183 protein-coding genes and 5 pseudogenes (2 of these 188 only partly in view) are annotated in these 230,686 nt (G+C 69.6%); 105 read left to right on the top strand and 83 right to left on the bottom strand.

Going from position 1 to position 230,686, the window contains the following annotated elements:
- From ACFYP5_RS11205 to ACFYP5_RS11140, 14 genes are all read left to right on the top strand, one after another.
- Positions 1-561, top strand: the 3' portion of a protein-coding gene (locus ACFYP5_RS11205) for a carbohydrate ABC transporter permease (protein ID WP_030924270.1). The gene continues 336 nt to the left of window position 1, outside the view; only the last 561 of its 897 coding nucleotides appear in the window; its start codon lies off the left edge, out of view; the stop codon is at positions 559-561.
- Positions 561-1,472, top strand: a complete 912-nt coding sequence (locus ACFYP5_RS11200) for a carbohydrate ABC transporter permease (RefSeq protein ID WP_389033557.1) — start codon at positions 561-563, stop codon at positions 1,470-1,472. The genes ACFYP5_RS11205 and ACFYP5_RS11200 overlap by 1 nt, the downstream gene beginning before the upstream one ends.
- Positions 1,469-3,580 (top strand): alpha-galactosidase, encoded by a 2,112-nt coding sequence (locus ACFYP5_RS11195; RefSeq protein WP_389033554.1) that lies wholly within the window; start codon positions 1,469-1,471, stop codon positions 3,578-3,580. The genes ACFYP5_RS11200 and ACFYP5_RS11195 overlap by 4 nt, the downstream gene beginning before the upstream one ends.
- A gap of 56 nt (positions 3,581-3,636) precedes the next feature.
- Positions 3,637-4,395: an SDR family NAD(P)-dependent oxidoreductase gene (locus ACFYP5_RS11190; RefSeq protein ID WP_389033551.1), complete on the top strand. Its 759-nt coding sequence runs from the start codon at positions 3,637-3,639 to the stop codon at positions 4,393-4,395.
- A gap of 57 nt (positions 4,396-4,452) precedes the next feature.
- The gene (locus ACFYP5_RS11185; protein WP_389033548.1) at positions 4,453-5,214 is read left to right on the top strand and encodes a FadR/GntR family transcriptional regulator; all 762 of its coding nucleotides are present in this window, start codon (positions 4,453-4,455) and stop codon (positions 5,212-5,214) included.
- Complete coding sequence (dgoD, locus tag ACFYP5_RS11180; protein WP_389033546.1) at positions 5,211-6,356, top strand: galactonate dehydratase; 1,146 nt, start codon at positions 5,211-5,213, stop codon at positions 6,354-6,356. The genes ACFYP5_RS11185 and dgoD overlap by 4 nt, the downstream gene beginning before the upstream one ends.
- Positions 6,350-7,147: a hypothetical protein gene (locus ACFYP5_RS11175; protein WP_389033543.1), complete on the top strand. Its 798-nt coding sequence runs from the start codon at positions 6,350-6,352 to the stop codon at positions 7,145-7,147. The genes dgoD and ACFYP5_RS11175 overlap by 7 nt, the downstream gene beginning before the upstream one ends.
- Positions 7,148-7,172: 25 nt before the next feature.
- Positions 7,173-7,808: a bifunctional 4-hydroxy-2-oxoglutarate aldolase/2-dehydro-3-deoxy-phosphogluconate aldolase gene (locus tag ACFYP5_RS11170; protein ID WP_389033541.1), complete on the top strand. Its 636-nt coding sequence runs from the start codon at positions 7,173-7,175 to the stop codon at positions 7,806-7,808.
- Positions 7,805-8,704, top strand: a complete 900-nt coding sequence (locus ACFYP5_RS11165) for an SMP-30/gluconolactonase/LRE family protein (RefSeq protein WP_389033538.1) — start codon at positions 7,805-7,807, stop codon at positions 8,702-8,704. The genes ACFYP5_RS11170 and ACFYP5_RS11165 overlap by 4 nt, the downstream gene beginning before the upstream one ends.
- Before the next feature lie 10 nt (positions 8,705-8,714).
- Positions 8,715-9,704, top strand: a complete 990-nt coding sequence (locus tag ACFYP5_RS11160) for a sugar kinase (protein ID WP_389033535.1) — start codon at positions 8,715-8,717, stop codon at positions 9,702-9,704.
- A 292-nt stretch (positions 9,705-9,996) separates the two neighbouring features.
- On the top strand, positions 9,997-10,566 hold the full coding sequence (locus ACFYP5_RS11155; RefSeq protein ID WP_389033532.1) for a 2Fe-2S iron-sulfur cluster-binding protein: 570 nt from the start codon (positions 9,997-9,999) through the stop codon (positions 10,564-10,566).
- Positions 10,563-11,546, top strand: a complete 984-nt coding sequence (locus ACFYP5_RS11150; RefSeq protein WP_389033530.1) for an FAD binding domain-containing protein — start codon at positions 10,563-10,565, stop codon at positions 11,544-11,546. The genes ACFYP5_RS11155 and ACFYP5_RS11150 overlap by 4 nt, the downstream gene beginning before the upstream one ends.
- A 9-nt stretch (positions 11,547-11,555) precedes the next feature.
- On the top strand, positions 11,556-13,784 hold the full coding sequence (locus tag ACFYP5_RS11145) for a molybdopterin cofactor-binding domain-containing protein (RefSeq protein ID WP_389033528.1): 2,229 nt from the start codon (positions 11,556-11,558) through the stop codon (positions 13,782-13,784).
- A gap of 179 nt (positions 13,785-13,963) precedes the next feature.
- The gene (locus ACFYP5_RS11140; protein ID WP_389033525.1) at positions 13,964-14,188 is read left to right on the top strand and encodes a DUF6480 family protein; all 225 of its coding nucleotides are present in this window, start codon (positions 13,964-13,966) and stop codon (positions 14,186-14,188) included.
- Positions 14,189-14,306: 118 nt separating this feature from the next.
- Here the strand turns inward: ACFYP5_RS11140 and ACFYP5_RS11135 are convergent, their stop codons facing one another.
- Positions 14,307-15,284, bottom strand: coding sequence for an aldo/keto reductase (locus ACFYP5_RS11135; protein WP_389033523.1), 978 nt, complete (start codon positions 15,282-15,284; stop codon positions 14,307-14,309).
- Positions 15,285-15,519: 235 nt separating this feature from the next.
- Here ACFYP5_RS11135 and ACFYP5_RS11130 point away from each other — a divergent pair, with 235 nt between their 5' ends.
- Positions 15,520-15,936 carry a MerR family transcriptional regulator gene (locus ACFYP5_RS11130; RefSeq protein ID WP_389033520.1) on the top strand — a complete coding sequence of 139 codons (417 nt, stop codon included), beginning with the start codon at positions 15,520-15,522 and terminating at the stop codon, positions 15,934-15,936.
- A 73-nt stretch (positions 15,937-16,009) separates the two neighbouring features.
- Here ACFYP5_RS11130 and ACFYP5_RS11125 read toward each other — a convergent pair whose 3' ends face one another.
- Positions 16,010-18,391: a phosphoketolase gene (locus ACFYP5_RS11125; protein ID WP_389033517.1), complete on the bottom strand. Its 2,382-nt coding sequence runs from the start codon at positions 18,389-18,391 to the stop codon at positions 16,010-16,012.
- Positions 18,388-19,053: an amidohydrolase family protein gene (locus ACFYP5_RS11120; RefSeq protein ID WP_389033514.1), complete on the bottom strand. Its 666-nt coding sequence runs from the start codon at positions 19,051-19,053 to the stop codon at positions 18,388-18,390. The genes ACFYP5_RS11125 and ACFYP5_RS11120 overlap by 4 nt, the downstream gene beginning before the upstream one ends.
- A 731-nt stretch (positions 19,054-19,784) precedes the next feature.
- Between ACFYP5_RS11120 and ACFYP5_RS11115 the strand changes: the two genes are divergently transcribed.
- The gene (locus ACFYP5_RS11115; RefSeq protein WP_389033512.1) at positions 19,785-20,363 is read left to right on the top strand and encodes a carboxymuconolactone decarboxylase family protein; all 579 of its coding nucleotides are present in this window, start codon (positions 19,785-19,787) and stop codon (positions 20,361-20,363) included.
- Positions 20,360-21,211: an RNA polymerase sigma-70 factor gene (locus ACFYP5_RS11110; RefSeq protein WP_389033510.1), complete on the top strand. Its 852-nt coding sequence runs from the start codon at positions 20,360-20,362 to the stop codon at positions 21,209-21,211. Before ACFYP5_RS11115 ends, ACFYP5_RS11110 begins: the two co-directional genes overlap by 4 nt.
- A gap of 273 nt (positions 21,212-21,484) precedes the next feature.
- On the opposite strand, the gene ACFYP5_RS11105 is transcribed toward ACFYP5_RS11110, so the two are convergent.
- Entirely contained in the window at positions 21,485-21,925 is a 441-nt protein-coding gene (locus ACFYP5_RS11105) for a helix-turn-helix domain-containing protein (protein WP_389033507.1), read from the bottom strand.
- A gap of 350 nt (positions 21,926-22,275) precedes the next feature.
- Between ACFYP5_RS11105 and ACFYP5_RS11100 the strand changes: the two genes are divergently transcribed.
- The 4 genes from ACFYP5_RS11100 (at position 22,276) to ACFYP5_RS11085 (ending at position 27,205) form a co-directional block, all read left to right on the top strand.
- On the top strand, positions 22,276-23,265 hold the full coding sequence (locus ACFYP5_RS11100) for a D-cysteine desulfhydrase family protein (RefSeq protein ID WP_389033504.1): 990 nt from the start codon (positions 22,276-22,278) through the stop codon (positions 23,263-23,265).
- Positions 23,266-23,506: 241 nt separating this feature from the next.
- Positions 23,507-24,130 carry an RNA polymerase sigma factor gene (locus ACFYP5_RS11095; protein ID WP_389033502.1) on the top strand — a complete coding sequence of 208 codons (624 nt, stop codon included), beginning with the start codon at positions 23,507-23,509 and terminating at the stop codon, positions 24,128-24,130.
- Positions 24,131-24,132: 2 nt separating this feature from the next.
- Positions 24,133-25,224, top strand: coding sequence for a CU044_5270 family protein (locus ACFYP5_RS11090; protein ID WP_389033499.1), 1,092 nt, complete (start codon positions 24,133-24,135; stop codon positions 25,222-25,224).
- A gap of 199 nt (positions 25,225-25,423) precedes the next feature.
- Positions 25,424-27,205, top strand: coding sequence for an FUSC family protein (locus ACFYP5_RS11085; protein WP_389033497.1), 1,782 nt, complete (start codon positions 25,424-25,426; stop codon positions 27,203-27,205).
- A 35-nt stretch (positions 27,206-27,240) separates the two neighbouring features.
- Here ACFYP5_RS11085 and ACFYP5_RS11080 read toward each other — a convergent pair whose 3' ends face one another.
- On the bottom strand, positions 27,241-29,574 hold the full coding sequence (locus tag ACFYP5_RS11080; protein ID WP_389034445.1) for an FdhF/YdeP family oxidoreductase: 2,334 nt from the start codon (positions 29,572-29,574) through the stop codon (positions 27,241-27,243).
- Between the two features lie 504 nt (positions 29,575-30,078).
- Between ACFYP5_RS11080 and ACFYP5_RS11075 the strand changes: the two genes are divergently transcribed.
- Positions 30,079-30,714, top strand: coding sequence for a DUF1345 domain-containing protein (locus ACFYP5_RS11075; RefSeq protein ID WP_389033494.1), 636 nt, complete (start codon positions 30,079-30,081; stop codon positions 30,712-30,714).
- A gap of 106 nt (positions 30,715-30,820) precedes the next feature.
- Here ACFYP5_RS11075 and ACFYP5_RS11070 read toward each other — a convergent pair whose 3' ends face one another.
- From ACFYP5_RS11070 to ACFYP5_RS11055, 4 genes are all read right to left on the bottom strand, one after another.
- On the bottom strand, positions 30,821-31,297 hold the full coding sequence (locus ACFYP5_RS11070; protein ID WP_389033491.1) for a GreA/GreB family elongation factor: 477 nt from the start codon (positions 31,295-31,297) through the stop codon (positions 30,821-30,823).
- 271 nt (positions 31,298-31,568) lie between these two features.
- The gene (locus tag ACFYP5_RS11065; protein WP_389033489.1) at positions 31,569-32,240 is read right to left on the bottom strand and encodes an enoyl-CoA hydratase-related protein; all 672 of its coding nucleotides are present in this window, start codon (positions 32,238-32,240) and stop codon (positions 31,569-31,571) included.
- Positions 32,241-32,281: 41 nt separating this feature from the next.
- Positions 32,282-32,893: a TetR/AcrR family transcriptional regulator gene (locus tag ACFYP5_RS11060; protein ID WP_389033486.1), complete on the bottom strand. Its 612-nt coding sequence runs from the start codon at positions 32,891-32,893 to the stop codon at positions 32,282-32,284.
- 464 nt (positions 32,894-33,357) lie between these two features.
- The gene (locus ACFYP5_RS11055; protein WP_389033483.1) at positions 33,358-33,768 is read right to left on the bottom strand and encodes an ester cyclase; all 411 of its coding nucleotides are present in this window, start codon (positions 33,766-33,768) and stop codon (positions 33,358-33,360) included.
- A 480-nt stretch (positions 33,769-34,248) separates the two neighbouring features.
- Between ACFYP5_RS11055 and ACFYP5_RS11050 the strand changes: the two genes are divergently transcribed.
- From ACFYP5_RS11050 to ACFYP5_RS11030, 5 genes are all read left to right on the top strand, one after another.
- Positions 34,249-36,324 carry a SpoIIE family protein phosphatase gene (locus ACFYP5_RS11050; protein WP_389033480.1) on the top strand — a complete coding sequence of 692 codons (2,076 nt, stop codon included), beginning with the start codon at positions 34,249-34,251 and terminating at the stop codon, positions 36,322-36,324.
- A 437-nt stretch (positions 36,325-36,761) separates the two neighbouring features.
- Positions 36,762-37,427 (top strand): nitrile hydratase subunit beta, encoded by a 666-nt coding sequence (nthB, locus tag ACFYP5_RS11045; RefSeq protein WP_389033478.1) that lies wholly within the window; start codon positions 36,762-36,764, stop codon positions 37,425-37,427.
- Positions 37,424-38,020 (top strand): nitrile hydratase subunit alpha, encoded by a 597-nt coding sequence (gene nthA / locus ACFYP5_RS11040; RefSeq protein WP_389033475.1) that lies wholly within the window; start codon positions 37,424-37,426, stop codon positions 38,018-38,020. Before nthB ends, nthA begins: the two co-directional genes overlap by 4 nt.
- A complete protein-coding gene (locus ACFYP5_RS11035; RefSeq protein ID WP_389033473.1) occupies positions 38,017-38,361 on the top strand; it encodes a nitrile hydratase accessory protein in 345 nt (114 codons plus the stop codon). The genes nthA and ACFYP5_RS11035 overlap by 4 nt, the downstream gene beginning before the upstream one ends.
- A gap of 290 nt (positions 38,362-38,651) precedes the next feature.
- A complete protein-coding gene (locus ACFYP5_RS11030; protein ID WP_389033471.1) occupies positions 38,652-40,301 on the top strand; it encodes a thiamine pyrophosphate-binding protein in 1,650 nt (549 codons plus the stop codon).
- 113 nt (positions 40,302-40,414) lie between these two features.
- On the opposite strand, the gene ACFYP5_RS11025 is transcribed toward ACFYP5_RS11030, so the two are convergent.
- The 3 genes and pseudogenes from ACFYP5_RS11025 to ACFYP5_RS11015 all read right to left on the bottom strand — a co-directional run.
- Positions 40,415-41,017, bottom strand: a complete 603-nt coding sequence (locus ACFYP5_RS11025) for a hypothetical protein (RefSeq protein WP_389033468.1) — start codon at positions 41,015-41,017, stop codon at positions 40,415-40,417.
- 301 nt (positions 41,018-41,318) lie between these two features.
- Positions 41,319-41,408: pseudogene (locus ACFYP5_RS11020) on the bottom strand (short-chain dehydrogenase); the annotation flags it as partial.
- Between the two features lie 319 nt (positions 41,409-41,727).
- A pseudogene (locus ACFYP5_RS11015) lies at positions 41,728-42,183 on the bottom strand (potassium-transporting ATPase subunit B); the annotation flags it as partial.
- A 353-nt stretch (positions 42,184-42,536) separates the two neighbouring features.
- On the opposite strand from ACFYP5_RS11015, the gene kdpF reads away from it, so the two are divergent.
- From kdpF to ACFYP5_RS11000, 3 genes and pseudogenes are all read left to right on the top strand, one after another.
- Entirely contained in the window at positions 42,537-42,626 is a 90-nt protein-coding gene (kdpF, locus tag ACFYP5_RS11010; RefSeq protein ID WP_037823947.1) for a K(+)-transporting ATPase subunit F, read from the top strand.
- A 98-nt stretch (positions 42,627-42,724) separates the two neighbouring features.
- A pseudogene (locus ACFYP5_RS11005) lies at positions 42,725-42,901 on the top strand (response regulator); the annotation flags it as partial.
- Between the two features lie 12 nt (positions 42,902-42,913).
- Positions 42,914-44,040 (top strand): annotated as a pseudogene (locus tag ACFYP5_RS11000) (sensor histidine kinase); the annotation flags it as partial.
- Between the two features lie 229 nt (positions 44,041-44,269).
- Here ACFYP5_RS11000 and ACFYP5_RS10995 read toward each other — a convergent pair.
- Positions 44,270-46,219 carry an amino acid transporter gene (locus ACFYP5_RS10995; protein WP_389033465.1) on the bottom strand — a complete coding sequence of 650 codons (1,950 nt, stop codon included), beginning with the start codon at positions 46,217-46,219 and terminating at the stop codon, positions 44,270-44,272.
- 389 nt (positions 46,220-46,608) lie between these two features.
- Here ACFYP5_RS10995 and ACFYP5_RS10990 point away from each other — a divergent pair, with 389 nt between their 5' ends.
- From ACFYP5_RS10990 to ACFYP5_RS10980, 3 genes are all read left to right on the top strand, one after another.
- The gene (locus ACFYP5_RS10990; protein WP_389034443.1) at positions 46,609-49,443 is read left to right on the top strand and encodes a potassium-transporting ATPase subunit C; all 2,835 of its coding nucleotides are present in this window, start codon (positions 46,609-46,611) and stop codon (positions 49,441-49,443) included.
- Between the two features lie 64 nt (positions 49,444-49,507).
- Entirely contained in the window at positions 49,508-49,933 is a 426-nt protein-coding gene (locus ACFYP5_RS10985) for a DUF3592 domain-containing protein (RefSeq protein WP_389033462.1), read from the top strand.
- A gap of 290 nt (positions 49,934-50,223) precedes the next feature.
- On the top strand, positions 50,224-51,669 hold the full coding sequence (locus ACFYP5_RS10980) for a glyceraldehyde-3-phosphate dehydrogenase (RefSeq protein WP_389033459.1): 1,446 nt from the start codon (positions 50,224-50,226) through the stop codon (positions 51,667-51,669).
- Positions 51,670-51,887: 218 nt separating this feature from the next.
- Here the strand turns inward: ACFYP5_RS10980 and ACFYP5_RS10975 are convergent, their stop codons facing one another.
- On the bottom strand, positions 51,888-52,742 hold the full coding sequence (locus tag ACFYP5_RS10975) for an alpha/beta fold hydrolase (RefSeq protein ID WP_389033456.1): 855 nt from the start codon (positions 52,740-52,742) through the stop codon (positions 51,888-51,890).
- Positions 52,743-52,818: 76 nt separating this feature from the next.
- On the opposite strand from ACFYP5_RS10975, the gene ACFYP5_RS10970 reads away from it, so the two are divergent.
- Entirely contained in the window at positions 52,819-53,421 is a 603-nt protein-coding gene (locus ACFYP5_RS10970) for a sigma-70 family RNA polymerase sigma factor (RefSeq protein WP_389033454.1), read from the top strand.
- Between the two features lie 71 nt (positions 53,422-53,492).
- Positions 53,493-54,560: a M20 family metallopeptidase gene (locus ACFYP5_RS10965; protein ID WP_389034440.1), complete on the top strand. Its 1,068-nt coding sequence runs from the start codon at positions 53,493-53,495 to the stop codon at positions 54,558-54,560.
- Here the strand turns inward: ACFYP5_RS10965 and ACFYP5_RS10960 are convergent.
- Together ACFYP5_RS10960 and ACFYP5_RS10955 are read right to left on the bottom strand one after the other, a co-directional pair.
- On the bottom strand, positions 54,547-55,578 hold the full coding sequence (locus ACFYP5_RS10960; protein ID WP_389033452.1) for a zinc-binding alcohol dehydrogenase family protein: 1,032 nt from the start codon (positions 55,576-55,578) through the stop codon (positions 54,547-54,549). The genes ACFYP5_RS10965 and ACFYP5_RS10960 overlap by 14 nt on opposite strands.
- 204 nt (positions 55,579-55,782) lie before the next feature.
- Positions 55,783-56,448: a nitroreductase gene (locus tag ACFYP5_RS10955; RefSeq protein WP_389033450.1), complete on the bottom strand. Its 666-nt coding sequence runs from the start codon at positions 56,446-56,448 to the stop codon at positions 55,783-55,785.
- 719 nt (positions 56,449-57,167) lie between these two features.
- On the opposite strand from ACFYP5_RS10955, the gene ACFYP5_RS10950 reads away from it, so the two are divergent.
- The gene (locus tag ACFYP5_RS10950; RefSeq protein ID WP_389034437.1) at positions 57,168-57,932 is read left to right on the top strand and encodes an HAD family hydrolase; all 765 of its coding nucleotides are present in this window, start codon (positions 57,168-57,170) and stop codon (positions 57,930-57,932) included.
- Positions 57,929-60,394 carry a glycoside hydrolase family 65 protein gene (locus ACFYP5_RS10945; RefSeq protein WP_389033448.1) on the top strand — a complete coding sequence of 822 codons (2,466 nt, stop codon included), beginning with the start codon at positions 57,929-57,931 and terminating at the stop codon, positions 60,392-60,394. Before ACFYP5_RS10950 ends, ACFYP5_RS10945 begins: the two co-directional genes overlap by 4 nt.
- A gap of 205 nt (positions 60,395-60,599) precedes the next feature.
- Here the strand turns inward: ACFYP5_RS10945 and ACFYP5_RS10940 are convergent, their stop codons facing one another.
- Positions 60,600-61,682 carry an aldo/keto reductase gene (locus tag ACFYP5_RS10940; protein ID WP_389033446.1) on the bottom strand — a complete coding sequence of 361 codons (1,083 nt, stop codon included), beginning with the start codon at positions 61,680-61,682 and terminating at the stop codon, positions 60,600-60,602.
- A 257-nt stretch (positions 61,683-61,939) separates the two neighbouring features.
- Between ACFYP5_RS10940 and ACFYP5_RS10935 the strand changes: the two genes are divergently transcribed.
- The gene (locus tag ACFYP5_RS10935; protein WP_389034435.1) at positions 61,940-62,752 is read left to right on the top strand and encodes an AraC family transcriptional regulator N-terminal domain-containing protein; all 813 of its coding nucleotides are present in this window, start codon (positions 61,940-61,942) and stop codon (positions 62,750-62,752) included.
- A gap of 317 nt (positions 62,753-63,069) precedes the next feature.
- Here ACFYP5_RS10935 and ACFYP5_RS10930 read toward each other — a convergent pair whose 3' ends face one another.
- The 6 genes from ACFYP5_RS10930 to ACFYP5_RS10905 form a co-directional block, all read right to left on the bottom strand.
- Entirely contained in the window at positions 63,070-63,246 is a 177-nt protein-coding gene (locus ACFYP5_RS10930; RefSeq protein ID WP_389033444.1) for a hypothetical protein, read from the bottom strand.
- Between the two features lie 428 nt (positions 63,247-63,674).
- Positions 63,675-64,709: an alpha/beta fold hydrolase gene (locus ACFYP5_RS10925; protein ID WP_389034432.1), complete on the bottom strand. Its 1,035-nt coding sequence runs from the start codon at positions 64,707-64,709 to the stop codon at positions 63,675-63,677.
- Between the two features lie 211 nt (positions 64,710-64,920).
- On the bottom strand, positions 64,921-65,526 hold the full coding sequence (locus tag ACFYP5_RS10920) for a GPP34 family phosphoprotein (protein WP_389033442.1): 606 nt from the start codon (positions 65,524-65,526) through the stop codon (positions 64,921-64,923).
- Positions 65,527-65,897: 371 nt separating this feature from the next.
- Positions 65,898-66,695 (bottom strand): polysaccharide deacetylase family protein, encoded by a 798-nt coding sequence (locus ACFYP5_RS10915; RefSeq protein WP_389033440.1) that lies wholly within the window; start codon positions 66,693-66,695, stop codon positions 65,898-65,900.
- The gene (locus tag ACFYP5_RS10910; RefSeq protein ID WP_389033438.1) at positions 66,689-67,555 is read right to left on the bottom strand and encodes a DMT family transporter; all 867 of its coding nucleotides are present in this window, start codon (positions 67,553-67,555) and stop codon (positions 66,689-66,691) included. Before ACFYP5_RS10910 ends, ACFYP5_RS10915 begins: the two co-directional genes overlap by 7 nt.
- A 42-nt stretch (positions 67,556-67,597) precedes the next feature.
- A complete protein-coding gene (locus ACFYP5_RS10905) occupies positions 67,598-68,434 on the bottom strand; it encodes an SDR family NAD(P)-dependent oxidoreductase (RefSeq protein WP_389033437.1) in 837 nt (278 codons plus the stop codon).
- Between the two features lie 195 nt (positions 68,435-68,629).
- Between ACFYP5_RS10905 and ACFYP5_RS10900 the strand changes: the two genes are divergently transcribed.
- Positions 68,630-69,742 carry a galactosyldiacylglycerol synthase gene (locus tag ACFYP5_RS10900; RefSeq protein WP_389033434.1) on the top strand — a complete coding sequence of 371 codons (1,113 nt, stop codon included), beginning with the start codon at positions 68,630-68,632 and terminating at the stop codon, positions 69,740-69,742.
- A 159-nt stretch (positions 69,743-69,901) separates the two neighbouring features.
- Here the strand turns inward: ACFYP5_RS10900 and ACFYP5_RS10895 are convergent, their stop codons facing one another.
- A complete protein-coding gene (locus ACFYP5_RS10895; protein ID WP_389033432.1) occupies positions 69,902-70,684 on the bottom strand; it encodes a TetR/AcrR family transcriptional regulator in 783 nt (260 codons plus the stop codon).
- Between the two features lie 93 nt (positions 70,685-70,777).
- Between ACFYP5_RS10895 and ACFYP5_RS10890 the strand changes: the two genes are divergently transcribed.
- The gene (locus ACFYP5_RS10890; RefSeq protein WP_389033429.1) at positions 70,778-71,773 is read left to right on the top strand and encodes an aldo/keto reductase; all 996 of its coding nucleotides are present in this window, start codon (positions 70,778-70,780) and stop codon (positions 71,771-71,773) included.
- Positions 71,774-72,030: 257 nt separating this feature from the next.
- Here the strand turns inward: ACFYP5_RS10890 and ACFYP5_RS10885 are convergent.
- Positions 72,031-72,361, bottom strand: a pseudogene (locus ACFYP5_RS10885) (GNAT family N-acetyltransferase); the annotation flags it as partial.
- A 485-nt stretch (positions 72,362-72,846) separates the two neighbouring features.
- Here ACFYP5_RS10885 and ACFYP5_RS10880 point away from each other — a divergent pair.
- Entirely contained in the window at positions 72,847-73,647 is an 801-nt protein-coding gene (locus ACFYP5_RS10880) for a peptidoglycan recognition protein (protein WP_389033426.1), read from the top strand.
- A gap of 54 nt (positions 73,648-73,701) precedes the next feature.
- Here the strand turns inward: ACFYP5_RS10880 and ACFYP5_RS10875 are convergent, their stop codons facing one another.
- Positions 73,702-74,673 (bottom strand): M56 family metallopeptidase, encoded by a 972-nt coding sequence (locus ACFYP5_RS10875; protein WP_389033423.1) that lies wholly within the window; start codon positions 74,671-74,673, stop codon positions 73,702-73,704.
- Positions 74,674-74,689: 16 nt separating this feature from the next.
- Positions 74,690-75,091: a BlaI/MecI/CopY family transcriptional regulator gene (locus tag ACFYP5_RS10870; protein WP_389033420.1), complete on the bottom strand. Its 402-nt coding sequence runs from the start codon at positions 75,089-75,091 to the stop codon at positions 74,690-74,692.
- Between the two features lie 308 nt (positions 75,092-75,399).
- Here ACFYP5_RS10870 and ACFYP5_RS10865 point away from each other — a divergent pair, with 308 nt between their 5' ends.
- Positions 75,400-76,236 (top strand): undecaprenyl-diphosphate phosphatase, encoded by an 837-nt coding sequence (locus ACFYP5_RS10865; protein ID WP_389033417.1) that lies wholly within the window; start codon positions 75,400-75,402, stop codon positions 76,234-76,236.
- A gap of 113 nt (positions 76,237-76,349) precedes the next feature.
- On the opposite strand, the gene ACFYP5_RS10860 is transcribed toward ACFYP5_RS10865, so the two are convergent.
- Positions 76,350-77,732, bottom strand: coding sequence for a nucleobase:cation symporter-2 family protein (locus tag ACFYP5_RS10860; protein ID WP_389033414.1), 1,383 nt, complete (start codon positions 77,730-77,732; stop codon positions 76,350-76,352).
- A 346-nt stretch (positions 77,733-78,078) separates the two neighbouring features.
- On the opposite strand from ACFYP5_RS10860, the gene ACFYP5_RS10855 reads away from it, so the two are divergent.
- From ACFYP5_RS10855 to ACFYP5_RS10825, 7 genes are all read left to right on the top strand, one after another.
- Positions 78,079-79,281 carry an aromatic acid exporter family protein gene (locus ACFYP5_RS10855; protein WP_389033412.1) on the top strand — a complete coding sequence of 401 codons (1,203 nt, stop codon included), beginning with the start codon at positions 78,079-78,081 and terminating at the stop codon, positions 79,279-79,281.
- Between the two features lie 134 nt (positions 79,282-79,415).
- Positions 79,416-79,775 (top strand): UBP-type zinc finger domain-containing protein, encoded by a 360-nt coding sequence (locus ACFYP5_RS10850; protein WP_389033409.1) that lies wholly within the window; start codon positions 79,416-79,418, stop codon positions 79,773-79,775.
- A gap of 277 nt (positions 79,776-80,052) precedes the next feature.
- A complete protein-coding gene (locus tag ACFYP5_RS10845) occupies positions 80,053-80,499 on the top strand; it encodes a nitroreductase family deazaflavin-dependent oxidoreductase (protein ID WP_389033406.1) in 447 nt (148 codons plus the stop codon).
- A gap of 160 nt (positions 80,500-80,659) precedes the next feature.
- The gene (locus ACFYP5_RS10840; RefSeq protein ID WP_389034429.1) at positions 80,660-81,667 is read left to right on the top strand and encodes a PHP domain-containing protein; all 1,008 of its coding nucleotides are present in this window, start codon (positions 80,660-80,662) and stop codon (positions 81,665-81,667) included.
- A gap of 289 nt (positions 81,668-81,956) precedes the next feature.
- Positions 81,957-83,846: a Na+/H+ antiporter NhaA gene (gene nhaA / locus ACFYP5_RS10835; RefSeq protein WP_389033403.1), complete on the top strand. Its 1,890-nt coding sequence runs from the start codon at positions 81,957-81,959 to the stop codon at positions 83,844-83,846.
- Between the two features lie 202 nt (positions 83,847-84,048).
- The gene (locus ACFYP5_RS10830; RefSeq protein WP_389033400.1) at positions 84,049-85,107 is read left to right on the top strand and encodes an NAD(+)/NADH kinase; all 1,059 of its coding nucleotides are present in this window, start codon (positions 84,049-84,051) and stop codon (positions 85,105-85,107) included.
- A gap of 162 nt (positions 85,108-85,269) precedes the next feature.
- A complete protein-coding gene (locus tag ACFYP5_RS10825) occupies positions 85,270-87,105 on the top strand; it encodes a glycoside hydrolase family 15 protein (protein WP_389033398.1) in 1,836 nt (611 codons plus the stop codon).
- Positions 87,106-87,136: 31 nt separating this feature from the next.
- Here the strand turns inward: ACFYP5_RS10825 and ACFYP5_RS10820 are convergent, their stop codons facing one another.
- Both ACFYP5_RS10820 and ACFYP5_RS10815 read right to left on the bottom strand, forming a co-directional pair.
- Complete coding sequence (locus ACFYP5_RS10820) at positions 87,137-90,013, bottom strand: SpoIIE family protein phosphatase (protein ID WP_389033395.1); 2,877 nt, start codon at positions 90,011-90,013, stop codon at positions 87,137-87,139.
- Positions 90,014-90,235: 222 nt separating this feature from the next.
- On the bottom strand, positions 90,236-90,391 hold the full coding sequence (locus tag ACFYP5_RS10815; protein WP_389033393.1) for a hypothetical protein: 156 nt from the start codon (positions 90,389-90,391) through the stop codon (positions 90,236-90,238).
- 176 nt (positions 90,392-90,567) lie between these two features.
- Between ACFYP5_RS10815 and ACFYP5_RS10810 the strand changes: the two genes are divergently transcribed.
- On the top strand, positions 90,568-91,377 hold the full coding sequence (locus ACFYP5_RS10810) for a hypothetical protein (protein ID WP_389033390.1): 810 nt from the start codon (positions 90,568-90,570) through the stop codon (positions 91,375-91,377).
- On the opposite strand, the gene ACFYP5_RS10805 is transcribed toward ACFYP5_RS10810, so the two are convergent.
- Complete coding sequence (locus ACFYP5_RS10805; protein ID WP_389033387.1) at positions 91,358-92,728, bottom strand: sensor histidine kinase; 1,371 nt, start codon at positions 92,726-92,728, stop codon at positions 91,358-91,360. The two genes, ACFYP5_RS10810 and ACFYP5_RS10805, sit on opposite strands and share 20 nt — an antisense overlap.
- Positions 92,725-93,387: a response regulator transcription factor gene (locus ACFYP5_RS10800; RefSeq protein ID WP_389034426.1), complete on the bottom strand. Its 663-nt coding sequence runs from the start codon at positions 93,385-93,387 to the stop codon at positions 92,725-92,727. The genes ACFYP5_RS10805 and ACFYP5_RS10800 overlap by 4 nt, the downstream gene beginning before the upstream one ends.
- A gap of 235 nt (positions 93,388-93,622) precedes the next feature.
- Here ACFYP5_RS10800 and ACFYP5_RS10795 point away from each other — a divergent pair, with 235 nt between their 5' ends.
- The 3 genes from ACFYP5_RS10795 (at position 93,623) to ACFYP5_RS10785 (ending at position 98,602) form a co-directional block, all read left to right on the top strand.
- A complete protein-coding gene (locus ACFYP5_RS10795; RefSeq protein WP_389033384.1) occupies positions 93,623-94,864 on the top strand; it encodes a PP2C family protein-serine/threonine phosphatase in 1,242 nt (413 codons plus the stop codon).
- A 395-nt stretch (positions 94,865-95,259) separates the two neighbouring features.
- Positions 95,260-97,089 carry a glycoside hydrolase family 15 protein gene (locus ACFYP5_RS10790; RefSeq protein ID WP_389033381.1) on the top strand — a complete coding sequence of 610 codons (1,830 nt, stop codon included), beginning with the start codon at positions 95,260-95,262 and terminating at the stop codon, positions 97,087-97,089.
- A 406-nt stretch (positions 97,090-97,495) separates the two neighbouring features.
- Positions 97,496-98,602, top strand: a complete 1,107-nt coding sequence (locus ACFYP5_RS10785; protein ID WP_389033378.1) for an AI-2E family transporter — start codon at positions 97,496-97,498, stop codon at positions 98,600-98,602.
- A 68-nt stretch (positions 98,603-98,670) separates the two neighbouring features.
- Here ACFYP5_RS10785 and ACFYP5_RS10780 read toward each other — a convergent pair whose 3' ends face one another.
- On the bottom strand, positions 98,671-99,399 hold the full coding sequence (locus ACFYP5_RS10780; protein WP_389033375.1) for a two-component system response regulator: 729 nt from the start codon (positions 99,397-99,399) through the stop codon (positions 98,671-98,673).
- Positions 99,396-103,679 (bottom strand): HAMP domain-containing protein, encoded by a 4,284-nt coding sequence (locus ACFYP5_RS10775; RefSeq protein WP_389033373.1) that lies wholly within the window; start codon positions 103,677-103,679, stop codon positions 99,396-99,398. The genes ACFYP5_RS10780 and ACFYP5_RS10775 overlap by 4 nt, the downstream gene beginning before the upstream one ends.
- 154 nt (positions 103,680-103,833) lie before the next feature.
- On the opposite strand from ACFYP5_RS10775, the gene ACFYP5_RS10770 reads away from it, so the two are divergent.
- On the top strand, positions 103,834-105,690 hold the full coding sequence (locus ACFYP5_RS10770) for a SpoIIE family protein phosphatase (protein WP_389034423.1): 1,857 nt from the start codon (positions 103,834-103,836) through the stop codon (positions 105,688-105,690).
- Between the two features lie 262 nt (positions 105,691-105,952).
- Here the strand turns inward: ACFYP5_RS10770 and ACFYP5_RS10765 are convergent, their stop codons facing one another.
- The 4 genes from ACFYP5_RS10765 to ACFYP5_RS10750 form a co-directional block, all read right to left on the bottom strand.
- Positions 105,953-106,225, bottom strand: a complete 273-nt coding sequence (locus ACFYP5_RS10765) for a DUF6225 family protein (protein WP_389033370.1) — start codon at positions 106,223-106,225, stop codon at positions 105,953-105,955.
- A 354-nt stretch (positions 106,226-106,579) separates the two neighbouring features.
- Positions 106,580-109,237, bottom strand: coding sequence for a SpoIIE family protein phosphatase (locus ACFYP5_RS10760; protein WP_389033367.1), 2,658 nt, complete (start codon positions 109,235-109,237; stop codon positions 106,580-106,582).
- A 205-nt stretch (positions 109,238-109,442) separates the two neighbouring features.
- Entirely contained in the window at positions 109,443-110,681 is a 1,239-nt protein-coding gene (locus tag ACFYP5_RS10755) for an amidohydrolase (RefSeq protein WP_389033364.1), read from the bottom strand.
- Positions 110,678-111,382: an MFS transporter gene (locus ACFYP5_RS10750; RefSeq protein ID WP_389033362.1), complete on the bottom strand. Its 705-nt coding sequence runs from the start codon at positions 111,380-111,382 to the stop codon at positions 110,678-110,680. Before ACFYP5_RS10750 ends, ACFYP5_RS10755 begins: the two co-directional genes overlap by 4 nt.
- A 500-nt stretch (positions 111,383-111,882) precedes the next feature.
- Here ACFYP5_RS10750 and ACFYP5_RS10745 point away from each other — a divergent pair, with 500 nt between their 5' ends.
- On the top strand, positions 111,883-112,335 hold the full coding sequence (locus ACFYP5_RS10745; RefSeq protein WP_389033359.1) for an FxLYD domain-containing protein: 453 nt from the start codon (positions 111,883-111,885) through the stop codon (positions 112,333-112,335).
- 103 nt (positions 112,336-112,438) lie between these two features.
- On the opposite strand, the gene ACFYP5_RS10740 is transcribed toward ACFYP5_RS10745, so the two are convergent.
- The 4 genes from ACFYP5_RS10740 to ACFYP5_RS10725 form a co-directional block, all read right to left on the bottom strand.
- A complete protein-coding gene (locus ACFYP5_RS10740) occupies positions 112,439-113,248 on the bottom strand; it encodes an inositol monophosphatase family protein (protein ID WP_389034420.1) in 810 nt (269 codons plus the stop codon).
- A 172-nt stretch (positions 113,249-113,420) separates the two neighbouring features.
- Positions 113,421-117,257 (bottom strand): S8 family serine peptidase, encoded by a 3,837-nt coding sequence (locus ACFYP5_RS10735; RefSeq protein WP_389033356.1) that lies wholly within the window; start codon positions 117,255-117,257, stop codon positions 113,421-113,423.
- Between the two features lie 402 nt (positions 117,258-117,659).
- Positions 117,660-118,391, bottom strand: a complete 732-nt coding sequence (locus ACFYP5_RS10730) for a flavodoxin family protein (RefSeq protein WP_389033353.1) — start codon at positions 118,389-118,391, stop codon at positions 117,660-117,662.
- A gap of 469 nt (positions 118,392-118,860) precedes the next feature.
- Complete coding sequence (locus ACFYP5_RS10725; RefSeq protein WP_389033351.1) at positions 118,861-119,316, bottom strand: SRPBCC family protein; 456 nt, start codon at positions 119,314-119,316, stop codon at positions 118,861-118,863.
- 342 nt (positions 119,317-119,658) lie between these two features.
- Here ACFYP5_RS10725 and ACFYP5_RS10720 point away from each other — a divergent pair, with 342 nt between their 5' ends.
- The 3 genes from ACFYP5_RS10720 to ACFYP5_RS10710 are packed head-to-tail and all read left to right on the top strand — an operon-like array spanning position 119,659 to position 121,960.
- On the top strand, positions 119,659-120,336 hold the full coding sequence (locus ACFYP5_RS10720) for an ABC transporter permease (RefSeq protein ID WP_389033348.1): 678 nt from the start codon (positions 119,659-119,661) through the stop codon (positions 120,334-120,336).
- Positions 120,333-121,010: an ABC transporter permease gene (locus ACFYP5_RS10715; protein WP_389033345.1), complete on the top strand. Its 678-nt coding sequence runs from the start codon at positions 120,333-120,335 to the stop codon at positions 121,008-121,010. The genes ACFYP5_RS10720 and ACFYP5_RS10715 overlap by 4 nt, the downstream gene beginning before the upstream one ends.
- Positions 121,007-121,960, top strand: coding sequence for an ABC transporter substrate-binding protein (locus tag ACFYP5_RS10710; protein ID WP_389033342.1), 954 nt, complete (start codon positions 121,007-121,009; stop codon positions 121,958-121,960). The genes ACFYP5_RS10715 and ACFYP5_RS10710 overlap by 4 nt, the downstream gene beginning before the upstream one ends.
- Before the next feature lie 77 nt (positions 121,961-122,037).
- Here ACFYP5_RS10710 and ACFYP5_RS10705 read toward each other — a convergent pair whose 3' ends face one another.
- On the bottom strand, positions 122,038-123,201 hold the full coding sequence (locus ACFYP5_RS10705; protein WP_389033339.1) for a betaine/proline/choline family ABC transporter ATP-binding protein: 1,164 nt from the start codon (positions 123,199-123,201) through the stop codon (positions 122,038-122,040).
- A 106-nt stretch (positions 123,202-123,307) separates the two neighbouring features.
- Between ACFYP5_RS10705 and ACFYP5_RS10700 the strand changes: the two genes are divergently transcribed.
- Positions 123,308-124,603 (top strand): alpha/beta fold hydrolase, encoded by a 1,296-nt coding sequence (locus ACFYP5_RS10700; RefSeq protein WP_389033336.1) that lies wholly within the window; start codon positions 123,308-123,310, stop codon positions 124,601-124,603.
- A 76-nt stretch (positions 124,604-124,679) separates the two neighbouring features.
- Here the strand turns inward: ACFYP5_RS10700 and ACFYP5_RS10695 are convergent, their stop codons facing one another.
- Positions 124,680-125,252, bottom strand: coding sequence for a rhodanese-like domain-containing protein (locus ACFYP5_RS10695; protein WP_389033333.1), 573 nt, complete (start codon positions 125,250-125,252; stop codon positions 124,680-124,682).
- Positions 125,253-125,329: 77 nt separating this feature from the next.
- On the opposite strand from ACFYP5_RS10695, the gene ACFYP5_RS10690 reads away from it, so the two are divergent.
- Positions 125,330-125,608 (top strand): metal-sensitive transcriptional regulator, encoded by a 279-nt coding sequence (locus ACFYP5_RS10690; protein WP_355761728.1) that lies wholly within the window; start codon positions 125,330-125,332, stop codon positions 125,606-125,608.
- 38 nt (positions 125,609-125,646) lie between these two features.
- Here ACFYP5_RS10690 and ACFYP5_RS10685 read toward each other — a convergent pair whose 3' ends face one another.
- The 3 genes from ACFYP5_RS10685 to ACFYP5_RS10675 are packed head-to-tail and all read right to left on the bottom strand — an operon-like array spanning position 125,647 to position 128,251.
- Positions 125,647-126,429, bottom strand: a complete 783-nt coding sequence (locus tag ACFYP5_RS10685) for a sulfite exporter TauE/SafE family protein (RefSeq protein ID WP_389033330.1) — start codon at positions 126,427-126,429, stop codon at positions 125,647-125,649.
- Complete coding sequence (locus tag ACFYP5_RS10680) at positions 126,426-126,785, bottom strand: rhodanese-like domain-containing protein (protein ID WP_389034418.1); 360 nt, start codon at positions 126,783-126,785, stop codon at positions 126,426-126,428. The genes ACFYP5_RS10685 and ACFYP5_RS10680 overlap by 4 nt, the downstream gene beginning before the upstream one ends.
- A 53-nt stretch (positions 126,786-126,838) precedes the next feature.
- Positions 126,839-128,251 (bottom strand): rhodanese-like domain-containing protein, encoded by a 1,413-nt coding sequence (locus tag ACFYP5_RS10675; RefSeq protein WP_389033328.1) that lies wholly within the window; start codon positions 128,249-128,251, stop codon positions 126,839-126,841.
- A gap of 449 nt (positions 128,252-128,700) precedes the next feature.
- Here ACFYP5_RS10675 and ACFYP5_RS10670 point away from each other — a divergent pair, with 449 nt between their 5' ends.
- From ACFYP5_RS10670 to ACFYP5_RS10635, 8 genes are all read left to right on the top strand, one after another.
- Positions 128,701-129,525, top strand: a complete 825-nt coding sequence (locus ACFYP5_RS10670) for an LLM class F420-dependent oxidoreductase (protein ID WP_389033325.1) — start codon at positions 128,701-128,703, stop codon at positions 129,523-129,525.
- Positions 129,526-129,618: 93 nt separating this feature from the next.
- Positions 129,619-130,047, top strand: coding sequence for a TIGR03668 family PPOX class F420-dependent oxidoreductase (locus ACFYP5_RS10665; RefSeq protein ID WP_389033322.1), 429 nt, complete (start codon positions 129,619-129,621; stop codon positions 130,045-130,047).
- 402 nt (positions 130,048-130,449) lie between these two features.
- Positions 130,450-133,125: a beta-N-acetylglucosaminidase domain-containing protein gene (locus ACFYP5_RS10660; protein WP_389033319.1), complete on the top strand. Its 2,676-nt coding sequence runs from the start codon at positions 130,450-130,452 to the stop codon at positions 133,123-133,125.
- A 215-nt stretch (positions 133,126-133,340) separates the two neighbouring features.
- The gene (locus ACFYP5_RS10655) at positions 133,341-134,309 is read left to right on the top strand and encodes an NADPH:quinone oxidoreductase family protein (RefSeq protein WP_389033316.1); all 969 of its coding nucleotides are present in this window, start codon (positions 133,341-133,343) and stop codon (positions 134,307-134,309) included.
- Positions 134,306-135,499, top strand: a complete 1,194-nt coding sequence (locus ACFYP5_RS10650; protein WP_389033313.1) for an acyl-CoA dehydrogenase family protein — start codon at positions 134,306-134,308, stop codon at positions 135,497-135,499. Before ACFYP5_RS10655 ends, ACFYP5_RS10650 begins: the two co-directional genes overlap by 4 nt.
- Positions 135,496-136,623 carry an acyl-CoA dehydrogenase family protein gene (locus ACFYP5_RS10645; RefSeq protein WP_389033312.1) on the top strand — a complete coding sequence of 376 codons (1,128 nt, stop codon included), beginning with the start codon at positions 135,496-135,498 and terminating at the stop codon, positions 136,621-136,623. Before ACFYP5_RS10650 ends, ACFYP5_RS10645 begins: the two co-directional genes overlap by 4 nt.
- A gap of 292 nt (positions 136,624-136,915) precedes the next feature.
- Entirely contained in the window at positions 136,916-137,812 is an 897-nt protein-coding gene (locus ACFYP5_RS10640; protein WP_389033309.1) for a phosphatidylinositol-specific phospholipase C/glycerophosphodiester phosphodiesterase family protein, read from the top strand.
- Between the two features lie 134 nt (positions 137,813-137,946).
- The gene (locus tag ACFYP5_RS10635) at positions 137,947-138,141 is read left to right on the top strand and encodes a hypothetical protein (protein WP_030924608.1); all 195 of its coding nucleotides are present in this window, start codon (positions 137,947-137,949) and stop codon (positions 138,139-138,141) included.
- Positions 138,142-138,468: 327 nt separating this feature from the next.
- Here ACFYP5_RS10635 and ACFYP5_RS10630 read toward each other — a convergent pair whose 3' ends face one another.
- Positions 138,469-138,831 carry a DUF779 domain-containing protein gene (locus ACFYP5_RS10630; protein ID WP_389033306.1) on the bottom strand — a complete coding sequence of 121 codons (363 nt, stop codon included), beginning with the start codon at positions 138,829-138,831 and terminating at the stop codon, positions 138,469-138,471.
- A 275-nt stretch (positions 138,832-139,106) separates the two neighbouring features.
- Between ACFYP5_RS10630 and ACFYP5_RS10625 the strand changes: the two genes are divergently transcribed.
- Genes ACFYP5_RS10625 through rbsD form a run of 5 tightly spaced genes read left to right on the top strand, consistent with a single transcriptional unit; the run spans position 139,107 to position 144,937 of the window.
- Positions 139,107-140,123 (top strand): LacI family DNA-binding transcriptional regulator, encoded by a 1,017-nt coding sequence (locus tag ACFYP5_RS10625; protein WP_389033304.1) that lies wholly within the window; start codon positions 139,107-139,109, stop codon positions 140,121-140,123.
- Complete coding sequence (locus tag ACFYP5_RS10620) at positions 140,120-141,664, top strand: sugar ABC transporter ATP-binding protein (RefSeq protein ID WP_389033301.1); 1,545 nt, start codon at positions 140,120-140,122, stop codon at positions 141,662-141,664. The genes ACFYP5_RS10625 and ACFYP5_RS10620 overlap by 4 nt, the downstream gene beginning before the upstream one ends.
- A complete protein-coding gene (locus tag ACFYP5_RS10615; protein WP_389033298.1) occupies positions 141,654-143,606 on the top strand; it encodes a substrate-binding domain-containing protein in 1,953 nt (650 codons plus the stop codon). Before ACFYP5_RS10620 ends, ACFYP5_RS10615 begins: the two co-directional genes overlap by 11 nt.
- Before the next feature lie 39 nt (positions 143,607-143,645).
- Entirely contained in the window at positions 143,646-144,551 is a 906-nt protein-coding gene (locus ACFYP5_RS10610; protein WP_389033295.1) for a ribokinase, read from the top strand.
- Positions 144,548-144,937: a D-ribose pyranase gene (gene rbsD / locus ACFYP5_RS10605; RefSeq protein WP_389033292.1), complete on the top strand. Its 390-nt coding sequence runs from the start codon at positions 144,548-144,550 to the stop codon at positions 144,935-144,937. Before ACFYP5_RS10610 ends, rbsD begins: the two co-directional genes overlap by 4 nt.
- Before the next feature lie 48 nt (positions 144,938-144,985).
- On the opposite strand, the gene ACFYP5_RS10600 is transcribed toward rbsD, so the two are convergent.
- Positions 144,986-145,261 carry a hypothetical protein gene (locus ACFYP5_RS10600; RefSeq protein WP_389033290.1) on the bottom strand — a complete coding sequence of 92 codons (276 nt, stop codon included), beginning with the start codon at positions 145,259-145,261 and terminating at the stop codon, positions 144,986-144,988.
- Positions 145,262-145,745: 484 nt separating this feature from the next.
- On the opposite strand from ACFYP5_RS10600, the gene ACFYP5_RS10595 reads away from it, so the two are divergent.
- Positions 145,746-146,330, top strand: a complete 585-nt coding sequence (locus tag ACFYP5_RS10595) for a helix-turn-helix domain-containing protein (protein WP_389033288.1) — start codon at positions 145,746-145,748, stop codon at positions 146,328-146,330.
- Between the two features lie 77 nt (positions 146,331-146,407).
- Here the strand turns inward: ACFYP5_RS10595 and ACFYP5_RS10590 are convergent, their stop codons facing one another.
- Complete coding sequence (locus ACFYP5_RS10590) at positions 146,408-147,499, bottom strand: NAD(P)/FAD-dependent oxidoreductase (protein WP_389033285.1); 1,092 nt, start codon at positions 147,497-147,499, stop codon at positions 146,408-146,410.
- Positions 147,500-147,626: 127 nt separating this feature from the next.
- Between ACFYP5_RS10590 and ACFYP5_RS10585 the strand changes: the two genes are divergently transcribed.
- Both ACFYP5_RS10585 and ACFYP5_RS10580 read left to right on the top strand, forming a co-directional pair.
- Entirely contained in the window at positions 147,627-147,869 is a 243-nt protein-coding gene (locus ACFYP5_RS10585; protein ID WP_389033282.1) for a hypothetical protein, read from the top strand.
- Between the two features lie 86 nt (positions 147,870-147,955).
- Positions 147,956-148,606: a hypothetical protein gene (locus ACFYP5_RS10580; RefSeq protein WP_389033280.1), complete on the top strand. Its 651-nt coding sequence runs from the start codon at positions 147,956-147,958 to the stop codon at positions 148,604-148,606.
- 197 nt (positions 148,607-148,803) lie between these two features.
- Here the strand turns inward: ACFYP5_RS10580 and ACFYP5_RS10575 are convergent, their stop codons facing one another.
- Complete coding sequence (locus tag ACFYP5_RS10575; RefSeq protein ID WP_389033278.1) at positions 148,804-150,291, bottom strand: PLP-dependent aminotransferase family protein; 1,488 nt, start codon at positions 150,289-150,291, stop codon at positions 148,804-148,806.
- 98 nt (positions 150,292-150,389) lie between these two features.
- Between ACFYP5_RS10575 and ACFYP5_RS10570 the strand changes: the two genes are divergently transcribed.
- From ACFYP5_RS10570 to ACFYP5_RS10550, 5 genes are all read left to right on the top strand, one after another.
- Entirely contained in the window at positions 150,390-151,163 is a 774-nt protein-coding gene (locus ACFYP5_RS10570) for a YitT family protein (RefSeq protein ID WP_389033275.1), read from the top strand.
- 146 nt (positions 151,164-151,309) lie between these two features.
- The gene (locus ACFYP5_RS10565) at positions 151,310-151,657 is read left to right on the top strand and encodes a VOC family protein (protein WP_389033272.1); all 348 of its coding nucleotides are present in this window, start codon (positions 151,310-151,312) and stop codon (positions 151,655-151,657) included.
- Between the two features lie 365 nt (positions 151,658-152,022).
- Entirely contained in the window at positions 152,023-152,232 is a 210-nt protein-coding gene (locus ACFYP5_RS10560; RefSeq protein WP_389033269.1) for a ferredoxin, read from the top strand.
- The gene (locus tag ACFYP5_RS10555) at positions 152,229-153,611 is read left to right on the top strand and encodes an NAD(P)/FAD-dependent oxidoreductase (protein ID WP_389033266.1); all 1,383 of its coding nucleotides are present in this window, start codon (positions 152,229-152,231) and stop codon (positions 153,609-153,611) included. The genes ACFYP5_RS10560 and ACFYP5_RS10555 overlap by 4 nt, the downstream gene beginning before the upstream one ends.
- A gap of 12 nt (positions 153,612-153,623) precedes the next feature.
- A complete protein-coding gene (locus tag ACFYP5_RS10550; RefSeq protein WP_389033264.1) occupies positions 153,624-154,844 on the top strand; it encodes a cytochrome P450 in 1,221 nt (406 codons plus the stop codon).
- A 66-nt stretch (positions 154,845-154,910) separates the two neighbouring features.
- Here ACFYP5_RS10550 and ACFYP5_RS10545 read toward each other — a convergent pair whose 3' ends face one another.
- Together ACFYP5_RS10545 and ACFYP5_RS10540 are read right to left on the bottom strand one after the other, a co-directional pair.
- Positions 154,911-156,428 (bottom strand): glutamate synthase subunit beta, encoded by a 1,518-nt coding sequence (locus ACFYP5_RS10545; RefSeq protein WP_389033261.1) that lies wholly within the window; start codon positions 156,426-156,428, stop codon positions 154,911-154,913.
- Between the two features lie 88 nt (positions 156,429-156,516).
- Entirely contained in the window at positions 156,517-157,137 is a 621-nt protein-coding gene (locus tag ACFYP5_RS10540) for an L-threonylcarbamoyladenylate synthase (protein ID WP_030976111.1), read from the bottom strand.
- Positions 157,138-157,357: 220 nt separating this feature from the next.
- Between ACFYP5_RS10540 and ACFYP5_RS10535 the strand changes: the two genes are divergently transcribed.
- Positions 157,358-158,776 carry a DEAD/DEAH box helicase gene (locus ACFYP5_RS10535; RefSeq protein WP_389033258.1) on the top strand — a complete coding sequence of 473 codons (1,419 nt, stop codon included), beginning with the start codon at positions 157,358-157,360 and terminating at the stop codon, positions 158,774-158,776.
- Positions 158,777-158,899: 123 nt separating this feature from the next.
- Here ACFYP5_RS10535 and ACFYP5_RS10530 read toward each other — a convergent pair whose 3' ends face one another.
- Positions 158,900-159,337, bottom strand: a complete 438-nt coding sequence (locus ACFYP5_RS10530) for a hypothetical protein (RefSeq protein WP_389033255.1) — start codon at positions 159,335-159,337, stop codon at positions 158,900-158,902.
- Positions 159,338-159,726: 389 nt separating this feature from the next.
- Between ACFYP5_RS10530 and ACFYP5_RS10525 the strand changes: the two genes are divergently transcribed.
- Both ACFYP5_RS10525 and ACFYP5_RS10520 read left to right on the top strand, forming a co-directional pair.
- A complete protein-coding gene (locus tag ACFYP5_RS10525) occupies positions 159,727-160,500 on the top strand; it encodes a MerR family transcriptional regulator (protein WP_389033252.1) in 774 nt (257 codons plus the stop codon).
- 242 nt (positions 160,501-160,742) lie between these two features.
- Entirely contained in the window at positions 160,743-161,675 is a 933-nt protein-coding gene (locus tag ACFYP5_RS10520) for an NADP-dependent oxidoreductase (RefSeq protein ID WP_389034415.1), read from the top strand.
- A gap of 52 nt (positions 161,676-161,727) precedes the next feature.
- Here the strand turns inward: ACFYP5_RS10520 and ACFYP5_RS10515 are convergent, their stop codons facing one another.
- From ACFYP5_RS10515 to ACFYP5_RS10505, 3 genes are all read right to left on the bottom strand, one after another.
- A complete protein-coding gene (locus tag ACFYP5_RS10515) occupies positions 161,728-162,675 on the bottom strand; it encodes a TauD/TfdA family dioxygenase (RefSeq protein ID WP_389033249.1) in 948 nt (315 codons plus the stop codon).
- 213 nt (positions 162,676-162,888) lie between these two features.
- Entirely contained in the window at positions 162,889-165,612 is a 2,724-nt protein-coding gene (locus ACFYP5_RS10510) for a M4 family metallopeptidase (protein WP_389033246.1), read from the bottom strand.
- A 151-nt stretch (positions 165,613-165,763) separates the two neighbouring features.
- A complete protein-coding gene (locus ACFYP5_RS10505) occupies positions 165,764-166,945 on the bottom strand; it encodes a hypothetical protein (RefSeq protein WP_389033244.1) in 1,182 nt (393 codons plus the stop codon).
- A 711-nt stretch (positions 166,946-167,656) separates the two neighbouring features.
- On the opposite strand from ACFYP5_RS10505, the gene lpdA reads away from it, so the two are divergent.
- Positions 167,657-169,069: a dihydrolipoyl dehydrogenase gene (lpdA, locus tag ACFYP5_RS10500; protein WP_389033241.1), complete on the top strand. Its 1,413-nt coding sequence runs from the start codon at positions 167,657-167,659 to the stop codon at positions 169,067-169,069.
- Positions 169,070-169,471: 402 nt separating this feature from the next.
- Here the strand turns inward: lpdA and ACFYP5_RS10495 are convergent, their stop codons facing one another.
- Together ACFYP5_RS10495 and tnpA are read right to left on the bottom strand one after the other, a co-directional pair.
- On the bottom strand, positions 169,472-169,939 hold the full coding sequence (locus ACFYP5_RS10495; RefSeq protein WP_389033238.1) for a DUF1348 family protein: 468 nt from the start codon (positions 169,937-169,939) through the stop codon (positions 169,472-169,474).
- A 474-nt stretch (positions 169,940-170,413) separates the two neighbouring features.
- Positions 170,414-170,842 (bottom strand): IS200/IS605 family transposase, encoded by a 429-nt coding sequence (gene tnpA / locus ACFYP5_RS10490; protein WP_389033236.1) that lies wholly within the window; start codon positions 170,840-170,842, stop codon positions 170,414-170,416.
- Between the two features lie 48 nt (positions 170,843-170,890).
- On the opposite strand from tnpA, the gene ACFYP5_RS10485 reads away from it, so the two are divergent.
- On the top strand, positions 170,891-172,108 hold the full coding sequence (locus tag ACFYP5_RS10485; protein ID WP_389033233.1) for an RNA-guided endonuclease InsQ/TnpB family protein: 1,218 nt from the start codon (positions 170,891-170,893) through the stop codon (positions 172,106-172,108).
- A gap of 16 nt (positions 172,109-172,124) precedes the next feature.
- Here ACFYP5_RS10485 and ACFYP5_RS10480 read toward each other — a convergent pair whose 3' ends face one another.
- Positions 172,125-172,721 carry an AAA family ATPase gene (locus ACFYP5_RS10480; protein ID WP_389033230.1) on the bottom strand — a complete coding sequence of 199 codons (597 nt, stop codon included), beginning with the start codon at positions 172,719-172,721 and terminating at the stop codon, positions 172,125-172,127.
- 191 nt (positions 172,722-172,912) lie between these two features.
- Here ACFYP5_RS10480 and ACFYP5_RS10475 point away from each other — a divergent pair, with 191 nt between their 5' ends.
- On the top strand, positions 172,913-173,848 hold the full coding sequence (locus ACFYP5_RS10475) for an aminoglycoside phosphotransferase family protein (RefSeq protein ID WP_389033227.1): 936 nt from the start codon (positions 172,913-172,915) through the stop codon (positions 173,846-173,848).
- A gap of 201 nt (positions 173,849-174,049) precedes the next feature.
- On the opposite strand, the gene ACFYP5_RS10470 is transcribed toward ACFYP5_RS10475, so the two are convergent.
- Positions 174,050-174,844 (bottom strand): SDR family NAD(P)-dependent oxidoreductase, encoded by a 795-nt coding sequence (locus ACFYP5_RS10470; RefSeq protein ID WP_389033225.1) that lies wholly within the window; start codon positions 174,842-174,844, stop codon positions 174,050-174,052.
- Between the two features lie 535 nt (positions 174,845-175,379).
- On the opposite strand from ACFYP5_RS10470, the gene ACFYP5_RS10465 reads away from it, so the two are divergent.
- Positions 175,380-176,459, top strand: coding sequence for an NAD(+)/NADH kinase (locus tag ACFYP5_RS10465; protein WP_389033222.1), 1,080 nt, complete (start codon positions 175,380-175,382; stop codon positions 176,457-176,459).
- Positions 176,460-176,892: 433 nt separating this feature from the next.
- Here ACFYP5_RS10465 and ACFYP5_RS10460 read toward each other — a convergent pair whose 3' ends face one another.
- The 7 genes from ACFYP5_RS10460 to ACFYP5_RS10430 form a co-directional block, all read right to left on the bottom strand.
- Positions 176,893-178,155 carry an SGNH/GDSL hydrolase family protein gene (locus ACFYP5_RS10460; RefSeq protein WP_389033219.1) on the bottom strand — a complete coding sequence of 421 codons (1,263 nt, stop codon included), beginning with the start codon at positions 178,153-178,155 and terminating at the stop codon, positions 176,893-176,895.
- Positions 178,152-180,578, bottom strand: coding sequence for a glycoside hydrolase N-terminal domain-containing protein (locus ACFYP5_RS10455; protein WP_389033217.1), 2,427 nt, complete (start codon positions 180,576-180,578; stop codon positions 178,152-178,154). The genes ACFYP5_RS10460 and ACFYP5_RS10455 overlap by 4 nt, the downstream gene beginning before the upstream one ends.
- 137 nt (positions 180,579-180,715) lie before the next feature.
- Complete coding sequence (locus ACFYP5_RS10450; protein WP_389033214.1) at positions 180,716-182,563, bottom strand: alpha-galactosidase D; 1,848 nt, start codon at positions 182,561-182,563, stop codon at positions 180,716-180,718.
- 100 nt (positions 182,564-182,663) lie between these two features.
- Positions 182,664-183,587 carry a carbohydrate ABC transporter permease gene (locus ACFYP5_RS10445; RefSeq protein ID WP_389033212.1) on the bottom strand — a complete coding sequence of 308 codons (924 nt, stop codon included), beginning with the start codon at positions 183,585-183,587 and terminating at the stop codon, positions 182,664-182,666.
- A complete protein-coding gene (locus tag ACFYP5_RS10440; RefSeq protein ID WP_389033210.1) occupies positions 183,584-184,564 on the bottom strand; it encodes a carbohydrate ABC transporter permease in 981 nt (326 codons plus the stop codon). Before ACFYP5_RS10440 ends, ACFYP5_RS10445 begins: the two co-directional genes overlap by 4 nt.
- A gap of 21 nt (positions 184,565-184,585) precedes the next feature.
- A complete protein-coding gene (locus ACFYP5_RS10435; protein WP_389033208.1) occupies positions 184,586-185,899 on the bottom strand; it encodes an ABC transporter substrate-binding protein in 1,314 nt (437 codons plus the stop codon).
- A gap of 9 nt (positions 185,900-185,908) precedes the next feature.
- Positions 185,909-187,084: an ROK family protein gene (locus ACFYP5_RS10430; protein WP_389033205.1), complete on the bottom strand. Its 1,176-nt coding sequence runs from the start codon at positions 187,082-187,084 to the stop codon at positions 185,909-185,911.
- Between the two features lie 178 nt (positions 187,085-187,262).
- Between ACFYP5_RS10430 and ACFYP5_RS10425 the strand changes: the two genes are divergently transcribed.
- Positions 187,263-189,386 carry an alpha-galactosidase gene (locus ACFYP5_RS10425; RefSeq protein WP_389033203.1) on the top strand — a complete coding sequence of 708 codons (2,124 nt, stop codon included), beginning with the start codon at positions 187,263-187,265 and terminating at the stop codon, positions 189,384-189,386.
- Between the two features lie 106 nt (positions 189,387-189,492).
- On the opposite strand, the gene ACFYP5_RS10420 is transcribed toward ACFYP5_RS10425, so the two are convergent.
- Both ACFYP5_RS10420 and ACFYP5_RS10415 read right to left on the bottom strand, forming a co-directional pair.
- Complete coding sequence (locus ACFYP5_RS10420; RefSeq protein WP_389033201.1) at positions 189,493-190,284, bottom strand: cache domain-containing protein; 792 nt, start codon at positions 190,282-190,284, stop codon at positions 189,493-189,495.
- The gene (locus tag ACFYP5_RS10415; protein WP_389033198.1) at positions 190,238-191,056 is read right to left on the bottom strand and encodes a FadR/GntR family transcriptional regulator; all 819 of its coding nucleotides are present in this window, start codon (positions 191,054-191,056) and stop codon (positions 190,238-190,240) included. The genes ACFYP5_RS10420 and ACFYP5_RS10415 overlap by 47 nt, the downstream gene beginning before the upstream one ends.
- A gap of 112 nt (positions 191,057-191,168) precedes the next feature.
- Here ACFYP5_RS10415 and ACFYP5_RS10410 point away from each other — a divergent pair, with 112 nt between their 5' ends.
- From ACFYP5_RS10410 to ACFYP5_RS10390, 5 genes are all read left to right on the top strand, one after another.
- On the top strand, positions 191,169-192,206 hold the full coding sequence (locus ACFYP5_RS10410) for an ABC transporter ATP-binding protein (RefSeq protein ID WP_389033196.1): 1,038 nt from the start codon (positions 191,169-191,171) through the stop codon (positions 192,204-192,206).
- Between the two features lie 52 nt (positions 192,207-192,258).
- Positions 192,259-193,461: an ABC transporter substrate-binding protein gene (locus tag ACFYP5_RS10405; RefSeq protein WP_389033193.1), complete on the top strand. Its 1,203-nt coding sequence runs from the start codon at positions 192,259-192,261 to the stop codon at positions 193,459-193,461.
- 13 nt (positions 193,462-193,474) lie between these two features.
- Positions 193,475-194,359: an ABC transporter permease gene (locus tag ACFYP5_RS10400; RefSeq protein WP_389033190.1), complete on the top strand. Its 885-nt coding sequence runs from the start codon at positions 193,475-193,477 to the stop codon at positions 194,357-194,359.
- A 43-nt stretch (positions 194,360-194,402) separates the two neighbouring features.
- Complete coding sequence (locus ACFYP5_RS10395; RefSeq protein ID WP_389033187.1) at positions 194,403-195,218, top strand: ABC transporter permease; 816 nt, start codon at positions 194,403-194,405, stop codon at positions 195,216-195,218.
- 67 nt (positions 195,219-195,285) lie between these two features.
- Positions 195,286-196,080, top strand: a complete 795-nt coding sequence (locus ACFYP5_RS10390) for a helix-turn-helix transcriptional regulator (RefSeq protein WP_389033184.1) — start codon at positions 195,286-195,288, stop codon at positions 196,078-196,080.
- Between the two features lie 2 nt (positions 196,081-196,082).
- Here the strand turns inward: ACFYP5_RS10390 and ACFYP5_RS10385 are convergent, their stop codons facing one another.
- The 3 genes from ACFYP5_RS10385 to ACFYP5_RS10375 form a co-directional block, all read right to left on the bottom strand.
- Complete coding sequence (locus tag ACFYP5_RS10385; protein WP_389033182.1) at positions 196,083-197,354, bottom strand: alpha-L-fucosidase; 1,272 nt, start codon at positions 197,352-197,354, stop codon at positions 196,083-196,085.
- 253 nt (positions 197,355-197,607) lie between these two features.
- Positions 197,608-198,933, bottom strand: a complete 1,326-nt coding sequence (locus ACFYP5_RS10380) for a geranylgeranyl reductase family protein (RefSeq protein WP_389033179.1) — start codon at positions 198,931-198,933, stop codon at positions 197,608-197,610.
- Between the two features lie 553 nt (positions 198,934-199,486).
- Positions 199,487-202,033, bottom strand: a complete 2,547-nt coding sequence (locus ACFYP5_RS10375) for an ATP-dependent Clp protease ATP-binding subunit (protein WP_389033177.1) — start codon at positions 202,031-202,033, stop codon at positions 199,487-199,489.
- Positions 202,034-202,375: 342 nt separating this feature from the next.
- Here ACFYP5_RS10375 and ACFYP5_RS10370 point away from each other — a divergent pair, with 342 nt between their 5' ends.
- On the top strand, positions 202,376-203,005 hold the full coding sequence (locus ACFYP5_RS10370; protein WP_389033175.1) for an alpha-ketoglutarate-dependent dioxygenase AlkB: 630 nt from the start codon (positions 202,376-202,378) through the stop codon (positions 203,003-203,005).
- Between the two features lie 379 nt (positions 203,006-203,384).
- On the opposite strand, the gene ACFYP5_RS10365 is transcribed toward ACFYP5_RS10370, so the two are convergent.
- Positions 203,385-203,723: a MerR family transcriptional regulator gene (locus ACFYP5_RS10365; RefSeq protein ID WP_389033172.1), complete on the bottom strand. Its 339-nt coding sequence runs from the start codon at positions 203,721-203,723 to the stop codon at positions 203,385-203,387.
- Between the two features lie 712 nt (positions 203,724-204,435).
- Here ACFYP5_RS10365 and ACFYP5_RS10360 point away from each other — a divergent pair.
- Complete coding sequence (locus ACFYP5_RS10360; RefSeq protein WP_389033169.1) at positions 204,436-205,575, top strand: PP2C family protein-serine/threonine phosphatase; 1,140 nt, start codon at positions 204,436-204,438, stop codon at positions 205,573-205,575.
- Between the two features lie 133 nt (positions 205,576-205,708).
- On the opposite strand, the gene ACFYP5_RS10355 is transcribed toward ACFYP5_RS10360, so the two are convergent.
- The 3 genes from ACFYP5_RS10355 to ACFYP5_RS10345 form a co-directional block, all read right to left on the bottom strand.
- Positions 205,709-206,395, bottom strand: a complete 687-nt coding sequence (locus ACFYP5_RS10355; RefSeq protein ID WP_389033167.1) for an SDR family oxidoreductase — start codon at positions 206,393-206,395, stop codon at positions 205,709-205,711.
- Between the two features lie 144 nt (positions 206,396-206,539).
- Complete coding sequence (locus tag ACFYP5_RS10350; protein WP_389033165.1) at positions 206,540-207,586, bottom strand: cytochrome D1 domain-containing protein; 1,047 nt, start codon at positions 207,584-207,586, stop codon at positions 206,540-206,542.
- Between the two features lie 85 nt (positions 207,587-207,671).
- Positions 207,672-208,973: a Dyp-type peroxidase gene (locus ACFYP5_RS10345; protein ID WP_389033162.1), complete on the bottom strand. Its 1,302-nt coding sequence runs from the start codon at positions 208,971-208,973 to the stop codon at positions 207,672-207,674.
- Positions 208,974-209,695: 722 nt separating this feature from the next.
- Here ACFYP5_RS10345 and ACFYP5_RS10340 point away from each other — a divergent pair.
- Together ACFYP5_RS10340 and ACFYP5_RS10335 are read left to right on the top strand one after the other, a co-directional pair.
- The gene (locus ACFYP5_RS10340) at positions 209,696-210,463 is read left to right on the top strand and encodes an SDR family NAD(P)-dependent oxidoreductase (RefSeq protein ID WP_389033159.1); all 768 of its coding nucleotides are present in this window, start codon (positions 209,696-209,698) and stop codon (positions 210,461-210,463) included.
- Positions 210,464-210,604: 141 nt separating this feature from the next.
- The gene (locus tag ACFYP5_RS10335; RefSeq protein ID WP_389033156.1) at positions 210,605-210,943 is read left to right on the top strand and encodes an NAD-binding protein; all 339 of its coding nucleotides are present in this window, start codon (positions 210,605-210,607) and stop codon (positions 210,941-210,943) included.
- A 272-nt stretch (positions 210,944-211,215) separates the two neighbouring features.
- On the opposite strand, the gene ACFYP5_RS10330 is transcribed toward ACFYP5_RS10335, so the two are convergent.
- Both ACFYP5_RS10330 and ACFYP5_RS10325 read right to left on the bottom strand, forming a co-directional pair.
- A complete protein-coding gene (locus tag ACFYP5_RS10330) occupies positions 211,216-213,522 on the bottom strand; it encodes an MFS transporter (RefSeq protein WP_389033154.1) in 2,307 nt (768 codons plus the stop codon).
- Positions 213,523-213,887: 365 nt separating this feature from the next.
- Complete coding sequence (locus ACFYP5_RS10325) at positions 213,888-214,448, bottom strand: isochorismatase family protein (protein ID WP_389033152.1); 561 nt, start codon at positions 214,446-214,448, stop codon at positions 213,888-213,890.
- Positions 214,449-215,121: 673 nt separating this feature from the next.
- Between ACFYP5_RS10325 and ACFYP5_RS10320 the strand changes: the two genes are divergently transcribed.
- The 3 genes from ACFYP5_RS10320 (at position 215,122) to ACFYP5_RS10310 (ending at position 217,609) form a co-directional block, all read left to right on the top strand.
- Positions 215,122-215,520 (top strand): hypothetical protein, encoded by a 399-nt coding sequence (locus tag ACFYP5_RS10320; RefSeq protein WP_389033149.1) that lies wholly within the window; start codon positions 215,122-215,124, stop codon positions 215,518-215,520.
- A 136-nt stretch (positions 215,521-215,656) separates the two neighbouring features.
- Positions 215,657-216,895, top strand: coding sequence for a DUF4032 domain-containing protein (locus ACFYP5_RS10315; protein ID WP_389033147.1), 1,239 nt, complete (start codon positions 215,657-215,659; stop codon positions 216,893-216,895).
- Positions 216,896-216,991: 96 nt separating this feature from the next.
- Positions 216,992-217,609 (top strand): hypothetical protein, encoded by a 618-nt coding sequence (locus ACFYP5_RS10310; protein WP_389033144.1) that lies wholly within the window; start codon positions 216,992-216,994, stop codon positions 217,607-217,609.
- A 242-nt stretch (positions 217,610-217,851) separates the two neighbouring features.
- On the opposite strand, the gene ACFYP5_RS10305 is transcribed toward ACFYP5_RS10310, so the two are convergent.
- Complete coding sequence (locus ACFYP5_RS10305) at positions 217,852-218,238, bottom strand: SSI family serine proteinase inhibitor (RefSeq protein ID WP_389033141.1); 387 nt, start codon at positions 218,236-218,238, stop codon at positions 217,852-217,854.
- A 650-nt stretch (positions 218,239-218,888) separates the two neighbouring features.
- Here ACFYP5_RS10305 and ACFYP5_RS10300 point away from each other — a divergent pair.
- Positions 218,889-219,185, top strand: coding sequence for a hypothetical protein (locus ACFYP5_RS10300; protein WP_389033139.1), 297 nt, complete (start codon positions 218,889-218,891; stop codon positions 219,183-219,185).
- 200 nt (positions 219,186-219,385) lie between these two features.
- Here the strand turns inward: ACFYP5_RS10300 and ACFYP5_RS10295 are convergent, their stop codons facing one another.
- Positions 219,386-220,831, bottom strand: a complete 1,446-nt coding sequence (locus ACFYP5_RS10295; RefSeq protein WP_389033136.1) for a SulP family inorganic anion transporter — start codon at positions 220,829-220,831, stop codon at positions 219,386-219,388.
- A gap of 1,401 nt (positions 220,832-222,232) precedes the next feature.
- Entirely contained in the window at positions 222,233-222,580 is a 348-nt protein-coding gene (locus ACFYP5_RS10290; RefSeq protein ID WP_389033134.1) for a hypothetical protein, read from the bottom strand.
- A 472-nt stretch (positions 222,581-223,052) separates the two neighbouring features.
- Between ACFYP5_RS10290 and ACFYP5_RS10285 the strand changes: the two genes are divergently transcribed.
- From ACFYP5_RS10285 to ACFYP5_RS10275, 3 genes are all read left to right on the top strand, one after another.
- On the top strand, positions 223,053-223,643 hold the full coding sequence (locus ACFYP5_RS10285; protein ID WP_389033132.1) for a hypothetical protein: 591 nt from the start codon (positions 223,053-223,055) through the stop codon (positions 223,641-223,643).
- Between the two features lie 95 nt (positions 223,644-223,738).
- Complete coding sequence (locus ACFYP5_RS10280) at positions 223,739-228,331, top strand: HAD-IC family P-type ATPase (protein ID WP_389033129.1); 4,593 nt, start codon at positions 223,739-223,741, stop codon at positions 228,329-228,331.
- A 138-nt stretch (positions 228,332-228,469) separates the two neighbouring features.
- Positions 228,470-228,982 carry a DinB family protein gene (locus tag ACFYP5_RS10275; RefSeq protein ID WP_389033126.1) on the top strand — a complete coding sequence of 171 codons (513 nt, stop codon included), beginning with the start codon at positions 228,470-228,472 and terminating at the stop codon, positions 228,980-228,982.
- Positions 228,983-229,116: 134 nt separating this feature from the next.
- On the opposite strand, the gene ACFYP5_RS10270 is transcribed toward ACFYP5_RS10275, so the two are convergent.
- Positions 229,117-230,686, bottom strand: partial view of a GH92 family glycosyl hydrolase gene (locus ACFYP5_RS10270; protein ID WP_389034412.1) — the 3' end only. 1,712 nt of this gene lie beyond the right edge of the window; the window shows 1,570 of its 3,282 coding nt (coding positions 1,713-3,282); the start codon falls outside the window, past its right edge — the gene reads right to left on this strand; it ends in the stop codon at positions 229,117-229,119.

Below are 230,686 nucleotides of genomic sequence, written 5' to 3'. Positions count from 1 at the left end.
GCGGCGTTGTTCCTGCCGGTGGTCTTCTCACTGGTCGCCACCGCGTTGGTGTGGCAGGCCATGTACCAGCCCGACGGCCTGATCAACAATGTGCTGTCGGCCGTCGGCCTCGGGAACTGGCGGCACGCCTGGCTCGCCGACCAGGACACCGCCTTCTACGCGGTGATCGTGCCCGCGCTGTGGCGTCAGGTCGGTTACGTCATGGTGCTCTACCTCGCCGGTCTCAAGGGCATCGATCCCGCGCTGTACGAGGCGGCCAAGGTCGACGGCGCGAACCGCCTCCAGCAGTTCCGGCACATCACGCTGCCGCAGCTCAAGAGCGTCAACGCGGTCGTCCTGTCGGTCATCGTCATCGACTCGCTGCGCTCGTTCGACGTCGTGTGGGCGCTCACCCGTGGCGGCCCGTACCACTCCTCCGAACTGCTGAGCACCTACATGTACTCCACCGCGTTCCAGTCCCTGCGGCTGGGCTACGGCTCCGCGCTCGCCGTCGTCATCTTCCTGCTGGCCTTCGGTGTCATCGCCAGCTACCTCGTGCGCGCCTTCCGGGAGGCCGACTGATGACCGCGACCCACGTCTCCGAACCCGTCAAGGACCGATCGGAGCCGTCCCCCGTGCCGACGCCGGCAGCCCGCCGGCCCGTCGCCCACGGCCGCGCCTGGCGCACCACCGGTTTCCACCTCTCCGCAGGCCTGCTGTCGGCTCTGTGGCTGCTGCCGATCGTCCTCGTCCTGGTCACCAGCACCCGCACGTTCGACGACATCGCCGCGCACGGGGTTGGCAGTTGGCCGCACTCGTTCACCTTCGACGGTTTCCGTCAGGCGTGGGTGGACGGAGGCCAGCAGCAGGCCCTCATCAACAGCATGCTGGTCTCCATCCCCACCGTGCTGCTCTCGCTGGGCCTCGCCTCCATGGCGGCGTTCGCACTCAGCCGATATGAACTGCCGCTGCGTCGCGTCCTGCTGCTCCTGATGCTCGGCGGCAACCTGCTGCCCCCGCAGATCCTGCTGATCCCCGTCTCCAAACTCAGCGAGATGCTCGGCATCTACGACCAGCTGTACGCGCTGATCGGGGTGCAGGTCGGCTTCGGCGTGGGCTTCTACGTCTTCGTCCTGCACGGCTTCATGCGGTCGATCCCGGGGGAGATCCAGCAGGCCGCGGTCATCGACGGCGCGAGCCCCTGGCAGATCTACTGGCGGATCATCCTGCCGCTGGCCCGCCCGGCACTCGCCGCGCTGAGCGCCCTGTCGTTCACCTGGATCTTCAACGACCTGCTGTGGGCCATCACCGTGCTCCGTACGGACACCCAGATGCCCATCACCGCGTCCCTCATCGGGCTGCAGGGGCAGTACGTGTCCATGTGGAACGTCATCGCCGCCGGATCGGTGATCGCCGCCGCCCCGACCGTGGCCGTATTCCTCCGCTTCCAGCGCCACTTCGTGGCCGGACTGAACCTTGGGGCCGTCAAGTGACCGGGCACGAGCAGTGGCTGCTGCGCACCGACTCGACCACCTATGCCGTCACTCTCGGCGGGGACGGCCGCTGGGCCGAACTCGCCGCGTGGGGGCCGCACGGTGCGGAACAGGGTCCGTCGCCGATGGACCGGTCGCAGCGGACCCACTTCATCACGCCCGCCGACGCGGCGCCCGCCGAGTACATCCCTTACGGGCTGCGGCCGTTCACCGGCGCAGACCTGATCGTCCGGCAATCGGACGGCGACCGCGGCAGCTGGTGGCGGTTCACGGGCGCCACCGCGGACGGCGACCGCGCGTTGCGCCTGGACTTCACCGACGAGGTCCTCGGTCTGCGCACGACGCTGTGCTATGAGACGGTCCCCGGCACCGACGTCATCCTGCGCTGGACGGAGCTGACCTGCACCGGCGACCGGGAGCTTCGGCTTGAGCGCATCGACTCCGCCGCCGTCAACGTACCCGCCCAGGGTGGCGCCCGGCTGACCTACCTGGCGGGCCAGTGGTCGCAGGAGTTCCAGCTGAAGCAGCTGGAACTGGAGCGCGGCCGCTTCGAGATGGAGAGCACCCAGGGCTCCGCCGGTCACGCGTACGCCCCCTGGCTCGCGGTCCAGGACGCGGCCGCCCCGGCCGAGGGCGCCACCCCCACCTACGGCATCGCCCTGGAGTGGTCCGGGAACTGGCGGATCAGCGCCGACGCCGAACCCGGCGGTTCGGTACGGGTCCGCGCCGGCCGGGTGCCGCACGAGGGCGCCCTCCGCCTCGCTCCTGGCGCCACCCTCACCACGCCCCGGCTGGCCTGCGCGTTCAGCCCGGACGGGCTCGACGGACTGGCCCGTGTCTGGCACCGCTACGAGCGGCACCTGACCGGCGAGCGCATGGACCGGCCCCGCAAGGTGCTCTACAACTCCTGGGAGGCGACCGGTTTCGACGTCGACGCCGCAGCGCAGCTCCAACTCGCCAAGGCCGCCGCGGACCTCGGCGCCGAGCTGTTCGTCGTCGACGACGGCTGGTTCACCGGGCGCCACGACGACACCGGCGGCCTCGGTGACTGGGAGCCGGATCCGGCCGGGTTCCCCGGCGGTTTCGACCGGTTCGTCGACGAGGTCCGCGCGCTCGGTATGGACTTCGGCCTGTGGGTCGAACCCGAGGGCGTCAGCCCCCGATCCAAGCTGTACGCCGAGCACCCTGAGTGGGTCTACCGTCTCGACGGCCGCCCGGCCACGCTCGTACGCAATCAACTCCTGCTCGACCTCGGCCGCACGGACGTGCAGGACTTCGTCATCGCCACCCTCGACCGGCTCCTCGGCGACCACGCCGTCAGCTACCTGAAGTGGGACATGAACCGGCCGCCCACCGAGCGTGGCCGTCCCGACAGCACCTCGGGCGACGATCCGGAACACCTGGATCTGGACGCCGCCCACGTGGCCGGCTACCTGCGGGTCCTGGACCACCTGCGTACCGCCCATCCCCACGTCACGGTGGAGGGCTGCGCCGGCGGCGGCGCCCGTGTCGAGCACGCGACCCTCGCGCGCACCGACGTCGTGTGGCCCAGCGACAACACCGCGCCGCTGGACCGGCTGCGTATCCAGTACGGCTACCTCCATGCCCACGCCCCGCACACCATGAGCTCCTGGGTCACCGACGCCGGCGGTGTCTTCGACCCCCGGCCCCGCTCGCTCGCCTTTCGGTTCGTCAACTCCATCGCCGGCGTGCTGGGCATCGGCGCCGACATCCGTGAGTGGACCCCGGAGCAATGTGCCGAGGCGACCGAGTGGATCGACCGCTACAAGGACGTCCGCGACGTCGTCCACCACGGCGAGGTCCACCTGCTGGGCAGTCCCGCCGACCCCACCTGCGGCATCCAGTACGAGGAACCCGGCGGCGGACGCCTGGTGGTGACGGTCTGGAGCACCGGGACCCTGGACGGCGCGCCCCTGGTGCCCGGCACGGCCGCCCGGCTGCGGCTGCGCGGCCTGTCGTCCGACGCGGTCTACACGGACCAGAACTCCGGCACCCGCTACAGCGGCGCCCATCTGCTCCACTCGGGGCTGCCGTTCGCCTGGAGCGCCGGGCACGACGCAGAACTGGTCGTCCTGGCCCGGCAGTGACGACAGCGACAGAATCTGCACTCACCACCACTCTCGGACAGGAGACGAACCGCCCCATGAACCCAGCGGCCCGCTTCACCAACCGTGTTGCCGTAGTCACCGGCGCCGCTTCGGGCATCGGGGCGGCCACCGCGGCGCGCCTCGCCGCCGAGGGCGCGGCCGTCGTCCTCGCCGACATCGACGCCGAACGCGGCGAGGACACGACGGCGCGGCTCCGCAAGGACGGCGCGAAGGCCGTTTTCGTCGCCGCCGATGTCGCGAAGGAGGAGGACTGGCAACGGGTGATGGACGCCGCGCACACCTTCGGGCCCGTCAACGTCCTGGTCAGCAACGCCTTTACGGTGCAGGTGCTGCCCGCCCACGAGATGACGCTCGCCTCCTGGGAACGGCAGCTGTCCGTCAACCTCACCGGGGCATTCCTCGGCTTCAAGGCGGCGCTGCCCGATCTGCGCGACCACCGGGGGGCCGTGGTCCTCACCTCGTCCGTGCACGCCCACCGCGGCATCCCCGGCCACCCGGCGTACGCGGCGAGCAAAGGCGCACTGCTCTCGCTGTGCGGACAGCTCGCGGTCGAGTACGGCCCCCAGGTACGGGTCAATGCCGTTCTGCCGGGTCCCGTCCTCACCGCCGCATGGGACAGGGTGCCGCAGCGCGAGCGCGAGCTGAGCGTCGAGGAGACCGCGGCCCGCCGCTTCGGCACCCCCGAGGAGGTCGCGGCAGCCGTGGCTTTCCTCGCCGCCGACGAGGCCTCGTACATCACCGGATCGAGCCTGCTCGTGGACGGCGGCTGGAGCGTCGTCAAAGCGTCCGCCTGACGGGCCCCGCCGGCCCGCCACCCCAGCCCCCGACCGACCAGCAAGAAAGGCAAACACATGACGCCATACGCGCGCCGCGGAGTGCACGGCCAGACCGTGGAGACCCTCGCCCGCCGGGTGCTCAGCGGCGAGATCCCCGAGGGAGCGACGCTCGACATGGCGGCCCTGCAGAGCGAACTGGACGTCAGCCTGACGGCCCTGCGCGAATCGCTGAAGGTCCTCGCGGCCAAGGGCATGGTCGACGCCCGCCAGAAGCGCGGCACCTTCGTGCGGCCGCGCGCCAACTGGAACCTGCTCGACGCCGATGTCCTGCGGTGGCAGTTCTCCGAGAGCAACGGCACCGGCGCCGATCTCGCGCTGCTGCGCAACCTCGGAGAGGTTCGCGGCATCATCGAACCGGCCGCCGTCCGGCTGGCCGCGACCCGCCGTACCGACGCCGACCTCGAAGCGCTGGAGGCGGCGCTGGCCGCCATGGCCGAGGAGGGCAGCGCGAGTCACGCCGTCGAGTCCGACCTCGCCTTCCACCGGGCGCTGCTGGCGTCCACCCACAACGAACTGCTGGAACGCATGGAGATGGTCATCGAGTCGGGCCTGGCCCAGCGCGACCAGATCGTGCACAGCGCACCGCACAGCGAGGACCCCGTGCCCAGCCACCGGGCCGTCCTCGACGCCGTACGGGACCGGGATCCGGACGCTGCCGAGCACGCCATGCGCGCCCTGCTCGACCAGGCGATGCGGGACCTGGACAAGGTCAGCGGCCCGCAAGGGGCCGAGAGCGCGGACGGCTCCGCCGAAGCGAAGGGCGGCCAGACAAAGTGAAGATCGCGCGTGTCGAGACCTTCCTCATCCCGCCCCGCTGGCTGTTCTGCCGGATCGAGACCGACGAGGGTGTGGTCGGCTGGGGCGAACCGGTGGTCGAGGGCCGGGCCGAGGTGGTGCGAGCCGCCGTGGAGGTCCTGGCCGAACACCTCGTAGGCCAGGATCCGCTGCGCATCCAGGACCACTGGCAGGTGCTGAGCAAGGGCGGTTTCTACCGGGGCGGGCCCGTGCTCTCCAGCGCCGTGGCCGGCCTCGACCAGGCCCTGTGGGACATCGCCGGCCGCACGCTCGGCGTGCCGGTGCACACCCTGCTCGGCGGGCCGGTCCGTGACACGGTCCGGGTGTACGCCTGGGTGGGCGGCGACGAACCCGCTCGGCTCAGGGACGAGATAACGGCACAGGTCGAGGCAGGCTTCACCGCCGTCAAGATGAACGCCGCCGGGCGTACCCCGCCACTCACCAGCCCAGCCGAGACGGCCGCCGTCGTCGAGCGGGTGGCGGCGGCCCGCGACGCACTCGGCCCGCACCGGGACGTCGCTGTCGACTTCCACGGCCGGTTCAGCGCCGCCAACGCACGCCGTGTCCTGCACGAGATCGAGCCGCTGCACCCGCTGTTCGTCGAGGAACCCGTGCTGCCCGACCAGGCACACCTGCTCCCGGGCCTGGTCGCCGCGTCGTCCGTCCCGCTCGCCACCGGTGAGAGGCTTTACGGACGCGCCGAATTCCTCCCGGCACTGACCGCGGGCATCGCCGTGGCCCAGCCGGACCTGTCGCACGCCGGCGGGATATCCGAGGTCACCCGGATCGCCTCGCTCGCCGAGACCTTCGGGGCCCACCTGGCACCGCACTGCCCGCTCGGGCCCATCGCGCTGGCCGCCAGCCTTCAGGTCGCCTTCGCCACGCCCAACTTCCTGATCCAGGAACAGAGCCGCGGCATCCACTACAACAAGGACGCGGACCTGCTGTCGTACGTGGTCGACACCGAGCCCTTCCGCTTCGTCGACGGTCAGGCGCACCGCACCGAACTGCCCGGCCTCGGCATCACCGTCGACGAGGACGCCGTCCGCGCGGCCGACCGCACGGGCCACACCTGGCGCAACCCCGTGTGGCGGCACGCCGACGGCTCCTTCGCCGAATGGTGAGCGGCACCCGGCTCCCGGTGTCCGTCGCCACCGACCCCGGGCACGGCGGACGCTGGACCTCGCTGACAGCCGGCGGTCGCGAATGGCTCTGGCACCGCGAAGAGCCGCGCCGCTCACGGGTCGTGCCCGGTGATGCGTTCGCCGACGCCGGAGGACTGGAGGAGTGCGTGCCCACGGTACGCGGGCTCCCCGACCACGGGGACGCCTGGTCGCGGCCGTGGCGGCGGGACGGGCACCACGGCGTCGTCGAGTGCCCCGAGTTCCGACTGACCCGCCGCATCGGTACGGACGCGGGGGCGGTCGTCGCCGACTACACGCTCACCGCCGAACCGGGCTACCGCTTCGTCTGGGCCGCGCACGCCCTGCTGGACCTGTCCCAGGCCGCCCGCATCGGCTTCGAGGGCCCCGCCGCGACCCGGCTGTACCCCGACGAGGGCGCGCGCTGGGTCACCGGCACCTGGCCGCGCGTCGACGGGATCCCGCTGGACCGGCTCGGGCCGGACGACGGCACCGCCGTCGGCGCGGTCGTCCTCGCCCCGCACGTATCCGTGCACGACGGCCGGGACACCCTCCACCTGTCCGTCGAGGCCCCCGGCCAGCCGGTCTCCATCGCCCTGTGGCGCAACCTCGGTGGCTTCCCCCAGGGCGCGCCGTACCGCTCGGTCGGCGTCGAGCCCCTGCTCGGCCGCGTCTTCGACCGCACGGCGGCGCACGACGGCGACACGGCCGTCGTGCTCGCGTCCGGCGAGGTCACCTGGCGGCTCACGATCACCGTGAACCGCCGCTCCTGAACCCCAGCACAGAAAGGGATGTCCGATGGACCTGCTCACCGCGCTGCGCGCGCACCGGCTGCTCGCCATCGTCCGCGGCAGCGACCCGGACGCCGCACTCAAGACCGTCCTCACTCTCGTGGAGGAGGGCGTCACGCTCGTCGAGGTGTCCCTCAGCGGGCGCGACGCCCTCGACGTCATCGCCCGGGCCCGCGCCGAGCTCGGCCCGGACGCCACCCTCGGCGCGGGCACCGTCCTCACCGCCGACGACGCGCGGGCCGCCCACCGGGCCGGAGCCGCGTTCCTCGTCACCCCTGCCGTCAGCGACGGCATCGCCTCCGGCAGGGAGCTCGGACTCCCCGTGCTCGCGGGTGTGATGACACCGACCGACATCCTCCAGGCGCTGCGCCTCGGCGCCGACGCCCTCAAGCTCTTCCCCGCCGGAAGCGCCGGAGGCCCCGGATATCTGCGGGACCTGCGTGGCCCCTTCCCCGACCTGCCCTTCGTGCCCGTCGGAGGAGTGGACGCGCCGGCCGCCGCCGACTATCTGCGGAGCGGGGCCACGGCCGTCGGTGTCGGCTCGCCCCTGATTGCGGACGCGGCCGACGGAGGAAGCCTCGCCGGCCTCCGCGAGCGCGCACGGGAGTTCCTGGACGTCGTCCGCCCGGAGCCCCGCCCGTGACCACGCCCGCGGTCCACGGGACCGACCGCCTCGAACTCGGCGAGGGCATCCGGTGGACGGACGGCCGCGCGGTCCTGACCGACATCCTCTCCGGACGGTTGCTGTCCGCCCCCGACGACCCTGCCGCAGCGCTCGGACTGATCGCCCGACTGCCCTTTGCGCTGGGCGCGGTGGCCCCGGTCGAGGGACGCCCCGGCCAGTGGATCGCGGCGGCGGGCACCGGCATCTGCCGTATCGACGAGGCCGGACGCGCCCACTGGATCGCACGTCCCGAGGACGACGCCCCGGTACCGATGCGGATGAACGATGGCGTAGCCGACCCGTACGGCCGCTTCTGGGCCGGCAGCATGGCCTACGAGGCGACCGAGGACGCGGGCTCGCTCTACCGCGTGGACCGCGACGGCCGCGTCACCCGCGTGCTGCGGGACATCACGGTGCCGAACGGCCCGGCGTTCACCGCCGACGGCGCCGTCATGTATCTCGCCGACAGCGCCCGCGGCATCATCAGGCGTTACCCCGTCGACCCCGACACCGGCGACCTGGGCGAGCCCGGCCTCTTCGTCACTCTCGGTTCAGGCAGCCCCGACGGCATGACGGCCGACGCCGAGGGCGGACTGTGGACCGCCGTCTGGGGCACCGGGCAGGTCCACCGCTACCACCCCGACGGCACCCTCGACCGGATCGTGGAACTGGCCGCCGTCCAGCCCGCCGGACTCTGCCTCGGCGGCCCCGACGGCCGCACCCTCCTCGTCACCAGCGCCCGCATCGGTCTGCCCGATCCGGGACCGCTCGACGGCGCCGTCTTCGCTTCGCGCGTCGACATACCCGGGGCGCCCGCCGCGCCGTACCGCCCGGTGGGCACCGCGGACGCCACGATCTTCGCCGACACACGCTAGGAGACCCACCATGAGCACCCCCCGGCCGCTGCGTCCCGGCCCCGTGGTCTGTGTCGGCGAGACCATGGCCGCCCTCGCCCCCGACCCCCTCGGCCCGCTCGATGCCGCGGACCGTCTCCGGGTCGACATCGCGGGCGCCGAGTCGAACGTCGCTCTGTACCTCGCCGATCACGGCATCCCCGTCCGATGGGTGTCCGCGCTCGGCGACGACCCCTTCGGCAGGCGCGTCCGCGAGCGGGTCGCCGCGGGCGGTGTCGACATCAGCGGCGTCCGCACCGACCCGGACCGGCCCACCGGACTGCTCGTGAAGGACCCCGGCAGCAACGGCACGCGCGTCCACTACCACCGCCGCGGATCCGCCGCTTCGGCCCTCACCCCGGAACTCCTCGACGACCCCACCGTGGCGGACGCCGCGCTCCTCCACCTCAGCGGAATCACCCCTGCCCTGTCCGCCGGCTGCCACGCCCTCGTCGAGCGTGCACTGCGCCCCGACCGCTCCCACAGCGTCAGCTTCGACGTCAACCACCGCCCCGCCCTCTGGACCGGCCGGTCCGCCGCCGACGTCCTGCGGACCCTCGCGGACCGGGCCGACATCGTGCTCGTCGGCCTCGACGAGGCCCAGGACCTGTGGGGAGACACGCTCACCGACCCCCGCGCGGTCCGTGACCTCCTTCCTGGCCCCGGCATCCTCGTCGTCAAGGACGGCGCCCGCGCGGCCACGGCCTTCGTCGGCCCGGACGCCCACAGCGTGTCCGCCCTGACCGTCCGCGTGGTGGAGCCGGTCGGCGCCGGCGACGCCTTCGCCGCCGGATTCCTCAGCGGCCTGCTGCGACAACTGCCCGTGGAGCGCTCGCTGCGCCTGGGCCATCTGACCGCCGCCTCCGCCCTCCGGGTCACCGCCGATCACGGCCCCCTGCCGGACCCCACCGTCATCGCCACGCTGCTCGACGCCGACGAGGCGACGTGGCGCGCCGCCACCATCGACTCCCCGCTCCGCTGAGAAGCACATCCCGGAGCCGGAGGCCCAGCTCATCCGTGGCCGGTCTTCACGGCACGTCGCCACCCGGCTGATTCGAGAGCATCTTCGCCACCCGGCGCCGGTCCGCCGCGTTGGTGCGCCGGATGCGCGCCGGGCTGCCGCGCAGAAGCACCCGACCGAGCGAGGCGGGCGCGGCCGGCCGTGTCCCGACGAGCGATGCGACGGTTTTTGCGAGACCTTGTTGAGGAGCGCGCCCTACAGTGGCGACGCATATCCAGGGTGACACCCGCACCAGCGAGGAAGGCGGGCTGTGGTGAGCGATTCGGATACGGGCGCCGCGGGGCGGAGCCAGGGCGAGGCGGCCCGACTCTCGGCGATCGAGTTGAACGTCAACGATCAGGTGCGACGGCTTGAGGTGGATCCGCGGACCTCGCTGCTCGACGCGCTGCGCGAGCATCTGCGCCTGAGCGGGACCAAGAAGGGGTGTGATCACGGGCAGTGCGGCGCCTGCACGGTGCTGATCAACGGCCGACGCGTCAACTCCTGTCTGACGCTCGCCGTGATGCATGAGGACGACGAGATCGTGACGATCGAAGGCCTGGGCGTTCCCGATGGCCTGCACCCCATGCAACGCGCCTTCATCGAGCGTGACGGCTTCCAATGCGGCTACTGCACTCCCGGCCAGATCTGTTCGGCCGTCGGCATGCTCGCCGAGGTGGAGGCGGGCTGGCCGAGCCACGCCACCGCCGACGTGGCCTCGCCGCGGATCGCGTTGACCGATGAGGAGATCCGCGAGCGGATGAGCGGCAACATCTGCCGGTGCGCCGCCTATCCGAACATCGTCGCGGCCATCCGTGGCCTCGCGGACGGAGGCCCGGAATGAGGTCCTTCACCTACGAGCGAGCGACGGACGCACAGGCCGCCGTCGCTGCGGTGTCCAGAACCGGCGCGAAGTTCATCAGCGGCGGCACCAATCTGCTCGACCTGATGAAGCTCGACATCGAGAAGCCCAGCCATCTGGTCGACATCAGCCGGCTTCCGTTGCGGGACATCGAGGAGCTCCCGGACGGCGGACTGCGCATCGGGGCGCAGGCGGCGAATTCCGATGTGGCCGCCGATGCCCGAGTGCGTACCCGCTACCCGGTGCTGTCGGAGGCGCTGGTGGCCGGCGCCTCGGGCCAGCTGCGCAACAAGGCGTCCACCGGGGGAAATCTGTTGCAGCGCACTCGCTGCCCCTACTTCTACGACACGGCTGCGGGCTGCAACAAGCGGGATCCCGGCTCCGGATGCTCGGCGATCGGCGGGTTCAACCGGATTCACGCCCTCCTCGGCGTCAGCGACTCCTGCATCGCCACCCACCCCTCGGACATGGCCGTCGCGATGACCGCGCTGGAGGCGGAGATCGAGCTGCTCGACGCCGACGGGTCGGTACGCCGCGTCGCCATCGCAGACTTCTACCGGCTGCCGGGCGACACGCCGCACATCGAGACGGTGCTGCGTCCTCGCGAGATGATCACGAGCGTGCTCCTGCCCCCGCCCCCGACCGGCCGGCAGATCTACCGCAAGGTGCGGGACCGGGCGTCGTACGAGTTCGCGCTGGTCTCCGTGGCGGCCGTCGTCTCGACCGATCAGGGAGCGATCAGTGAGGTGCGGGTGGCTTTCGGCGGTGTGGCGCACAAGCCCTGGCGGTCCGTCGAGGCCGAGGCCGCGCTGACCGGCCGTCCCGCCACGATGGCCACCTATCGCGCCGCCGCCGAGGCCGCGATGCGAGACGCCGTGGGGCAGGGGCACAACGACTTCAAGATCGAGCTGGCCAAGCGCACGCTGTGCCGCACGCTGGCGCAAGCAGCTCAGGCGAGCTGAGGAGACGAGATGATCGGGCAAGCTCTGAACCGTGTCGACGGCCCGTTGAAGGTCGCCGGCCAGGCCACCTACGCCTACGAGCAGTGGGAGGCCGGCCAACCTCTTTACGGGTTCATCGTCGGCGCGACGATCGGCAAAGGTCGCATCACCCGGATCGACACCGAGGACGCCGAACGCGCACCCGGCGTAAAGATGGTGATGACCCATCACAATGCCCCCACGCAGGGTGCCCGTGACGAGTCCATTCCGTTCGAATACTGGCGTGCCCAGCCGGTGCTGACCGGCCCCGACATCCACTATTTCGGCGAACCGGTGGCACTCGTCGTCGCCACGGCCTTCGAGCAGGCCCGCGCGGCGGCCGATCTCGTCGAAGTCGAATACACCGGCGGTCGGGGACGTTTCAACTTTGCCGAGCAGGACGACGAGGTGTACATCCCGAAGGTGGTCAACGCCGGTCTCCCCACCGACACGGCGGTCGGTGATTTCGATGCCGGGTTCGACAGCGCGGCGGTCAAGGTCGACCAGCAGTACACGACACCGTACGAGTTCTCGATGCCGATGGAACCGCACGCGTGTCTCGTGGAACCGCGCGACGAGGACCTGTTCGTCTACGTCAGTTGTCAGATCGTCGATGCTGCGCGGTCCTCGGTCGCCGGCACGCTGCGGATCGACCCGGAGCGGGTACACATCGTCACCCCCTTCGTCGGCGGGGGATTCGGCTCCAAGCTGGGCATCCATTCCGAGACGATCCTGGCCGCGCTCGCCGCTCGCGAGTTGCGCCAACCGGTCAAGGTCGCGATGACCAGGCAGCAGATCTTCCAGCTCGTCGGAAACCGCCCCACATCCAGCCAGCGGGTTCGACTGGGCGCGGAGCAGGACGGTCAGCTGACCGCGATCGCCCATGACGTCACCATGCACACCAACCCCGACGTGGAGTTCGCCGAACAGACCGCCGCCACGACCCGCAGCCTCTACGCCGCGCCCCACCGGTTGACCAGCCACCGGCTGGCGCCGCTCGATCTGCCGCCCGGGACGGACGTACGCGCACCGGGCGAAGCGCCGGGCATGCTGGCGGTCGAGTCGGCGATGGACGAGCTGGCCCATGCGCTCGGGATGGACCCCGTCGAGCTGCGGATCCTCAACGAGCCCACCGTCGACCCCGAGCGAGACGTGCCGTACAGCGACCGGCACCTGGTCGACTGCCTGCGCGAAGGCGCGCGCCGGTTCGGCTGGGAGCACCGCCCCGCCACCCCGGCGAGCGTGCGCGACGGCCGGTGGTTGGTCGGCTACGGCATGTCGGCCGCCATCCGCGGGCACTTCCAAGGGCCCACAGCGGTGCGGGTGCGGTTGGAGACCGACGGCACCGCGGTCGTCCAGACGGACATGACCGACCTCGGCACCGGCACGTACACCGTTCTGACCCAGGTCGCGGCCGACGGGCTCGGACTGCCGCCCGATCGGGTGCGGATCGAGCTCGGGCGTTCCGATTTCCCCACCAGTTGGGGGTCCGGCGGCTCGTGGGGCGCCGCCAGCTCGAGCAATGCGGTGCATGGTGCGTGCATGGCCCTGCGCGAGCAGCTCCTGACCACGGCGCGCGGCGACACCCGCTCTCCGCTGCACGGTCTGGACCCGGCAGACGCCGTGTTCTCCGATGGCAACGTGGGCATCGGCGGCGCGTCCGAGGCGCTGAGCGAGATCGTCGCACGCAACCATCCGGAAGGCGTCGAGGCGGAGGGCGGTACCCGCTTCATGGGCGATGATCCGAACTACACGGACTACTCGATCAACACCTACGGGGCCCATTTCGCTGAAGTGGGGGTCGACGCGGACACCGCCGAGATCCGGCTGCGGCGGATGCTCGGCGTGTTCTCGGTGGGACGCGCGCTCAACGCGAAGACGGCTCGTTCGCAGCTGATCGGCGGCATGATCTGGGGAGTCGGCGCGGCCCTCGAAGAAGAGGCCGTGGTCGACCTGCGAACCGGCGCTTTCGTCAACCGGGACTTCGCGCAATACCTGGTGCCGGTCCACGCCGACATCCCCGACGTCGACGCGGTCATCCTTGACGGGTTCGACGACAAGGCCAACGTCCTGGGCGCGAAGGGCGTCGGCGAGCTGGGCATCTGCGGGGCCGGTGCGTCGATCGCGAACGCGGTGTTCAACGCCACCGGCGTGCGCGTGCGCAACTTCCCCATCACCATCGAGAAGGTGCTGCCCGGTCTGCCACTGCTGGATGCCTGAATCCGTGACGACGGTGCCGGTTCGCCGGCCGGTGGGCGCAGACCCCGGCGGGACCGGCACCGTGGTCGTGAGCCGGCGGGACCGGGACCGGGACCGTCGCCGGCCCGACCGGATCAAGGACCGTCCACGATTGGGTGTCCCGGCGCGCCGGCCTGTCCGGCAGGGGGCACTCTGAACGAATGAGTGACGCGAATCCTGATCCGCAGAACGGCCCCCGCGCTCAGCACGAGCGGAAGGTTCCGCCGGGGGAGACCCCACCTGCCGAGAGCAGCACAGGGCCGGAGACCGGACCACGCGGTGACGTGACCCGGGGCTGGACCAAGGGGCCCCTGATCGCCATCGGGATCGTCGTCGTGCTGTGCGCCGCGTTCTTCCTGGTGTACGCCATCATCGTGGCGCGGTGACCGCACCGCACGAGCGGATACCGGCGGAATGCCAGGACGGAACTCCGGTGCTCGATGCCCGGTGCGGTCGTGTGGTCGATCCGGCCGTACATGCCTGGCCGCCCACCGGGCGCTCCGTTCAGTGGTTCGTGAGAGCGAGCCCCTCGACAGTGTCCCGCGCGCCGGTGACGGCCTCGGTCGGCACAGCGCCGTCCAGGGCGCTCAGCTCCGCTGTGGTCAGGGTGATGTCGGCCGCTCCGACGTTCTCCTCCAGATAGGCCCGCCGCTTGGTCCCGGGGATGGAGACGGCGCCCTGCGCCGCAACCCAGGCCAGGGCGATCTGTCCCGGAGTCGACCCCTGCGCCTCGGCAATCGCAGCGACCCGGTCCACGAGTGCGAGATTGGCGGCGATGCTCTCGGGTGAGAAGCGGGGCAGGCCCCGGCGCGCGTCGTCGGGATCGAGGTCGTCGATGCTGCGGATGGCTCCGGACAGGAAGCCGCGGCCGAGGGGAGAGAAGGCGACCAGGCCGATTCCCAGCTCGTCCAGCACCGTCTTGATCCCGTTTTCCAGGAGATCCCGGCTGAAGAGGGACAGCTCCGACTGCACGGCGGTGATCGGGTGGACGGCGTGCGCGCGGCGGATCGTCGCGGCGGCGGCCTCGGAGAGCCCGAGGTGACGCACCTTGCCCGCCGTGACCAGCTCGGCCATGGCGCCGACGGTTTCCTCGATCGGGACGGCAGGATCGACACGGTGGAGGTAGTAGAGGTCGATGGTGTCCGTCTCCAGATGACGAAGCGACCGTTCCACCGCTCGGCGGACGTGCTCGGCCCGCCCGTCCAGCGGTGTGCCGTCGGCGTCGAAGTCCATGGCGAACTTCGTCGCGATGGTGACCTCTGATCGGCGGTGGCCCAGAGCCCGGGCGATGAGCTTCTCGTTCTCGAACGGCCCGTACGCCTCGGCCGTGTCGATGTGCGTCACTCCCAGATCCACCGCCCGGTTGAGAGTGGCCACCGCCTCGGTCTCGTCCCGTGCCCCGTAGAACGCGCTCATGCCCATGGCGCCGAAGCCCTGCATCGGTACCCGCAGGCCATTACTGCCCAGATCAATCGTCTTCACGGTTCGTCTCACTCCTCGTGCGTGCAGCGGTTTCCGGTGGCACGCACCCGTACATGACCTGGGACCCCGGTTCTCGCCCGGAGCAGTTGGTGCGGCGCGGCCACGTGCCAACCGTGCCTCCTGGAGCGCGCTCCAGGTCAAACGGAAGCCGTGCCGGCCGTGATGCTGCGCGGCCGGCGCCACCGGTTACGACGTCACTTGACCTGGAGCGCACTCCAGGTTGCATAGTGGTGGGGTGAACGAGGTGATATTGCCCGACATATCCGCCAAGGTGCCGTCCGAGGGGCTGCCCATCGGGGAGGCGGCAGCTCTCTGTGGTCTGAGTATCGACACCTTGCGCTACTACGAACGCGAAGGCCTGACGCTCCAGCCCGCGCCGCGCTCGGCGTCCGGGCGCCGCCGTTACGGAGCCGACGACCTGGCGTGGCTATCCGGGCTCGTCATGCTGCGGGAGACGGGCATGCCGATCGCGGACATCCGGCGGTACGCGGCGCTGGTCCGCCGGCAGGGAACCGACGCCGAACGGCTGCAGATTCTCGAACAGCACCGCCGCGAGGTGATCGCGCGCATGGAACAGACGCGGAAACACCTGGCCGCGATCGACCGGAAGATCGCGGCGTACCGCAACGTCGTCGGAACACACGAACCGTGACACCCGGACGCGTACCTTGCCGCCGACGCGGCTCGCCGCTCTCATGCCGACGGCGCGAGTCAGGTGAGACGTGTCACGACGACCAGGTCCATTGGGCGATTTCGGGCAGGTCTTCGCCGTGTTCGCGGATCCAGTCGTGGTGGCGACTGCGGGCGTCCGCCATGGCCTCCCGGGTGGCGGCGGCCCGGGCACCGAGGTGGGGAACCCGGTCGATGACGTCCATGACCAGCCGGTAGCGGTCCAGGTCGTTGCGCACCACCATGTCGAACGGCGTCGTGGTGGTGCCGGACTCCTTGTAGCCCCGCACATGCAGGTGCGGGTGGACGGCCCGCCGGTAGGCGAGCCGGTGGATCAGCCACGGGTAGCCGTGATACGCGAAGATCACCGGCCGGGACGTGGTGAAGACCGCGTCGAACTCGACGTCGGGCATACCGTGCGGGTGTTCCGTCGCGGGCATCAGCCGGGTCAGATCCACGACGTTGACCACCCGGAACATCAGGTCCGGCAGGTGACGCCGGAGCAGGTCGGCCGCGGCCAGCACTTCCTGGGTGGGGACATCACCGGCACAGGCCAGGACGACGTCCGGTTCACGCTCGCCGTTCTCGGTTCCGGCCCACTCCCAGATGCCGACGCCACGTGCACAGTGGGCACGCGCCTGATCCATGCTGAGCCAGTCGAAACAGGGTTGTTTGCCGGCGACCACGACATTGACATAGTCCCGGCTGTGCAGCACGTGGTCGGCGATGGACAGCAGGGTGTTCGCGTCCGGGGGCAGATAGACGCGCACCACTTCGGGGCTCTTGTTGAGGATGTGGTCGACGAAGCCGGGGTCCTGGTGTGAGAAGCCGTTGTGGTCCTGGCGCCACACGTGTGAGGTGAGCAGGTAGTTCAACGAGGCGATCGGCGCGCGCCAGGAAAGCTGACGAGAGGTGTGCAGCCACTTGGCGTGCTGGTTGACCATGGAGTCGACGATATGGACGAACGCCTCGTAGCACGAGAAGAGACCGTGACGGCCGGTGAGGAGGTAGCCCTCCAGCCAGCCCTGGCAGGTGTGTTCGGAGAGGATTTCCATCACCCGGCCGTCCCGGGCGAGGTGTTCGTCGGTGGGCAGCATCTGCTCCTGCCAGGCATTGCCGCTGGCTCCGTAGACCGCCTGGAGTCGGTTGGACGCGGTCTCGTCGGGGCCGAACAGACGGAAGTCCCTGCGCTGGGCGGTATCCGCCATGATGCGCTCCAGCATCCCGCCCAGGACGCGGGTCGGCTCGTGCTGGGTCGTCCCCGGCTTGTCGACGGGCACCGCGTAGTGCTCAAGCGGCGGCACGGGAAGGGTACGCAGGATCCGGCCACCGTTCGCGTACGGGGTGGCTCCGAGGCGGCGTTCGCCCTCCGGCACGCACGCCAACACCTGCTCGGTGGGACGCCCGGTGGGGTCGAAGAGGTCCTCGGGACCGTAGGAACGCAGCCATTCCTCCAGCTGAGCAAGGTGAGCGGGGTTCTCGCGGACGGCGGGAAGCGGGACCTGATGGGCGCGCCACGTGCCCTCCACCGGCAGGCCGTCGACCTCGACGGGGCCGGTCCAGCCCTTCGGCGTGCGCAGCACGATCACCGGCCAGCGTGCCCGACGGCGCTCTCCACCGTGGCGGGCGGCGTGCTGGATGGCGCGGATCCTGTCCACGGCGGTGTCCATCGCGGCGGCCATGGCACGGTGCACGGCCGCGGGGTCGTCACCGCTGACGTGGAGCGGTTCGTACCCCAGCCCGTGCATCAGCTGATCGAGTTCGTCCTCGGGGATACGGGCCAGCACGGTGGGGTTGGCGATCTTGTAACCGTTCAGATGCAGGATGGGCAGCACCGCGCCGTCGTGGACGGGGTCGAGGAACTTGTTGCCGTGCCAGGAGGCCGCCAGCGGGCCGGTCTCAGCCTCGCCGTCGCCGATCACACAGGCGACCAGCAGGGCCGGGTTGTCCAGCGCGGCTCCGTAAGCATGGGCGAGCGAGTAGCCCAGTTCGCCGCCCTCGTGGATGGAGCCGGGGGTCTCCGGTGCGACATGGCTGGGCACGCCCCCGGGGAAGGAGAACTGCCGGAACAGCCGCTCCATCCCCTCCGTGTCCCGGGTGACGTCCGGGTACGTCTCCGTGTAGGTGCCCTCCAGCCAGGAGTTGGCCAGCACCGCGGGGCCGCCGTGCCCGGGGCCCCAGATGCACAGCACGTCCTGGGCGCGGTTCTTGATGATCCGGTTGAGGTGCGTGTAGACGAGGTTGAGCCCGGGAGAGGTGCCCCAGTGGCCGAGCAGCCGTGGCTTGATCTGCTCGGTGCGCAGTGGCTCGGCCAGCAACGGATTCGCCATGAGGTAGATCTGCCCGGCGGAAAGGTAGTTGGCGGCGCGCCAATGGGCGTCGAGAGCGGCTGCCTCCTGGTCGGTGATCGTGCCGACCGAGTCCGGAGCGGTGGTCATTCGTGCCTCCGTCTGCGCGGTGAAGGGGGTGTTCCCGCCGGTACCCGATGCAGCGGGTCACAGGCGTGAGCCTGCGGGCTGTTAACGCCGAGCTGCCGCCCGGCGCCCGGAGCAGCAGGAGCCCGATGGCGGGGAGGAGCGCCCAGGCGTCGTCGGGCAGCTCCCTCCCGCACGATACGAGCGCCGACACCCCGGGACCCCGCGGACCTGCGGCCGTCGGAGGCGAAGGCCGCCCGCGCGCGTCCGATCGAACGTTCCGAAGGGGCGGAAACATCAGCGCCGGTACCTGCCGAGTGGCCCGGTGCGGGCGGCGCTGCCCGGTTCACCTCCGGTGTCATGTGTGCCGACGAAGCGTCCGGGACGTGTCCAGCGTGCGCATTTCCCGGCCCGGCGGCACCCCTGGCGGGACCGAATGGGCGACGACGTCCGTCGCGGCGGGAAGGTCCGATCGGCGGCCGCCCGACGGGACGGGTCAGGTGCTCGGGTCGCGGTGGGTGGGGTGCCCCGTCGAGGACCGTGAGCAGCACGGGCAGCTCGGGCAGGTCGGTGGCGGCAGTGGTGAGCGGGTCGTCGGCGAGGACCGTGAGGTCGGCACGGTGGCCGACGGCGATCCGGCCGGCCTCGTGCTCCTCGCCTGCCGTGAGGGCTGCGTTCACGGTCATGCCCTGGAGGGCTTCCAGGGCGGTGAGCGCCTGTTCGGGGCCGTGGACGGCACTCGAGGTCGCGAGGGAGCGGCCGGGGGAAGTACGGCCACCACCCGGGACGCCTGAGCCGGGACGGGATGGAGGAGGGGCCGGTAGCCCTGTGCTCAGAGACCGCCGGACAGGGGCGATGGTCCGGTCAGGGTCGGCGCAGGGTTGACCCGGCGATCACCACACCCGACCGCGATCCGCTGCCCGCCCGGCACGCGGCCCGCACCGGAGACCTCTCAGAGCAGGTCGATCTGCGAGACAGTTCTGACAGACTGCAGAGGTGGATCCGACGCCCGGTCAAGCCGCAGTCGCGGTCGCACGACACGGCTGTCCGAAGGGTGATCGAGGACATCGTGTCGACGGGCCCCTGGGCGATGCGGGGCCCGGGGATCCGCGGCACTGCCGTGGCGCTCTCCGACATCGCGTCCGGTCTCGTTCATGAGCCATGAGGTCATCCGGATTGCGTCGACGTGGATCTGTGCCGGGGCGGCCCACCCCGACGTGCCACGCCGACAGTCCGTTCGAAGGCGGCGCAGACGATGGGGGACCGTCCGTCGTGCCTCCGCTCGGTGGGGCGGGCTGGGTGAGGAGCTCAAGGTGCCGAGCTCTCGAACGACTCCTCAGCCCAGTTGTCACATGTGCGGGTCCGGCGGTGTCTTCATGCCGAACCTCGACACAGGCAGACCTACAACGAGTACACCATGACGCCACGGGTCCCGAAGGCTGAGCTCCCCGCCGAACTCCGCGAAAACATGATCAAGCAGCTCGGTGCCGTGCCCGAGCCCGTCGAGGTGCTGTGGAACAACCCCGAGGTCGCCGAGGCCAACCAGGAGTTCTCGGCCAAGGTAGGTGCATGGGACGCAGCCGACGCGAGTCTCAAGACGTTCGCGCACATGGCCGTCGCCGCACAGGTCGGCTGCAGTTGGTGCCTCGACATCAACTACTTCCACGCGCTGAACCAGAAGCTGGACCTGGCCAAGGCGAGCCAGGTACCGCGCTGGCGGCAGTCGGAAGTCTTCACGCCGCTGGAGCGGGACGTACTCGAGTACGCCGAGGCCATGACGAACACGCCGCAGACCGTCACCGACGAGCTGTCGAAGCGTGTGCTCGACCGGCTCGGCCCGGCGGCGCTGGTCGAACTCACCGTGTTCATCGGCTTCGCCAACTTGGCGACCAGGTGCAATACGGCGCACGGGATCACGTCCCAGGGGTACTCCGATGGCTGCGAGATTCCGCTGGCCGGTCGTCCTGAGCGTTCCGGCGTGGCGTCGCCGGCATGACCGAGGACCCGTACGTCGCCCATCGCAGCCTGCTGTTCACGGTCGCCTACGAGATGCTCGGGTCGGCGGCCGATGCGGAGGACGTGCTGCAGGAGTCCTGGCTGCGGTGGGCCGACGTCGACCGTTCGCAGGTGCGGGACCCGCGGGCCTACCTCGTCCGAACCGTCACACGGCAGGCGCTCAACCGTCTGCGGGCGATGTCGCGCCGCCGTGAGGACTACGTCGGCGAGTGGCTGCCGGAACCGCTACTGACCAGCCCTGACGTCGCCGAGGACATCGAGCTCGCGGAGAACGTCTCGATCGCGATGCTGACCGTGCTGGAAACGCTCGGGCCGACGGAGCGGGCGGTGTTCGTGCTGCGCGAGGTCTTCGACATGCCGTACGGCGAGATCGCCCAAGCCGTCGGGAAGTCCGCGGCCGCGGTGCGGCAGATCGCGCGCAGGGCACGGGAGCACGTGGCGGCCCGGCGGCCGCGGGTGCAGGTGAGCCGGTCGGAGCAGCAGGCCGTGGTGGAACGGTTCCTGGCCGCGCTGCGCACCGGTCAGTTGCAGGAACTGCTGGACGTCATGGCACCGGACGTGGTCCTGATCGCCGACGGCGGCGGGATTGCGGCCGCCGCTCCGGCTCCGGTCCACGGGGCCGAACTCGTGGCGAAGATGCTCGCTCGCCCGGACCGGGTGGTGTCGGCCGTGTGGCTCAACGGCGCGCCTGCGGGTCGGATCGAGATCGACGGCCGACTGGCCGCGGTGAGCCTCGTGGTGGAGAACGGGAAAGTCACCCGGATCCACGCGATCGCAAACCCGCGGAAACTGACCCGGCTCGATGAACCGGCCGAACTCGCCAGGTAGGCCCGTTGCTGTCTGGCGTCGTGTGTGTTCCGGACGGTCGAAACGCCCGGAACACACACGACCGCACAGTGGCCGGACATCGAATCACGCTGCGGGCCGACGCGGCCGGTACGGTGACCCGGCCCGCGACAGGCTCACTCGCCGCGGCGCCGGGCGGAGCACAGTATGTTGACCGCGGATCGCGAATTCCGGGCGCTTCCCGATGGAAGACGAGCGCCTTGTCGTGGTCGTCGACGGCGACGAAGCACTGCCGAAGCCTGATGTCCACGCAGCTCAGGACGGGCGGGCAGCGTGCTTCGTTTCTCCGTTCATGATCGGTTCCGCGTTCCTGATCGGTCGCGTGAAGATCTTGGCGATGCATGCCGGGACGGCCGCGTCCTGCTCGTGCGGGCGCGCCCGGTACGCGCTCGGGCTCTCGCCCACCAGCTCGGTGAACCGCGAGCTGAACGACCCCAGCGACGTGCACCCGACCGCGAAGCAGACCTCCGTCACCGACAGGTCGCCGCGCCGCAGCAGGGCCTTGGCCCGCTCGATCCTGCGGGTCATCAGGTAGCTGTACGGCGTCTCCCCGAACGCGGCGCGGAAGCTGCGGGAGAAGTGGCCGGGCGACATGTGGGCCGCGCGTGCCAGCGCAGGGACATCGAGCGGCTCCGCGTAGTCGCGGTCCATCATGTCGCGGGTCCGGCGGAGCCGAACCAGGTCCGGTAGCGTCACCGGACCAGCATCGCACGGCCGTCCTGCGATGCGGCACCGTCGCGGTGGGACAGGGCGTACGCCACCCGGCGCGGGGCACCGCCCATCCCCTCACGCCGCCGCACCGGACGCCGCGGGCCGGTCTTCGAAGATCCGCCGCATCGTCGGCTCCCTCACTTCGGCGACTCGGCGACTCGGCGCACGAGCGCGGTGACCTCTTGTGGCCCGGTGGCTGCGCTGCCATGACCACTGTGTGCGTGGGCTCCAGCCACGATCCGCGATGTCGAACACCGCCGACGTCGGGGCGGTTGCCACCGTGGGAGCATGATCCGCAGACACACGCACGGCGGCGCAGACGGAAAGCGGTGGCGATGACCTCGGACAGCCCTACCTCGCAGCGAGCAGTGTTCGGGACCTGGCCGACCCCGCTCGAGCCCATGCCACGCCTCGCCCGGGCAGTCGGCCTCGGCGCGGGCGACCTGTGGGTCAAGCGTGACGACCTCACCGGCCTGGGTGGCGGCGGGAACAAGGTACGCAAACTCGAGTGGACCTGCGGCGCAGCGCTCGCCGACGGCGCCACGACTCTTGTGACCACCGGTGCGCCGCAGAGCAACCACGCGCGTCTGACCGCCGCGGCCGGCGCCCGGCTGGGGCTCGACGTCGTCCTCGTGCTCGCCGGCGCACCGGGATCGTCGACGTCCGGCAACCTCGCACTCGACGCTCTCTTCGGCGCCACGGTCGTGTGGGCCGGTGATGTCGACGACGAGGCGCTCGACTCCGCTGCCGAGCAGGTGGCGGAGGAGCTGCGGAGGAGGGGAGCCGTCCCGGCGCTGATCCCCTTCGGTGGTTCCAGCGTGCTGGGCGCTCGCGGTTACGCCGAGTGCGGGCGTGAGCTCCTCGTCCAGGCTCCCGACCTCGCGACCGTCGTCGTCGCGGTCGGCTCCGGTGGCACCATGGCCGGACTCCTCGATCCGCTCGGGTCCGCGCGCGTGCTCGGCGTCCATTGCGGTGCCGTGACCGATCCTGCCCGGACCGTGTCCGAACTGGCCTCCGGCCTGTCCGGCACACACTGCGCGCCGGACACGTTGCGCCTGCGGTCGGATCAGGTCGGCGACAGCTACGGCACATTGACCGAAGCGGCCATGGCCGCACTGACCCTGACCGCCCGCACCGAAGGCATCGTGCTCGACCCGATCTACACGGGACGCGCGATGGCCGGCCTGATCGCCGCGATCGAGGAAGGAGACGTGGCGCCCGGCCGACGCACGATCTTCCTGCACTCGGGCGGTATGCCCGGGCTCTTCGGTCACGCCGCGACGCTGGCGGAACTGGAGCAGGCACTGACCCTCTCGAATCCATAGCCGCCAGGTCACTGCTCGCCGTCCGAGGTGCACCGGCGACGGCAGCTTCGAGCCGGCTCATCTGCCGGGACCAGCGCCGGCCCGCAGTCCTCGCCCATCGCACTCACCCCCGCCAGTTCGCCAGCGCAGGAACGGTCGTAGTCGTCAGCGACGCCCATCGGCCTGCCGGTCCGTGCGACTGTGACGCACGTCTCGGGAACCCCGTACTCGGAACCGACAGCTGACTGATGTGACGACAACTATGCGAGCGCGTATTCGCGCAGGGGATCCGCAGGCCTTCGCGGAGCTCTTCGACGAGTACGCGCGAATCCTCTACAACCACGCCTTTCGGCTGACCGCGGACTGGGCGGCGGCCGAGGACGTGGTGTCCGCGACGTTCATGGAGGCGTGGCGGGGCCATCAGCGGGTCGACGCCGACGGCGGCAGCCTGCGCCCCTGGCTCCTGGGCATCGCCACCAACCTGGTCCGCGCCCAGTCGCGCAGCAACCGCCGCTTCAAGGCGGCGGCTCTCGCCGCCGCCCGAGCGGAGACCGAGGTGGCCGATCACGCCGACGAGGTCGCCGGCCGGATCGATGACCGCCGGCGCCTGGCCGCCACCGCCACCGCTCTGGCCGGGCTGCGGCGCGCCGAGCGCGAAGTGCTCAGCCTGTGCCTGTGGCAGGGCCTGGACTACGCCACCACCGCCCAGCTCCTCGGCGTTCCGGTGGGAACGGTCCGCTCCCGTCTCTCCCGGGCCCGGACCAAGCTGCGCAAACTCGCGGATACGGAAATGCAGGCAGATTTCCGGGAACCCCGGCCTGCGGATCGACAGGTAAGAGGAGACCGCAACATAGCGGCCCGGCCCGTCCAGGAAGGAACCCGGTGAACATGAGCCAGTCCCGTCTTACGCCTGATGAATGGCAGGAGACAGCACGTCTGGTCTCCCTCGACGAAGCCGACTTCCCCGCGGGCCGCCACGCCTTCCACAGGGAAGAACTGATGAACTTCATCGAGCAGGACACGCAGTCGGCCGCTCGGGCCACCGCACCCACTCCCGCGGCGCCCGCGCGTCGACGCCGGTTCATCCGGCCCTTGATCGTCATCCCGGCCGCCGCCTGCTCGCTGGCGGTGATCGCTGCCGGTGTCCTCGTCTTCACCGGCTCCGGCGGCAGCGATGGATCCCCCCTCGCCGGGCCGGCGCTCACCACACAGGTCGGTGTGGGTACCGCCCAGGGTTTGCCGCAGCTGCTCAACCAGATCTCACTCACCGCGGCGAAGAGCCCGGCGGCCACCGTGCGCGCGGGGCAGTACGTCTACATCGAGAGCCAGGTCGGCACCACCTACGAGAAGACGGTCGGCGACAAGACCACCGTGGTCGGAGATCGCATCCACCGCCGACAGACCTGGCGCTCGACCGACGGCGCGAAGGGCTGGCTCATCGACCCGGCCGTCTCCCCGCCCGGCGGCGAGACCATCGACCCCGTCAACGAGAAAGGCGAGATCGAACCCGCACGGCTGGGCAGCCCGTCGTACGACTATCTCGCCACCCTGACCACCGACCCCGACGCACTTCTGGCGAAGATCTACAAGGAGACCGAGGGACAGGGCAACAGCCCCGACCAGCAGGCATTCACCACCATCGGGGACCTCCTCAGCGAATCCATGCCTCCTGCAGACCTCAGCGTCGCCCTGTTCAAGACCGCGGCCAAGATCCCCGGCGTGGTCCTGGTCAAGGATGCCGTGGACGCGGCCGGCCGCCACGGTGTGGCCGTCGCGCGGCTCGACGAAACCTCCGGCGCCCGCACAGAATGGATCTTCGACGCCAAGACCTACACCTACCTGGGCGAGCGCACCATCCAGGTTCGCCCCCACGGCGGCGACTCCGGGAAGATCGAGCCCGGCACCATTCTCTTCACCTCGGCCATCACCGTGCGACAGGCTGTCGACGAGATGAAGCAGCTTCCGTCCTCCGCCGCGTAGCACCGCGCTTGAACACGGGGGGTGTGCTTGCCTCAGAGTGCGAGGCAAGCACACCTCCTGGGCTGACCGGCCGCGGGTCTCGGACGGTGACGGGGAGTGGGTCGGCGCGAGTTGAGCACCGACGTACCGCAGACCCCCCGGCGCACCAGTGGATTCAGTGATCGATGACCCCCTCGAAGTTTGGTGATATATAGCGCATATGCCCCGTTTCCGTCCTCCGTTCCCTGCCGTGATGGGGAGCGGTCGGCGGCCTTCGGCGTCCCGTGTGGGGCGCGCTCTCTCCCCGCGTGGCGCACTCGCTCTGCAGAGCGTGGACGGTGCACTGTCCTTCGCTCTGCGCGCCGCGCTGGCCATGGCGTTGCCGGCGCTCCCGATGGCACTCGCCGGGCGGCCCGATCAGGCTGTCTACGCCATGCTGGGCTCCTTCACCACCACGTTCGGCCGCAACCTGCCTTACGCGCGTCGTGCCCGTGTCCTCGCGCTGGTCGCGGCGGCCATGACAGCGTGTGTGGGCTGCGGTTCTGCTCTCGCCGCGTGGGCCCAGCCCCGGGAGGGGGGAGCAGGCGCAGCAGTGGTGGTCGCGGCCATGGCAGTGGTGGCCGGTGCGGCGAAGCTCGCCTGTGACGCGGCACGTCTCAGCGGGCTCGGTGCGGTGTTGCTGCTCTTCTCCTTCGCCGTATCGGCCAACGGTTCGCCGGCCCCCGCCGACATCCTTCCCCAGACCGCCCTGGCCGCATCCGGGGCGGCCGTGGCCTGGGCACTGGCTGTGGCGGGGTGGTTCGTTCACCCGGATCGTCCGCAGCGTCTCGCCGTGGCTACGGCGTTGCGCGAGCTCGCGGAGCTGTTGGAGGCAACCGGCGCAGGGGACGGAAGCGGGCTCGCCCGGCACCGGGCGACAGCTGCTGTTCTGCAGGCGTACCGGACTCTGGGCCTCATGCCTCCGACGGCCACCGAGCGGGGCGGCCGGGGCGGAACGTGCGTGAGTCTGACCGACCTCTCCTGGTCGCTGCTGATCGGTTCCGCCCGTCGGCCACCCGATGACCCGACGGGTCTGGCGCAGCACCTGCGCGTCCAGGTCCGTCTGCTCGTCAGCCGTCGCCGCCGGATTCCGCAATTGCTTCCGGAGCTCTCACGCCTGTCCGTGGTCGCCCAGGCCGGCGTGGGCTCCGTGACGGGCCCCGAGCCGGTTCCGGCCGATCCCGCCACCCGGCGCGCCGCCGAACTGCGCGCCGCGGAACTGGTGTCGGGACAGCGCCACGGCGGCCCCGGTCACGCGTCGGTCCTGCTCGTTCCCGCCCTGCGGATGGTCCTCGGCACCGGACTGGCGGGAGGCATGGCCCTTCTCCTGGGCCTCGGTCACGGCTACTGGGCGGCGATCTCCGCGGCCGCGGTGCTGCACTCGATCAACGTCCGTACCGCGGCGCAGCGAGCCGTCCAGCGCACCTTGGGCACAGTTGCCGGACTGATGCTCGCTCTCGGCGTGCTGGCGGCGCGCCCCGATCCCGTGCTGTTCGTCCTCGTGATCGTTGTCCTGGAGTTCATGCTGGAGTACGTCGTGGCCCGCAACTACGGTCTCGGCGTCGTCTTCCTCACGCCGCTGGCGCTACTGCTGAGCGACCTGGCCTCGCCCTCACCTGTCGGAGCCCTTGTCCAGGACCGGGCGCTGAGCAGCATCCTCGGGATCGTCAGCGGTCTGGGCTGTGCGCTCCTGGTGGTCCATGACCGTGCCGCGGTCCGAGCAGAGCGCGCGTTGGCCGCGTGCAGGGAGGCGTCCGAGCGTGCGGAGCATACGTTGGACGACCGCTTGGAGCCGTCGTTCCCGATCGTCCAGAAGCACCTCGCTGCAGCCGTGGTGGAGTTGCGTGAGGCCGATGACGCCGCGGCGGGCGAGCTCTGGCCGGCGGAGATCGATCCCACCGAATTCGCCGCCGCGGAGCAACGTGCCTACCTTCTCCTGGAGCGGCTCGTCCGGTGGCGGTGACGCTACGTGGAGCTCCGCCGTGCGTGCTCCCGCGCTCAGGCGGCGGGGCCGATGGTGACCTTGACGTGTTTCATGATCGGCTGGTCGCTCTGGGTGCTGTAGTCGCTGAGCGCGCAGAGCACGTTCATCTCGGGCATGTAGCCGGCCGCGCAGCCTCGGGGGATGTTGTAGGGGATGGCGAGGTATCCGCTGAGGGATCGCTGACTGCCGTCCTTCGCGGTGCTCGTGATGTCGACCGGGCCGAGGTCGGCGATACCGCGCTCGCGCATGTCGCCGCGGTTCATGAAGACGAGCGTGCGCAGGTTCTTGACGCCCCGGTAGCGGTCGTTGTCGGAGTAGATGGTGGTGTTCCACTGGTCGTGGGACCGCATGGTGCCCAGCGCCAGGGTGCCAGGGGTGGGGACTACGTCGGGCAGGGCGGCGGTGGAGAACTCGGCGCGTCCGGACGGGGTGAGGAACACGAGCTCACGGGCGGGCTGCTTGATGCGGAAGCCGAGGGGCAGGCGCACGCGGCGGTTGAAGTCCTCGAAACCGTCGAGGACCTGGGCCATGGTGTCCCGGATGCGGTCGTAGTCCTCGATGTACCAGTCCCAGGGCGTGGCACTGTCGGGCAAGGCCGCCCGGGCCATGCCGGCGATGATGGCCGGCTCGGACAGCAGGTGCGAGGAGGCGGGGCGCTTCATCCCGATCGAGAGGTGGACCATGCTCATCGAGTCCTCGACGGACGTGCTCTGGATGCCCTTGCGCTGGTGGTCCTTCTCGGTGCGGCCGAGGCACGGCAGGATGAGGGCCCGGCGGCCGTGGACGATGTGGCTGCGGTTCAGCTTGGTGCTCACCTGGACGGTGAGGTCGCAGTTGCGCAGCGCCGCGTAGGTGTACGGGGTGTCGGGCGCCGCGAGGGCGAAGTTGCCGCCCATGCCGACGAACACCTTCACATCGCCGCTGTGCATGGCCTTGACCGTGTGGACGGTGTCCAGGCCGTGCTCGCGGGGCGGCTCGATGTCGCAGACCTCGGCGAGGCGGTCCAGGAACGCGTCCTCGGGGCGGTGGTCGATGCCGCAGGTGCGGTTGCCCTGGACGTTGCTGTGCCCTCGGACGGGGGAGGGGCCCGCTCCTTCCCGGCCCAGATTGCCGCGGAGCAGAAGCAGATTGACGATCTCCCGGACGGTGTCGACGCCGTGCTCGTGCTGGCTGATGCCCAGGCACCAGCTGACGATGCTGCGGTCGGCCTCCTCGTACACGCGCGCCGCTTTGAGGACGTCGGCGCGGCTCAGCCCGGACTGGTGCTCGATCTCCTCCCACGGGGTGGCCTCGCACAGCGCGCGGTATTCCTCGAAGCCGGCGGTGTGGCGGTCGATGAACTCCCGGTCCAGAGCCTTGGGGTCGGATTCCGACTGCTCCAGGATCGCCTTGGCCATGCCGCGCAGCAGGGCCATGTCGCCGCCGATACGCGGCTGCAGGTTCAGCGTGCTGGTACGGGTCGTCTTGAAGAGGGCCATGTCCGTGAAGTCGTGCGGGACGATGGTGCGTGTGGCCGCCGCCTCGACCAGCGGATTGATGTGCACGATCTGGGCGCCGCGGTGGTAGGCCTCGGCAAGGGCCGTGAGCATCCGGGGCGCGTTGGACGCGGCGTTGACCCCCAGGATGAACAGGGCGTCGGCGGTCTCCCAGTCCTGGAGGTCGACGGTCCCCTTACCGGTGCCCAGGGACGCATAGAGCGCGCGACCGCTGGCCTCGTGACACATGTTGGAGCAGTCCGGCAGGTTGTTCGTGCCCAGTTCACGGGCCATCAACTGGTAGAGGAAGGTGGCCTCGTTGCCGAGCCGGCCGGAGGTGTAGAACGATGCCTGATTCGGGTTGTCCAGCTCGCGCAGAGCACGGCCGACCACCTCGAACGCGTCCTTCCAGCTGATCGGGACGTAGTGGTCCGAATCGGGGTCGTAGACCATCGGTTCGGTCAACCGGCCCTGGTTCTCGAGGTCGTAGTCGCTCCACCCGGACAGCTCGGTCACCGAGTGGGCGGCGAAGAACTCGCGTCCGACCCGCTTGCGGGTCATCTCCCAGGTGACGTGCTTGATTCCGTTCTCGCAGATGTCCAGGTGCAGCCCCTTGGTGTCGTCCGGCCACGCGCACCCGGGGCAGTCGAACCCGGTGTTCTCGTGATTCATCCGCATGATCGCCCGCGGACCGTCCACCAGCGCGCCCTCGCGTACCAGGAAACGGCTCACGCTCTTGGCCGCGCCCCAGCCCGCAGCGGGGTGGTGGTAGGGGCGAAACTCCGGATTCCCCTCGGGGGCGGGACCCACTTGGGGCTCCAGGCGTTCCTGCTCATCACTGTCGGCGCTCAAGTCTCTCGGCCCTTCCACCATGTGGGCGTGGGGTGACAAAACGATACTTTCGGGCAGGCTATGTCCGTCCACCAATGGACGCCACTCGGCTTTCGCGGCGGCTTCCACGTCTGTGGCTGAGCCGTTCCGTGCGCCGCGGGACCGGTCGGGTGAGGCGTGGTGCGACCCCGGGGAGTTCTTCCGAGGGGACACGGCGTCGTGCTGCAGGGCTGCCGTCCGGTTCGCACACGGATACCCTGACGCCGTCCTCTCTGTCGCTGTGCGTCTCATTGTTCGATGGGAGCCACATGGGCGTAGCTCAGCCCGTCGACACCCCGCCGCCGACCAGGGCCGCTGTCCACCTGGTGGCCACTCCGGAGGTCCAGGATCGGGCAGGTCCGACCTGATCGGTCGCCTTCCGTGGGGCACGACGTGAGAGCGTCGAGTCGTACTTCCACGGGACGCTGACGTATGCGACGAGGCCGTGGTGGTACTCGAAGCCTGAGACACTTCACCGAACTGCCGAGGTAGTCATTGTTGAGGTCCATGAACCGCTGGTTGGCGCTTTCCGCCGTTCCCCGACTCGCCGGTGCGACGGTGGTCGGAGCGGTGATCGGCTCGGTCGTCGGTGTACTGACCAACACACCGCTGGGAATTCTCGCCGGTATCGCCACGGCTGAGACAAGCTTCGTCGTCGCAGGCTGGATCGTCCTGTGGCCCATGGACGCCGCCACCACCCGCCGCCACGTCCGGAGCGAGGAGTTCCGGCCCGTCATCGAGGAGCTCGTCGTCGTCGCGTCCGCCCTGTGCGGACTGGTCGGCATCGTGATGCTGCTCCTGGTCGGCGACTCGGAACTGAGCCACGCCGCGGCCGCGACGGCACTCTGCGGCGTGTTCCTGGCCTGGGCGGCACTCCACCTGATGTACGCCACCCGCTACGCGTACCTCTACTACCTCAGTCCCGAGGGTGGGATCGACTTCAATTCCGACGACCCGCCGCAGTACAGCGACTTCCTCTACTTCAGTTACAACCTCGGAATGACCTATCAGGTCTCCGACACCGACGTCTCAAGTTCCACGATCCGCGCGGTCGCCCTCCGGCACTGCCTGCTGTCCTATGTCTTCGGCGCCAGCATCCTGGCCACCACCATCAATCTCGTCGCCGGAATCGTCACGGGCTGATGGGAGGGCGCTCCAGTACAGGGCGACTTCGCGATCGGGTCGGCGAGGGCCCGCGCCATGAGGGCGGGGTGCCCGGTGCCGAGGCGCGGTCGGCGCTGCGCTTCACCTACGGCCTGTCGTCCTCGTCACCCAAGGACAACACGACCGCGGTCGACCGCCCCTCGGGCGTCTCGTAGCCGATGGTGTCGCCGGCGCGACAGCCGAGCAGCGCGCGGCCGAGCGGGCTGTCGGCGGTGACCAAGGTCCGGTCCAGAACCTCGGCGACTTCGCCGATCTGGACGGTTGCCTCCGTGGCGTCCGCGAACCGTACCTTCACGGTGCTGCCCACGCCGACCTTGTCGGTCCGGGGAGGCCCCGCAACGGCCGCCTCGCGAAGCCGCCCGTCGACCTCGGCGATTCGGGTGTCCAGGCGGTCGAGTTCCGTGCCGCGTTGCAACTCGTCGGCCTCGTCGGCCCTGTCGCCCACCCGCTCACCGCCTCGCAAGGTGGCGGCGACACTTTCGCGTTCGGCACGTAGATCGGCGAGCTCTCGCTCCAGCGCCTCGCGGGCGACATCGCTGATGGGTTCGGGTCCACCGGTCATTCCTGTTCCCGTCGCGCAGGCGGCACCGTCGAGTGTCGCAGAATCAACTCCGACATTTTTACGCTACCAGGCAAATCACCACACCGTGGTGGCGTTCCGGGGCCATTGGGCCGGCGTTTCCAGGAGGCTTCTGACCGGATTCTCCTGGGCGAGGGAGCGGCAGCGGCTGCCGAGGCGCGCGATATCCGGCGCGCCCGGCTTCGACAGTTCGGTACTTCGGGCCGGACACCCTTGCCCGAGTGTCCGGCACTCCTGGCCGCCTGTTGCGGAGTCAGTCGAGAGGGTTGCCCTTCTCGCGCAGGGCGGCGAGGGCGGGGGCGTACATACGGGACTTGATGGTGCCGAGGGTGTCGCCGGCCTTGCTCACCTGCGCCTGGGCGATCTCGATGGCGGCGGAACGGACGGCATCCTCGTCCACCGCGCGGTCGACGATCCCTGCGGCGGCGGCCTCGGCCCCGCCGAAGCGACGGGCGGTCACCATGGCCTCATGAGCGGTCTGCGGGGCCAGTCGGGCCTGGATCAGCGCGGACATACCCGGGGTGAAGGGAATGTTGATATCGGCCTCGGGCAGGCACCAGAAGCCGCGATCGGCGCGCATCACACGGAAGTCGTGAGCCAGGGAGAACATCGCACCGGCCGCGAAGGTGTGCCCCTGGAGCGCGGCCACGCTGATCGCCGGCAGGGAAAGCACACGCGCGAAGAGCCCTTGGACCGAGGCGACGTAGTCCTGGTGCTGATCGGCGTGGGCGGACAACCAGTCCAGGTCCAGGCCGTTGGAGTAGAACTTGCCCGTCGCGGCGGTCACCAAGGCGTGCGGCCCCTGCGCCTTCTCCACCTCGTCCAGGGCGGCATCGGCGGAGGCGATCCAGTCGGGGTGGAAACGGTTCTCACCGTCCCCGAGGTCGAGGACGAAGACGTTGTCCTGGCGGTCGAGAGTGGGCATGGTCGCTCCTTCGAGCTGGATGGGGTCGGGGTGGAAGCAGGTCATGGCCGTGGTGCCTGACCTTGATCGGGGCGGTCGCGCAACGCGTGAACCAGCAAGTCATGGATTTCGAGGGCGGTCGCCTCCAACGGGGCGGTGCTCCGCTCGACCCGGCACATGATCACCGCGCCTTCGAGTGCCGCGATGATGAAGGCGGCCAGCCTCCTGCACCGCTCCTCCGGCAGGCCGTGCCGGAGAAACAATGCGGCAAGCCCCTGTTGCCAGCGGGCGAAGACCGCGGCCGCGGAGCGGGCCAGTCGGGGAGCGTCGTCGTTGGTCTCGACCGCGACCGCCACGACGGGGCAGCCGGCCCGGAAGTCGCTGTCGACGAGTCGGTCGCGCCACAGTGCGAAGAACGCGTCGATCGCCTCCACGGCGTCATCGGCCCGCGTCGCGGTCTCGATCAGTCCGGCGACGAAGTCGCCGGCGAGTGCCACCGCCTCGTCGATCAACTGCGCCCGCCCGCCGGGAAAGTGGTGGTATACGGAGCCGCGTGGAGCGCCGCTGTGAGCGAGCACGCGATCGATGCTGGTGGCGCTCGCGCCGTACTCACGCAGCAGCGCGGCGGCACTGACGACCATCCGATCACGGCTGTCACTCGTGCGCGGGCTCACGCGCCCACCACCTCAGCGGCTGCGAGGCGGCCGGCCGTGTCTGCGGCGGATGAGCGATCGATCATGCCGTGCGCCTTCCTGTCAGCGACGAGTACTGGCCCGAACTGGTCTACCTGTCGGTAACTTATGTTGCATGACATAGAACATGCAAGGGTTCGCGGGCAGCTCCGAGAAGGAAGATTGCTCCTGAGTGGGCCGTCATCAAGGAGGACCCCCGAAGAAGGGCATCGACGCGCGTCCCAGCGAGGCAGGAGGGTTCGACCGACGGCGGCTCGCTGCATCCTGCGGCGGCTCTGGCCCACAGACTGCGGAAGGGGGGCACGCGGTAGGCGGCGGACGGCCCGGACCGGCCGATGCGTCACCGGTCGGGGAGACCGTCGGCACCTGCCGGTACGACCCGGCCCGCCAGAGGTCGGACGGTGAGGCGGTGCAGCATCACTGTGGCGCAAGGGTGCAGCGTCCACTCACGGGATGAGATCGAGCTGACGCAGCATGCCGAGTTCGTCGCTGCTGCCCCACCGCTCCACGAGCTTTCCGTCGGCGAACCTGCTCATCTGCATGCCCCGGTAGGACACCTTCTTCCCGGTCGGGCTGTGTCCCATCAGTTCACCGAGGTGTGTCCCGCTGATGGTGTAGGCGAATGCCAACTCGTCGTCCGTGGCCACGAGATGCTCGACATCGACGTGCAGGTCGGGGAAGGCCGCCCTGATCTCGGCGAACATGGCCTGATATCCGGCCGGGCCCGGAACCTGGCCGGGAGCCGGATCGTGGTCGACCGAGTCGGTTGCGACGAAGTTGACCAAAGCCTCCAGACTGCCGCTGTTCACGGCCTCGGCGATAGCGTTCTGGGCAGCGAGGTTTTCGTCCCGGGACATGGCTCTCCTTCGACGCTGTACGGGAGGTGCGGGCGCCGTTCATGCCTGGGTCGGCGGCGAATGCGTCCGCCCCCTTTCAACGTAATGAGTCCCCGGTCCTTACGCCTGTTCAGTGGGGGGCACCTCAATTCCGGGACAGCCCTCAGGAAGACATCGCGATGTCGCGTGTGAGCTCCGCCGCGTAGGATGGGCTCCAGGCGGAGTTATGTACAGCCCACCTGCTCGGACGGGGATCGCAGTACCCCAGGAACCGGCGTCGCTCGTGCTACCCGGCCGGTGACGAAGCCGCCTTCATCATCGGTGCCGTCCTGGCCATGGGCCGAGGCTGGAAAGCCCGCTGAGCGGTCGCATCGTCCCCGACAGTGAAGAGGCCATGGAAGGTCAGGGGCCATGACGCGCCCAGCCGACGTCGCACCCGGTGCCGAGCAGAGGCCGAATGCCCCCTCGCCACGTTCTCGCGCTCTGCCGGCTCCTGCGGTAGTGGTGATCGACGGCGACGGTACGGTCCTGGCGTGGGCCGACGGGGCGCGACAGCTTCTGGGCCACCGAGCCGAGGACGTCGTCGGGCGGCCCGCGGCGCGCCTTCTGGCAAGCCGGCAGGAAGGCACGGATGCCGGATCCTGTCTGCTGCCTCCGGCGCACGACCTGACGTGGACGGAGCAGACGGGCGAACACGAGCCCCGGCCCCGTGCTGTGGTGGACGTCCGTCACCGCGATGGCCGCATCCTGCGGCTGCAGCTGGAGGTCAGTGCACTGACCGGCGCCGACGGTGAGAGATACCGGCTCCTGGCGGCGACGGACATGCCGGACAGCGATGCGCGGCAGACGGCGGGCGAGCCCGCCGTACGGGCGCTGCTCGACCGCTCGCCGTTCTCGGTTGCCGTCTGGGATACCCGGCTGCGTTGCGTCTGGCTGAACCAGGCGTCCAAACGGACTGTGGGCCTGCCCCCGGGCGGCCGTCCGGGACTCCTGATGCGGGAGGCGCTGCGGGGTTTCGACCTCGCAGCGGTCGAGCCGGTGATGCGGGGGGTCCTGGCGTCCGGTGAGCCGGTCACCGGCCACGAGGCGCGCTGGGTCTCCCCGGGCGGCGGCCTGAGAAGCGGCCGGGAAGTCGTCTTCTCGTCCACCCTCATCCGTCTCGCGCGCGCGGACGGTACGCCCCTCGGACTGTGCACGATCTCGACGGACATCACCCAGAGGTGGACGCGCGAGCGCATGGCACTGATGAGCAGGGCGGCCAGGCGCGTCGGTACCACACTGGATGTGATGACGACCGCCCAGGAACTCACGGACCTGGCCGTCCCGGCGCTCGCCGACTACGCCACGGTCGACCTGGCCGAGTCGGTGCCCCTCGGCGGCGAGCCGCTGGAGCGGATGCAGCCCGGGGACTCCGGCATCCCGGTGTTCCGCCGCGCGGGACTCGCCTCCATCCACAAAGGCGCGCCGGAATCCGCCTTCGCCCGGGGCGAGCCGGTGTTCGTGCCTCCGGAATCCCCCTTCCTGCACGTGCTTCACCACCGCGAGTCGCACATGGAGCCCGTGATGGACACCGGGTGCGGCAGCTGGCTCGCCGGGGATCCCAGGCGTGCCCGGATCATCCGCGAGACCGGCATGCACTCGGTCATGATGGTCCCCCTCATGGCGCGTGGCACCATCCTCGGTATCGCAGTCTTCGTCCGTACCGAGAACGTCGCTCCGTATTCGCGGGACGACCTGATCCTGGCCGAGGAACTCGCCGTCCACGCGGCACTGAGTCTGGACAACGCACGCCGGTACACCCGCGAGCGGGCCGCCGCTCTCGCGCTCCAGCGGACCCTGTTGCCCGGCGCGCTGTCCGGCGGCAACACCGTGGAACTGGGTTGGCGGTACCTGCCGTCGGACCGCCACGAGGGCGTCGGAGGGGACTGGCTCGACGCCATCCACCTGCCGGGCGGGCGGATCGCCCTGGTCGTCGGAGACGTCATCGGGCACGGCATCAATGCGGCCGCCACCATGGGCCGTCTGCGTACGGCGGTGCTTACGCTGGCCGCCTTGGGCCTGCCGCCGGCCGAGCTGCTCGTCCACCTCGACGAGGTGGCCACCCAGCTGACGGGGGAGGCCTCACGATCCGGCGACCCCGCCCTGCCGATCGTTGGGGCCACCTGCATCTACGCCGTGTACGACCCGGCCACCCGGGTGTGCACCTTCGCGCGTGCCGGACACCCGCCACCGCTGCTGGTCTCCCCGGACGGCCAGGTCACCACGCCTGACACCCCGGCAGGCACGCTGATCGGCGTCGGCCTCGGCTCGTTCGAGTCGATGGACGTGGAGCTGCCGGAGGGCAGCCTGATCGTCCTGTTCACGGACGGGCTCATCGAGACGCGGAACACCGACATCGACGCCGGACTCGACCGGCTTGTCACCGCGTTGCGCCGGGCACCGTCGGAGCTGGACGACCTCTGCTCCCAGGTGATCAGGGAGATGGCGACGACATCGAAGCCGGAGGACGACATCGCGCTACTGGTCGCCCGCACTCGCGTCGCCGGCCCTTCTCCGCACGCCGATCGACCGGAATGACGCCGCTGGCAGTGAGCTTGCCGGCGCGGAAGTTGTCGCCTCGGAGGTCCATTCGGTGGCCTGTGGAGCAAGGGTGCAGGAGTGCTGCGGTGCGACACGGATCGTGTCCACAGCTCCGGTCCGGGATACAGGCCGAGGATCAGCAAATGCCTTAGAGTGGTGGCATATCGGATGATATGCAGTTGCATCGCCCGACCGATTAGGGTCGGCAGCGGCTCCGCACCATGAACGCCGGCCGGCGGACGCGCTCCAACGGCTGCACGGCGAACCGCGGAGCCCCGTTCCGGCCCGGACGGCTGGCCCCGGTGGTCCGCCGCAGTCGGCGCCCCACCGCTGCACGACGGCGCAGCGCGGTGACCGCGAGCTCTTCTGAGCCGGACGCGTACTGATCGTGCCGAGTGTGTCCCTGTCGCTGCAGATCCACGAGAGGTGGTGCCATGGAAGGGATCGCCGATATGGGGGGAACCGAGGGATGGGGTCCCACTCATCCGCCGCGCGCCGACGAGCCGGTCTTCCCGGAACCTTGGCAGGGCCGGGCGTTCGCGCTGACGCTGCTCTCCGTCCAGCTGGCCGGAGTGAACGTGGACGCGTTCCGGCATGCGATCGAGCGCTTGGACCGAACTGCCTATCTGGCCGACGGCTACTTCGGACGCTGGCTCAACTCCGCCGAGCTGATACTCACCGAGAGCGCCATCCTGACGCCGGCGGCGATCCAGGCCCGCGCCCGCAACCTGCGCGGCGAGCAGGTCGAGGAACCGCCGATCCCCGAACCCATCAAGCCCCGTCACACCCCGAGCGCCAAGGGCTCGCTGCGCACCGTGGACGCGGAGCCGGCGTTCGCGGAGGGCGAGCGGGTGCGTGCCAGGAACATGTCGCCGACCGGACACACCAGGCTGCCGGGCTACGTGCGCGGACACACCGGAGTCGTCGCGCTCATCCAGCCGGCCTCTGTCCTACCCGACACGAACGCGCACTTCCGGGGCGAGAACCCGCAGTACGTGTACTCGGTGCGATTCGACTCGCACGAGCTGTGGGGTGCCGACTCCGAACCGTTCACACTCACCATCGAGATGTTCGAGAGCTATCTGGAGAGGACCGCATGACCGCCGGCGAATCCGCTGAACGCATTCCCGCACCACTGCGTGCCGAGGCACTTGAGCAGCTGCTGACCGAGCGGGGCCTGGTCGACCCGAACACGCTGGACGCGGTGATCACCCATTACGAGATCGACGTGGGCCCCCTCAACGGAGCCAAGGTGGTCGCCAAGGCATGGACCGACCCCGAGTACCGGCGCCGGCTGCTCGACGACGGCACCGCCGCGGTAAGGGAGTTGGGCTTCATCGGGGTGCAGACCGAGCACGTCGTTGTCGTCGAGAACACCGCGACCAGCCACAACGTGGTGGTGTGCACGCTGTGCTCGTGTTACCCGTGGCAGCTGCTCGGCCTGCCGCCGAGCTGGTACAAGGACCCGGCCTACCGGGCACGGGTGGTCAAGGAGCCGCGCAAAGTGCTTTCCGAGATGGGACTCGAACTCGCCGACGACGTGCAGATCACCGTCCACGACTCCAGCAGCGAGGTGCGCTGGCTGGTACTGCCCGAGCGCCCGGCCGGCACCGAGGGCCTGTCCGAGGAACAACTCGTGCCGCTGATCAGCCGCGACGCGATGGTCGGCGTCGCCAGGATCGAGGCGCCGTGACCGCGCCGCTGGACGACGAGGGACCGGCCGCGCCGCCGCGTTCCAACGGCGAGCTCGTGTTCGCCGAGCCGTGGGAGAGCCGTGCCTTCGGCATGGCCGTCACCCTGTACGACGCAGGCGTGTTCACCTGGTCGCAGTTCCAGGCGGCCCTGATCGCCCGGATCGCGCGCTGGGAAGCGGCACCCACCGAGGACGCGCACTGGAACTACTACCACCACTGGCTGGGCGCACTGGAAGACGTGCTCGCCGGAGGCGGCGCCGTGTCGGCCGACGAGGTCACGATCCGCGCCCGGACACTGGCCCAGCGCCCCACCGGCTACGACCACGACCACCGGCACTGACCGTCAATCACCACGAACCGGGTCCGTGGTCGGTCGCCGGCATTCGTGTGCCGTAAGAGGTCGTCACCTGAGTTACGCCGAATCGGTACCGGCGTCGCAATCGCGGGGCTCACCCCGCCCTGTCGACGAGATCCACGGCGTGGCGGGCATTACGCTCTGGGTCTCCTGCGATGGCCAGGGAACCCATTCGGCCGCACCATGAAGCGCCTGCGGAGAACGGCGACGCCGCATCCCGCCGAAAGCATCGGCGCCTGTTGGTTCAAGACCAGCGAACCCGAAGGAATACTCCGATGAAGGCATTCCAAGCCGTCACCGACGCGATCGCCGCCGAAGGGCTCGACCACTTGTTCGCCGTGATGGGGGATGCGAACCAGGACCTGATCGTGGACCTGGGCGAACGGCACGGAGTGACATTCGTCCACGCCCACCATGAATCCAGCGCTGTCGGTATGGCCGACGGCTACGCCCGGTTCAGTGGCAAGCCCGGCCTCGCTTCGGTCACGCAAGGCCCGGGCTACACCAATGCCACGACCTCGCTGGTGGCCGCACGGCTCCACCGCACACCCCTGATGCTGATCGCCGGACACGCCTCCCTCCGTGACCCGTACAACCCGCAGGGAATGGTGGACCAACAGGCACTCGCCAGACTCACCACCGAGGCCACCGTCCGACTGGAATCGGTGCACAACGTGGACTACTGCCTAGGGGAGGCATTCCGTCAGATCAAGGTGCGGAAAGGGCCCTTCATTCTGAACCTTCCCCAAGACGTCCAGCAGACGGAGATTCCGGATCCCGGCTGGACGTACCGCCCCATGTACGCGCCCAACACCCTTCAGCCGCCGCGTACGCAGGATCTCGACGAAGCGGTCAGACTGCTCGCGTCAGCCCGACGGCCGACGATCCTCTGCGGACTCGGGGCGCGAAACTCCGGAGCGGAGTCCGAGGTGCGCAGACTGGCCGAGCGTCTTGGCGCACCGGTCGGAGTATCGATTCTCGCCGCCGGATTCTGCGCGGATTATCCGCTGTATCTGGGGGTCAGCGGCGGACTGGGTTCCCATCTGACGGTGGAGACACTCGCCGAGAGTGATGTGATGGTGGTTGTCGGCGCCAGCCTGAACGAGTGGACGACCGACTTCGGAAAGATCCTGACGAATGGGAAGAAGATCATCCAGATCGACGACCGGCCGGACGCATTCGGCTGGTTCGCCCCTGTGACCGTCGGTATGACGGCCGACGCCGGAACGGCCGTGGCGGCTCTCGCGGACCGGCTCGCCGAGACGGCGGACGCACGCCGGCCCGACCCCGGGCTCGTACAGAAGGTTCAGGACGACCGCAGGCCGACGACTCTTCAGTACGAAGACGGAGACGCGACGGATCCACGCAGGGCGGTACGGCACCTCGAGGACGCACTGCCGAAGGACGACCGCATCCTGGTGCTCGACGGCGGTCACGCGGCCATGGTCTGTGTGAAGACCCTCACCGTGCCGCGCGCGGAGAACTGGGCGGTCGGCTGGGACTTCGGTGCCATCGGCCAGGGCCTGTCCCTCGCCATCGGTGCCTGCTTCGCACGCCCCGGACAGCGCGTCACGCACACGACCGGGGACGCCTCGTTCATGATGAACATCGCCGATTTCCATACGGCCGTCCGCCACGAACTGCCGCTCACGGTGATCATCTTCAACGACAACGCGGTGGGCCAGGAGAAACACGATCTGGTCCACAAGAATCTTGATGCGTCCTACGCCGACATGCCGGAGCCCGACTTCGCGAAACTCGCGGCAGGCTTCGGTGCCAAGGGCTTCACCGTACGCAAGCCCGACGACCTCGGCGAGATCGACAGGGCACTGGCCGTCGAGAACGGCCCGGTCCTGGTCGACGTACGGATCAACGGCGAAGTGGAACTGGCGGCAAGCTGGGAGATCGCCCAGCACCTCGGTTGAGACACGATGAAGCAAGCCATGGTGAAGCCGGACAGCGATGTACCGGGGAGCAGTGCGTTGCCCCATCCTGTCCGCGATCTCCGGACGAAGCCTGGGCCGGCTGTTCGGCTGCGTCAGGCGAGGTAGGCCGAGATCGCCAGCGTCTCGGAGAGGACTCGCCACAGTGCCCAGGCACCCGCACGACTTGCCACATTGCACAGCGTCTTCCGGGTGCAGGTGGTCGGTTTGTTCTGCCAGGCAGTCACGATCAGGTGGTGGAAGCCGAGACTACGGGTGAAGGCGAAGCGGATGTGCAGGCCGTCACCCAGAACGTGGCCGGGCAGGGTCGCGATCTGAAGGTAGTCGTACTCGACGGCTTCCACCCGGACCGGGTTTCCACCCAGCAATTCGCACTCGTCCTTCGGGCGGATCCGGGTGGGACATGCGCCGCGCACCGGGAACAGCCAGAAGTCTTCGGCGAGCTGCTTGCGCACGTCGTGAGCGCTGGTGAAGGGGTGGATCCCGAGGGAGTACGTGTACTGGTACAGCCAGTTCGAGTCGTGGCACGAGGCAGGATCCGCGTTGCACTCCTCGGACGAACGCCCGGGGTCGCCCGCGCGCGCGTCACTCCGCTGAACAGCGGGAGCGGCCGGGTGTGCTCCGGCGTGCGTGGCCGGCGGCAGGCCCGTGAGCATCAGTACCGTACCGAGCAGGGTGACCAAGGCGGCGCGACCCACTGTCCGAGTGGATGCCCGCACCACTCGGGAGGACACCCTGTCGGCCCGGCCGGCCCGTGAGGCGGACGCGGTGGGCGCGCGGTGCTGACTGCGACCCGGCTTCCGCCAGTGGGACGGCACAGGCATCAGTAGGGACGGAGCGCGATCAGGACGAGGCTCACGCGGCTGACGGGCGCGTGAGGCCTGCCGTCGCCTCCGGCGCCGTCGTAACCGGTCACGACGAGAGCGGACATCAGCACCTCCTATGGCGCACTACGAGCCACATGGACGGTATGCCCTCGCCGGACATCCGGCATCTCGGCTCGGCGAGCAGCCGTGCCGTCTCGTAGCCGATGCCGGAGGTGGCCCCGGTGACGAGGACGGTGCGGGAGGAAAGTTTCGAGTCGGACATGGTCCATCCATCGCTCTGGGCACGCTTTGCCGCCCGCCGCGCTTGCGGAGGGGTCGGGCGTGCACGGATACGGAGAAGGGGCGCCGGATTAGGTCACGGCGCCCCGAGGGCTACGGACTACGCGTCAGGGGTCTCCCCGGCGCCCCGAAGGCGTGGGGGAGAAACGGGCGTGTCCGGGCAGCGGGGCACACGACGAGGCGACGCCTGATGAGGCGGCCGGTCGAGAAGGAGCCACTCGCTGTTCACGCTCTTCATCCAAATGGCTCGCGGACAACGGCTCAAGACCTCCCGGCTGTTCCTGACACCCCTCTGATGCGGGTCAGCCGAGCCCGGGGATCGTGGAGATGAGCAGGTCGATCAGCTTGTTGCCGCTGAACGGGAGCACCAGTCCGCCAAGGCCGTACTCCGCGAGGTTGCGGCGTAGGAGATCGTGCGCCGACGCGGGGGTGTAGCGCCCCCCGCGCAGGGCGAGCGGGATCAGCGCCACGATGATCAGAGCGTTGAAGATGATCGCCGAGGTGATCGCGGAGGTAGGGCTGTGCAGGCACATGAAGTTGAGGGCTTCGGGTCCGGGATAGGCGCCGGTGAACATGGCCGGGATGATCGCGAAGTACTTCGCGACGTCGTCGGTGATCGAAAAGGTCGTCAACGCGCCCCGGGTTATAAGGAGTTGCTTGCCGATTTCGACGATCTCGATGAGCTTGGTCGGGTTGGAGTCCAGGTCCACCATGTTGCCGGCCTCCTTGGCGGCCGACGTGCCGGTGTTCCTGGCGACCACGGGCCCGAGGCTGGACCTCCTCACGACGGGCGCAGCGGCATCGGACAGTTCCGCCCAGCCGGTGACCGGAAACCGACGGGCCGGCGGCCCGTAGATCGCCGTCCGAAGTACTCAGGACCTGCGTGTTCCGGGTCCGGGGACGACTGCGTAAGAGGCCCGTCAAGAGAGCACCCACGGCCGTAAGGGACCCGTCAACGAAGTGCGTGGCTGCTCAGAGCGGGGGTTACCTCTAACCGTCCGTTCGATCCGAACCTCATCCAGGAGCACACGGTGGCCGACCTGGCCTTCGTCGTCACCATGATCGCGGTCTTCGCGCTGGTGGCTCTCGTCGCCAAGGGGGTGGCGAAGCTGTGACTGCCGAGAACGTTGTCGGTCTGATCGTGGCCGTCGCCCTGCTGGGATATCTCGTCCTCGCCCTTCTGTACCCGGAGAGGTTCTGAGCCCGATATGAGCCCCGTCCTCGCTGGTGTGCTCCAGCTGCTCGCGCTCGTGGTGGCGCTGTGACGCTCCTCGTGCGCAACAGAAAGGCGGCGCAGCTATGACTCGGGTGCTGGTGGTGGAGGACGAACTGCAGCTCGTACGTGCTCTCGAGATCAATCTCAAGGCACGCAAGTACGAGGTGCACGCAGCCTCCGACGGAGAGACGGCGCTCCGGCTGGCCGCCGTGTGCCCTCCGGACGTCGTACTGCTGGATCTCGGCCTGCCCGACATGGACGGTATCGACGTCTCCGTCGTGGACCTGGCCGCCCGCCGTACCCATCAGGCCGCCCGGCTGCGCGCCGAGTCCGAGATCCTCTCCTTCCTCGCGGGCAACGTGCTGCGTGGCGAGACGAGCCTGGAATCTCTCCTGGAACAGGTGCGCAAGATCTTCAATATGGAGTCCGTGGCGCTGCTGGAACGCGAAAGCGACGTCGACCCCTGGACCTGCACCGGCAGCGCAGGGGCGGCCCGTCCGCTCGAACGCCCCGAGGACGCGGATGTGGACATGCCGGTCGGCGATCACATGGCGCTCGCGCTCTCCGGCCGTGTCCTGCCCGCAGAGGATCGCCGGGTGCTGGCCGCCTTCGCCGCCCAGGCCGCCGTGGTACTCGACCGGCAGCGCCTGGTCGGGGAGGCGGAGCACGCACGTGAGCTGGCCGAGGGCAACCGCATCCGCACCGCCCTGCTCGCCGCCGTCAGTCATGACCTGCGTACGCCACTGGCCGCCATCAAGGCCGCCGTCACCTCCCTCAGGTCCGACGACGTGGAGTGGTCCGAGGCGGACCAGGCCGAGCTCCTCGAAGGCATCGAGGCGGGCGCGGACCGGCTCGACCACCTTGTCGGCAACCTCCTCGACATGTCCCGGCTCCAGACCGGAACCGTCACCCCGCTCATCCGGGAGATCTATGTCGACGAGGTCGTCCCGATGGCGCTCGGCGGCGTGCCGGAGGACAGCGTCGTTCTCGACATCCCTGAAAACCTTCCGATGGTCGCGGTCGACCCGGGCCTGCTGGAGCGCACCGTCGCCAACATCGTCGAGAACGCGGTCAAGTACGCCCCGGAGATGAGCCCGTGGTGGTATCGGCCAGCGCGATCGCCGATCGTGTGGAAGTCCGGGTGACGGACCGCGGTCCAGGTGTCCCGGACGAGGCGAAGGGCCGGATCTTCGCACCGTTCCAGCGCTACGGAGACGCCCCGCGCGGGGCGGGCGTCGGTCTCGGTCTCGCGGTCGCCCGCGGGTTCGCAGAGGCGATCGGCGGCACGCTGACCGCCGAGGACACCCCCGGCGGCGGCATGACCATGGTCCTCACGCTGCCTGCCGCGGTCGGTCATCCCTCGGCCCGACCGGACCTCCCGGCTGCGGCCACATCCTGAAGGGGGCGCTGCGGGACGCCGTTCATGGTGCTCACCGCGCCCCTGGCGACGTGCGCAGTGGCTCGCCGAGAACCTCGGCCGGCGCGACCATGTCTTCGAGCGGAGCACTGCCTGTGCGATCGGTCAACGCCACCGCACCGTCAGCGCGAGGGGTGTCCTCGCCGCCGCGCTCCTGTCCGCTGACGTCGGCCGAAGGCGCGGTCGACTGCGCCGTTCCTGCTCGTCCGGTTCAGCCGACGTGGACACGGGGGCGCCGGGCCCGGTCGGGTTCGGCCTCGCGGAGGACCTCGCGGGTGACGGGGGCGACCTCACCCTGGCCGAAGAGGAAGAAGCGGAGGAAGTTGGTGAAGGGGTTGCCCTCTGTCCACTCGAAGTAGATGTGCGGGGTGCAGCCCGTGGTGTCGCGGACGTGCAGGAGCAGGGCGGCGAGGGCGTTGGGGATGGAGGAGCTCTCCAGGGTCAGGACGCGGTAGCGGCCGTGCAGAACTTCGCCACGTACGTTCAGGCGCGCCTCGAACTCCGAGGGGTCGAGGACGGTGACCTCGACGAAGACGAAGTCCTCCGAGGCCGGGACGTCGTTGTCGTGACGGATCTGCTCGATCTTGTTGCGGTACTCGGCTCTGTCGCGGTTGTCGGGTTCATTGGCGATGAACCGGATTCTGCGGCTGGCGACGTCCCGCACGAAACGTTCCGCCACGTTGTCCATGGTCACGCTGGTGACCCGCAGTTCGAAAGCGCGGGCGAGTCGTGAGAGCAGTGAGATGAGGATGATTCCGGCGATGAAGCAGGCACCGATCTTCACGCCGTCGGGGCGTTCGATGACGTTGACCACGGTGGTGTAGAGGAAGATCGCCGAGATGACGGCGAAGGCGATGGTCCAGTTGCGCTGGCCGGCCTTGCGCGCGGCGATGGTGACGGCGATGGCGGCGGAGCTGATCAGCACGAGGACGCCGGTGGCGTAGGCACCACCCTGGGCGTCGACGTCGGCGTCGAAGATCCATGTGACCAGAAAAGCCACCAGGGTGAAGACGATCACCATCGGGCGTACGGCGCGCGCCCAGTGCGGAGCCATGCCGTACCGGGGCAGATAGCGGGGCATGAGGTTGAGCAGGCCGGCCATGGCGGAGGCGCCGGCGAACCACAGGATGGCGATGGTGGAGACGTCGTAGACAGTGCCGAAGAAGTTCCCGATGTACTCGTGCGCCAGGTACGCAAGCGCACGTCCGTTGGCCTGGCCGCCCGACTCGAACTCCTTCTCCGGGATCAGCACCGTGGTGATGAAGCTGGTGGCGATCAGGAACACGCTCATGATCACTGCGGCGGTGGTCAGTAGCTTCTTCGTGTCCCGGATACGGCCGGTGGGCTTCTCCTCGGTGTCGTCGGGGTCACCCTCGACATGAGGCATGACCGCGACGCCGGTCTCGAAGCCGGAGAGGCCAAGGGCCAACTTCGGGAAGACCAGCAGCGCGACGCCCACCATGGCGATGACGCTGCCGTGCTGGGTGGTCAGGGCGCCGGTCCAGTCGGTGACCACGTGCGCGGCGGTGGCGACGTGCCACAGGCCCACCACCACGACGACGACGTTCAGGGTCAGGTAGATCCCGACCAGGACGACGGCGACGCCGATGGCCTCCAGGAAGCCCTTGAGGAACACCGCCCCGAGCAGCGCGACCAGCAGCAGTGTGATCAGCATCTGCTTGTCGTGCAGTGCGTCGTTCAGGTGCGGGTTCTCCACCAGGTGGGTGGAGGCGTCCGCCGCCGACAGCGTGATGGTGATCAGGAAGTCGGTGGCGGCGAAACCGAGCAGAGTCAGGACGAACAGCTTGCCCTTCCAGAACGACAGCAGCCGTTCCAGCATCGCGATCGATCCCTCGCCCCGCGGGCTCTCCTCGGCCACCCGCCGGTAGACCGGCAGCGCGCCTGCCAGAGTGACGATCACGAGCACGATGGTGGCCACCGGGGACAGGAGCCCGGCCGCAAGGGCGGCGATGCCCGGCTGATAGCCCAGAGTGGAGAAGTAGTCGACGCCGGTCAGGCACATCACCCGCCACCACCGCTGCCCCTTGTGTGCGGGCTCAGGCTCGGCATGCGGTCCCTGCTGGTGCCTGGCCATGTCGGACAGACCCTCCAGCATCCACGCCCGCAATCGACTCGTTCGAGCGTGTTCGGTGGTGGCCATCTGCGTGCTCTCCTGACGTGCTGCGCGGCGGGCGGATCCGGCCATCACGCGGACGGCTGGGCCAGCGTATGCAAACAGTGATCGACAGTCTCAGGGGGGCGCGCACGCTGCCAGGAACATCCGTTTTCGTCCCGGCTGCTCACGGTCGCCGGTGGGGGAGGGCGACATCGGGGGAAGCCACCGCGCCGGCCGCCGCCGCCGAGGCCGGCTGGGTTCGGGCTTGTCAAAGGGGTGTCAACGTCCACGTGAGCGGCGCCAAGGTTGCATCAAGGGGCCCGCCGGGCGCCTCGCAGAAGCGCTTCGGTAGGAGGAAGGAACCCTTCCCCCCGGGGGAGGCGAACGCCAGTGAGCGGAGCGCGTCGGCTGCGATGAGTGACGTACGGGCCAACATGAGTGGCGCATGGACCGGCGGGGCTGAGGTACGGACCGGTGGCGATGATGTACGTCCCGGACGTCTGAAGGTCTACCTCGGGGCCGCCCCAGGGGTGGGCAAGACCTACCGCATGCTCGATGAGGCGCGACGCAGGGCGGCACGCGGCGCCGATGTGGTCGTGGGGTTCGTCGAGTGCCACGGGCGTCCCGGCACGGAAGCGATGCTCGACGGCCTGGAGGTCGTCGAGCGAGCCCCGTGCTCCTACCGCGGCGCCGAGTTCACGGAGATGGATCTCGTCGCGGTCCTCGCACGCCGCCCGCAGGTCGCCATCGTCGACGAGTTCGCCCACAGCAACGTCCCTGGTGGCGGCCGCAACCCCAAGCGCCGGCAGGACGTCGAGGAGCTGCTCGCGGCAGGGATCGATGTCATCAGCGCGCTCAACATCCAGCATCTCGAATCCCTCAACGACGTCGTTGAGAAGATCACCAGGGTGCCGCAGCACGAGACGGTGCCCGATGAGGTCGTCCGCAAAGCCCATCAGATCGAGCTGGTGGACATGCCGCCCGAAGGACTGCGCCGCCGGATGGCGCACGGCAACATCTATGCCCCCGCGAAGGTCGACGCGGCTCTCGCCAATTACTTCCGGCCCGGCAATCTGACGGCGCTGCGTCAGCTTGCTCTGCTGTGGGTGGCCGACCGCGTCGACGAGGCGCTTCAGTCGTACCGCATCGAGCACGGCATCGGTGGGGTTTGGGAGACTCGCGAGCGGGTCGTGGTCGCGCTGACCGGCGGCCCCGAGGGCGACACCCTCATACGGCGGGCTGCCCGTATCGCCGACCGGTCGGCCGGCGGTGACCTGCTCGCCGTGCACGTCACGCGCAGCGACGGGCTCGCCGCGGGTTCCTCGCACGCTTCCCTGGTCCGGCAGCGGCGGCTGATCGAGGACCTCGGCGGCAGCTACCACTCCGTGGTCGGCGATGACGTCGCCACCGCCCTGGTGGAGTTCGCCCGCGCCGAGAACGCCACCCAGCTCGTGCTCGGCACCAGCCGCCGGGGCCGCCTCGAACGCTTCGTCACCGGACGCGGTACAGGTGAGACGGTTGTCGCGCTCTCCGGCGACATAGACGTCCACACGGTCAGGCACGAACGCGCCGGGCGCGGCACGCTGCTGCCCTCGCGCAGACGCACTCTGTCGAACGCACGCCGGATCGCGGGTCCGGTCGCCGGCCTGCTGCTGCCGGTGGCGCTCACCCTCCTGCTGGATCTCGGCGCAGCCCGGGACAGACTCAACCTCACCAGCGAGGCCCTGCTCTTCCTGCTCGCCGTGGTGGGGGTGGCCTGCATAGGTGGGGTCGCGTCGGCGGTGATCGCGTCGGTGACGGCGTCCCTGCTGCTCAACTACTGGTTCATCCCGCCCGTCGGGCGATTCACGCTGAACGATCCGAATGCTTTGCTGGCGCTGGCGGTCTTCGCGGTGGTGGCCGCCATAGTGGCTGCTGTCGTCGACCGTTCCCTGCGTCTGTCGCGGCGCTCGGCGCGGGCCACCGCCGAGGCGGAGACCATGTCGTCCCTCGCGGGCACCATCGTGCGCGGCGGCGCGACGATCCCGGCGTTGGTGGAACGCACCCGCGAGACCTTCGGCATGGACTCGGCCGAGCTGGTGGACGAGCCGCCCGGTGGGGACGACGTGACGGCTGTACCCGCGGGACCCGGCGCCTTCCTGGTTTTGCGCGGCCGCCCCCTCCCGTCCTCCGAACGGCGCGTCCTGGCCGCCTTCGCGGCGCACGTGGGCGCCGCCGTCGAACGTGCCCGGCTCGCCGAGGCCGCTGCCGAGGTCGAACCGGTCAAGGCCGCCGACCGGATGCGTACGGCGTTGCTGCGGGCGGTCGGCCACGACCTGCGCACCCCGCTCGCCGCCGGCTGGGCAGCCGTCTCCTCGCTGCGCAGCCGTGACGTGGAGTTCTCCGACGAGGACCGGGGCGAACTCCTCGCCACTGCCGACGAGTCGATGGCCAAGCTGAACCGGCTGGTGGAGAACCTGCTCGACCTCAGCCGACTGCAGGCAGGGGCGCTCGCACTGAACCGGCGCGCCACCACGTTCGAGGAGATCCTGCCGGTGGCGCTGGCGGACACCCCTGAGGTCGAGGTGGGGGACCTGGAGGAGGTTCCGGCCGTGCTGGCCGACCCGCCCCTGCTCGAGCGGGTGGTCGCCAACCTCGTGAGCAACGCCGCCCGTCACAGTCCGGCCGGGCACAAGGTGCTGCTGACCGCCAGCACTCACGCAGGCCGCGTGGAACTGCGCGTCGTCGACCGTGGACCCGGCCTTCCGCCCACCGACCGCGACCGGCTCTTCGAACCCTTCCAGCGCCTCGGCGACACCGACAACACCACCGGACTCGGCCTGGGCCTGGCCCTCTCCCGGGGCCTGACCGAGGCGATGGACGGCGGCACCCTCACCCCGGAGGACACTCCCGGCGGGGGCCTGACCATGGTGCTGTCCCTGCCCTTCGCCGAGCGGGCGGAACACCGCGGTGGTGCGCAGAGCGTAGGAGGGCGGAGGCTGGTCAGGGCCGTCAGGATCCGCCGCGCCGCCGTGGCGGCCTTCGACGGGGTCCCGCCCGCATCCGTTCCCGCAGACGCCGTCACCGCCAGCGGTTCCGGGCTCGACCCGGCGATCTCCCCGGCCTACGCCTACGAACAGGTCGACCGCGTCGCGAAGGCCCGCCACCTCGCCCCGGCGAAGCTCAGGACGCTGGTCGCGCACCACGTCCAGGGACGTGTTCTCGGGTTTCTGGGTCAGAGAAGCGTCAACGTCGTCGAACTCAACCACGCTCTGGCCGACCTGATGTGACCAAAATGTGGGGGTGCCTGTGCGATGGCGCCAAGGTGAGGACAGACATCGGGGTGGGCGTGACATGGACGTGGGTGCCGTGGCCGTGCCGGCAGGGATCGCTGTGTTCGGCGGCTTGTTCGCGGTCCTGGTGGGGGCTTATGGCCTGCGCAAGTCACGCCGAGTGAGCGAGACGGGCGTGCGTGTCCAGGCACTCGTCAAGCGGCGCCGGGGGGAGGTCCGGGAGGAGTCCGCCCTGCTGCGCCCGCTGCTCCAGTTCGTGACGGAGGACGACAGGGTGATGGAAGTCGTCTGTCCCGTTCCCTCCACCCGGCGACAGCCGTTCTGGGACGGTGACGGCGTACAGGTCTCCTACGATCCGGCCGACCCGCGGAACGTCGTGGTCCACGGGCGGGAGCGCCTGGGCCCCGAACGCGTGTTCATCGCCGGGGGTGCCCTCGTCGTGCTGCTCTCGGTGACGCTGCTCGTTGTCGTGCTCGCGGGCGGATGACAGATCCGGGGCGCTGCTCGTCGTGCCGCTCGGACGGCGTCCAAGGCGAGGTCCGCCGAGCCGGTCGATGCGGACCACGTCGGCACCGAGGCCGACGACGATCGCACAGGGGCGGGCGAACTGGTCCGGATCCCTGCACAAAACAACGTCCTGCCCCGTGCGGCGACCCATTCCCTGTCGCGGAGCGGCCATGGTGTCCGATCGCGGGATGCGCTCAAGTGACACCGTTTGAATGATCAAAAGTGCGGGGGGTTAGCATATGAGCACCGCCTAGCTCGAAAGATAAACCTGTGACTGTCAATGAGGACTCGTTCACCAGCTGGAAGAACCGCGAGAGGATCGCGGAGTCGATGATCCCGATCATCGGGAAGCTGCACCGGGAGCGGGACGTCACGATCCTGCTTCACAGCCGCTCCTTGGTGAACAAGTCAGTGGTCAGCATCCTCAAGACCCACCGATTCGCCCGGCAGATCGCCGGTGAGGAACTCTCGGTCACCGAGACGATGCCGTTCCTGCAGGCTCTCGCCACGCTCGATCTCGGCCCCTCCCAGATCGACATCGGCATGCTCGCCGCAACGTACAAGACCGACGACCGCGGTCTCTCGGTGGAGGAGTTCACCGCCGGAGCCGTCGTCGGCGCCACGGGTGTCAACAAGATGGAGCGCAGCGAGCCGCGCGACGTCGTCCTCTACGGCTTCGGCCGCATCGGTCGCCTCGTCGCCCGCCTGCTCATCGAGAAGGCCGGCTCCGGCAACGGCCTGCGGCTGCGCGCCATCGTCGTCCGTCAGGGTGGCGACCAGGACATCGTCAAGCGGGCCTCCCTGCTGCGCCGCGACTCCATCCACGGCCAGTTCCAGGGCACGATCACCGTCGACGAGGCGAACAGCACGATCGTCGCCAACGGCAACGAGATCAAGGTGATCTACGCCAACGACCCGTCGGAGGTCGACTACACGGCGTACGGCATCAAGGACGCCATCCTCATCGACAACACCGGCAAGTGGCGCGACCGCGAGGGTCTGTCGAAGCACCTGCGCCCCGGTATCGACAAGGTCGTCCTGACCGCGCCCGGCAAGGGTGACGTCCCCAACATCGTGCACGGCGTCAACCACGACATGATCAAGCCGGACGAGCAGATCCTGTCCTGCGCGTCCTGCACCACCAACGCGATCGTGCCGCCTCTGAAGGCGATGGCGGACGAGTACGGCGTCCTGCGCGGCCACGTGGAGACCGTCCACTCGTTCACCAACGACCAGAACCTGCTGGACAACTACCACAGCGCCGACCGCCGCGGGCGCTCGGCGCCCCTCAACATGGTCATCACCGAGACCGGTGCCGCCTCCGCCGTCGCCAAGGCTCTGCCCGACCTCAAGGCGCCGATCACCGGCAGCTCGATCCGAGTCCCGGTGCCGGACGTCTCGATCGCGATCCTCAGCCTGCGGCTCGGGCGTGAGACCACCCGCGAGGAGGTTCTCGACTACCTCCGTAACGTCTCGCTGACCTCGCCGCTCAAGCGCCAGATCGACTTCACCACCGCCCCCGACGCGGTCTCGAGCGACTTCATCGGCTCGCGCCACGCCTCGATCGTCGACGCCGGCGCCACCAAGGTCGACGGCGACAACGCGATCCTCTACCTCTGGTACGACAACGAGTTCGGCTACTCCTGCCAGGTCATCCGCGTCGTCCAGCACGTCTCCGGGGTGGAGTACCCGACCTACCCGGTTCCGGCGGTCTGATCCCGGCAGGTGGGGCGGCAACCGGTCCCGATGGGTATTCGGTGCTCTCCCACCGCCGGCCGAGCCGGTGTCGGCCTCGCACCGGCCGTCGTCGACTTCCGGGGCTACGGCTTCGAGTTCCGTTCCAGTGGGCGCAGGCCAGATCCTGCGCCCACTGCGGGACCCGGGCGCCGCCGGAGACGTGGTTGACGAAGGGGATGGCCTCGGCCTGGGGCGTCTCAGACTCCAGGTGAGTGAGCAGGTCCTCGCCCCAGGAATGCCGCAGTGGTCGTCACGAACCTGTCGGCGTCGTCGAGCCAGGGGTAGTGACCCGCCCCCGGCTGCACCACGAGTGTGGCGACGGGGAACAGTCCCGCGAACTCGGCCGCCGACTGAGGGGGGCTGTTCAAGTCGCACTCTCCGGCGAGCAGCAGGACGGGGGCCTCGAAGGCGGCGAGCGCCGAACGAGTGGGCTCCGGGCTGAAGGCACCCTCGGCCGCGAAGAGAGCGACAGCTTCCTCGTTCGTCGGCCGGCCGGCTGCATGGTGCTTCTGCGCCACGGCGTCCCAACGGCCGTAGAAGAAGGGGGTGACAGCCTCCGAGTCGCCGCCCGCGCCTGTGGTGATCGACTCCAAGGCGGCGAACGCCGCCGGGAACCACGGCTCGTTCCTACGAAGCTGTGCGAGCTCGCGTCGCGTCTCCCCGGTGATCGCTATGCCGACAGCTCTCGTGCTGGGACCGATCAAGGCGAGCTTGCTGACGTTCTTCGGGTAACGAGCCGCGTATTGCGTCGCAATGTTCGTGCCGGCGGAGTGGCCGAGCAGATCCATCCGGGGAAGCCCGAGGTGTTGGCGCAGCGCCTCGACGTCGTCGACCAGGCGATCGCAGCGGTAGGACGAGGTGTCCGCGGGAAGCGCGGACCGGCCGGTGCCGCGCAGGTCCAGGACGATCAGCCGACGGTGTGTGGACAGGCCGCCGAGGTCGCCGAGGTAGCGGGAGTCCGTGGGACCCCCCGGGAGGCAGACGACCGGGTCGCCGTCTCCGGTCATGCGGTAGGCGAGCCGGGTTCCGTCAGGTGCGGAGAAGGTAGGCATGACGGAACCCTGTCAGTCATAACCAAGTTATACAACCCGGTTATGGCGTTGAAACGCTCGGGTGTATAACCGAGCCATGGCAGGCGAAGAGGATGCGCATCAGAACCCCGGGATGCTGACCGAGGAGCAGGCCGAGCGGATGCTCGCCGGCATGAACGAGGTCATCCGTGCGGGCGAGGAGATGCGGAAGCTGCGTACCGAAATGATCAAGCTGTTCGCCGGCTTCGGCTGGACTCAGGACAGAATTGCCCAGCTCACCGACATGAGTCAGCCCGCCGTGTCCAAGCAGGTGGCGAAGTGCAAGGCGGGCGACCCGCTGCCCGCGACGAGCCTTGCCCTCGACCAGGTCGACGAGCCCTGGCTCGAAGGGCGCCTGTGGGGCCTCGCCGAGGAAATCTCCGAGACCTTGTACGAGACCGCCCGCTGTACGCGCTACGTCAACGCCATCGCCCGGGGGAAGAAGCGCTTCACGCCCCAGAACGTCGACGAGTTGCGCCGCCTCGTCGAAGCGGACCTGATGTTTCATCAGGCGGAGATGCCAGGCAGCTACCGGGACGCCTACGACCGGATCAGCCGTGGTCTCGACATCCCCTCCAAGGCCACTACCACCGCTTCGGCCTCTGTCCGTCGCGCCCTCGCTCACCAGATCCAGCGCGACCGCCTCAGGGGCGACGCCTGAGGCGGTCGCGGGGAACCGCGTAGCCTTGCGACGTGACGATACACAGGACCGTCGATGTGACGGTTGACGCGATGATCGACGACCTAAGGAAACTCGTCGAAACCGAGTCCCCCTCGCGTGACCGCGACGCCCTGGCGACATCGGCCGAGGCCGTCGCCGCCGTCATCGAGAGCCGCCTCGGTGGGCAGGCCGTCCTCGTCGAGAGCGAAGCCGGGCCGCACGTCCACTGGTCGGCCGGTGACGATCCCGAAGTGCTGATCCTCGGTCACCATGACACCGTGTTTCCGCTCGGCACCCTTGAACGCCGCCCGTTCAAGATCGAAGCCGGGCAGGCAACCGGCCCCGGGGTTTTCGACATGCTCGGCGGTTTGGTCCAGGCCGTTCACGGCCTGGCGACGCTCGATGACCTGTCGGGCGTCGAGATCCTGGTGACGGCCGACGAAGAGGTCGGCTCCCGCTCCTCTCGAGCTCTCATCGAAGAGCGGGCCCTTGCCTGCGGCGCCGTACTCGTGCTCGAGGGGGCCGCTGACGGCGGAGCCCTGAAGACCGCCCGTAAAGGCTGTGGCACGTTCCAGGTCTCCATCGCGGGCCGGGCGTCGCACGCGGGTCTTGAACCCGCGGCCGGGGTCAACGCCCTGATCGAAGCGGCGCACCAGGTGCTGGACATCGCGGCGCTCGGTCGACCCGATATCGGCACGACGGTCACCCCGACCGTCGCGTCCGCAGGAACCCTGGACAACGTCGTTCCGGCGGAGGCGACCGTCATCGTCGACGTCCGGGTCGAGTCGGCCGGCGAGAAGGACAGAATCGAATCTGCGTTCGCGGCACTGGCTCCGCATCTCGATGACGCGGAGATCGCGGTTCAGGGAGCTGTCGGCCGACCCCCGATGCCCGAGTCGGCGTCGGCCGAGCTCTTCACGATGGCCAAGCAACTGCTTCCCGACCTCGAAGGCAAGGCAGTCGGCGGCGGAAGCGACGGCAACTTCACGGCCGCACTGGGCGTGCCGACGCTCGACGGCCTCGGAGCGGTCGGGGGCGGTGCCCACGCCGACCACGAGTACCTGGTGATCGAAGCCATGGCCGAGCGGGCGAACCTCGTTGCCGGACTGGTGAACGCGATCCGGGTCAGTCGGAGGTGAGCACCGCGGCTCCGTTCACCCGGTCCTCGGCCAGGTCGGTCAGTGCTTGATCAGCCCGGTCCAGGGGATACCGGCTCACGGTGACCTGGATGCCGATGCGCTCGGCGAGCTCGAGGAACTCACGTCCGTCCTGGCGGGTGTTGGAGGTGACGCTGCGCAGATTCCGTTCCTGGAAGAGATGCCGCTGGTAGTTGAGCACGGGAATGTCCGAGAGATGGATTCCGGCGATCGCGAGGGTGCCGGACCGGTCCAGCGCCTCCAGAGCCACCGGGACCAGCTCACCCACCGGAGCGAACAGGATCGCCGAGTCCAGCGGCTCGGGTGGGGTGTCGTAGGCACCGCTGACCGATGAGGCGCCCAGGGACATGGCGAGTTCACGCGCCTGCGCGGAACGCGTCATCACATGGACGGTTGCGCCTTCGGACAGAGCTACCTGGGCGGCCAGATGGGCCGACGCGCCGAAGCCGTAGATTCCGAGCCGGCCGCCCGTCGGCAGCGCGCTCCGCCGCAAGGACCGGTAGCCGATGATTCCGGCGCACAGGAGAGGAGCGAGCAAGGCCGCGTCCTGCGTTTCCGGGAGACGATAGGCGAAGGCCTCGGGAACGAGTACCAGGTCGGCGAATCCGCCGTCCGCGTCCCACCCCGTGTACGTGGAGCCGGGGCAGAGATTCTCCTGTCCCGCTCTGCAGTATCGGCAGGACCCGCACGTACCGCGCAACCAGGCGCCGCCGGCGCGGTCGCCCACGCGAAACGTGCTGACAGCTTCGCCTACGGATGCCACACGGCCGACGATCTCGTGGCCGGGAATGGTGGACGGACGGTGAGGGGTGAGATCACCCTCGGCGAGGTGAAGGTCCGTGCGGCAGACACCGCACGCTTCCACCTCCAGCAGAAGTTCGTCCGGGCCGGGCGCGGCCACCGGGCGATGTATCGGGACGAGGGGGCCGGTACGCATGGGCCCCGGTGTCCCGACGGCCCAGCCGCTGAGCATCTGTGTGGCATGGTCGGATCGCCCCATGGTCCCAGCCTGCGGCTGCCGGGCGGGTCCGGCAAACCGGCCGTCGTCCCGCTCGAGCGACGCAGCCCCGTGCGCCGTCGGCGCGGAGGGATCCGAGTGCGGCCTGCGGGCACCGGGCCGGTCGGCGGCGAGAGCGGCGCGGATGCGAGCACCGCCCTCCTTGTCGTTCTCATCTCGCCTCGTGAGGCTCGGTCGGGGATGGTCCTACGGTTCGATCGTCAGCACCTGTTTCCAGGGGCGGCGTGGTGTGCGGGGCCCTGCCGGGCCGTATCCCATGCGAATGATCATCTGTGTGTGTCCCGTGCCGAAGACGGGGTCACGCAGGATCCACCGCAGGTCCGGCCACTCGAGGGGCCGCGTCGCGAACGAGGTGGATACGTCGTGGAGTGTGGCGGTGAGCAGGACCCGTTCCAGGGCCTGGCCGGCGCGGAGCCAGTCCACGGGGCGGTCGCCGGCGGTGCTCAGAAGGGCCAGCTGCGGCCGGTTCTCGAACGGGACGCGTGCACGGCCCACCAGGACGGCGATGCCCGCGAAGTCGCGGGTCGTCGCCCGTCCGGATGCGTCGCAGGGTCCGAAGGCGTAGTCCGGCACCCCGTCGACGGGAGCCTCCGCCTTCGTGTCCCGGGTCCAGTGGTGCTGCTCCGCTTCCCGCGCCGGGTCCCCCCGGTTGTATCCCTCCGCGTCCCGGATCAATTCCAGCACGGTCTCCAGATGTGTCGGGGTCAGGAACGAGAAGTCCGCTCCTTCGGCGCGGGCCGCGTCGGTCGACGAGGAGCCGGCGGACGTCCTCGGGTACCGCCCGGGCGTCGAACGGGTACCGGCTGGTGTGCCGGTCCCGGATCGCGGGGTGGAGCCCGACGAGTGCGGCATGCCGGGGCTTTCGGGGGGGAGTCGCTTAGCTGGTTGCTCGCCAGGAGCGCCTGGTCCGAAGGGACGGGCAGCAATGTGGTCTCCACGGAGAGGCCGTGGTGTGCTGCGCTGCGGAGACCCGTAGATTCAGGAGGGCCGCGCCGCATCCCACGTGCAGTGCGCGGGTGGAGGGGTCGGCCTCCGGCATGGCACGGTCGAAATCCGCCCGAAGAGCGAGAGTACGGCTGGAACGTTTGTAGTCGAAGTGCCAAGGCTGGGCGTTGTGCATCGACGGTGCTGCGACGGCATCGGCGACGAGGTCGGCCAACGTCGTGTCGTCGAGCGTCTGCGCGAGCATCGGGGGCCTCCCGGAGAGCGGTAGCGGTCGACGCACCTTCAGGATGAGTGGGCGTCCTCCCCGGGAGGGCCGGGCCGGACAGGCCCCTTCGGAAGGGCCGTTCCGGTTGGGCCGGCCGGCACGAAGGTCCTGCGACGTGGACGTGTTTCGCACCGCAGGATTGGTGCGTACGCGCCTGGGCACATACCCGGTGAGCGCCTGGAGGTGGTGGCAGTGAGCCGCATCAGAATCGTCCGCCGTCCACCGCCGGTCTCGGGGCCGCCGCCCCTCGACCTGCGTACCCCCTCCGGGCGGCCTCTGCCCTACTGAGAACCACGACGCGCCCGCGTCCTGGAACCGTGATGCCATGAATGAAGACCCTGACGAAGGGACAGCCCCGTTCATGGCAGCCGTACCGTTTTCGGCACCGTGCCTGCGCTCTGTGCGGGCCGTGGTCTTCGACACCGACGGAGTGATCACCGACTCTGCCCGGAGTCACGCGGCGGCCTGGAAGCAAGCGTTCGACGCCTGTCTGTCGGAGCGGGAGGGGCAACTGCCCTTCGATCCGGTCGCCGACTATCTCCGCCATGTCGACGGCCGTTCGCGACGCGACGGTGCGGCGGCCTTCCTCACGTCGAGAGGGCTGGAGCTTCCCGAAGGGAGCCCGGACGACCCGCCGGGCACCGCGACGGTTTGGGCGGTCGCCGCATGCAAGGACGAACTGTTCACGGAAAGGCTGCGTACGCACCAGGTCGATGTGTGGCCCGGCACGGTTCGTCTCCTTCAGGCGCTGCGAAGCGAAGGGGTGCCCTGCGCCGCCGTGTCCGCCTCCCGCCATGCGACGGAATTGCTGTCGCGGGCCGGACTCATCGGGCAGTTCGGGGCAGTGGTCGACGGGAACGAGGCACGGCGGCTGGGTCTCACGGGAAAACCGGATCCCGCACTCTTCGTGGAGGCGGCGCGGCGGCTCCACGTCCCGGTTCCGGAATCCGCGGTGGTGGAGGACTCCCTCGCCGGTGTCGAGGCCGGCCGGCGCGGCGGATTCGGGCTCGTGGTCGGCGTGGACCGGTCGGACAGCTCCGGCGGCGCCGCGGACCTGCGACGCCGTGGGGCCGACATCGTGGTGTCCGATCCCGGTGAACTGCTGAGCGGCGTGGACGACCGATGACGGGGGCCTGGGAGTGGTCGTACGAGGGGTACGAGCCGGACGAGGAGCGGCTGCGCGAGGCGCTGTGCACACTCGGCAACGGATACTTCGCCACCCGTGGAGCCGCATCCGAGTCGTCCATGAGCGGGTCTCGCTACCCGGGCACGTACATGGCGGGCTGCTACGACCGGCTGATCTCATCGGTCCAGGGCCGTGAGGTGGAGAACGCCGACCTGGTGAACCTGCCGAACTGGCTGCCGCTGCGCTACCGGATCCGCCCCGTCGGCGCAGACCCCGGACCGTGGCTCTCACCGGACCACGAACATCTCGAGGAACACCGGCAGACTCTCGATCTGCGCCGCGGCACGCTGAACCGCCGGTCCGTCTACGTGGACGAGGCAGGCCGTCGTCTGGATGTCGAGCAGTGCCGTCTGGTGCATATGGGCACCCCGCATCTCGCCGCTCTGCACACGGTTTTCACCGCGGACGGCTGGACCGGCTCGATCGAGGTGGAGGCGGCGATCGACGGCGACATCCGGAACACCGGTGTCGCCCGGTACGGGGACCTGTCCGACCGCCATCTGACCGGCTGGTCGACCGGAACGGAACAGGACGACGTGGTGTGGTTGAGCTGCCGCACCGTGGAGTCGGACATCGGCTTCGCGCTGGCCTCCCGCACCGTCGCGATGTCCGGCGGTCCGGACGGGCGCACAGCTGAGTCCGGTCGGCATTCCCGTCCCCGGCAGACGCCACGGCAGATCTTCCAGACGATGGTGCTGCCGCTGGACGCGGAACGCGACGCCGTCGTGGACAAGACGGTCGCGCTGTACACATCGCGTGACCAGGCGATCGGCAGCCCCCTGCGGGCTGCCGTGGCCGGTGTCCGGACGGCCCCGGGCTACGCGGGGCTGCTGGCCTCGCACCGTCGGGCGTGGGCCGGCCTGTGGGGGCGGGCCCGTATCGAGGTTCCGGGCGAGGCGGGCAGGATCCTGCGACTGCACCTCTTTCATGTGCTGCAGACGCTGTCTCCGCACACCGCCGAACTCGACGTCGGTGTACCGGCGAGAGGACTGCACGGTGAGGCGTACCGGGGCCACGTCTTCTGGGACGAGCTGTTCGTCCTGAGGTTTCTGAGTCTGCATTTCCCGGAGGTGTCCCGGGGACTTCTGGACTACCGCTACCGGAGGCTGTCCGCAGCCCGCCGGGCGGCGCAACAGGCGGGGCGGGAGGGGGCCATGTTCCCCTGGCAGAGTGCCGACGACGGCCGGGAGGAGACTCAGGAACTCCATCTCAACCCGCGTTCGGGGCGCTGGCTGCCCGACCGTTCACGACTGCAGCACCACGTGGGTTCGGCCGTTGCCTACAACGTGTGGCAGTACTGTCAGGCCACCGCGGACACCGAGTACCTGCACTCCAGGGGTGCGGAGATGCTGCTGGAGATAGCCCGGTTCTGGGCTTCCGGCGCCGAATGGGACGCGTCGCTGGAGCGGTACCGCATCCGGGGTGTGGTCGGCCCCGACGAGTACCACGACGCCTATCCGGGAGCCGGGAGCGCCGGCATCGATGACAACGCCTACACGAATGTGACGGCGGCCTGGGTGCTGGCACGAGCCACGGAACTCTACCGCGACCTGCCCGAGCCACGGCGCAGGAGCCTGCTGGAGCGCTCGGGGCTCGACCCCGCTGAGCTGGAACGGTGGGACGACATTTCCCGGCGGCTGTATGTGCCGTATCACCGTGGTGTCATCAGTCAGTTCGCCGGTTACGGAGAACTCGACGAACTCGACTGGGCCGCTTACCGGAAGCGCTATGGCGACATCCGGCGGCTCGACCGCATCCTTGAGGCGGAGGGCGACACGGTCGACCGCTACCAGGCTTCCAAGCAGGCCGATGTGCTGATGCTCGGCTACCTCTTCTCACCCGGAGAGCTGGGCGGCCTGTTCCGGCGCCTCGGACATGTGCTGGACGACGAAACCTGGCGCGCCACCGTCGACCACTACCTCGCGCGTACCAGCCACGGCTCCACCCTCAGTTCTCTGGTTCACGCCTGGGTGCTGGCACGGGTGCATCGTGAGGAGGCGTGGACCTACTGCGAAGAGGCGCTGACCGGTGATGTGGTCGACATCCAGGGCGGCACCACCGCCGAAGGCATCCACCTGGGGGCGATGGCCGGCACCCTCGATTTCGTGCAGTGCGGGATGACCGGGCTGGAGACCCGTGACGACGCACTGTGGCTGTCCCCGGCCCCGCTTCCGCAGCTTTCGAAATTCGGGGTACGCATCCGATTCCGCGGACACGGGGACGTGGACCTGGGTGTACGAGCGCAGCGGCTCCGGATCGCGGTACCGCGCTCGCACCAGCCGGCCCTGCGGCTGGTCCTGGGCGGCCACACCCACCTGATCGCCCCCGGCACCGTGCGATGGATCGATCTGCCGGCCGGCCGACGTCCCGACCGCCGTCACAGGAAGGGCCGTAAGGGCTGAGCCCGCCGTCGTGGGCTTGCTCTCCGCCGCCCCCGCACCGCTCCCGCCTCCGGCCGCTGGGATCGGCTTGCTCGACGCGACCACCCACCACCGCCAGGCCGGCGTCCACTACGTGGCCGACGGTGTTCGGCGGCCATCACGACCGGTCGCGGACTCGGGCGGGCCTTGCCGAGGGCCGGTTCGTTGCTGTGTCCCGGAAGGGTGGTCAGTAGCGGGCGTTGTTGGCCTGCAGGAGCGGCGACACCGCCGAGGCGCGCCCGTCCACGGTGGCCCCGCCGAACTGGATCATCGGCGCCAACGTCCTGTTGTTGTCGGCGGGGAAGTTCAGCGTGGGAGCGGACACGTCGTCCAGCACACCGCGCTGGGCCTCGGTGAGGGTCACGTCCAGGGCATGCAGGTTGGCCTCGAACTGATCGATGCGGCGCGCACCGACCAGAGTGGAGGTGATCCCGGGACGACCCTGCACCCAGGCCAGGGCCACTGCGGCGGGACTGGCGCCGACTTCGGCGGCGACGGCGTGGAGCGCGTCGATCACGACGTAGTCGGCCTCGCTCGGGGCACCGACCAGCTGCGTGCGCGTGGTGTCGACCGGGCCGGTGGTGGCGCTGGAGTACTTGCCGGACAGGAACCCGCTCTTCAGCGGGCTCCATGGCATCACACCCATGCCCAGGGCCTGAGCCATGGGGATCAACTCCCCCTCCGAGGTGCGTTCGAGCAGGGAGTACTCCAACTGGAGCGCGATGATCGGAGCCCACCCGCGGAAGCGCGCGATGGTGGCCGCCTCGGCAGCCGCCCACGCCGGCACGTCGGAGAATCCGACGTAGCGGACCTTGCCGTCGCGGATCAGGTCATCCAGTGCGCGCAGGGTCTCCTCGACCGGCGTGGTCGGGTCGAAATTGTGCAGCCAGTAGATGTCGACGTAGTCGGTCTGCAGACGCCGCAGCGAGTTCTCCAGCTGTTGCACGATCGCCTTCCGGCCGGGTCCGCCGCCGTTGGGGTCGTTCTCGTACAGGTTGCCGAAGAACTTCGTCCCGACCACGACCCGATCACGCAGCCCCGACCGGCTCGCGAAGTAGTCGCCGATGATCTTCTCGGAGTGGCCGTTGGTGTAGATGTTCGCGGTGTCGATCGAGTTGCCGCCCCGGTCCAGATAGGCGGCCAGGATGTTCGCGGACTCCTGTGGGCTGCTGCCCCACCCGTGATCCTCACCGAAGGTCATCGTGCCCAGCGTGAAGGGGCTGACGCGCAGACCGGAGCGGCCGAGCGTGACGTAGGAATCGAGTGACATGGTGGAACTCCTCGGCGGAACGATGTTCGGGGACGCCGTGGAGGCCATCCCGGTGCCCCTCCATTCGACCTCGCCGCCTGGCGATCTCCTAGATCGATGCGCGCGGATCGTTGCACAATTCGCTCAACCTTGCCCGGATCATGTTGGCCTCGCGCACAATTCCATGGTCCACTGGTGTGGTGCATCACCTGGACGAAATCCGAAACCGGATCGCGCGGCTCGCCGCAGGCAGCCCACGCCCGGTGCGGGTCGAGGGAATGACCGTGTTCTCGACCGAGCACGTGACCGAGCCGCTGGGCACCGTCACCGAACCCGTGATCGCTCTGGTGGCCCAGGGAGCGAAGCGCTCGGTCCTCAATGACCGCGTATTCGACTACCACTCGGGCCAGTACCTCGTCGCGACTGTCGACCTTCCCCTGACCTCACAGATCACGGACGCCACGCCCGCCGAGCCGTTCCTCGCGTTCGGACTTCCGTTGCAACCCGCGATCATCGCCCAGCTGCTGGTGGAAGCGAGCCCCACCGACGTCCCCTCCGATGATGGGCCGGGCATCGCTACCAGCGACGCCGACGACAAGCTGCTCGACGCCGTCGTCCGGCTGCTGCGTCTGCTGGACGAGCCGCGTGACATCCCGGTACTGGCGCCCGGTGTGCGACGCGAGATTCATTGGCGACTGCTGAACGGGCCCCAGGCGGCCCTGGTCAGGCAGATCGGCCTGGCCGACAGTCGCATGACCCTCGTCGCCCGCGCGACCGAGTGGATCAGGAAGCATTATGACCAGGTGATTCGCATCGAGGACCTCGCCCGCGAAGTCGGTATGAGCGTCTCCTCGCTCAACCGGCACTTCCGCGCGGTGACCGCCATGAGTCCGCTGCAGTACCAAAAGCAGCTCCGGCTCCAGAAGGCCCGCATTCAACTCATCGCGGCGTCGCACGACGTGGCCGCGATCGGGCACGCGGTCGGCTACGACAGCCCGTCGCAGTTCAGCCGCGAGTACCGGCGCATGTTCGGAGCCCCGCCCGGTCAGGACGCGGCGCGCCTCCAAACCGCAGTGATCGTCCAGGAGTAGACGCTCGGTCACACCGCCTCCCGCCGTCGGACCGAGCCTGTCCGAGGCACGGACCAGCAGGGCCGCGCCCGGAGACGTAACAGGGTCCTACCGGTTGTCCGCGAAGTCCTCGGCCGGCGGCCGGGGCGGGTCGGCGGGGTGTGGACCGCGGCCCACAACCACCAGGTCATATCTCCCGGGATCAGGGGGTGTTTCAGAAGAGTTGGGTGAAGCAGCCGAACGCGATGGTCACCACACCCACGGCTACCGACACCCTCTTCAGCGCCGTTGACATCTTCATGGGAATCCCTTGCTGGATGGTCGGAGCGTCCGGCACGTCACAGACACATGCGGACGAGCCACTCGTCGTAGTTGTACGCGTTCCTCGCCGGATCCAGGACCGTGGCTGCGTGCCCTTCGGTCGTGTCCTCCAGGCGGATGCGCTCCGGCAGTTTGCCGAACCGGGCGTGACGGGCCACTTCGGCGTCGCTCGGAACCTGCTCTGTTCGCGACATGGGTCGCCTCCTGCGCTTGTCGTGCTGAAGCGTGGATCGTTGCCGGTTGCCGGAGGTGCGGCACCGGCGGGGGCGATGGCCCGTGTGATCACGTGTACGGCGCCGAAGTCGAACTGCCGGAGAGTTCGCGTCGGACGCCGAAGCTGTCACGCACTCACAGCTGCATCACTGGTCAGGCTGGTGACGATGTTTGCATGCGAGTTCGTCACCTGTCAAGGTGGTGACATGGAACACGTCTCTCCCGGTTGCACCGTGGCGCCCGCCAGGGATCACGGGACAGGCCTTGGGCCGACAGCGGAGAGGTGTTCCCATCACGTTGGAGGTCGGCGCTGGAGGCCGGTGCTGGGGGTGGGTGACGCCGAGTTGCGCTGACGGACATCCACCGGGACATCCGCTGGACGACCGTAAGCAGACAGCGGGTTGCCGGATCAAAAGCCGTCGACCTCGACGACGGCTTCGGTGAAGGCTTCAGGGGCCTCCTGCGGCAGGTTGTGGCCGACGCCCTTCAGGGTCCGGTGGGCGTACGGGCCCGTGAAGCGGCCGCGATAACTGGCGCCGTCACCGGGCGGAGTGAACGGATCCAGCTCACCGTCGAGCGTGATCGTCGGGAGCGAGATGACGGGGCTCTGGGCAAGTTGCTTCTCGAGGTGATCGAATTGTGGGTCGCCCTGGGCCAGGCCAAGTCGCCAGCGGTAGTTGTGAATCACGATGGGAACCCAGTCCGGGTTGTCGAAGGCGGCCGCAGTGCGCTCGAATGTTGCGTCATCGAAATGCCACGTCGGGGAGACGTTCTTCCAGATGAGCTTCGCGAAAGCGTGCTTGTACCGCTCCAGGCCGAGCCTGCCCCGTTCCGTGGCGAAGTAGTACTGATACCACCACGCCCACTCGGCCTCCGGCGGTAGCGGCGCCTTGTTGCGCTCACGGTTGGTGATCAGATAGCCGGTCACCGACACCAGCGCCTTGCAGCGTGCCGGCCAGAGCGCCGCGATGATATCGGCCGTCCGTGCACCCCAGTCGAAGCCGGCGAGGACCGCCTTCTCGATCTTCAGCGCATCCATCAGCCCGATGATGTCGAGAGCGATCACCGACTGCTGAGCATTCCGGAACGTCTTGCTCGAAAGGAAGCGCGTCGTGCCATGACCGCGCAGATACGGGACGACCACCCGGTAGCCCTTGGCAGCCAGCATGGGTGTCACGTCGACATAGCTGTGAATGTCGTAGGGCCAGCCGTGCAGAAGGACGACCACGGGGCCGTCGGCGGGGCCGGCCTCGGCGTATCCGATGTTCAGGACCCCGGCATCGACCTGCTTCAGTGGGCCGAAGGACGTGTTACCCGGCCTTCCTGTCGGGGGCACCGTGTGCTTTTCCCGGTCGGGCGCCGAGGCAGATGTCACCGGAAGTGCCGGTATCGAGGTTCCGACAGCCCCTGCGGTGAGAATTCTGGAAAACGTCCGCCTGTCCATCGGGCGCACCTCTCTGCGAAGTCTCCACGCGCTCATGCATGCCGGGCGAGCGGCCACATCGGACGTGGCGGATGAATCATTCGGGACCTGACGTCATGAGCCGGCGACTCGAGGTCGCCATCCGGTTCCATCACGGCATCATCTGCGGTTCATCGCCGGTGGCTGAAGCTCCCGGCTCGTGGACGCGGTTCAGGGTCCACCCGCGCCCCCGTCACTGGCCGCGCCAGATGTTGTCGAAGGCGGCGTCTTCGATGGCTCGCCGTTGCCGTACGGCCTCCAGTTCCATCACTGCGTCGTTGACGGCGGCGAGCACCGTCTCGACCGCGTCGCCGGCCACGCTCGGGGAGGCCTCGGCAGGCATTTCGCGGATTCCGACGGCAGCACCGAGGACCGCGAGGACGGGCTCGTCCGACGTCCAGCGCTCCGCCGCGTGGCGGCGAGCGGGTGAGTCGGCCAGCGCCGTCCGGGCGCTCCGCGCGGGACTCCAGCGGCCGTGCTGCCGGGTGACCTGTCCTTCCGCCTCCAGGGCGGCCAGATAGGCCGAGGACAGTCCGCGGCCCCGGCGCCACAACCAGTCCTCGACCGACTCGTAGGGCGTTTGCCGAACAAGCGACGACGCGGCCTCGTCCAACAGACGATCCGCCAGTGTCCACCGGGCACCCGGCACGATGCGGTCGTCATCCAGCGTCAGGGCCTGGGCATCGATGAGATCGATCACCTCGGCTCCCGCGAGCGCCAGCGACAGATCGCCCTGCTCCACGGGACGGCTGGGCTCCACGTCCAAGGCGACGATCAACAGATCTTGCGGTGTGGTCATGAAGGCTCCACGTCAGAAGCATCGGCAGCGATACGTCGCTGAGCAGCTGGCCCGGCACCGGGCGCGAGGCCGATACGTGGCGGCGGGCCCGAGGCCCGGCCGGACACCGGGGACGGTGCCCGGGGATGTCCGGGGACAGGCGCTTCTCGTACTTGGCCGACTGTAGCCCGGTCGTGCCGGCGGCGGTCGGTCGAAACCAGGGCGATTACTCCGATGCGGGCCATCCGAGGAGCGTGCGCCGCACGAGGGGCCATGCGGTACGGGAACCGAACCGCGGGACAGCGAGCGCAACGCGGCGGCGAGGATCACGAGAGCGGCCGGGGTCAGGGACTGGATACCGGACCGGACGTCCACCGGCGAGGCCGTCGCTCTCACCGGCGGCGCCGTGCCCGGTCAGGAGGTGTGCCGGTGTGGACGCGGCCGATGCCGTGCTCGGCGAGCGGGCCGGCGGTCAGACCGAGGCGGCGGCACTCGGCGAGCAGGCCGGGCAGCGCACCCAGCGCCGCTCGCCAGGCGCCCGGCGCACTCCACCCGTCCGCGTCGTGCAGCAGCACCGTGCCACCGCCGGTCAGATCTGCGAGGACCGATGCCCGCACGGAGCGAGCATCGGCGTACGCGGTCCAGTCCCGGCCCCAGGCCGACCACAGCACCGGTCGCAGCCCGGCGCGGCGGGCAGCCGCCAGGCGGCCCCCGGTGAGGATGCCGTAAGGCGGCCGGTACCACTGCGGAACGGTCCCGCAGATCTGCCGTACCGCGCCGACGGTGCGCGTCACCTCCCGTACGTCGCGCAGCGGTGTGGGGAACCAGGGGCGCTCGTGCTGCCAGCCGTGCACCGCGACCTCGTGACCACCCGCCACAAGCGCCCGGCCGAGGGCCGGATGCCGTTCCAGCGAGCTGCCGACGACGAAGAAGGTGGCCCGCACCCGGTACTCGTCCAGGACGCGCAGGAAGTGTGGGGTACTGGCCGGGTCAGGCCCGTCGTCGAAGGTCAGCGCCACGTGGGCGGGATGGCCCCGGCCGTCCAGCGCCGGGCTGAAAATCCTCCGTACGGGCGGCAGCCAGGTGGCGGCGGGCCCGATGTGCCACGCACCGGCCACGGCCGCACTCACCGCACCGGCCACCGCGCCGGACGACACCGCGGTCCGCCCTGCGCCGGAGCGTCCTACCATCGCTGTTCTTCCTTTCCGGAGACCACCGGTGAACTGCTCAGCTGCACGCTGGCGAGCGCGATGAGCCCCAGCGCCGCAGCCTCCGGCAGCACCCGCCAGCCAAGGTCGATCTGCTCCTCGAAGAGCGCTACGCCCAGAATGACGCTCAGGAACGAGTCGCCGAGCGTGAGCGCGGGCTGCGACGCCGCCAGCGAGCCGGCCCGCAACGTGGCCTGCAGCAGCAGGAAGGAGCCCAGGCCCACGGCCGCGGCCGTGTAGATCTGCCACGTCGCGAACAGCTCCTCGACCCCGCCGGACACCAGGCCGAGAGTGTCCTTGATCAGCGCCGCGGTGAAGGAGAAGCCGATGGCGGTCGCCGACCCCAGTACCGCCGCACGCGCGGAGCCCAGCAGCCGCATGCCCACCACGATCAGCACGGTCGACACGGCGGCGGCGGGCACGGCGCCGAGCAGCCACCTCCTCGGCGGCACGGTCTCCAGGCCGCCGGTCGGACTGGCCAGCAGGAGGAAGACCACCAGACCCAGCGCCATCCCGAGGAACGCACCCCAGGTACGAACCCCGGGCGGCCTCCGGAAGACGATCGCAGCCAGCACCAGTGTGAACAGCAGCTCCGTCGTCATCACCGGCTGCACCACAGCCAGTGGCCCGGTCGCCAGGGCGAGGGCCTGTGCCAGCCCGGAGACGACCAGCAGCCCCGCACCCCAGCGCCAGGCCGGCCGGCGGATGAATCCCAGCCTTCCGAACAGATGGCTGCCAGGGAGGCCGGGCAGGTCGACCGTCGCGGCGCGGCGCTGCAGCACGGAGGCTCCCGCGTTCCCCAGTGCGGCGAGCAGCGCCAGTACGACGGAGAGGATGATCACGTGTCACCAACCCTGCGCGCGAGTCCGTTGCGGTGGCCCCGCTCAGCCAAAGCGCGTGGCCAGCTTGCGGAAGAGCCGCGGGGCCACACCTTGCACCCGGCCCGGCACGCCCAGCCAGCGCGGCACGGCGATCTCGTCCCGCCCACCGGCCAGCGCCTCCTCGACCGCTGCCGCGACCCGCCCGGCGGATACCGGCCGTGGCCAGGACCGCGTGTACGGCGTGCCACGGCGGGTGAAGAACGGAGTGTCGACGGGCCCCGGCAGCACCAGGCAGAGCTGGACGCCGGTGCCCTGGAGTTCGTAGCGCAGGCTGTCCGCGAACGCGATCAGCGAGCCCTTCGTGGCCGCGTAAGCCGCCTCACCCCGCACGCCGAACCGGCCGGCGACAGAGCCGATGAGCACCAGCCGGCCCGATCCGCGGGACACCATCTGCGGCAGGACCAGGCGAACGAGATGGAGAACGGCGCAGACGTTGACGTTCACCAGGCGGTCCAAGGTGGCGGGCGGCATGTCGGTGTAGGCGCCGGCCCAGCCGAGCCCCGCCGCGGCGACGAGCGCGTCGACCCTGCCGCTGTGCGCCAATGCGGCCTCGGCCAGCCTGCGGCAGCCCTCCTCGGAGGCCAGGTCCATCGGCAGCGCGACACCGGAAGTGCGTGCGGCGACGCTGCCTAGCCGGCCTTCGTCCCGCCCGTTCAGCAACAGCTCCCAACGGCCGCCGACCGCGAGCCGTGAGGCGACTTCGGCACCGATACCGGAGGAGGCCCCGGTGATCAACGCGACCGGACGCGGGCCGCGGGCAGACGGGCCGGCGGCCGCAGCCGACAGCGCCACTTCGGCTTCGGCTGCGGGCATACCGCGGGGTAGGGGGCTCTTGCGCATGGGCCTTCCGTCCTCCGGGGCCGCCGACATCCTGGTGCTCTCGAAGCACCGCCTGTACCGACCCGTACTGAGTAATCCTTCATGCAACCGACGCAACGGCAAACGCGCACGACCGCACTGGGCTAACGGCCCGCCCGTCCGGGTGTGCGCACCGGCCGCCATGCGCGGAGGATCCATGCGGAGGAATATCCAAGAATGGGACGTCGGATTCTGATCGTCAGCGCGAGCATGGGCGCCGGACACGATGCCGTCGCCGCCGAACTGGCCGAGCGTCTGCGGTCCGGCGGCCACCTGACAGCATGCGTGGACCTCCTCGACCTGCTGCCCCCCGGCGCCGGGCGCGGGCTGCGCGCCGTCTACCGCACGACGCTGCGCCGCTGCCCATGGGCCTACGGAGCGGTCTACTCGGCATTCTTCCGCGACCACGGGAACCCGGGCGACCGGAACAACTGGGCGCCGGGCACCGGGCCGCTGGCCGCAGTCCTGGAGCCGCGCCTGCGCAACGTCGTGGAACGCTGGCGACCGGACGCGCTCGTGTCCACCTTCCACCAGGCTGCTCAGGTCACGGGGCGGCTGCGGTCCCGGGACGGCGTCTGCCCTCCCAGCACGGTCGTGGTCACCGACTTCGCCGTGCACCGGCAGTGGCTGCATCCCGGCAACGACCTGCACCTGTGCCTGACCGAGGCCGCCGCGGCACGCGTCCGCGCCACGACCGGACGCCCGGCAGAGGTGTGCGGCCCGATCGTGCCCCCGGTCTTCGCCTCGGCCGGCCAGGAGAACCCGGGCGGGCGGCCGTCCCGCTGGGCGCGGGAGTTCGCCCGGCGCGGCCCCGACCGCGCAGCCGTGCTGATTTCGGCCGGGGCCTGGGGCGTGGGCCACGGGCTGACCGACACGGCGCTGCTGCTCGCCGGCGCAGGCCACATACCGGTGCTGCTGTGCGGCAGGGACGAACAGCTGCGGGAGCGTGCCGCGCTGCTCCCCGGCGTTCTGGCACTGGGCTGGGTCGAGGACCTGCCCGAGCTCATGACGGCGTCGAGCGCCCTGGTGGACAACGCCGCGGGGCAGACGGCCCAGCAGGCCCTTGCCGCCGGCGTACCGGTCGTCGGATACCGGCCGATCGCCGGCCACGGCGCCGAGGGTGTCAACGAGATGGCTGCCGCAGGCCTCACCGAGCATGCTGCCGACGAGATCGCGCTGCTCCGCTCGCTGGACCGGCTGGTCCGCCCCGGCCCCGACCGGGACCGACAGGTCGCCGCAGGGCGGGCTGTCTTCACGGTGGACGCGGCCGGACTGGTCGCCTGCTCCTGACCACCACCGACGACCGGTTGCTGCTCGGGGTGCAGGAGGGCGCCACCCGCCAGGGCAGGCCGCACGGGCCGGCCGGTCGCCACATCGCGTGAGCCGCACATCGGCTGCTCCGACCGACCGCGACCGCCGACGACAGCGACCGTGGCCCCTGCGGCAGGCTCAGGTCGGGGTGTCGCCGGTCGTGGGCCCGGTCGGGGACGCGTCCGGCGTCGGGGTGCCGTTCGTGGTCGCGAGGCGCTGGAGCCACTCGCGGAGCAGTACGGCCTCGCCGGGCGAGAGCGCATCGGAGAGGTCCGGCAGGACGGCGGCCAGGGCGATCGCCCTGGCGGCGGGCGTGTCCAGGTCGTCCGCGGGCCGGGGATCCGTGGTGAGGGAAGCGAGCACTGTGTCGCGCGTACGGGCGGACAGTTCGCTGTCCCGTGCGCCTGCCGGATCGGCGATCAGCGTCAGGGCGACACCGACGCTCGTGGCCTGCACCATCTGCGCGGCGGCGGCGACCGGAACGCGCAGGCGACCCGCCCGGGCGACCCGCTCCAGCATGCCGACGAGAGCCGCATGGGCCTCCTCCGCGGCGGCGGGGCGCTCGCCCGGCCGCACGGCGCCGTACATCAGTGCGTAGAACGACGGGTGGGTCAGACCGAAGTCGATGTGCAGGTCCCAGCCGCGTCGCAGGTCCTCGACCGGATCGCCGGTGGCCCGGAGCGACTGCTTGTCCGACAGGTAGCGCTCGAAGCCGTACGCCGTGACGGCTTCGAGGAGGCCCTTCTTGTCGCCGAAGAGCCGGTAGAGCGTGGGCGCCTGGACACCGGCGGCCTGAGCCACGGCGCGGGTGGAGACGGCGTCGCCGCCGCCCTCGGCCAGCAGTTCCGCGGCGGCGGCGAGGATCCGGTCGCGGGTGTCGGTGCTTCTCTCGGATCTCTCGGAGATTTTCTCGGCGGTCATGGAATCAACGCTACCTGAGTCCTGTTAGCATCGGTGACATCGCTGATAACGACTTCTCGTTATCGACGCTAACGTACGATTGGATCGCTCTCTGTGAACACCCGCATTCTCGGCACCGACGGCCCCGCGGTCTCCTACCTCGGCCTGGGACTCATGGGCATGTCTGACCTGTACGGACCGGCCGACGACGCCGAGTCCGTCGCCACCGTCCACGCCGCACTCGACGCCGGCGTCACGCTCCTCGACACGGGCGACTTCTACGGCATGGGCCACAACGAGCTGCTTCTCCGTGACGCCCTGCGCGGTCGCAACCGCGACAACGCCGTGATCAGCGTGAAGTTCGGGGCGCTGCGCGACGCCCTCGGTGGCTGGAGCGGCTACGACGGCCGTCCCGCGGCCGTGAAGAACTTCCTCGCCTACTCCCTGCGTCGCCTCGGCACCGACCACATCGACATCTACCGCCCCGCCCGGCTCGACCCGAGCGTGCCGGTCGAGGAGACCGTCGGCGCCATCGCCGAGATGGTCCAGGCCGGTCTGGTCCGCCACATCGGCCTGTCCGAGGTCGGCGCGGAAACGCTGCGCCGCGCCCAGGCCGTGCACCCCATCGCCGACCTTCAGATCGAGTACTCGCTGATCTCCCGCGGTATCGAGGACGAGATCCTGCCCACCGCCCGTGAGCTGGGCATCGGCGTCACCGCCTACGGTGTGCTGTCCCGCGGCCTGATCAGCGGCCACTTCACCAGTGACCGGAAGCTCGCCGCCGACGACTTCCGCGGCATCAGCCCGCGCTTCCAGGGCGACAACCTCGACCGCAACCTCGCCCTGGTCGAGGCGCTGCGCAAGATCGCCGAGGCCAAGGGCGCCACCGTCGCCCAGATCGCCATCGCCTGGGTCGCCGCCCAGGGCCAGGACATCGTGCCGCTGGTCGGCGCCCGCCGCCGTGAGCGGCTGTCCGAGGCGCTCGGCGCCGAAACCGTGACCCTCACGGAGGCGGATCTCGCCGTCATCGAGCAGGCCGTTCCGGCCGGCTCCGCGGCGGGCGCGCGCTACGCCGCGCCACTGATGAACCACCTCGACAGCGAGCGCTGACCCCCGGCGCCCGTGCGGCGGCACCGACATCCCCCGGTCCGGCGCCGCCCGGGCCGGGCGGCGCCCCTCACGGGTGCCGCCCGGCGACCACCCACCCGGGACTCGGCCCATGCCCTCCGCGCCCGTCGCCACCCGCTTTCGTCGTTCTCGGCGATGCGACTGTCGGTGCACCATGGCGTCGCCGATCCTCCGACCGGCGAACGCCTGCAGGGGCCTGGGTGCGGAAGTGGATGTGACCGGCGCGGTCGCAGCAGACTTCAGACGTCGATGTCGCCCTGGACGAGGGCGTGCAGGTGCTGGTCGTGCCAGCCGTCCGAGTGCAGCAGCGCGCTGCGCATGGTGCCTTGGAGGGAGTATCCGGCCTTGGCCGCCACCCGGCAGGACGCCGGGTTGGCCACCGAGTGGCACAGTCGGAGACGGTGGAGGCCGAGGTCGTCCAGGGCCCACCGGCTGACGCTTCGTGGCCTCGACCGCCACACCGCCGCCGCGTGCTGCGGGCAGGAGCCAGTACACGATCTCGGCACTGCCGCCCTTGAGGTCGATGCCACTCCACCCGATCAGACCCGTGGCTTCGCCACCCGGCTGAGCTGAGCCCGCACCGGTCGCCGTCACGGGAACTGTCCTGCGACGGCGGCCCCGAGGTCCTTTCCATCGCCCCCGCAGCCTGCCGCACGGGTCGGCCGAGCTGTCGTCGGGCTTACACCGAGGTCGGCCCGTCGTACTCGCCTGCATGCAGTAGTCCGGCGCGCGCGGCGAACCTCCTGCCGCAAGGCTGATGGCTGTCCCGCAATCCCTGGCGGGCGCGCGACGACCGCTACGGCGCCTCGCCGCGTTGTCGGAACGCCCGAATACATTCGCCATGCGGACGCACCTCCGCATGGCGATGCACCGCATCTCACGCCGTGCGCTGATCCATCAGGGATTACGGGACAGCCCTTCGCGGGCTCACGTGCTCCCGCCGCCCGCTCGGCGAAAAGGAAAGAAGGCCCCCTGTGCGTATGTGGCGGATAGTTCTGCCCCTCACAGCTTCCATTGCGGCTGTACCACTCGTGGCGGCACCGGCAAGGGTGACGATGGCCGGGGTCGTCGGCGGGACGATGCCGGGCAGCCCCGCTTCGGTGCTTCCGGCCGGTACGGGGCCGGCGCCGACCGTCGATTCCACGCCGTCGCTCGTTGCGCTGAGTGCGATGGCGTTCCCCCATGCGGCACTTCGCCCCGCCATCGTGTCGCGTGCGCAGTGGCGGGCCGACGAGACCAAGCGCGATCCCCGGGCCCACTACGCGAACGGGGTGACGGCGATCTTCATTCACCACACGGACACGACCAATGCCTACGACTGCGCCGACGTGCCACATATCCTGCGCAACCTGTACACGGGCCAGACCCGTGACCGGGACTGGGGGGACATCGGCTACAACTTCCTCGTCGACCGGTGCGGCAACATCTACGAAGGCCGCGCCGGAGGTGTCGACCGCCCCGTCGTCGGCTCCCACACACTCGGGTTCAACCAGGGCACCGCGGGGATCGCGGCGATCGGCACCTTCGAGCGAGGGGCAAAGGTGCCGGCGCCCATGGAACATGCCATCGCAGCCATCGCCGCATGGAAACTCGGCCTGCGCGATGTCGACCCCCGCAGCAAGGTTCGACTAACGTCCACCAACGACAAGAGCCGCTACCTCAAAGGAACTTCCGCCACTTTCAATGCCATCTCCGCCCATCGCGACGGCTTTGCCACCGACTGCCCGGGGGAGGCGCTGCTCGCTCGCCTCCCCGCGATCCGGGACCTGGCGGCCCGCCTCCAGCACAGAGGTCTGCGCGAACCCGTTCGTGTCCAGCTTTCCCAGGCCTTGCCGAGCCTCGACGGCAGTAGCTGACCGCCCACCCGTACGCGGTGCGTCTCCGGGGTTCTCGGCCCGGGGAACTGCCGGTCAGCTGCCCCTGGCCCGCTCCAGCACCTCGTGCAGATCCCGGGCGGCTTCGAACGTGCACAGGACGGCAGCCGTCAGGTAGGCCGCGGTGACCGCCGCTCGCCACTTCCCGCCCGTCGGTGCGGGGGACAGGAGCGCAGCCACCCGCCGCGGCACAGGGCCCGCCTTGTCCAGCCCGTTCCGCTCCCCCTCCGTCCGGCGCCCCGCACCCCGGCGGCCGAGAAGTCCCAGGGCCGCGGCGGGCAGCCGTCGCAGACCACCGGAGCGCTTTGTCGCCAGCGCCGCCTTTCCCACGGTGACAGCCACCCGCCGCCGGTCGCCGGTGGTGCCTGCCGCGGCCTCGTCCGCCCACCGCTCCACCGTGTAGGAGACCTGAGCCGCCAGAGGGCGCACCAACGGGTTGGCGGTTGCCGCCAGTTGGGCCGCTGCGGCGAAGAGATAGTGGTGCGCGCGCAGATGGGCCCGCTCGTGCGCGAACAGGATTGCCCGCTCGGTTTCGTCGAGCGTGGCCAGCATGCCCGTCGAGACCACGATGCGGCCGGGCAGTCCGGGCATCGCGAAGGCGTCGGCGGCCGACTCCTCCATCACCACGAGCGGATCCTGACCCGGGAAGCATGCGGACTCCAGAACAGCCGCGCACACCGCCCGCACCCTGCGGAGCACGAAGCGGGAGGCGACCACGGTCACGGCGAGCAGCAGCACCGCGGCCGGCACGGCCACCGGCACCCACGCCGGATCGTCGCGTCCCAGCACCGCCGGTGACAGATCGGCGAGTCGGGCGATCCTCGGGATACGCACCAGGCCGGCGAGGGCGAGCAGGCCGAGTACCGTCGTACTGCCCGCGGCCAGCACCACGGACGCCGTGGTCAGCACCCAGGTGGCCAGCCGCGGTTCCAGCCGGTCGGCAAGCGGCCGGGCGGCGGGTCCCGCGAGCAGCGGGAAGAGCAGCGGCAGGTAGATGGCGAGATGCATGGCAGCCTTCGTGTCCCTACCGGCCGGAGTCCAGGTCGCCGCCGAGCAGGCGGCGCAGAAGCGCCTCGTCACCGCTCGACAGGTCGTCGACGAAACGCGTGAGAACCGTCTCGCGATCCGGAACCTCCTCCATGGCCTGGCGCATCCGCCGGGCGGCGAAACCCGGTTCGTCGGTCGCGGGCGCGTAGGCGAAGGCCCGGCCTCGTGGGACCCGGGTGAGCACGTCCTTCTCGTACAGCCGGGTCAGGATGGTCACGACGGTGCTGTACGACAAGTCGTCGTCCATGGCTTCACGTACGGCTCTCGGGGTGAGCGGCTCCTGCGCCGACCGGAGCACGGCGAGCACCTCGGCCTCCCGCTTCCCGTTGGCCAGGCGGCTGTCCGTCTCGTGTGTCCCGGCACGCTCGACCGCATCCACCGTTGGCTGCCTCCTGGCTCATCCTCTACAGTCACACCCATCTTCTACGCGCGCGTAGAAGACAATGGCCTTCCCCGAGTGTGCCACGCATGCTCTTGAACCGTGACGCCCGCCGCCAGGACAGGAATCCCATGCCCCGTGACACGCCCGAGCCCAGGGCACTGCCCGGCCCGGGACCGGTTCACCCGCCGACCGGCTGCCGCAGGCTGCGCTGGCCTCGCTTCCCGGGGCTGCGGCCCTGAGCCGAGAGTGCCATCGCACCGCACCACCACCGTCATCCCATCGAATGCTTCGCAAGGACGGAACACTTGAGCGCCATCACCATCGGACAGGCCGTCGTTCTCGGCATCGTGGAGGGGGTGACCGAGTTCCTGCCGATCTCCTCCACCGGGCACCTGAAGATCACCGAGGGGCTGATGGACATCCCGGTGGACGACAAGGGCGTCGTTGCCTTCACCGCCGTCATCCAGGTGGGTGCGATTGCCGCCGTCCTCGTCTACTTCTTCAAGGACATCGTCCGATTCGTCACCGCGTGGACACGGGGCCTGGCCCATCGCGACCAACGGGACAGCCACGACTACAAGTTCACCTGGTGGGTCATCTACGCCACGATCCCGATCGTGATCGTCGGACTCGCCGCGAAGCGGCTCATCGAAGGCCCGCTCGCCTCGCTGTGGGTGGTGGCCGGATCGCTGATCGTCGGCAGCGGCGTGATGTGGGCGGCCGACCAGATGGGCCGGCACAGGCGAGGCGAGGAGGACACCACGTTCAAGGACGCGATGCTGGTCGGCTGCTCCCAGATCCTGGCGCTCCTCTTCCCCGGCTTCTCCCGCTCCGGCGCCACCATGTCCACCGGCCTCATCCTGGACCTCAACCGGGTCGCCGCGACCCGCCTCTCGTTCTTCCTCGGTATCCCGTCACTGACCGGCGCCGGACTGTACGAGCTGAAGGACGCGGTCGGCGGCGGGGTGGGCGCGGTCCCGCTCGCCGTGGGCACGGTGGTCTCCTTCGTCGTCGCGTACGCCTCGATCGCCTGGCTGCTGAAGTTCGTCGCCAAGCACTCGTTCAACGCGTTCGTCATCTACCGCATCATCGTGGGCGTGCTGCTCTTCGCTCTGCTGGGCGCGGGTGTCCTCAACGCCTGACGGACAGACCCCGCAGGAGGGACGGCGAGGCCGACGGGCCTCGCCGTCCCCGCGTCGGAGGACCGTCGAGTCCCGTCCCTCAGGGGGCGGCGGGACTCGGGCCTCGGGGTTCGTCAGGTCGGGCCGGAAGTGGCCGCCCCCGTGGTGGTCACCGGCTCGGCCGTCGTGGATCTGCCGCGGCCGCCTGTGTGGTTGAAGAGCAGGTTCAGGAGGAACGCGGCGAGGGTGGCGCTGGTGATGGCGCTGCCCCCGATGATCTGGACCCAGGTCGGGAAGGCGTGATAGATCGACGGCGCGACGACGGGGAGCATGCCGATCCCGATGGAGACAGCGACGACCATCAGGTTGTCGGTGCCCTCGAACTCCACCGTGCGCAGGGTCCTGATGCCCACGGCGGTCACGGTGGCGAACATGACCAGACCGGCCGCACCGATCACCGGTTCGGGGAGCGAGGCGACGATCTCGCCGAACTTGGGGACCAGGCCCAGCAGGACCAGGATGCCTCCGGCGACGGCGGCGACGTAGCGGCTGCGGACCTTGGTCATGCCGACCAGCCCGACGTTCTGGGCGAACACGGTGTCCAGGAAGCCGTTCATGATGCCGCCGAGGATGCCGGAGAGACCGTCGGCGGCGAGCCCCCGGGCCAAGTCATGCTTGGAGAGCGGGCGGCCGGTCATCTCACCGACGGCGAGCATGTCGGCGGTGGACTCGGTGAACGTCACCAGCATCACGACGCACATCGAGATGACGGCGGCGATCGGGAACTGCGGGGTGCCGAAATGGAACGGCGAGGAGACGCCCAGCCAGCCGGCCTGCCCGACCGAGGAGAAATCGGTCAGGCCCATCGGAACGGCGACCAGGGTGCCACCGACCAGGCCCAGGAGCACGCTGACCTGCGCGAGGAAGCCGCGGGTGAAACGGCTGAGGACGATGATGAGCAGGATGATGCCGCCCGCCAGCGCGAGGTGGCTGGGGGCGGCGTAATCCTTGGCCGTGGGGTCGAGACCGGCGATCAGGCCGGCGGCGACTCCGATGAGCGAGAGCCCGATGACGGTGATCACCGAACCGCTGACCAGCGGCGGGAAGAACCGTACGGCGCGGGCGAAGGGCACGGCGACGAGCAGGCCGAAGACGCCTGCCGCGATCATGGACCCGTACACGGCCCGCATGCCGTACTCGCCCGCGATGAGGATCATCGGAGTCACCGCCGTGAAGGTGGCTCCGGCGACGACCGGCAGCCGCACGCCGAGGAGTTTGCCGATGCCGAGCGCCTGGACCAGCGTGATCAGGCCTGCCACCAACAGGTCGGCGTTGATCAACAGCCCGACGGTGGACGTGTCCAGCTTGGCGGCGGAGCCGAAGACAAGGGGGACGGTGACGCAGCCTGTGTACATGACCAGCACGTGCTGCACACCGAGAATCCCGAGCCGGCCGGGCGGCAGCACCTGGTCGACGGGGTGGCGGGCGAGGGCGGGCGAGGACGGTGCCTGTGACACGGATGCCTCCGTAGAGGGGCGGGGGACGGGCGGGTGCGCGTAAGGACGGGTGGGTGGGCGTGAGTGCGGACGGACGATGTGTTCGAGCGTGGGGCGCGGTGACGCGGAGCGGGTCAACTTTCTGTTGAGGGTGTTTCCTGTACGTTGCCGCATTCATGAGGTGCGGTTGCGCGTCCCGGGCCACCGGCCGGTTCCACCGCCGGTACTCCACAAGGCCCGCGAGCCCTGGATCGGCCGGGCCGGACCGGGTCTCCGGTGTCGGTTGCGCCGGTCGATCTCGGCGCATCGGCACCCGTCCGGTCCATTCGTGGGGCTGCAAGCGGTCGCGCGAGGGAAGGGGAGTGAGATGCCAGAACTCTCCGCACCTGTGGTCAAGCTCGTACGGCGAACCACCGAACCTGTCGCGGCGCAGACCCTGCGTTCGACGGCGGCGGCAGTCATCGCCTACGTCGTCGCGGTGTGGACCCTTCCTCAGCCCGCTCCGCTGACGGCTCCGCTCACCGCGCTCCTGGTCGTGCAGGTCACCCTGTACGCGACACTCACCACGGGCATCCGGCGGGTCAACTCCGTCGTCGTCGGGGTGCTCATCGCCATCGGATTCAGTGCTCTGGTGGGCCTGACCTGGTGGAGCCTGGGGCTGACGATCTTCAGCTCGCTGATCATCGGACGCATGGTGCGGGTCGACGAGTTCGTGCCCGAGGTGGCCATCAGCGCGATGCTCGTCCTCGGCGTGTCCCAGATCGCCTACACCGCGTGGGACCGCGTACTCGAGACCCTGATCGGTGCGGGCGTCGGCCTGTTGTTCAACCTGCTGTTCGCACCGCCCGTGTGGGTGCAGACCGCCGGGACATCCATCGACACACTGGCACGGGAGATGGGACGGATGTTCCGTGCCATGGGCGAGGAGGCCGGCGGACACATCTCCGTCCCCCAGGCGGCGGCCAGACTGCACGACGCCCGCCGGCTGGACCACGACATCGTGGCCGTCGACGCCTCGCTGCGGCAGGCCGAGGAGAGCCTCATGCTCAACCCTCGCGTCCGGCAGGGACTCCTCTACCGGATCGTCCTGCGTACCGGACTCGACACGCTGGAGATCTGCGCAGTCGTGCTGCGCGTGCTGGCACGCACCCTGACGGATCTGGCCAAGGCCCGCACCGAGGAAGCGCTGCTCCCCGAGGACGTGGCGCTGTCCCTCCGAGAACTCTTCGCCCAGATGGCCGAGGCCATCGAAAGCTTCTCCACGCTGATCACCACCCCGGTGTCCGCCAATGCCGAGGACGCCGAGTCGCGGCTGGCCGCCGCACTGGTGTCCAGCCGCGCCGCCCGGGACGTGGTGGCCGACCTCCTGCTGGAGGATGTCCAGGAACACCCCAGGGAGTGGCAACTCCATGGTGCCCTGCTCGCCGAGGTCGATCGCATTCTGGATGAGCTGGACATCGACAAGCGCGCCGAACGGCTCGGTCATGAACTCGACCGCCACTCGGCTGAGATGCATGAACGGCATCCCCGACTCGCCGCACTCCGGCGGCGGCTGGTCGGCAGCCGGTGAGGTGAGGGACGACCGACACAGGCGCGCCGCCCCACCCGGCCTTACGATGCGGAAGGGGAAACGGAAGGCCTCAGCGCGTCGAGCCAAGACCTTTGAGGTCCGTGTGCTCACGCTTGATCACGGAGGCACGTCCCATGGCACCTGACCGGATTCCAGGCATCGATCCCACCGCGGCTCCCAGTGGCACAGGGTGTGCGGACTGTACGGCGGGCGACGGACCGGGGTGGTGGTTCCACCTGCGTCGCTGCGCTGCCTGCGGACACATCGGGTGCTGCGATTCCTCACCCGGGCAGCACGGAACGAAGCATGCCCGCGACGCGGGCCATCCGTTCCTGGCCAGCTTCGAGCCGGGGGAGAGCTGGATGTGGAACGTCGAGACCGAGGAGTACTACGACGGGCCGGAGCTGCTCGCACCGACCTGTCACCCGGTGACTCAGCCGACCCCGGGTCCGCAGGGCATGGTTCCGGCGGACTGGGAGGCGCGGCTGCGCTGAGCGTCACTCGTGCTCTTCGTCCGCGAGCAGCGAGACCTGCTGAGGTGGGCGTAGAAGTGGGTCCGTCATCCCGCCCCGTACAGCGGGGGCATCGCGCCCGCCAACGCGATGACGGCACCGCCGTTCCGCCCGCGCCCCGACTCGCGCGGGACCGAACTGCCGCTGTGACACGCGTACTCGCCCGGATCCCGGGACGGCGCCATGATGAAAGACTTCTCGGTGCAGCGGGACACATCGATGTACGCGCTGCCCGAATGCCGACGATGGGACAGATGCCATGCCTCTCAAGGGTGAGTACGAGCCGAGCCCCGAGCAGTGGGTCCGCGATCAGGTCGAACTGTTCGAAAGTTCGGGAGGGACGGACGGAACCACGATGCGGGGCATGCCGGTCATCATCCTGACCACGCGCGGAGCCAAGAGCGGCAAGATCCGCAAGACACCGCTGATGCGGGTCGAGCACGACGGTGCCTACGCCGTGGTCGCCTCGCTGGGCGGAGCGCCCCGGCATCCCGTCTGGTATCACAACATCACCGCGGACCCCCGGGTGGAGCTGCAGGACGGTCCGCTCCGCCAGGACATGAACGCCCGTGAGGTCACCGGCGACGAGAAGCGCGTGTGGTGGGAGCGTGCGGTCGAGGCCTTTCCCGACTACGCCGACTACCAGGAGAAGACGGACCGGCAGATTCCCGTTCTCGTCCTGGAACCGGCAGCAGAGAGCCACTGACCACGGCCCGGAGGAGGTGTCGGCCCGGTGCCCGCCGCGTCTCCTCCGGCGCGCCGCCCGGCGGTGTACGGCAGCGGCTGAGCGGGAGCGTACGGGGCGCCGACGTGGGAGGAGCCCAATTGCGCAGCCCCGTGGTGTCGTGGCGGGACGGGAGGTGCTGATGGATCCGGTCGACGCCCTGCGCCGGATCGCCTTCCTGCTGGAACGCGACCGGGCAGCCACCTATCGCGCACAGGCGTTTCGTACAGCGGCTGGTGCGATCGGAGCGATGACCGGCCACGAGATCGCGGAGCGTGTGACGACGGGGACGCTGGAGTCGGTCAGAGGCATCGGGCCGAAGACGGCACAGGTCGTACGGGAAGCGCTGGCCGGGGAAGTCCCGGGCTACCTCCGGCGACTGGAGGAGGACACCGCCGGTCCGCTCACCGAAGGCGGCAGCACGCTGCGTGCCGTGCTGCGGGGGGACTGTCATCTGCATTCCGACTGGTCGGACGGCGGAAGCCCGATCGAGGAGATGGGCCGTACGGCCGCGGAGCTGGGACACGAGTGGGCGGCCCTCACCGACCACTCTCCCCGGCTGACCGTGGCACACGGCCTGTCGCCGGAACGGCTCCGCCGCCAGCTGGCGGTCGTGGCCGAACTCAACGAGCGCTGGGCGCCGTTCCGGCTGCTCACCGGCATCGAGTGCGACATCCTCCCGGACGGCTCCCTCGACCAGGAGGAGCAACTGCTCGAGCGGCTCGACGTGGTGGTCGTGTCCGTGCACTCCAAACTGCGGATGGACGCGCGGACCATGACCCGCCGGCTGGTCGCCGCCGTCCGTCATCCGCAGGCGAACGTTCTGGGGCACTGCACAGGCCGTCTGATCACCGGCCGGGGGCGCCCGGAGTCGCGGTTCGACGCGGACGAAGTGTTCGCCGCGTGTGCCGAGTCCGGCACCGCCCTGGAGATCAACAGCCGGCCCGAACGGCTCGATCCGCCCCGGCGTCTGCTGCGTCGCGCCGTCGATGCCGGAGTGCTGTTCGCCATTGACACGGACGCCCACGCACCGGGTCAGCTCGACTGGCAGATCTTCGGATGTGCCCGTGCCGAGGAGTGCGGTGTGCCGGCGGAACGGGTCATCACCTCATGGCCGGCGGACAAACTGCTGACCTGGTCAGGACGGTGAGCCCGGCCCCTCCGGGGCGACCTCGCCGTTCGGGGCCGGACGAGCCAACCCCGGACGGCCACTCAGTTTTGCCGCCACCCACCGGCCTTGAAACGGCCGCCGTCCGTGGCACGCGTCGGCTGCGAGGGGAACATGCCCGGCATCGGCGGACCGGTCGGTCTGAGGAGAGAGCCTGATCGACGCCTGGCATGAACGGGCCGTCCGGTCGGCACATGACACGGCCGAGTCCCGTGCGGCCCCTGGTGGGCCGTTGCACCCCAGCAAGCCCACGACACGCGATGATGGCCCCGTGACACACGCCCCCTCCTCCCCTCCTCACTTCCAGGAGCAGAGCACACGTGACCCGGGGACCCGGACACCGCTGCGCGCGTTCCTCGCGACCGAGTCCGGCAGCGCGGCGGTGCTGCTGGCCGCCACCGTGGCGGCGCTGGTGTGGGCGAACGTGGCCCCCGTCGGGTACGCATCCTTCTGGGAGACGCATCTGTCGGTGACCCTGGGATCGGCAGGGGTGTCGCTGGACCTGCGCGAGTGGGTGAACAGCGGCCTGATGACGTTCTTCTTCTTCGTCATCGGGCTGGAGGCGCGCCGGGAGTTCGACACGGGCGAGCTACGGGAGCGGCAGCGGGTCATGCTGCCACTGGCCGCGGGGCTCGCCGGCATGATCGTCCCCGTCGGTGTCTACCTCGCGTTCAACGCGGGCGGTGCCTCGGCCCACGGATGGGGTGCGGCCATGTCCACGGACACCGCATTCGCCCTGGGCATGCTGGCGATCCTGGGACGACGGTTCCCCGACGCGCTGCGCACGTTCATCCTCACGGTGACCGTGGTCGACGACGTGCTCGCCCTGGTGGTCATCGCCCTCGTCTACAGCGAGCACATCACCATGCCCGCCCTGCTGGCGGCCGTGGCTCTGTTCGGCTTGATCCTGCTGGTCAGGGCTGCGGGCGTGCGCCGGGGAGTGGCGTACCTGCTGATGGGGGCCGCGACCTGGGTCGCCCTGCTCAAGTCGGGTGTCGATCCGGTGGTTGTGGGCCTGGCCATGGGGCTGCTGACCTATGCCTACCCGGCGGCGCGCAGCGACCTGGAACGCGCCAGCGATCTGTTCATCTCGTTCCGGGAGCAGCCCACCCCCGAACTGGAGCGTTCGGCACGCCAGGGACTGGCTTCGGCGGTGTCGCTCAACGAGCGGCTGCAGCAGATGTACCACCCGTGGACGAGCTATGTGATCGTGCCGGTCTTCGCCCTCGCCAACGCCGGCATCACCATCGACGCGGGACTGCTGTCCCGGGCGGCGACGTCCCCGGTCACGCTGGGCATCCTGCTCGGCTATCTGATCGGCAAGCCGGTGGGTATCACCGGTGCCTCCTGGCTGCTCACCCGGCTGAGCCGCAGTCGGCTGAGACCTCCGGTCGGGTGGGGCGCCCTGGCCGGGGGCGGCACGATCGCCGGGGTCGGGTTCACCGTTGCCCTGCTGATCTCCACGCTCGCCTTCGAGGGAGACCTGCTCGAGGAGGCGAAGATGGGCATCCTGGGGGCGGTGATCTGCTCCTTCCTCGCAACCTGCGCCGTGGCGACGGCGATCAGGCTCCTGTCGCCCCACAGGCGTGCACGAGTGCTGCTCGGCACTGCCGAGAGGGTGATCGATCTCGCGGTCCCGGTCGACCCCGCTCGTGACCACGTCCGGGGCCCGATGGACGCCCCGGTGACCCTGGTCGAGTACGCCGATTTCGAATGCCCCTACTGCGGCCAGGCCGAACCCGTGGTCCGCGACCTGCTCGCCGACTTCGGTGACCTGCGGTACGTGTGGCGGCACCTGCCGCTCACGGATGTCCATCCCAGCGCGCAACTCGCGGCCGAGGCGACCGAGGCCGCGGCGGAGCAGGGGGCCTTCTGGCAGATGCACGACCGACTCATGGAGCACCAAGGCGCGCTCCATGTGTCCGACCTGAAGCGCTACGCGGACGAACTGGGCCTGGATGCCGAACGCTTCCATCGCAGTCTGCGTAGCCATGCGGGGGCCGGTCGGGTCGCGGAGGACAGGGAGTCGGCCGATCTGAGCGGGGTGTCCGGAACGCCCACCTTCTTCATCAACGGCCTGCTGCACCGCGGTGCCTACGACATCGACGCCTTGTCCGCCGCAGTGCGAACGGCCCGTGCGCGCGTAGGACTGAGGCGGTAGACCCGCCGGACGACGCGGTGGCAGCACGGCGTTCCAGCGGCGGCCGGGCTCGGGGAAGGCTTCGCGGCTGCCAGCTCCTTCCCGGCGGGTACGGAGGCGTTCGAAGCCCTGAGGCGGGGCGAGGATCAGCGCGACCACCCGTCTGCCGGAAGGGTCCGGTGCGATCTGCGCGGCCGGCCGGGCCGGTCTACGGTGAGAGGTGATGCCTCTCAATCGGCTGGGTCTGGTTGTCCACCAAGGCAGGCCCGCCGCCGTCGCGGCGGCGCGGACTGCCCGCCAGTGGTGTGCCGCTCGCGGCATCGCCTGCACCGAAATCGACGTGTGGCGTCAGGGGGAACCGCGGCACGGAGGCCAGGAAGAGGCCGCGGCGGCGGGCCATCCCGGGGCGATCATCACGTTCGGCGGGGACGGTACGTTTCTGCGTGGGGCACGGATCGCCGCCAAGGACGGGGCGTCGGTGCTGGGCGTGAACGTGGGCCGGGTCGGCTTCCTGACCGAGATCACCACCGACCAGGTGGAGGAAGCTCTGGACGTTCTCCACCGGGACCAGGCGGTGATCGAGGAGCGGATGGTGCTCACGCTGCGCGCGTCGCGCCCGCTTCAGACGCCCGTCGGCCTGGATACGGTGCTGTGCTACGGGCGCGGCCCCGCGCTGCCGGCGCCGACGCTGCGTCCCGCTGGGCCGCAGCCGGTCGGCTGGGGTGTCGCGCTGGACGTCACCGCAGTGAATGACGTGGTCCTGGAGAAGCTCGCCCGGGACCGGCAGGCGAGCGTGGCCGTGTACCTGGCCGGGCAGCTGCTCGCCTCCTACTCGGCCGACGCAGTGATCATGGCAACGCCCACCGGCTCGACCGCCTACAACTTCGCCGCGGGAGGGCCGGTACTGGACCCGGCCGCCGACGCCATCGTTTTCACTCCCGTCGCGCCGCACATGGCCTTCGGCCGTACCGTGGTAGCCGCCGCCGACGAGGCGGTCGCGGTACGCGTGCTGCCGCATTCCGGCCGGGTGGCCGTGAGTATCGACGGGCAGACGCGCGGAGTGCTGGACCCCGGGGACTGGGTTGCGGTCTACCGGGCACCGTACCGGCTGCGCCTGGCCCGTCTGGCACCGCTGGAGTTCTACCACCGGCTGCGTGAACGCTTCCAGCTGGCCGATGCCCCGGCGGCCGCCATCGACCAGACTCCGCTTTTCCACCGGCCCGACAGTCCACCGCCCGACGATCTGGCCCACCTGCGCCTGCCCACGCCGCCCGTCGCGTGAACGCACGGACGGTGACGAACACACCGGTCGTGGTCGTGGCACCGAACGGCGGTGGTGCAGCTGAGGAGGCGAAGCAAAGTTAAATTATCTGGCGATTTAGACTCTTATCAGAGTTATTTTCGGTTTCACGGTGATGGTGCCGCGGTGGCAGGGAGGCCTGGCATGGCGTTCGAGAATGCCGGATTCGGGCAGGGAGCGGGCTCCGGACGCTATCTGCCGATCGCCGAACACGGCCTGATCGGCGACCTTCGTACCGTCGCGCTCGTGGGCACCGACGGCACGATCGACTGGTACTGCTGCCCGCGATTCGACGCTCCCAGTGTGTTCGGTTCCATCCTGGACGCGGACCGGGGCGGATCGTTCGAGCTGGCAGCCGACGTGCCTGCGCGCACCCGCCAGTTCTATTTTCCCGACACCAATGTGCTGATCACGCGATTCTTCGCCGCGGACGGAGTGGGCGAGATCCAAGACTTCATGCCCATCGGTGACGAATTGGGCGAGGCCCACCGGCACCGGTTGATCCGACGTCTGCTGTGTGTCCGGGGCTCGCTTCCGTTCACCGCGCGGGTGGCTCCCCGATTCGGTTACGGGACCGAGCCGCACAGTGCACGCCTGCAGGGCGACAGCGCGCTCTTCGTATCCGAGAACCTGTCCCTGGCTCTGACGGCCACCGTCCCGCTCGACTGCGACGGCACGGATGCGTGGTCGCACTTCAAGCTGCTGGAAGGCGAGTCCGCGGTCTTCGCCCTCGACCGGGTGGGGGCCGAGGTCGACCCGCGCGGGTGTGCCAGGCGTGAGGCCGAGGACGAGTTCCAGGCCACGGTCCGCTACTGGCGACGGTGGCTGAGCGCCTCGCGGTACCACGGACGGTGGCGGGAGATGGTGCACCGCTCCGCGCTGACGCTGAAGCTGCTCGTCTACGCACCGACCGGCGCGATCGTGGCTGCGCCGACGACGAGCCTGCCCGAGGAGCTCGGATGCGAGCGCAACTGGGACTACCGGTACACCTGGGTCAGGGACGCCGCCTTCTGCATCTACGCCATGCTCAGGCTGGGATTCACATCGGAAGCAGAAGCGTTCATGGGCTTCCTGTCCTCGTGCATCAAGTGCGAGGACGAAGACGCCGGGCCGCTGCAGATCATGTACGGCATCGACGGACGGCGTGAGCTGCCCGAGCGCGAACTGCCGCATTTCGAGGGGTACATGGGGTCGTCTCCGGTGCGAGTCGGAAATGGTGCCGCGACCCAGCTCCAGCTTGACATCTACGGAGCGCTCATCGATTCGATCTACCTGTACGACAAGTGGGGCCAACCCATCAGCAGCAACCACTGGGACGAGGTCGGCTCCGTGGTGGACTGGGTCTGCGACCACTGGGACCAGCCGGACGAAGGTGTCTGGGAGATCCGTGCGGGACGACGGAACTTCCTGTACTCCCGCCTGATGTGCTGGGTGGCGATCGAGCGGGCCATGCGCATGGCTGCCCGGCGTGGCCTGCCCGCCGACCTTGTCCGGTGGGGGCGGAGCCGTGACGCCATCTACCGCCAGATCATGAGCCGGGGCTGGTCGGCCGAGGCCGGTGCCTTCGTCCAACAACTGGACGGCGACGTCCTCGATGCCTCCGTGCTGATGATGCCCTTGGTCAAGTTCGTCTCTCCGGTCGACCCGAAGTGGCTCTCGACGCTGGACACCCTCGGTGCGAACCTGGTCACCGACTCGCTCGTCCACCGCTACGACGTGGGAGCCAGCCCGGATGGCCTCCTGGGCACGGAGGGCACCTTTTCGATCTGCTCGTTCTGGTACATCGAAGCCCTCACCCGAGCCGGCCGCCTGGAAGACGCCCGCCTGGCCTTCGAGAAAATGCTCACCTACTCCAACCATCTCGGCCTGTACGCGGAGGAGATCGGACCGACGGGCGAACAACTCGGCAACTTCCCGCAGGCATTCACCCACCTTTCCCTCATCAGTGCCGCATTCAACCTCGACCGCGCCCTCGGCTGAGCACCGATCAGGAGTGCTCGGCGTCAAGCGGTCATTCCGGGGGCCCGGCTGTGTGCGTGTCGGATGCAGGCAGGAGAGGAGCCAGGATGTCGGATCCGTGCATCGTCTGCTCGGTCCAGATGGACTTGCCGGCAGTGGTGTAGCGAGTGCCCCACCGCTGGGAGAGCGCGGCGACCAGCTGCAGTCCCCGGCCACCCTCGTCCGTATCGGACGCGTGGCGGACCCTGGGCATGGTCAGACTGCCGTCGGAGACCTCGCAGACCAGGTCGGCGTCGAGCAGCAGCCGCAGTCGCAGCGGTCCCCTCCCATGTCGTACGACGTTTCCGACCAGCTCACTGACGAGCAGCTCCGTCGTCGTCGCCATGTCGTCCAGCCCCCAGATGGACAGCTGCTCCCGGACGTGCCTGCGGGCCAGGCCCGCCGCCTGGGGGTCCTCCGGGAGCGGCCAAGAGGCCATCCGGTCGGGGCTGAGCGCGTGCACACGGGCGACCAGGAGGGCGGCGTCGTCGCTGGTGTGATCTCCGGCGGGGAGCAGGCCGGCGATGAGGTTGTCGCAGAGCCGGTCCAGGTCTTCGCTCTCCCCGGTGCGCAGGAGCTGGGCCAGATCGGTCATGCCCTGGTCGATCTCGCGCTCTGACGATTCGATGAGGCCGTCGGTGTACAGCACCAGGAGGCTTCCCGGGGGCATCGTCAGCTCCACCGTCTCGAACGGCGGCTCTGCCACCCCCAGAGGCGGATCCGGGACCGGATGCGGGAAGTGCACGGTGCCGTCGGGGTGGACCACTGCCGGAGGCGGGTGGCCGGCGCGGGTGATGGAGCACGTCCGGGTGGTGGAGTCGTACAGCGCGTACAGGCACGTGGCGTACGAGTCCTCCCCGAGGGCGCTGACGATGTCGTTGAGGTGGCTCATGATCTCGTCGGGTGGCAGTTCGAGGTCTGCGAGGGTGTGAACGGCCGTGCGCAGCCGTCCCATCGTGGCAGCCTCGGAGAGGCCGTGGCCCATCACGTCGCCGATGACGAGCGCGACCCGTCCGGCGGACAGCGGGATGACGTCGTACCAGTCGCCACCGACGTCCATGCCGTGTCCGGCGGGAAGGTAGCGGGCGGCGGCGGTGCACGCCGGGAGGTCGGGCAGTGTCCGGGGGAGCAGTGCGCGCTGCAGCTCCCGGGACCGGGTGTGCTCGGCGTCGTAGAGCCGTGCGCGGTCCAGGGCGTGCGCGACCAGCGCGCTGATGGCGGTCAGCAGGGTGCGCTCTTCGTCGGCCAGGTGGCGCGGGTGGTCGAACACGATCACGCAGACACCGAAGGTCTGCCCGGAGGCGGTCAGCGGCAGGAACGCCCAGGACTTGTTGCCGATGTCCTGCAGGTGGTCGGCGATGGACGGATATCGCGCCGCGTACTCCTGGGGCGAGGAGACGAACAGCGGCCCCTGAGTGGAGATCGCGTCCCAGACGGGGTCTTTCGCGACGCGCGAGCGGCCGTCGACCCCCTCGAGGAATGCGCGGGAGTAGCCGACGGCCCCGACGTTGCGGACCCGGTTGTCCTCGACGGCCTGCACGAGCAGCCCGGTGGCGCGGAACGGCGGCAGCACCCGCTGGGCCACGGCGTCCACCACGTCCCGTGAGGTCGTCGCCGTGGCGAGCGCTGCGGTCAGCTCCGTGATCCGGGAGGCGCGCTCGGCGGAGGCCTGCTCGCCGGCGATCCGCTCGGCCTCGTGCCTGCGCATCTCGGTGACGTCGGTGAAGTACAACGTGACCCCGTCGGGCACCGGGACGAGCCGCAGGTGGTACCAGCGTCCGGTATCCGGCATCTGCACGTCGAAGCCTGCGGGCGTGGCCGTGGCGGCGGCCCGTCGACACCGGGCCTCCATGTCGGCGATCTGCTGCACGGCGGGCAGCGTCCACAGCATGCGGCCGAAGAGCTCCTCCTCGGAGGAGCCCAGCATGCCTTCCGCCTCCAGGTTGACGAAGGTGATCCGCCAGTCGTCGTCCGCCGAAAGGAAGCCGTCGCTCATATGGCGCAAGGCGTGGCTGAGGGCGTCGCGGGCGGACCGGGACTCGTTGCTGTCCCAGGCCGTCCCGATCATCCGGTAGGGCTCGCCCGCCTCGTCGAGTACCACCTTTGCGCGCGCCTGGGTCCAGCCGTAACTGCCGTCGGGGCGCCGTACTCGGTATTCGGCTTGGAATACACCGCGGTTGCGAATGGCCTTCTCGACGGCGGCGAGCGCCCACGGCACGTCGTCGGGGTGGACCACCTTCATCCAGCTCTCGACCTGGGGTGTGAAATCGGCGGGCTCGGTGCCGTAGACGGCCATCGCCGCGTCGTCCCAGGACAGTGCGCCGGTGCGGATGTTCCAGTCCCAGGTCCCCACCTGGACGGCCTTGAGCGCCTGCCGCAGGAAGTTGCCGCTCGGTTCCTCATGGGCAGGGCGAGCGGGTTGCGGAGCCCGGATCATCCGCTCCTTCGCCCAGGCGGCCACCGCTGTGAGGAAGTCCCAATGCTCCCTGGTGGGCTCTCCCGAGGGGCCCGCCACCACGGTCAGGGCGCCGACCGGGCCCTCCGCGCCGAACACCGGCACGGCTGCCAGACCCGTGCCGGGCCAGCCGGTGGCCGACGTGGGCGAACCGGCACCCGAGGGGTCGTGGACCTCCCACACGCCGGTGCCCTGGCGCAGGGCGCGGGCCGGGGCCGCGGTGTCCTCCTGGTCGATGATCTCCCACGGTCGGACGAGGGCCGGAGGCAGTCCGGCCACGGACACCAGACGCAACGCCGACATGGGACCAGACAGGTGCACCGTCCCGCCCAGGCCGTCCAGCTCGGCGACGGCGTGCTGAAGCGCGAGCCGCAGCACCTCGCCCTCCGTGACGCCCTGTTCCACACCGGCAAGCAGGGCCAACCGAGCATTCATGGATCAACTGTATATTTCAGGCGCGAAGTCGGTAGGACATGGCGCTGTGCTGCGGCTTTCCGCCGGTGAGCCGATCGGGAACTCGACGGGCGGCCTTCACTACGCCCGCGCCATCGACCGCCTCGCTCGTGGAGGCCGGGCTCCGGGGGCCGGCCCGGCGCCGCGGCCTGGCGGCTCCGGCTCCGTCTTCGGTCGGACGTGGATGCTGTCGCCACCTCCACTTCAGCTCGCGTCATCCTCGGTCCGGCGCTCGCCCTCGGCCTGGGACGGCTGGGTGCGTGCCGTGGCGGGATGCCGTTCCTCGGCAGGATTCAGATCCTCTTCCAACCTCTCGCCCTCGGCCTGCGACGGAGTCGGGTACTCGTCGGTAGGGCGCATGACTGCCTCCATACTCGGATGAATGCATACAAAACGAGCGTAACGCGGTGGCTGACCGGCTGCTGCGGCACGTACCGCGTGTGCGAAGTGCTTCCCGGTGAGTCGGGCATCGTCCTCCTGCCGTGGAGAGAAGCAGTCAGGATGTGTTCAGGTTCGCCGTGCCAGCCTCACCGGTCATGACGAACGAAACAGCTGCGTATCCGGCACGCGCCGGGGCGCGGCAGATGCTGAACAAGGTCCCCGAAGTCACGGTGTACTTCTGGGTGATCAAGGTGCTGTGCACGACGGTGGGCGAGACCGCGGCCGATCTCCTCAACGAAAACCTCGGTCTGGGTCTGACGAACACCTCCCTGGTCATGGCCGTGCTGCTGATCGGCACGCTCTGGTTCCAGTTCCGGGCCGAGAAGTACGTTCCCGGTCTCTACTGGCTTGCCGTGGTGCTGATCAGCGTGGTCGGCACACTCGTGAGCGACAACCTCACGGACAACTTCGGGGTGGCGCTGGAGACGACGACCGTCGTCTTCGCCGTGTTGCTCGTCGCGGTGTTCGCCGCCTGGTACGGGAGCGAGCGGACGCTCTCGATCCACTCGATCCACACGGTCCGCCGCGAGGCGTTCTACTGGGCGGCGATTCTCTTCACCTTCGCTCTCGGAACCTCCGCGGGCGACCTCACGGCCGAGCGGATGGATCTGGGGTACTGGGTGTCCGCGGTGCTGTTCGCGGTGCTCATCGCCGCCGTGGCCGCCGCCCACTACGGGCTCGGCCTCGCAGCCGTCCCGGCGTTCTGGATCGCGTACATCCTCACCCGCCCGCTGGGCGCCTCGCTCGGCGACTATCTCTCCCAGGCGCGTGGTGACGGCGGCCTCGGCCTCGGTACCGTCGGCACCAGCGCGATCTTTCTCGTCCTGATCCTGGCCCTCGTCAGCTACCTGACAGTGACCCGGCGGGACGTGGCCACCCCTCCTGTCAGCCTGCCGGAAGGCTGACCACGAACCGCGCGCCGGTGGCGGCCGGGTCCCACTCGATGTCGCCGCCGGACGCGCGGGCCAATCGCCTAGCCAGCGCCAGTCCGAGACCGGCCCCGTCGTGACCGTCGTCCGGATCCGCCCGGCGGCCCGGCTCGAAGACGGCCGGGCCCGTCTCCGCCGACACACCCGGGCCGTCGTCGGTCACGGCGAGCTCCACCCCGGCCGGGGTCTGTGCGTACGTCAGGGTGACGGCGGTGGCGGCGTAGCGGCGGGCGTTGTCGAGCAGCGGCGTGAGCATGCGTTCCACGAGTGCGGTGGAGACCCCTGCGGTGACGGCTGCGCCGCCCCGCACGGACAGCGGCGGGGCGTCAGGGTGCTGACGTGCGTACTGCTCGGCCAGGTGATCGGCCATTGCGGGCAGTCGGCAGCGGCCGGGGGGTCGGCCGGTGCGGGCGCGGGCTTCGGAAAGCAGGGTGTCGCAGATGTGCCGCATCGTGCCCGCGGCGGCGGCGATCGCCTGGTGGGAGGCGTGCTGTCGGGTCGCGTCCCGTGGCCGGGCTGTGAGCCAGTCCGTCTCGGCGACGATGCGGGCCAGCGGGGTGCGCAGTTCGTGCGAGAGCTCGGCGGTCTGCAGCTGTTCGTGGCGCAGTGCGGCGGCCAGCCGGTCCAGGAGTTCGTCGAGGTTGGTGGCGAGCGAAGCGAGCTCGTCCGGGCGTTGGCCGGTGCCGAAGCGTTGCGCGGCACCGAGTTCGCTCCAGCGGGCCGCCCGGGTGCTCATCTCGGCGACCGGGCGCAGGGCCCGGCCGACGATGGTGCGGGTGAGCAGGTACAACCCGGCCAGGAGCAGCAGACCGAGGACCGCCGAACCGGCGAGGGCGGCGCGCGCGGTGCTGCGGTACGGGTCGAGGGAGACGGCGACGACAACGGTGCCCGTCTGGCGGTTGCCGACGCGCACCGGCAGGGCGTAGAGCCGTGAGGCGTTCCTCCCGCCGGACTCCTGGTACCTGCTGCCCCGGCCGGTGAGCCGGTCCGCCTGCCGCTGGAGGGCGGCGGGCGCGCTCGGCCGTTCGACGGCCGTGCTTCCGCGGTAGATCCACGTGCCGACATCCAGGGCGCGGTCGTCCGGCGGTTCGTGCACGACGATGCCGCCGTCCGGGCGTGCCTCGACGGTGGTGGCCACCGCCGCGGCTCGGGTCTGCAGCAGGTCGGCGGCCTGGCTGCTCAGCCGTCCCGCGAGGACGATGTCGAACGCGACGGTGAGCGCGGCGACCCAGGCCGTGGCGGAGGCCAGGGCGAGCAGGGCGAGGCGGCCCCGGAGCGTGCGGGGCCGCGCGGTACGAAGCCGTCCGGTGACGCGAAGCCGTCTCATATCAGGCGGTACCCGACGCCTCGTACCGTAGTGATTTCCTGTGGGCTGTCCGCCTCGCGCAGCTTCCGGCGCAGCCGGGTCAGGTACTGGTCGAGCGAGTTGTCGCTGACCTGAGCCCCGTCCGGCCAGGCCGCGCGCAGGAGTTCCCGTCTGCGTACGGCGGTTCCGGGTGCCGTCATCAGCGCGGCCAGGAGGCGGAATTCTGTGGGGGTGAGTGCCACCGGTTTGCCGTGCACCTCCAGGAGGTGGCGTACGGGGTCGAGTCGGAGCTCCGCCAGCTCGACCGCAGGGTCAGGCCCTGCGCGGCGAAGCGCCGCGCGGATCCGGGCGGCGAGTTCGGCAAGGTGGAACGGTTTCGCGAGGTAGTCGTCGCCACCCGCGGAGAAGCCCGAGAGCCGGTGGGTGAGCGTGTCGTGCGCGGTGAGGAAGACCACCGGGGCCGTCAGCCCCGTCGAGCGCATGGCCTGGCACACGTCCCGGCCGTCCGAGTCGGGGAGTCCGATGTCGAGGACGACGGCATCCACCCGGTCATCGAGGGCGCGCAGGGCGCCGGCCCCGCTGGCGGCGGTCACGACGGCGAAGTTCTCCTCGCGCAGTCCGCGGGCGAGCACGTCGCGCAGCCCGTGGTCGTCCTCGACGACCAGGACGCGGCGTTGCACAAGGTCGGTCACGGCAGTCGAGTCCTTCCGTCGGGGCTCCGCAGCCCGGCCGCATGACTTTCGTCTACAGGACTGTAGACGAATTGAGTGGGCTCGTGGTCCGTGGCGGGGCGGCGGCGCAGGTCGCGTTCCCGCCACTCCTGTGGCCGAGCGAGGACGGGGGCGGGGTGAATGCAGGACCCATAGTTGAGATGACGTTCGGCCGTGGCGGCCACGAGACGGAACGGGAGAGCATGTGAAGACACCACGGATCGACTACCAGGCGCTGTTCGCCGCCACGCCCAGCCCCTACCTGGTGCTCGGTCCCGACCTGGTGATCATCGACGTCAACCGGGCGTATCTGACCGCGACCGGCCGCACTCGGGAGGGCCTGGTCGGGCAGTACCTCTTCGATGCCTTCCCCGACAATCCTGCAGATCCGCGGGCGGACGGGGTGCAGAATCTGGGCGCCTCCCTGCGCCGGGCCCTGCGCACCAAGGAACCGGACACGATGGCGGTGCAGAGGTACGACATCCCGGTTGCCGACAAGCCCGGCCTGTTCGAGGAGCGATGGTGGTCCCCGATCAACACCCCCGTGCTGGGGCCGGGCGGACAGGTGGCGTGGATCATCCACCGGGTGGAGGACGTGACCGCGTTCGTGCTGTCCCACCCTTCCCGCCTGCCAGGAGGCGGGGAGCTCAACGAGTGGGAGGCGATGGAAGCCGAACTGTACGCACGGGCGCGTGAGCTCCAGGGACTGAACGAGGAACTGCGACAGGCCCACGCCCGTGAACGCCAGGTCGCCGTCACCTTGCAGGAGGCCATGCTCTACTCACCCGACCTGGCCCGGCATCGGAATGTCGCGGTGCGCTACCTGCCCGCCGCCGGATCTCTGAACGTGTGCGGAGACTGGTACGACCTGGTCGACCTGCCCGACGACGGCTGCGCCCTGGCCGTCGGTGACGTCGTGGGCCACGGCCTGGAAGCCGCTGCCGTCATGGGAATGCTTCGCAGCGCGCTCTCCGCCGCCGTCCGATCCCGCCACGAGCCCGCCAGGGCGCTGGAGGTTCTGGGTCTGTACGCCCGCTCGGTCGAAGGTGCGCTGGCCACCACCGCGGTCCAAGTCGTCATCGCTCCTCACAGTCACCGCATCACCTACAGCAGCGCCGGCCACCTCCCGCCCGTGCTGGTCCACCACGACGGCACCTGCGATCTGCTCGACCAGGCCACCGACCCGCCGCTGGGAGCCCGCCCCAAACACGTACCCCGCCCCCAGGCAGAGCTGTCCTACACCCCCGGTGACACCCTCGTGCTCTACACCGACGGCCTCGTCGAACGCCGCGGCGAGGACATCGACGCCGGGCTGCACCGCCTCACCGACGCGCTTGCCCGCTTCACCCGCCTCAGCCCCCAACGTCTCGCTGACGCCGTGCTCGCCCGCCTCGGCGTCAGCGCCGGCGCCCGCGATGACATCGCCCTGGTCGTACTCCGCCTGTAGGCCCGGGGCCCGCCTGCCGAACGGAAGCCGCATCGCCGACCGGCCGGCGCCGGCTCCCCGTGCGCGGGCTCCTCCGCCGCACGCGGATGGGTTTTCACCGGAAAGCATCACTTCCGGGGCGGCCCGGTCGCGTTCCGACCCGCTCCCTGGGAGCGTGGGACCGCGATACGACGCGGCGCGTACGCAATCGTGGATATTCCCCTGCGGCGGCGTCACCGAGCAGATCCTTGAGTTGAGACGGGGCCAGGAGGACGACACTGATATCGAGGCACTCTGTACGGACGCGACGTTCCGCACCGCAGTCGAGATCGCCGAGCGTCGGAAGAGTGATGACCACCTTCCCGGTGTGCACATGAGATCGCCCGGAATTTTCGGCGCTGCGGAAGTGAGGCGGCATGCACGATCCCGATCCACCGTTCCGGCCGGTCCGCAGGCGGGATGGGTACCTGCCGCTGGAGGACCTCGGCCTCATCGGAGACGGCGCGACGGCCGCGCTGGTAGGCCTGGACGGCTCCATCTCGTGGATGTGCCTTCCCCGATTCGATGCCGAACCCCTGTTCTGCGGCTTGCTGGATCAAGCACGAGGCGGGCACTTCACCCTGGCACCGGAAGACCTGGTGGAGGGGCGACAGCGCTATGAACCCGATACCGGTGTACTGACAACCGAAATGCGCACTCCCACCGGCCTGGTGCGCATCACCGATGCGCTGGCCCTGCGCTCCGGCGCCGATCTCACCGATGACGCACCGGCTGATCGGGCCGAACTCGTGCGCTCGGCGGTGGTGCTGGCCGGTGACGTCCGACTACGGGCGGACCTCGAGCCCCGCGGCGGTGGGCAGGCGCGCACATTGTTCAGCGGACTGGAAGTGCGATCGTTCCGGCGACCTGACCTGCGACTCCACCTGCGGTCCAGCCGTCCCCTGGGTGGTCTGCACAGCACACATGATCTGCAGCAAGGTGATCGCCTCGATCTCGTGTTGTCCTGGGGCCGCTTCCATCGCCACCACCGGTTCGACACCGACACGATGCTGCGGGACACCGCCGACGCATGGCGCCGCTGGATGAAGCACATGGACTACGGCGGTCCCGAGAAGTCCTTGGTCGGGCGCGCCGCGATCACACTGAAGATGTGCGACGACTGGGCCAGTGGCTCGCTGGTCGCGGCACCCACGTCCTCCTTGCCGGCGCCGATCGGCGGGATCCGCAACTGGGACTACCGCTACGCCTGGATCCGCGACGCGGCCTTCGCCGTGTTCGCGCTGCGCCGCATCGGCTTCCGTGGCGAGGCCGACGCCTACCTCGGCTGGGTTCTGGACGCCTTCGAGTACAGCCGACGGCCCCGGATCATGTACAGCCTCAACGGCAGCCCGGTGCCGGACGAGGTAGAGGACAGCGAGCTGGAAGGCTATCGGGGCTCTGCCCCGGTGCGGTGGGGGAACGGAGCGGCCGACCAGCGCCAGCACGACGTCTACGGCGAGATCCTCGACTGCGCCGACCAGTGGCTGCTTTCCGGCGGTGAGATCCAGCCCGCGCTGTGGACCAGCCTGGCCGAGCTGGCGGAAGCGGCGGGGCAGGCCTGGCGGCAACCGGATCAGGGAATCTGGGAGGTGCGCAGCGAGGGCCGGGTGTTCACGTACTCGGCGGGGATGTGCCAGGTGGCCCTGGACCGGGCTGCGACGATCGGTGAGCGGCTTCACCTGCCCGGGCGGATCGCCGAGTGGCGCGCCTCGGCCGACCAGTTGCGCCGGCTCATTCTGGAGCAGTCCTGGGACGAGGACGCACAGACCCTGAGCACACACCTGGACGGCGGCGGGATTGTGGACGCGAGCCTGCTGGCCCTTCCCTTGCGTCAGGTCGTGCCGGCTGATCACCCGCGGATGGTGGCAACCACCACGGCCATCGCCGAGCGTCTGTCGGCCGGCAACGGGCTGCTCTACCGCTACCTGCACAAGGAGTCACCCGATGGTCTGCCCGGCGAGGAGGGCGCCTTCGTGCTGTGCAGTTTCTGGCTGGTCGACAACCTGATCGGCCAAGGCCGGATCGAAGAGGCCGACGAACTGTATGGCTCGCTGTGTGCCCGGGCGAGCCCGCTGGGGCTGATGTCGGAGCAGATCCATCCGTCCACGGGGGAGTTCATGGGCAACTTCCCTCAGGCGTTCAGCCACATCGGGATCATCGCCAGTGGTGTCAACCTCGCCCGAGCGCAGGCGGGCTCTCGGACCTGATGAACCGGCCGGCCCTCTCATGCGGGAACGAGGAGACCATGATGACGCGGTGGGCGAGTAAGTGCGTGCCCGACGACGCGGCGGTACCGGATGACGAGCTCCGTGACCTGGTGCGGGCCGTGTCGGACAACTGAGCTGTCGGCGCGACCGGTGACTGCGCCTGCTGGGTGACTTCGCGTGTAGGCAGCCGCGGGAGCTGGGATGATGCGTCGCCGACTGGTACCAGCAAGGAATGCCCAGGCAATCACATCTGCAGCCCGACGACCCGGACCCCGGCTTCCGGCCTGAAAGACGGAGGCACCGGGCTCGTGCGGCGTCGCGCCAGGCGCTGCGTGGCGTCGACGGCCGTGCTTCCCGGGCTCCGGGCGTGCAGCACGCGCCAACCGGCCCCACGCAGGAGTCGCGTGTGCCCCCTGCACTGCGGACGGCGGCCGCCTACGCCTGGCGGATCCTCGTCGTGGGAGTTGTCGTCTACGCCGGTTTCTCGGCGCTGGGACGGTTCCACGAAGTCGCGGTAGCCGTCTTCCTCGGCCTGGTCGTCACGGCGGTGCTGCGCCCGCCGACGGACTTCCTGGCTCGTGTGCTGCCACGACCGCTCGCGGTGGCAGTGGCGCTGCTCGGCAGTTTCGTCCTGGTCCTGGGTGTGCTGACCCTTGTCGGTGAGGCGGTCGCCGGAGAAAGGGACGGGCTGGAGCGGCAGTTCAGCGACGGCCTCGCCAGGATCGAGCGCTGGCTGGTGGAGCCACCGTTCCGTCTGAACCCCGGGGCACTGAAAGACCTGCAGGCTCGGATCGGGCAATACCTGTCCAGCCATCGGTCCACCGTGATCAGTTCGGCGCTCAGTGGCGTGGGCCGACTGGTGGAGGTGATGACCGTGTTCGTTCTCGCGCTGTTCTGCTCGGTCTTCTTCATCTATTCGGGCGACCGGCAATGGGACTGGATGTGCGAACAGTTGCCGGCGACGGCGCGGGAGCGGGTGGAGATCGCGGGCCGCGCTGCGTGGCGGACGTTCACGGGGTACACCCACGGGATCATCGTGGTGGCTGCCACCAACGCCGTACTCGTCGGACTCGCCCTGTTCGCACTGGGAGTGCCATTGGCGCTTCCGCTGGCGCTGGTGGAGTTCGTGGCGGCCTTCGTACCTCTGATCGGCTCACCCATCGCCCTTGGTATCGCTGCCGTGGTGGCTCTGGCGTCGAAGGGCCCGATCGTGGCGGCCGTCGTCATCGCGCTGATCGTCGTCATCGGCCAGATCGAGGGGCACCTGCTGCACCCGATCGTGATGAGCTGGGCCGTCCGCCTGCATCCGGTCGTGATCGCGCTCTCCGTGATCGCCGGCGCGATCGCGGCGGGGGTGCTGGGAGCGATCGTGACAGTGCCGCTGGTGTCCGTCGTCTGGTCGGTCCATCTGGCTCTGCAGCGGGCGCGGAGATCCACACAGGCGAAGCCCACCGGTGCGCGGTCGGCGACCGGTGTCCGAAGGAAGCGAGGGCCGGACCGTCCCGTCTCGTAGCGGCCCCGGCCCGGGCAGCCTCGGGGTCGGAGGCGTGATCGGTGGATCGTGACGATCCGAGTGCCTTCCTACGTCTCGCGTTCCGCCAGCAGCCGTCCTACCGCCTGTTCCAGTTCGACGATGCGGTCGGCGAGGTCAGCCCCGCCCGGACCGTTGGCATCTCGTAGCAGGAGTTCCGCCTGGGCGAGTTGGCCGACGACCTCGGAGAGCCGGTCGAGCTCTTCCGGGGGTGGAGAGCCTTCCACGGCGTCCGTAGCGTCCTGGTGGTCCGAACCGAACGGAGACTCGCTGGATGCGGCAACCGGGGCGGGGACGGCCGGCGCAACCCCGGGGTGGCCGCCGTCCGCCGTCAGCAGGCGCTTCAACTGTTCGGATTGGTCCACGAGTTGGCGGTTCTTGCGAAACAGGTCCAGGAAGACGTTGACCTTGGTCCGCAGCAGCCATGGGTCGAAGGGTTTGATCAGGAAATCGGCGGCGCCCACCGTGTAGCCGCGGTAGGCGTAGTTCGGATCGACTGCGGCTCCGGTCAGCAGGATGATCGGGACGTCCTTCGTCTGGTCGAGGCCCTTGATGTTGGCGGCGGTCTCGAAGCCGTTCATGCCCGGCATCAGCACGTCGATGAGCACGACCGCGAACTCCTGGCGCAGCATCGCCTTGAGGGCTTCCTCACCCGAGCGCGCGCGGACCACATGGCCCAGCGAGCCGAGTACCGCTTCGAGGGCGACCAGGTTCTCCTCCATGTCGTCGACGATGAGGATGCTGGCGGTCTCCGCTGCTGCTGGTTGTGTAGCCGTCATGATGGCTGTCCTGTCGCTCCGTCGTCATCGTCCCTGTTTCTGACAGTGCCGCCGTCGTCCCGTTCCGTGGCGCGGGCGTTGTCCGAGGGGTCCGGCCGCGGCTCCGGCAGAGTGCACTGCGGGTCGAAGAGCCGGCAGATCACCGACAGCAGGCGGTCGACGTCCACCGGCTTGGGGACGTAGTCGTCGGCGCCGCTCTCGATGGCCTTCTCGCGGTCACCGGGCATGGCCTTCGCGGTGAGCGCGATGATCGGCAGGTCCGCGAAACGAGGTGTGCGCCGGATTGCGGCGATCATCTCGTATCCATCCATCTCGGGCATCATGATGTCCATCAGCACCAGTGATACGTCAGGTGTCCGGTCAAGGACCTCGAGGCCCTCGCGGCCGTTCTCCGCGTACTTGACGCTGACGCCGACGCGGCCCAGCACATGCGTCAGTGCGAAGACGTTCCGGATGTCGTCGTCGACGATGAGGATGCAACGGTTGGACAGCACCCCGGCGAGGCGGCCACTCAGCCAGTCCCTGAGCCGGGTCGTCTCCGGCCAGCTGACGCCGTCGTCACCGGCGTCGGGCCGGGCTGCGGTACGGGGCGCGGACTCCTGGGGCCTGAACACATCGATCTGCGACGCGGGCCCGGGCTCGGCCGCGGTCCCGGGCCGGCCGGTCAGAGCGGTGAGTCCGGCGGCGGCTCGGTTGGTGCCGCTCGCGGAGCGCGGTTCCACCGTGGGGAGGGCGCCGGGGGGCGGACCCACGTAGTGCACGGGGACGAAGAGGGTGAAGGCGGAGCCGACGCCCGGTTCGCTCTCGGCGAAGATCCGGCCGCCCAGCAGCCCCGCCATGTCCCGGCTGATGGAGAGGCCGAGCCCGGTGCCGCCGTATTTGCGGTTGGTGGTGCCGTCGGACTGCTGGAAGGCCTCGAAGATCCCGTCGAGCTTCTCCGGCGCGATGCCGATTCCGGTGTCCCTGACGGTCAGAGCGATGACGGAGTCGGCCTTGCGCAGCGTCTCCTCCTCGAAGTCCGAGACCGTCGAGCGTTCGACGATCAGTTGCACTCCGCCGGACGAGGTGAACTTCATCGCGTTGGAGAGGAGGTTGCGGAGGATCTGCTGGAGCCGCTGCTCGTCCGAGAAGAGTTCGAGGGGTACGTTCTCACCGACCTTGATGTCGAACGACAGGCCGCGGTCCAGAGCGAGCGGCTGGAACGTCGCCCGTACGTAGTCGAGCAGTTTGATCAGCGGCAGCTTCTTGGGATGCACATCCATCCGGCCCGCTTCGATCTTCGACAGGTCGAGGATGTCATTGATCAGTTGCAGCAGGTCGGAGCCCGCGCGGTGGATGGTGACGGCGAACTCCACCTCCTGCGGGGAGAGGCGGTCGTCGGGGTTGTCGGCGAGGAGCCGCGACAGCACGAGGAGCGAGTTGAGCGGGGTGCGCAATTCGTGCGACATGTTCGCCAGGAATTCCGACTTGTACTGGGAGGAGGTGGCCAGCAGCGCCGCCTTCTCCTCCAGCTCGGCGTTGGTGAGCTGCAACTCGTCGGAGCGCTTGCGCAGTTCGGCGGTGAGGCGCTGGGATTCCGAGAGGAGGGACTCGGTACGGGAGTTGGCGATGATGGTGTTGATGGAGACACCGATGGTGTTCACGAACTGGTCGACGAAGGCCAGGTGGACCTCGCTGAAACTGCTGAACGAGGCCAGTTCGATGACTCCGAGCACCCGGTCCTCGAAGAGGATCGGCAGGATGACGACGCTGGCCGGGGGCGCGGCGCCGAGGCCCGAACTGATGGTGATGTATTCGGTGGGGACCGCCTCGATGAGAATTCGCCGCTTCTCCGTTGCGGCCTGGGTGACCAGACCCCAGCCAGGGGCGTCCAGGCTGAGCCGGGTACGCCGGCGCCGGCCTTCGGGCTGGCCGGTGCCGTAACCGGCCAGGAGCTCAAGGTCCTCGCCGGGCTCCGCGCCCGCTTCTGCCAGGAAGAATGCTCCGTACTGGGCGTTCACCAGAGGGGTCAGCTCGCGCAGGATCAGGTCGGCGACCTCGACCAGGTCGCGGTGGCCCTGCATGAGTGCGGCGATACGGGTCAGGTTGGACTCCAGCCAGTCCTTGGCCCGGGTGGTCTCACGGAGATTCGCCACCATGAGGTTGATGTTGTTCTTCAGGGCGGCGACCTCGCCCTGGGCCTCCACCGAGATGGAGCCCGACATGTCGCCCTGCGTGACGGCGCTGGCGACCTCGGCGATCGCGCGCACCTGGGTGGTCAGGTTCAGCGCCAGCTCGTTGACGCTGGTGGTCAGCCGCTTCCAGGTCCCGAAGACACCCTCCACCCGGGCCTGGCCGCCCAGCTGGCCCTCGCTGCCCACCTCGCGGGCCACTCGTGTCACCTCGGAGGCGAACGAGGAGAGCGTGTCGACCATGGTGTTGATCGTGGACTTGAGTTCCAGGATCTCGCCGCGCGCGTCCACGTCGATCTTCTTCGACAGGTCGCCCTCCGCGACGGCGGTGGCGACCTGGGCGATGTTGCGGACCTGGGAGGTGAGGTTGTCGGCCATGAAGTTGACGTTGTCGGTGAGGTTCTTCCAGACGCCCGAGACACCGTGGACCTGGGCCTGGCCGCCGAGTCGCCCGTCGGTGCCGACCTCGCGGGCCACTCGGGTCACCTCGTCCGCGAAAGCCCTCAGCTGCTGGACCATCGTGTTGACGGTGTCCTTCAGCTCCAGGATCTCGCCGCGCGCGTCGACATCGATCTTCTTCGACAGGTCGCCGTTGGCCACGGCGGTGGTCACCTGGGCGATGTTGCGGACCTGGGAGGTCAGGTTGAGCGCCATGCGGTTGACGTTGTCGGTGAGGTCCTTCCAGACCCCGGAAGCGCCCCTGACCTGTGCCTGACCGCCGAGGTTGCCTTCGGTGCCGACCTCGCGGGCGACACGCGTGACCTCGTCGGCGAAGGCGGAGAGCTGGTCGACCATGGTGTTGATCGTCGACTTCAGCTCCAGGATCTCTCCCTTGGCCTCCACAGTGATCGTCTTGCCGAGGTCGCCCTCCGCGACGGCGGTGGCGACCTGGGCGATGTTGCGGACCTGGGAGGTGAGGTTGTCAGCCATGAAGTTGACGTTGTCGGTGAGGTCCTTCCAGACCCCGGAGACGCCCCTGACCTGGGCGCGGCCGCCGAGCTGGCCTTCGGTGCCGACCTCGCGGGCGACACGCGTGACCTCGTCGGCGAAGGCGGAGAGCTGGTCGACCATGGTGTTGATCGTCGACTTCAGCTGCAGGATCTCGCCCCGCGCGTCCACGGTGATCTTCTGACTGAGGTCGCCGTTGGCGACGGCGGTGGTCACCTGGGCGATGTTGCGGACCTGGGACGTCAGGTTCGACGCCATGAAGTTGACGTTGTCGGTGAGGTCCTTCCAGACCCCGGAGACGCCCCTGACCTGGGCGCGGCCGCCGAGCTGCCCCTCGGTGCCGACCTCGCGGGCGACACGCGTGACCTCGTCGGCGAACGCCCTCAGCTGGTCGACCATGGTGTTGACCGTGAGCTTGAGTTCCAGCAGCTCGCCGGTGGCTTCGACCGTGACCTGCTGCGTCAGGTCGCCGCGCGCCACCGCCGTCGTCACGACCGCGATGTCCCGCACCTGCGCCGTCAGCCGTGACGCCATCGTATTGACCGCTTCGGTCACATGGAGCCAGTCACCCGACAGTCCCTGCGCCTTCGCCCGGCCGCCGAGGCGCCCCTCGGTGCCGACCTCGCGGGCGACCCGGGTCACCTCGCCGGTGAAGAGCGAGAGCTGGTCCACCATGCGGTTCACGCCGATGCCCAGGCGCCGCAGGTCACCGCGGAGCTGGCGGCTTCCCTCGTGCAGCTCGACGTGCTGGGTCAGATCGCCGTCCGCGACGGCGTCGAGCACCCGGGTGGCTTTCGCGACGGGTACCACCAGCGCTTCGAGCACCGTGTTGGCGGCCTCGATGTTCGTCGTCCAGGTCCCCGTGCCGGGACTCGCCGAAATCCGCTCCTCCAGTCGTCCCTGCCGGATGATCTCGTGGCGCACCCGCTGGAGCTCCGAGGCGAGATGTGCGTTCCGCGCGACGATCTGTTGGAACACCCCGGCCATCTCGGCCAGCACCCCGTCCGGCAGGGCGGCCCCGTCCTGCTTCGCCCGGTCCTCCACGCGTGCTGTGAAATCACCGTCGCACAGGGCTTTCATCGCGGCGAGCAAGGGACGCAGATCGCTCGTACGAACCTGTCCGTCCGGCTCTGTGTCGGGCCGGGTCGAGTCCAGTGTCATGGAGCAGCCTCCGCCCAAGATCCATTGGTGCACACCTGAGGTTCATCGGTCACGCATGTCATAGTATAAAGCGCACGAAAATAGTGCTTTCCAGGCGTAATTGGTACATACAGGGGGAAGGGGGATCCTGTTGCCCGTCCACGCGGCCGAATCCGTGTCCAGGAAGGGGTTGCCGGCGAACCAGCTGGCAGCCGCTCGAGCGCGGGAATTCGTGTATGCGGCGCTCGAGGGGTGGACAGCGCCCGCGAACAGGGGCGGGGCGGCGGATGCCGATACGGCTTCCGACGCGGCCGCGGTCCCCGCTCCGGTGACGATCCCCGAGGAGCTCGTCGACGACGCCGTCCTGCTCGTCAGCGAGCTGGTCACCAACGCCGTCATGTACGCCGGCACCGATATCGACGTGGTCTGCCGCCTGGAGCGGAACCCGGCCACCCGGTTGGGTGTCGTCGTCGAGGTCGCGGACCGTCACCCCTCCAGGGGGGTACGCGGCGGAGCGGACACCCGGCGTGGCGAGCCCGGGTACGGCCTCCAGCTGGTGAGCGCGCTCTCGGAGTCCTGGGGCGTGACCTACCGGCGGGCCGAGAAGCGGGTGTGGTTCCGGCTGGAGGCCGTGGAGGGAGACGTTTCCGCGACAGATTCGGCCGCCTCCGGGCCCGGAATCACCAAGCCCGGTGCCACCGGGCGCCCCGGCGACACACAGCCCTACGACACAGGGCCATCGGTACATCCGGCGCATGCCCAGGGGTACGCCACCGAGTGGACCGACCGTGGCGGACCGTCGTTCCTCGCCGAGACCAGCGAACTCCTCGCAGGCCAGCTCGACGAGACCATGGTCACCGCGCTCGCGGCCCAGATGCTCGTGCCCCGGCTCGCGGACTGGTGCGGCATCTGGCTGAACCTGCCCGGGATGGGTCTTCAACTGTCCCGGGTCTGGCATGCCGACGAGCAGCACATCACGCCGCTGCGCGAAGAACTGGAACGGATTCCGCCACCCTCCGCGGTCCGTATCGGGGGCACGCCCTGGCCGTGGCCGGAGAGCGCCGGCGTCGCCCATGAAGGCGGGTCGGCGTTCGCCTTCCCACTCATCGCCCGCGATACGGACCAGGGCGTACTGCTGCTGGGCCGGGCCGGCCAGCCGCAGATGACCGACGCCGTGGTGCGGATGGTCCAGGACGTGGCCCGCAGGGTCGCGCAGGCCGTGTACACCGCTCGTCAGTACACCCGGCAGCGCAGGATCAGCGCCGCGCTCCAGCGCAGGCAGCTGCCGGCGACGCTGGCCAGGATCGTCGGCGTCGACACGGCGATCGTCTACGAGCCGCACGGCGAGGGGCAGACCGTCGGCGGCGACTTCTACGACATCTTCCCGAGGGGCGAGAACCACTGGTGCTTCCTGCTCGGCGACGTACAGGGAAAGGACCCGGAGGCGATGTCCGTCACCGGCCTGGCCCGCCACCTGGTGAGGCTGCTGGCGCGCGAGGGCCATGGCGTCGAGTCGGTGCTCGGCCGGCTGAACGTCGCCATGGCGGAAGAGAGCGCCGAGGCGTTCGCGCTAGGCGCCGAGCAGACAGGCTCCCGCTTCCTGAGCCTGCTGTACGGGGAGCTGACGGTCGACCCGGGCGTGCCCGGAGCCCACTGCACGGTCGCCACTGCGGGCCATCCTCCACCGCTGCACATGTGCGCCGACGGCAGGGTGGAACCGGCCTCCGTACCCCAGATGCTGCTCGGCATCGATGAGGGCGCCGAATTCCGGGCCGTCACCTTCGATCTCGCGCCTGGTGAGACGTTGTTGTGCGTGACCGACGGCGTCACCGAACGCCGCTGTGGCAACTGGCAGTTGGACGACAATGACGGTCTGGCCGATGTACTCAGGCAAGGTATGGGGCTGGGCGCGAAGGCACTGGCGGAGCACGTACGGCGGGCGGCGCACGACTTCGGGACAGGGCCGGTCGAGGACGACCTTTCGGTGCTGGTGCTGCAAGCAGTGGCGGACTCATGTGCGAGGCAGACCTGAACGCCGACGGACGGGCCGAGAGGCCGCTGTCGCAGGACCGATCGCCGTCGTCGAGAGCTTCGGATGCCGCGCGAAGACAACCTGGCGCCACGAGCGGGCCACCACACTCACCAGGGCCACGGCCGTCATCCCTGGCATCGGCGGCCTCCTCGCACTGCGCCGGCTCGACCGCCCCGGGCTCGTCGATCAGCGAAGTGAGAGCGTCATCCGGCCCTGACCCCCGTTCCACGGTCGGTGACGGCCCGGCGGGAACGTGGCCGGTTCAGTCGAGGCGGTCGTACCTGTCCGGCTCCCAGTCGGCGAACAGTGTCAGCGCCGTCTCCGTCTCGGTGCGTTCCGGTGCGGTGGAAGTGGCCGGCCACCAGTTCTCCACCTGATGTGCGTCCACGAGGACGAAGCCGCGGTACCCGTCGAAGTCACCGGGGTCGCTCGCCACACCGATATGGATGGGCGCGTCATCCGGAAGATCCTTGAGGGCATCGCGCAACTGGGCGGCGTTCCAGATCTGAGGGGTGTGCTCGAAGGTGTCGGTCATGCGCTCAGGTTGCCGCAACGGGGTGTCCTGCCGGCGGAGACACGGCCGCTTCCCGGGCCGAAGCGCTGATCCGGTCCACGGGACAGCCCTTAGGGCCTCTGGTTTGGATCATGCTGGGCTCGCGGGGTCCGGCACGCGCATCTGCCGCGTTGTCGTCGGTCTTCCCCGAGCTCTCGGCTCCGCTCGCGCAGGGGAGACCCCATTCGCTTCTCGTGGGCTCGTTCCTCCGCCTTGCGGCTGCACGCACCATGGTGACGTCAGCCGCTCCGCGGCGGGCGGCTCCCTGATCCGGCCTGATCCGAACGACAGACCCAAGGGCCGGACGACTCGCCGGGACAGGCGGCAAGGAGCAAGCTAAGAGGGGGTTTCACCGACGGCAGGGCCTGCCGGCAGGGGCTGTTCCACCCAGATGGTCTTGCCGGTGGGCGTGTAGCGCGTGCCCCATTGCTGCGCCATCTGGGCGACGATGAACAGGCCACGGCCGCTCTCGTCGTCGGCGGCGGCATGGCGCAGATGGGGTGAGGTGTGCCCGGTGTCGGCGACCTCGCAGATCAGGGTCTCGTCGCGGATCAGCCGGACGTGGATCGGGCCGGCGGCATAGCGGATGGCGTTGGTGACCAGCTCACTGACGATGAGTTCGGTGGAGAACGACATCTCGTCCAGCCCCCATGCTCCGAGTTGCCCCGTGGTCACGGCGCGGGCCTTGCCGACCATCGCCGGCTCCGCGGTCAGTTCCCACGCGGCCACCTGGTGTTCGTCGAGCATCCGTGTGCGTACGAGGAGCAGGACCGCGTCGTCGTTCGCCGGCCCCGGCACCAGGGTCGCGACCGCGCGGTCACAGAGTTCTTCCAAGGGACGCCGGTACTGGGTGAGGGCCTCGGTGAGCAGGCCGAGTCCGACGTCGATGTCGTCGGCGGCCGCCTGGACGAGGCCGTCGGTGAAGAGGGCGACGAGGCTGCCCTGCGGCAGTTGGAATCCCGTGGTCTCGTAGGGCGGACCACCCAGCCCCAGCGGAGGGCCAGGCGGCAGATCCGGGTAGGTGGCGACGCCGCTGTCCGACAGGACGACCGCGGCCATCGAATCGCCGGCACGCGCCATGCTGCACTGTCCCGACACCGGGTCGTACACCGCGTACAGGCACGTCACCCCCAGGGCGTCGTCCTCCCGCGGCCCCGCGCCACCCGCACCATGAACGGCCGCCCGCTCCTTGGCGGTCTGTCCTACCACGTCGTCCAGGCGCGAGAGGAGCTCGTCCGGGTCGAGGTCCAGACGGGCGAGGACGCGTACGCCGGTGCGCAGGCGCCCCATGGTGGCGGCGGCGAGCAGTCCGTGGCCGATCACCTCCCCGACGACCAGGCCGACACGCGTTCCCGACAGCGGGATGACGTCGAACCAGTCACCGCCCACCCCGGACCGGCTGTCGGCGGGCACATAGCGGCTCGCCATCTCGACAGCGGTCGGCTGCGGCAGCCGGCCAGGAAGCAGACTCCGCTGAAGCCTGAGGGCCGCTGCGTGCTCGCGCGTGACGACCAGCATCAGCACGACTCCGAGCAGCAGTGCTCCGAGGCCCACGACGGTGACCCCGCCCGTCAGTCCGATGAACGGCAGGTCGATGGAGGTCGCACCGTAGTTGGGGTCGGCGTAGACGACGAAGGCGGCGTAACAGAAGAGGAAGAGCATCGTCAGCGCGCCCAGACCCGGCAGCAGCCCCTTGAACAGGAAGTCCCTGCGGCTGCGGGTGAGCACCCTGCGGAAGTACCAGACACAGGCGAAGCCGGTGAGGCCGTAGTAGAACGTGATCGCGAGCCCGACCGACTCGATGGAGTCGGCGAGGACGTTGTCGCTGATCACCGTCAGCAGGACGAGGAAGCCGATGGAGGCCAGGCCCAAGGAGACGGTCGACCAGGTCGGGGTGAGAAATCTGCGGTGCAGTCGGGCGAACCGGGAGGGGACGGCCTTGTGCGCGGCCATGGAGAAGACCGTCCGGGCCATAGGGAGGATGGTCGTCTGGGCGGAGGCCACGGCGGACGTCAGCACCATGAGGATCAGCAGTTTGGAGAAGAAGGGCCCCACCCCGTGGCTGCCGAAGACGGCGTTGCCCAGTCCCGAGAGCACGTCGCCGGCGTTGTCCCTGTTGCCGAGTCCGGTCCCGTCGGAGCCGACACCGGCGAAGGCCTGCGCCGAGGTGGCGACGAGGGCGTAGATGACCAGCAGAAGCACGACGGAGATGACCGCGGCACGTCCGGGGATGCGCGTGCTGTCCGCGGTCTCCTCGTTGACCGTGACGGCGGTGTCCCAGCCCCAGTAGATGAAGACGGCGGCGAGGATACCCGCCGTCAACGCCTCGGCCGATTGCACGTGGAGGGGGTTGAACCAGGAGGCGGAGACGTGGATCGCCATCTCGGGGTTGCCGGTGTAGACCCTGACCAGGGCGGTGACGGCGAACAGCAGCAGTACGGCCACCTCGATGAACAGGAGCCACCGCTGAACGGCAGCCGAGATCTCGATGCCGACGTAGCAGAGCGCGGTCATGACGCCGATCCAGATGACACCCGCCATGGTGGTCCACACCCTGCTTTCCGTCAGGGATTCGTAGCCCAGCAGCCGGAAGCCGTAGATGCCGGCGATCTCGGCGAGGTTCGCCATGACGATGATGTCGGCGACGATGATGCCCCAGCCGCCCATCCAGCCGGTGCGCGGGCCGAAGGCACGGGTCGCCCAGGTGAAGGTGGTCCCGCAGTCGGCGTTGCTCGCGTTGAGTTCCTTGTAGGCGTACGCGATCAGCAGCATCGGGACGAACGCCAGCATCGTGATGACCGGGGCCTGCAGTCCGACCCCCGCCACGATGAGGCCCAGCGTGGCCGCGAGGCTGTACGCCGGGGCGGTGGAAGCCAAGCCGATGGCCACGGAGGAGAGCAGTCCCAGGGCACCGGACTTGAGCCCCTTCTTACCCGCGCCCGAGTCGAGTGCGAGCGGCGCGTCGGACGCGCCGGGGCTACGGGAGAGCTTCACACCGGATGCCAACCTCCTCATTTGCCTTCCGACCACCATTTTCGCCGCAGGCGAGGAGGCCTGCCACGGGAAACCGGCTGGATGATCCACGCCGCTGAAGAACAGGACCGGTGACACCGGACTGCCGAACGTCCGGCCCGACGGGGCCGGGAGAGTACGGGGGTGTCCGGAGCCGCGAAGCCGTCCTCCATCCTGTACCTGCCCCTCACGCTCCTGGGGCAAGGCGGACCGCTCGTGTCGGTGGCGAGCTGTTCGCCTCGCCGGCCGCCGGCTGACTCCGCCGCCTCACCCCGTCGAGCAGTCGGCTCCGCTGGGCCTGCGACGTCGCCAGACCGGCACCGGTCAGGGCGAGCGCGGTCGCCCCGTCGAGCACCGCCCGGTCGGCTCCGGGACTCTTGCCGTACGCGGTGAATTCGGGAGTGTGCTGCTTCGCGCCGTCCGTGTCGTAACCGATCGTGGGGTGGATCGTGGGGATGACCTGAGAGACGTTTCCCATGTCCGTCGACGCCATCGTCTCGCCGCGCCGAGACATCGCCGTACGGCCCAGTTCGCCGAGCGCCCTGACGTAGATCTCCGTCATGTCAGGGTCCTGGCGCAGATCGGCGAAGTCCCTTCCGTGCGGGCGCAGCTCGAGCTCGGCGCCGGTGGCGAGCGCCCCGGCATCGAAGCAAGCGCGCACCCGCTGCCACGCCTCGCCGAGCTGTTCCACGGTCAGCGCCCTGACCTCGCACCGCGCGCGGGTGCGCGCCGGAATGACGTTCACGGCCTGGCCGCCGTCGGTGACGATGCCGTGCACGACCACGCCCGGCCGCAGCTGCTGGCGGAGCAGCCCGACGGCAGTGTGGGCGACGGTCATCGCGTCGAGGGCGTTGATGCCTTCCCAGGGGGCGAGTGCGGCGTGCGAGGGTCTGCCGCGGTAGGTGATGTCCCAGGCCCCGATGGCCAGTGAGGAGGCGCCGACGCTGTCGACGGGGGCGGCGTGCACCATCATCGCTGCTGCCACGTCGTCGAAGACTCCGGCATCGAGGAGGAGGACCTTCCCTCCGATGTCCTCCTCGGCGGGGGTACCGATCAGCTTCACCGTCACATCGAGTTCGTCCGCGACGGCGGCGAGTGCGAGCGCGGCGCCGACGGCTGCGGCCCCGTTGACGTTGTGCCCGCAGGCGTGGCCGATGCCGGGCAGGGCGTCGTACTCGGCGCAGAATCCGATGACGAGGTCGCCGGATCCGCGGGTGGCGACGAGGGCGGTGGGGAGGTCGGCGACGCCCCGGGTGACGGCGAAACCGGCTGTCTCCAGGAGGTCGGCGACCCTGGCCGCCGAGCGGTGTTCCTGGAGAGCGGTCTCGGGTTCGTCGTGCAGCCCGTGACTGAGGGCCACGAGCCGATCGCTCCAGGAACGCACTGCTTCGGTCACCGTCCTGTGCATGCCCAGGGCGTTCGTCATGCGAGCTCTCCACTCTGTGCCGGCGGCTGTCCGAACGTCGCGTGCGCCTGGCGTGGGTGGCGGTAGCGCAGCGCGAGGGCCATGCCGACAAGGGCCGCGCAGGCACACGCACCCCAGACCCACACGTAGCCGGACTCGGCGATGCGCGAGGTGCCGCGCACGGCGTGGGCCGCGAAGAACGCGCCGATCACGGCGGCGCCGATGGCCGCGCCGAGGGAGAGGGCCAGTTCGTTGAGGCCGACGGCGAGAGCGGTCTCCTGTTTGTCGACGACCTCCGCCGACAGCGTCCGGGTGATCGACTCGAATAGCCCGGTTGCGAGGCCCACCACGAGGGCGCAGGCCACGTACTGGGCGAGGGTGTCGTGGAAGAGAGCCATCCCCAGGAAGCCGAGCGCGATGAGTCCGCCGCCCGAGGCGAGTACGGCCCGGTCGCCGAGCCGCCGGGCAAGGCGCGGGGTCAGCGTGGAGCCTGCGAATCCCGCGGTCACCATGGCCAGCGAGATGGTGGCGATCGCCTGCGGTCCCAGGCCCATGCCGTAGCCGGTAACGGACGGTGAGGCGCCGAGAAAGAGGGCGTTGGCACCGAGGAAGCCGATCGTGCCGAAGGCGGCACAGAAGGTGTAGCCGCTGACCACCGCGAGTTGCGGATTGCTCAGCATCCGCACGCTGACCAAGGGATGCGCGGACCGTCGTTCGACCATGACCCAGGCCGTGAGGACGGCGAAGGACGCGACGGCGAGAGCGATCGTGCGCGGTGCGCCCCAGCCCCACGTACTGCCCTGCGCGAGGACCAGGACGACGCATGGGCCACCTCCTCGACGAGCAGGGGCGCCGCATCGGCGTCCAGCCGATCTCGCCCTGGTAGCCGGTGCGCTGAGGCCCTCGCGCGGGCCAGGCCACCTTCACCCGCAGGGCCGCGTCCAGGGCTCGGCCGAGCATGCCTGTCACGAATCCGACACGAGCGGGCCAGAACATTCCGGACAGGCATAGCGTGAGCGGACTCAGGAGCACGCGCATCCCATGGGGGGACCACATGTCGAACGGCCACCCGCCTCAGCAACCCGGCCCGCAGCCGGGTCAGGAGCCCCAGCAGCCGCCCCAGTGGGGGCAGCAACCTCCTCCGCCGCCGTATCAGCAGTGGCCCCAGCACGGTGCGGGGTGGGGCGCGCCGCCACCCAGGAAGTCGAATACCGGGCTGATCGTGACGCTGTCGGTGCTCGGGGGGCTGGTGCTGCTCGGCGGCTGCGGTGCACTGGTGGCGGTCACGGTCAGCCATGCACCGAAGCCGCGGACGCTGCCGACGACCGAGGCGCCGCAAGGCAAGGCACCTGGGAAGGATGCACCGTCCGGGGCACCCGCCGTCGAAGAGGGGAGCCCCGAGGCGGATGTGAAGCTCACCAGGTGCGTGGTGGATTCGCTGACGACGTGGCCGGTCGCCGATGTGGAGATCGTGAACCGCGGCGACTCGAAGGCGACCTACGTCGTGAACGTGGAGTTCGTGGACGGTTCCGGTACACGCCTCGGCGAGGGTTTGGCCGCAACCAACAGTCTGGCCGTGGGGCAGAAGGCCAAGGAGAAGGCGCAGGGCCTGGTGAACGTGCCGGGCAAGGTGACGTGCAAGGTGTCGAAGGTGACGCGGTACCCGACGAACTGACGGCATGACGATGGCCTGCCGCCCGTGGTGGTGGCGGGGCATACGTGCGATCGGTGGTGGCCGCTCCGGCTCTGCTGCACCTCCGACCGCACCTGCGAAGAGGTCAGGTGGAGTTCCGGCTTCGGCTACGGATCATCGACATCAGCAGGCCGTGGGTGTCGGCGTCGGCGGCCACGACAAGCCCGCGGCCTGCCTGCCCGATCGGGGCGCCGTCGATCCCGGTGACGACGCAACCCGCGGCCCGGCACACAGCGATGCCCGCGGCGAAATGCACGCTCCCGGACAGGTCGCCGCCATCGGTGACATACGCGGCGCGCTTGCCGGCGGCGACCCAGGCCAACGCCAACGTCGTGGACACGACCCGTGGCCGGAACCGCTCGACGAACCCGGGGTGGGCAAGCAGATCCACGGCCCGGAACCCTGGCGCGCTCGGGAACGGCGGATCCAGGTTGACGTCCACCAGTCGGGTGGCGGGCGTGGGCGCCAGCCGCGCATCTGCCCCGTCCCGCCGCACCCGGGCGGTGTCACCGTCGGTGAAGAAGACCTCGCCGCCGAACGGGTCGGCCACCGCCGCCGCGCCGTCGCGCAGCGCCACGTTGACGGCCACCAGCATGTTGCCGACGGCGTAGTTCAGCGTGCCGCACAAGGGATCCACCAACCACTGGCGCACCGCGTCGGCAGCACCCTGCTGACCGCCCTCCTCGCCGAGCACCGCATCATCGGGCCGGGCGGCCCGGATGACGCCGAGAATCGTCTTCTCGGCCTCCACGTCTGCGGCGGTGGCGAAGTCCCCGGCGCCCTTGTCGATGCGGGTGAGCCGCCGTCCATACATGGCGCGCACCACGTCCGCGCCGGCACATGCCGCAGCTATCGCGACACCTGCATCGTCAAGGCCCGCATATGAGTTGATCACGTCCTGCAGAATATCGGCGCGCAGCCTGTCCTCGTCGGTCGGACCGGCATCGTCGAGACGTGTGGCCGGGACGAAGTGTGGCCGGGACATGGCACGGCGGGTGCCAGGGCTCACACCCCCTGGCACCCGCCGCGATTCAGCCGGTCAGCTCCGCGCTACCGCTCCGGGCACCTCAAGCGGTGCCGCGCTGCAGGTACGCGCGGTCCACCGTCTGCCGGACGGAGTTGCCGGCCGCGTCCTTCGCGGTCACGCGCAGCGTCACGTACGCGTCGCCGTGCACCCGGTCCGGCCGCTCCACGACGGCGGTGAAGCCGCTGCCCTTACGGGCCGTGGTGGCAGTGGTCCAGGTCCGTCCGTCGTCGTAGGACGTCTCGACCTTCAGTGTCACGCCGCGCGGCGCCGCCATGCCGTCCTGCATCCGGACGTCCAGGCCGAGAGTGTGCCTGCGTTGCGGGCCCACCGCGTTCCGGACGTCGACCGGCACGGTGTAGTCGACCTGGAGCATCGGCAGCAGGGCCGTGCGGGCTGCCGTGTCGGAGCGGAACGTCCACGACGTTCGCGTCCCGGTGCCGAAGTTCCAGTCGTCCGAGGTACGGGCGGTCGTCAGGTCCATCCGGTATTCGGCGTCGCCCGAGGGCACTTCGAAGCTGCCCCACGCGCCCTGGTCGGACTCGGCGATCCGCTTCCCGTTCCGGTACAGCGCCGCCGTGGCCGTGTCGCTCACCGCGGCCGCCGTGACGCCGGTGCCGACGCCGCCACCGAGGGAGTCGGCCTCCGCGAACGACCAGTGGCCGGCGCCGGAGTCGTTGAACTCCGGCACGTACACCGACAGGGTGTCACCGTTGCGCACCGACGGCAGTTGCCCGCCACGCGGGATCGACGGGCGGACCACCGCTCCGAACCAGCGCTCCGTGGCGCGCTCGCCCGGCCGGTAGGTACGGGTGTCGTCGTGCATGCCGGCCGCCAGCGGGAAGTCGGGGACATCGATGACGTTGTGGTGCACGACGTGCTTCCACAGCGTGTCACCGCCGGTCACGTACTCGACGCGTTCCTGTCCCGCCGGAACGTAGCGTGTGTACTGGTTCCACGCGGTGTCCTGGTACGGCCGCCATCCGAATCGCTGCTCGCTCTCCCAGGACGCGGCACCGGTGCGGGCGTACGTGCTGCGGACCACCGCGCTCTCGCGCTCCGAGACGGTGTAGACCAGCCGCTTGGGGACGGAGCCCTTGGACACCTGCATCACGTCGTACAGGTACGGGCTGCGGACGGTGCCGGAGAACTCCACCGTCGTGGTCCGCTCCGTGGCGCGCTTGAGCAGCGCGGTGCCTTCCGCCGTGCCGGCGCGCATGGTGGGCACGGCCATCCGGTCACCGGTCGGGCTCCACCGCGTCCAGGGGTAGAAGCCGTCCTCCACGACCAGCATCAGTGCCTTGGCCCCGGCGTCCGCCGCGGCCTGCGCGAGCGCCCGGTCGTCGGAGAAGTCCCAGCGGACGACGGCCAGTTTGCCGCGTACGTGTGCGGCGCGAAGCTCGGCGCTCGTGCCCTTGCCGGCGTCCACGGCGGTCAGCCGTGCACCCTTGTCGCCGAAGGCCGGGGAGGTGTTCACGTAATACGGGGTGAAGCCCAGCGACGTGCCGGAGACCTTCGCCCGCAGCTGCGGGGCCACCATCTGCCAGCGCGAGGAGAACTCGAAGTCGCCGTCGGTGACTTGAGCGGTGGGGCTGACGTAGATCCGCTTGGCGATGTCGAAGAACATCACGCCCTGGATCAGGCCGTTGCCGTCGATCTTCCGGTACGTCTGGTAGCTGAGCACCCCGCGCTGCTCGGCGGGGCGGGGCGTGCGGATCTGCACCGGGGTGGTGTCGGCGGCGTTGAGCGTCACCGACATGTCCTTGGTGACCTTCACCTCCGGGTTGACCACCTCGCGCAGCTCCTGGCCGTCGGCCGCCCTGTCCAGGGTGCCGAAGCTGAGCTGGTAGGTGCCCTCCTCCACTTCGGCGACGGCAGGCTCCACGCTCGTGTAGTTCACGAAGCCGTCGGCGCCCCAGATCACCGGAGCGGCGCCGTCGATGACCTTGCCGTCACGGTCGCGGGCGACCACGGTGAGCTTGTGCACCGGTGCGTGCACGTTCAGGGACACAGTGGTGTGGGCGAGCACGGTGCCGTCGGCGGATGCGGCGGTGACGTAGCCGTAGTACTTGCCGCGGACGGCGTTCGCCGCGTCGGTGCGCAGCGGTACTTCGGCCGTGGCGCCGGGTGCCAGCTGCACCGTGTCGGAGCCGAGGGTGACCACGCCGCCGGCGAGGGCGCGCCCGGTGTTGGTGGCCAGGGTGGCGGCAAGGGAGAGCGTCACCGGCTTGTCGCCGGTGTTGGTGTAGCGGACGGTGCCGCCCTGCTGCTTCCCGCTGTCGTTGGTGTGGAGCGGGGCGAGGGTGACGCTGCCGGTGGCCGTGACAGGGCCCATGGCGGTGGCCAGGTCGATGCGGCCGCCGCCCTGTTCGGTCACCTTGGTGCCGGGCACCGTGTGCGCGGTGCTGATCAGGGCGTCCTTGAGTTGCTGGGCGCCCCAGTCGGGGTGCTGCTGGGCCAGCAGCGCGGCGGCGCCGGCGACATGCGGGGTCGCCATCGAAGTGCCTGACGCGGAGGTGTAGTTGGCGTCGACCGGGTCGCCCATGGTGGTGCCGGACGCGCGGGCGGCGACGATGCCGACGCCGGGGGCGGTCACGTCGGGCTTGACCGCCGCGTCGCCCAGGCGCGGGCCACGGCTCGAGAAGGAGGCGAGGGAGTCGTCGCGGTCGACGGCCCCGACGGTCAGCGCGGCGTCGGCCGCGCCCGGCGTCCCGACCGTGGACGGGCCCGGGCCGGCGTTGCCCGCGGCGACCACGAAGAGCGTGTCGGTGGACGCGGTCAAGGTGTTGACGGCCTGGCTCATCGGGTCGGTGCCGTCGGTCTCGGCGTCCGAACCGAGGCTCATGTTGACGACCTTGGCGTGCTGGGAGGCAGCCCACTCCATGCCGTCGATGACGGACGACTCCGAGCCGTAGCCGTCGTCGCCCAGTACCTTGCCGATCAGCAGGTCGGCGTGGGGCGCGACACCGCGGCGGGTGCCCGAGGACGCGGCGCCCGTGCCGCCGACGGTCGCGGCGACGTGCGTGCCGTGGCCGAAGTGGTCGTCCGTGCTCGGGCTGCCGGAGAAGTCTTTCGCCTCCGCGACGCGGCCGGCCAGGTCGGGGTGGTTCGCGTCGACACCGGTGTCGAGGATCGCCACCTTCACACCCTGGCCCTCGTACCCGGCCTTCCAGGCTGCGGGTGCGTTGATCTGCGCGGTGCTGCGGTCCAGTACGGCCTTCACCTTGCCGTCCAGCGAGACCCGCGGAGCGACTGCGGCGCGGGCGGCGTCCGACTTTCCGCCGGGGTTCAGTGTCTTCCAGAAGCGGCCCAGGTCGTCGTCGGCGACCCGCAGCGACCGCGCGTCGAGGCTTTCCAGCTTACGGGCAGTCGTCGCGGCCGCCTTGAACGCCACCAGCCGGTCAGCGGTCGCCGCGGCGGCCTTCGCCGCCTGCGAGCTGACCCTGGCGCCGACTTGTGACGGCTCCGAGGAGACGATCAGCGGAAGCGCGGAGGCGTGAGCCTCGTCGTAGCCATCGGCGATCAGGGTCGTCACGTCGAAGAGGCGGCGGTCCAGGGTGCCGGCGGACACCAACGGCTCGGCGTCGAACGGGATCACGGTCAGTGCCTTGTCATCCCCCTCCAGCGTCCGGAAGGGGACACGCTCGCGGCCGGCCCCTGGCTGCACCGACGCGGTGTGCCGTCCGCCGGGCAACGACGTCACGGTCACCCGGTCACCGGTCACCAGTCGTACGGTCGCGGAGTGAGCCCCCGGCACGGCGGTGGGACGAGTGGCGGTTCCGGTGGCGGCCTTCCCCGTGGTGGTGGCGGCGGCCGGCACGCCTCCGGCCACCAGCAACAGCCCTGCCGATATCGCCCCCGTCAGGCGTATCAATGTCATCAGAGAAAACCCTTTCGTACAGCTGGGGGTCACAACCTGTCCGAAAGAATCCACTGATGAAGCTGACGTGTCGCCGCCCTCGCGTGTCACAACTGCGACATGTCCCAACGGCGACACGCGCCGTCGGCGCGCGCGCCTGACCCACATGGGAACCCGGGTCCGGGTCGTTGGGGGCCGCGGCGATTCACGCAGACGCCGCAGCCCGTCCGGTGTGTTGTGACCTGCGAACCGCGAGCGAGCCACCGGCCGCTGCGGCTGACCGGCTCCAGCAGTCCGCGCACGTGGTCACGCGTCCGCCGTGGTTCGAAGGGTCAGCCGGCACGGAGACTCACGCTCCCGCCGTGAAACCCGCTACGGCCGCGGGCCCCTCGGATCGCCCCGGTCGCCTTTCCGGCTCCGCATTCAGCGGTGTTCGGGGTTCTCGAAGTCGAAGCGGCAGCCGGCGTCCCACTCCGAGCGCTGGTTCCCGTGCGCCGGAATACCACCCGCGTCCTTGAGCAGCCGCGCCAGGTGCAGCAGGTTCCATGTCATGAACGTGGTGTTGCGGTTGGTGAAGTCGTTCTGCGGGCCGCCCGAGCCCTTGTCCAGGTACGACGGTCCCGGACCTGCTTCCCCCACCCAGCCGGCGTCGGCCTGCGGAGGCACCGTGTACCCCAGGTGCTGCAGGCTGTAGAGCACGTTCATCGCGCAGTGCTTCGCACCGTCCTCGTTGCCAGTGATCAGACAACCCCCGGCCCGCCCGTAGTACGCGTACTGGCCCGCCTCGTTCAGGAGCGACGAACACGCGTACAATCGCTCGATCACCCGCTTCATGACAGACGAGTTGTCGCCCAGCCAGATCGGCCCGCACAGCACCAGGATGTCGGCGGCCATCACTTTCTCGTACAGCTCGGGCCAGGCGTCGGTCTCCCGGCCGTGCTCCCTCATGTCCGGCCACACGCCGGTGGCGATGTCGTGGTCGACGGCCCGGACCACCTCGGTGGTGACGCCGCGCCTCTCCATCACCGCGCGGCTCCGGTCGATCAGTCCCTCCGTGTTGCTGACTTCGGGCGAGCGCTTGAGCGTGCAGTTGATGTACATCGCGCGCAGACCGTCGTATCGGTACGCGTCATCGGCAGGGCCGGGTGACACCATGCGGGACTCCTGTGTACGTACGGGAGAACGTCAGACGTGACCCGGTCTACCGTCACCCACGGGCATCCCCGGCCATAGGCGCGCGGGTGTCCCCCCATACGCAGCAGGCGCACGAGGATTGGGCACGGGGACGCATCGCCGTGTGCACAAGGTGAGTGCGCGCACCCATGTGCCACCGTCCGCAGAGCGGTCGAGTCGCAACCGTGCCCGACGACGTGTGCGGGCCGATTCGACGCCGGGTCCGATTCCTCGTGGACCGACCTCAGCTGCGGACCGCTGGTGTTGCCGGCGCTGACGGTGGTGAGCCGGCTCCTCCCATGGGGACGGAGCCGGGCCGCCCGTCGTCCGGTCCTGGCCGTCCTCGCCCCCGCCGTGGTGATCTGCACTCACCGGTGCTCGTGGGGCGCGTCGACCGGAGGCGCTACGCCACAGGAGGTGAACGAGCCCGACGGGGCGGTGCACCGCCTGCTCAGCGGGCGATCGCAGCCTCGGCCGCCGCCTTGATCCGCTGTCCGAACGCGGGGGCGTCCTTGCGCGCGGCACCGGCGGCGAAGCCCACCAGGAGCTTGCCGATGCCGTGGCCCTCCAGGACGTTGAAGATCCGCACCTTGGTCGTTCCGTCGGCTGTGGCCTCGAGGTCGTAGCCGCCTTCGGCGGCGGTGACCAGGTTCTTCGAGAGCTCCTCCCAGCGGATGCGGGTGGGCGTCGTAAGCTCCTTGATCCGGAACTCCCGCCGGGTCGTCATGCCGGCGTCCTTGACCGTGCTCCGGAACACCGTTCCCACCGCCGTCGGCCCGGCCGGTGACTTCTCGATCCTCATCACACGTGGACTGAACTCCGGGTCGTGCTCGCCATCGGCGAGATAAGCGAAGACCTCGGCGATGGGCCGGTCGATCTCGACCGTGGCCTCGAACTGAGTGGCCATGACTTCTCCTCGTCACCCTGATCAGGTGCGCTCGGGCTGCGGGGGCGGTACGTGATCGCAGCCCGCGAAGGCGCGGGACGGCGATCATAAGTCCGCCGGGGGCGGACGGCAGGGCGGACAACATGCGACGGCGCTGCCCGTCATCCCCGGCAGGCGGGGCCGGGCTCCGAAGGCGCCCGGGTACGCCGCTGCCCGGTCGGCCTTGGCGCCACCGGAGCAGCCCGCGGGGCAGCCCGGTCCGACGGCATGCGATCACCGCGGGGTCCGCTCCGGTCGGCCGCGCCGTCCCCGAACAGTCGATCAAGTCGCGCGGCTCCCGCCTCGCCGCGTTCCAATGAACACGTGACCGCGCCACCCGACGACTGCCTCGCGCGCAACGACTGGCTCTGCGGTGCCTATCTGACGAGCCGTCGCGAGATCCTCCAGGACGCCGTCATCCAGCATCTCCAGCTGACCGCGGTCTCCGTGCTCGTCGGACTCCTCCTCGCCGTCCCGCTCGCTCTCGCCGCCCGGAGCTGGCGCTGGGCGGCCGGACCCGTGCTCGGCGTGACGACCATCCTCTACACCGTGCCGTCGCTCGCCATGTTCTCGCTGCTGCTGCCGGTCTACGGACTCTCCGCCTCGCTCGTCGTCGCGGGGCTCGTCCTCTACTCGCTCACCCTGCTGGTACGGAACATCCTCGCCGGACTGCGCGCCGTGCCCGAGGAGACCCGGCAGTCCGCCCGCGGCATGGGTTACGGGCCCATCCGTCTGCTCGTCGCCGTGGAGCTGCCACTCGCTCTCCCCGCCGCCATGGCCGGGCTGCGGATCGCCACCGTCTCCGTGGTCTCCCTGGTCACCGTCGGCGCGATCGTCGGCTACGGCGGTCTGGGCAATCTCATCTACTCCGGAATGGGCACCCACTTCAAGGCCGAGGTGCTCACCGCTTCCGTCCTCTGCGTCGTCATCGCCGTCTGCGCCGACCTGCTGCTGCTCGGCGTCCAGCGGCTGCTGACCCCATGGACCCGGAGGCAGCCGTGAAGACCCTCTCCGACACCTGGTCCTGGCTCACCAGTGCCAGCCACTGGTCCGGAGACAACGGCATCTGGCACCGGCTCGAACAGCATCTGCTCCTCACGGTCGTCTGTCTGCTGATCGGCTGTCTCATCGCGCTGCCGGTGGCCCTGGTCCTCGGTCATCTCGGCAAGGGCGGCGCGCTCGCCGTCAACATCTCCAACGTCGGGCGGGCCGTCCCCACCCTCGCCGTCCTCGTTCTGCTGCTGCTCACCCCGATCGGCAGGTACGGCGAGGGGCCGACCGTCGTCGCCCTGGTGCTCTTCGCCGTCCCACCGCTGCTCACCAACGCGTACGTGGGGATGCGGGAGGTCGACCGCGATGTCGTACAGGCCGCCCGCGGCATGGGGATGACGGGCCGCCAACTGCTGCTGCGCGTCGAGGTGCCGCTCGCACTGCCGCTCATCCTGACCGGCGTACGGGTCGCGGCCCTCCAGCTCGTCGCGACCGCCACCCTTGCCGCGCTGGCGGGCGGTGGGGGACTCGGCCGGATCATCACCGCGGGCTTCGGCCTCGCCTCCACGCCGCAGGTGGTCGCCGGAGCGATCCTCGTCGCAGTCTTCGCTCTGGTCGTAGAAGGGGTGTTCGAGATCGGGCAGTGGTTCGCCCCCGCCTGGGTGCGCGGCGAGGACACCGGATGAAGGCCTGCCGGACCGTCCACTTAGTCCTGACGCTGCTGCTGACGGGGACCGCGTGCACCACCGGGCCCGCCCTGGAGAACCGGAGAGACATCACCGCCCCGCCGGGCGACAGCAGACACCTCACCATCGGCTCCGCGGGCTTCACCGAGAGCGATCTACTCGCCGAGATGTACGCGCTGCTGCTCGAACGGGGCGGCTACTCCACGCAGGTCGTCTCTGTCACCGGCCGGGAGCTCTACGAACCGGCGCTGGAGAGCGGCCGGATCGACGTCGTACCGGAGTACGCCGCCACCTTCGCCGACTGGCTGAACGCCAAGAAGAACGGCGCCGAGGCCGACCCTGTCGGCTCGCCCGACCTCGACACCACCATGAAGGCCCTGCGCGGCCTGGTCGCCCCCCGCGGCCTCACCGTCCTGGACCCAGGACGCGCCGTCGCCCAGAAAGTGTTCGCCGTCGCCGCCCCGTACGCGGCGAGGCACCGACTCAAGACCCTCAGCGACCTCGGCAGGTCCGGGCTGCCGGTGCGGCTCGCCGCGGGCGACGAATGCGTACAACGGCCTCACTGCACAACCAGGCTGCAGAAGACGTACGGCATCGACATCACCGCCGTCGACCCCAAGGGTGTCGGCACCACCCAGGCGAAACAGGCCGTGCAGAGCGGTCGGGACCAGATGGTTCTGACCACCGCCACCGACGCCACCCTCGACGACTTCGGGCTCGTGCTGCTCGCCGACGACAAACACCTTCAGAACGCCGATTACCTCGTCCCCGTCGTCAGCCGGTCGGGGGCCGGCAACACCGGGGTACGCGACGCACTGGACCGGCTCAACATTGTGCTGACGACCTCCGACCTGGCCCGCATGAACGAACAGGTGGACAGCTGGCGACGGCTGCCGGAGGACGTCGCACGGAACTACCTGGAGTCCAAGCAGTTCCTTGTGGGCGGCTGAAGCTTCAGGGGAGCGATGGTGGGCGGCCGAATGCGGGCCTGGGCAGATCCTCCTCGATGTCGCTGTGCCCTGCCCTTCTACACGTCCGCCACCGAGTCGAACCGCACCTTGTCGCGTCCCACTCCTCGCGCGTCCGCGTCCACCGACCGACGCAGCGCCTCATGGAGCTTCGCCGGAGTCAGTACGCCGAGGAAGCGCGCACCGTCCAGCACCGCCACCCACCCGGCGTCCTGCTGGAGCATCTCGCTGAATGCCTGCTTCAGCGAGGCACCGACCGGTACCCACGCGTCCATGCGGCGGGCCAGGTCCCCGACCGTTCCGTGTTCCCCGGCGGTCTGGAGCGCGTCCGCCGACACCCAGCCGTGCAGCTCGCCCGCGCTGTTGAGCACGACCGCCCAGCGGGCGTCCGCGCCGTTCAGCCGGGCCGCCGCGGTCCGGGCGGGTTCGTCGAGCCGCGCGACCGGCGGTTCCTCCAGGTCGTCCGGCTCGATCGTCGTGACCGACAGCCGCTTCAGCCCCCGGTCCGCGCCGACGAACCGGGCCACGTAGGGAGTTGCGGGCGTGCCGAGCACGGCCGCCGGCCTGTCGAACTGCTCGATGCGCCCCTCCCTGTACACGGCGATCCGGTCGCCCATCCGGACCGCCTCCTCGATGTCATGGGTCACCATCAGGACCGTTTTCCTGACCGCCGCCTGCAGACTCAGGAACTCGTCCTGCAGTCGCTCGCGCACCACCGGGTCGACCGCGCCGAACGGTTCGTCCATCAGCAGAACCGGCGGGTCGGCTGCCAGCGCCCGTGCGACGCCCACCCGCCGGCGCTGGCCGCCGGAGAGCTGGGCAGGGTAGCGGGACCCGTACGTCCTCGGGTCCAGTCCCACCAGGTCCAGCAGCTCGGCCGCCCGCTCCCGTGCCCGGGCCCGCTTCCAGCCGGCCAATGAAGCGACGGTCGCCGTGTTGTCGAGGACGGTCCGGTGCGGGAAGAGCCCGACCTGCTGGATGACATAGCCGATCCGGCGGCGCAGCTTCACCGGGTCGACCTGCGCGATGTCCTCGCCGTCGACCAGGATCCTGCCCGAGGTCGGCTCGATCAGCCGGTTCACCATCATCATCGTGGTCGTCTTGCCGCAGCCGGACGGTCCGACCAGCGTGACGAGTTCCCCCTCGCCCACCTCGAAGGACAGCCCGTCGACCGCGGTCGTGCCGTCCGGATAGACCTTGCCGACCTGCTCGAACCGGATCATGACTGCACGCTAGGAGCGCCCCGCGCGCGGCGCACACGGGCCGGGACTGTCCGGGTCACGGCCGTGTGCTGAACTGTCCGTGAAACATCTGATACAGGAGCATCTCTTGAGCAGTTACCGGCAGCCCGGCGTCGTTCTCACCGACCGTCATTTCACGGTTCCTCTCGATCACACCGATCCGGGCGGTGAGCAGATCGAGCTCTTCGGCCGGGAAGCCGTCGCCGGTGGCAAGGCCGACGAAGAGCTGCCGTGGCTGGTCTATCTGGAGGGCGGACCCGGCTTCGGTGCCCGCCGTTTCGTCGGTACGGAGGCGTGGCTGGGGCGGGCGGTGGAGGAGTTCCGCGTACTGCTCCTCGACCAGCGCGGCACCGGCCTTTCCACCCCCGCCAACCGGCAGACGCTGCCGCTGCGCGGCGGCCCGCGCGAGCAGGCCGACTATCTCGCCCACTTCCGCTCCGACAACATCGTGCGCGACTGCGAGCTGATCCGGCCGCAGCTGACCGGCGGCGCCCCGTGGACCGTGCTCGGCCAGTCGTTCGGCGGCTTCTGCGCGGTCCACTACCTGTCGGCCGCCCCCGAGGGGCTCAAGGCTGTCCTGATCACCGGCGGGCTGCCCTCGCTCGATGCCCACGCGGACGACGTGTACCGCGCCGCGTACCCGCGGATCGAGCGCAAGGTCGCCGCCCACTACGACCGCTATCCGCAGGACGTCGAGCGCGTCCGCGAGATCGCCGCGTACCTTGCTGAGCACCGCCCGGAGAGCGCCGGACACCGCCTCACGCCCGAGGGGTTCCAGTCCCTGGGCATCATGCTCGGCAGCGGCAACGGCAGCCACCAGCTGCACTACCTGCTGGAGAACGCCTTCGTCCGCACGCCCCTGGGTATCGAGCTCTCCGACACGTTCCAGGAAGCCGTGCGCACCGCCAACTCGTTCGCGGGCCACCCTCTGTACGCCCTGATGCACGAGGCGATCTACGGCCAGGGCAAGCAGCCCACCGGCTGGGCCGCCGAGCGGGTCCGCGCAGAATTCCCCCAGTTCGACGTCGCCACCGCCCTGGCGGGCAACGGGCCGGTGCTCCTCACCGGCGAGACCATCCACCCCTGGCACTTCGACGTCGACCCGGCGCTGCGCCCGCTGCGCGAGACCGCCGAACTGCTCGCCTCCCGTACCGACTGGCCCGAGCTGTACGACGCCGAGCGCCTCGCCGCCAATCAGGTGCCGGTCGCCGCGGCCGTCTACCACGACGACATGTACGTCGACACGGAGCACGCGCTGCGCACCGCCGCGACGATCCGCGGACTGCGCACCTGGGTGACGAACGAGTTCGAGCACGACGGTCTGCGCGCCGGGGGACCGCGGGTGCTGGACCGGCTGCTGGCCCTCGTCCGGGACGACGTCTGACCTGCTTGCACACGGCAGGAGCCGGTCACGCGGGTGGCGTGACCGGCTCCTGCCGTACGGGCACTTCCGTACCGCTTCAGTTCTGCAGTGCGTCCAGAGTGGCGTCGAAGTCCGCCGCCGAGCGCGGGGCCCGGTTGTGCGGCAGCTTCGACAGGACGGCGGCCATCCCGCAGGTGTTGGTCACCGCGGAGAAGACCAGACCGGAGCCGACCCCGGCCGACAGCCAGCGTGCGGCCGGGAAGCGCCGGCCCGCGAGCAGACCGGCCACCACGAGCGAACCGGCGGCGAACCGGACCTGACGCTCCATCGGCCAGGTGGCCCGGGCGCCGGCGGGGCGGTCCAGGCCGTGGCCCTCGCCCTCCCACGCTGTCGTGCCGCCCGACAGCGTGACGGCGTCGATGTCCGCCGCGGAGAGAACGTCGCAGGCGCGGGTGGAACGGACGCCGGAGGCGCACACCATGAGCAGGGAGCCGCGGGCCGACGCCGCCTTCAGGGCGGGAAGCGCCTCGTCGAGACGGTCCAGCGGAATGTTCAGCGCGCCCGGCACGTGCCCGGAGGCGTACTCGCCCGGGGCGCGCACGTCGATGACGGTGAATTCGGCGATCCGGGCTGCGGCCTGGTTAGGGGAGAGGGAGGCGGGGCTGGTCACGAGGGATGCTTCCTTTCGTCGCCGGGGCGTACCCCGGACAGGCTAGAATACCCCTTGGGGTATTTGAAGGAGGATGTGTGGAACTTGACATGGCGGCCGACGAACTGAAATCGGTCCTCAATCGCCTTCGCCGCGCTCAGGGCCAGCTTGCCGCGATCATCAGGATGATCGAGGAAGGCCGGGACTGCGAGGACGTCATCACCCAGATGGCAGCAGTTTCGCGCGCGCTCGACCGGGCGGGTTTCGCAATCATCGCGACGGGCCTTCAGCACTGCATGGCCGACGACAGCGCCGAACCGGCCGACCGGAACCAGATGCGTGCCCGGCTGGAGAAGCTGTTCCTCTCGCTCGCCTGAGACCGGATGCCGATCCGCTGCCGACGGCGTGGCATCGCTCAGACGATGGCATCGACCAGCATGAAGAGGGCGACGGCGAGCAGCGATACGCCGAAGATCCGCTGGAGTGCGGGAGTGGACACCTTGGTGGCCAGACGCTTGCCGTCCCACGCCCCGAGGACCGCCGCCGCCGTGAACGGGGCGATCACCGCCCAGTCCAGCGAGGTGGGGGTGGTGAGCCGGCTGGCCAGGGCGGCCGTGGAGTTCACCGTGATGACGAGCAGGCTGGTACCGACCGCCGCCGACATGGGAACGGCGAGGACGGTGACCAGCGTGGGCACGGCGAGAAATCCGCCGCCGACCCCGAGGAACCCGGTCACGGAGCCGAGGCCGGCTCCGGCGCGGACGGCCCGCACGGCGCCCGTACGGTCTGCGAGGTCCGGGGTGGACGGTTCGGCCGAAGTCGCCTCGCACCGCGTGGGCCCCCGCGGTCGGATCATCCGCACCGCGGCCACGACCGCGAGCAACGCGAACGCCGCCGTGAGCACCGCCGCCGGAATCCGGACCGACAGCGCCCCGGACACCGCTGCCGGCACGATGCCCGCCACCGCGAAGAGTCCGCCGGTTCGCCAGCGGACGTGACCGTCCCGGGCATGCGCCACCAGCCCGGTCAGGGAGGTGGCTATGACGATGAGCAGAGCGGCGGTGGTGGCCGCGGCCGGGGTGAAGCCGAGCAGATAGATCAGTGCGGGCACGGCGAGGACACTGCCGCCGCCACCCAGCCCGCCCAGTGCCAGACCGACCAACGCACCGGCGACCAGGGCCAGGATCAGGGTGGTCATGCGACGGTGCCCGCCGCTCCGTGACGGTTCTGCACGGGCAGCCCCTCGGCCGCCCAGGCGGTCATGCCGCCGATGACGTCGACGGCGTCGGTGCCGCGTCCGGAGAGGATGCGGGCGGCCTGCCGGGAACGGTGCCCGGAACGGCAGATCACCACCACCGGGCGGCCCGATGCCGAAGCAGGCAGCGTCTGCCCGGCGGCCAGCCGGGAGAGCGGCACATGGACGGCGGCCGGAGCGTGTCCGGCGTTCCATTCAGGGGTTTCGCGTACGTCGAGCAGGACCGCCGCGCCGTCGGCGGTCCGCCGGCGGGCCTCGGCCGGGGTGACGCGACCCGGGCCGGGCCGGAAGAAGGACATCAGGGAAGGCATGGGGAAGTGCTCCAGAAATGTGGGACGGGGAGGTCCGGCGGTCAGGCGACGGCCGGCCCGGTGCCGGCCGTCCCGTCGGGGGCGCCGACTGCGGGAGCCGTGATCGTCAGGCCTGCGGCCTCAGCGGCGGCGAACCCGTCGTCGACGGCCACGACCTCACGGTCGGCGGCATCCAGCAGCGACGCGGCGATGGCCGCCCGCATCCCGCCCGCGCAGTGGACCCACACGCTGCCGACCGGCACGTCGTGCAGCCGCTTGGGCAACTCGTGCACCGGGATGTGCACCGACCCGGCGATGGCTCCGGCCCGGCGCTCGGAGTCCCTGCGGACATCAAGAATCACCAGGTGCTCGCCACGCTCGCGAGCCGCGGCCAGGCCCGCGAAGTCCGACCTGCGGAACGAGCGCAGCTCGTCCGTGGTGCGGACCCAGGTCTGCGGGTCGCCGGTCGCAACGGCCACCGGGCGGCCGATGCCCACCCGGGCCAGCTCGCGCTGGGCGTGCGCGACGTCGTCGGCGCTGTTCGCCAGCAGGGTGACCGGCCTGCCCCACGGGATCAGCCACGCCAGATATGTGGCGAGCAGGCCCTCGCCCTCGAAGTTGAACGAACCGGCGACATGCCCCTCGGCGAACGCCACCCTGCTGCGCAGATCCACCACCCATTCGCCCGCGGCCAGCCGCCGCGCGATCTGCTCGGCGTCGGCCCGGGTGGGCGGCGTCAGGTCGAGCGGATCGGGACCTGCGGCGTTGGCCGGGCCCATGTGCGCGTAGTAGGCGGGGACGTCGTCCAGTCCGGCGAGCAGCTCGGCGACGAATGTGTTCACATCCTTGACGAGCGCGTCGTTGCGGGCTCGCTCGGCACCGATCGTCGTGGTGTCCCCGTCGGCCTGCGCGGAGGAACAGAAGCTGCCGAAGCCGTGTGTCGGCAGCACGGGCACGGCGTCGTCGAGCTCGTCGGCGAGGCGGTGCGCGGAGGCGTGCTGGGCGCGGGCCAGCACAGGGGTGAGTCGGGGCTCCACCAGGTCGGGCCGCCCCACGCTGCCGATCAGCAGCGAACCACCGGTGAAGGCGGCCACCGGACGGCCGTCCTCCTCCAGCACGTACGAGGTGTGGTGCGGGGTGTGCCCGGGAGTGGCCATCGCGCGCAGCGTCAGGCTCTCGTCGACCGGGGCGGTGTCCCCGTCGGCGACCGGCACCCGGTCGAACGCCACCGGCGCGGCGGCCGGCACCAGGTATGAGGCCCCGGTGACACGCGCCAGCTCCAGGCCGCCGGTCACGTAGTCGTTGTGCAGATGTGTCTCCACGACCAGGGTGATCCGCACGCCGCGCCGTGCCGCTGCGGCGATGACCCGGTCGATGTCGCGGGGCGGGTCCACCACCAGGGCGGAGCGCCGCCCGCCTGCCAGGTAGCTGCGGTTGCCGAGGCCGGCGGTCTCCATGGTGTCGACGAAGAACACGGCGTGATTCCTTCCGTACGGGTTACCCCGGGGGGTATCTCTCATCGAGACTAGCACTTATACCCCGGGGGGTATTTCCGAGCTTGGGTGTGACGTGCGGAACGAGGGGCAGTCGTTGCGGACCCGGCACCGACGCGCGCGGGTCGCCCATGACGCGCCCGCCATCCGCGGCGAGGCGGCACCCATGCACCGGCCGGGGTGTGCGTACCCGCTGCGCGAGGAGGGGCATCAGGTGTGCCCCGCAGTCGGGGGCACTTCGCACTGCCGGCGTGCCGCGCGTACGGGTTCGAGCGCCGCGAACGCACGAGGCGTTCGTGCATTCGGGGAGCCGGGAACGCTGTTCCGCGATGGTTCTCCCGGGTGGTCATGGAAGCGGGAACCCCGCGGGCGGGTAGTCAACAGATCTGTGCCACCCGTCCTTCCCGCACTCAATCCTCGACGGAGTCACCGTGAAATTCGGGGTATCGACCTTCATCACCGACCAGGGCATCGGCCCGACCTCGCTCGGGGCCGCGCTCGAAGAGCGCTCCTTCGACTCGCTGTTCATCGCCGAGCACAGCCACATCCCGGCCGATCGTCAGACGCCCTACCCGGGTGGTGGTGAACTGCCGGAGATGTACTACCGCACCCTGGACCCCTTCGTGGCCCTGACCGCGATCGGCGTGGTGACCGAGCGGCTGCTGCTGGGCACCGGCATCGCGCTGATCCCGCAGCGGGACCCGATCATCACGGCGAAGGAAGTCGCTTCGCTCGATCTGATCTCCGGGGGGCGCATGATCCTCGGTATCGGTGTCGGCTGGAACCGCGAGGAGATGAGGAACCACGGCACGGATCCCTCGACCCGTGGCCGGCTCACCGACGAGCGGCTGCGCGCCATGCGAGAGCTGTGGACCGCGGAGAGAGCCGAGTTCCACGGTGAGTTCGTGAACTTCGATCCGGTCTTCGCATGGCCCAAACCCGTACAGCGCCCCCATCCGCCGATCTACGTCGGCGGCGGCGAGGGCGCGTTCCCGCGGGTGGCGCAGCTCGGAGACGCGTGGCTGGCCAACAGTGCGTCGCCGCAGGAGCTTGGTCCACAGATCGAGCGGCTGCGCGCACTTGCCGAACGAGAGGTGCCGGTGACGGTCTACGCGGCGTCCGACGACCCCGGCCAGATCGAGGGCTACATCGGTCTGGGCGTCGAGCGGCTGCTGCTCTACCTGCCGACGATGCCCGAGCGCGAGACGCTGGAGCACCTCGACCGGCTGGCCGAGGTGGCTGCCCGGTACAGCTGAGACGCCGGAGAAGACCGCGCCTCCGAAAGCGGGACGGATCCGGAAACCCCCGAACCGTCCGCCGTGATTGCCGCAACTGTCGTTAGGGGTGCGATGCCCGCTCTGACGAGCGCTGAGGCCCGGGAGAGATTCGCCGCGGCGCGCATCGCCCACCTGGCGACGATCGACGAGGCCTCCCGCCCGCACCTGGTGCCGGTGGTGTTCGCCCTGGACGGCGACACGGTCGTGCTGGCCGTCGACCACAAGCCGAAGCGGACGACGCGACTGAAACGCCTGGCCAACATCGCCGCCCACCCTTCGGTCTGTCTGCTCGCCGACCACTACGAGGAGGACTGGGACCGCCTGTGGTGGGTGCGGGCCGATGGCGAGGCCCGCGTGCTCCCGCCACCGGACGGTCTCCCCGAGGCCGCCCGCTGCGTCGACCTGCTCACGGCGAAATACCAGCAGTACGCCGACCGTCCTCCCGACGGGCCGGTGGTCGAAGTCTCGGTCCTGCGATGGAGCGGCTGGCGCGCGTCGTGAACGGGCCGCACACGTGGTCCGCCGCCCGCCGGGCGTTCGGTGACAACTTCGCCGGGGAGAGCGGTAGTTGGCCGACGCGTTGTTGGACAGCGTGTGCGGTGGGCCTCGCAACGGATCTGCCGAATCGAACACCTGTGTGATCTGCTCCGGCTCCTGGATGACGCCGACCGGGGCCGTCGTTGTGCCGCCGCGATTCCGCCGGCTGCTCCCGAGTCCCCGGCAGCCGCTCCGGCCTGCGAACCATGACCCGGCGGAGCGCGTATCGCCGCCCTCTCGCGAAGACAAAACACCAGGTCCAGGCGTTGATGTTGTCCAGACCATTGACATGCCAGCGCCATGATGTTGAATTCGGTCTCGTTGTGTTGCGCGACTCTGGTGACTTGAGTGACCCGTGGAGGACATGTGACGCCTCGCCCACCCCGTCTCACCGCACTCGCCGCGGCTGCGAGTCTGCTCGCCGGCGGCCTGCTGACCGCCGCGCCGGCCGCCCAGGCTGCCGACAGCGCCCGGACGGCCCCCCTGAGGAATGCCGCGACCGGCCAGCGCACTCCGGCCATCACCCCGACCCCGCAATCCGTCAGGACCAGGTCCGACCGGATCACGATCAGCCCCACCGTGACCCTCGTGACCGGCGACACCTCCGACGAACCCTCCGTCAAGGTCGTCGAAGCCGCGCTGCGCCGCGCCGGTGCGCAGCGGATCGTACGGAGCGGCAGCCCCGGCAGAAGCGGACTCACCGTCCACATCGGTGTCTCCGCCGCCCTCGCGGCCCAGCACATCGAAGGCCCCGACGCGCTGCCCGCCGACGGATACGTCCTCGGCATCGGTGCCGACCGCGTCGTCCTCGCGGGCAAGGACACCACCGGCACGTACTACGCCGCCCAGACCCTCCGTCAGATCCTGCCGCGGCGGAACCACCCCGGCGCCGAGGTCGACGGGCTCGCCGTGCGCGACTGGCCGGGCACCGCGCTGCGCGGCGTCATAGAGGGCTTCTACGGCACGCCCTGGTCCCATGCGGCCCGCCTCGACCAGCTCGACTACTACGGCGAGCACAAGATGAACATCTATGTGTACTCGCCGAAGGACGACGCGTATCTCCGCGCGAAGTGGCGCGACCGGTACCCCGCTGATCAGCTGGCGCAGATCAAGGAACTCGCAGACCGGGCCGCGCAGCGGCACGTCGAGTTCACCTACGCACTCTCGCCCGGACTCTCCGTCTGCTACAGCTCCGACGACGACGCCGAGGCGCTCGTCGACAAGTTCCAGACGATCTGGGACATCGGCGTACGCACCTTCGCCGTGCCGCTCGACGACATCAGCTACACCGACTGGAACTGTCCGGCGGACAAGGAGAAGTGGGGGACCGGCGGCGGTGCGGCGGGTGCCGCGCAGGCGTACCTCCTGAACAAGGTGAACAAGGAGTTCATCGCCACGCACCCGGGCGCCCAGCCGCTCCAGATGGTGCCCACCGAGTACTACAACGTCTCGGCCTCGCCCTACAAGACGGCGCTCGCCGAGCAGCTGGACCCCGATGTCCTCGTCGAGTGGACGGGTGTCGGCGTCATCGCGCCGACGATTACCGTCGCGCAGGCCAAGGCCGCCCGGACGGTCTTCAACCATCCGATCCTGACCTGGGACAACTACCCGGTCAACGACTACGTCACCAGCCGGCTGCTGCTCGGCCCGTTCAACGGCCGGGAGAAGGGGCTGCCGGGGGAGCTGGCCGGGATCACCGCCAACCCGATGATCCAGCCGTACGCCTCCAAGCTCTCGCTCTACACGGTCGCGGACTACTCCTGGAACGACGCCGCGTACGACGAGCGGGCCTCGTGGCTGCAGGGGCTCAAGGAGTACGCGGGCGGCGACGCCCGCACCGAGAAGGCGCTGCGGGCGTTCGCCGACATCAACTACAGCTCGGCCCTGAACAAGCAGGAAGCACCCGACCTGGCAGCCGAGTTCGCCCGCTACTGGAAGTCCGGCGACGCGACGCGGCTCACCTCGGTGCTCCGTGACCTGGGTGACGCCCCGGACCGCCTGCGCCGCAGCCTCCCGGACCGTGGGTTCATCGACGACTCCGGCCCCTGGCTGGACGCCACCGAAGCCTGGGCGACCGCGACCCGCACCGCCCTGCGCATGGTCGAGGCGGCGCGTGCTGGAAAGGGAGCGCAGGCCTGGGAGCTCCGCCGGCAACTGCCCGCACTCGTCGCCGAGGCGAAGTCCTTCGCCTACACGGGCCTTGACGGCCGCAAGGTGCCGGCCATCGTCGGCAACGGGGTGCTGGACGGATTCGTCGACAAGGCGAGTGCCGAACACGACCGGATCATCGGTGTGAGTGGCAGGCCCACGGCATCGACCACCCTCGGTACGTACCAGACCAACACCGTCGCCCGGATGCTCGACGGCGACGACTCGACCTATTTCTGGAGCGACGCGGCCCCCGCCGCCGGAGATCAGCTCGCCGTCGACCTGGGCCGGGCACGGGAGATCGGCGACATCACCCTCGCCATGGCCAAGCCCGGCAGCGTCGGCGACTACCTCCACGACGGCGTGCTGGAGTACTCCGTCGACGGGCAGAGCTGGCAGCAACTCGCCACGTTCTCCGGGAAGCCGGACGTCACCGCGACCGTCCCCGCCGGTACGAAGGCCCGCTATGTGCGGGCGCGGGCGACCGCGAGCCAGACGAACTGGCTTGTCGTGCGTGAGTTCGGCATCGAGCTGAAGGACGGTGCGCTGGCCGGCGGACCGCCCGCCGCCACCGGATCCGCCTTGCGCTCGGCGGCCGACGGTGACCCGGGCACCGTCTACCGGGCGGCGCGCGCGCCCGAGGCCGGTGAGGCGCTGGAACTCGGTCTCGGCTCCGCGCGCTCCGTCGGGTCCGTCACCGTCCTGCAGCAGACCGGGTCGGACGCCCTCGCCGACATCCAGCTGCGGGGCGCCGACGGAACCTGGCACACCGTCGGTGAGCTCGACGGTCCGTACACCAGGGTGAACACGACCGGCCGCACGGCTGATGCGGTACGTCTGGCCTGGCGCGCCGGGTCTGCGGCGCCGCAGATCGCCGAGCTGGTGGTCGGCTGAACCGGTAGGGGCCGCCGGAACGGCCCCTGACACCGGCCGGCTCCGCTCAGGCCTGCCGCGCGCCCGGCATCCCCGCACCACTCGGGGCGTGCCGGGCGCGCAGGCATGTCCGGGCCCGGCCGAATCGGTCCGGGCAGGCTGTTCCCAGGTGGGCAAGCGACCGCTTAGTATGCGCCGGAGCAGTGGTAATGCCGACAGTGTTGTGGAGGCCCCTCATGCAGGCATGGCGAGTGCACCGGAACGGCGAGCCGAGCGAGGTGATGCGGCTCGAGGAGACGGACCGGCCCACGCCCGGTAACGGACAGGTGCTCCTCAAGGTGCTCGCGGCGAACATCAACTTCCCGGACGCGCTGCTGTGTCGCGGCCAGTACCAGGTGCGGCCGCCCCTGCCGTTCACCCCGGGGGTCGAGATCTGCGGCGAGACGCAGGACGGGCGCCGGGTCCTCGCCACCCCCGCCCTGCCGAACGGCGGCTTCGCCGAGTACGTCGTCGCGGACGAGGCGGCTCTTCTGCCCGCCCCGGACACCCTGGACGACGCCGAAGCGGCGGCTCTGCACATCGGCTACCAGACGGGCTGGTTCGGACTGCACCGCAGGGCGCACCTCCAGGCGGGCGAGACCCTCCTCGTACACGCCGCGGCGGGCGGTGTCGGCAGCGCGGCCGTCCAGCTCGGCAAGGCCGCCGGGGCCGAGGTCATCGGCGTCGTCGGAGGCCCCGAGAAGGCCAAGATCGCCCATGAGCTCGGCTGCGACCTGGTCATCGACCGCCGCACCGAGGACATTGTCGCGGCGGTCAAGGAAGCCACCGGAGGCCGCGGCGCCGACGTGGTGTACGACCCGGTCGGCGGCGACGCGTATGCCAAGTCGGTGAAGTGCATCGCCTTCGAGGGCCGGGTGATCGTCGTCGGCTTCGCGAGCGGCGTCATCCCCACCCCCGCGCTCAACCACGCACTGGTCAAGAACTATTCGATCGTCGGGCTCCACTGGGGTCTGTACAACACCAAGGACCCGGCAGCGGTCCGCGCCTGCCACCAGGAACTCACCGCGCTCGCGGCACGCGGTGTCATCAAACCGCTGATCAGCGAGCGTGTCGCGATGGACGGCGCGGCGGACGCCGTCCAGCGTGTCGCCGACGGTACGAGCACCGGCCGTATCGTCGTGCATCCGGCGGGAGCCGCCCGATGACGGCCGTCGACGCGGCCGAACTCCGCCGCCGCACCAGGGAGCTGATCGCCGCACACCCCCCGGCCGGCACCGAGCGCACGGACTTCCTGAGGGCCCGCTTCGACGCCGGCCTCGCGTGGGTGCACTATCCGGCCGGGCTGGGCGGACTCGACGCACCGCGCTCCCTGCAGCCGGTCGTCGACGCCGAACTCGCCGCGGCGGGCGCCCCCGACAACGACCCGCGCCGCATCGGTATCGGCCTCGGCATGGCCGCCCCCACCATCCTCGGCTTCGGTACCGACGAGCAGAAGCGGCGCTTCCTGCGCCCTCTGTGGGTCGGCGAGGAGGTGTGGTGCCAGCTCTTCAGTGAGCCGGGAGCCGGGTCCGACCTCGCCGCGCTGGGCACCCGCGCCGTGCGCGAGGAGGCCGACGGGGACTGGATCGTCGACGGCCAGAAGGTCTGGACGTCCAGCGCTCATGTGGCCCGTTGGGGGATCCTCATCGCCCGTACCGACCCGGACCTGCCCAAGCACCGCGGCATCAGCTACTTCATCTGCGACATGACCGATCCGGGTGTCGAGGTACGGCCGCTGCGTCAGATCACCGGCGAGGCCGAGTTCAACGAGGTCTTCCTCACCGGCGTACGCATCCCCGACGGCCGGCGTCTCGGCCCGGTCGGCGCCGGCTGGAAGGTCGCCCGGACCACCCTGATGAACGAGCGCGTCTCGATCGGCGGATCCCGGATCCCGCGCGAGGGCGGCATGATCGGCCCGGTTGCCCGGACCTGGCGCGAACGTCCTGAACTGCGCACCCACGATCTTCATCAGCGGCTGCTCACCCTCTGGGTCGAGGCCGAGGTCGCCAGGCTCGCCGGCGAGCGGCTGCGCCAGCAGCTCGTCGCCGGGCAGCCGGGCCCCGAAGGCTCCGGCATGAAACTCGCCTTCGCCCGACTCAACCAGGAGATCAGCGGACTGGAGGTCGAACTCCTCGGCGAGGAAGGGTTGTTGTACAGCGACTGGACGATGCGCCGGCCGGACCTGGTCGACTTCACCGGACGCGATGCGGGCTACCGCTATCTGCGGTCCAAGGGCAACTCGATCGAGGGCGGCACGAGCGAGGTTCTGCTGAACATCGTCGCCGAACGCGTCCTCGGGCTGCCCGCCGAGCCGCGCAACGACAAGGATGTCGCCTGGAAGGACCTGTCCCGATGACAGCACAGACCGAAGAGACCGTGGCGCCCGATCTGCTGTACTCGGAGGCCGAGGACGACCTGCGGGCCGCCGTACGGTCGTTGCTCGCCGACCGGTCCGACGCGCCGACGGTGATCGCCCGCATCGAGTCCGACACGCCGTACGACCCGCAGCTGTGGAAGGCTCTCGGCGCCGACATCGGAGCCGCCGGGCTGCTCGTGCCGGAAAAGCTCGGCGGCCAGGGCGCCGGCCATCGCGAGGCTGCGGTCGTCCTGGAGGAACTGGGCCGCAGCGTGGCCCCCGCCCCCTATCTGACCAGCGCGGTCGTCGCGACCGAGACGCTGCTCGCCCTGGGGAGCGAGGACGGCCCAGTCACCGAACTCCTCGGTGACCTGGCCGCAGGACGCAAGATCGCGGTCCTCGCCGTACCGTTCCCCGCGGCGCCGGAGAACAGCTCGGCGGCCGAGGCCGTGACCGGCACCCTGGACGGCACCGTCACCGCGGTCGCCGACGCGGCCGCGGCCGATGTACTGCTCGTACCGACCACCGACGGCCTGTACGCGGTCGAGGCGGATGCGCCCGGCGTCACCCTCGAGCAGCTCGTCGCGCTCGACCGGACCCGCCCGCTCGCCACCGTCACCCTCACCGCCGCCACCGGGACCCGCCTCGCCGACGCGGAAGCGGCACGCCCCGCCGTACGCCGCGGACTGCTCGCCGGTGCCGGACTGCTCGCCTCCGAGCAGCTCGGTCTCGCCGAGTGGTGTCTGACCGAGACGGTCAGGTACACCCGCGAACGGCATCAGTTCAACCGGCCCATCGGGTCGTTCCAGGCGCTCAAGCACCGGATGGCGCAGCTCTGGCTGGAGGTCGTCTCGGCCCGTGCCGCCGCGCGAAACGCCGCGGACGCACTCGCGACCGGCAGCCCCGACACGCCGCTCGCGGTGGCCGTGGCCCAGGCGTACTGCTCCAAGGTCGCGGTCCACGCCGCGGAGGAGTGCATTCAGCTGCACGGCGGCATCGGCATGACCTGGGAGCACCCCGCACACCTGTATCTGAAGCGGGCCAAGGCCGACGCGATCGCGTACGGCACGGCCGGCAGCCACCGCGAGGTGATCGCCGGGCTGATGGAACTGCCCGTGCCGTAGCGCGACTGCGCCCATGTCGGCGGGATGTGGGGCGGGGACACGTGACGTCGTCCCTGCCCCTTCGTCGTTCGGGGCGGTGGCCGCGCCGCAGAGCATGAGCCCGACCGGAGGAGACCATGCGGACCGGCCACTCCCCGCTCCGCCCACGAAACCGACCGCCCGGGGGAACGGCAGTCGACCGACGGTCGACGACCGCGTCAACTCTTGGCAGGTACCTGCCCAGTAGTGCGCTCCGGACCCATACTCGGTCGCGTCCACCCGTCCGGTCCGCACGTCGTTCCCGGGAGAATCCATGGCGTTCCCGACCCGCCGCCGCGTCGTCACCACCGCCCTTGCCGCCCTGGCCGCAGGCGCAGCCGTACCTCTCGATCCGGCCGCAGCGGCCACCATGCCCGTCGCCACGCGGCACCGTCCGCCGCTACGCCCGCTGCGGCAGGCTCACGCGCACAACGACTACCTCCACCCGCGCCCACTCCATGACGCCCTCTCCCACGGGTTCACCAGCGTCGAGGCGGACATCTTCCTCGTGGACGGAGAGCTGCTCGTCGCCCACGAAGCCACCGACCTCGACCCCACCCGCACCCTTGCGTCGCTCTACCTGGACCCGTTGCTGGCCAGGGTCAGGGCCAACCACGGTGCGGTGTACGCCGGTTGCCGCGAACCCGTGCAGCTGCTCATCGACATCAAGACGGACGGCGCCGCCGCCTACCTGGAGCTCGACCGGCAACTGCGGCGGTACCGCCGGATACTGACCTCGTACCACGACGGCCGGGTACACGCAGGCGCAGTCACCCCTGTGATCTCCGGCGACCGGGCCGCCCGGGTCCCGATGGAGGCGCAGCGCACGCGCCTCGCCTTCTACGACGGCAGGCTCGACGACCTCGGCACCGCGGCCACGGCCTCATTCATCCCGCTCATCAGCAGCAATTGGACCGAGAGCTTCGGCTGGCTGGGCAAGGGCCCGTTCCCCGCCGCCGAACGGGACAGGCTCCGCGCCCTCGTCGGCACCGCCCACCGCGGCGGGCAGCGCGTCCGCTTCTGGGCGACGCCCGACGTGGCGGGACCCGAGCGCGACGCCGTCTGGACCGAACTGCTGGCTGCTGGGGTCGACCATCTGAACACGGACGACCTGGCCGGGCTCGAGCTCTTTCTCCGTGCGAAGAACAGCGGTACCCGGCAAGGTGCCTGACGAGTCGTACGGCCTGCGACGGTGACAGTCAGTCAACACCCGGATGGCGGACACGCCAGTCCGCCGGATGGCCCCTTCGTTACGCCACACTGGCGGCCGAAAGCCGCATTCCGGCGCGGCGGAGGAGGTTGGCCATGGCCATTTCGATCTCACTGGTGCTGTTACTGCTGGTCCTTGCGGTGATCTTCCTCCGCAACGGAGGACTGAAGCTCTCGCATGCGATCGTCTGCGCGCTGCTCGGATTCTTCCTGGCGGGGACGAGCATGGCACCGAGCATTCAGGAGGGACTGACGGCCACGGCCGACGTCGTCAGCAGCCTCAAGCCCTGATCGGACTCGTTGTGGCGCGGTGAAGTGGTCATGAAACACATGGCACTTCCTCGGGCGCCTGAAGGGGGTCGCATCCGGCGCCTGATGGCGGTGCGACCCCGTACACAACCCGACCGCTTCGGCGACGGTGGCAGCCGGTACCCAGCCGCGGCCGAATTCCGCACCGGCGGAGCCGCCGACGCAGGTGGACGGGCACGGGTCTCTCGGCCACGAACGACCGGGCGCCGAGCACCGTCGGTTCCCGGTGGTGCGGCCCGCGTCGGCGTGTTCGACGACATCGTCGCGGAGTGCGACACGCAGTGACGTAAAGCGCCGGGCGCGCGGCGGTCAGGCGCCGACGAGGCGCGACCGGATCAGGAAGCGGACCCCCTCCGGCGCCTCCAGCGAGAAGCCGCTGCCGCGCCCCGCCACCACATCGACGATCAGCCGGGTGTGTGCCCACACCTCGAACTGGCTTTTCGACATCCAGAAGGGGACGGGCTCCGCGACCCCGTCGACGCCGAGCGAGGCGAGCAGCACGTCGGAGTTGCCGGTACGGAACTCGCCGTCCTGGTAGCACATGGGCGCACTGCCGTCGCAGCAGCCGCCGGACTGGTGGAACATCAGCGGCCCGTGTGCCTCGCGCAGTCGCCGCACCAGATCGGCGGCTGCGGGGGTGAACTCCACGAGCGGTGGGTCCGAGGGGGTCACGTGTCGGCCTTTCGCTGTCCGATACCGATCGATGGCTCCAGGTAACCCCACCCGACGTTGCGCGGAGGTTGCACGGCGACAACTGCGAACCCTGAGTGCTGCGCTCATATGAGCACCGATTTATTACGGTTGCGTCTCGCTGTGTCGGGAGGGTCTTGCTTCTGGGGCGTGTAATCGTTTCCAATCATTCGTGTAATCGTTTCCACGAGCTGCGGTGCCGACCGCGCCACCTCTGGATCCGATGCTCACGGAAACCACAAGGAGGTGGTCCGGAAGTGGCGAGCATCAAAGATGTCGCAGCCGAGGCGGGCGTGTCCGTCGCCACGGTGTCGCGTGTCCTCAACAGCCATCCGTCCGTCAGTCCCGACGCGAGGGCCCGCGTCCTCGCAGCTGTCGACGCGCTCGGCTACCGGCCCAATGCCGTCGCCCGGTCGCTGCGCACCGACCAGACGCGCACCCTCGGGCTGATCATCAGCGACGTACTCAACCCGTACTTCACCGCGCTGGCCCGCTCCGTCGAGGAAGCGGCGCGCGCCCTCGGGTACAGCGTCATCATCGGAAACGCCGACGAGCGGCCCGAGCTGCAGGACCACCACATCCGTACGCTCCTCGACCGCCGGATCGACGGGCTCCTCATCTCTCCCACCGACGGCGGCTCCCCGCAGATACTCGACGCCGCGCGTGGCGGCACCCCCATTGTCTTCGTGGACCGCTGGATTCCGGGGGTGGACGTGCCGGTGGTGCGCGCCGACGGATGTCCCGCCGTGCGGGACCTCGTCGCCCATCTGCACCGCCTCGGCCACCGCCGTCTGGCGATCATCGCGGGCCCGGCCGCCACTACCACCGGCAGCGAGCGCGTCGAGGCCTTTCGCGACGCCTTGGGTGAGCACGGGCTTCCGCTGCCCGACGCCTACATCGGGCAGGGAGACTTCCAGGCGGACAGCGGGCGCCGGGCCACCGAGCGGTTCCTGGCCCTGGCCGAGCCGCCCGACGTGGTCTTCGCCGCCGACAACCTGATGGCCCTCGGCGCACTGGACGCGATCCGTGCGCGTGGGCTGCGGGTTCCGCAGGACATCGCGCTCGCCGCGTTCGACGACATCCCGTGGTTCGTCCACACCGATCCGCCGATCACGGCGATCGCCCAGCCGACCGGAGACCTCGGCCGAGCCGCCGTGAGGGCACTGGTCGACGTCATCGAGGGCCGGCCCCCGCAGTCCGTCACCCTTTCCGCCGGTCTCGTCGTGCGCAGGTCGTGCGGCGAGCCCGCTTCGAACCCGAGGAGCAACCTGTGAGCAGCCAGGACGAGTTGCTGCGCATCGAGGGAATACGAAAGACGTTCCCCGGCGTGGTCGCGCTGGACTCCGTCGACTTCGACCTGCGCCGCGGCGAGGTGCATGTCCTGCTCGGCGAGAACGGCGCAGGCAAGAGCACGCTGATCAAGATGCTCTCCGGCGCCTACCGCCCGGACAGCGGACGGATCCTGGTCGACGGGAACGAGGTGCGTGTCCACGGCGCCCAGGACGCCGAACGGCTCGGGATCGCCACCATCTACCAGGAATTCAACCTGGTGCCCGAGCTGACCGTCGCCGAGAACATCTTCCTCGGCCGCCAGCCGCGGCGCCTCGGCATGATCGACCGCAAGAAGATGGAGGCGGACGCCGAGGAACTCCTGCGCCGGGTCGGCGTGCACGTCTCACCGAAGGCCAAGGTGCGCGAACTGGGCATCGCCCGGCTGCAGATGGTGGAGATCGCCAAGGCACTGAGTCTTGACGCCCGCGTCCTGATCATGGACGAGCCGACCGCCGTGCTGACCAGCGAAGAGGTGGACAAGCTCTTCCGGATCGTCCGCCAGCTGCGCGCGGACGGCGTGGGGATCGTCTTCATCACCCACCACCTGGAGGAGATCGCGGCGCTCGGCGACCGGGTCACCGTCCTGCGCGACGGCCGCAGCATCGACCAGGTGCCCGCCTCGACCCCGGAGAACGAGCTCGTCCGGTTGATGGTCGGGCGCAGCATCGAGCAGCAGTATCCGCGCGAACGGCCGGAGACGGGCGAAGCGTTGCTCTCCGTGCGCGGGCTGACCCGGGGCGGTGTCTTCCACGACATCAGCTTCGACGTGCACGCCGGAGAGGTCGTCGGACTCGCCGGACTCGTCGGCGCCGGCCGCACGGAGGTCGTCCGCGCCGTCTTCGGCGCCGACCTCTACGACGCGGGAAGCGTCGAGGTGCGCGGCGAGCGGCTGGGCAAGGGCGACGTGAACGCGGCCATGGGCGCCGGGATCGGGCTCGTGCCCGAGGACCGCAAGGGGCAGGGCCTCGTGCTCGACGCCTCGGTGCAGGAGAACCTCGGCCTGGTCACACTGCGTTCGGCCAGCCGCGGCGGTCTCGTGGACCTCAAGGGGCAGCGCACCGCCGCCGCCCGGATCGCCGGGGAGCTCGGCGTACGGATGGCGGGCCTCGGTCAGCACGTCCGCACTCTCTCCGGCGGCAACCAGCAGAAGGTCGTCATCGGGAAGTGGCTGCTCGCCGATACCAGGGTGCTGATCCTCGACGAGCCGACCCGAGGCATCGACGTCGGCGCGAAGGTCGAGATCTATCAGCTCATCAACGAACTGACGGCCTCCGGCCACGCGGTCCTGATGATCTCCAGCGACCTTCCCGAAGTCCTCGGTATGAGCGACCGGGTGCTCGTCATGGCCCAGGGCCGGATCGCCGGCGAACTGCCCGCGCACGAAGCGACCCAGGACGCGGTGATGGCACTCGCCGTCAGCGGCCCGTCCGTAACAACCACCCCAGATGTGAACGATGAAGTGGAGGGCTCCCGTGGCCACTGACACGCTCAAGAGCAATACGGGCGCAAGTGGCGCCTCGGCGCTCCGCCGCATCCTGCTCGACAACGGCGCACTGAGCGCCCTCGTGGTCCTGGTGGTGGCGATGTCGCTGCTCTCCGGTGACTTCCTCACCACTCAGAACCTGCTGAATGTGGGTGTGCAGGCCTCCGTGACGGCGATTCTCGCGTTCGGCGTGACCTTCGTCATCGTCTCGGCAGGGATCGACCTGTCCGTCGGCTCGGTGGCGGCGCTCTCGGCGACCGTACTCGCCTGGATGGCGACGTCCGAGGGTGTCCCCGTGTGGATCGCGGTGATCCTCGCCGTGGTCACGGGCATCGCCTGCGGCCTCGTCAACGGCGCCCTCGTCTCGTACGGGAAACTCCCGCCGTTCATCGCCACGCTGGCGATGCTCTCGATCGGCCGCGGTCTGTCCCTCGTCATCTCGCAGGGCAGCCCGATCCCCTTCCCCGACTCCGTCTCGGTGCTCGGCGACACGCTCGGCGGGTGGCTGCCCGTCCCCGTCCTCGTGATGGTCGCGATGGGGCTGGTGACGGCGGTCGTTCTCGGGCGCACGTACATCGGCCGTTCGATGTACGCCATCGGCGGCAACGAGGAAGCGGCCCGGCTCTCGGGCCTGCGCGTCAGGCGGCAGAAGCTCGTCATCTACGCCCTGTCCGGACTCTTCGCCGCTGTCGCGGGCATCGTCCTCGCCTCCCGCCTGGCCTCCGCGCAGCCGCAGGCCGCGCAGGGCTACGAGCTGGACGCGATCGCCGCGGTCGTCATCGGCGGCGCCAGCCTCGCGGGCGGCGTCGGCAAGGCCTCCGGAACCCTGATCGGCGCGCTGATACTCGCCGTGCTCCGTAACGGCCTCAACCTGCTGTCCGTCTCGGCCTTCTGGCAGCAGGTCGTCATCGGCGTCGTGATCGCGCTCGCGGTCCTGCTGGACACGGTGCGCCGGCGGGCCGGCGGTGGGTCCGCGTCGTCGGCGTCCTCATCCGGTGCTTCCGGGCCCCGGGGCAAGGGAGCCGCGAAAATCGGGATCGCCGCGGTGTGTGTGGCGGCCGTCGTCGCAGCCGTGTCCTTCTTCAACTCCGGCAACTCCGGTACGACCACCAAGGTCGGCATGTCGCTCTCCACGCTCAACAACCCCTTCTTCGTCCAGATGAAGGCGGGCGCGCAGGCCGAGGCGAAGGACGCGGGCATCGACCTCACCGTGACGGACGCGCAGAACGACGCGTCGCAGCAGGCCAACCAGCTGCAGAACTTCACCGGCGCAGGCATGCAGTCGATCATCGTCAACCCGGTGGACTCGGACGCGGTGGGACCTGCCGTGCGGGCCGCCAACAAGGCGGACATCCCGGTGGTCGCCGCCGACCGTGGTGTCAACAAGGCGAACACGGCGACGCTCGTCGCCTCCGACAACGTCGCGGGCGGCAGGCTCGCGGCGAAGTCACTGGCCGAGAAGCTCGGCGGCAAGGGCGACATCGTCGTCCTCCAGGGCACCGCTGGCACCTCCGCCAGCCGCGAGCGGGGCAAGGGATTCACCGAGGGCCTGAAGGCCTACCCGGGGATCAAGGTCGTCGCCTCCCAGCCCGCGGACTTCGACCGCACGAAGGGCCTGGACGTCATGACCAACCTGCTGCAGTCCCACCCGCGCATCACCGGTGTCTTCGCCGAGAACGACGAGATGGCGCTCGGCGCGGTCAAGGCACTCGGCAGCAAGGCCGGAAACTCCGTCGACGTCGTCGGGTTCGACGGCACCCCCGACGGCCTGAAGGCGGTCGCCGCGGGCACGCTGTACGCCTCGGTCGCCCAGCAGCCGAAGGAACTCGGGAAGATCGCCGTGCAGAACGCGGTCGAGGCCGCGCGCGGCAAGCAGGTCGACAGCATGGTCAAGGTGCCGGTGAAGGTCGTGACGGAGAAGAACGTCGCAGACTTCTCCTGAGCCGCCCCACCCCCGCACCTCAGTGAAAGGAGGACAGTGATGCGCGACTACGACCTGCTGGTCGTGGGGTCGGCCAATGCCGACCTGGTGATCGGCGTCGAGCGTCGACCCGCGCCGGGCGAGACCGTGCTCGGTTCCGATCTCGCCGTCCACCCCGGCGGCAAGGGAGCCAACCAGGCCGTCGCCGCCGCCCGCCTCGGCGCCAGGACCGCGCTGCTCGCCCGGGTCGGCGACGACGCCCATGGGCAGCTGCTGCTGGAATCGCAGCGCGCAGCCGGTGTCGAGACCGGTGGTGTCCAGGTCGGCGGGGCGCCCACCGGCGTCGCGCTGATCACGGTGGACCCGTCGGGTGACAACAGCATCGTGGTCTCGCCCGGGGCCAACGCCCTGCTGACCCCTGGTGACATCCGGGCCGCCGACGGCCTGCTCGCAGGCGCCCGGGTCGTCTCGGCGCAGCTGGAGATCCCTCTGGATACCGTGGCCGAGGTCGTACGCACCCTGCCGGCCGGTGTCCGGTTCGTACTGAACCCGTCGCCGCCCGCACCGCTGCCCGCGGACGTACTCGCCGCCTGCGACCCATTGGTCGTCAACGAGCACGAAGCCCGGTTCACGCTCGGCGATGCGGCAGGGCCGGGCCCGGAGGACTGGGCGCGGGAGCTTCTCGCGCTCGGCCCGCGCTCGGTGGTGGTGACGCTGGGTGCGCAGGGCGCGCTGGTCGCCGACGGCCGCACAGGGACCGTGGTGCGGGTCCACAGCCCCCGGGTCGACGCCGTGGACACCACCGGTGCCGGTGACGCGTTCACCGCCGCCCTCGCCTGGCGGCTCAGCCTGGGCGAGGACCTCGCGACGGCTGCCGCCTTCGCCGTCCGGGTGGGCGCCGCCGCCGTCACCAGGGAAGGCGCGCAGGCGTCCTTCCCGACCGCCGAGGAGGTCTCCGCGCTGTGAAGAAGGCCGGAATTCTCAACCGTCATCTGGCCGGGGCACTGGCCGAACTGGGCCATGGCGACAGGGTCCTCGTCTGCGACGCGGGCATGCCCGTCCCGGCCGGTCCGCGGGTCGTCGATCTGGCCTTCCGCGCCGGGATCCCTTCCTTCGCCGACGTGCTCGAAGGGCTGCTGGACGAGCTGGTGATCGAGGGCGCCACGGCCGCGCAGGAGGTGCGGGAGGCGAATCCCGAGGCCGCCCGGCTGCTGGCAGGGTGCTGGCCGGAGCTGGAGCTGGTATCGCACGACGAGCTCAAGGCGCTGTCGGCAGGGGCGCGGCTGGTGGTACGTACCGGAGAGGCACGGCCCTACGCGAACGTGCTGCTGCGCTGCGGCGTCTTCTTCTGACACGCGTGCGTACGAGTGAGGCCCGGCACCGCGACTCGGTGCCGGGCCTCACTGCGTGCCCTGGCGGCCCGGCAACTCAGCGCGCCCGCGCCGGCCTGAGGTCACCCAGCCGTGGCGTACGCTCCACATGCCACCGTCGGCGCTCGCGCCACGCATTCCGTCCAGGACGCCTTCGCCGGCGAGGGCGAGCAGGCGGGTGTCCTGGAGTGAGGCGAAGGCAACCGTACGGTCAGGGGCCCAGTCGGTACTCCGGCGCAGGCGGCGGGCAAGTTGGGCGAAGCCGAGCGGGGGCGGCTGCGACCACCCAGGCATCAGGTGACTCATGGGTCAGCCTCCTCGCGGGGCGTAGCCAGGAAGCCGCCGACTCGGGCCAGTCGACCAGAGCCAGGACCGTTCCGCCGCCGGCCCGCCAGGCGGTGCTGAAGGCTTCGGCCGCCGTTCTGGACGCGTCGTCGCGGCTGTGACCGACGGAAACGGTCTCGATGCGGGATCCGGGGTACCTCAGCAGCCCGATGAGTGCGCTGAGTTCGGCCTCGGTGTGCGGGGACGGGAGCGGCAGGCCGCCGTACTCGGCGAGATCCGAGGCGGGGATCAGAGGTGAGCGGTCCTGCTTTGGATGTTTCCGTTCTGCTCTCACAGCCTGAGGTTTTCGGGCGCGAGAAGCTGGCGGTAATCGGACGCCGCACTGGGACCTGTTGCAGGGGCCGGACTCCAGGGCATCGAAGGGGTTCGCCACGATGCCCCGATGGCGCTGTGCGATGCCATGCCGAGTTGGTTCACTTGCAATTGGTTGTGCTGTTTCAGCAAGATGGTGGACGTGGATGAGCTGAGCACTGTACTGGCCGCTGTCGGGCCGCGACTGCGCGCGCTGCGCAGACAGCGTGGCATCACGCTGGCCGACCTGGCGGAGACGACCGGCGTCTCGGAGAGCACGCTCTCGCGACTGGAGAGCGGTGGGCGGCGGCCGACCCTGGAACTGCTGCTGCCCCTGGCCCGCGCCTACGGAGTGCCGCTCGACGAACTCGTCGGCGCACCCCGGACCGGGGACCCGCGCGTGCACCTTCGTCCGGTACGCCGGTCCGGGATGACATTCGTGCCGCTGAGTCGCCGGGCCGGCGGAATGCAGGCGCACAAGCTGGTGATCCCACCCAGCCGACGGGACACCGAACCCGACCTGAAGGTCCACGAGGGGCACGAGTGGGTCTACGTCCTGAGCGGCCGGCTGAGGCTGCTCCTCGGGGACCAGGACCTGATTCTCGAACCCGGGGAGGTGGCGGAGTTCGACACCCACCTGCCGCACTGGCTGGGATCTACCGACTCCGATGCGGTCGAACTGCTCGTCCTCTTCGGCCCGCAGGGTGAGCGTGCCCATCTGCGCGCCCGTACGACCTGACCGCATGTGGTGGTCCGCGCCCGCTCACGGGGCGGCCGGCTGTCAGGGAGCGCACGCCGCCGGCCGGCGCACGGGAGTCACCGACCAGTGGGACGACCGGGACGGAGCAGCGTGTCGAGTCCATGGCGGCGATTCCCCAGCGCGCGCTCGCAGCCGGCTGCCTCAGCATCCGGGCTGAAGGCATCGACGAACCGGTTCTCCCTCCGGCACGCCACCGCGGCATCGGTGTCGGCGGCCACGAGATCGGCGTTGATCGCCGCCGCGGCCTGCACTCCGGAAGCCGCGGCGGCGGGGACCCCGCCCAACAGGTCGGTGACGTTTCCGGCGACCCACACCCCCGCGACACCGGTGAACCCGCTCGCGTCCGATTCCACGTAACTCCCCACGCCCATAGGGTGTTCCACCGCAGTCAGGCCGAGGCCCGCGAGCACATCGCCACGGGCGTCGAACCGAGGCGCCACCACCAAGGCCCGCACAGGCACCCGCAGGCCGGAGGAGAGCCGTACGGCCGACAGGCGGTCATCGCTCACTTCGAGAGCCGAGACCACTCCGTCGACCACGCTGATTCCGCGAGCGGCCAACCGCTCCCACTGCTCCTCGCCCGGGTCGTCCGCGGTGTGCAGGAAGAGAGTCACGTCCGGTGACAACTGCCGGAACAGCAGCGCCTGATGCACTGCGGCCGGCCCGTCGGCCAGCACTCCGATCGGCGCGTCGCGCACCTCCCAGCCGTGGCAGTACGGGCAGTGCAGCACGTCACGGCCCCACCGCTCCCGCAGGCCGGAGACAGCGGGGAGTTCGTCCACCAGCCCGGTGGCCACCAGCAGCCGCCGTGCACCGTAGCTCCGGCCCCCGGCGGTGTCCACGATGAACCGTTCGCGGTCACGGCGGACGGCCACCACCCGGTCGGACACGACCCGGCCGCCGTAACCGGCGACCTCCTCCTGGCCGGCCCGCAGCAGCTCGCGCGGCGCGATTCCGTCGCGCGACAGCAGTCCATGGACCCCGGACGCCGGCGCGTTGCGCGGCTCCCCGGAGTCGACCACCAGCACCGACCGCCGGGAACGGGCCAAAGTCAGAGCGCCGGACAGTCCGGCGACCCCACCTCCGACAACCACGACATCTACAACAGCATCGGCCTCAGTGAGGCCGTTCTTCTCCGTCTCATCCATACGGCCACTCTGCGAGTCACCCGAGCACGGACGCAAATTTTATTGCCGTTATGGCAAGTCTACAGACGATCGAGCGAGGCGCATCGGGCTCCGCACCCGGGAGCGCACCTATCTGCCGCAGTCCGTCGTGAAGAGCGGCGGCCGCCTCGACTTCACCCGCTCCAGCACCCCGGACAAGAAATGGGCGACCTCACCGAAGGCGGCACCCCCGTCGTACCGGACGGGCGAAGGCCCCTTCCTGGCGGGCGCGACCCCGAACCGGATCACGGCCGTACCGGGCGGTGAGGCGGCCGAACTCACCGTCGACGCCCAGCGCCTGGGCGGGCACGACCAGACACTGACCGTCACTGCGGAGCCGCGAAGGGGCTGAGGGCCACGCCGGCGGCACAACGGCTGAGGCTGGACGCCAGGACCGGTGCCGGGCGTGCCACGCTCAAGATCGAGGCAGACCCCGGGATGCCGGGGGGCTACCACGAAGTTCCGCTGACGGTCCGTGGAACCGCGACGGACAAGGATCCGCTGCACTTTTCCGCGATCGTGCTGGTCGCCCCTGCGGGCAGCCTGGCCGCCGGGTACGACAACGCCGGTTCGTCCGGCGACGCCGACCGCGGCCAGGGCAACTACGACGGGGACGGCAGCAGCTACTCCCGCCAGGCCCTCGCTGCCGCGGGTCTCGACGGAGGGGCCCGGGTCGAGGCTTCGGGCGCGTCCTTCGTCTGGCCGGCAGCTCCGCAGGGCAGCCCCGACAACGCGGTCGCAGCCGGTCAGCGGCTCGAACTGGCGGACCGGGCCGAGAACGCGGAGAAGCTGCTGTTCGTCGGATCCGCCACCCACGGCGACCAACGGGGCAGCGCGACGGTGACCTTCACCGACGGCACCACCGCTGCCACCGACCTGGCGTTCGGCGACTGGACGCTGCCGGGCGGCGGAACGGACCCGGTGTTCGACAACACGGTTGTGGCCCGCACCGATCACCGCAACGAGTCAGGGGGCCGCGGCCCTGCCGCGTACGTGTTTGCGACAGCGCCCTTCTCGGTGCCCGACGGAAAGCGGATCAAGAGTGTGACGCTGCCCGTCAACGCCAATCTGCACGTCTTCGCCGTCTGACTCGGCTGACCGGCGCGCGGTCCGTCGGTGAGTGTCGGCCGGGAAGCCGGGTGGGCCTCCGACCCATGCCGTGCCCGAGCCGCATGACGTGGTGACGTGAAGGGCGCCTGGTGGGCATCGACCCAGTTCAGGCGCCCTTCTCTCGATCCTGGACACCGGACGACGAGCTGTTGGCGCAGAATCCGGCGCGGGCGGCGTCAGGCGACCCAATGCGGCCGCCGGGTCGCGGACGAGGGTGGAAGGCCGTCGGCGAGCGCGGTGGCCATGCGGCGCACGGCTTCGCGCAGGGTGTCGGGAGACGTCGTGTACGGAATGCGGAGGCGCTGTTCGAAGATGCCGGGGTCGGTGGCGAAGTAGGCGCCGCCCTCGATCCGCACCCCGTAGTCCAGGGCGCGCTCGGCCAGCGGTGAGGCGATGGGCTCGCCGAGGTCGACCCACAGCGAGAGACCGCCGGGCGGCAGCTGCCAGGTCCACTGCGGAATGTGCTCGGCCAGGGCAGTGGCCAGGGCGGCGCGCTGCTCGCGCATGTGGTCCAGGCGTGGCGGCAACAGCTCGTCGGCCTGATCCAGCAGGGCGAGGGCCAGGAGCTGGTCAAGGACCGAGCCGCCCATGTCGGTGGCGATTCGTTGGCCGGCGAGCTCGGTCACCAGCCGCGACGGGGCACGCAGCCAGCCGATGCGCAGACCGCCCCAGTGGGTCTTGCTCATCGAGCCGATGGTGATGACCTGGCCGTTCCCACCGGGCAGGGCATGGGCGGCGAAGGGCATTGGGGCCGGGACGTCGAGGGCGAGGTCGGCGAGGGTCTCGTCGATGACCAGCCAGGTGCCGGAGCGCTGAGCGACGCGCAGGATGCGGGCGCGCTCCTCATCGGGCATGAGGCAACCCGTGGGGTTGTGGAAGTCGGGGATCAGGTAAGCCAGTTGGGGCACCACTTGGCGCAGGGTCGATTCGATGATCTCGATGTCCCAGCCGGTGTCGGTCACCGGGGCCGACACGGTACGGAGCTGGGCGCGACGCATGGCCTCCAGTGCGTTCGGGTAGGACGGATTCTCGACCATGATCCGGTCGCCGGGTCGGCACAACAACCCCAGGACCAGTGTGAGTGCGTGCTGGGCGCCGGAGGTCAGCAGGATCTGTTCGGGCACGGTGGCCAGGCCGCGCCGAGTGAAACGTTCGGCGATGACGGCGCGCAGTTCCGGAAGCCCGTAGGGGTGGTAGCCGGGTGTGTGAGCGTGCTCGGCCAGCCGGGGGGCGACCTGGACGAGGGCGTCGACGAGCGTCTGTTCCGGCAGACCGGGCGCGGCCCTGGCCAGGTCGATCGCGGTGTCCTGCGGTCCGAGGAGTCGGGTGATGCCGCTGGGCGCACGGCCTTCCGGCAGGGCCGTCCAGGTGCCGGAGCCCTGACGGCTGTGCGCGTAGCCGCTCTCGCGCAGCAGGTCGTACACGGCGGTGACGGTGGCCCTGCTGGTCTTCAGAGCGGCGGCCAGCTCTCGCTCGGCAGGCAGTCTGACGTGCAAGGCGATCCGTCCGTCCAGAATCAGCGCGCTGATCGCCTGGGCCAGGTGTCGGTAGGCGGGCCTCATTCCCGTCGGGTCGGGCAGCAGCGCGGCGAGCTGTCGGCTCCCCAGGGTCCGGCCGGTACGGTTCGCCCGGTCCACCGGTCGGAACGGATTCGAGTCCGCCATACCACTCTCCCCGGATTGGCCGTGTTGTCTGGGCCAATCACTGTACAGACTCGCCGCCTGTGGCCTTGAGCCACCCGAACTCGCTGGAGGCGACTGGTATGGAGCAGGAGAACATCGACCGCTGCGAGCCCGAACCCTGGCGCGGTGACGAGGAACGCACTGCCGCTCCACCGGTGCTCAAGAGGCGCCCGTCCGCGCCCTCCCTCACCTACGTCCCCTTCGACGAGCAACTGCGCAGGCGCCTTCCTCAGCTCTTCATCGGTCTCGCCCTGTACGGATTCAGCCTCTCGCTCACGGTCCGAGCCTCGTTGGGCGTCAACCCCTGGAGCGTCCTCAACGAGGGTCTGGCGCACCACACCTCCCTGAGCTTCGGCACGATCACGGGCGCCGTCGGGGTTCTCGTGCTCCTGTTGTGGATCCCGCTCAAGCAGAGGCCGACGTTCGGCACCGTCGCGAACATCGTCGTCCTGGCGTGTTCGTCCGACCTCGGCCTCCTGCTCGTCCCCGAGGGCCTCGGCTTTCCCGCCAGGGTCGGCCTGCTCGTCGGAGGTGTCTTCCTCAACGGGTTCTCCGTCGCCGTCTACGTCGGCGCGCGCTTCGGCCCCGGCCCCCGGGACGGTCTGATGACCGGCGCGTCCGCCGCGACCGGGCGTTCCATCCGGCTCATCCGCACCCTGATCGAGATCACCGTGCTCGGCGTGGGCTGGCTGCTCGGTGGAAGGGTGGGGGCCGGCACGGTGCTGTACGCACTCGCGGTCGGCCCGACCACGCAGCTCTTCATGCCGTGGTTCGCCTACCGCAGCACTGCCGAACGCGCTGCGACGGAAGCGCGATCAGGGAGGGCGACCCCGACCGCACCGGTCAAGGCTTGAGAAGGACGCGCGGAGGGAGGTGCCGTAATAGTCGTGCGCCCGCCAGGGATTACGGGACAGCCCTTATAGCCTGGAGCCCGATGCGAGAGTGTCTGCCCGAAGTTGCCGGCGGTTCATGGACACGATCACTTCATATGGAGGCGTTGATGGCCGTTCGCCGTGTCGTGCCCAACATCCAGTCGGAGACCGTACAGGAGAGCCGCGACTTCTACGGTCTGCTGGGCCTCGAAGAGGTCATGAACCACGGCTGGATCATGACGCTTGCCTCTCCGTCCGCTCCGACGGCGCAGGTCAGCTTCATGACGAACGACAGGACCGCACCGGTCGTGCCCGACCTGAGCGTCGAGGTGGACGACGTGGACGCCGCCTACGCGGTCGTGCGTGACAGCGGTGCGGAGATCCTGCACCCGTTGCAGGACGAGGAATGGGGCGTACGCCGGTTCTTCGTCCGGGACCCCAACGGTCGGGTCGTCAACGTGCTCGGCCACCGATAGGGGCCATCGCGCCAGCCGCTCCTACGACCGAGCGGGGGAGCCCCTGGGAACTGCTGCACCGGGTACCGCTGCTGGCCCTCACGGGTCCCGTCCGCCGGGGAAGCCCGCCCCCTCCGACGAACCGCGGTACCGCGCGTCCGTGCGCGGTTGTGCGCGTCCACCGGCCCTGTCGCCGATCACGTGACGTCCGCGGCATCGTCGGGCCGGAGCGCGTGGAACCAGTGCTTCCCCGGCGCGCGGTCTGCGGCGGCCACCGCTCTTGCCGACCCGTCGGCCCGAGAACCCGGATGGACCCGCATCGTTCGCGTGGGCCACCGGCAGGCAGTAGGACAGAGATGACGGGTGGCAGGGAGGAGTGGGCCGGGATGCAGATCGTTGTCGACCTCAATCGCTGCCAGGGGTATGCGCAGTGCGTCTTTCTCGCCCCGCAGGTGTTCGAGCTGCATGGCGAGGAGGCCCTGATGTTCACGCCGACCGTGCCCGCAGACCAGTATGAGCGCGTCCGCCGGGCAGCGGTGGCCTGTCCGGTACAGGCCATCCTCGTCGGCGAGCCTGCGGGCGTCGGCGCTCCGTGAGTGGCATCGGCCGGATCGTCGTCGTCGGTGCGTCGCTGGCCGGTCTGCGCGCCGCCGAGACGTTGCGTGACGAGGGCTTCGCCGGATCGCTGACCCTTGTGGGGGAGGAACCCCACCCTCCTTACGACAGACCCCCGCTGTCCAAGCAGGTGCTGCTCGGGCGGGTCCACGCGCATGACGTCGGGCTGCCGAGCCGCCGCGAGGTGGACGCCCGATGGAAGCTCGGTGTCCGCGCCGTCGGGGTCGACCCGATCAAGAAAAGCGTGATCCTCGCCGATGGCGAAGAGCTTCCCTTCGACCGGCTGCTGATCGCCACCGGGACCCGGGCCCGACCGTGGGCGAACTCCGACGAAGCCCGCCTGGACGGCGTAATCACCCTGCGGACGAATGACGACGCGGCCCGCCTCGCCGAACTCCTCGACGCAGGACCGCGCCGGGTCCTGGTGATCGGTGCCGGATTCATCGGCTCGGAGATCGCGTCAGCCTGCCGGGAGCGCGGGCTCGACGTAACGGTCGCCGAACGGGGACCCTCGCCTCTCGTCGGCGCGCTCGGCGGGACGCTCGGCAGCTATGCGGGGCGGCTGCAGCGTGCGCACGGGGTCGACCTGCGCTGCGGCGTGACCGTTACCGCTCTGAAGGGCAGCAACGGCCGGCTCACCGGCGCCGAGTTCTCCGACGGCCGGCGGATCGACGCCGATGTCGCCGTGGTCGCACTGGGAGCCATCCGCAACACCGAATGGCTCGACGGATCAGGCCTGGCCGCGGGCCCGCGAGGCGTCGCCTGCGACGCGGGATGCCGTGCCTTCGACATGTACGGGATCGTCACCGACGATGTCTTCGTCGCCGGAGACGTGGCACGCTTCCCGCATCCGCTCTTCGAGTACCAGATGCTCTCCCTCGAACACTGGGGCAACGCGGTTGCACAGGCCGAAGTGGCGGCCCACAACATGATCAACCCGGGACCACGCAGGCGCCCGCACCTGTCCGTACCCGCCTTCTGGTCCAGCCAGTTCGGCCTCAACATCAAGTCCGTGGGCGTACCGACCTTCTCCGATCAAGTGGTCATCGCCCAGGGCTCGTTGCGCGAGGGCCGGTTCGTCGCCGTGTACGGCTACCGGGGACGTGTCACCGCCGCGGTCAGTGTGAACCGTGCCAAATGGCTGGAGCACTACCAGTACCTCATCGAGACGGCTGCACCGTTCCCACCCGCCCCCGGTGCCGCCGACCTGTCGGGTTCGTCCACGCCCGTCCCCTCCGACGTGCCGTCACCTCAGCTGCTCTCGCACGGACCGACCGTGGCTCTCACCGGTCATCTGCCGGACCGGCACCTGATTCTGGTGCGGGCCGAATCACCCCCGACCGCCGCCCACACTCGATGAGGAGCCCCACGCATGCCCCCGGACACCCTCTTTGAACGCATCACCGACTACACGAACCGCGCCGACCCGTATCCGCTCTACGCAGAACTCCGCGAGAACGGCGTGTCACTGCAGGGCGACGGCAGCTACCTGGTGGGCACCTACCATGAGATCGCCGCCCTGCTCCACGACCCGCGGATCAGCTCGGACCTGCGTAACCGAACGGATCCCGACCCGCTGCTTGCCAGGTCGGACGACATGCCGCCGGCCTTCATCGGCGTCGACGATCCCGAACACGACCGGCTCCGCCGCATCGCCATGCGTCCTTTCGGTCCACCGCACACCCCGGGACGGATCGACGCCCTGCAGGGCGACATCACCCGGATCGCCGACGAACTGATCCACGAGTTCCGGGGCAAGGACCGGATCGACCTCGTCGACGACTTCGCCTACCCGCTGCCCGTCACGGTGATCTGCGGGCTCCTGGGCGTGCCCCAGGAAGATGTGCCCCGCGTCCGTGCCTGGACGAACACGATCATCGCCGGCTTCGACTTCAGTCACGGGGAGGACCCGGAGCAGCGTCGACAGTCGGCCATGGAGGCGCGGGACGCGATGGCGCACTATCTGGGGGACCTCGCCGAGAAGCGGCGCGGCCACCCGTCCGGCGACATGCTCTCCGCCCTGGCCAACGACGAAGGACCCGGAGGCCGTCTCACCCAGCCGGAACTGATGGCCACCGCTGTACTGCTGCTCATCGCCGGACACGAGACGACCGTCAACCTGATCACCAACGGCATGCTCACCCTCCTGCGCCACCCCGACATCCTGGCGAAGCTGCGCGCCGCACCCGAACTCATGCCGAGGGCCGTGGAGGAACTGCTGCGCTACGAGCCCCCGGTCCAGTTCCTGCCGCAGCGCTCACCGCTCACCGACATCGAGGTCGCGGGCGTCACCATTCCGAAGGGCGCCTCTCTGATCCTTGTGCTCGCCTCCGGCAACCGGGACCCCCTGAGGTTCGACGCCCCGGACGATTTCGACCCGATGCGTGAGGACAATCAGCACTTCGGCTTCGGCAGTGGCATCCACAACTGCTTCGGCGCCCCGCTTGCCCGCGTCGAGGCACAGATCGCACTCGATGCGCTCGTGCGCAGCCTCGACGACCCCCGCCTGGTCGAGGACCCACCCCCGTACCGGCGCAGTCCAGTGCTGCGCGGTCCCCGTCATCTCATGATCCAGCACGCCGCAGGAGCGTAGACGGAAGACCGTCGCGGCTCCGCCGAGGCAGCGATCTCGATCGTGGGCGCGGGGTACCGGAAGCGCTCATGCCACCAATGGGCGGTCGCTCGGGGCGACGGGGGCCGGCAGCTCGGTGGAGCCGCTCAGATACCGGTCCGCCGCGGCCGCGGCGGACCGTCCCTCTGCGATGGCCCACACCACGAGCGACTGGCCACGTCCCGCGTCGCCGGCGATGAAGACCCCGTCCGTCCCGGTGCGGACCGTCCGCTCGGGGCTCCGGGCCCGCTCCGCCGTCTCGGCGGCGAAGTGGGCATCCCGGGCGAAGTTACCGCGGCCGTCCAGCGTGAGTGCGAGTTGCCTCATCAGACCGGTGCCCCGTTCGGGACCGTAGAAGCCGAGGGCGAGCAGGACCAGATCCGCCGATATCACGTGTTCGGTGTCGGGTCGCGGCCTTCTGTCCTCGGGTTCCACCTCCGCCAGGCGTATGCCGCGCACGTGGCCCTGCCCGTCCCCTTCGAGACGGAGGGTGGCGGAGGAGAAGATCCGTGGATCCGTACCCTTCCGCTCCCGGCCCTCTTCATGCGCATGGGAGATCCGGTAGACCTTCGGATACGTGGGCCAGGGCTCGGTGTCCCGACGGACCTCGCCGGGCTCCGGATTGATGTCCAGCTGCACCACGGACGTCGCGCCCTGACGCAGTGCGGTGCCCAGACAGTCCGAACCGGTGTCCCCGCCTCCGATGATCACCACGTGCTTGCCCTCGGCCGTGACGGGGGACGAGACGTAGTCGCCCTCCCCGACCCGGTTGGCGAAGGTCAGATAGTCCATGGCCTGATGGATGCCGTGCAGCTCACGGCCGGGTACCGGCAGCTCCCGTTGTCCCCTGGCTCCGACGGCCACGACCACCGCGTCATGACGTCTTGTGAGCTCGATGGCATCGAGATCGCTGCCGACGTCCACACCCGTGCGGAACTTCGTGCCCTCCGACCGCATCTGCTCGATGCGGCGGTTCAAGTGCTGCTTCTCCATCTTGAACGCGGGTATGCCGTAGCGCAGCAGTCCGCCGACGCGGTCGGCGCGCTCATAGACGGCGACGGTGTGACCGATGCGGGTGAGTTGCTGTGCTGCCGCCAGTCCGGCCGGCCCGGAACCGATGATGGCGACGGTCTTCCCGCTGAGCCGCTCGGGCGGTCGCGGTGGCGCGTACCCGCGCGCCCAGATCTCGTCGGCGATCGCCTGCTCGACGTTCTTGATCGTCACAGGATCCGTATTGATGGTGAGCACGCAGGCGTCCTCACATGGGGCCGGGCACAGCCGCCCGGTGAACTCGGGGAAGTTGTTCGTGGCGTGCAGCCGCTCGGCGGCGGCCCACCAGTCGTCCTTCGCGGCGTACGCGTTCCACTCGGGGATCAGGTTGCCCAGCGGACAGCCGCTGTGACAGAACGGTATGCCGCAGTCCATGCAGCGCCCCGCCTGCTCGGACACGAGCGGAAGCCGAGCCTGCCCCGCATAGACCTCGTCCCAGTCGCCCAGCCGTTCCTCGACGGGGCGCGCCGGTACGGGCCGACGGGGAACTTTGAGGAAGCCGTGGGGGTCGGTCATGCTCCGCCTCCATCGCCCAATTGCGGTGTACCGGCGTTTTGCCCAGCGTACGCCCGGTTCATCCCTCTTTCATCGGGTTGTGGTATGGCTACTCGAAGCGTGTGGTGTCGCCCGCTCCCCGGCGTACGATCTCCGCTTCTCCGTCGGAGAAATCGATGACCGTGGTCGGTTCGGTGCCGCAGTCTCCCGAGTCGACCACGGCGTCCACCACGTGGTCGAGCCGCTCCTTGATCTCCCAGCCCTGCGTCAACGGCTCGTCCTCGTCGGGAAGGAGCAGCGTGCTGGACAGCAGCGGCTCACCGAGCTCGGCGACCAGGGCCTGAGCGACGGCATGGTCGGGAATGCGGACTCCGACCGTCTTCTTCTTGGGGTGCAGCAGCTGCCGCGGCACCTCCTTAGTCGCAGGGAGGATGAAGGTGTAGCTGCCGGGCGTGGCTGCCTTGATCGCGCGGAACACGTCGTTGTCGATGTGCACGAACTGGCCCAGCTGCGCGAAGTCCTCGCACACAAGGGTGAAGTGGTGACGATCGTCGAGGTTACGGATCGACCGGATGCGGCTGATGCCGTCACGGTTGCCCAGCTGGCATCCCAGGGCGTAGCAGGAGTCCGTCGGGTACGCGACGAGCGCACCGGAGCGGATGCTGTCAGCGACGCTGCTGATGGCGCGCCGCTGAGGATTTTCGGGGTGCACGTCAAAGTACTTTGCCATCCGCCGAGCCTATGCGATGCGCACGGCCGTGGTCAGGGACCGGATCGCACTGGTGGGGCGGACGGCCCCCCCGGTGCTTGAGCTTTCACGCTCCTGGTGAGTACCGGCTGCTACCGTTGATGGCCTCAATCATCTTCACTTGCCCGTTCTTGCGGTTTGCCGGCTTCTCCGTCTGCCGGGAATTCCTCGATACGTGCCGCACATCGAGGAAGGCTCCCCAATGACGCGCTCAGCTCGCACGAACGCCCCGACGGGTGAATTCGCCCTGCCTGACACGGTCACCCCGGCCCTCCCGGCGGTGGCGTCGTTCGCCGATCTGGACCTGCCGCTCGCCCTGCTGGAGACGCTCACCGGCCGGGGCGTGGACCATCCGTTCCCGATTCAGGCGGCGACGCTGCCTAACTCCCTCGCGGGCCGGGACGTCCTGGGCCGGGGGCGCACCGGATCGGGCAAGACTCTGGCTTTCGGCCTGGCGCTGCTGACGCGGATCGCGAGCCTGCGCGCGGAGCCGAAGCAGCCGCTCGGGCTGATCCTGGTCCCCACCAGGGAACTGGCCCAGCAGGTCGGCGAGGCGCTCGCACCGTACGCCCAGGCTCTGAAGCTGCGGATGGTCACAGTGGTCGGCGGCATATCGATCGGCAGGCAGGCCGGTGCGCTGCGCGCCGGGGCGGAGGTCGTCGTAGCGACCCCCGGACGCCTGCACGACCTCATCGAGCGCAAGGACTGCCGCCTGGACCGGGTGCGTATCACCGTGCTGGACGAGGCCGACCAGATGTGCGACATGGGCTTCCTGCCCCAGGTCACCGAACTGCTCGATCAGGTGCGCCCCGACGGGCAGCGCATGCTGTTCTCGGCGACCTTGGACCGCGATGTCGACCTGCTGGTCCGCAGCTACCTCCACGACCCGGCGGTCCACTCGGTCGACCCGTCGGCGGGGGCGGTCACGACCATGGAACACCACGTGCTGACCGTCCACGGCGCCGACCGGTACGCCGTCACGACCGAGATCGCGGCCCGCGACGGCCGGGTGCTCCTGTTCCTGGACACCAAGCATGCGGTCGACCAATTGACCAAGCATCTGCGGGCCAGTGGTGTCCGTGCGGCCGCGCTGCACAGCGGAAAGTCCCAGCCCCAGCGCACGCGCACCCTCGCCCAGTTCAAGAACGGTCAGGTCACCGCGCTGGTGGCCACCAATGTCGCGGCCCGGGGCCTGCACGTGGACGACCTGGACCTGGTGGTCAACGTCGACCCGCCCAGCGACCACAAGGACTATCTGCACCGTGCAGGGCGCACCGCCCGTGCCGGTGAGTCCGGCAGTGTCGTCACCCTGGTCCCTTCGAGCGGGCGCCGCGAAATGAGCAGGCTCATGGCTGACGCCGGCATCACGCCGAAGATCACCGCGGTGCGCTCGGGCGAGGCGGAACTGAGTCGGATCACCGGTGCCCGGACCCCCTCGGGCGTTCCCCTCGACGGCGGTCCTGCGGCAGCGCGGCCGAAGAGCGGCAACGCCCCGTTCCGCGGCATGGGTGCCCCCCGGGGCGAATCCGGGCGCACCGGTGGCGGATCCCGCCGGGGCGGTGATGCCCGCAAGATGGCCGAGGCCCGCAGGGCCGCACGGGTACGCCGCGGCTCCGAGTAAGCGCCTGGCGGTAGAGCCGCAGCTCGCCTTTCTCGGGTCCGTCCGGCGGTACATGTGGCACATCTGCGCCGAGTGCGGTAGACCGCCGTTGAACGGGCTGCTTCGTGCGACTTGGGTCAACCGTCAGTTCCAGAGCCGGTATGTCATTTCGCTCGGCATCTGTGACGGCTTGTGGCCCGTGTAGACGAGGTGCATCTCGGTGTAGTGCTGCTTCCCAGGATGCTTCTGCCATGGCTTCGGGCGGTCGAGCCTGACGTCCACCGGATAGGAGTGGAACTTGCCCGCAGCACAGTAGGGCCGGCAGTCGTTCAGTACGTTGAGCCCGCTGCCCGTGGCGAATTTCGGCTTCCAGGCCGACCACCGGAGCGCGGTGAGGATGCTGTTGCCGTCCCCGCAGGCAATCAGGAACGTGCCTGGGTGTGCTTGAGGCTTCGAGAAGCAGTCGACGATCACGGTGTCGGGCGACTTCGGCTTCGTGGCGGCCGATGCCGGTACGACGGCCGTTGCGAGGGACACCGCGGCACAGATCAGGACCGCTGTCCTCAGTTTGAGTCTCTGCATGTCCGCTCCCCAGCAGTCTCTACTCCGGGCCCATGAGGCCTCGCGTACGCCCTGCCCGCTCCGCGGTGCGGGCCGCGGAGACCGGAGCAGGTGCCTGACGGCGCTTCCGGCCTCTCCTCAACGGATGTTCCGCTATCGACGCTACGGCCGAGCATGGGGACGCACCACCCACACAGGTAACAACTTCGCAAAGTAGTAAATATGCCTCCATCTGCCTCGCCTCCTCTCGGCCTCTGCTTCGTGAGGCGGATGCCGGGTGAGACAACAAAGGTGACATCTCGGCAAGGAGTTGGCCTCGTGACTACCACGCACGCCATGGGCCCCATCGCTTCTTCGTGACGAGTTCGGCCCTTGAACCTCCCGCGACGGGAGGTTCTACCGTGTTCGACGTGATCGGGAAGGACGCCACCGGACGCCGGTGGAGCATCGGGGACCTTGCGCACGCGAGCGGGCTGACCGTGCGCGCGCTGTACCACTACGACGAGATCGGCCTGCTGAGCGCGAGCGAGCGCACCGCCTCAGGGCACCGCCGCTACACCGAAGGTGATCTGCGGCGGCTGTACCGGATCCGGGCGCTGCGTGCTCTCGGGCTGTCGCTGGAGCAGATCGCGGGAGTGCTCGAGGACTCTTCCGACGATCTGGTGACACTGCGCGCCCTACTGGCCACTCAGCTTTGCAACTTGCAGGAGCAGGCCGAACGCATCCACCGGCTCAGTAGCCGGATTCACGGGTTGGTGCGTCAGCTGGACGAATCGTCGCTGCCCGATCCGGATCAATTCATGACGACCTTGGAGATGATCTCGGTGTACGAGACCGGTTTCACGCAGGAGCAGCGGGAGCAACTTGCCGAGCGCAGGGCCGAACTCGGCCCTGACGCCGTGAACGCGGCCAGGAACCGATGGGCGGAGCTGGTCGAACAGCTCCTCGCCCATGTGCGGGACAGCACCCCCGTCGACGATCCGCAGGTGCAGGACCTGGTCGGGTGCTGGGATGAACTGGGCGCCACGTTCCACGCCGTCGGCGAGCAGGGCGAGCGGACCAAGGCTGCAGCTCGGCGCATGTGGCAGGACAACAGCGCCGAACTCAGCCGCCGTCTACCCTGGCCCGCTGACCGGATGACCGCTCTGGTCGGCTATCTGGAACGGGCGCGGCAGGCCCGCTGACCGGTCGCCCACGGCGACACATGGTGGCCGCACCCCTTGGCTCGGAGGAAGTGTCGTCCACCCGGCCGACCTACGCTGACGTCTTCCCTGCGTGCGGGGCGCGCGGCGGGGAAGGCGTCAGGATCCAGTGTCACCTGGCGGAACCGATGTCGGGATCCCGATGAGATCGCTTGCATGCCCTGGCACGGAACGGCGACGACCGGCACGCTGGACGCATGACGAACAACACCGACCAGGCCACCATGCGCGCGATCAGTCAGGACGTCTACGGAACCCCGGACGTGCTCAGGGAAGTCCGGCTCCCGAAACCCGTTCCGGGCCCGAGCCAGGTTCTGGTCGCCGTCCGGGCGGCCGGCGTCAATCCCACCGACTGGAAGCACCGGGCGAACCGCCTGTTCCTCGACCGCCTTCCGCTCGTCCTCGGCTGGGACGTCTCCGGAGTGGTCGAGGCCGTCGGTTACGGGGTCACCCTCTTCAAGCCGGGTGACGAGGTCTTCGGCATGCTGCCGTACCCGTACGGCGTCGGCTCCCACGCCGAATACGTGACCGCACCCGCCCGCGCCCTTGCCCACAAGCCGGCCGGCATCGATCACGTCCAGGCGGGAGCGCTTCCGCTCGCCGCCCTCACCGCCTACCAGGCACTCGTCGACACCGCCGAAGTCCGGGCCGGGCAGCGCGTCCTCATCCACGCCGCGGCCGGCGGCGTAGGCCACCTCGCCGTACAGATCGCCAAGTCCCTGGGCGCGTACGTGATCGGCACCGCGAGCGCGCCCAAGCACGACTTCGTACGCGAGCTCGGTGCGGACGAAGTCATCGACTACCGCACCGTCGACTTCGCCGACGCCGTTCAGGACATCGACATGGTCCTCGACCCCCTCTCCGGCGAGACCCGCACCCGCTCCCTCGACGTACTCCGTCCCGGTGGCATCCTCGTCTCCCTCCTGAACGGCGGCTCGCCGCAGGAGGCCGCGAAGGCAGCCGAGCTGGGTATCCGCGTCGAGACACTCCTCGTCGAGTCCGACCACGAGGGCATGAAGGCGATCGCGGATCTCGTCGAGGCCGGTTCTCTCCGCGCCCACATCGAGGCCACTTTCCCCCTCGCGGATGCGGCCAAGGCCCACGAGTCGGGGGAGACCGGCCGAACGACCGGAAAGATCGTCCTGGTCGTGGAGTAACCCCGCGGGCCGGCCCGGTGGTACCGGGCTCGACCTGTGCTCGCCCGGTCCTTCAGGACGGCGGGTGCCGGTCCTGGTCGGTGTTCAGCCAGAGCCGGACGAGGTCACGACGGCGCTCCGGCTCCGGGTGGTCCACGTACTCGGTGCGGCTGTGCAGGATGACGTGGTTGTTCAGGAACTGCATGTCGCCCGCGCGCAGGTCCATGGCGAGCATGAAGCGGCGATCGTTGTTGAGGCGGTCGAGCAGGTCCATCGCCTCCAGTTGCGCAGGGGTGAACGGTGGCACGTGGGCGCCGCGCAGCGCCGAACGCATGTAGTCGGGGCCGTAGGACGTGGACAGCCGCCCTGCACTGCCCACGGTGTAGACGGGGCTCTCATAGAAGCTGTCGGGGCCGTCCCCGGAGCGCCGGTCGCGCCACCACGGCCGGTACAGCACCTCAGCCAGGTCGGGGCGGGTGCGCACGACCTCGTTGTGCACCGCGACCGAGCTGACGACGCAACTGAGCCCGCCGGACTTCGCCGGCCGGATGCACAGCAGCGCGACGACGTCGTTCGGGTCGGCGTGGTAGCCGAGCCGCCCGCTGTGCTGGTAGCTGTGACTCGTCGAGCCCGACGGGGCGACGCCCAGGTCGCGTACGTGTTGCACGTGCTTGCCAGGACCCTGCGGGACGGTGCGGCCGACGTGTCGGCCCACCCCCAGGGCGAGGATCTCGCATTGCCGCTCGCTCAGATCGGCGACGGGGGCGTCCCGCAACAGCACGAAACCGCGGCCGTCCATCAGCTCGTCGACGAGGCGGTGGAGGCGGGGGCCGAGGGTCGGCAACGGAAAGTCCTCGCGTGAGAAGTCGGCGAGCCCGAGGCCGGCCGACTCCACGGCGCCGACTGCGGCGCGCAGTTCGGCCCTGTGGGCGGCGCTGAGCTCGACCCGCCAATCGTCGCTGTCGGCGACCCCGGCGCCACACCAGCCGACTGCTCCGCGCACTTCCGCGATCACTGTCATGCCGACCCCCGATCCCGAACCGGGTACCCCCGCGGGCACTCTCCTGGACGTGAGCTTCCTTGTCGGCAACGATCGTGAACGGCTCGGAGTGCCCTGACAGCTCAGCTCAGCTCGGCACCGGCGTCCGCCAGGAGGTCGACGAGCGTTCCGACGCCCGTACGCGAAGAGGCGGGCACCGGAAGATCCGGTGCCCGCCCCCGACGCGTTGGGATGCTATTCGCAGGTGCCCGCGAAGGTGGCTCGGGTCACCACGTCGGTGTCGGCCGCGGTGGTGTCCAGCCAGGCAACGCGCTGGCCGTCACCGAGGGACGGGGCCAGCTGGGCGCCGGTCGAGCAGGAGGCGCGGCTGAAGGCGCTGGTCCCTGCGACCACGTCGGCGGTACCGGCGACCTGAACCTTGATCTTGTCCGGACCGCTCCAGGCGCCGAGGCCGCTCCAGGCGTCGTACGTCGAGTACGCGAAGTAGTCGTCGGTGACGGAGAACTGGGCGAGGTAGGTCCCCGTCGGGAGGCGCAGCTTCGCCCACTTGGCAAGGTCGTTCAGCGGCGCGGACATGAAGCTGGTGGAGCCGAACAGGCTGCTGTTCTCCCGCCAGAAGATGCGGTCGGCGGTGAACTGGATGTCGCCGACGGAGTTGAAGAGGAAGCCGCCGATCCGCTTGCTCTGGGTGGTGCCGGTGGCGATGTCATAGAGCCTGACGTAGCTGTGGTCGGCGCCGCCGGCCCAGGCGATGCTGCCGTGCTTCATCGCCAGTCGGCCGGCCTTCGTGCCGGGCTCGGGCGTCACGTTGACAGTGGTGCCGTCGGCCCTGCGGAGCATGACGTCCTGCTCGCCGTCTGGGGTGGTGCGGATCCAGGCGAGGGCACCGTGGTCGGTGACCGGCTCGGTCTCGTCGGCGCCGGGGTCGTCGACCAGCTCCTTGATCGCGCCCTGTCCCTTGTTCCCCGCGGTGTAGATGCCGACGCCGTCGGCGGTGATCCGGGTGAAGACGATACGGTCGTCGTCCAGGGACGGGTCGAGCAGGTAGGCGTCGTCCTGGGCGAGCTCGTGCTCCGAGTCGCCGTGCTGCTTGCTGAATCGGCCGACGGTGATACCGAAGGCGGCGCCACCCCGGTCCCAGGCGATGGCGTCGCCGTGGCTGATGGCGTAGACGTCGCCGTTGATCTGCGCGGCCTGCTCGTCCACGCCGCCGTACACCTCGTAGGCGGGCAGCACATGGGCGCCGATGGTGGTGCCGTCGTGGGCGCCGGCCTTCTGTTCCCAGCGGTCCACGATGCCGTGGGCGTCGAAGGCCTTGCGGATGACGTCGAGGTCGCCCCCGGAGACCTTCAGGGACTCGGCCGCGAGGGTTACCGCGTTGCGCATGTCGGTGAAGCCGGACAACGGCGTGAGGTAGTTCTGCGCGGCCCGGTAGACGATCTGGTCGGCGAGTTTCGGGGCGAGGCGCTTGCGGATGTCCCACATGGCCCCGCCGACGATCGTGGAGTTGGCGTGCACACCCCCGTTGTCGAAGTCGAGCGTCATGGGGTCGTAGTCGGTCTGCGCGCTGCGGCCGTCGTTGAGGTCGCGCAGGGCGCATTCGTCCAACGGCTTGGTGCCGTTGCACAGGTACTCGCCGATCAGGCCGGAGGTGGGGTCGCTCATGGGGATGTCCTTGTCGGCGGTCTCCATGGCGTTACCGAAGTAGTCGGAGATCGCCTCGTTGAGGGCGCCCGACTGGTTCAGGTAGACGAGCCCGGCGGAGTGCTCGGTGACGCCGTGGGTCATCTCGCGGCCGACCACGTCCAGGCCCACGGACAGCGGCACACCGTTCATGTGGCCGTAGACCATCTTGGAGCCGTCCCAGAAGGCGTTGGCATAGTCCTTGCCGTTGCTCGCGACGTTGACGACGGAGTAGATCGTGCCGCCCTTGCCGTCGACGCCGTCACGGCCGATCTCGTCCTTGTAGAACTCGTAGACCTTGGCGGCGTTCAGGTGCGCGTCGACCGCGCCGGAGGATGTGTTGGTGGCGTCGAACCGGTCGCCGGCGGACGTCGCCAGAGGAATGTCCTCGGTGACCGGGCCACCCGCTACGGCCAGGTAGCTCTTGCGCTGTGCGTCGTACGTGCGTATCTGGCCGCCGGTCCGCGCGAACATGTCCCGGGTGGAGTCGACGAGCGTGTACGACCCGTCCGTCTCCTTGTTGATGTTCAGCTCCGCCTCGGAGCCGTCCACGCGCACACCCGTTCCCTTGGCCGGCGCGGCATCCGCGGCGTCGATGTTGTTGTACGAGAGGGCGATGCCGCCGATGTTCGCGTCGACGTACACCTCCTGGCGCACCGGGCTGCCGTTGGCTTCGGCGCCCGTGACGGTGAAGTGCCAGGCCAGCTTGCCGCCTCGGGCGTCCGGCAGGACGATGAGGCCGTGACCCTCGGTCTTGGCACCCTTGACCCGCGAAAGGTTCCCGTCGAGGGACAACATCCGCTTCTCGGCTGCGGCCTCGGAGACGCTCGGCGTGGTGGAGACCGACAGGTCCGTGTACAGGGTGCCCGTGGCGGAGGTGACGTTCTGACCGCCGTCCGCCGCCTCGGTCTGCACGGCGTATTCGGCGCCGAAGACCGGCACCCCGTCGTGCCTCTGCTGGAAGCGGACGGACGACTGCTTGCCGTCCTTGCTCGTGCTCACGGTCTCAAGATCAGCGACCGGAATCTTGTACGTGCCCTGATGGGCCTTCAGGTGCGCCCGTGCGGCCTGCGCCGGAGTGCCCTCGCGGACCGTGTCGTCGAGACGCTGAGTCATGGCGGGCGCGACGGGCACCCTGTCGCCGGCGACGGTCGTGGCCGGCGACGCTTCCTCCGCGGCCCAGGCCGGTGACGTCAGCAACGTCGATCCGGTGGCCGCGGCCACCACGGCGGCGGCCAGGACACGGCGGAGCCGTCTTTGTCGTGTCGGGAACACGTGAACCCTCCCCTATCGCACGGATGCGTGAACTCGCCCACCTGCGTGAGGTATGAGGGCCTCATGCGGTCGGTGCCTAGATGGTTCGGCACGTTCGGTGGGGTGTACAAGGGATGTCCCTGGCGCGAACACGCCGAGGCGTAAATACGCCTCAGACGGCGCTGTCTTCACGCCGGTTCGAGGGGCTTTGCTCGTCCACCCCGTCCAGCCAGCCGCTGCGCGCCGCACGCCAGCCGAGCTGGAAGCGGGTGGCCGCCCCCACCTCGACCATGAGGGATTGCAGGCGTCGCTGGACGGTGCGGTGCCCCATGCCGAGCTGACGGGCGATGGCGGCGTCGGTGAGTCCCACGTACAGCAGGGAGACGATCTGGCGGTCCACGGCCTCGAGTTCGGCTCTGTGGACGCGTCCGGTCGTCGGGTCGGTCCCGGAAGGCAACAGGCGCCAGCCCCTCTCGAAATGGGCTTCGAAGAGCGAACTGAGCGCGGTGAGCAGTCCGGTGCCGTGCACCGCCAGCGCGACCGGATCGACGTCGTCGCGCTCCGGGGCGAGCGGCAGCAGGGCCATCCGGCGGTCGACAATGATCAATTTGATGGGAAGTTCGTCGGCTACGGAGATCTGCTGCCCCTGAGCGGCGTAGGCGGCTGTGATCGCCGCCATTTCAGGACGTTCGAGCCAATCGCGCTCGATGACGCTCCGAAGGGCGATCCCGCGCCGCATCAGCACGTCTTCGATCGCGTCGTGGTTGTCCTCGACGGTGATCACGGAGTGGACCTCACGCAGCGGCATCATGGTGCACACCTCGATGGTGGCCTGATTCTGCATCAGCAGGAGCCTGCGCCGGATCGCGGCCGCCCCCGACAGCACCTCGACCGGCGCTCCCGAGGCATGCGCCTGCGCGGAGAGGTGCCGTTCGGCCAGAGTTGTCACGAGCGACTCGACGCGGCGCAAGGACGCCCGGCGGGATTCCAGCAGCGGGCCGAGAGCGAGCACCGGGGAGGTGGCCCGGTAGTGGATGACGGCGTCGCCGGCGGGCCGGGCGCTCGCGAGACCGCGTTCCACCAGGACGTCGAGGGCGCGCGCGACATCTTCGGCACACCCGGTCGACTCGCCCGTGAGCATGGCGGGCTCACTGTCGGGCCGGTCGACGAGGAGCCGGTAGACGGCGTCCTCCAACGGCTCCAGGCCGAGAAACGTGAGCAGGGATGCCTCCGCCGTATCCGGCACGGCGGGGGAGCCGCCGGACGGGCGAGGGCCGTCGGCGCTCAGCGCCTTCCCTCGACGCAGCCACGCAGGGAAGCACCGGCCCCCCGCATCGGACGCATGGCTCGACATCGGAGTGTCCTCGTCCCTGCCACACCGTCGGCCACTGTCCCCGCCCCTTGTCGTCGTAGCGTCGTCGCCCAGATGATCACATGATCCGGCTGGATTCGTGCGCGATACGACGACAGACGGGACTGCCGGAAGGCGATCCGCTGCGCCGGTGCCGCTCGGGAACGGCAGGGCCTTGGCCTGTCGTCACCAGATCGCCGACCGGGCCGCCGTCGGCTGCCACCGGTCCCGATCGAGGCGGCTGCCCCCTGGTCCGCACGGCCGCGGGCCATGCCTGCACGGGGCGCCGCGACAGCCGTGCCGAGGTCGTCGTGATCACGGACCGGCCACGTTCTGATCAGGGGCAGACCAGGATCTGAACAGGGCCTGTGCACGGCGACCCGGCGGAGTGGACCCGGGGACCCGTGCCGTACCGCACCCAGCCGAGCGTCGGGGCGCCGCGGTGCGGCGGTGCGCAAGCGGCGGTGGGAGAGGGAGCGTCTGCGCGACCGGCGTGCCGAGCCGATCCGGCTGAGGGAGCATGCTGTTGGGGCCCGAGGGGCGAGCGACGATGTGACCGGCCGGCCGATCGCCCGCATTGTCTTCCGGGTGATCTTCCGCCCGCGGACGGGTGTCGGAAACCACGGCCGCCCGGGCGGTGCACAGGCTGTTCGACCAGGATGAGTGGGTTCTCAACGGTGGCCGGAGCCGATCCGCGTCAGAGAGGAAATCTCCATGGATGAGCAAGGTGAGCGTTTCGACGTCGTCGTACTCGGAGCAGGCCCAGGCGGATATGTCGCCGCCATTCGAGCAGCCCAGCTGGGCAAGCGTGTCGCCGTTGTCGAGGCCAAGTACTGGGGCGGCGTCTGCCTGAACGTCGGTTGCATTCCCACTAAGGCCTTGCTGCGCAACGCCGAACTGGCGCACATCGTCACACGCGAGGCCAAGACCTTCGGCATCAAGGTCGAAGGGCAGGTGTCCTTCGACTACGGTGAGGCGTTCCGGCGCAGCCGCCGTGTCGCGGACGGCCGGGTCAAGGGTGTCCACTACCTCATGAAGAAGAACGGGATCACGGAGATCAGCGGCCGTGGCACGTTCGTGGACGCGCACACGCTCGATGTGGCCCTGTTCGACGGCTCGACCCGGACGATCGGCTTCGACCACTGCATCATCGCCACCGGAGCGACTCCGAAGCTGCTGCCCGGGACCCGTCGCACCTCACGCGTGGTGACGTACGAGGAGCAGATCCTGGCGGAGGACCTGCCTCAGTCCATCGTGGTCGCGGGCGCCGGAGCCATCGGTGTCGAGTTCGCGTATGTCCTGCACAACTACGGTGTGAAGGTCACCGTCGTCGAATTCCTGGACCGGATCGCGCCGCTGGAGGACGCGGACGTCTCTGCGGAACTGGCGCGGCAATACAGGAAGTTGGGCATCGACGTGCTCACGTCCACCCGTGTCGACTCCATCGACGAGTCCGGTCCGCAGGTCCGTGTCACGGTCATCGGCAAGGACGGCGCACCGCAGGTCCTGGGGGCCGACAAGGTGCTGCAGGCGATCGGCTTCGCACCGAACGTCACCGAGTACGGGCTGGAACGCACCGGCGTACACGTCACCGAGCGCGGGGCGATCGATATCGACGGCCGCTGCCGCACCTCCGTACCGCACATCTACGCGATCGGCGATGTCACCGCAAGGCTGATGCTCGCGCATGCCGCCGAGGCGATGGGCGTGGTCGCGGCCGAGACGATCGCGGGAGCCGAGACCATGGAGCTCGACTACCCGATGATCCCGCGCGCCACGTACTGCCAGCCGCAGGTTGCCAGCTTCGGCTGGACCGAGGCGCAGGCACGCGAGAAGGGCTTCGACGTCAAGGTTGCCAAGTTCCCCTTCACCGCGAACGGCAAGGCTCACGGACTGGGCGACACGACCGGCTTCGTGAAGCTGATCAGCGACGCGAAGTACGGGGAGATCATCGGCGCCCACCTGATCGGCCCGGACGTCACCGAACTGCTGCCAGAGCTCACCTTGGCCCAGCAGTGGGACCTGACGGTCCACGAGGTGGCGCGTAACGTCCACGCGCACCCGACGCTGGGCGAAGCGGTCAAGGAGGCCGTGCACGGGCTCGCCGGGCACATGATCAACATGTGAGAAGTCGGCGCCGCACGTTGCGGCCGGCTCCGTCGGCTCCGTCTCCAGGGGCCGGGAAAGACCCTGAATCCGTCCCGGACGGCACCTCGCCGCCGGTGGCTGTGGCATGCCCGCCTTCTACGACTTCCCGGTCGCGCACGGCAACCGGATCGCCGGACGCGGTTTTCCGCGAGAACGGCGAGGCGGCGCCGCCCTGGCCCGATGCCCAACACGGCATGTGAGTCGGACGGCCGCGAGCCGTCATGACGCAGTGCTGGTCCCCTCGGCACCGGCCGGTCGTAGGTCTGGTGACCGGGGCCGAACCCGTGCACCTGCCCGTTGGGGAGCCGGCGACCGTCCGCGAGACCACGCGCCGCGCCATGCGGCCAACAACGTTCGGGCGCCGCAGGAACGGCTCCGGGATCAGAATCCGAGATCGCTGAGACCGGGGTGGTCGTCGGGGCGGCGACCGAGCGGCCAGTGGTACTTGCGGTCCGTTTCCTTGATCTGGAGGTCATTGATGCAGGCGTGCCGTACGGCCATCAGCCCGTTCTCATCGAATTCCCAGTTCTCGTTGCCGTACGAGCGGTACCAGTTGCCGGAGTCGTCGTGCGACTCGTACGCGAACCGCACCGCGATCCGGTTGCCGTCGAACGCCCACAGCTCCTTGATCAGCCGGTAGTCGAGCTCGCGGGTCCACTTGCGCCTCAGGAACTCGACGATCTCGTCGCGTCCTGTCACGAACTCCGCCCGGTTGCGCCAACGCGAGTCCTCCGTGTAGGCCAGGGCGACCTTCTCGGGGTCACGCGTGTTCCAGCCGTCTTCCGCCTTGCGGACCTTCTCGATGGCGGCCTCCCGTGTGAACGGGGGGACGGGCGGGCGTGCGGTCATGATTGCTCCTTCAGGACTGGGCGCTCTGATTTCGACGCTAGGGCTGCCTGTACCCGCCTGCCATTCGACCGCACCCGTATCGCATGGGGATTTGCGGCACCCTCATGGTGCCGGCCGACCTTGCCGGGCGCCGCCAGGGGAGTCACGGTGATCTGGGCGAATTCGGTGCCGGTACGGTCGTGTCTCGCTGACGCGCTGAGGCCGGCTCCGGGGGCCGTCACCGCAGCAGACGGACCTGCGACAGCGGCAGGCGCCACCCGCCCATTCCCATGGGTCGCCTGACGATGCTGCGCGCGTCAACCTGGTTCCCCTGCCGAATTTCGAGCCGCCTGGACCCGCTGGGTGACAGTCACAGCTCCACGTGCTCTCCATCCCTGATCTTCGCAGGGAATCCCGGCCTTCAGGCCGGGCGGGAATGCGATCTTTGGCCCGGCGGCGCGGAGCGCCGGAGTTCTCTGCGCGTCGGGGTGACGGTCAGGCTGGACGCTTCTGGTTCTCGATGTAGTCCTTGACGATGCTCAGCGGTGCGCCGCCACAGGACCCCACGAAGTAGGACGGTGCCCAGAACACCGAGCCCATGCCGATCCGGTTGATCCGGCCGGTGTACTCCGCCCGCAGATACCGGGAGCTGACGCCCTTCAAGCTGTTGACCAGCTTGGACAGGGCGATCTTCGGCGGGTAGTGCACGAGCAGGTGGACGTGGTCGCCCTCGCCGTTGAACTCGCGCAGCTCTGCGCCGAAGCTCTCGCACACGTCCCGCGTGATCGCCTCGCACCTGGTCAGCATCTCGCCGTTGAAGATCTCACGCCGGTACTTGGTGACGAACACCAAGTGTGCATGCAGGTGGTGGTCGACGTGATTTCCTCGCCGAATATCGGGGTTCGTTTCCCAACGTGGTGACATGCACCAAGGGTATGCTCAAGCGAACTCGACCGAAGGGGGGTGGGCTGGATGATCCGCGCGTACAAGTTCCTCATGCGGCCCACCGTGGGCCAGTCGATCGCGTTGGAGGAGATGCTCCGCGATCACTGCTCGCTCTATAACGGGGCCTTGCAGGAACGCCGTGACGCCTGGCGGCACATCTCGAAGACGTCGGTGAAGTACGGCATGCAGTCCGCCCAGCTCAAGGACATCCGGGCGTTCGACCCGCAGCGGCACGGCCGTTGGTCGTTCTCGTCGCAGCAGGGCACGCTACGCCGCCTGGACAAGGCGATGCAGGCGTTCTTCCGCCGGGTCAAGGCCGGCGAGACGCCCGGCTACCCGCGTTTTCGCGGGGTGAGCTGGTTCGACACGGTGGACTTCCCGAAGGACGGGGACGGCTGCCGCTGGGACAGCACCCCGCACGACCCGACCACCCGCGTCCGCCTCCAGGGTGTCGGGCACGTCAAGGTCAACCAGCACCGTGCCGTGGTCGGCAAGGTCAAGACCGTCTCGGTCAAGCGCGAGGGCCGTAAGTGGTTCGTCGTGCTCACTGCCGAGCAGGAACAGCCCGAGCCGCTGCCCAAGACCGGCAGCGTTGTAGGTATCGATCTGGGCATCAGCAACTTCCTCGCCGATTCAAACGGCGAGTTCGTGCCCAACCCGCGCCACGGCCGGCGCAACGCCGATGCCCTCGCCGACGCCCAGCAAGCCCTGGCCCGGTTCCCCCGAGTCCGCCGCGACAAGCGGACGAAGAAGCACCGCCTGGCGGTCGAGAAGGTCGCCGCCCTGCACGGCAAGACGCGCCGTCAGCGCCTCGACCAAGCGCACAAGACCGCACTCGGCCTGGTCCGTCAGCACGATCTGATCGCGCACGAGAAGCTGACGATCCGCAACATGGTGCACGCCCCTAAGCCTAAGCCCGACCCCGAGACTGCGGGCAACTTCCTGCCCAACGGGGCCGCTGCGAAGGCCGGGCTGAACAAATCGATCCACGACGCGGGTTGGGGGGTGTTCCTCGCGATCTTGACCAGCAAGGCTGAAAGCGCCGGCCGGACCATAATCGCCGTAGACCCCCGCAACACCTCCCGGACCTGCCCCGCCTGTGAGCACGTCTCAGCGGAGAACCGCACCACTCAGGAGAAGTTCCACTGCGTCGCCTGCGGCCACCTGGCGCACGCTGACACGGTGGGCGCGATCAACGTTTTGAACCGGGCCGGGCTGGTCCGCTGCGACGCCAACCCGGCGTAACAGGAAGCCCCGCCATTTATGGCGGGGAGGAGTCACGCAGCGGGAGATCGACTTCGGGGATCGACCCCAGACCGGTCACGGTCAGGATCGCCCCGACTGTCTCGTCCACCGTTTGAGCAGCGTTGTCGATCCAGGTTCCCTGCTCCCCGAGTTCGGAGCGCATCGCAGTATCCAGCGGCGACCAGTCCGTGGTGAGGACCTTCTCCCGCGTCTGGTTGCGCCGCCACGCGACCGTCGGGCCGGGAGCCAGAATGATGACATGGAGCGGCACGGCGGCCAGCGTCGTGCGATAGAAGTCGAGGTGGGCACGGCGGACCACGACATCGTCGAGCACCGGGACGAAACTCGCCCGCGCGAAGCTGTCCGCCAGAAGGCACGCGTTACGAGCCCGCAGGAAGATCTGCCTGTCGGCTTCCGGATTTTCGGCCGGAGAGGGCCATTGCCCACCGCTGACGATCATCTGCTGGAGTGCGTCCGCCTCGATATGGGCCGACATGCGGAGCCGGCGGGCCAGCGCTTCGGCAACTGTGGACTTCCCGCTGCCGGGGATGCCCGTCAGCAGGACAGCCCCGGTGGGCGACTCGCCGTCGATGGGTACCGGATTCAAGCTCATACGAAGTTCTCCAAGCACAGCGACAAAGGCCCTGAGAATACGCGCTGCCCCGCTCTCCGCCGAGTCGACGACCCCCGGTCCGGAGTGAGACGAGAAGTGGGGCGGAGCGAAGCGTTCGGCGATGGGCTTCGGTGTGGCGAAATCAGTTGACGGGCTGGGTTCCTGGGGCATTTCTTTGGCGGATGGTCAAGATGCATGCTGATGAGACGGACATCGACGCGGATCTCGTCAGGCGGCTGGTCGGTGGACGGTTTCCGCACTGGGCGGATCTGCCGGTCGAGCGGCTCCGCTCCGGGGGCACCGTCAATGCGGTCTACCGGCTCGGCGATGCGCTGACCGTCCGGCTTCCCCTCACGGAGGGCGGCACCAAGGACCTGGAGCGGGAGCAACGGTGGCTGCCCGAGCTCGCTCCCGGTCTGCCCGTCACCGTTCCGACCGTGGTCGCAACGGGGGAAGCCGCCGAGGGATACCCGTGGGCCTGGTCGGTGCATCGGTGGATCGAAGGCGAAACGCCGGTCGAGGGCCACCTCGACGAGCCTGAGCTCCTCGCGCGCGATCTGGCCGAGTTCATCAAGGCCATGCGGAACACCCACGTCGAAGGGGGGCCCAGCGCCTACCGAGGAACTCCGCTGGCGAAGGTCGATGCGCAGACGCACGCCGCGATCGAGAAACTGCGCCACGCCGAAGAGGACTTCGACGCCGACGTGGCCGTGGCTGCCTGGCAGGACGCGCTCGCCGTGCGGCCATGGAGCGCAGCGCCCCGCTGGGCACATTCCGACCTCATGCCGAGCAACCTGCTCGTCGCCCGAGGCAGGCTCACCGCCGTGCTCGACTTCGCCACCGTCGGCGTCGGTGACCCCGCCTGCGACCTGATCCCAGCGTGGAACCTGCTGCCGTCGTCGGCGAGGGACGCGTTCCGGGACGCCGTGGACGTCGATGACGCGACGTGGGCGCGCGGCCGCGGCTGGGCCCTGGCCATGGCCGTCATCCAACTCCCTTACTACCGCGACACAAACGCGATCATCTCCGCCAACGCCCGCCACGTCATCCGTGAGGTACTCGCTTCCCAGAGCGCTGATCGTCAGGACACGCTGCGAAGGCACCGGACCAGCGAGCGACCACGTTGAATCATCCGCTTCGAGGCACCCACGAGCGGTAGCGGTCGAGTTGTGTGACCGGCTCGGAAGCGACCTGCCCCCAGGCCTGTGTCGGCGCCGGAGCCAGGACAGGGACTCTGCCGGCTCACCGACACCGCGTGGGCCTCGACCGCCTGGGCGAAGTCACTCGCACGAGACAGGCGCTGCGGGGATCCTGGCGTTCGTCACCTCTCAGGGGAGGATGGAGTCGACGTATCCACCGTCCGCGCGCACGGCGCCGCCGGTCGTGGCGGAGGCGAGGTCCGAGCTGAGATAGACGGCCATGTTTGCGATCTCCTCCGGCTCGATCAGTCGCTGCAGGAGTGACTGAGGCCGGTGCTTGACCATGAACTCCCGCTGCGCTTCGTCCCAGGGAAGACCGGGGTCGACGAGTTCGTACACGAAATCCTCGACGCCACGGGTGTGAGTCGGCCCGGCGATGATCGAGTTGACGGTGACTCCGGTGCCGGCGGCGTCCTTGGCGAAGCCTCGCGTGACAGCGAGCAGAGCCGTTTTCGACACGCCGTAGTGGATCATTTCCACCGGGGTGACCACAGCCGAATCGCTCGCGACGTTCAGGACGCGCCCCCAGGAGCGGTCCTTCATGGCGGGGAGGTAGGCGCGGATCATCCTGACCGCGGAAAGAACGTTGACGTCGAAGTACTGACGCCACGCCTCGTCGCTGATCTCCAGGGCAGGCGTCGCCCCGAAGATGCCCAGATTGTTGACGAGGATGGCGACGTCCGGGGCTGCCTCGATGACCTGCCGGGCGCCGTCGTCGGTGGTGATGTCGCCGGGTGCGGCGATGAAGCGGTCACGGTCCGTCTCCTGCCGCAGGTTCTCGATGGCATCGTCCACGGACTGCGGGCGGCGTCCGTTGACAGCTACGCGGGCGCCGGCCTGGGCCAGCCCAGCGGCAATGGCAAAACCGATGCCTTGCGTGGATCCGGTGACGAGCGCGGTCTTGCCGGTGAGCTCGATGAGCACGGTTCCTCCTCGGACACGTGGTTGGTGCGACACGGCCCGTCGCCGCCGGTCGGTGCGACGGTGTTCGGATGCCGACAGCGGTCGGCGAGCGTGCGACGGGTGAACGGATCCGCCCGGGCGTCAGGGGCGCCGCCCGTCGGCCTGCGCGTTCCGGTGCGCGGCCGGAAGCCGGACACGCCGATGGGGCGTGTCCGCCCCTCGGCGTGGATCTGCTCGAGGGTTGCCAGGTATCGAGGTACCTGTCCCTTGCCGGGGCGGGCCGGTGGATGAGGTCGTGCTCATGGTGCCGATCCTTCCGCGTCCGGGATCGGCAACGACGGCATGGCGCGTGCAGGGGGTCGGGAAAGACCCTGAAGGGTGACGGCAGGCCTCTCTCAAGGGCCACCCGCAGGACCCGTCGACCGGTCCCCGAGGCGGCCGGGCGGACCCGATCGCCTGATGGAGAGCGGTGTGTCGGCCCGTCGACGGGCCGACACACCCCTGGGCCCCCAAGGTGGGGCGAGGACGTCGTCGGATCACGGGGAGTTGGACCGGGATGAGTGTCGAGCGGGTGGGGGTCGTCGTCCACCAGGGCCGCCCCGAGGCTGTTGTCGCGGCCCGCGTCGTACGCGACTGGTGTGCGGGTGAGGGCATTCCGTGCACGGACATCGACGTGTGGCGCGACGACGAACGTCGACGCGGCGGTCGGGAGGAGGCCGATGTCGCAGGCAACCCTGATCTCATTGTGACGCTCGGAGGCGACGGCACGTTTCTGCGCGGCGCCAGGATCGCTGCCAAGACCGCCGGCGCCGTTCTGGGGATCGATCTGGGCCGGGTCGGTTTCCTGACCGAGGTGCCGGCCGAGGACGTCGTCCGGGCGCTCGACGCCGTCCACCGCGGGAGGGCGGCGGTCGAGGAGCGCATGCTGCTGACGATGAGGGCCTCCCGCGTGCTCGAGGTGCCCAAGGACATCGACGCTCTGATGGGCTACGGACGGCGCCCGATGCTGCCGCCACCTCAGGTCGACCGGGACGCCGAGGCCGGGGCGGAGGGCTGGGGCGTGGCGTTGGATGTCACCGCTCTCAACGACGTCGTCGTCGAGAAGCTGGCGCGTGACCGGCAGGTGAGTCTCGGAGTCTATGTCGGCGGCCGGCTCCTCGCCTCGTACTCGGCCGACGCCGTCATCATGGCCACCCCCACCGGGTCGACCGCCTACAGTTTCGCCGCAGGCGGCCCGGTGGTCTCACCCCGCATGGACGCCGTCGTCTTCACACCCGTCGCCCCGCACATGACCTTCGACCGCACGGTGGTCGTGGCGTCGGATGAACCGATCGCGGTCCGGGTCCTGCCCCACTCGGGACAGGGCGCGGTGACGATCGACGGCCATCTGCGTGGCGTGTTGGACGCCGGGGACTGGCTCGGGGTGTACGCGGCACCGCGTCGGCTGCGGATCATCAGACTCGGTCCGCACGACTTCTACGGGCGACTGCGCACCCGTCTTCGCCTCACGGATGCTCCAGCCACGGCCGTCTATGGGGAGAGCGCACCGCTCTTCCGTCCCGACGGCCCGGTTCCGCGCGACCTGGCCCATCTCCATCTGCCCCTGGCGGACAGGGATACGGCGGGCGGTGGTTGAGGCGGGCCGGGGGACAGCCCTCGGTCGAACTCCCGTTGCCGCAGGTGGTGAGGCGTCGGCGGCAGCCGGGTGTGTGGCGATTCGATGCAGAGGAAGGCGAGAAGGGCTTCGGATTCCCGTTCGTCGCGGCGAACAGGGCGAAGGGCTTCTGACCGGCAGGTGAGGGCGCGTTCGACGGATCCCGGCCGCAGGACCAGCACGACGACCTTGCGTATCGGGCTTCCGTGAGGACCGCCGCTTCCGCCGGGTGCTGTTGGCTTCCGCGGGGAACGCCCCCTGTGCCGCCGCGCAACGCTGCCGGGGCAGCCGCTGCGCCGGGGCCGGCTTGCGGCCCGTCGGGATCACGCACGGTGACACATGCGGTCCCGACGGGCCCGGACCGGCTCACGCCTGACGGATATTCACACGGGCGCGCCGAACGGCCGACGTGGCGTCAGGACGTGGGTTCGGCCGCGGGTTCACCTGCTTCCGTGCCGGTTCGCCCGCTCGCGCCTTCGCACTCGAGGTCCCCGAGGTCGATCGAGTCCGCCATCGCCTGCATGCCCTTGTCGTTGGGATGCAGATGGTCCCCTCCGTCGAACGTCGGCAGCAGCCGCTGCGGGTTGTACGGGCTGCGCAGGACCTTGTCGAAGTCCGCCACCGCGTCCACCGCGCCGCTGGTGCGGATCCACTCGTTCACCTCCACACGTACCGCGTCCCCCTGCGGGTCCCACTCCGACCAGCCCTGGTACGGGAGGACAGTGGCGCCGACGACGCACTTCCCCGCCGCGTGCGCCCGGTCGATGATCCGGCGGTAGCCCGCCGTCAGCGCGTCCGCCGTGACACCGCTGTGGGACTTGATGTCGTTGACACCCTCGAACAGGACCACCGTGCGCACCCCGGGCACCGACAGCACGTCGCGGTCGAGACGCGTGACCGCGCTCTGCCCGGCGCCGTCCGCCAGGACCTGGTTCCCGGATATCCCCGCGTTGGCCACACCCGGCACCGTGGAGCCCGGTGCCGCGTGCAGCCGGCGCGCGAGGAAGTCCGGCCAGCGCAGGTTCTTGTCGGTGGTGGACTGCCAGCCGTCCGTGATGGAGTCGCCGAGGGTGACCACGGCGCCGGTGCCGGGGCCGGTGTCCACGCTGACCGCGTCGAGATAGAACCACGACCCGACCTGTTCCGTGTACGCGCCGTCCCGTTCCTCGGCCGCGTGGTCCCCGGCGGTCGCGTACGACGTCTGGAGAGCCATCCCGTGCCCGGTGGCGGGACCGCCCGCCGCCCGTACGTACAGGCTTATCGCGAGATCGTTGCCAGCCTCGGTCCTCCCGGGCAGTGGATCGCTGTAGCGGATCTCGCCCGGCGCCAGGGTCACGGAGGCCGCCCGGTCGAAGCGCAGTTTCCTGTTGGAGCCCGCGACCAGCCGGGCACCACTCCCGCGCAGCCCGGCGTACGCGCTGCCGATGACCAGTGGCCGGTCACCGAACGCGTTGGACACCCGGATGCGCATTCCGCTGCCGCCCGCGCTGGTCCGGACGATCAGACGGTAACTGCGGTCGGGCGGGGCCTCGCCCAGCCGGTCCGCGCTGGCCGCCCAGGTGACCACCGACCGGTCGGGCACGGGAGTCGCCGCGGCGGAGGCGGCGTGGGCGGGGGTGAGAGTTGTGGCGGCGAGAGCCACGACCGCGATCAGGAGGCGGTGCGCTGCGCCGCTCATCGGAAGTTCCGCAGCGTGACGGATTCCCCGGAGCGGAGGTCGACGTCCTGCGAGATGCCGCCTGCCGTCACTGTCGTCCTGTGCCCGCCGACACTGCGGACGGTGGCCTCGCGGACCGTGCCGTCGCGCCAGCTCAGGCCGACGACGAAACCGCCGCGCGCCCCGATGCCGGTGACCGAGCCGGAGCGTGCCCAGGCGGCGGGCAGAGCGGGTAGCAGTTCGATGTGTCCGGGGCGCGAGTAGAGCAGCATCTCGATCATGGCTGCGGGAGTACCGAAGTTGGACTCGATCTGAAAGATCCCGCGGCCCTTCCCCGTCTCGTAGATGTCGAACAGGTTCATCGCGCTGCCGTTGCTGCCGTCGACGGACGGCCGCAGATTGGTGATCACCAGCTGATACGCGTTCTCGGCGTGCTTCAGTCGCGCCCAGCACAGGGACCGCCAGGCGTTCGCCCAGCCGAAGTTCTCCATCCCCCGCGCGGTGAGGAGTTCGGTCGCGCCCTTCACCAGCGCCGCGGGCGACGCGTCGGGCCGGATACGGTCGCCCGGGAACAGGCCCACCAGCGGGGAGAGATGGCGGTGGGTGGTCTCGCCGAGGTTGTCCGGGGACATCCATTCCTGGAGCCAGCCGGTCTTCGGGCTGACCTCGGGCATGTACAGCCGCTCCTGGAGCCCGGCGACGGTCCTGCTGTACGTGGCGTTCCTGCCGAGCAGCGCACTGGCCTCGCGGTAGTGCGCGAAGAGATCCCGCACCAGTTCCTGGGCGTAGGTGATGCCCTTCGCGTCCTGGGGGCCGTGCTCGGGCGACCAGTCCTTGTCGGCGACGAGCACCTCACGTTCCTTGCCGGTGTCCGTGTCGGTGACCGTCATGGTCAGCAGCCGGGTCTCCCAGAACTCGCAGGCGCCGTGGAGGAGGGGGTAGATCTTCGCGAGATGCTGCCGGTCCTGGGTGTACTCGTAGTGTTCCCAGAGGGTGTTGCACAGCCAGGCATTGCCCGACGGGTGCCACCACCAGCCCAGGCCGCCGTAGATGTTCGTGGAGAACGCCACGGTCCAGCCGGCGATCTTGCCCGAGGAGTTGCGGAACCTGTTGCGTGGATCGTTGAACAGGCTCCGGGTGAGTTCCGTCCAGACCGGAAGCTGGGAGACGCAGTAGTCGGTGAACGCGTCGAAGTTGCGGGAGAGCGCGGTGCGGTCGGCCATCCAGTAGTTCATCTGGATGTTGATGTCGGTGTGGTAATCACCCATCCAGTCCGGGTCGTTGCCGTCCAGCCATGGGCCCTGGAGAGCGACCGGAAGGCCGCCCCGAGAGCTGCTGATCATCAGATAGCGGCCGAACTGGAGGTACAGCGCTTCGAACTCGGGGTCGGGTTCGTCCTGCTGGGTACGCGCCTTCAGCCGCTCCCAGGTGTCGAGCGCCCGCTGGTCGGCCGTGGAGGGGCCCAGTGAGATCTGCATGCCGTCGAACTGGTCGCGGTGGTCGGCCACATGGGTGTGCAGCAGGGTGGTGGGTGAATGGCGCACGGCGGTCCGCACCTTGGTCCTGGCGAGTGCTGCCGGATCGAGGTCCGGGTCCAGGTAGCCGGCCCGCGCGTCGGGGGAGTAGTTCGTGCCACCGGTGATCACGACCGTCAGATCCGCGCACCGGGTGAAGGCGATCTTCGAGCCCTGGGTGGTGACCGATCCGCTCGTGCTGTGCGCGGTGACCGCGGCACCGTAACGGAGCCCGTTGGTGAACTCGGCGCCGAAGGAGAGGCTGTCCCGCGCGCTGTCCGCCGACGTCGTTTCGCCGTGCGTGCCGTCGAGCGAGACGGTGCCGGTGTAGTGACCGCCACCGCGTTGGGAGAACTGCACGATGATCACGTCGTCCGGCTGACTGGCGAAGACGCGGCGCTCGAAGGACACACCCGAGCGGATGTAGCTGGATGTGACCAGGCCCTGGGCGAGATCGAGCTCGCGGCGGTAGCTGTTGACAGAGCCGAGATCGTGCTCCGGGATATCGACGGTCAGATGCGCCAGCTGGGTGAGGCTGCCGAAATCAGTTCGTCCGTAAGGAAATTGCCCGTCCTGCTCCAGAACGTCATTGATCCCGCCGGTCCACATGGTGGCGTCGGAGACGAAGAGCAGTTCGTGCGAGGGGTCGTTGCCGACGAGAGCGCCGAGCCGGCCGTTGCCGACCGGTAGCGCCCGCTCCAGCATCGTGTTCTCGCCGGCCGGTGCGCGGTACCACATCCGCGTCGTCGAACCTTGGCCCTCGGCAAGCATCGGGGACGTGGTGGGGCGCGTCGGCGGGGCGGTGGCGGCGAAGGCGGGGAGGCCGCCGAGAGCGGTGAGCGATCCGACGGCGGCGGCGAGCGAGAGCACGCGACGACGGCTGGTGCTGGTGCTTGGCTGCGCAGGGGGGTGCGGATGCTGGTCGTTCACGGGACTACTCCATTCCTGCGGACATGGTGGAGGGCGCGGTACGGCGTCGGGGGACCCGGCGGGAGCGCGGTCAGGGGCAGCACGGGACGGGGGCGCGCCGATCAGGACGCACCCCCGTATGTGGTCGTGCGACGGGACTACCGGAGCGGCACGTCGATCTTGTCGATGTCGGGTGAGTAGCCCGTACCGCTGTCGAAGGTGACGGTGTTGCTGCCCGCCTTCAGCGTGACCGGCACACTGATCGTGTCGGCGGCTCCCCATCCCCCGGTGGACGGGAAGGCCGTCGTGACGGGCGCCTTACCGTTCGCGGACACGCCGATCGACCGCGGATCCCCGGACGTGTAGGCGACGTTGATCAGGTAGCGGCCGGCCTGCTTGACGACGACGTGCGTGAACTGGAGCCGGCCGCCCAGGTACAGGTTCCCCACCTTCTTCGCGCCCGAGCACTCGGTGCAGTCGGCGACGGACGCGGAGCCGGTCAGGACGTTGTCCGGGGACTCCGCCTCGTACGCCGTCGTCTTCAGCGCGGGACCCTGCGGGGTGACGGTGAACAGACGCGAGCCGTGGGCGGGCAGGGCCTGGGTGATGCCGTCCTTGTACCGCCCGAGGTTCTCGCTGTTCCACACGTCACGTACGGACGCCTGGCCCGTGAAGCCGAGAGCCGACCAGTCGGCGGTCACCGGGGCGGCGGAGTCACCCTGGTTGAACAGGGCGACGGTGTAGCTGCCGTCGGGGTTCTCGGAAGCCCAGACCTGCTCGTCACCGACCGATGTGACGGGCTTGGCGGGCTTCCCCGGCTGCTGGTTGATCTTCAGCACGTCGCGGTTGGTCATCAGCGACAGGCCGTAGTCGTCGATCCGGGTGAGGTCGTCCCCGCTGAACAGCGGCGACTTGGCGATCGCCCACAGCGTCATGTAGCTCTGCCGCTCGGCCTTGGTCAGGCCGCTCATGGCGGCGTTGCCGACATTGATCGAGTCGAGGTCGTTCCATCCGCCGGGGCCGGCGTACCGCGTCCACCCGGGGGTGTCACGCCACCGGTCCTCGACGGAGTTCTCCCACGACACCAGCGTGTTGCAGTAGCACTCGACATCCGTGTCCACGCGCCATCCGTTGGACGTTGCCTTCCAGTCCTTGGCGTAGTTGATGTCGAGCGACCAGGAGATCTCCAGATGGATGGCCCGTCCGGTGCTCTTGATGGCCTTCTGCCAGGCCGCGACGTCAGCGCGGTTGTCGTAGTTGTCGCCGTTCTTGAAGGACCCGGGACCCACGCCGTCGAGCTTGAGGAAGTCGTAGCCCCAGTCGGCGATGAGCTGCGCCTGCGAGTCGATGTACTTCTGGGCGCACGGCTTCGAGAAGTCGATCTTGTACGAGCTGTCCCAGCCGTTGGTCGTCCGCAGATCGCTGTAGACGATGTCACCGGTGGTGCAGTTGTCGGTGTTCCAGATCGGCAGTTTGCCCTCGCCGTATCCCTCTTTCTCCAGACCGACGGGCAGATAGATGCCGGCCTTGAGGCCCTTGCCGTGGATACGGTCGGCGACTGCCTTCATCCCGCTCGGGAAGCGTGCCTTGTCGGCCTTCTGGCGCCCGTACGCGTCGAACTCCGGCGTCCAGTCCCAGCCGCGCCACCATCCGGCGTCGATGTTGATGTACTCGTAGCCGTAATTCTTGAGCTTGGACGCCAGGGCGTCCGTCTGCTTGTTGACGTTGGCTTCGGTGAGATAGCTGTAGTTGCCGTTGGGATTGATCCCGGGGTACGAGGTGGTCTGGAGGCTCCAGCTGCTCCAGCCCATGTACGGCTTCTGGGCCAGGCCTTCCTCGCCGATGCCGGACGAGTCGGCCACCGTGGTGGTGGCGACGGGGGAGGTGGCGGGGGTCTCGGACGGGGCGGCCTGCGCCGTCGGCACGGCGACTGCCAGGCCGGCGGTGACGGCGAGTACCAGCGCGGAGCGCAAGGCTCTCGCGGCGGGGCGGGTGGGTGACCGCATGAGAGGGGGCCTCTTTGCTTTCTCGGCGAAGGGATTCGGCAGTGGTGCGGTGTTCCGGTTGCGTGCAGGGCAGGGCAGGGCTGCGGGGGACAGGGGTTCGCTACTTGCCCGAACCGAGGGTGAGCCCGCTGATGAACTGACGCTGGAGCGCGAAGTACACGAGCAGCGTCGGGATCGCGGTCATCAGTGCGCCGGCCGCGATGAGGTTGGGATTGGTGAAGTACTGTCCCTGGAGGTTGGCGAGTGCGGAGGTGATCGGGCGTTTGTCGCCGGTTTCGATCAGGGCGAGCGACCAGAAGAAGTCGTTGTAGATCCAGATCGATTCGAGGGTGGCGAGCGCCGCGAACGCGGGACGGCACAGCGGCAGCGCGATCTGGAAGAACTGGCGCCACACCGGGGCGCCGTCCACCAGCGCCGCCTCTGTGATCTCTTTGGGAATCGTCCGCATGTAGTTGCTGAGGACGAAGGTGCAGAAGCCGCACTGGTAGGCGATGTGGATGACGATGATGCCCCACACCGAGTTGTAGAGCAGGAACGAGTCGCTCATCCAGCCGGGGAGCGGGATCAGCAGGTAGAGCCGGTACAGCGGAGTGATCAGCACCTGGGCGGGTAGCAGGTTGCCCGCGGTGAAGAGCATCAGCAGGACGACGTTCCAGCGGAAGTCGAACCGGGAGACGAAGAAGGCCACCGCGGCGGAGAAGAGCAGCGTGCCGAGGACTGCCGGAACGGTGATCAGGACGGAGTTCCAGAAGAAGTGCGGCATCCCCGACTGGTTCCAGGCGTTGCCGAAGTTCTCGAAGCCGAGACTGTGCGGCAGGGAGAGGTAGCCGTGCCTGCTGGTGTCCGAGTAGGGCCGTAGCGAGGTGTACACCGCCCACAGCAGCGGAACGAGCCACAGGAAGGCGATCCCGCCGAGCAGCACATGCCGTCCGGTCTGTCGCCTCGGGCGCGAAGGGCCCGTGTCCGGAAGCGGCGCGCGGCGGCTGCGCGGTCCGGCGGCCGGCGGTGTGACGGTCGCGGTCACTGGTCCTCCTTGCGGAAGGTCTGGGCAAGGAAGGTCCCGATGGCGAGCAGCGAGACGACGAGCAGGACGACCGCGAGTGCGGAGCCGTAACCGATGTGGCTGGACTCACCGATGATGTTGTCGGTGATCAGGAGCGAAAGGAGCTCCATACCGGGCTTGCTGCCGACGCCGCCGCCGAGCACATAGACGATGTCGAACGCCCGTAGCGACTCCATGACGGTGACGACGAGAATGATGATGTTGACCGGTTTGAGTGCCGGGAAGACCACCCTCAGGAACGTCTGGCGGCCATTGGCGCCGTCGAGCGAGGCCGCTTCCTTCAGCGCGGGATCGAAGCCCTTCAGACCGGCCAGATAGAGGATCATGATGTAGCCGGTGTGCCGCCAGGCCGAGGCGATGAGGACGGCCCACAGATTGAGGTCCGGATCGCCCAGCCAGTCGATGTGGTGGCCGGGCGCCACCCCGTTCAGGACGCCGTTGAGAAGTCCGTTGTCGGGGTTGTAGATGATCTCCCAGATGAAACCGACCACGGCGAGCGAGAGCACCATGGGCAGGAAGATCGCAGTCTGGTAGAAGCGGGTGAACCTGATCTTCCGGTCGAGCTGGTACGCGAGGAAGATGCCGAACGGGGTGGGCAGCAGCGCCGTGAACAGCAGCCAGACGACGTTGTGCTGCACCGCGGGCCAGAACGGCGGGTAATTGGTGAAGATCTCCTGGTAGTTGTCCAGGCCGACCCAGCGGATGTCGCTCGGTTCGATGCCGTCCCAGCTGGTGAAGGACAGTCCGACGGAGGCCAGGGCCGGCAGCCAGACGAAGACCAGCAGGGCGAGCAGCGGAACGCCGACGATGACCGTGAGGAACAGGCGGTCACCGCGGCCGAGCCGCAGCGGCCGGGGGCGGGCACGCGGCGCGTCGGGGAGCACCGGGGCGGGCGCCCGGGGAGGGGCGGCGGGAGGCGCCGAGCGTACGGAGGACATGGTGAACCTTCCCGGTCCGGATCAGGCCGTGAAGAAGCGCGAGCGCTGGGACTCGATCTTCTTCAGGAGGGCTGAGCCGTCGTCGGGGTGGCCCAGCCACTGAGCCAGACCCGGCAGCACGACGGTGGAGACGAAGCCCGGGTCGCTGTCGCGGTCGCCGAACTGCGTGATGTGCTTCGCCGAGGCGATGAGTTCCGCCGACTTCTTCTGCAGGGCGTTGTACGAGCCGGTGTCCGCGGCGGAGTGGACGGCGACATTGCTCGGGTCGGCCCCCATGTACAGGTTCTCCGCCTGGGCGCTGCCGAGGAATTCGAGGAGGCGCGCCGCGCCCTTTTCGTTCTTCGGCTTGCGGCTGAGCATGAACCCGTCGGTGGGTGCCTCGACCGTGTCCTGGCCGTGGGCTGCGTCGATCTCCGGGAAGGCGAAGAAGTCGATGTCCGCGCGCAGTTTCTCGTCGGTGATCTGCTGTCCCAGGAACAGCCCGATGACCGCCATGCCGGACTTCTTGTCGAGCAGTGACTGAGCGGCGTCCTGCCATGAGCGGCCACCCGCGCCCTGCTGGTAGTAGGGGCTGAGCTCACGCCACAGGTCGAGGGTCCGGCTCGTACGGCGGTCGGTCCAGGAGACCTCACCCCGCATGAGCGACATGTGGAAGTCGTATCCGTTGGCCCGCAGATTCAGGTAGTCGAATGCGCCAAGGATGGACCAGCTGTCGCCCCCGCCGTATCCGGAGGCGATCGGCGACAGGCCGTCCTTCTTCATCTGCTTGGCCAGAGCGGTGAATTCGCTCCAGGTGCGTGGCGGTTCGTACCCGCGCTCCTGGAACACGCTCTTGCGGTAGAAGACGGCCCACGGGTAGTTGTACAGCGGGACGAAGTAGTACTTGCCGTCCTCGCCCTTGGAGAGCTGCTTCGCCGCGTCGCTGAAGCCGGAACCTATGGTGTCCCAGACGTCGTCGAGCGGTCGGGCGAGCCCCTTCTTGGCGAAGTACTGCATGCGGTAGCCCGCGAACCAGGTGAAGACGTCGTCCGGAGTGCCCTGGAGATAGGTGGAGATGCTCTTCTGGAACGTGTCGTGGTCGACGGTGTTCGTCTTGACCGCGAGACCGCTGTCCTTGGTGAAGGCACTGGTCACCGCCGCGTAGGCGGATTTGGGTGTGGCATCCGCTCCGTTGGATCCGAAGGTCACCGTCTTCGGGTCTGCCGAAGGAACGCCGCCGCAGGCCGTCAGCAGCGGCGCGGCCAGTGCGGCGGCGCCGACTCCGAGCGTGCCCCGGACCACCGTGCGGCGGCTGGGGTCGGTGACGGGCGACAAGATGCGGCTCTGCATCGTCATTACTGCTCCTCATACGTGTTCTGTACCGATGAAGGACTGGATCGCGGTCGCCGCGGCCCCGCGCGCCCACTCCTCGAAGGGCAGCGGACGTGTCATCACGTCGCACTGGGCGGCGGTACCGAAGGCGGTGGCGGCGAAGGTGTCGCGGATCTGCTCGGCGAACAGGTCGTACGCCGCCAGGCCCTCGCCCGAGATGATCACCCGCTGGGGTCCGAGGACGTTGACGACGGCCCCGATGGCCCGTCCGATGGCCTCCCCGGCCCGTGCGTAGACCTCCCGGGCCCCGGGATCGCCACGGTGAGCGAGTTGAAGGGCCTGCGCGGAGTCGGTGACCGGCAGTCCGGTCACCTCGCCGACCCGGCGGATGATGGCGGCGTCACCGGCGATGGCTTCCACACACCCGGTGTTGCCGCAGTGGCACGGCGGTCCCTGCGGGTCGATGGACAGATGCCCGATCTCGCCGGCCACCCCGTGCGCACCGGAGACCACCCTGCCGTGCACCACAAGACCGCAGCCGATGCCCGCACCGACGGTCACCAGCGCGAAGTCCGGCACTCCCACCCCGGCCCCGAACCACTGCTCGGCCACCGTCAGGGCCCTGACGTCGTTGTCGACCGTGACGGGCAGACCCGTCACGGCCTGCGCCAGCTCGGCGAGCGGCACGTCGCGCCAGTCCAGGAACGGTGAGTAGCGGACCACTCCGGCGCCGCGGTCCACATCTCCGGACACCGCGAGACCCATGCCGCTCACCCGTACCCCGAACCCGTCCGCCTCCGTGAGGAGTTCCTGCACGAGCGCGGCGGTCGAGGAGAGCACGGCGCCGGGATCACGGGTGGTGATCCGGACGTGCCGGGCGACCCGGATGCGGCAGCACAGGTCGGTCAGGACCGCGATGATCTCGTCCCCGGTGACCTTGACCCCGATGAACAGCGCGCGGCCGCCGTCCACCCGTACGAGGTTGGCGGGCCGCCCGAGAGACGGCGGTGCCTCCTCGTCCACGCCCTCGACGAGATAGCCGGCCGCCATCAGGGGCCGTACGGCCTTGGTGACCGCGGCCGGTGAGAGGTCGGTCCGCCGGCCGATCTCGGCCCGGGTGAGCGGGCCGTGGGACAGCGTGGTGGTGAAGACCAGAGAAGCGGCCGGCGTCGGAACCGGCACTGCCTCGGTACGGGGCGACGAGTGCATGGCCGAAACGTAGAGGGTGTTCTTTTCTGCTGTCAATAAAAGAATCAGGCTCTTTGGAAAGCTCAACTCAGTCTGGGAGATGCATTCAAAATCCATGCTGTCCAGGGGGGTTGACAGCTGATCAAAGGCGCAGTTGGCTGCCGACTGCCTTCGCGGCACAACCTGAACGTGAGGATCAATGTCTGTGATCGCCTTCGCCTCCGACACCGGGGTCTGGCTGCTCTCCACCCCGCGCACCTCGTACGCGCTACGGATCGATGCGACGGGAGCGCCCTGCCACCTTGCGTGGGGACCCGCGCTGACGCTTGAGGAGGTCCAGGAGTTCGTCACTGAGCCGGCACCCCCGGCCAGCAGCTTCGAGGGACTGCCGTCCGTCGGTGACGAACTGCCCGTCGACGGCGGACCACGGTACGGACCCCCCTCACTGCAGGTGCGCTTCGCCGATGGCACCCGCACCTTCGAATGGCAGGCCACCGGGCACCGCGTCCACGAACCGGCGCCGGGCTCGACCGAGCTGGTCCTGGACTTCCGCGACCGCCTCCACCCCCTGCGGGTTGCACTCCACTACCGGGTCCACGACGACAGCGACGTGATCGAACGCTGGACCGTGCTGCGCAACGACGGCGACGCCCCCGTCGCACTCCAGCGCGCGGACTCCGCCGCCTGGACCCTGCCGCTCCGGGACGACTACCGGCTGAGCCATGTCACCGGCCAGTGGTCGGCCGAGACTCAACTCCGCCGAGACCTGCTGCCGTTCGGCGAAACGGTTCTCACCAGCAGACGAGGTATCACCAGTCACCACGCGAACCCCTGGGTCATGCTCGACGCGGGCGACGCGACCGAGGACCACGGTCAGGTGTGGAGCGCCGCGCTGGCCTGGAGCGGCAGCTGGCGCATCACCGTGCAGCGCACCCCCGACGGCCGTGCGGGCTTCACCGCCGGCGCAGGCCACGAGGGCCCGTCCCTCCCGCTCGGCCCCGGTCAGCAATACACCACCCCGGTCCATGCCGGCCTCTACTGCGAGGGCGGCTTCGGTGCGGCGAGCCGGGACTGGCACGCGTACACCCTCGCCCACGTACTGCCGCACCCCCAGGAGATCCGGCCGGTCCTCTACAACTCCTGGGAAGCGACCGGGTTCGACGTCGACGAAGCGGGTCAGAAGGCACTGGCCGCCCGGGCGGCGGCGCTCGGCGTGGAGCTCTACGTCATGGATGACGGATGGTTCGGTGCGCGCCGTAGTGAAGCGGGCGGACTCGGTGACTGGACACCGGCCCCGGGCCGCTTTCCCCGAGGGCTGGCCGCCTTGGCCGAGGAGGTGCACCGGCTCGGTATGCGTTTCGGCATCTGGGTGGAGCCGGAGATGGTCAGCCCGGACAGCGACCTCTATCGAAAGCACCCCGACTGGGTGCTTCATTTCCCCCACCGCACCCGTACCGAGCTGCGCAACCAGCTGGTCCTCAACTTCGCCCGTCACGACGTCGCCGAGTGGGCGTACGGATGGCTCACCCGGCTGGTCGGCGACCACGGCATCGACTTCCTGAAGTGGGACATGAACCGCGCGTTCAGCGAAGCCGGCTGGCCGGACCGGGCGGAGGGGGCCGACGAGGTGTGGACGAAGTACGTCCACCACCTCTACGACGTCGTCGACCGGCTTCGCGCCGATCATCCCCACCTCCGCATCGAGGCGTGTGCCGGCGGCGGAGGGCGGGTGGACCTGGGCATTCTGTCCCGCACCGATCAGGCATGGCCCTCGGACAACACCGACGCCGCGGACCGTGTCACCATCCAGCACGGATACAGCCAGCTCTACCCGGCACGGACCATGGCCGCCTGGGTGACCGATGTGCCCAACCAGCTCACCGGCCGCTCCGTCCCCTTGCGCTTCCGCTTCCATGTGGCGATGGCCGGAGCACTGGGCATCGGAGGCGACCTCTCCCGCTGGTCCGACGCCGAACTGGCCGAGGGCGCCGGCCTGGTCGCCGAGTACAAGCGGGTACGTCACCTGGTACAGCACGGCACACAGCACCGGCTGCGAGCCCCGGTCGACGACGGATCCGCCGCGACGCAGTACCTCGCCGCCGACGGCAGCGAGACACTCGTGCTCGTCTGGCAGCGGGCATCACCACATGGCAGGCCGTCACGTCCGCTCCGGCTGGCCGGTCTCGATCCCACTGCCCGCTACCGCGACGCCCGCACCGGGGCGGTCCACTCCGCGACCGTGCTCCGGGAGTACGGGATGCAGCCCGAGCTGCCGCCCGGCGACTGGGCGAGCGCGGCGGTGCACCTGATCCGGGTTCCCTGACCGTCGGCGGCGGGGGAGGGGCGGGCCGGTGCCCGCTCATGCAGCTCCGGCACCGGTCAGCCGCCCCGTCGCAGATGTCGCGTGGCAACGAGGGAGTGAGCCTGCCTCAGGCCGGCGGTGCCGTCGTCATCAGGATCAGGGGGACGCCGTGGCAGGGGCGCAGTTGCAGCCCGCTGTGTTCGGCGCCGTTGGCCGATCCCGCCAGGACCGCAGCGAAGTCCGGGCCCTTGGTGAGGGATCCGACCAGGTGGTGGGGGTCGGTGGAGGCGGCGACCCGGCCTCGTGCGTTGACCAGGCGGGCCGGTCCCGGCAGGCGTTGGAGCAGGGGCATGACGACCGCTTCGAAGCGCCGAAGGTATACGTCGGCGGCGGCCACGCCCATGAAGCGCCCCCCGATCGTCACCGGCGACGACAGGGTGAGGCTGTACTCGTCGGAGCAGAGGTAGTCGACGTACGGTCCCGCGACGGCCCGCTGTCCGGTGTCGCGCGGCAGGGTGAACCAGTCCCAGTGCGTGTAGTCGGAGTACGCCGAGTGCTCCGGGTCCAGGTCGAGCAACAGCGGGTGCACGGCACCGTCCACGGTGGTCTGCCACCACTCGAGCCACGCCGGTACGTCGTCGAGCAGGCCTGGCACTGCCACGAAGCCGATTCCCGAGACCAGGTCGTACTGGGCGAGACAGGCGTGCAGTCCGGCGCGGAGCGCGGCCAGATCGGCCGAGACCGGCCGGCGGCCGTCGGCGAGGGCCGATGCGAGCACCGCCTCCGTGTCCGTAGCGGTCCTGCCCACGGCGTCGAAGACTCCTTCGAGCGCGTCTTGGACACGGGCGGCCGCTTCGGCGACCGCCGACTCGTCAAGTACCGCCGATCCGGCGCTTGCGAGACGGGGACTGCTGCCCATCGGGGCCCTCCTTCGGACGGGGACCGCGTGCGCCGTCTGCCGAGTCGAGGCGGAGTTCGATCAGGCGCGCCATGGAGGCCTGCACGCATTGTTCGGCCAGGGTCCGGGCACGGTCATCCGCCCCATCATGCACGGCTGAGATCACGGCGTGGTGACGATCCGCGGTGTCCTTGAGGTGCCCCTCCTCGCAGAGCACGAGGCGCAGAAGTGCCCCCACTTCGGTCTGGAGAGTGACCTCTTCCCTGGTCAGCCGAGCGGACTGGGCGGCGGCGGCCAGCTCGACATGGAAGCGTCCGAAGACGCGGCTGCGCGCCCCCGAGTCTTTGGCTTCCACCAACTCTCCCAGAGATCTCTCCAGTTGCCGCAGATCCTCGGGCTCGGTGCGCTGGGCCGCGAGCCGCGCCGCGGCACCCGAGACGGCTGCCCAGTGGTCGGCGAGATCGCGTAGCTCCTCGGTGCTCCAGTCGGAGAGGCGGGCAAGCAGCCGGTCTTCCGCAGGGCCGTCGGGCACGGTGACGAAGCTGCCTCCGCCACGGCCCCTGCGGGTGGTGACCAGGCCCCTTTGCCGCAGTGCCATCAGCGCTTCCCGCAGGGTCACGGTGGAGACGCCGAGCTGGGCGGCGAGGTCGGACTCGCCGGGCAGCTGCTCGCCGTCGGCGAGCAGTCCGAGGTCGATGGCGTCACCGAGCCGCCGCACGACAGCATCCACGCGGGCCAGGGTGTCGACGGGCGTGAAGACGACTCTGCGGGCGCCGGGTCTGTCTCGATTCACGATCACCACCTTGCCAGTTGACCAGGCTTTTACCTTAGCGGGGCCTTGAAATTAGAACTATGACTTCATATGTTTACCGCCAACTCCCGACAGCACCAGAAAGGTTCCCCCCATGGAGGGAATGGCCATCCGGTTGCAGCACCTGAGTAAGTCCTTCGGCCGGACAGAGGCCGTGGCCGGAGTCGACCTGGAGATCGCGGACGGCGAGTTCTTCTCGATGCTGGGGCCGTCCGGCTCCGGCAAGACCACAGTGCTCCGGATGATCGCCGGTTTCGAGGCTCCCACCGGCGGAACCATCGAGCTCGCAGGCTCCGACGTCACCCGTCTGGCGCCCTTCGAACGCGACGTGCACACCGTCTTCCAGGACTACGCGCTCTTCCCGCACATGACCCTGGAACAGAACGTCGCCTACGGCCTCAAGGTCCGCAAGGTGCCCAAGGCCGAGCGTCTGAAGCAGGCCAGGGAGGCTCTGGCGAGCGTACGTCTGGCGGACTTCGGGACTCGTCGTCCGTCCCAGCTCTCCGGAGGCCAGCGCCAGCGCGTGGCGCTGGCCCGCGCCCTGGTCGGCCGTCCGAAGGTGCTGTTGCTCGACGAGCCGCTGGGCGCCCTCGACCTCAAGCTGCGCGAGCAGATGCAGGTCGAGCTCAAGGCGATCCAGCGCGAGGTCGGCATCACCTTCGTCTTCGTCACGCACGACCAGGAGGAAGCGCTGACGATGAGCGACCGGATCGCGGTCTTCAACCAGGGCCGCGTCGAACAGATCGGGACCCCGGCCCAGATATACGAACGTCCCGCCACGCCGTTCGTCGCGGGCTTCGTCGGTACGTCGAACCTGCTGACCGACGACGCCGCGGAGCAGGTCGTGGGCGACCGGGGAACGTACAGCATCCGGCCGGAGAAGATCCGCGTGCTCAAGGAGTCCGCCGTCGCCGACGAGCCGCAGCACTCCAGCGCCACCGGCACCGTGGCGGAGGTCGTCTACCTGGGGGACGCCACCCGCTTCCTGGTGGACCTCGACGCAGGCGGCCGGCTCACCGCCCTCCAGCAGAACCTGGAGACCTCCTCCGACGACGTCGCCGCCTTCCGTGGCTCCCGGGTCACGCTCCAGTGGCACCGACGGCACAACTTCCAGGTCCCCGAGGCCCGGTGAACGCACGCCCCGCACGACCCGTCCCCGCCCCTTCCCTCCCGTGGAGAACCCTGTGCGTCTGAACCGAACGTCCCGAGCAGCGGCCGCGCTCGGCGCCCTGCTCCTCGCCACCGCCTGCGGTTCCTCGAACACCGCCGCTACGTCGCCCGGCGGCAGCGACTTCACCCCGCCCAAGCTCACCGCGCAGAAGACCCTCGGCAAGACCGAGGGCCAGGTGAACCTGATCGCGTGGGCCGGATACGCCGAGGACGGCTCCAACGACCCGAAGGTCGACTGGGTCACCGACTTCGAGAAGCAGACCGGCTGTCAGGTCAACACCAAGACCGCGGGCACCTCCGACGAGATGGTCAGCCTGATGAAGACCGGTCAGTACGACGCGGTCTCCGCCTCCGGTGACGCGGCGCTGCGGCTGATCGCCTCCGGTGACGCCGCGCCCGTCAACACCGAGTTGGTGCCCAACTACAAGGACGTCTTCTCCGGGCTGAAGGACCAGCAGTGGAACTCGGTCAAGGGTGTCTCGTACGGCATCCCGCACGGCCGCGGAGCCAACCTGCTGATGTACAACACGAAGAAGGTCTCCCCGGCGCCCGACTCCTGGTCCGCGGTCTTCGACAAGTCCTCGGCTTACAAGGGGAAGGTCACGGCGTACGACTCGCCGATCTACATCGCGGACGCTGCCCTGTACTTGATGAAGACCGAGCCGTCCCTCGGCATCAAGGACCCGTACGCCCTGGACCAGAAGCAGTTCGACGCCGCCGTCGACCTGCTCAAGGAGCAGAACGCCAACGTCGGTGAGTACTGGAGCGACTACCTGAAGGAGGTCTCCGCCTTCAAGAGCGGCGACTCGGTGGTCGGCACCAGCTGGCAGGTGATCCTGAACACCGCTCAGGCCGAAAAGGTTCCGGTCAAGGCCGTCCTCCCCAAGGAAGGCGCCACCGGCTGGTCCGACACATGGATGATCGCCGCAAAGGCCAAGCACCCGAACTGCGCCTACAACTGGATGAACTGGATCATCTCGCCGAAGGTGAACGCCCAGGTCGCCGAGTACTTCGGTGAGGCTCCGTCCAACGACAAGGCCTGCACACTGACCGCGGACAAGAACCACTGCACCACCTACCACGCCGCCGATGAGTCGTACTGGAAGGACGTCCACTTCTGGACCACGCCCATCGCGCAGTGCGTGGACGGACGCACGGACACCAACTGCGTGCCGTACGCCAAGTGGGTCCAGGCCTGGACCGAGATCAAGGGCTGAGGGTCACCTGTCCATGACCACCACCGCGCCTGCCGCCGGACCCGTCCGGCGGCTCGCCGGGACCCTGCACCGCCGCCCCCGGCTGCAGCTGTCCCTGCTGCTCTCCGCGCCGCTGGCCTGGCTCGCCCTGGCCTACCTCGGCTCGCTCACCGTGCTGTTCCTCTCCGCGTTCTGGACCACGGACTCCTTCACCTCCAATGTGGTGAAGATCTGGAACACGGACAACTTCACCGCACTGTTCACCACCGACGTCTACCGTCAGGTCGCCCTGCGCAGCATCGGCGTGGCTCTCGCGGTCACCGCGCTGTGTGTCCTGATCGCCTTCCCGATCGCCTTCTACACCGCCCGCATCGCGAATCCCAAGCGGCGGCCGCTCCTCGTCGTGGCGATCCTCACGCCGCTGTGGGCCAGCTACCTGGTCAAGGCGTATGCCTGGCGGCTCATCCTCGCCCAGGGCGGTCTGCTCGACTGGGCGCTGAAGCCACTGGGACTCGAAGGGCCCGGATACGGGCTGACCGCGACCGTCCTGGTGCTGACCTATCTGTGGCTGCCGTACATGATCCTGCCGATCCACGCCGGACTCGAGCAGCTCCCGGACAGCCTCCTGGACGCCTCCGCCGACCTCGGCGCCCGCACCGGCCGGACCTTCCGCTCCGTGGTGCTGCCGATGATCATGCCGTCCATCGCGGCCGGCTCGGTCTTCACCTTCTCGCTCAGTCTCGGCGACTACATCGCCGTACAGATCGTCGGCGGAAAGACGCAGCTCATCGGCAACCTCATCTACTCCAACATCACCCTGGACCTGCCGCTGGCCGCCGCGCTCGGCACCGTGCCCGTCGTGATCATCGTGCTCTATCTGCTCGCGGTGCGCCGTACCGGAGCCCTCAGCAGTCTCTGACCCCGCTCCTTCACCTCCGTATCAAGCACAGCGAAGGCCCTCGATGAATCTCTCCCGCCCCGCGCGCGTCACACTGCGCATCGCCGCCGGGCTCGGCTTCGTGGTGATCTACCTCCCGCTGCTCCTGGTCCTCGTCAACTCCCTCAACCCGGACCGTAGTTCGGGATGGCCGCCACCCGGCCTCACCTTCGACTGGTGGGTAGCCGCCTGGCACAGCTCGGGCGCCCGCGACGCGCTGTGGACCTCGGTCAGGGCCGGTCTCGGCGCGACCGCGATCGCCCTGGTCCTCGGCACGCTCATCGCCTTCGCCTGCCAGCGCTACAAGTTCTTCGGACGCGAGGCCATCTCCTTCGTGGTCGTCCTGCCGATCGCACTGCCGGGCATCGTCACCGGTGTCGCGCTCAACACCGCCTTCCGTACGGTCCTCGAACCGCTCGGAGTGGGCCTCGGAATGTTCACGGTGGTCGTCGGCCACGCCACCTTCTGCATCGTGGTCGTCTTCAACAACGTGATCGCCCGGCTGCGCCGGATGCCCGGATCGTACGAAGAGGCCGCCATGGACCTCGGGGCCCACAGCTTCCGTACGTTCGTCGACATCACCTTCCCGCTGGTGCGTTCCGCGCTGGTGGCGGGCGGACTTCTCGCCTTCGCCCTGTCCTTCGACGAGATCGTCGTGACGACCTTCACCGCCGGGCCCGGCGTCCAGACCCTCCCCGTCTGGATCTTCTCCAACATGGCCCGTCCCCAACAGGCCCCTGTCGTCAACGTCGTCGCCGCCGTCCTCGTCCTGTTGTCCGTGATACCGATCTACCTCGCCCAGCGGCTGTCTTCGGACACCGCCTCCGGCAGCCGCATCTGACAGGAGCGCCCCCTGTGTCCCAAGGGATCACTGGGGGCGCCCAGAACCGAGCTGGTAGGTTTTCATCGTGCGCACCTCTGCGGTCACCGGCTCCCTCGTCCAGGTGTGTCTGGACGAACCACCCCGTGTGGCGAGCGTGGGCGTCGGCGTGCACGGAACCGGGAGCCTGCGCGACGTATTCCGGCTTCCGGACCTGTGGCAACTGCATCTGTACCGGTACGCGGGCGAGCTCACCGTCGACGGTGTGGTGCACGCGATCCGGCCGGGGCACGTGAGCCTGGCGCCGCCCGGTGCGTTGGTGCAGTACCGCTACCGCGGTCGGTCCGAGCACCTCTATGCGCACCTGGAACTTCCGCAGTCCGGTGAGCAGTTGACCGTCCCTCTCATGCAGAACGCCGGTGCGGAGGCGCCGATGCTGTCCGGTCTGCTGCAGCAGGCCGTCGCGGTGGCTCCGCGCAGCCAGGCCCGGGCCTCCGCCGAGGTGTGGGCCGCCCTGTGGCGGGTGGCCGAACTGGCGGCGCCGCGCGGCGGGGGCACCGAGCGGGCGCACAGCCCGGTCGCCGCGGCCGTCGCCCATGTCGAGGCCCACTTGGCGGGGCCGCTGTCCGTGCCCGAAGTGGCGGAGGCCGCCGGGGTTTCGCACAACCACCTCATCCGGTTGTTCCGGGCGGAGACCGGCGGCACCGTCGTCTCGTACATCCGACGGCGCAGGTTGGAGCAGGCCCGGCATCTGCTCCGCGAGTCGACGCTGTCGATCCCCGCCGTGGCGGCCTCGGTGGGCATCGGCGATCTACAGGCCTTCAACAAGGCGTGCCGGCGCGAACTGGGCGCGTCGCCGCGCGCGATCCGCGCCGGCAGCTGACATCAGCCGCGGCCGGAGCCCTGGTACAGATCGAGCTCGCCGTCGAGCTCCACGGCCAGCACAGTGGCGTACTCGTCCACATCTGCGCCCGTGGGGGCGTCGATCCACTGAACTCCGGGAACTTCGCCGAGGCCGCCGATGACCCGGTGGCCGAGCTCGGTGCCCGAACCGACGACGCTCACACGCTTGACCGGGGTTCGCAGACCACGCAGGCCGATGGTCTCGCGCGGTGCGTCGAAACAGATCAGATAGAGCGTGCGACGGTCCGCGGACAGGGTGCTCGGACCGTAGTGGTGCCCTGCCGGGAGCCCGGCCCCCGTGCCGTACACGGCGCCGCAGTGCTTGGCGATCCACCCCCCGAGTCCTTCGAGGCGCTCGACCTGCTCGGCCGGAATCGTGCCGTCCTCCTTGGGGCCGACGTCGAGGAGCAGATTGCCGCCCATCCCGATGGTCTCGGCGAAATAACGCACCAGCTGGCGCACGGACTTGTGGTTGTGGTCGTCGTGCTGATAGCCCCAGGAGTCGTTGACGGTCAGGCACAGCTCCCACGGCCCGTCCGGGGCCTGCAGCGGCACGCCCTGCTCGGGCGTGGCGTAGTCCCCGTAACTGAGCATCCGCGCATTGAGAACGGTGTCCGGGTTGCCTGCGAGGATCTCCTCGGCGAGCTCCCGCATCTTCCACTGTTCCTCGCTGCGCTCCCACTCGCCGTCGAACCACAGCAGGTCGGGGCTGAAGTGCTCGACGAGCTCGGCGACCTGGGCATTGCGGTACGCCAGGAAGCGTGCCCAGGCCTCCGGGTCCTCCGTGCCGGGCGCCGCCGAGGCGTAACGGTTGCCGGCCACCTCCTCGCTCGATGGGTCGGGGTGCACCGTGCTCGCGTAGTCAGGGTGGTTCCAGTCCGAGTGCGAGTAGTACAGACCGACCTTGAGGCCCTGCTCGCGCAGCGCGTCGGCGTACCCGGCAAGGAGGTCACGGCCTGCGGGCGTGTGCCGCACGACATTCAGGTCGCCCTGCTCGGTGTCCCAGAGGGCGACGCCGTCGTGGTGGCGTGCGGTCAGCACCGCGTACTTGGCACCCACACGCGCGAACAGCTCCGCCCACGCCCTCGGGTCGTACTTCGAGGCGGTGAAGCGGTCGAGCTGCTTCATGTACTGCTCGTGCGGGACCTTGCCGGTGTAGAACGACCAGGATTCGGGGACGCCGTCGACGGCGTAGATCCCGTAGTGGATGAAGATGCCCAACTTGGCATCGGAGAACCAGGGCTGGATTGGCATGCGTTCACGCTAGGCAGGGGTACGCGGTCCGCGCGTGGGGCGCAGTCACCACTACTGGTCTGTTTTCACCCTGTGGGTCACGGCTGGCGGCCGCGCCCGGCGAGGCCGCCGGCCCGTAGGGCAAGGCGCTCGGAGATCCGTTCCGGGCACCTCGCCCTCCCGCTCGGTCCGGGCCGGGGGAGTCCGCCGTCTGAGCCCACATGACCTGGCCCCGATGCCCAACAGCAGGGAAGGGCCACCGCCGACGGGTCGCTCAGCGTCTACGCACGTGCGGTGCCGGGACCAGACGGACGACAGTGTTGAGCACATGGTCGATCACGTCGTGCGAGGGCTTGTCCGTGAGGTTGGTGAGCATCCGGGCCAGGGTGTTGAGCAGAAACGGCGATCCCATGACGTACCGGTTGAGGATCGGTTGGAAGCCCGAATGGCTGAAGACGGCGTCGGCGGCCGCGTTGCCGAGACGGTAGTAGCGCCCCCAGCGGCGGTTCATCTCGACAGGGTAGCCGTGCAGCACTCGCTCCCGTCCGGGGCCCGGGGGAAGGCCGAGGGCGAGCGCGGCGCTCTCGGCTGCGACTTCACCGGCCTCCATGGCCTGCCCGATGCCCTCCCCGTTCCAGGGGCTGATCATGCCTCCGGAGTCACCGACCAGCAGCAGGCCCCGGGTGTAGAGGGGATGACGGTTGAAACCCAGGGGAAGCGCCGCGCTCCGGACAGGGCCCTCGGCGTTCTCCTCACGCAGTCCCCAGGCGTCAGGAGTGCGGGCCAGCCACTGGTCCATCGTGGTCCGCAGGTCCGCGGTGCCGTGCCGCCGGTGAGGCAGCGCACCGAGCCCGACGTTGACGCGACCGTCTCCCATGGGAAAGATCCAGCCGTACCCGGGGAGGTAGTGATCGTTCCCCGGGAAGCGGAGATCGGCCCACAACTCCAGGTACTCCTCGTGCGACCGTTCCGGGCTGCGGTAGTAGCGGCGGGCGGCTGTCGCGATCTGCCTGCTCTTGTCCCGCTGCAGGCCCATGGCGAGGGCGAGGCGGGCGGAGGCGCCGTCGGCGGCGATGACGATCGGTGCGTGGAAGACCACCGGCTCCTTCGCTCCATCGGTGGCGGTGACACCGGTGATGCGTCCGGCGCGGTCGGTCACGGGCCGGGTCACCTTCACGCCGCTGCGCAACCGTGCTCCGGCTCCGACGGCGTGGCGGGCGAGGATGTCGTCGAAGTCGTGCCGACTCCGCGAGAGGCCGAAGTCCGGATAGCGCCCCAGGGCCGGCCACTCGATGTGCACCTGATGCGTACCGGCCACCCATCGCATACCGCGTGAACGCGTCCACCCCGGAGCCTTGATGTCAATGCCCATCCGGATGAGCTGGTACACCGCCCGCGGGGTCAGGCCGTCCCCGCACACCTTTTCCCGGGGGAAATGGGCCTTCTCCAGGAGCAGGACATCGATGCCTGCCTTGGCGAGGTGGAAGGCTGCGGACGAGCCTGCAGGCCCCGCCCCCACCACGATCACATCGGCTTCTTCGCCCGAGCTGCGGACGGAGCGATCGTCCGGTGGGGACGGGTCTGGCGTCGTTTCCCGCATGGGGACCCCTTTCCTGGGACAGCCGGTGCCGTACCGAGGACGGCAGCCCGGTACGTCATCATCGATCAGGACGAGCCGGCGCGGAACCTGGCCGGATCTCCGGCCGCGTCCCGGCACACTCCGGTTCTCGGCCGATCTCCTCGGCACACTCGCGATCTTGACAGTGCGACCACCGCGGCGACGGCTCTGACCACCCCCGGCCGGGCGGATCAGGGGGCTTGCCTGACGCTCGCTCCGTCACCGCCTGCACGTCGAGAAAGTCACGGGCAAGGCAGCCGGCGACGGCGGCGAACGCGACAGGGTTCGCCCGTGGCACGGGTTGGCTCGGGCCGCGCTATGACGTCCCCGTGTTCACCGTTCACCCGGGCGGGCCGCGTCGCGCGAACGGTCCACCGGGGTCGCGGCAGGCTGGGATCGCATGCGCCCTGGCAGCGAGCTACTTGCGATGCAGGGGTCCCAGGAGTGGAGCTCTGATGCGGTCCCGATCGAAGCTGCCCGAACTCGCCACTGCCGTCGTTGCCGCCGTCGTGCGCTGGAGGGCAGGGGCAGCGGGTCAGCCCGCCGGGTGCTCCGACTCCGGCTCTTTGTGGATGGTCAGCTCGCCGTCGGCGACGTCGATACGGAGGCGGCTGTGGGGCTGCAGACTGCCGTCGAGCAGCATGCGGGAAAGCCGGTTGTCGACCTCGCGCTGGATCGTGCGGCGCAACGGGCGAGCGCCGTATTCGGGCTGGTAGCCGCGTTGGGCGAGCCATTCGACAGCGGCCAGGGTGACATCGACGGTGACGTCCTGGGCGCGGAGCCGGCGCCTGGAGTCGTCCAGCAGGATGTTGGTGATCTGCCGTAGTTGCTGGTCGGCGAGTTGACGGAAGATCACGATCTCGTCAATGCGGTTGAGGAACTCCGGCCGGAAGTGTTCGCGCAGTGGGCGCAGGACCCGCTCACGGCGCGCCTGCTCGTCGGCGTCCGTGTCGCCGGCACCGAAGCCCATCGCGCCGCCGCGACCGGTGATGGCCTGTGAACCGAGGTTGCTGGTCATGACGATGACGGTGTTCTTGAAATCGATCGTGCGGCCCTGGGAGTCGGTGAGCCGACCGTCGTCGAGTACCTGCAGCAGGATGTTGAAGACGTCGGGGTGCGCCTTCTCGATCTCGTCCAGGAGCAGCAGCGAGTAGGGGTTCCTTCGCACCGATTCGGTGAACTGTCCGGCCTCCTCGAAGCCGACGTAGCCAGGGGGAGCGCCGACCAGGCGGCTGACGGTGTGCCGTTCCTGGTACTCGCTCATGTCGAGACGGATCATCCGGTCCTCGCTCCCGAAGAGCGCCTCCGCGAGTGCGCGGGCGAGTTCGGTCTTGCCGACGCCGGTGGGACCGAGGAAGAGGAAGCTCCCGATCGGGCGGCTGGGGTCGGCCAGACCGGCCCGCGAGCGCAGGACGGCGTCGGCGACGGCGGTCACCGCTTCGTCCTGGCCGATGACGCGCTTGTGCAGATGTTCCTCCAGCCCCAGCAGCCGGTCCCGCTCCTCCTGGGTGAGGCTGCTGACGGGAATTCCGGTCTGGCGGGACACGATGTCGGCGATGTCTTCGACGGTGACCTCGGTGACATGACCGCGGGGTTGCTGTTCGTGGCTTCCCTCGGCGATCCGCTGCTCGAGGTCGGAGAGCCGGTCGCGCAGCTCGGAGGCCCGCTCGTACTGCTCGGCGGCGACGGCCTGGTCCTTGTCCCGCGTGAGTTGCTCCACTTCGCGTTCCAGGGCGCGGATGTTGGTGCCGCGGGTGGAGGAGCGCAGCCGGACCCGTGCGCCGGCCTGGTCCATGAGGTCGATCGCCTTGTCGGGCAGGTAGCGGTCGGTGAGGTAGCGGTCGGACAACTCGACGGCGGCGAGCAGAGCCTCGTCGGTGTACCGGACCTGGTGATGGGCTTCGTAGCGGTCCTGGAGACCCCGCAGGATCTCGACGGCGTCGGCCGGGTTGGGCTCGGGGATCAGGACCGGCTGGAACCGGCGGGCGAGCGCGGCGTCCTTCTCGATGTAGCGGCGGTACTCCTCCAGCGTGCTGCATCCCACGACATGGAGTTCGCCGCGGGCCAGGGCGGGCTTGAGCATGTTGCTCGCGTCCATCGGGCCGCCCTCGGAGCCGCCGCCCGCCCCGACGACGGTGTGCAGCTCGTCGATGAAGATGATCAGCTCGCCCGAGTGGGCGCGGATTTCGTCGATGAGGCCGGTGAGCCGTTCCTCGAAGTCCCCACGGAAACGGGTACCGGCAACGACTCCTGAGAGGTCGAGCTGGACGACACGCCGACCCAGCAGGATGTCCGGCACGTTGCCATCGGCGATGCGCTGGGCGAGTCCCTCGACGATGGCGGTCTTGCCCACTCCGGCCTCGCCGATCATGACGGGATTGTTCTTGCTCCGGCGGGCGAGTACCTCGATGGTCTGCTCGATCTCCTCGTCACGGCCGATGACCGGGTCGATCCGGCCCTCCCGGGCGAGATCGGTGAGGTCGCGGCCGAACTTGTCCAGGTTGGGAGTGTTCCGCTCGGCCGGGCCGTGACGCTGGCCGGTGGCGCCGGGTACGGGTGCGAGGCCGTCCCGGGCGCCGGTAGGCGGCGAGAAGTGCGCGGCGTTGAGCATCTGCCCAGCTGCGGAGTCGCGGTTGGCGGCGAGTGCCACCAGTACGTGTTCCGGGCCGATATAGGAGGCGCCGGTGGAGCGTGCGATCTCATGGGCGTCGAGGAGAGCACGCTTGACCGCCGGCGTGACGGCGATGAAGTTTCGTGGCGGCCCGTCCCCGGCCTGGCGGTCGATCTCGGCGGCGAGCGCATCGGGATCGGCGCCCGCCCGCGAGACCATGCGGCGCGTCGGCTCGCTGGAGAGCGCGGCCCGCAAGAGGTGCTCCGTGTCGAGGTCGGTGCTTCCGTGCTGGGCGGCATAGGACGCGGCGACGGAGACGAGCTGGCGTGCGGGGCCGCTCAACAGCCGGCTGAAGTCGATGCGCCGCGGATCGGGCGGCTCGTCACCCTGTCCGCTGCCGAGAAAGTGTGAGAGGAAGTCTCCGAGGGGGTCCGGACCGTGGTCCTCGGGACCCTTCTGTCCGTCGGTCATGAGTATCCGTCCCCGTGGCCCGGCCCGTCCGGGCCACGCTGTCTCAGTGCACGTGAAGCGGTGTTGGACGCGGTTCCACAGGTCCGGCGTCACCCCCGGATGGCCGCAACCCCACTTGCCCCAATTTAGACGATATGAGAGCTGCGTGTCGGCCAACCGGACCAAGGGCAGCGGGGCTGCCGGGGTGACTGCCGCGTCTCGGTCGCTGTTCCCGGCGCCATGGGGCGGCCGGCCCCCGAGGGGCGGCTCCTCGGCTGTCCAGGTCCGTACCGAAGGCAGTGCATCCGTCCGAGGGGTACTTTCCTAATAGCTCACGTGTTCGAATGCGAGTATGCTGAAGACATGGCATCGCACCAGCTCCAGGGATCCCTGTTCGATCAGGGCGACGACGTGCGCCTACGCCCGCTGGACGGGCTCAGCAGAACCGAGCTCGGGGACGGGGCCTGGATCGACCTCCTCCCGGGCTGGCTGAGTGGCGCCGACGCCCTGTTCGAACGGCTGGCCACGGACGTTCCCTGGAAGGCCGAGCGACGGCAGATGTACGAGCGGGTCGTGGACGTCCCGCGTCTGCTCGCCTTCTACCGCGCCGGCGAACCGCTGCCGCACCCCGTCCTCGACGAGGCGCGGCAGGCACTCTCCACCCATTACGCCGTCGAACTCGGCGAACCCTTCACGACAGCCGGCCTGTGCCACTACCGGGACGGGCGCGACAGCGTGGCCTGGCACGGCGACCGCATCGGCAGGGGGGCCCGCGAGGACACGATGGTCGCCATCCTCTCCGTGGGAGCGCCCCGTGACCTGCTGCTGCGTCCGTGCCGCGGCGGAGATGTCGTCCGGCGGCCGCTCGGACACGGAGACCTGATCGTGATGGGCGGCTCCTGCCAGCGGACCTGGGAGCATGCCATCCCCAAGACCGCGCGGGCCGCGGGAGGGCGCATCAGCATCCAGTTCCGGCCGTACGGGGTGCAGTGACCCCTCGCCTCGCCGATGTCCGGATTCCGGCATGAAGGAACCGACGACGCCCTGGCGCCGATGCTTCAGCCCGATGCGCCGGGCTCCTCGGGCGTGGCGTGACCGGGCGCAGCGCAACGCCATCACCTCGACCGAGGTATGGGTGACTCGATGGTCCTGCAGACGGGCTGACGGGAGGTCCGGTCCGTTCGGTCAAGGTGTCCTGGACGCCTTGTTCCGGCTCGTGCACGGTGTTTCGCGGTCTACCGAGGGCTCCGGCGATGCCGTCGTCGGAGCCCTCTCTGCGTGCCGGCGTTGGACGGCGTGAGGGGGCGCAATCCCGTCAGCAGCCGGGCGAACGTCGGTGGGGGCACCGGCTGCCCCTTCCGTGGTCGGCGGGTCAGGCGTCGGACTTGGAGCGGGACTGGGGGGCGGGGCGGCGCAGTTCTTCGTTGATGCGCTGGGCTTCGTCGAGCTGGTCTTCGAGGATGATGATGCGGCAGGCCGCCTCGACCGGGGTGCCCTGGTCGACGAGTTCACGGGCGCGGGCGGCGATTTTCAGCTGATAACGGGAGTAGCGGCGATGGCCGCCTTCGGAGCGCAGCGGAGTGATGAGGCGGGCTTCGCCGATGGCCCGCAGGAACGCGGGGGTCGTGCCGAGTATTTCGGCAGCCCGGCCCATGGTGTAGGCGGGGTAGTCGTCGTCGTCGAGACGGCCGAGCGGATCTTCTGCGGTCATTTGCACCTCTGGTCGTTGAACGCGTCAGGGGGCCCTGGTGCCGTACGGCACCAGGGCCCCGAGGGATTTGAACACCATCTGCCGGCTTACTGCGGTGCCGGCCTGTCTTTTCCGCACCGGCGCCCGGGGGATGGGGGCGAGTGCGGGGATCGCGGATACGTGACCGTGGGACCACCTTCCGTTCCGGGGCTGCGGTACCCGGGCTGTCTACGTCCTCGCCCGGGCGATCCTGATGGCGTCTGCCTCCTTCTCGTCTTTCTGATCCATTTGCTTGCTCTGCGGTTGCTCACCGCTGACGGCCCCGATGGGCCGCCCGGCCCGGCAATCAGCGAGGGGACCCCTGGATACTGCCGGCCCCGCCACTCCACTGCCGTGCCTCAGCCTCCTTCTGTCCTGCATGGGCGGCAGTTCGTCCCTGCCGCGCCTTGCTGACTTCTTGGCTACAAGAACGACGCTAGCCCCGACAAGCACGCATGTCTACTTCCGCCACGACAGATTTTCTATGCGGGGGACTGGTGGGGTTCTATCGCTCGGGCCCGTTCGAAACCGCATGGGAAAACGCGATGGCGGGTGTGATGGCGGAGGGAGCGGGCGCGCCGCCCGATACGGGAGGCGGTACGCCGCTACAGGTGGTGCGTACGCGCTCCGGACCGAGCCGTGGCTGACATCCCGGGAGCATGCGTCGTCCCGGACGAGGGACACAATGAGGTATATGGGTGTCCAGCGCGCATCGATGGACCGCCTCCTGCAGCAGCCGTCCGGCCGCGGACTGGTGGCGATCCCGCTCGCGCTGATCATAGTGATCACCGTGGTGGACATCCACTCTCCCGCCGATGTCCACCTGGGGCCGCTGCTCGTCATCGCGCCCGCACTCACCGCCTCCTTCGCCGGACCATGGCTGACCGCGGCAATCGGCGTTCTGGCTGTGGCTGCTCAGGTGTTCATCGCCGTGCTCCACGGCGGGCTGGGCACGTCCAACCACATTGCGCAGATCGCCGCCCTGACCGTGCTCTCCGCCTTGGTGGTCTTCGTTTGCTACGTGCGGGAGCGGCGCGGTCGCCAGCTGAGCCGGGCGCGATCGGTGGCCGAGACGGCACAGCGAGTTCTGCTGCGGCCTCCGCCCCGCCGGATCGGGCCGTTGCGCGTGGCCTGGCTGTATCTGGCCGCCGAGGACGAGACCCAGATCGGGGGCGACCTGTTTGCGATCGCCCGCGCGGCCCATCCCAGTACGAGGGTGATCATCGGTGACGTCCGCGGTAAAGGTATGGCCGCCATCGGTGAGGCATCTGTGGTGCTGGGCGCGTTCCGAGAGGGCGCTCACCGGTATGCCACCCTGCCCGAGCTCGCGGTGACCCTCGAGGAGAGCTTCTGCCGGAACCTGGAGGATGTGGCCGATACCAAGCACGACCCCGGCGAGCACTTCATCACCTCCCTCATACTCGACATTTCCGACCATGGCTCACAGGCCCAGATGATCAACTGCGGCCATCCACCGCCCCTGTTGGTGCACGGTCACCAGGTGACGGCCCTGCACTCGCGCCGCCCCGCACCCCCGCTGGGCATGTGCGGACTGCCCGCCTCGAGCCACCTCGCCGACACGTTCCCCTTCGAAATCGGCGACATCCTCCTGCTCTACACCGACGGCGTCATCGAAGCCCGCTCACCGACCGGCGCCTTCTACCCGCTCGCCGAACGCGTCGCCTCCTTCTCCGTCACCAGCCCCGATGCCCTGCTGCGTCAAATCCACGACGACCTGCTCGCCCACGTCGGCGAGCAACCCACCGACGACGCCGCCCTCCTGGTCATCGAACGCACCGCTTCCCACCACCTCCACCGGCCGCACGTGGAGTGAGCCGCCACCGTGGGCGTCCCAGCCGGCCGGGACCCACATCGAGGCGCCGCTCGCCGAGCATGTAAAGCCCTCGGTCGGCGGGCCCGTTCCCAGGCCCTGCGGCGGTCCGTACGGCTGCCCGATTCGCGATGGGTCAGGTCACGCGCAGTCCGCCGTCGATGAACAGGTCGAGGGCGTTGACGCCGGTGTTGCGGAGGAGGAAGTCGGTGGCATCGACGACCTCCGCCGTGGTCATGAGGCGTCCGACAGGGGTACGGGTCAGGTGGGGGTGCTCGGGCGCGTCGCGCCACTTGGCGCTGTCTCCCACCACGCCCGGGTGGATCGCATTGATTCGGTGCGGTGCGATTTCCACGGCCAGGGTCTTCACCAGGCCGGTGATACCGCTGTTGAACGCGGTCACCATGGTGGAACCGGGGTAGGGGCGTTCCTTGGCAAGGCCACCGAAGAGCACGACCGACGCGCCGGGGTTGAACCGGCCGCGCAGGGTTCGCACGGTCTCGGTGTAGCCCACCAGTTTGATGGTCACAGACTCGATGGCTGCGGCGATATCGAAGTCCGCGAGGGAGTTGACGCCCTGTTTGATGGCGGTGATCACCAGGTTGTCGACCGCGCGCACATCGCCGAGCACGGCGGCGATCCTCTCCGGCTGCGACAGTTCAAGGGCCAGCCCGCTGGTCAGGCCGCCGATCTCGGCGGCCACCGCGTCGGCGTGTGCCGTGGTGCGGCTGGTGATGAGGACGGTGTCGCCACGGTCGGCGCATCGCTGGGCTACGGCGCGACCCAGTCCGCTGCTTCCTCCGACGATGATCGAGGTGGTCACGATTCAGTGGTCCGTTCAGGTCGATGGGTGGCTGACAAGGAATTCGGTACGAGCAAGGAGGCCCGGGACCGCCACGACGGCCCCCGGATGATCCGAGCGGCTGCTCGCCGGGGCGCCCGGGACCGTAATCGGTGAGTCGCGTGCTCAGCTCACCGCCACGCCGTAGGGGCTGGCACCGAGGGCGACAGTCGCGACGACCTGGTGGGAGTGCGGGTCGATGACTGTGAGAGTGCCCGCTCCCTGGTTCGTGATGTAGATCGCCTCGTGGGTGACCTCCAGATTGAACGGGTCGGTGCCGGGAGGGCCCAGGGCAATGGTTCCCACGACGCGGTGGTTGCCGATGTCGATCACGGATACGTTGCCCGGGCCGAGAACGGCGGAGTAGGCGAAGCGGCCGTCGGGCCCGATGGCCGTGTCGAAGGGGCCCTCGCCGACGGGTACGGCGGTCGCCTTGCCGGAACGGGTACCGACGACGAGGACGCGCGCTGCCACCTCGTCGGCGACGTAGGCCGACTTGCCGTCCGGGGTGATGGCGACGCCCACCGGGGAGCGCCCTGCGGAAAGCTTCCGGGCGACCCGGCGTGTGCCGGTGTCGATGACCGACAGGTTGCCGGACCCGGAATTCGCCACGTAGGCCGTACCGCCGTCAGGACTGAACGCCACGTTCACCGGAGACTTGCCCACCGGAATGGTCGCGGACACCCGGTTGGTTCGCGTGTCGATCACCGAGACGGTGTTCGAACGACCGTTGGTGACATAGAGGGACTTGCCGTCGGGGGTGAGCTCGATTCCGGTGGGGCTCTTCCCGACCGTCACGGCTTTGACGATCTTGTTGTTCTTGGTGTCGAGGACCGAGACCCGGGCCGAGCCGCTGTTGGCGACGTACACGCGCCTGCCGTCCTTGGTGACCGCGACGCCTTCGGGCGCCGCACCCGCCGGCACGGTTGCGACGACTTTGTAGGTAGCGGCGTCGATCACCGAGAGCGTGTTGTCCTGCTGGTTCGTGACATATACGAGGCCACTGGCACTGCCGCGAGTGGGTGCTGCCGGCCGAGGAAAGTCCTTGTGTACCGGGGCGGTGGGCGTACAGGAGATCAACAGGACCCCGATACCCGCCGAGAGTACCGGTCGGAGCGTCCTGCCGGGTCGCCGACGGCCGCTGCCGACTCGGGGCCGCAGGGCAGAGAACATCTCGCCTCCTGTGCGCGTTGCGATGGTTCGGTCCGGGTCCGGGCGAGGCGGCTTCTCGCCGATACCGCCCGGTGGCGGGGAAGGATCAGGCCAGGAGCCCGCGGGCGTAGTAGTCCTTCTCGTCCCGGACACCGGGAAGAGCGAAGAAGTAGCCTCCGCCCCTTGGGCTGATGAACGGCACCAGTGCTTCGCCTTCCAGTCGGGTCTGCATGGTGATGTAGGTGCTGAGTTTCCGTTGGAAGCAGACGAATGCATGCCCCATGTCGAGTTCCGGCGGGTTGGGGCTCCGGTCGTAGTCGTAACTGCGACGCAGGATCGTGCTGGTCGCCGCGGTCTGCGGAGTCTGGGGATTGGCGAGGCGGATGTGAGAGTTCAGCGGGGTGATCAGGCCCTGTGGATCATTGGTGTAGATGGGGTCGAGGAGATCCGTGGCGTCCTCGTCCGCGGCGTACATGGGAGCGCCGCTCGCCTTGCGGCGGCCGAAGATCCGCTCCTGTTGAGCAATGGGCACCTTCTGCCACGCCTCGATGAAGAAGTGCACGATACGCACCACGTGGTACGTGCCGCCTGTGGCCCAGGCCGGTTCGGCGCTCTTCGGCTGGACCCAGACCACCTGATTCATCTGGGCCTCGTCGGAGAGGGTCGGGTTGGAGATTCCGTCCTTGAAACCGAACCAGTCGCGCCGGACACCGACGGGACGCTCCGGATTGCGCTGGCCGTCGATGCGCCAGCGCAGCTTCATCGCTGATTTGGTGTGGGTCAGGATGTCGAGCAGTGCGTGCACCGTCGTGTCACGGTGATCGGCGCAGATCTGGATCAGCAGGTCGCCCTGGCTCAGCGCGGGGTCCAGGCTGTCATGACGAAAGGGCTTCATCGTAGTGAGCTGGACCGGCTTTCGCTTGCTCAATCCGTAGCGGCTGTCGAAGAGGGACGCGCCCACTCCGACCGTCAGGGTGAGACCATCCGCCACGAACGTCGGTCCCATGATGCCGTTGTCCGACGGCGCTGCGGTCCGTGGCACCTTCGGTGGCTTGCCGCCCGCCGTGAGGAAACGGGCTCGCGAGGTCAGTGTGCGGAAAAGGTCGGTGAGCTTCGCGCGACTGGAGGCGGTCACGTCGAACGAGACGAAAATTGCGTCCTGTTGGGGCAGAGTGGCGATGCCTGCCTGGTGATGGCCATGAAAGGGAATCGTGCGGGATTTCGGTTCCGCCTTGATCTCGACTGTCGGGTCGGCGCGCGCCGCACCGCTGCCCAAGACGGTCGCACCCGCGGCTCCGGCCAGGCCCGTGGCGGCGCCGTGAAGAAACGACCGCCGGGCAAACGCACTCGCCGGGCACCCTTCGCCGCTCCACCCTTCCTCCGGGGTCGCGGATGTCTCGTGAGCCATGGTTCCCCTCAGGCAAGGATCCAGGCGGCACGTCGTACGGTGCCGCCGCGATCGGATTCCGTGAGCCGGCCCCGGCCCACAAGGCGCGCGACCGCGTGCGGCAGTCCAAGCAGCGTCGGGATTGCCGCCAGTGACATAAATGTTTCGTAAAAGGTAATTTATTGGACGCGAGCGCCCGCGCCACTGGAGAGACGCCGTTCGGTCAGCCCCTCCATCGCCGATGCGGATCTGCGGTCGTGGCCCGTCGAGCGCGCCGCGGCGAGCACAGCCCTGATGGTGCGTCGAAGTTGTCGGCGTGCAGCGCGGCCGTCCGAGCCGGCAATGACGACGGTCCGTTCGTCCGGTGCGGTGAAGTTTTCTTCGACCAGGCGCTCGGCCGCTCCGGGCCTTCGGCCGGGTCAAGTTGTGGACGTTGCCCTCGTAGGCGAGGTCGACCCGGCGGGCGGCCCGGCGACAGGCGGTTCAGCGGCGGTCACAAGTCGTGGACCGGCGGGTGCGCACGCGGGGCCGCACCCTGCTCCGAGTGGCGCCGGTACCAGGGCCGGGGCGATTGTGGTGCGGACGCCCCGGCGAACGAGGACGCACACCGTGACGAGGCCGATCACGGCAGTCCTCCACTGTGTAGGCGAGGTGAAGAAGTCATCTGCTGCCGTGAGTTCCGGGACAGGCCGCGTCACCCGCATTCGGCGTGACCGCCGGACCTCGTGGACGGGAGAAGACCGATGAGCGGAAGGCTGACAGGCAGGAAGGCCCTGGTCACCGGTGGCGCACGAGGGATCGGCGCGGCTGTGGCGCGCAGGCTCGCCGCTGATGGGGCAGACGTGGCCATCAACTACCGCAGCAGCGGCGACGCGGCCGAAGCGCTCACCGCCGAGATCACCGCCGTCGGCCGCCGTGTGGTCGCGCTCAAGGCGGATGTCAGTGATCCGGACCAGATCCGGCGTCTGGCCGATGAGGCCGCCGAAGCTCTGGACGGACTCGACATCCTGGTGAGCAACGCCGGAATTGAGCACTTCGGCAAGCTGGACGATGTCACCCCCGCCGACTTCGACCGTGTCTTCGCCGTCAACACCCGAGCCCAGTTCTTCGCCGTGCAGAACGCCGCACGGCATATGGGCGAAGGGGGGAGGATCGTACTGACGTCATCGCAGAGCGCCCACAAGGCGGTCTTTCACCATGCCATTTATGCGTCGAGCAAGGCCGCAGTCGAGTGCATCGCGCTCAACCTCAGCCCCGAACTCGGTCGGCGCGGCATCACCATCAACGCCATCGCGCCCGGGGGGACCGTCACCGACATGTCCGCGCACGCGGCTTCCCACTACGTCCATCCCGACGTCGACACCGATTTCCACACCCTTGTCCGCACCGCCGGTGCACTCGGTCGGATGGCCGAGCCTTCCGAGATCGCCGCAGTCGTCTCGTTCCTGGTGTCGGACGACGCCTCGTTCATCACCGGCCGGACCGTCCAGGCCGACGGCGGCTGGTTCTGACCCAGGAAGGGCAGGTCCGTGAGGTGGAGCAGCAGGCGGTCGAGGACTTCACAGTGCCCTGCTGGTGGCTTTCGGTCGTCACAGCCTCCGACAGGGCGAGCCGGTGCGGCGGATGCCGCCTTCCAGGATCGAGGTAGAGGAATGACGTACGTCGCCAGGACCGCCCCCGGATCGGCTGGACCGGTGCCGGTCGCATGGGCTTCCGACTCGCCGCCCGACTTGGTGAACCTGGACTTCACACCGACGTTCACCATGCCGCTGCTGCGCACGGACCTCGGCCTGGGATTGTCCGCGGCCCGCGATCTGGAGGTACCCATGCCACTCGCCGCCGCCACCGCTCAGCTCGTCGCGGGCGCCGTCGGCGCGGGGCACGTCGAGGAGGACTTCGCCACCTTGATCCTCGAACAGGCCAGAAACTCCGGCATCACGCTGAAACCGCAGAACGTGCCCGTGGACGACGGTCTTTCACCGCGGACATGACCTGCCGACCGGCACCACCGGTGGGATCCGGGCGCCGGGCGTTCCGGGGGGACGTCGGTGAGCCTGGTGAGCGGGGCCAGGAGGCTTCGCGGTCCCCGGAGGCGACGGAGGTCGGGGCGGACGGCGGGGCGGGTGCGGTCGGCGGTGGTCACGGCGGACGGCGGGGTGGGTGCGGTCGGCGGTGGTCACGGCGGACGTCCCGGTCGAACTCGTCGAGCCGCTCGATGATGCCCGGGATTTCGGTGCTCCGCTCAAGGGCTCGCTCGGCTCGGTCACGACGGCAGGCCGTCCACGGTGAGGTGCAGTCCGGCGTCGGCCGGGCCATGGCCGTCCGGCGGTGTCGTCGGGCCTGGGGCCCTTGTCACCGCGTACGGGTGGCCAGGCAGGCCGGTCAGCCGGAACCTGCCGTCGTGGCCGGTGGTGGCGCGTGCCACGACCCTGCCCGTCGCGTCGACGGCGCGCACGACCGCCCCGGGCAGTGGGCGGTCCGGGCTCGCCGCGCGGACCACACCGGCGATCTGCCCGTTCGTCCGAGGGGCGTGGTCCGCGGCGGCGGTCCGGCCGTTGCCCGTCATCATCGAGTAGGTGGCCGGGCGGTAGCCATGTGCCGTGACGATCAGCGCGTACGTATCAAGGGCGGAGTCCCCGGTGGGGTGAGGTCGGTCTTCGTGCGGTCCGGGCGGACCGGCCCGAGCGGTGCCGGGGCCTGCCGTCGGTGGGGTGGGGTGTGCGATGCCCGAGGCGAGCCCGTGGGATCCGACGGGGACGGCCGCCGGGTCCGGTGTCGCAGAGCCGTGGTGTGCAGTCTCCGGGCCCCGGAGTGCCGGGCAGGAATAGTCGGTGGTGCCGACGGTGGTCGGCTTGTCGGTGTGGACGTACTTACCGCCGCGCAGCCAGGAGGCGACAGCGGCGACGAGGCAGGCGGCGATGGCGAATATGAACGCGGCTTCCAGGCCTTTCGCGAACGGCCCGGAGATCAGGGCGGGGAAGAAGCCACGTCCGGTCAGGTAGGCCGCGTGGCTCGCCGGCAGCTGGTCCAGCACATTCGGGCCGAGCAGCGTCTGGACCGGGTTGTAGCCCAGCAGCGAGGCGAACAGCACCGAGACAGGTGGCAGGGCGGACAGCCGTTCCGCGTCGCCGGCGGGGACGCCTTGGGCGACCAGGCCGCTGGACAGGGCGTGCGGCAGTGTGCCGGCCAGGCCGAGGACGATCAGGCTGAAGAACACCCCGATCGACAGCACCAGCGCGGAGTTCTGGAAGGTGGTGCTCATACCGCCGCCGACCCCGCGCTGATCCGCGGGCAGGCTGTTCATGATCCCGGCCCGGTTCGGGGAAGCGAACAGTCCCATCCCGACCCCGTTGAGCAGGAGGATCGCGGCGAACGTCCCGTAATGGAAGTCGACCGGCAGCAGCGCCAGCAGCACGAAGCTGCCTGCCGCGACGAGCATGCCGCCGGTGGCGAACGGCCGCGCCCCGAAGCGGTCGGACAGCCAGCCGGAGATCGGCCCGGCCACCAGGAACCCGACGGTGAGCGGCAGCATGTAGATGCCCGCCCACAGCGGGGTCTCGGTGAAGCCGTAGCCGTGCCGGGGCAGCCAGATCCCCTGCAGCCAGATGATCAGGATGAACATCAGCCCGCCTCGGCCTATCCCGGACAGCAGGCTCGCGAGGTTCCCGGCGGTGAACGCACGGATGCGGAACAAGCTCATCCGGAACATCGGCTCGGCGACCCTGGTCTCCACGATGCCGAAGATCACCAACATGAGCACGCCGCCGATCAGGGCGGTCAGCACCCACGGGTTGGTCCAGCCCATGGTGTGCCCGCGGTAGGGCTGGATGCCGTAGGTGATGCCGGCGAGTACCGCGACCAGCCCGACGGCGAAGGTCAGATTGCCCCACCAGTCCAGCCGGGCGGGCCGCCGGATGCCGGTGTCGTGCAGTTTCCGATACGACCAGAACGTGCCGAACACCCCGATCGGCACCGACAGCAGGAACACCATGCGCCACTCCACGGGGGCGAGCAGCCCTCCGAGCACCAGCCCCATGAACGAGCCGGCGATGCCCGCAACCTGGTTCAGTCCCAACGCCAGGCCGCGTCTGTCGGCCGGGAACGCGTCGGTGATGATCGCATTGGAGTTGGCCATCAGCATCGCGCCCCCGACACCCTGGCCCACGCGCATCAGGATCAGCCACAGTGCGCCCGCCGTGCCATGCATCCAGGTCACCGACAACAGCACCGAGAACACGGTGAAAACCGCGAATCCCGCGTTGTACATGCGAACCCGGCCGTACATGTCGCCCATCCGGCCGAAGCTGACCACGAGCACCGCTGTGACCACCAGGTACCCCGTGATCAACCACAGCAGCAGACTCGTGTTCCCCGGCTGCAGCGGATCGATTCCGACGCCACGGAAGATGTCCGGCAGCGCGATAAGCATGATCGACGCGTTGATCGTGGCTATCAGAACACCCAGTGTGGTGTTGGACAGCACGACCCACTCGTAGTGCGGGCCGGCGGTATCAGCGGCGTCTCCGGCCGGCCCCCGCGCCGCACGCGATCCGGCGGACCTCGCAGTCATGGGCACGTCCTCGGACGAGGAGGTATGGATCGGTCCCTCTTCCCGAACTCCTCCGATTTTGCGGATCTTGCTGGCGGCCGTGGGCATCCGGGACAGCGGCGTACGGCCGAGCGTGCTCAGACGGCTGCGGTGCATGCCAGGGCGGCGGGGTATCCAACTCCCTCATTGCCTGCTGCCACCGCCGGGGCCGCCCGTGGTGACCCCCGGCTCCACGGCAGGACGAGCACCGGTGCCCGGCCTGCCGCTTCTCCTGGCGGGCCAGGGACTTCGCGTGCTGGTGCGGCGGTTCGCCGAGTGCGCGGGTCAGTGTCCGCGGGAGTGGCAGCCGGCCGAGGCCGAGGCGCTCCGGTTTCGGCGCACACGCTTCAGGACGCGCCGCCGAAGTCGACATTCTTGGTCTCGACCGTCCCGGCAGTCCGCCCCGGCGCCGCCTGGTAGGTCCAGTACAGGTTCGTGTGCGCGATCACCTGGTCCGGGGGCGGCGCTCCCCATGCAGTCTGGTTCTCCGTCGTGTGGGCGTCGCTGACGAGGGTGACGTCGTACCCCCTGACGAATGCGCCGTGCAGCGTCGAGCGAATGCACGCATCGGTCTGCGCGCCGACGACGACGAGTCGCCCGGCCCCGAGGCCCGACAGAACGGTCTCGAGGGTGGTGTCCTCGAAGGAGTCGCCGTAGTTCTTCTCGACGAGCGGCTCGGCGTCACCCGGAGTCAGCTCAGGGGCGATCCGCCAGGCGTCGCTCCCCCTCACAAGCTGCTCGTCGGAGTGCTGGACCCAGACGACGGATGTCCCTCCCCGCCGTGCCTTCTCGATGAGGTGGCCGATGTTCGCGACGACCGCGTCGCGCTCGTGAGCCCCCTCGACGACGCCGCTCTGCACGTCGACGACGAGGAGTGCGGTGTTCGGTCGATTCTCGAGTGTGGTCATGATCTCCCCTTACTCACGCTGGGTTCCTCCGTCATCGCACGGTAGACCCACCCACTGACAGTGGGACGGGAAAATTTCGCACCCAGGCCCAGCTGTTCCTTCGGCAGGCGTCCGACAGTTCTTCCGCCCCGACGGAACGATCGGTCCCCGCACATACGCCGGCGTCGACTCACGCGACTCATTCCGACGAACCGTTGAACGAACCGCCTCGTGATCCGGTTGATGGACGGAGGAGTCGCGAGTACCCTGCCGCGGGTGATGAGCCCTGAGTCGGACAGAGCGGAGCCGCCGGTCGCTCGGCGGCGAGTGGTTCTCCGACCGGTGACCCATCGGTTCTCGGTCGATCTCGCTTCCAGCGACCGGACATGAGTTCCGTGTGTCCGGTCCGGTTTCGACTGTCGCCCTCAGTTCGCGGTTGACGTAGGTCGATGCCCGGCGCGCGGATTTCCCTGCCCGCGTAACTCAACGCCGGAGTCGACCTCTTGCCTCTGTTCGTCTATGTCCTCCACCTCGCCGTTTTCGCGTAAGGAACCTCCGAGTTCAGGCTGGCCGGGCTCGTACCGGGCATCGCCCACGACATGTCCGTGTCGGTGGCGGCCGCCGCGAGCCTGACCTCCGCGTACGCGATCGGGATGATCGTGGGTGCGCCGGCCATGGCTGCGCTGAGCGCCCGTTGACCACGGCGCCGGGCGCTGGCGGGATTCCTGGCCGCGTTCGTCGTGGTGCACGTGATCGGCGCGGTCACGACGAGCTTCCCCGTGCTGTTCGGAACACGCGTCGTCGCCGCGATCGTCAATGCCAGGGCGGGCTGTCGTTCGGCATCGGAGCGACGCTCGTCAATCGCGTCCTGCTCGTCACGTCCCGTGCCCCGTCCTTGAGCGGGTCGTTCGCCACGGTCGCGCTGAATGCCGGTGCGTTCCTGGGACCGCTGCTCGCCGGCATCGCGACCGTAACCACGCGCGACTACCGAGACGCCGCGTGGGTCAGCGCCGTACTGGCCGCGACGGCGGCCGTCGTCATTCTCGCCTCGCGGAGGCGAGCCGCGCACCCAGACGTGACGGAATCCCGGTGACCCACAGCTACGCCCCGTTGACGTCCGAAGGCGCGCGCGGGGGCGAGCCCAGGCTTCCTTGCCCGGGGCCGTGGGGCGCGCGACTCGCTAGGTCACACTGGTGGTCCCGTCACCGAAAGAACGAGCGAGGCGACCGATGGCTCTGCAGTTCAGCGCCACCAACCCCGAACACCCCGCGTTCCTGCTCGAGCTGCCCTGGCACCTGCCGCTCGAAGAATGGCCGGAGAAGCACCTGGTGACGCTGCCGCGCGGCATCTCCCGCCATGTCGTGCGCTATGCACGAGCGGGGTCCGACGTGGTGGCCGTCAAGGAGCTCGCCGAACGGCCGGCGGTACGTGAGTACGAGCTGTTGCGCACCCTGGCCCGGCTCGGGATACCCGCGGTGGACCCGCTCGCGGTGGTCACCGGGCGCACCGGCACCGACGGGGGACCGCTGGAGCCGGTGTTGATCACTCGTCATCTCAACGGGTCGCTGCCCTACCGCTCGATGTTCGAGACGACGATGCGCCCGACCACGGTGCACCGGCTCATGGACGCACTCGCCGTACTGCTGGTCCGGCTGCACCTGGCGGGGTTCGCCTGGGGCGACTGCTCTCTGTCCAACACACTCTTCCGCCGGGACGCCGGCGCCTATGCCGCCTACCTTGTGGACGCCGAGACCGGCGAGGTGCACAACCAACTCAGCACAGGGCAACGTGAATACGACATCGATCTGGCCCGGGTGAACATCAGCGGGGAGATGCTGGACCTGGAGGCATCGGGTGCGCTCCATCCCTCGGTGGATCCGATCGCCTTCGGCGCTGAGATCTGTCAGCGGTACGAGGAGCTGTGGAGTGAGCTGACTCGTACTTCGGTCTACCCGGCCGGTAAGTATCACTACATCGAACGTCGCATGCGTCGGCTCAACGACCTCGGCTTCGACGTCGCCGAGATGCAGATCGCCAACTCCCCGAACGGCGACACGATCACGTTCGTCCCCAAGGTCGTCGACGCAGGTCATCATCAGCGCCAGTTGCTGCGCCTCACCGGGCTCGACGCCGAGGAGAACCAGGCCCGGCGCCTCCTCAACGACCTTGAGAGCTGGATGGCGACACAGGACGACTACGCGCCCGGCGACCCGCTCGGCGCCCGCGCGGAGGTGCTTGCCCACCGTTGGGTCCGCGAGGTGTTCAGGCCTACGGTACGTGCCGTTCCGCAGGAACTCCGGAGCACCATGGACCCGGCCGAGCTGTATCACGAGCTGTTGGAACATCGGTGGTACATGTCCGAGCGCGCACAGCTGGACATAGGTCTGGAGGCGGCCGTGGCGGACTACATCACCAGTGTTCTTCGTCGTCCCGAAACCAAAGCACCCGTGGCGAGTGATTCCCCGTGATCCGCGTGGCTCCGTCGACCGGGCGGAAGGTACACGTCTTCGCCCTCGCCGCCGACATCGGCCGCATTCCTTCGAGGGTGGGAGAAACTGTCCGGTGTGAAAGGTGAGCGGTTGCGATTCGACGGCTGGATCGCCGGCGTGGGGACGACCTCCGGAACTCGGCTGGTGGTGGGGCACTGGACGCGTTCACCCTTCGGGCCGTTCAGTGATGTGATGATCCAGAACCCGGACGGCGAGCGGTTGCTGCTGGCACCGTCCGCTGCCATCGCTGACTTCGTCGCCGCCACCTACCGCTTCGAGCGCGTCGAGGTCGTTCCCGTCACGGTCCGGCGGGGCGGATCCGAGTGGAGCATTCAGGCCGGCCCGCTGAGTCTGCATGTGAGCACCGGCTCCCGGACCCCGCTGGGGTGGCTGCTGCGCGCCGTGCCCACCCCGCTGGTCAGGAGCCGGCGCTGGGCGGCACTGTGCAACATCCCCGCGCGGCTGATGCCTGGCGTGCGCACCCTGGGCACTGCCGTCCCGGGGCGCCGGGAGTGGTACGGAGCCCATGACCTGTGGCCCATTCTTGCTGCGGACGCCATGCTCGGCGGAGCCGGACTCGGGGCGCTGGCACCGCTCGATCCACCCGTGGACTTCGGGTTCGGTTCCACGCCCCGCCGGCCGGCTCTCGTACGCGTCACGACAACGGTGGAGCTGGCAGCGGTACCGCCGTGATCGGTCTTCGCCCGTGGGGCGGCTCACGCGGGTGGGGTTCGGCGACTGTCGGCGCATGCCCCGCCCGCAGTTGCCGTCGTGACGACGCACTCGTCGTCACGACGGAATGGACAGGGACGCTTCCCGCCGGCGGGGGTCCCGCGTCCCTCAACTACGGATGCGCTTGCCGTGATCACGCGCGCCGGTCGGCGCACGTCCGTCGGGCCGGGGCATCGGGTGCGATGGCATGCGCCGAGGGTCGATCAGAAGCCGAAGACCGATCCCTCGGTCAGGCTCGCCTGCATCTCGCAGGCGTTGCCGAAGGTGGCCGACCAGGAGACGTTCCGGCCCTGCCACACACCGTTCGCGTTGATGACGACGGGATCCCACTCACGCGTGCAGCTTCGCTGAGGCGGCGTGGTCAGCTGGGTGAACTCCCCGTCGACCGCGAGCAGATCCGCACACGCCGCAGTGGGCGAGGGGTGAGTGCCGCTGGGGCGCGGGGCGCAGCTGAGGGTGACGGCCCGCTGGACGGTGACAGCGGCGCCGTTGCTCTTGCCGACCGACAGCACGAGGGCTGACGGGGCGTAGAGGCTGGTCGACTGCACGGGCTGGGCCTGCGCGACACCCACGGCGCCCATGCTTGTCATGATCAGTGCAGAAGTCGTGCTGATTATGCTGAACCTGCCAATGTTGTAGCGCACTTGTGAATCTCCTTCGCTTGGGGGTGCGATTGCGTTCGGGAGTCTCGTGCATGCAGACAGTGAGTGCACATCGATCAGCTCTTTCCGGCCCGGCTCACGGGCGGCGCATCAACCGAATGGTCGTTCGGCCAGCTCGGAAGTGGTGCGCGGGACCCGTGCGAGGTGTCCAGCATGTGGACGAAATCAGGTGGTACAACTGCGAACTACCGTCTGACCTGCTGCTTTTCGGAGGTGGTTCTTACTCGAAACTTCACGCTTCGGCCGGAAAGCAGCGCATGAGACAGCCCCGCGGCGCAATACCCGGCTGTGCGGCGCGAGCGGTTCCAACAGGCGCTGCAGCGAAGCATGGCGGGCTGCCGACTCGGCAAAAGCCATGCCGGGCCCGAAGGCCGGGAGCCCCATTGCGGATCCGATGAAGTGCCGGTGAAGTCCTGACGTGCTCCGCGAGGTCCCGGTCACCCCATCGGATGCGTTTGGCACCCGAGCGGACGCGTCACGGTGACAAGCCGCACCGGTGCTCGTTGGAGGGAAAGTTCGAGCCAGTGGCGCAAGCCGAATGCGCGCAGGTGGCTTCCGAGGAACGACCGGAGGACGTCATGACCACTGCACATGCCCCCCATCCCGACCACATGCATCAGCACGGCAAGGGCTGCGGCCACGTCGCCATCCCGCACGAGGACCACGTGGACTACGTGCACGACGGTCATCTCCATCGCGTTCACGACGGCCATGTGGACGAGTGCGAACCGGGTGGGCACACTGCGCACGGCGACCACGCGCACCAGCATGGCGACGGGTGCGGGCATGTCGCGGTGCCGCACGGGGATCACGTGGACTACCTGCACGACGGTCATCGGCACGTCGGCCACGACGGGCACTGGGACGACCACTGAAACGCTGTGCGCAAGACGGGTGTCCCCTGACGTCTCGGGGGACACCCGTCCTGCGTGCGTACCGTCCGGTGGGGGTGCCCGGACGTCCGTACGGTGGGCCAGCGGCCGGCTGTGGCACCGACCATGAAGGACCATCACCGGCGCGCGGCGAGAGGCCTGCACCGGCGCACGGTCCGGGCCGCTGACATGAGTCCTGTCCGTCAGAGGTCCGCGGGCACCAACCTGACCGGGGCGGTGCCCGGGGTGTTGTGCCTGTCCGCCCAGGTGGTCAGGGCGGTGAGGCAGGCATGGTCCAGATGTCGCAGGCCCGACAGGTCGAGCTCGATCGGGCGGCCCTTCGGCAGCGCCTCCAGGGCATCGAGTATCACCGGCAGCCGGAGGAACGTCGCATTGCCCGTCAGGCGCGCCCGGATCACGCCGATCCCTCCGTCGGAGACATCGACCTGGAGGTGAGAGGTGTCCCACGCCGACTTCGCCACGGAGAGCGCAACACCGATCAGCACGCCTTCGAACATGTTCGTCACGACGATCATCCCAGCCGTGGCGGCCACGATCACTGCCTCACCCCGGTGCGCACGCCACAGCGCGATCAGCTCCTTGACAGGGATGAGCTTCGCGCCGGAGTAGACGAGGATGCCCGCGAGGCAGGACAGCGGAATCATACCGAGTGCGGACGGCAGCAGCGCGGCGAACAACAACAGCCACACTCCGTGCAGCACTCTGGACGCCTTGCTCCGTGCGCCCGCCTGGACATTGGCCGCACTGCGGACAATGACCGCGGTCAGGGGCAGAGAGCCGAGCGCACCGCATACCGCGTTGCCGGCGCCCTGAGCGATGAGTTCCTTGTCGTAGTCCGTGCGTGGACCCGCGTGGAGGCGGTCCACCGCTGCCGCGCTGAACAGGCTTTCGGCCGACGCGATCAGGGCGAATGCGAGCACCGTTCCGAGAACGCCGAGTTGAGTCAACAGCCCGAATGCGTCCGCGTCCGGTGGTTGGATGGCGTCCAGCAGCCCCCGTACCTCGACCTTCGCGACGGGCGTGTCGCAGACCGCGGCGGTGACGGAGGCGAGAGCGACAGCGACCAGCGGGGCGGGCACGAGCCGCATCGATGGGGGGAGGCGTTTCCACCCGACCATGACGGCGATCGTGCCGAGGCCCAGCCCGAGAGCCATCATCGACTGGGCGGAACCGAACACATCGGCCAGCAGGGCGGGCATACCGGCGATCTTGGAAGGCCCGGTATCCGGCGCCTCGCGGTCGGCCATGACGTACAACTGGCCCGCGACAAGCAGGAGTCCGATGCCGGCGAGCATGCCCTGGACGACGGCCACCGAGATGGCCCGGAACCAGCGGCCCAGTCGGAGTACGCCCATGAGGAGCTGAAGCAGGCCTGCGGCGAGTACGAGTACACCGAGGCCGGAGAGGCCGTGAGTCGTCACGGCCTCGTAGACCAGCACCGTCAGACCGGCCGCCGGTCCGCTGACCTGGAGACTGCTCCCCGGCAGCAATCCGGTCACCAGGCCTCCCACGATTCCCGTGACCAGACCCAGCTCAGCCGGAACGCCGGAAGCGACAGCCACCCCCACACACAGGGGGAGCGCCACCAGGAACACCACCAGCGATGCGGCGAAGTCGTCTCGACGCATGGGCCCGCACGCACCCTCATGGCCGCGCCAGAGGGCCTTGCCGCGCCGGTGGCGGCTGCGAGGGTCGTGGACGCTGCCCTTCACAGGGCGTGGATGGTGCCGGCGGCCCGCCCGTGGGCGAGCGCGGGGCCGACGTGGATCCCCTCGCATCTGCGAGGGACGGGAGAGGGGGCGGCGACACTCCGGTGGCAGTTGCGGGCACGGTTGATGAATGACTGCATGTCAGTTTGTCTCTCCTGCACGGGCATGCGAAGCATGGATGACGATCGGGTCCACGGGGGTTGCGCTCGGGCTGACCGACCTGGCGTCAGTGGAGCAATGCCAGAAGCCGACGCTGCAGGTCGGACAGCAGGCCGGTCCGAGGCGGAGCGGACACGGGATCCGGTTGCGGCGTAGCGGGGCTCGGGGCACAGGCATTTTGTCGACGTTCCGAGGCCGTGAGCGAAGGTGAGCTGTCCGGCGACAACGGCGCCGCGGGTGGCGAGGCGGGCCGGCGGGCCGCTTCGGCACGCACCAGTGCGCTCACGGCCGCGAAGACATCTGCGGGCATGACGGGTTCTCCTGCGGGGTCACGTGACGTAGGTGTTGACGACTGCAGGCCGCACCTCGCGTGCCGCTCGTGGCGGAACGCGACGCGTACGAGAGATGTGCGGCCGGAGCCGGTCAGCAGCGCAGTACGAAACCTGTTGGAGAAGCATCCGAGCCGGCTCTGCCTGCCGGCGTCGGCGCGCATGCACCGCGCCCGGTCGCTGTGGGCTCTGTGCCGAAGGTGGGGTCGGTCGCCACCGCGGTGGCTGCAGACGGGGTGTGGCGCGGCTTGCCGATCGAGGTCGTTCCGGACCGCCACCTGTGGTCGTCGCTGCGACCGCTGGGAGCCGATGGGCAGGACAGCTCTGTCGACGCCGAGTCGATGACGGCGGCGCCGACCCTCGGACCCGCGAGAGGGGTATTGCTGCTGTGATCGGGGCCGAGCTTGGAGAAGGGCTCCGGGGCAGGGGTGAATACTGCGTGCACCAATGCCATCAACGCGATCAGCAGGGCTGTACACGCGGCACGGCGTACCGTCCGCTGCCGTGCACCGCCGCTGATGGGCGTCATGTCGAGTCCTCCCGAGATGCCTGATACCAGGGAACATCGACGAGGAGGCTGTGGCAGTCCGACCCCTCCGCACGAGTGACAGGTTCACCCGCGTCACTCATTCATCGAACTTTAGTTCGGCAAATGTTCCGCCGTGGGTGTCAGTCCTGTGCGGGGTCTGTGCTCACCGCGAATACCGGCGACCGCGTCCGTCCGACGGCTTCGCCACGGTCGCCGCCGCCGCTGAGCGAAGGGGCTCCAGGTGGGGCCAGGGTGCTTCGATGACCGTCCCCCTTGCGCAGGGGTGAATTCCTGGCGCGTCGCTCAGAGCACAGGCGGCGGGGGAGTCGGCGAGTGCGACTCGGCGGGGACGGCTCGCCTTGCCTGGTCCGGGATGGCGGCGGATGGGCCGCCGTGGAGTGCTTGCCGGGTGAACCGGAGGGCGTACGGCAGGGCGGCTCGGGTGAGTGCGTCCGCGCCGGCGGCGTGGGCTGCGGCTCCGAGGAGGGGCTCCGCGCAGGCGGCGGCGCGACGGAGGGCGGCAGGAGTGCACAACCGGCTCGTGTACCGGAGGGCTGGGCGGAGCAGACCGGCGGCGGGCAGGCCGGGGAGGGCGAGGGTCAGGGTCCGGTCTTCGGTGCCGGAGCGCGGCCAGGTAAGTTCGATGCGCATGAACGGCCTCCACTGGAGGTAGGGGTGCTGGCGCCTGCAGAACACGTCGGGCTGCCACCGGGCGCGTCGAACGGCCCGTGATCAGGCGGAGTGCGTTGTGCGGTGGGTCAGTCGACCAAGGTGGGGAGCGCGGTCCGGCGGGGACGGTGCCGGTGGGCGAACCTTCGGGAGGTCGGCTCCGGGTCGGGACGGGCGCTCATGCCCTCAACTCCTCGCGGCCAGGACACGCGTGGGTGTCGGTCGGCGATCCGCGGCGACCCGCTGGCGGGACCGGGCGGCTGGTCATCTCGGACTTGTCGCAGCCGGGCGGGCCCTTGGCGTTGAGGCGTCCACCGCCTGTTACCTCACTTGGCGGTAAGTAGATATGTCCAGGCTTGCCGGAATTGAGTGATCTTGTCAAGGTTGCTGAAAGGTGAGAGGCGTCACGGCCGCGGGCCGTCCGTCTCACCTGCCCGACGGAGAGAGAGCGACCATGACTGAGAGTTCCCGTGTGTCCGGCTCAGGGGACACGAAGGTGCAGCATCCGGTCCAGGAGGCGCTGACGCACCCCATGCGGAGGGTGATGACAGCAGCGGAGAGGGTCCCCGGCGCGGATCGGGTCAAGGGGATCGTCGACGGTGTTCTGGACTCCGTCGGGATCGTCTCGCCACATGCTCGCCGTGTTGCGGCGTACACCGGTGCCGGGCTGCTCGGTGTAGCCGGTGTGGTCGAGTGGCCGGTGGCCGTGACGGGTGCCGCGGTGGTGTGGCTCACGCAGCAGCGTCCGACGGATACCGCAGGGGCCGAGGCGGAAGGTCTGCAGACCAAGCAGGCCGCCCGGTCGGCCAAGGCGCAGACCACCACGAGAGCGGCGAAGACCCGCCCGGCCAAGAAGGCATCGGCCACTTCGGGAAAGGCCAAGTCCCGCCCGGCCAAAGCATCGACCGCGTCGGGAACGGCGAAGACCCGCCCGGCCAAGGCGTCGACCGCGTCCGGGACGGCGAAGGCCCGCTCGTCCAAGCGTGCCGCCACGAGCGCTTCGGGCACCTCGCGCGCCAAGGCCGGTGGGCGGAAGAAGTCCTGAAGCCGCCTCCCATCCGTAACGACCGTTCCGCGCCCTGTAGCTGTCACGGACCGCTCCGCTCCCGGCCCCGTGCGGCAAGCCCGCGAAGGTGAGACATGCTGCTCCGCTTGCTGACCGGGCTGCCCGCCGTGGCCCTCCAGAGCGCCTTGGCTGTGCCGGTCGAGGCCACCCGCCGGGTCGCCACACCGACCGCATACGCGGCGCGGATGGCCGCTGAGCTCGTGAACGCCGGTGCGCGCGGCGCGGTGGACGGGGCGGCGGCGGTGTCGGCGACCGCGCTGCGGGTCGGCAGGGTCGCCCGCAACGCGCTCACTCCTCAGGTCCGTTACTGGCGCGCCGGATCACGGATGCACCTCGCGCTCCAGTTCCATCCGGACGCGCCCGGACGAACCGTGGAACGACTCGAGGCCGCCGCCAGAAAGGTGGCGGTCGAGCTGGCCGAGCACCCCGACGTGCTGATCGCCTACTGGGACGGCGGCCTGGGGCGGCTGGTCGTGCAGGCCACCGAGGACGCGGTCGGCGAGCAGTTGGTGGCCAAGGTGTCCGAACTGGCCGCCGATCACGGGCTTGTGCACGTCGGCGATCAGATGCTGGAACACGTGCACCCGGGCGCCCCTGGAGGTGTGCGCGCGAACGCTGTCGCCCTGGCGTGCGACGCGGCGGGCATCGGCGTAGCACTCGCGGGACGGGCAGCCTTTCTGAAGCGCGCGCCGGAGACCATGGTGGCCGCGGTCGTCGTGATGCGTGAGGACTCGCGGGTACGTGCGGTGCTGAGCCGTGCGCTGGGCCCGGACGCATCCGATCTGGTACTGGCCGTGGCCCATGCGGCGGTCTGCGGGATCGGGCAGTCGCCGAGTCCGCTGCTGCTCGACGCGGCACTGCGGAGTGCCCAGTTGGTGGAATCCGTGGCTCAGCTCGCGACGTTCGACGCCGTGCACGACACGCTGTGCGCCCCGGACCGGCTGACTGTGGCCGACACCGACGTCCTGCGTCCGACGCTGCGTCCCAGCCCGGGAGAGCAATATGCCGCCGCCGCGGTCAACGGGATGCTGGGCGGCGCCGTCACCAAGCTCCTTTTCACCCGCAGCATGGACGAGGCCGCCGAGACTGTACTGGCCGGCTCGCCCAAGGCCGCACGCTACGGCCCGGCGGCCTTCACCGCGGCGCTCGGCTGTGCCCTGGCACGCGAGGACGTACTGGTCCGCGACCCCGAGCGGCTGCGCCAGCTGGAACTCGTGGACACCGTGGTCCTGCACCCCGCAGCACTGCGCGGCACTCGGCGTACCGTACTCGAGGTCCACCCCAGCACGACCGGCTGGGATCACCACCGGCTGTGGCAGGAAGCCACCGCAGCCCTCAGCGCGCCCGAGGAAGCGACAACACCGTCCGAGGAGCCGTGCATCGGCCTCCGCCCGGTGCCCGATGGCACGGCACCGGACACGGGCCTGATGATCGCGTCGGTACGTGGCAGGGACATCGGCACTGTCCTGGTCGGCTGGGAGGTCGACCCCATGGCCGAAGCATCGCTGGACGCAGCGCGCCGAGCCGGTCTGCACGTCGTGGTGATGGACGACTGCTCGCTCGGCGAGTTCGGGACACTGGCCGACCAACTCGCTTCTGCCGAGATCCCGTTGGCCGACGTGGTGGCTGCCCTGCAGAGCGAAGGCCGAACGGTTCTCACCGTGGCGCGCATCCCGGACGACCGGGCGCCGGGCGTACGGGAGTTGACTGCCGCTGCCCACGACGTACTCGACGGACTGCTCCGCAGTGACATTGCCGTCGCCGTCACCGACGAGCGCAGCGCTGTCGTCTGGGGCGCCGACCTTCTTCCCCTGCGCGGACTGGAGGGCGTATGGCGGCTGCTGTCAGCCGTACCCGCAGCGCGGGCGGTCAGCCGGCGTGCGAAGTTCTGCGCCGAAGCGGGCGCCACGCTCTCCGAACTCCTGGTACTCACCCAGGGGGCTCGGTCGCAGCGGGTTCCCTTCCCCGTCGAAGTGCGGCTCAGCCCCGTCAATATCGCCACTGCTGCAGCCCTGCTCGTGGGCTGGAGCGCAGCACTCGGTGTAGCCGCCGGTACGACCCCCCACCCCACTCCGAGGGTGCCATGGCACGCCCTGCAGCCCGAGCAGGTCATGGCCCGGCTGGCGAAGGCGTCGTACGCAGCGCCCACCGCCCTGACGGTGGTACGGACCCGGGTCGGCCGCGTCGTCGGCGCCGCGGCCAAGCACCCGGCCCTCGCGCCTGCACGGGTGAGCGCACGTCTGGCCGGCGCCGTGTGGGCCGAACTGGACGACCCGTTCACCCCGGTTCTGGTGGTCGGTGCCACCGCACAGGCACTGCTGGGCTCAGCGGTGGACGCGTTCCTGGTCATCACCGCCGTGGCGGTGAACGCCCTGGTGGGCGGGGTACAGCGACTGCGCGCTGAGCGGGCGCTGTCCGCACTGGTGACCGGGCAGCGGCAGAACGCCCGGCGACTCGCTCACCCGTCAGCAGATGAAGCATCCGTCGTCGAGGCCACGCAACTGGCGCCCGGCGAGGTGATCGAGCTGCGCACCAACGATGTGGTGCCGGCCGACGCGCGGCTGCTGGAGGTCAGCGGCTTCGAGGTGGACGAGTCCTCCCTCACCGGCGAGTCACTGCCCACCCGCAAACAGGTGGCCGCCGTACCGAAGGCGCCCGTCGCCGACCGCAGATGCATGGTGTTCGAAGGCACCACGGTGGTCGCCGGTCACGCCCGGGCGGTGGTGGTGGCCACGGGTGACCAGACCGAAGCCGGCCGCGCGGCGTCCCTCGCCGCCCGGGTCCCCACCTCGGCGGGGGTTCAGGCACGACTGCACCGGCTGACCCGCCGGGTGCTGCCCCTCACCCTCGCCGGTGGCGCCGCGGTGGCCGGTCTGTCCCTGCTGCGCGGCCGTCCGGTGCGCACAGCCCTCCAGGGCGGACTGGCAGTCGCAGTGGCCGCCGTGCCCGAGGGCATGCCTCTGGTGGCGACCGTCGCGCAGATGGCCGCGGCACGGCGGCTGAGCAAGCTCGGAGTCCTGGTGCGCACACCACGCAGCCTGGAGGCACTCGGACGCGTGGACACCATGTGCTTCGACAAGACCGGCACCCTCACCGAGAACCGGTTGCGGGTCGTCCGTCTGATCAGTGGCACAGGCGCCGAGCAGCCGTCCGGCACCCTCGAGACGAAACGGATTCTCCGCATTGCCGCCCGGGCCTGCCCCCGCGTCGCCGAGCAGCCGGGCGCCCACGCCCATGCCACCGACGAGGCGGTCCTTGCAGCAGCCCCGCCCGAGACGGGGTGGACCACCGTACGGGCCCAGCCCTTCGAGGCCAGCCGGGGATATGCCGCCGCCACCGGAAGGGACGCGGCCGGCGCGAACATGCTGGTCGTCAAGGGCGCACCGGAAGTCGTGCTGCCCTGCTGCCCGGATACGGATCCGGCAGCCGTCGAGGAGGCACACTCCCTCGCCGGCCAGGGCCTGCGCCTCCTGGCCGTCGCGCAGCGCCGTCTCGCCACGGACGACGAGGCGAGGGAAGCGCTCGACAAGCCCCTCGAACTGCTCGAGCTCGTCGGGTTCGTGGCACTGGCCGACACCCCCCGCCCCAGCTCCGCTCCGCTTGTGGCCGGTCTCGGAGAGGTCGGTGTGCGCCCCGTCATGCTCACCGGCGACCACCCGCAGACCGCCCGCTCCGTGGCCATCGCCCTGGGCTGGCCCGCGGATGTCACGGTTGTCACCGGCAACGAGTTGGCTTCACTGGACCGGGCGGGACGGGCCCGCCTGCTCCGGGACTGCGGCGTCGTGGCCCGCGTCGCACCGGAGCAGAAGCTACAGGTTGTCGAGGCACTACGGGAGGTGGGTTGTGTCGTGGGCATGGTCGGGGACGGCGCCAACGACGCCGCCGCGATCCGCGCCGCCGATGTCGGGGTCGGGATCGCCACGCGCGGATCGGCTGCCGCGCGCAATGCCGCAGACCTCGTGATCACCAACGACGAACTGTCGGTTCTCATCGACGCGATCGGCGAAGGCCGAGCCCTCTGGCGCAGTGTGGCCGACGCGATCAGCATCCTGCTCGGCGGGAACGCCGGCGAGGTCGGCTTCTCCGTACTGGGCGCATTGCTGGCCGGCACGTCGCCGCTGTCGACACGTCAGCTGCTGCTGGTCAACCTGCTCACCGACATGTTCCCGGCGATGGCGGTCGCGGTCACCCCGCACGACCCGGAACCCACCGGTGACCCCGCCGCAGCCGACACCGTACCGGTGGGCTTCGCCGTCCTCGGACAACCGCTGACACGTCAGATCCGCCATCGTGGCCTGATCACTGGTATCGGCGGGGCCACCGCATGGCTCATCGGCACCCTCACCCCCGGCTCGGCACGACGCACCAGCACCATGGCCCTGTGCGGTGTGGTCGGCGCCCAGCTCACGCAGACCGTCGCCGGACGCGGCCACAGCCCGCTGGTCCTGGCCACGGTCCTCGGCACCGCCGCCGTGCTCGTCGCCCTCGTCCAGACACCCGTCGTCAGCCACTTCTTCGGGTGCACGCCACTGGGCCCACTGGCCTGGGCCGGAGTGGCCGTCGCGATCGGCGCCGCTTCCCTCGGCCCCCACGTACTGCCGCAGGCCGAACAGTTGCTGGCCGACCTCATCTCACAAATTCGTCCTGTGGTCCGGCTCGTCCACTGACGCCCTGCGCGCGGCAACACCGCGCTCGCGGGCCGCCCCGTGGTCTCCCGGTACCGGTGCTGCTCCGCGCATGTTCATGAGCTCTCACGGCGGCGGGCAGGGCGGCTATGTCAGACCCAGCTGACATGATCTGCGATCATGACGACCACCGAACGGCCGATGCCACCCCTGAACGCCGACGAGCGTACGAATCTGGAGAGTTGGCTCAACTTCTACCGGACCACCTTGGCCATGAAGTGCGACGGACTCACCGAGGAGCAGCTACGGACCGCCTCCGTGCCTCCTTCGCCGCTGACCCTGCTGGGACTCGTCCAGCACATGGCCGAAGTCGAACGGAACTGGTTCCGCCGGGTGCTGACGGGCGAGGACGTACCGGCCATCCACAGCGCTCAGGCCGAACCGGGCGGCCACGACGGGGGATTCGGCCTTTCCGACACCGTCTCCTTCGCGACGGCCCAGGCCACCTGGCAGGACGAGATCGCCCGTGCCCGGGCCAACTGCGCCACTCGGCGGCTGGAAGACACCAACCCGTTCATGGGTGGCGAGGTGAGCCTGCGGTGGATCTACACACACATGACCGCCGAATACGCCCGGCACAACGGGCACGCCGACTTCATCCGCGAGCGGATCGACGGCAGCACCGGCATCTGAACTCCGGGGCGTGACGGCCGGATTGCCGCCTTCGCAGACCGCACCCTGACAGGCCGACCGGTTGCCGAACGGCGAACGGGCCGTCACGGCAAGGACGGTGTCCCTGCCGTGACGGCCCGTGCCGACGATGTGTGTCAGGCGGTGGCCACTGCGAAGATGTGGATCACGCCGCCGTCGGTGGAGGACGGCAGGGTCACGCTCGCCAGCTGCTTGCCCGCCTGGAGCGCGACCGGAGCGGTGGCGAAGATCTCGGTACCCACCGGGTCCTTACCGCCGCCCTGGACATCGCGGTACGTGGTGTGGACCGCGACCGTGTTGCCGAACGACGGATTCTGCGTACCGCCGCCCAGCGTCCAGTCACTGAAGCCGACCTCGGCCTGCTGCGTGGTGCCGTCGGTGTACGTCAACGTCACCTGACCGCTGGCCGAGCCTTCGGCCGCGCTGCCCAGCAGGCTGAGCTTGGTGTGCCCGGGCGCCGACGGGACGTTCAGCACCTGCGGGCTGGCTCCCGCGACCTCGACGTTGTCCGGGTCGCCCGCGCCCACCTTGGGCCAGGCGAAGTCGAAGCCGCCGGACGAGACCGTCCCGCCCGGCGTCACGCCTGCCGCGGCGAGTGCCTTGGCCGAGTAACTCCATCCCTCACCGTCGAAGTTGGCCTGCGGATTGTCGTCGTCGACGGAGATACCGGTGCTGTTGCGGTTCCACAGCATGCTGTTCTTCTCGGCGACGGTCACCGCGACCGACGTCTTCGGGAGTTCGTCCCCTGCGGACGACTTCAGAGACACCGGTACCGTGTAGTGGCCCTCGGCCGTGTCCGCCGCGGCCGATACGGTGAGCTTCGCGCTCGCCGAACCGCCGGCCGGGACCGCGAAGTCGCCCTCCGTGGGTGTGACGGTGACACCGGCCGGCGGCTTCGCCGTCCAGTGGACGTCGGTTGTCTTTGTCTCCAGTGTCTGCACCTTGACGGTCGTCTGCGCGCCTCCCGATCCGGGCTCCACCTTCAGCTGCTCAGGCGTGGCGCCGGTGAAGTACTTCACACCGCCGCCGGGGAAGGACGGCGGGGTGTCGGCCGCCGCGCTGCCCCAGGAGGTGTCCGCGGTCGCGCCGAGGGCGTAGTCCAGGGTGCCGCCACGGGTGACGAGCGAGGCGGGAACCCACGGCTTGTCGGACGTCCTGCCATCGACCTTCAGGCCGTGGATGTACGTGTTCTCCGCCGAAGCGGCAGGTGCGTTGATCGTGATGGTCTTCCCGTGGCCGGTGTGCACCACCGCGTGCGGGAACAGCGGAGCGGAGAGGATCAGATCGGCTCGGCTCGGGTTCTGCGGGTACATGCCCAGCGCCGAGAACACGTACCAGGACGACATGGTTCCCGCGTCGTCGTTACCGGGGATGCCGCCAGGGGTGTCGGTCCACAGCTGGTCCATCTCCGCGCGGACCGTCTCCTGCGTCTTGTACGGAGCCCCCAAGTAGTCGTACAGGTAAGGGGCGTTGATGTCCGGCTCGTTGGTCGCGTCGTAACGCGTGGCGTCCCGCGCCGAGAAGTCGAACTTTCCGTCCGGCGTACGGAAGAAGGCATCGAGCCGCTTCAGCGCCTGGTCGTTGCCGCCCATCGCGCTGGCGAGGCCCGCCACGTCCGAGTACACCATCCAGGTGTACCGCGCGCTGGACCCCTCGACGAATCCGCTGCCGGTACCCGGCGTGAAG

The organism is Streptomyces sp. NPDC005262, assembly GCF_042872425.1.
Classification (GTDB): Bacteria; Actinomycetota; Actinomycetes; order Streptomycetales; family Streptomycetaceae; genus Streptomyces.
This window is presented reverse-complemented; position numbering and strand designations above follow the sequence as displayed.

Bases quoted from the DNA above. Each gene is read 5' to 3' on its own strand.
- ACFYP5_RS11200 (WP_389033557.1), top strand. From the start codon at position 561: ATGACCGCGACCCACGTCTCCGAACCCGTCAAGGACCGATCGGAGCCG.
- ACFYP5_RS11190 (WP_389033551.1), top strand. From the start codon at position 3,637: ATGAACCCAGCGGCCCGCTTCACCAACCGTGTTGCCGTAGTCACCGGC.
- ACFYP5_RS11185 (WP_389033548.1), top strand. From the start codon at position 4,453: ATGACGCCATACGCGCGCCGCGGAGTGCACGGCCAGACCGTGGAGACC.
- ACFYP5_RS11175 (WP_389033543.1), top strand. From the start codon at position 6,350: ATGGTGAGCGGCACCCGGCTCCCGGTGTCCGTCGCCACCGACCCCGGG.
- ACFYP5_RS11170 (WP_389033541.1), top strand. From the start codon at position 7,173: ATGGACCTGCTCACCGCGCTGCGCGCGCACCGGCTGCTCGCCATCGTC.
- ACFYP5_RS11160 (WP_389033535.1), top strand. From the start codon at position 8,715: ATGAGCACCCCCCGGCCGCTGCGTCCCGGCCCCGTGGTCTGTGTCGGC.
- ACFYP5_RS11150 (WP_389033530.1), top strand. From the start codon at position 10,563: ATGAGGTCCTTCACCTACGAGCGAGCGACGGACGCACAGGCCGCCGTC.
- ACFYP5_RS11145 (WP_389033528.1), top strand. From the start codon at position 11,556: ATGATCGGGCAAGCTCTGAACCGTGTCGACGGCCCGTTGAAGGTCGCC.
- ACFYP5_RS11140 (WP_389033525.1), top strand. From the start codon at position 13,964: ATGAGTGACGCGAATCCTGATCCGCAGAACGGCCCCCGCGCTCAGCAC.
- ACFYP5_RS11125 (WP_389033517.1), bottom strand. From the start codon at position 18,391: ATGACCACCGCTCCGGACTCGGTCGGCACGATCACCGACCAGGAGGCA.
- ACFYP5_RS11120 (WP_389033514.1), bottom strand. From the start codon at position 19,053: ATGACCGTGAACGCAGCCCTCACGGCAGGCGAGGAGCACGAGGCCGGC.
- ACFYP5_RS11115 (WP_389033512.1), top strand. From the start codon at position 19,785: ATGACGCCACGGGTCCCGAAGGCTGAGCTCCCCGCCGAACTCCGCGAA.
- ACFYP5_RS11110 (WP_389033510.1), top strand. From the start codon at position 20,360: ATGACCGAGGACCCGTACGTCGCCCATCGCAGCCTGCTGTTCACGGTC.
- ACFYP5_RS11100 (WP_389033504.1), top strand. From the start codon at position 22,276: ATGACCTCGGACAGCCCTACCTCGCAGCGAGCAGTGTTCGGGACCTGG.
- ACFYP5_RS11095 (WP_389033502.1), top strand. From the start codon at position 23,507: ATGCGAGCGCGTATTCGCGCAGGGGATCCGCAGGCCTTCGCGGAGCTC.
- ACFYP5_RS11090 (WP_389033499.1), top strand. From the start codon at position 24,133: ATGAGCCAGTCCCGTCTTACGCCTGATGAATGGCAGGAGACAGCACGT.
- ACFYP5_RS11085 (WP_389033497.1), top strand. From the start codon at position 25,424: ATGCCCCGTTTCCGTCCTCCGTTCCCTGCCGTGATGGGGAGCGGTCGG.
- ACFYP5_RS11080 (WP_389034445.1), bottom strand. From the start codon at position 29,574: ATGGTGGAAGGGCCGAGAGACTTGAGCGCCGACAGTGATGAGCAGGAA.
- ACFYP5_RS11075 (WP_389033494.1), top strand. From the start codon at position 30,079: ATGAACCGCTGGTTGGCGCTTTCCGCCGTTCCCCGACTCGCCGGTGCG.
- ACFYP5_RS11070 (WP_389033491.1), bottom strand. From the start codon at position 31,297: ATGACCGGTGGACCCGAACCCATCAGCGATGTCGCCCGCGAGGCGCTG.
- ACFYP5_RS11065 (WP_389033489.1), bottom strand. From the start codon at position 32,240: ATGCCCACTCTCGACCGCCAGGACAACGTCTTCGTCCTCGACCTCGGG.
- ACFYP5_RS11055 (WP_389033483.1), bottom strand. From the start codon at position 33,768: ATGTCCCGGGACGAAAACCTCGCTGCCCAGAACGCTATCGCCGAGGCC.
- nthB (WP_389033478.1), top strand. From the start codon at position 36,762: ATGGAAGGGATCGCCGATATGGGGGGAACCGAGGGATGGGGTCCCACT.
- nthA (WP_389033475.1), top strand. From the start codon at position 37,424: ATGACCGCCGGCGAATCCGCTGAACGCATTCCCGCACCACTGCGTGCC.
- ACFYP5_RS11030 (WP_389033471.1), top strand. From the start codon at position 38,652: ATGAAGGCATTCCAAGCCGTCACCGACGCGATCGCCGCCGAAGGGCTC.
- ACFYP5_RS10995 (WP_389033465.1), bottom strand. From the start codon at position 46,219: ATGGCCACCACCGAACACGCTCGAACGAGTCGATTGCGGGCGTGGATG.
- ACFYP5_RS10990 (WP_389034443.1), top strand. From the start codon at position 46,609: ATGAGTGGCGCATGGACCGGCGGGGCTGAGGTACGGACCGGTGGCGAT.
- ACFYP5_RS10985 (WP_389033462.1), top strand. From the start codon at position 49,508: ATGGACGTGGGTGCCGTGGCCGTGCCGGCAGGGATCGCTGTGTTCGGC.
- ACFYP5_RS10975 (WP_389033456.1), bottom strand. From the start codon at position 52,742: ATGCCTACCTTCTCCGCACCTGACGGAACCCGGCTCGCCTACCGCATG.
- ACFYP5_RS10970 (WP_389033454.1), top strand. From the start codon at position 52,819: ATGGCAGGCGAAGAGGATGCGCATCAGAACCCCGGGATGCTGACCGAG.
- ACFYP5_RS10965 (WP_389034440.1), top strand. From the start codon at position 53,493: ATGATCGACGACCTAAGGAAACTCGTCGAAACCGAGTCCCCCTCGCGT.
- ACFYP5_RS10960 (WP_389033452.1), bottom strand. From the start codon at position 55,578: ATGGGGCGATCCGACCATGCCACACAGATGCTCAGCGGCTGGGCCGTC.
- ACFYP5_RS10955 (WP_389033450.1), bottom strand. From the start codon at position 56,448: ATGCCGCACTCGTCGGGCTCCACCCCGCGATCCGGGACCGGCACACCA.
- ACFYP5_RS10950 (WP_389034437.1), top strand. From the start codon at position 57,168: ATGGCAGCCGTACCGTTTTCGGCACCGTGCCTGCGCTCTGTGCGGGCC.
- ACFYP5_RS10945 (WP_389033448.1), top strand. From the start codon at position 57,929: ATGACGGGGGCCTGGGAGTGGTCGTACGAGGGGTACGAGCCGGACGAG.
- ACFYP5_RS10940 (WP_389033446.1), bottom strand. From the start codon at position 61,682: ATGTCACTCGATTCCTACGTCACGCTCGGCCGCTCCGGTCTGCGCGTC.
- ACFYP5_RS10935 (WP_389034435.1), top strand. From the start codon at position 61,940: ATGACCGTGTTCTCGACCGAGCACGTGACCGAGCCGCTGGGCACCGTC.
- ACFYP5_RS10930 (WP_389033444.1), bottom strand. From the start codon at position 63,246: ATGTCGCGAACAGAGCAGGTTCCGAGCGACGCCGAAGTGGCCCGTCAC.
- ACFYP5_RS10925 (WP_389034432.1), bottom strand. From the start codon at position 64,709: ATGGACAGGCGGACGTTTTCCAGAATTCTCACCGCAGGGGCTGTCGGA.
- ACFYP5_RS10920 (WP_389033442.1), bottom strand. From the start codon at position 65,526: ATGACCACACCGCAAGATCTGTTGATCGTCGCCTTGGACGTGGAGCCC.
- ACFYP5_RS10915 (WP_389033440.1), bottom strand. From the start codon at position 66,695: ATGGTAGGACGCTCCGGCGCAGGGCGGACCGCGGTGTCGTCCGGCGCG.
- ACFYP5_RS10905 (WP_389033437.1), bottom strand. From the start codon at position 68,434: ATGCGCAAGAGCCCCCTACCCCGCGGTATGCCCGCAGCCGAAGCCGAA.
- ACFYP5_RS10900 (WP_389033434.1), top strand. From the start codon at position 68,630: ATGGGACGTCGGATTCTGATCGTCAGCGCGAGCATGGGCGCCGGACAC.
- ACFYP5_RS10895 (WP_389033432.1), bottom strand. From the start codon at position 70,684: ATGACCGCCGAGAAAATCTCCGAGAGATCCGAGAGAAGCACCGACACC.
- ACFYP5_RS10880 (WP_389033426.1), top strand. From the start codon at position 72,847: ATGGCCGGGGTCGTCGGCGGGACGATGCCGGGCAGCCCCGCTTCGGTG.
- ACFYP5_RS10875 (WP_389033423.1), bottom strand. From the start codon at position 74,673: ATGCATCTCGCCATCTACCTGCCGCTGCTCTTCCCGCTGCTCGCGGGA.
- ACFYP5_RS10855 (WP_389033412.1), top strand. From the start codon at position 78,079: ATGCCAGAACTCTCCGCACCTGTGGTCAAGCTCGTACGGCGAACCACC.
- ACFYP5_RS10850 (WP_389033409.1), top strand. From the start codon at position 79,416: ATGGCACCTGACCGGATTCCAGGCATCGATCCCACCGCGGCTCCCAGT.
- ACFYP5_RS10845 (WP_389033406.1), top strand. From the start codon at position 80,053: ATGCCTCTCAAGGGTGAGTACGAGCCGAGCCCCGAGCAGTGGGTCCGC.
- ACFYP5_RS10840 (WP_389034429.1), top strand. From the start codon at position 80,660: ATGGATCCGGTCGACGCCCTGCGCCGGATCGCCTTCCTGCTGGAACGC.
- ACFYP5_RS10830 (WP_389033400.1), top strand. From the start codon at position 84,049: ATGCCTCTCAATCGGCTGGGTCTGGTTGTCCACCAAGGCAGGCCCGCC.
- ACFYP5_RS10825 (WP_389033398.1), top strand. From the start codon at position 85,270: ATGGCGTTCGAGAATGCCGGATTCGGGCAGGGAGCGGGCTCCGGACGC.
- ACFYP5_RS10820 (WP_389033395.1), bottom strand. From the start codon at position 90,013: ATGAATGCTCGGTTGGCCCTGCTTGCCGGTGTGGAACAGGGCGTCACG.
- ACFYP5_RS10815 (WP_389033393.1), bottom strand. From the start codon at position 90,391: ATGCGCCCTACCGACGAGTACCCGACTCCGTCGCAGGCCGAGGGCGAG.
- ACFYP5_RS10810 (WP_389033390.1), top strand. From the start codon at position 90,568: ATGACGAACGAAACAGCTGCGTATCCGGCACGCGCCGGGGCGCGGCAG.
- ACFYP5_RS10805 (WP_389033387.1), bottom strand. From the start codon at position 92,728: ATGAGACGGCTTCGCGTCACCGGACGGCTTCGTACCGCGCGGCCCCGC.
- ACFYP5_RS10790 (WP_389033381.1), top strand. From the start codon at position 95,260: ATGCACGATCCCGATCCACCGTTCCGGCCGGTCCGCAGGCGGGATGGG.
- ACFYP5_RS10780 (WP_389033375.1), bottom strand. From the start codon at position 99,399: ATGACGGCTACACAACCAGCAGCAGCGGAGACCGCCAGCATCCTCATC.
- ACFYP5_RS10775 (WP_389033373.1), bottom strand. From the start codon at position 103,679: ATGACACTGGACTCGACCCGGCCCGACACAGAGCCGGACGGACAGGTT.
- ACFYP5_RS10765 (WP_389033370.1), bottom strand. From the start codon at position 106,225: ATGACCGACACCTTCGAGCACACCCCTCAGATCTGGAACGCCGCCCAG.
- ACFYP5_RS10755 (WP_389033364.1), bottom strand. From the start codon at position 110,681: ATGACGAACGCCCTGGGCATGCACAGGACGGTGACCGAAGCAGTGCGT.
- ACFYP5_RS10750 (WP_389033362.1), bottom strand. From the start codon at position 111,382: ATGGTCGAACGACGGTCCGCGCATCCCTTGGTCAGCGTGCGGATGCTG.
- ACFYP5_RS10735 (WP_389033356.1), bottom strand. From the start codon at position 117,257: ATGACATTGATACGCCTGACGGGGGCGATATCGGCAGGGCTGTTGCTG.
- ACFYP5_RS10730 (WP_389033353.1), bottom strand. From the start codon at position 118,391: ATGGTGTCACCCGGCCCTGCCGATGACGCGTACCGATACGACGGTCTG.
- ACFYP5_RS10725 (WP_389033351.1), bottom strand. From the start codon at position 119,316: ATGGCCACTCAGTTCGAGGCCACGGTCGAGATCGACCGGCCCATCGCC.
- ACFYP5_RS10710 (WP_389033342.1), top strand. From the start codon at position 121,007: ATGAAGGCCTGCCGGACCGTCCACTTAGTCCTGACGCTGCTGCTGACG.
- ACFYP5_RS10705 (WP_389033339.1), bottom strand. From the start codon at position 123,201: ATGATCCGGTTCGAGCAGGTCGGCAAGGTCTATCCGGACGGCACGACC.
- ACFYP5_RS10685 (WP_389033330.1), bottom strand. From the start codon at position 126,429: ATGACCACCCTGATCCTGGCCCTGGTCGCCGGTGCGTTGGTCGGTCTG.
- ACFYP5_RS10680 (WP_389034418.1), bottom strand. From the start codon at position 126,785: ATGTCCTTCTTCCGGCCCGGCCCGGGTCGCGTCACCCCGGCCGAGGCC.
- ACFYP5_RS10665 (WP_389033322.1), top strand. From the start codon at position 129,619: ATGCCCGCTCTGACGAGCGCTGAGGCCCGGGAGAGATTCGCCGCGGCG.
- ACFYP5_RS10655 (WP_389033316.1), top strand. From the start codon at position 133,341: ATGCAGGCATGGCGAGTGCACCGGAACGGCGAGCCGAGCGAGGTGATG.
- ACFYP5_RS10650 (WP_389033313.1), top strand. From the start codon at position 134,306: ATGACGGCCGTCGACGCGGCCGAACTCCGCCGCCGCACCAGGGAGCTG.
- ACFYP5_RS10645 (WP_389033312.1), top strand. From the start codon at position 135,496: ATGACAGCACAGACCGAAGAGACCGTGGCGCCCGATCTGCTGTACTCG.
- ACFYP5_RS10640 (WP_389033309.1), top strand. From the start codon at position 136,916: ATGGCGTTCCCGACCCGCCGCCGCGTCGTCACCACCGCCCTTGCCGCC.
- ACFYP5_RS10635 (WP_030924608.1), top strand. From the start codon at position 137,947: ATGGCCATTTCGATCTCACTGGTGCTGTTACTGCTGGTCCTTGCGGTG.
- ACFYP5_RS10610 (WP_389033295.1), top strand. From the start codon at position 143,646: ATGCGCGACTACGACCTGCTGGTCGTGGGGTCGGCCAATGCCGACCTG.
- ACFYP5_RS10600 (WP_389033290.1), bottom strand. From the start codon at position 145,261: ATGAGTCACCTGATGCCTGGGTGGTCGCAGCCGCCCCCGCTCGGCTTC.
- ACFYP5_RS10595 (WP_389033288.1), top strand. From the start codon at position 145,746: ATGGTGGACGTGGATGAGCTGAGCACTGTACTGGCCGCTGTCGGGCCG.
- ACFYP5_RS10590 (WP_389033285.1), bottom strand. From the start codon at position 147,499: ATGGATGAGACGGAGAAGAACGGCCTCACTGAGGCCGATGCTGTTGTA.
- ACFYP5_RS10580 (WP_389033280.1), top strand. From the start codon at position 147,956: ATGCCGGGGGGCTACCACGAAGTTCCGCTGACGGTCCGTGGAACCGCG.
- ACFYP5_RS10575 (WP_389033278.1), bottom strand. From the start codon at position 150,291: ATGGCGGACTCGAATCCGTTCCGACCGGTGGACCGGGCGAACCGTACC.
- ACFYP5_RS10570 (WP_389033275.1), top strand. From the start codon at position 150,390: ATGGAGCAGGAGAACATCGACCGCTGCGAGCCCGAACCCTGGCGCGGT.
- ACFYP5_RS10565 (WP_389033272.1), top strand. From the start codon at position 151,310: ATGGCCGTTCGCCGTGTCGTGCCCAACATCCAGTCGGAGACCGTACAG.
- ACFYP5_RS10560 (WP_389033269.1), top strand. From the start codon at position 152,023: ATGCAGATCGTTGTCGACCTCAATCGCTGCCAGGGGTATGCGCAGTGC.
- ACFYP5_RS10550 (WP_389033264.1), top strand. From the start codon at position 153,624: ATGCCCCCGGACACCCTCTTTGAACGCATCACCGACTACACGAACCGC.
- ACFYP5_RS10545 (WP_389033261.1), bottom strand. From the start codon at position 156,428: ATGACCGACCCCCACGGCTTCCTCAAAGTTCCCCGTCGGCCCGTACCG.
- ACFYP5_RS10540 (WP_030976111.1), bottom strand. From the start codon at position 157,137: ATGGCAAAGTACTTTGACGTGCACCCCGAAAATCCTCAGCGGCGCGCC.
- ACFYP5_RS10535 (WP_389033258.1), top strand. From the start codon at position 157,358: ATGACGCGCTCAGCTCGCACGAACGCCCCGACGGGTGAATTCGCCCTG.
- ACFYP5_RS10530 (WP_389033255.1), bottom strand. From the start codon at position 159,337: ATGCAGAGACTCAAACTGAGGACAGCGGTCCTGATCTGTGCCGCGGTG.
- ACFYP5_RS10520 (WP_389034415.1), top strand. From the start codon at position 160,743: ATGCGCGCGATCAGTCAGGACGTCTACGGAACCCCGGACGTGCTCAGG.
- ACFYP5_RS10515 (WP_389033249.1), bottom strand. From the start codon at position 162,675: ATGACAGTGATCGCGGAAGTGCGCGGAGCAGTCGGCTGGTGTGGCGCC.
- ACFYP5_RS10505 (WP_389033244.1), bottom strand. From the start codon at position 166,945: ATGTCGAGCCATGCGTCCGATGCGGGGGGCCGGTGCTTCCCTGCGTGG.
- lpdA (WP_389033241.1), top strand. From the start codon at position 167,657: ATGGATGAGCAAGGTGAGCGTTTCGACGTCGTCGTACTCGGAGCAGGC.
- ACFYP5_RS10495 (WP_389033238.1), bottom strand. From the start codon at position 169,939: ATGACCGCACGCCCGCCCGTCCCCCCGTTCACACGGGAGGCCGCCATC.
- tnpA (WP_389033236.1), bottom strand. From the start codon at position 170,842: ATGTCACCACGTTGGGAAACGAACCCCGATATTCGGCGAGGAAATCAC.
- ACFYP5_RS10485 (WP_389033233.1), top strand. From the start codon at position 170,891: ATGATCCGCGCGTACAAGTTCCTCATGCGGCCCACCGTGGGCCAGTCG.
- ACFYP5_RS10480 (WP_389033230.1), bottom strand. From the start codon at position 172,721: ATGAGCTTGAATCCGGTACCCATCGACGGCGAGTCGCCCACCGGGGCT.
- ACFYP5_RS10475 (WP_389033227.1), top strand. From the start codon at position 172,913: ATGCATGCTGATGAGACGGACATCGACGCGGATCTCGTCAGGCGGCTG.
- ACFYP5_RS10465 (WP_389033222.1), top strand. From the start codon at position 175,380: ATGAGTGTCGAGCGGGTGGGGGTCGTCGTCCACCAGGGCCGCCCCGAG.
- ACFYP5_RS10460 (WP_389033219.1), bottom strand. From the start codon at position 178,155: ATGAGCGGCGCAGCGCACCGCCTCCTGATCGCGGTCGTGGCTCTCGCC.
- ACFYP5_RS10450 (WP_389033214.1), bottom strand. From the start codon at position 182,563: ATGCGGTCACCCACCCGCCCCGCCGCGAGAGCCTTGCGCTCCGCGCTG.
- ACFYP5_RS10440 (WP_389033210.1), bottom strand. From the start codon at position 184,564: ATGTCCTCCGTACGCTCGGCGCCTCCCGCCGCCCCTCCCCGGGCGCCC.
- ACFYP5_RS10435 (WP_389033208.1), bottom strand. From the start codon at position 185,899: ATGACGATGCAGAGCCGCATCTTGTCGCCCGTCACCGACCCCAGCCGC.
- ACFYP5_RS10430 (WP_389033205.1), bottom strand. From the start codon at position 187,084: ATGCACTCGTCGCCCCGTACCGAGGCAGTGCCGGTTCCGACGCCGGCC.
- ACFYP5_RS10425 (WP_389033203.1), top strand. From the start codon at position 187,263: ATGTCTGTGATCGCCTTCGCCTCCGACACCGGGGTCTGGCTGCTCTCC.
- ACFYP5_RS10420 (WP_389033201.1), bottom strand. From the start codon at position 190,284: ATGGGCAGCAGTCCCCGTCTCGCAAGCGCCGGATCGGCGGTACTTGAC.
- ACFYP5_RS10410 (WP_389033196.1), top strand. From the start codon at position 191,169: ATGGAGGGAATGGCCATCCGGTTGCAGCACCTGAGTAAGTCCTTCGGC.
- ACFYP5_RS10400 (WP_389033190.1), top strand. From the start codon at position 193,475: ATGACCACCACCGCGCCTGCCGCCGGACCCGTCCGGCGGCTCGCCGGG.
- ACFYP5_RS10395 (WP_389033187.1), top strand. From the start codon at position 194,403: ATGAATCTCTCCCGCCCCGCGCGCGTCACACTGCGCATCGCCGCCGGG.
- ACFYP5_RS10385 (WP_389033182.1), bottom strand. From the start codon at position 197,354: ATGCCAATCCAGCCCTGGTTCTCCGATGCCAAGTTGGGCATCTTCATC.
- ACFYP5_RS10380 (WP_389033179.1), bottom strand. From the start codon at position 198,933: ATGCGGGAAACGACGCCAGACCCGTCCCCACCGGACGATCGCTCCGTC.
- ACFYP5_RS10375 (WP_389033177.1), bottom strand. From the start codon at position 202,033: ATGACCGACGGACAGAAGGGTCCCGAGGACCACGGTCCGGACCCCCTC.
- ACFYP5_RS10370 (WP_389033175.1), top strand. From the start codon at position 202,376: ATGGCATCGCACCAGCTCCAGGGATCCCTGTTCGATCAGGGCGACGAC.
- ACFYP5_RS10365 (WP_389033172.1), bottom strand. From the start codon at position 203,723: ATGACCGCAGAAGATCCGCTCGGCCGTCTCGACGACGACGACTACCCC.
- ACFYP5_RS10360 (WP_389033169.1), top strand. From the start codon at position 204,436: ATGGGTGTCCAGCGCGCATCGATGGACCGCCTCCTGCAGCAGCCGTCC.
- ACFYP5_RS10350 (WP_389033165.1), bottom strand. From the start codon at position 207,586: ATGTTCTCTGCCCTGCGGCCCCGAGTCGGCAGCGGCCGTCGGCGACCC.
- ACFYP5_RS10345 (WP_389033162.1), bottom strand. From the start codon at position 208,973: ATGGCTCACGAGACATCCGCGACCCCGGAGGAAGGGTGGAGCGGCGAA.
- ACFYP5_RS10340 (WP_389033159.1), top strand. From the start codon at position 209,696: ATGAGCGGAAGGCTGACAGGCAGGAAGGCCCTGGTCACCGGTGGCGCA.
- ACFYP5_RS10335 (WP_389033156.1), top strand. From the start codon at position 210,605: ATGACGTACGTCGCCAGGACCGCCCCCGGATCGGCTGGACCGGTGCCG.
- ACFYP5_RS10330 (WP_389033154.1), bottom strand. From the start codon at position 213,522: ATGACTGCGAGGTCCGCCGGATCGCGTGCGGCGCGGGGGCCGGCCGGA.
- ACFYP5_RS10325 (WP_389033152.1), bottom strand. From the start codon at position 214,448: ATGACCACACTCGAGAATCGACCGAACACCGCACTCCTCGTCGTCGAC.
- ACFYP5_RS10315 (WP_389033147.1), top strand. From the start codon at position 215,657: ATGGCTCTGCAGTTCAGCGCCACCAACCCCGAACACCCCGCGTTCCTG.
- ACFYP5_RS10305 (WP_389033141.1), bottom strand. From the start codon at position 218,238: ATGACAAGCATGGGCGCCGTGGGTGTCGCGCAGGCCCAGCCCGTGCAG.
- ACFYP5_RS10300 (WP_389033139.1), top strand. From the start codon at position 218,889: ATGACCACTGCACATGCCCCCCATCCCGACCACATGCATCAGCACGGC.
- ACFYP5_RS10295 (WP_389033136.1), bottom strand. From the start codon at position 220,831: ATGCGTCGAGACGACTTCGCCGCATCGCTGGTGGTGTTCCTGGTGGCG.
- ACFYP5_RS10290 (WP_389033134.1), bottom strand. From the start codon at position 222,580: ATGCGCATCGAACTTACCTGGCCGCGCTCCGGCACCGAAGACCGGACC.
- ACFYP5_RS10285 (WP_389033132.1), top strand. From the start codon at position 223,053: ATGACTGAGAGTTCCCGTGTGTCCGGCTCAGGGGACACGAAGGTGCAG.
- ACFYP5_RS10280 (WP_389033129.1), top strand. From the start codon at position 223,739: ATGCTGCTCCGCTTGCTGACCGGGCTGCCCGCCGTGGCCCTCCAGAGC.
- ACFYP5_RS10275 (WP_389033126.1), top strand. From the start codon at position 228,470: ATGACGACCACCGAACGGCCGATGCCACCCCTGAACGCCGACGAGCGT.